231 protein-coding genes, 1 tRNA gene, 1 other RNA gene and 3 other annotated features (2 of these 236 only partly in view) are annotated in these 230686 nt (G+C 53.1%); of the genes, 171 read left to right on the forward strand and 62 right to left on the reverse strand.

The window, feature by feature from the left end; translation table 11 throughout:
• Window positions 1–254 carry the 5' portion of a hypothetical protein gene (locus KNP84_RS04975; RefSeq protein WP_021066690.1) on the reverse strand. Its footprint begins 103 nt before the window's first position, so 254 of the gene's 357 nt are visible here — the first part of the coding sequence; the start codon lies at window positions 252–254; its stop codon lies off the left edge, out of view.
• 55 nt (window positions 255–309) lie between these two features.
• On the reverse strand, window positions 310–690 hold the full coding sequence (locus tag KNP84_RS04980) for a truncated hemoglobin (protein ID WP_021066689.1): 381 nt from the start codon (window positions 688–690) through the stop codon (window positions 310–312).
• A 159-nt stretch (window positions 691–849) separates the two neighbouring features.
• Between KNP84_RS04980 and addB the strand changes: the two genes are divergently transcribed.
• The 9 genes from addB to KNP84_RS05025 all read left to right on the forward strand — a co-directional run bounded on the left by addB (window position 850) and on the right by KNP84_RS05025 (window position 16421).
• Window positions 850–4290 carry a helicase-exonuclease AddAB subunit AddB gene (addB, locus tag KNP84_RS04985; RefSeq protein WP_215114419.1) on the forward strand — a complete coding sequence of 1147 codons (3441 nt, stop codon included), beginning with the start codon at window positions 850–852 and terminating at the stop codon, window positions 4288–4290.
• Entirely contained in the window at window positions 4274–7876 is a 3603-nt protein-coding gene (gene addA, locus KNP84_RS04990) for a helicase-exonuclease AddAB subunit AddA (RefSeq protein WP_215114420.1), read from the forward strand. The genes addB and addA overlap by 17 nt, the downstream gene beginning before the upstream one ends.
• 115 nt (window positions 7877–7991) lie before the next feature.
• Window positions 7992–8354, forward strand: a complete 363-nt coding sequence (locus tag KNP84_RS04995; RefSeq protein WP_021066686.1) for a response regulator — start codon at window positions 7992–7994, stop codon at window positions 8352–8354.
• Entirely contained in the window at window positions 8351–10909 is a 2559-nt protein-coding gene (locus KNP84_RS05000) for a sensor histidine kinase (RefSeq protein ID WP_215114421.1), read from the forward strand. The genes KNP84_RS04995 and KNP84_RS05000 overlap by 4 nt, the downstream gene beginning before the upstream one ends.
• A 144-nt stretch (window positions 10910–11053) precedes the next feature.
• The gene (locus KNP84_RS05005; RefSeq protein ID WP_029595956.1) at window positions 11054–11434 is read left to right on the forward strand and encodes a YisL family protein; all 381 of its coding nucleotides are present in this window, start codon (window positions 11054–11056) and stop codon (window positions 11432–11434) included.
• 102 nt (window positions 11435–11536) lie between these two features.
• Window positions 11537–12538, forward strand: coding sequence for a class I SAM-dependent methyltransferase (locus tag KNP84_RS05010; protein WP_021066683.1), 1002 nt, complete (start codon window positions 11537–11539; stop codon window positions 12536–12538).
• 73 nt (window positions 12539–12611) lie between these two features.
• On the forward strand, window positions 12612–14138 hold the full coding sequence (locus KNP84_RS05015) for a phytoene desaturase family protein (RefSeq protein ID WP_214830481.1): 1527 nt from the start codon (window positions 12612–12614) through the stop codon (window positions 14136–14138).
• Window positions 14135–15613: a phytoene desaturase family protein gene (locus KNP84_RS05020; protein ID WP_215114422.1), complete on the forward strand. Its 1479-nt coding sequence runs from the start codon at window positions 14135–14137 to the stop codon at window positions 15611–15613. The genes KNP84_RS05015 and KNP84_RS05020 overlap by 4 nt, the downstream gene beginning before the upstream one ends.
• The gene (locus tag KNP84_RS05025; protein ID WP_215114423.1) at window positions 15582–16421 is read left to right on the forward strand and encodes a phytoene/squalene synthase family protein; all 840 of its coding nucleotides are present in this window, start codon (window positions 15582–15584) and stop codon (window positions 16419–16421) included. The genes KNP84_RS05020 and KNP84_RS05025 overlap by 32 nt, the downstream gene beginning before the upstream one ends.
• A 429-nt stretch (window positions 16422–16850) precedes the next feature.
• Here the strand turns inward: KNP84_RS05025 and KNP84_RS05030 are convergent, their stop codons facing one another.
• The 6 genes from KNP84_RS05030 to ybaK all read right to left on the reverse strand — a co-directional run bounded on the left by KNP84_RS05030 (window position 16851) and on the right by ybaK (window position 22083).
• Window positions 16851–18317, reverse strand: coding sequence for a phytoene desaturase family protein (locus tag KNP84_RS05030; protein ID WP_215114424.1), 1467 nt, complete (start codon window positions 18315–18317; stop codon window positions 16851–16853).
• A gap of 14 nt (window positions 18318–18331) precedes the next feature.
• Window positions 18332–19399: a glycosyltransferase family 2 protein gene (locus KNP84_RS05035; protein ID WP_215114425.1), complete on the reverse strand. Its 1068-nt coding sequence runs from the start codon at window positions 19397–19399 to the stop codon at window positions 18332–18334.
• Window positions 19396–20094 (reverse strand): lysophospholipid acyltransferase family protein, encoded by a 699-nt coding sequence (locus KNP84_RS05040; RefSeq protein WP_029595951.1) that lies wholly within the window; start codon window positions 20092–20094, stop codon window positions 19396–19398. Before KNP84_RS05040 ends, KNP84_RS05035 begins: the two co-directional genes overlap by 4 nt.
• Window positions 20060–20812, reverse strand: a complete 753-nt coding sequence (locus KNP84_RS05045) for a carotenoid biosynthesis protein (protein WP_021066675.1) — start codon at window positions 20810–20812, stop codon at window positions 20060–20062. The genes KNP84_RS05040 and KNP84_RS05045 overlap by 35 nt, the downstream gene beginning before the upstream one ends.
• An 87-nt stretch (window positions 20813–20899) precedes the next feature.
• Complete coding sequence (pssA, locus tag KNP84_RS05050; RefSeq protein WP_021066674.1) at window positions 20900–21598, reverse strand: CDP-diacylglycerol--serine O-phosphatidyltransferase; 699 nt, start codon at window positions 21596–21598, stop codon at window positions 20900–20902.
• A gap of 20 nt (window positions 21599–21618) precedes the next feature.
• A complete protein-coding gene (ybaK, locus tag KNP84_RS05055) occupies window positions 21619–22083 on the reverse strand; it encodes a Cys-tRNA(Pro) deacylase (RefSeq protein WP_021066673.1) in 465 nt (154 codons plus the stop codon).
• Window positions 22084–22238: 155 nt separating this feature from the next.
• Here ybaK and KNP84_RS05060 point away from each other — a divergent pair, with 155 nt between their 5' ends.
• Window positions 22239–22973, forward strand: coding sequence for an enoyl-CoA hydratase/isomerase family protein (locus KNP84_RS05060; protein ID WP_021066672.1), 735 nt, complete (start codon window positions 22239–22241; stop codon window positions 22971–22973).
• Window positions 22974–23019: 46 nt separating this feature from the next.
• Here KNP84_RS05060 and KNP84_RS05065 read toward each other — a convergent pair whose 3' ends face one another.
• Window positions 23020–24378, reverse strand: coding sequence for an MATE family efflux transporter (locus KNP84_RS05065; RefSeq protein ID WP_021066671.1), 1359 nt, complete (start codon window positions 24376–24378; stop codon window positions 23020–23022).
• Window positions 24379–24534: 156 nt separating this feature from the next.
• Complete coding sequence (locus KNP84_RS05070; RefSeq protein WP_021066670.1) at window positions 24535–26319, reverse strand: glycoside hydrolase family 13 protein; 1785 nt, start codon at window positions 26317–26319, stop codon at window positions 24535–24537.
• A gap of 371 nt (window positions 26320–26690) precedes the next feature.
• Between KNP84_RS05070 and KNP84_RS05075 the strand changes: the two genes are divergently transcribed.
• The 11 genes from KNP84_RS05075 (at window position 26691) to KNP84_RS05125 (ending at window position 39638) form a co-directional block, all read left to right on the forward strand.
• The gene (locus KNP84_RS05075; protein WP_021066669.1) at window positions 26691–27956 is read left to right on the forward strand and encodes an extracellular solute-binding protein; all 1266 of its coding nucleotides are present in this window, start codon (window positions 26691–26693) and stop codon (window positions 27954–27956) included.
• Window positions 27957–28061: 105 nt separating this feature from the next.
• Window positions 28062–29417, forward strand: a complete 1356-nt coding sequence (locus KNP84_RS05080; protein WP_021066668.1) for a carbohydrate ABC transporter permease — start codon at window positions 28062–28064, stop codon at window positions 29415–29417.
• A gap of 1 nt (window position 29418) precedes the next feature.
• Complete coding sequence (locus tag KNP84_RS05085) at window positions 29419–30252, forward strand: sugar ABC transporter permease (RefSeq protein ID WP_021066667.1); 834 nt, start codon at window positions 29419–29421, stop codon at window positions 30250–30252.
• Window positions 30253–30275: 23 nt separating this feature from the next.
• A complete protein-coding gene (locus KNP84_RS05090) occupies window positions 30276–31787 on the forward strand; it encodes an alpha-amylase family glycosyl hydrolase (RefSeq protein WP_021066666.1) in 1512 nt (503 codons plus the stop codon).
• A gap of 51 nt (window positions 31788–31838) precedes the next feature.
• Entirely contained in the window at window positions 31839–32882 is a 1044-nt protein-coding gene (locus KNP84_RS05095; protein WP_029595946.1) for a LacI family DNA-binding transcriptional regulator, read from the forward strand.
• Between the two features lie 235 nt (window positions 32883–33117).
• On the forward strand, window positions 33118–34089 hold the full coding sequence (locus tag KNP84_RS05100) for a YsnF/AvaK domain-containing protein (RefSeq protein ID WP_251131163.1): 972 nt from the start codon (window positions 33118–33120) through the stop codon (window positions 34087–34089).
• Window positions 34090–34176: 87 nt separating this feature from the next.
• Window positions 34177–34986 (forward strand): YsnF/AvaK domain-containing protein, encoded by an 810-nt coding sequence (locus KNP84_RS05105; protein ID WP_215114427.1) that lies wholly within the window; start codon window positions 34177–34179, stop codon window positions 34984–34986.
• On the forward strand, window positions 34983–35390 hold the full coding sequence (locus KNP84_RS05110; protein WP_215114428.1) for a general stress protein: 408 nt from the start codon (window positions 34983–34985) through the stop codon (window positions 35388–35390). Before KNP84_RS05105 ends, KNP84_RS05110 begins: the two co-directional genes overlap by 4 nt.
• 210 nt (window positions 35391–35600) lie before the next feature.
• On the forward strand, window positions 35601–37898 hold the full coding sequence (locus KNP84_RS05115; protein ID WP_021066660.1) for a glycoside hydrolase family 65 protein: 2298 nt from the start codon (window positions 35601–35603) through the stop codon (window positions 37896–37898).
• Window positions 37899–38043: 145 nt separating this feature from the next.
• Window positions 38044–38892 (forward strand): YitT family protein, encoded by an 849-nt coding sequence (locus KNP84_RS05120; protein WP_021066659.1) that lies wholly within the window; start codon window positions 38044–38046, stop codon window positions 38890–38892.
• A gap of 74 nt (window positions 38893–38966) precedes the next feature.
• The gene (locus tag KNP84_RS05125; RefSeq protein WP_214755694.1) at window positions 38967–39638 is read left to right on the forward strand and encodes a 5'-methylthioadenosine/S-adenosylhomocysteine nucleosidase family protein; all 672 of its coding nucleotides are present in this window, start codon (window positions 38967–38969) and stop codon (window positions 39636–39638) included.
• Between the two features lie 56 nt (window positions 39639–39694).
• On the opposite strand, the gene KNP84_RS05130 is transcribed toward KNP84_RS05125, so the two are convergent.
• Window positions 39695–40507, reverse strand: coding sequence for a Cof-type HAD-IIB family hydrolase (locus KNP84_RS05130; RefSeq protein ID WP_029595940.1), 813 nt, complete (start codon window positions 40505–40507; stop codon window positions 39695–39697).
• A 164-nt stretch (window positions 40508–40671) separates the two neighbouring features.
• On the opposite strand from KNP84_RS05130, the gene KNP84_RS05135 reads away from it, so the two are divergent.
• The 11 genes from KNP84_RS05135 to KNP84_RS05185 all read left to right on the forward strand — a co-directional run bounded on the left by KNP84_RS05135 (window position 40672) and on the right by KNP84_RS05185 (window position 47413).
• Window positions 40672–40866 carry a YjzD family protein gene (locus tag KNP84_RS05135; RefSeq protein WP_021066656.1) on the forward strand — a complete coding sequence of 65 codons (195 nt, stop codon included), beginning with the start codon at window positions 40672–40674 and terminating at the stop codon, window positions 40864–40866.
• Between the two features lie 66 nt (window positions 40867–40932).
• Window positions 40933–41352 (forward strand): thioredoxin family protein, encoded by a 420-nt coding sequence (locus tag KNP84_RS05140; protein WP_021066655.1) that lies wholly within the window; start codon window positions 40933–40935, stop codon window positions 41350–41352.
• Complete coding sequence (locus tag KNP84_RS05145) at window positions 41349–42131, forward strand: phosphatidylserine decarboxylase (RefSeq protein WP_051627745.1); 783 nt, start codon at window positions 41349–41351, stop codon at window positions 42129–42131. The genes KNP84_RS05140 and KNP84_RS05145 overlap by 4 nt, the downstream gene beginning before the upstream one ends.
• Before the next feature lie 128 nt (window positions 42132–42259).
• Window positions 42260–42886, forward strand: coding sequence for a YqeG family HAD IIIA-type phosphatase (locus KNP84_RS05150; RefSeq protein ID WP_021066653.1), 627 nt, complete (start codon window positions 42260–42262; stop codon window positions 42884–42886).
• A 134-nt stretch (window positions 42887–43020) separates the two neighbouring features.
• Entirely contained in the window at window positions 43021–44133 is a 1113-nt protein-coding gene (yqeH, locus tag KNP84_RS05155; protein WP_029595938.1) for a ribosome biogenesis GTPase YqeH, read from the forward strand.
• On the forward strand, window positions 44130–44915 hold the full coding sequence (gene aroE / locus KNP84_RS05160) for a shikimate dehydrogenase (protein ID WP_215114429.1): 786 nt from the start codon (window positions 44130–44132) through the stop codon (window positions 44913–44915). Before yqeH ends, aroE begins: the two co-directional genes overlap by 4 nt.
• Window positions 44916–44920: 5 nt before the next feature.
• On the forward strand, window positions 44921–45217 hold the full coding sequence (gene yhbY, locus KNP84_RS05165) for a ribosome assembly RNA-binding protein YhbY (RefSeq protein ID WP_021066650.1): 297 nt from the start codon (window positions 44921–44923) through the stop codon (window positions 45215–45217).
• Window positions 45214–45783, forward strand: coding sequence for a nicotinate-nucleotide adenylyltransferase (locus tag KNP84_RS05170; protein ID WP_214720242.1), 570 nt, complete (start codon window positions 45214–45216; stop codon window positions 45781–45783). Before yhbY ends, KNP84_RS05170 begins: the two co-directional genes overlap by 4 nt.
• The gene (gene yqeK, locus KNP84_RS05175; protein WP_214720241.1) at window positions 45773–46330 is read left to right on the forward strand and encodes a bis(5'-nucleosyl)-tetraphosphatase (symmetrical) YqeK; all 558 of its coding nucleotides are present in this window, start codon (window positions 45773–45775) and stop codon (window positions 46328–46330) included. The genes KNP84_RS05170 and yqeK overlap by 11 nt, the downstream gene beginning before the upstream one ends.
• A gap of 10 nt (window positions 46331–46340) precedes the next feature.
• The gene (gene rsfS / locus KNP84_RS05180; protein ID WP_021066647.1) at window positions 46341–46688 is read left to right on the forward strand and encodes a ribosome silencing factor; all 348 of its coding nucleotides are present in this window, start codon (window positions 46341–46343) and stop codon (window positions 46686–46688) included.
• Window positions 46688–47413 (forward strand): class I SAM-dependent DNA methyltransferase, encoded by a 726-nt coding sequence (locus tag KNP84_RS05185; RefSeq protein ID WP_215114430.1) that lies wholly within the window; start codon window positions 46688–46690, stop codon window positions 47411–47413. Before rsfS ends, KNP84_RS05185 begins: the two co-directional genes overlap by 1 nt.
• A gap of 153 nt (window positions 47414–47566) precedes the next feature.
• Here the strand turns inward: KNP84_RS05185 and KNP84_RS05190 are convergent, their stop codons facing one another.
• Together KNP84_RS05190 and KNP84_RS05195 are read right to left on the reverse strand one after the other, a co-directional pair.
• Window positions 47567–48115 carry a GrpB family protein gene (locus KNP84_RS05190; protein WP_214720239.1) on the reverse strand — a complete coding sequence of 183 codons (549 nt, stop codon included), beginning with the start codon at window positions 48113–48115 and terminating at the stop codon, window positions 47567–47569.
• A 218-nt stretch (window positions 48116–48333) separates the two neighbouring features.
• Window positions 48334–48747, reverse strand: coding sequence for a VOC family protein (locus tag KNP84_RS05195; protein ID WP_214720238.1), 414 nt, complete (start codon window positions 48745–48747; stop codon window positions 48334–48336).
• Window positions 48748–48901: 154 nt separating this feature from the next.
• Between KNP84_RS05195 and KNP84_RS05200 the strand changes: the two genes are divergently transcribed.
• From KNP84_RS05200 to KNP84_RS15360, 6 genes are all read left to right on the forward strand, one after another.
• Window positions 48902–49483 (forward strand): DUF2238 domain-containing protein, encoded by a 582-nt coding sequence (locus tag KNP84_RS05200; protein WP_021066644.1) that lies wholly within the window; start codon window positions 48902–48904, stop codon window positions 49481–49483.
• Between the two features lie 108 nt (window positions 49484–49591).
• Window positions 49592–51061 (forward strand): catalase, encoded by a 1470-nt coding sequence (locus tag KNP84_RS05205; protein WP_215114431.1) that lies wholly within the window; start codon window positions 49592–49594, stop codon window positions 51059–51061.
• A 114-nt stretch (window positions 51062–51175) separates the two neighbouring features.
• On the forward strand, window positions 51176–51715 hold the full coding sequence (locus KNP84_RS05210) for a sugar O-acetyltransferase (RefSeq protein ID WP_215114432.1): 540 nt from the start codon (window positions 51176–51178) through the stop codon (window positions 51713–51715).
• A gap of 327 nt (window positions 51716–52042) precedes the next feature.
• The gene (locus tag KNP84_RS05215; RefSeq protein ID WP_214834764.1) at window positions 52043–52516 is read left to right on the forward strand and encodes a hypothetical protein; all 474 of its coding nucleotides are present in this window, start codon (window positions 52043–52045) and stop codon (window positions 52514–52516) included.
• Between the two features lie 66 nt (window positions 52517–52582).
• A complete protein-coding gene (nfsA, locus tag KNP84_RS05220; RefSeq protein WP_214834765.1) occupies window positions 52583–53335 on the forward strand; it encodes an oxygen-insensitive NADPH nitroreductase in 753 nt (250 codons plus the stop codon).
• Entirely contained in the window at window positions 53242–53838 is a 597-nt protein-coding gene (locus KNP84_RS15360; protein WP_353049101.1) for a YrvL family regulatory protein, read from the forward strand. The genes nfsA and KNP84_RS15360 overlap by 94 nt, the downstream gene beginning before the upstream one ends.
• 63 nt (window positions 53839–53901) lie before the next feature.
• Here KNP84_RS15360 and KNP84_RS05230 read toward each other — a convergent pair whose 3' ends face one another.
• From KNP84_RS05230 to KNP84_RS05240, 3 genes are all read right to left on the reverse strand, one after another.
• The gene (locus KNP84_RS05230; RefSeq protein WP_214834767.1) at window positions 53902–55023 is read right to left on the reverse strand and encodes a redoxin family protein; all 1122 of its coding nucleotides are present in this window, start codon (window positions 55021–55023) and stop codon (window positions 53902–53904) included.
• 63 nt (window positions 55024–55086) lie between these two features.
• Window positions 55087–56487, reverse strand: a complete 1401-nt coding sequence (locus tag KNP84_RS05235) for a rhodanese-like domain-containing protein (protein ID WP_215114434.1) — start codon at window positions 56485–56487, stop codon at window positions 55087–55089.
• A gap of 69 nt (window positions 56488–56556) precedes the next feature.
• A complete protein-coding gene (locus tag KNP84_RS05240; RefSeq protein WP_215114435.1) occupies window positions 56557–56853 on the reverse strand; it encodes a rhodanese-like domain-containing protein in 297 nt (98 codons plus the stop codon).
• A 129-nt stretch (window positions 56854–56982) separates the two neighbouring features.
• Here KNP84_RS05240 and KNP84_RS05245 point away from each other — a divergent pair, with 129 nt between their 5' ends.
• The 4 genes from KNP84_RS05245 (at window position 56983) to KNP84_RS05260 (ending at window position 60980) form a co-directional block, all read left to right on the forward strand.
• Window positions 56983–57339, forward strand: a complete 357-nt coding sequence (locus KNP84_RS05245) for a rhodanese-like domain-containing protein (RefSeq protein ID WP_215114608.1) — start codon at window positions 56983–56985, stop codon at window positions 57337–57339.
• A 40-nt stretch (window positions 57340–57379) separates the two neighbouring features.
• The gene (locus tag KNP84_RS05250) at window positions 57380–58159 is read left to right on the forward strand and encodes a sulfite exporter TauE/SafE family protein (protein ID WP_029595924.1); all 780 of its coding nucleotides are present in this window, start codon (window positions 57380–57382) and stop codon (window positions 58157–58159) included.
• Window positions 58160–58354: 195 nt separating this feature from the next.
• Window positions 58355–60262 carry an LTA synthase family protein gene (locus KNP84_RS05255; protein WP_214714034.1) on the forward strand — a complete coding sequence of 636 codons (1908 nt, stop codon included), beginning with the start codon at window positions 58355–58357 and terminating at the stop codon, window positions 60260–60262.
• 103 nt (window positions 60263–60365) lie between these two features.
• A complete protein-coding gene (locus KNP84_RS05260; RefSeq protein ID WP_215114436.1) occupies window positions 60366–60980 on the forward strand; it encodes a class I SAM-dependent methyltransferase in 615 nt (204 codons plus the stop codon).
• A gap of 19 nt (window positions 60981–60999) precedes the next feature.
• Here the strand turns inward: KNP84_RS05260 and KNP84_RS05265 are convergent, their stop codons facing one another.
• From KNP84_RS05265 to KNP84_RS05280, 4 genes are all read right to left on the reverse strand, one after another.
• The gene (locus KNP84_RS05265) at window positions 61000–61194 is read right to left on the reverse strand and encodes a hypothetical protein (protein WP_021066752.1); all 195 of its coding nucleotides are present in this window, start codon (window positions 61192–61194) and stop codon (window positions 61000–61002) included.
• Between the two features lie 106 nt (window positions 61195–61300).
• Window positions 61301–61849 (reverse strand): cysteine hydrolase family protein, encoded by a 549-nt coding sequence (locus KNP84_RS05270; RefSeq protein WP_214837034.1) that lies wholly within the window; start codon window positions 61847–61849, stop codon window positions 61301–61303.
• A 65-nt stretch (window positions 61850–61914) separates the two neighbouring features.
• On the reverse strand, window positions 61915–62652 hold the full coding sequence (locus tag KNP84_RS05275; protein WP_021066754.1) for an ABC transporter permease: 738 nt from the start codon (window positions 62650–62652) through the stop codon (window positions 61915–61917).
• Window positions 62630–63565 (reverse strand): ABC transporter ATP-binding protein, encoded by a 936-nt coding sequence (locus KNP84_RS05280; RefSeq protein ID WP_215114437.1) that lies wholly within the window; start codon window positions 63563–63565, stop codon window positions 62630–62632. The genes KNP84_RS05275 and KNP84_RS05280 overlap by 23 nt, the downstream gene beginning before the upstream one ends.
• Window positions 63566–63900: 335 nt before the next feature.
• Between KNP84_RS05280 and KNP84_RS05285 the strand changes: the two genes are divergently transcribed.
• Both KNP84_RS05285 and odhB read left to right on the forward strand, forming a co-directional pair.
• Window positions 63901–66747, forward strand: a complete 2847-nt coding sequence (locus KNP84_RS05285; protein ID WP_215114438.1) for a 2-oxoglutarate dehydrogenase E1 component — start codon at window positions 63901–63903, stop codon at window positions 66745–66747.
• Window positions 66748–66765: 18 nt separating this feature from the next.
• Window positions 66766–68037: a 2-oxoglutarate dehydrogenase complex dihydrolipoyllysine-residue succinyltransferase gene (odhB, locus tag KNP84_RS05290; protein WP_215114439.1), complete on the forward strand. Its 1272-nt coding sequence runs from the start codon at window positions 66766–66768 to the stop codon at window positions 68035–68037.
• A gap of 37 nt (window positions 68038–68074) precedes the next feature.
• Here the strand turns inward: odhB and KNP84_RS05295 are convergent, their stop codons facing one another.
• Entirely contained in the window at window positions 68075–69670 is a 1596-nt protein-coding gene (locus KNP84_RS05295) for a diguanylate cyclase domain-containing protein (protein ID WP_215114440.1), read from the reverse strand.
• 157 nt (window positions 69671–69827) lie between these two features.
• Between KNP84_RS05295 and KNP84_RS05300 the strand changes: the two genes are divergently transcribed.
• The 4 genes from KNP84_RS05300 to KNP84_RS05315 are packed head-to-tail and all read left to right on the forward strand — an operon-like array spanning window position 69828 to window position 72693.
• Window positions 69828–70499, forward strand: a complete 672-nt coding sequence (locus tag KNP84_RS05300; RefSeq protein ID WP_021066759.1) for a DsbA family protein — start codon at window positions 69828–69830, stop codon at window positions 70497–70499.
• The gene (locus KNP84_RS05305; protein WP_021066760.1) at window positions 70496–70912 is read left to right on the forward strand and encodes a disulfide oxidoreductase; all 417 of its coding nucleotides are present in this window, start codon (window positions 70496–70498) and stop codon (window positions 70910–70912) included. Before KNP84_RS05300 ends, KNP84_RS05305 begins: the two co-directional genes overlap by 4 nt.
• Window positions 70913–70923: 11 nt before the next feature.
• Window positions 70924–71511 carry an SCO family protein gene (locus KNP84_RS05310; RefSeq protein ID WP_214710628.1) on the forward strand — a complete coding sequence of 196 codons (588 nt, stop codon included), beginning with the start codon at window positions 70924–70926 and terminating at the stop codon, window positions 71509–71511.
• 60 nt (window positions 71512–71571) lie between these two features.
• A complete protein-coding gene (locus KNP84_RS05315) occupies window positions 71572–72693 on the forward strand; it encodes an MBL fold metallo-hydrolase (RefSeq protein ID WP_251131165.1) in 1122 nt (373 codons plus the stop codon).
• 22 nt (window positions 72694–72715) lie between these two features.
• On the opposite strand, the gene KNP84_RS05320 is transcribed toward KNP84_RS05315, so the two are convergent.
• The gene (locus KNP84_RS05320) at window positions 72716–73933 is read right to left on the reverse strand and encodes an MFS transporter (protein ID WP_215114441.1); all 1218 of its coding nucleotides are present in this window, start codon (window positions 73931–73933) and stop codon (window positions 72716–72718) included.
• Window positions 73934–74096: 163 nt separating this feature from the next.
• Between KNP84_RS05320 and relB the strand changes: the two genes are divergently transcribed.
• Window positions 74097–74315 carry a type II toxin-antitoxin system RelB family antitoxin gene (relB, locus tag KNP84_RS05325; RefSeq protein ID WP_029595913.1) on the forward strand — a complete coding sequence of 73 codons (219 nt, stop codon included), beginning with the start codon at window positions 74097–74099 and terminating at the stop codon, window positions 74313–74315.
• 54 nt (window positions 74316–74369) lie between these two features.
• On the opposite strand, the gene KNP84_RS05330 is transcribed toward relB, so the two are convergent.
• Window positions 74370–75065, reverse strand: a complete 696-nt coding sequence (locus KNP84_RS05330) for a DsbA family oxidoreductase (RefSeq protein ID WP_021066765.1) — start codon at window positions 75063–75065, stop codon at window positions 74370–74372.
• Between the two features lie 86 nt (window positions 75066–75151).
• Entirely contained in the window at window positions 75152–75796 is a 645-nt protein-coding gene (trhA, locus tag KNP84_RS05335; RefSeq protein WP_029595912.1) for a PAQR family membrane homeostasis protein TrhA, read from the reverse strand.
• Window positions 75797–75920: 124 nt separating this feature from the next.
• On the opposite strand from trhA, the gene KNP84_RS05340 reads away from it, so the two are divergent.
• Complete coding sequence (locus tag KNP84_RS05340; RefSeq protein WP_214720000.1) at window positions 75921–76445, forward strand: DUF1836 domain-containing protein; 525 nt, start codon at window positions 75921–75923, stop codon at window positions 76443–76445.
• A 40-nt stretch (window positions 76446–76485) separates the two neighbouring features.
• On the opposite strand, the gene KNP84_RS05345 is transcribed toward KNP84_RS05340, so the two are convergent.
• The 3 genes from KNP84_RS05345 to KNP84_RS05355 form a co-directional block, all read right to left on the reverse strand.
• Window positions 76486–77100 carry a PH domain-containing protein gene (locus KNP84_RS05345; protein WP_021066768.1) on the reverse strand — a complete coding sequence of 205 codons (615 nt, stop codon included), beginning with the start codon at window positions 77098–77100 and terminating at the stop codon, window positions 76486–76488.
• Between the two features lie 13 nt (window positions 77101–77113).
• Window positions 77114–77947: an aldo/keto reductase gene (locus KNP84_RS05350; protein ID WP_215114442.1), complete on the reverse strand. Its 834-nt coding sequence runs from the start codon at window positions 77945–77947 to the stop codon at window positions 77114–77116.
• Window positions 77948–78008: 61 nt separating this feature from the next.
• A complete protein-coding gene (locus KNP84_RS05355; RefSeq protein ID WP_215114443.1) occupies window positions 78009–78920 on the reverse strand; it encodes an MBL fold metallo-hydrolase in 912 nt (303 codons plus the stop codon).
• 363 nt (window positions 78921–79283) lie between these two features.
• Between KNP84_RS05355 and abc-f the strand changes: the two genes are divergently transcribed.
• The 3 genes from abc-f to KNP84_RS05370 all read left to right on the forward strand — a co-directional run bounded on the left by abc-f (window position 79284) and on the right by KNP84_RS05370 (window position 82794).
• Complete coding sequence (gene abc-f / locus KNP84_RS05360; RefSeq protein ID WP_215114444.1) at window positions 79284–80978, forward strand: ribosomal protection-like ABC-F family protein; 1695 nt, start codon at window positions 79284–79286, stop codon at window positions 80976–80978.
• Window positions 80979–80990: 12 nt separating this feature from the next.
• Window positions 80991–81767 (forward strand): hypothetical protein, encoded by a 777-nt coding sequence (locus KNP84_RS05365; protein ID WP_021066772.1) that lies wholly within the window; start codon window positions 80991–80993, stop codon window positions 81765–81767.
• 115 nt (window positions 81768–81882) lie between these two features.
• Window positions 81883–82794, forward strand: coding sequence for a cation diffusion facilitator family transporter (locus tag KNP84_RS05370; protein ID WP_021066773.1), 912 nt, complete (start codon window positions 81883–81885; stop codon window positions 82792–82794).
• Window positions 82795–82835: 41 nt separating this feature from the next.
• Here the strand turns inward: KNP84_RS05370 and KNP84_RS05375 are convergent, their stop codons facing one another.
• The 3 genes from KNP84_RS05375 to KNP84_RS05385 all read right to left on the reverse strand — a co-directional run bounded on the left by KNP84_RS05375 (window position 82836) and on the right by KNP84_RS05385 (window position 85449).
• Window positions 82836–83975, reverse strand: coding sequence for a zinc-dependent alcohol dehydrogenase (locus KNP84_RS05375; protein ID WP_034776693.1), 1140 nt, complete (start codon window positions 83973–83975; stop codon window positions 82836–82838).
• 107 nt (window positions 83976–84082) lie between these two features.
• Window positions 84083–84940, reverse strand: a complete 858-nt coding sequence (locus KNP84_RS05380) for a metallophosphoesterase (RefSeq protein ID WP_215114445.1) — start codon at window positions 84938–84940, stop codon at window positions 84083–84085.
• Between the two features lie 95 nt (window positions 84941–85035).
• Window positions 85036–85449, reverse strand: coding sequence for an organic hydroperoxide resistance protein (locus tag KNP84_RS05385; protein ID WP_021066776.1), 414 nt, complete (start codon window positions 85447–85449; stop codon window positions 85036–85038).
• Window positions 85450–85567: 118 nt separating this feature from the next.
• On the opposite strand from KNP84_RS05385, the gene KNP84_RS05390 reads away from it, so the two are divergent.
• Together KNP84_RS05390 and KNP84_RS05395 are read left to right on the forward strand one after the other, a co-directional pair.
• The gene (locus tag KNP84_RS05390; RefSeq protein ID WP_021066777.1) at window positions 85568–86014 is read left to right on the forward strand and encodes a MarR family winged helix-turn-helix transcriptional regulator; all 447 of its coding nucleotides are present in this window, start codon (window positions 85568–85570) and stop codon (window positions 86012–86014) included.
• A gap of 19 nt (window positions 86015–86033) precedes the next feature.
• Window positions 86034–86960, forward strand: coding sequence for a CAP domain-containing protein (locus tag KNP84_RS05395; protein WP_021066778.1), 927 nt, complete (start codon window positions 86034–86036; stop codon window positions 86958–86960).
• Window positions 86961–87003: 43 nt separating this feature from the next.
• On the opposite strand, the gene KNP84_RS05400 is transcribed toward KNP84_RS05395, so the two are convergent.
• On the reverse strand, window positions 87004–87477 hold the full coding sequence (locus tag KNP84_RS05400) for a glutathione peroxidase (protein WP_021066779.1): 474 nt from the start codon (window positions 87475–87477) through the stop codon (window positions 87004–87006).
• Between the two features lie 163 nt (window positions 87478–87640).
• Here KNP84_RS05400 and KNP84_RS05405 point away from each other — a divergent pair, with 163 nt between their 5' ends.
• A complete protein-coding gene (locus KNP84_RS05405) occupies window positions 87641–88162 on the forward strand; it encodes a VanZ family protein (protein WP_021066780.1) in 522 nt (173 codons plus the stop codon).
• A gap of 299 nt (window positions 88163–88461) precedes the next feature.
• On the forward strand, window positions 88462–89757 hold the full coding sequence (locus KNP84_RS05410) for a murein hydrolase activator EnvC family protein (protein ID WP_251131167.1): 1296 nt from the start codon (window positions 88462–88464) through the stop codon (window positions 89755–89757).
• Between the two features lie 33 nt (window positions 89758–89790).
• Here KNP84_RS05410 and KNP84_RS05415 read toward each other — a convergent pair whose 3' ends face one another.
• From KNP84_RS05415 to KNP84_RS05425, 3 genes are all read right to left on the reverse strand, one after another.
• The gene (locus KNP84_RS05415) at window positions 89791–89997 is read right to left on the reverse strand and encodes a hypothetical protein (RefSeq protein WP_021066782.1); all 207 of its coding nucleotides are present in this window, start codon (window positions 89995–89997) and stop codon (window positions 89791–89793) included.
• Window positions 89998–90039: 42 nt separating this feature from the next.
• A complete protein-coding gene (locus tag KNP84_RS05420) occupies window positions 90040–90885 on the reverse strand; it encodes a GNAT family N-acetyltransferase (RefSeq protein ID WP_215114446.1) in 846 nt (281 codons plus the stop codon).
• Between the two features lie 86 nt (window positions 90886–90971).
• The gene (locus KNP84_RS05425; protein ID WP_021066784.1) at window positions 90972–92186 is read right to left on the reverse strand and encodes a dicarboxylate/amino acid:cation symporter; all 1215 of its coding nucleotides are present in this window, start codon (window positions 92184–92186) and stop codon (window positions 90972–90974) included.
• A 211-nt stretch (window positions 92187–92397) separates the two neighbouring features.
• On the opposite strand from KNP84_RS05425, the gene zapA reads away from it, so the two are divergent.
• The 7 genes from zapA to KNP84_RS15300 all read left to right on the forward strand — a co-directional run bounded on the left by zapA (window position 92398) and on the right by KNP84_RS15300 (window position 99563).
• Window positions 92398–92619 (forward strand): cell division protein ZapA, encoded by a 222-nt coding sequence (gene zapA, locus KNP84_RS15230; protein ID WP_021066785.1) that lies wholly within the window; start codon window positions 92398–92400, stop codon window positions 92617–92619.
• Window positions 92620–92627: 8 nt separating this feature from the next.
• Window positions 92628–93164: a CvpA family protein gene (locus KNP84_RS05435; RefSeq protein WP_021066786.1), complete on the forward strand. Its 537-nt coding sequence runs from the start codon at window positions 92628–92630 to the stop codon at window positions 93162–93164.
• A gap of 69 nt (window positions 93165–93233) precedes the next feature.
• Window positions 93234–94943 carry a DNA polymerase/3'-5' exonuclease PolX gene (gene polX / locus KNP84_RS05440; RefSeq protein ID WP_215114447.1) on the forward strand — a complete coding sequence of 570 codons (1710 nt, stop codon included), beginning with the start codon at window positions 93234–93236 and terminating at the stop codon, window positions 94941–94943.
• A complete protein-coding gene (locus tag KNP84_RS05445) occupies window positions 94944–97298 on the forward strand; it encodes an endonuclease MutS2 (RefSeq protein ID WP_131471036.1) in 2355 nt (784 codons plus the stop codon).
• A 7-nt stretch (window positions 97299–97305) separates the two neighbouring features.
• Window positions 97306–97722 carry a DUF350 domain-containing protein gene (locus KNP84_RS05450; RefSeq protein ID WP_087576464.1) on the forward strand — a complete coding sequence of 139 codons (417 nt, stop codon included), beginning with the start codon at window positions 97306–97308 and terminating at the stop codon, window positions 97720–97722.
• Window positions 97723–97995: 273 nt separating this feature from the next.
• The gene (locus tag KNP84_RS05455) at window positions 97996–98454 is read left to right on the forward strand and encodes a hypothetical protein (RefSeq protein WP_214719983.1); all 459 of its coding nucleotides are present in this window, start codon (window positions 97996–97998) and stop codon (window positions 98452–98454) included.
• Between the two features lie 155 nt (window positions 98455–98609).
• The gene (locus KNP84_RS15300) at window positions 98610–99563 is read left to right on the forward strand and encodes a sensor domain-containing diguanylate cyclase (RefSeq protein ID WP_215114448.1); all 954 of its coding nucleotides are present in this window, start codon (window positions 98610–98612) and stop codon (window positions 99561–99563) included.
• Between the two features lie 93 nt (window positions 99564–99656).
• Here KNP84_RS15300 and KNP84_RS05465 read toward each other — a convergent pair whose 3' ends face one another.
• Window positions 99657–102881: an FtsX-like permease family protein gene (locus KNP84_RS05465; RefSeq protein ID WP_215114449.1), complete on the reverse strand. Its 3225-nt coding sequence runs from the start codon at window positions 102879–102881 to the stop codon at window positions 99657–99659.
• Window positions 102874–103566, reverse strand: a complete 693-nt coding sequence (locus KNP84_RS05470; RefSeq protein ID WP_021066794.1) for an ABC transporter ATP-binding protein — start codon at window positions 103564–103566, stop codon at window positions 102874–102876. The genes KNP84_RS05465 and KNP84_RS05470 overlap by 8 nt, the downstream gene beginning before the upstream one ends.
• Before the next feature lie 205 nt (window positions 103567–103771).
• On the opposite strand from KNP84_RS05470, the gene KNP84_RS05475 reads away from it, so the two are divergent.
• From KNP84_RS05475 to KNP84_RS05505, 7 genes are all read left to right on the forward strand, one after another.
• Window positions 103772–103975 (forward strand): hypothetical protein, encoded by a 204-nt coding sequence (locus tag KNP84_RS05475; protein WP_021066795.1) that lies wholly within the window; start codon window positions 103772–103774, stop codon window positions 103973–103975.
• A gap of 57 nt (window positions 103976–104032) precedes the next feature.
• Window positions 104033–105841, forward strand: a complete 1809-nt coding sequence (locus KNP84_RS05480) for a DUF262 domain-containing protein (protein ID WP_215114450.1) — start codon at window positions 104033–104035, stop codon at window positions 105839–105841.
• Window positions 105842–105874: 33 nt separating this feature from the next.
• Window positions 105875–106204 (forward strand): nucleoside triphosphate pyrophosphohydrolase, encoded by a 330-nt coding sequence (locus KNP84_RS05485; RefSeq protein ID WP_215114451.1) that lies wholly within the window; start codon window positions 105875–105877, stop codon window positions 106202–106204.
• The gene (locus KNP84_RS05490; RefSeq protein ID WP_215114452.1) at window positions 106197–108554 is read left to right on the forward strand and encodes a DEAD/DEAH box helicase family protein; all 2358 of its coding nucleotides are present in this window, start codon (window positions 106197–106199) and stop codon (window positions 108552–108554) included. Before KNP84_RS05485 ends, KNP84_RS05490 begins: the two co-directional genes overlap by 8 nt.
• Window positions 108555–108567: 13 nt before the next feature.
• Window positions 108568–109011, forward strand: coding sequence for a hypothetical protein (locus KNP84_RS05495; protein WP_215114453.1), 444 nt, complete (start codon window positions 108568–108570; stop codon window positions 109009–109011).
• Window positions 109012–109019: 8 nt separating this feature from the next.
• Window positions 109020–109277, forward strand: coding sequence for a hypothetical protein (locus KNP84_RS05500; protein ID WP_215114454.1), 258 nt, complete (start codon window positions 109020–109022; stop codon window positions 109275–109277).
• A gap of 127 nt (window positions 109278–109404) precedes the next feature.
• Entirely contained in the window at window positions 109405–110943 is a 1539-nt protein-coding gene (locus KNP84_RS05505) for a hypothetical protein (RefSeq protein WP_021066805.1), read from the forward strand.
• A 45-nt stretch (window positions 110944–110988) separates the two neighbouring features.
• On the opposite strand, the gene KNP84_RS05510 is transcribed toward KNP84_RS05505, so the two are convergent.
• From KNP84_RS05510 to KNP84_RS05535, 6 genes are all read right to left on the reverse strand, one after another.
• Window positions 110989–111261: a CPCC family cysteine-rich protein gene (locus KNP84_RS05510; RefSeq protein ID WP_215114455.1), complete on the reverse strand. Its 273-nt coding sequence runs from the start codon at window positions 111259–111261 to the stop codon at window positions 110989–110991.
• Between the two features lie 77 nt (window positions 111262–111338).
• A complete protein-coding gene (locus KNP84_RS05515) occupies window positions 111339–111695 on the reverse strand; it encodes a DUF1304 domain-containing protein (RefSeq protein WP_215114456.1) in 357 nt (118 codons plus the stop codon).
• Between the two features lies 1 nt (window position 111696).
• Window positions 111697–111990, reverse strand: a complete 294-nt coding sequence (locus tag KNP84_RS05520; RefSeq protein ID WP_215114457.1) for a putative quinol monooxygenase — start codon at window positions 111988–111990, stop codon at window positions 111697–111699.
• Between the two features lie 15 nt (window positions 111991–112005).
• Window positions 112006–112644 (reverse strand): nitroreductase family protein, encoded by a 639-nt coding sequence (locus tag KNP84_RS05525; RefSeq protein ID WP_215114458.1) that lies wholly within the window; start codon window positions 112642–112644, stop codon window positions 112006–112008.
• A 23-nt stretch (window positions 112645–112667) separates the two neighbouring features.
• The gene (locus KNP84_RS05530; RefSeq protein ID WP_215114459.1) at window positions 112668–113078 is read right to left on the reverse strand and encodes a MarR family winged helix-turn-helix transcriptional regulator; all 411 of its coding nucleotides are present in this window, start codon (window positions 113076–113078) and stop codon (window positions 112668–112670) included.
• Window positions 113079–113199: 121 nt separating this feature from the next.
• Entirely contained in the window at window positions 113200–113952 is a 753-nt protein-coding gene (locus KNP84_RS05535) for a hypothetical protein (RefSeq protein ID WP_058763172.1), read from the reverse strand.
• 179 nt (window positions 113953–114131) lie between these two features.
• On the opposite strand from KNP84_RS05535, the gene KNP84_RS05540 reads away from it, so the two are divergent.
• From KNP84_RS05540 to mnhG, 16 genes are all read left to right on the forward strand, one after another.
• Entirely contained in the window at window positions 114132–114533 is a 402-nt protein-coding gene (locus tag KNP84_RS05540) for a GntR family transcriptional regulator (RefSeq protein WP_021066814.1), read from the forward strand.
• On the forward strand, window positions 114508–115389 hold the full coding sequence (locus KNP84_RS05545) for an ABC transporter ATP-binding protein (protein WP_214802986.1): 882 nt from the start codon (window positions 114508–114510) through the stop codon (window positions 115387–115389). Before KNP84_RS05540 ends, KNP84_RS05545 begins: the two co-directional genes overlap by 26 nt.
• Window positions 115379–116509 carry an ABC transporter permease subunit gene (locus KNP84_RS05550; RefSeq protein WP_215114460.1) on the forward strand — a complete coding sequence of 377 codons (1131 nt, stop codon included), beginning with the start codon at window positions 115379–115381 and terminating at the stop codon, window positions 116507–116509. The genes KNP84_RS05545 and KNP84_RS05550 overlap by 11 nt, the downstream gene beginning before the upstream one ends.
• Before the next feature lie 13 nt (window positions 116510–116522).
• On the forward strand, window positions 116523–116990 hold the full coding sequence (locus KNP84_RS05555) for a DUF4825 domain-containing protein (protein ID WP_058763177.1): 468 nt from the start codon (window positions 116523–116525) through the stop codon (window positions 116988–116990).
• Window positions 116991–117127: 137 nt separating this feature from the next.
• Window positions 117128–118801, forward strand: coding sequence for an AMP-binding protein (locus KNP84_RS05560; RefSeq protein ID WP_215114461.1), 1674 nt, complete (start codon window positions 117128–117130; stop codon window positions 118799–118801).
• Window positions 118802–118881: 80 nt separating this feature from the next.
• Complete coding sequence (locus tag KNP84_RS05565; protein WP_021066819.1) at window positions 118882–119460, forward strand: fatty acid metabolism transcriptional regulator FadR; 579 nt, start codon at window positions 118882–118884, stop codon at window positions 119458–119460.
• Window positions 119461–119540: 80 nt separating this feature from the next.
• Window positions 119541–120314, forward strand: a complete 774-nt coding sequence (locus tag KNP84_RS05570) for an electron transfer flavoprotein subunit beta/FixA family protein (protein ID WP_021066820.1) — start codon at window positions 119541–119543, stop codon at window positions 120312–120314.
• A gap of 13 nt (window positions 120315–120327) precedes the next feature.
• A complete protein-coding gene (locus KNP84_RS05575; protein WP_214713966.1) occupies window positions 120328–121293 on the forward strand; it encodes an electron transfer flavoprotein subunit alpha/FixB family protein in 966 nt (321 codons plus the stop codon).
• A gap of 107 nt (window positions 121294–121400) precedes the next feature.
• The gene (gene trxA / locus KNP84_RS05580) at window positions 121401–121715 is read left to right on the forward strand and encodes a thioredoxin (RefSeq protein ID WP_021066822.1); all 315 of its coding nucleotides are present in this window, start codon (window positions 121401–121403) and stop codon (window positions 121713–121715) included.
• Between the two features lie 373 nt (window positions 121716–122088).
• Window positions 122089–124518 (forward strand): Na+/H+ antiporter subunit A, encoded by a 2430-nt coding sequence (locus KNP84_RS05585; RefSeq protein WP_215114462.1) that lies wholly within the window; start codon window positions 122089–122091, stop codon window positions 124516–124518.
• Entirely contained in the window at window positions 124502–124939 is a 438-nt protein-coding gene (locus tag KNP84_RS05590) for a Na(+)/H(+) antiporter subunit B (protein WP_021066824.1), read from the forward strand. Before KNP84_RS05585 ends, KNP84_RS05590 begins: the two co-directional genes overlap by 17 nt.
• Window positions 124939–125280, forward strand: coding sequence for a Na(+)/H(+) antiporter subunit C (locus KNP84_RS05595; RefSeq protein WP_021066825.1), 342 nt, complete (start codon window positions 124939–124941; stop codon window positions 125278–125280). The genes KNP84_RS05590 and KNP84_RS05595 overlap by 1 nt, the downstream gene beginning before the upstream one ends.
• Window positions 125273–126754 carry a Na+/H+ antiporter subunit D gene (locus tag KNP84_RS05600; RefSeq protein ID WP_021066826.1) on the forward strand — a complete coding sequence of 494 codons (1482 nt, stop codon included), beginning with the start codon at window positions 125273–125275 and terminating at the stop codon, window positions 126752–126754. The genes KNP84_RS05595 and KNP84_RS05600 overlap by 8 nt, the downstream gene beginning before the upstream one ends.
• A gap of 7 nt (window positions 126755–126761) precedes the next feature.
• On the forward strand, window positions 126762–127241 hold the full coding sequence (locus KNP84_RS05605; protein ID WP_058763184.1) for a Na+/H+ antiporter subunit E: 480 nt from the start codon (window positions 126762–126764) through the stop codon (window positions 127239–127241).
• Window positions 127241–127531, forward strand: coding sequence for a Na(+)/H(+) antiporter subunit F1 (locus tag KNP84_RS05610; protein ID WP_021066828.1), 291 nt, complete (start codon window positions 127241–127243; stop codon window positions 127529–127531). Before KNP84_RS05605 ends, KNP84_RS05610 begins: the two co-directional genes overlap by 1 nt.
• Window positions 127509–127868 carry a monovalent cation/H(+) antiporter subunit G gene (mnhG, locus tag KNP84_RS05615; protein ID WP_031200113.1) on the forward strand — a complete coding sequence of 120 codons (360 nt, stop codon included), beginning with the start codon at window positions 127509–127511 and terminating at the stop codon, window positions 127866–127868. The genes KNP84_RS05610 and mnhG overlap by 23 nt, the downstream gene beginning before the upstream one ends.
• Window positions 127869–127905: 37 nt before the next feature.
• Here mnhG and KNP84_RS05620 read toward each other — a convergent pair whose 3' ends face one another.
• The gene (locus KNP84_RS05620; RefSeq protein ID WP_215114463.1) at window positions 127906–129219 is read right to left on the reverse strand and encodes a dihydrolipoyl dehydrogenase family protein; all 1314 of its coding nucleotides are present in this window, start codon (window positions 129217–129219) and stop codon (window positions 127906–127908) included.
• A gap of 72 nt (window positions 129220–129291) precedes the next feature.
• Here KNP84_RS05620 and uvrC point away from each other — a divergent pair, with 72 nt between their 5' ends.
• Both uvrC and KNP84_RS05630 read left to right on the forward strand, forming a co-directional pair.
• Window positions 129292–131076: an excinuclease ABC subunit UvrC gene (gene uvrC / locus KNP84_RS05625; protein ID WP_214802998.1), complete on the forward strand. Its 1785-nt coding sequence runs from the start codon at window positions 129292–129294 to the stop codon at window positions 131074–131076.
• Window positions 131073–131879, forward strand: a complete 807-nt coding sequence (locus KNP84_RS05630; protein ID WP_215114464.1) for an aminoglycoside adenylyltransferase domain-containing protein — start codon at window positions 131073–131075, stop codon at window positions 131877–131879. Before uvrC ends, KNP84_RS05630 begins: the two co-directional genes overlap by 4 nt.
• 48 nt (window positions 131880–131927) lie before the next feature.
• On the opposite strand, the gene KNP84_RS05635 is transcribed toward KNP84_RS05630, so the two are convergent.
• Window positions 131928–132320, reverse strand: coding sequence for a YslB family protein (locus KNP84_RS05635; protein ID WP_235045180.1), 393 nt, complete (start codon window positions 132318–132320; stop codon window positions 131928–131930).
• A 223-nt stretch (window positions 132321–132543) separates the two neighbouring features.
• Here KNP84_RS05635 and KNP84_RS05640 point away from each other — a divergent pair, with 223 nt between their 5' ends.
• The 25 genes from KNP84_RS05640 (at window position 132544) to KNP84_RS05760 (ending at window position 157711) form a co-directional block, all read left to right on the forward strand.
• Window positions 132544–133161, forward strand: coding sequence for a succinate dehydrogenase cytochrome b558 subunit (locus KNP84_RS05640; protein WP_021066834.1), 618 nt, complete (start codon window positions 132544–132546; stop codon window positions 133159–133161).
• Window positions 133162–133176: 15 nt separating this feature from the next.
• Window positions 133177–134934, forward strand: coding sequence for a succinate dehydrogenase flavoprotein subunit (gene sdhA / locus KNP84_RS05645; protein WP_029595861.1), 1758 nt, complete (start codon window positions 133177–133179; stop codon window positions 134932–134934).
• A complete protein-coding gene (gene sdhB / locus KNP84_RS05650; protein ID WP_021066836.1) occupies window positions 134931–135731 on the forward strand; it encodes a succinate dehydrogenase iron-sulfur subunit in 801 nt (266 codons plus the stop codon). The genes sdhA and sdhB overlap by 4 nt, the downstream gene beginning before the upstream one ends.
• A gap of 9 nt (window positions 135732–135740) precedes the next feature.
• Window positions 135741–136181 carry an acyl-CoA thioesterase gene (locus KNP84_RS05655; RefSeq protein ID WP_029595860.1) on the forward strand — a complete coding sequence of 147 codons (441 nt, stop codon included), beginning with the start codon at window positions 135741–135743 and terminating at the stop codon, window positions 136179–136181.
• 71 nt (window positions 136182–136252) lie between these two features.
• Complete coding sequence (locus KNP84_RS05660; protein ID WP_021066838.1) at window positions 136253–136516, forward strand: phosphocarrier protein HPr; 264 nt, start codon at window positions 136253–136255, stop codon at window positions 136514–136516.
• Window positions 136517–136632: 116 nt separating this feature from the next.
• The gene (gene racE, locus KNP84_RS05665) at window positions 136633–137439 is read left to right on the forward strand and encodes a glutamate racemase (RefSeq protein WP_031200117.1); all 807 of its coding nucleotides are present in this window, start codon (window positions 136633–136635) and stop codon (window positions 137437–137439) included.
• Entirely contained in the window at window positions 137432–138181 is a 750-nt protein-coding gene (gene rph / locus KNP84_RS05670) for a ribonuclease PH (protein ID WP_214713962.1), read from the forward strand. Before racE ends, rph begins: the two co-directional genes overlap by 8 nt.
• Window positions 138178–138768: an XTP/dITP diphosphatase gene (locus tag KNP84_RS05675; RefSeq protein WP_029595857.1), complete on the forward strand. Its 591-nt coding sequence runs from the start codon at window positions 138178–138180 to the stop codon at window positions 138766–138768. Before rph ends, KNP84_RS05675 begins: the two co-directional genes overlap by 4 nt.
• Before the next feature lie 5 nt (window positions 138769–138773).
• Window positions 138774–139286 carry a metallophosphoesterase family protein gene (locus KNP84_RS05680; protein WP_214719951.1) on the forward strand — a complete coding sequence of 171 codons (513 nt, stop codon included), beginning with the start codon at window positions 138774–138776 and terminating at the stop codon, window positions 139284–139286.
• A gap of 59 nt (window positions 139287–139345) precedes the next feature.
• Window positions 139346–139419, forward strand: a tRNA-Arg gene (locus KNP84_RS05685).
• 122 nt (window positions 139420–139541) lie between these two features.
• Window positions 139542–140447, forward strand: a complete 906-nt coding sequence (locus KNP84_RS05690) for a hypothetical protein (protein WP_214713960.1) — start codon at window positions 139542–139544, stop codon at window positions 140445–140447.
• Between the two features lie 88 nt (window positions 140448–140535).
• Window positions 140536–141828: a trigger factor gene (tig, locus tag KNP84_RS05695; protein WP_021066844.1), complete on the forward strand. Its 1293-nt coding sequence runs from the start codon at window positions 140536–140538 to the stop codon at window positions 141826–141828.
• Window positions 141829–142038: 210 nt separating this feature from the next.
• Window positions 142039–143307 carry an ATP-dependent protease ATP-binding subunit ClpX gene (gene clpX, locus KNP84_RS05700; RefSeq protein WP_021066845.1) on the forward strand — a complete coding sequence of 423 codons (1269 nt, stop codon included), beginning with the start codon at window positions 142039–142041 and terminating at the stop codon, window positions 143305–143307.
• 70 nt (window positions 143308–143377) lie between these two features.
• Window positions 143378–145678, forward strand: a complete 2301-nt coding sequence (gene lon / locus KNP84_RS05705; RefSeq protein ID WP_021066846.1) for an endopeptidase La — start codon at window positions 143378–143380, stop codon at window positions 145676–145678.
• Between the two features lie 3 nt (window positions 145679–145681).
• Window positions 145682–146278, forward strand: a complete 597-nt coding sequence (gene yihA / locus KNP84_RS05710; RefSeq protein WP_021066847.1) for a ribosome biogenesis GTP-binding protein YihA/YsxC — start codon at window positions 145682–145684, stop codon at window positions 146276–146278.
• Between the two features lie 114 nt (window positions 146279–146392).
• On the forward strand, window positions 146393–147571 hold the full coding sequence (locus KNP84_RS05715) for an AI-2E family transporter (RefSeq protein WP_035385682.1): 1179 nt from the start codon (window positions 146393–146395) through the stop codon (window positions 147569–147571).
• Window positions 147572–147756: 185 nt separating this feature from the next.
• On the forward strand, window positions 147757–149100 hold the full coding sequence (gene hemA / locus KNP84_RS05720) for a glutamyl-tRNA reductase (RefSeq protein WP_021066849.1): 1344 nt from the start codon (window positions 147757–147759) through the stop codon (window positions 149098–149100).
• A gap of 60 nt (window positions 149101–149160) precedes the next feature.
• Window positions 149161–150078, forward strand: a complete 918-nt coding sequence (gene hemC / locus KNP84_RS05725) for a hydroxymethylbilane synthase (protein ID WP_029595855.1) — start codon at window positions 149161–149163, stop codon at window positions 150076–150078.
• Complete coding sequence (locus tag KNP84_RS05730; protein WP_215114465.1) at window positions 150071–150736, forward strand: uroporphyrinogen-III synthase; 666 nt, start codon at window positions 150071–150073, stop codon at window positions 150734–150736. The genes hemC and KNP84_RS05730 overlap by 8 nt, the downstream gene beginning before the upstream one ends.
• Window positions 150733–151713, forward strand: coding sequence for a porphobilinogen synthase (gene hemB, locus KNP84_RS05735; protein ID WP_021066852.1), 981 nt, complete (start codon window positions 150733–150735; stop codon window positions 151711–151713). Before KNP84_RS05730 ends, hemB begins: the two co-directional genes overlap by 4 nt.
• Window positions 151710–153014 carry a glutamate-1-semialdehyde 2,1-aminomutase gene (gene hemL, locus KNP84_RS05740; protein WP_058763202.1) on the forward strand — a complete coding sequence of 435 codons (1305 nt, stop codon included), beginning with the start codon at window positions 151710–151712 and terminating at the stop codon, window positions 153012–153014. Before hemB ends, hemL begins: the two co-directional genes overlap by 4 nt.
• A 47-nt stretch (window positions 153015–153061) precedes the next feature.
• Window positions 153062–153281 (forward strand) — a binding site (T-box leader).
• 55 nt (window positions 153282–153336) lie between these two features.
• Window positions 153337–155988: a valine--tRNA ligase gene (locus KNP84_RS05745; protein WP_034809745.1), complete on the forward strand. Its 2652-nt coding sequence runs from the start codon at window positions 153337–153339 to the stop codon at window positions 155986–155988.
• A gap of 94 nt (window positions 155989–156082) precedes the next feature.
• A complete protein-coding gene (locus tag KNP84_RS05750; RefSeq protein ID WP_215114466.1) occupies window positions 156083–156859 on the forward strand; it encodes a hypothetical protein in 777 nt (258 codons plus the stop codon).
• A gap of 18 nt (window positions 156860–156877) precedes the next feature.
• Window positions 156878–157225: a hypothetical protein gene (locus tag KNP84_RS05755; protein ID WP_029595849.1), complete on the forward strand. Its 348-nt coding sequence runs from the start codon at window positions 156878–156880 to the stop codon at window positions 157223–157225.
• Window positions 157226–157363: 138 nt separating this feature from the next.
• Window positions 157364–157711, forward strand: coding sequence for a hypothetical protein (locus tag KNP84_RS05760; protein ID WP_029595848.1), 348 nt, complete (start codon window positions 157364–157366; stop codon window positions 157709–157711).
• Window positions 157712–157911: 200 nt separating this feature from the next.
• Here KNP84_RS05760 and KNP84_RS05765 read toward each other — a convergent pair whose 3' ends face one another.
• The 3 genes from KNP84_RS05765 to KNP84_RS05775 all read right to left on the reverse strand — a co-directional run bounded on the left by KNP84_RS05765 (window position 157912) and on the right by KNP84_RS05775 (window position 159809).
• Window positions 157912–158112 (reverse strand): hypothetical protein, encoded by a 201-nt coding sequence (locus tag KNP84_RS05765; RefSeq protein WP_029595847.1) that lies wholly within the window; start codon window positions 158110–158112, stop codon window positions 157912–157914.
• Complete coding sequence (locus KNP84_RS05770) at window positions 158109–158285, reverse strand: hypothetical protein (protein WP_158001045.1); 177 nt, start codon at window positions 158283–158285, stop codon at window positions 158109–158111. Before KNP84_RS05770 ends, KNP84_RS05765 begins: the two co-directional genes overlap by 4 nt.
• An 87-nt stretch (window positions 158286–158372) precedes the next feature.
• Window positions 158373–159809 carry a protein adenylyltransferase SelO gene (locus tag KNP84_RS05775; RefSeq protein ID WP_215114467.1) on the reverse strand — a complete coding sequence of 479 codons (1437 nt, stop codon included), beginning with the start codon at window positions 159807–159809 and terminating at the stop codon, window positions 158373–158375.
• A gap of 108 nt (window positions 159810–159917) precedes the next feature.
• On the opposite strand from KNP84_RS05775, the gene KNP84_RS05780 reads away from it, so the two are divergent.
• Both KNP84_RS05780 and KNP84_RS05785 read left to right on the forward strand, forming a co-directional pair.
• Entirely contained in the window at window positions 159918–161162 is a 1245-nt protein-coding gene (locus KNP84_RS05780; RefSeq protein ID WP_215114468.1) for a bifunctional folylpolyglutamate synthase/dihydrofolate synthase, read from the forward strand.
• A gap of 92 nt (window positions 161163–161254) precedes the next feature.
• Window positions 161255–162775: a hypothetical protein gene (locus KNP84_RS05785; RefSeq protein ID WP_215114469.1), complete on the forward strand. Its 1521-nt coding sequence runs from the start codon at window positions 161255–161257 to the stop codon at window positions 162773–162775.
• 44 nt (window positions 162776–162819) lie between these two features.
• On the opposite strand, the gene KNP84_RS05790 is transcribed toward KNP84_RS05785, so the two are convergent.
• Genes KNP84_RS05790 through KNP84_RS05800 form a run of 3 tightly spaced genes read right to left on the reverse strand, consistent with a single transcriptional unit; the run spans window position 162820 to window position 165456 of the window.
• Window positions 162820–164481, reverse strand: a complete 1662-nt coding sequence (locus KNP84_RS05790; RefSeq protein ID WP_215114470.1) for a hypothetical protein — start codon at window positions 164479–164481, stop codon at window positions 162820–162822.
• A gap of 14 nt (window positions 164482–164495) precedes the next feature.
• Entirely contained in the window at window positions 164496–165059 is a 564-nt protein-coding gene (locus KNP84_RS05795; protein WP_251131168.1) for a PilW family protein, read from the reverse strand.
• Window positions 165007–165456 (reverse strand): prepilin-type N-terminal cleavage/methylation domain-containing protein, encoded by a 450-nt coding sequence (locus KNP84_RS05800; RefSeq protein ID WP_215114471.1) that lies wholly within the window; start codon window positions 165454–165456, stop codon window positions 165007–165009. The genes KNP84_RS05795 and KNP84_RS05800 overlap by 53 nt, the downstream gene beginning before the upstream one ends.
• Before the next feature lie 163 nt (window positions 165457–165619).
• On the opposite strand from KNP84_RS05800, the gene KNP84_RS05805 reads away from it, so the two are divergent.
• From KNP84_RS05805 to KNP84_RS05920, 24 genes are all read left to right on the forward strand, one after another.
• Complete coding sequence (locus tag KNP84_RS05805) at window positions 165620–166846, forward strand: G5 domain-containing protein (protein WP_215114472.1); 1227 nt, start codon at window positions 165620–165622, stop codon at window positions 166844–166846.
• A complete protein-coding gene (locus tag KNP84_RS05810) occupies window positions 166843–167124 on the forward strand; it encodes a hypothetical protein (protein ID WP_021066864.1) in 282 nt (93 codons plus the stop codon). The genes KNP84_RS05805 and KNP84_RS05810 overlap by 4 nt, the downstream gene beginning before the upstream one ends.
• 10 nt (window positions 167125–167134) lie before the next feature.
• The gene (locus tag KNP84_RS05815) at window positions 167135–168784 is read left to right on the forward strand and encodes a GspE/PulE family protein (protein WP_251131169.1); all 1650 of its coding nucleotides are present in this window, start codon (window positions 167135–167137) and stop codon (window positions 168782–168784) included.
• Between the two features lie 4 nt (window positions 168785–168788).
• Complete coding sequence (locus tag KNP84_RS05820; RefSeq protein WP_029595837.1) at window positions 168789–169823, forward strand: type IV pilus twitching motility protein PilT; 1035 nt, start codon at window positions 168789–168791, stop codon at window positions 169821–169823.
• 4 nt (window positions 169824–169827) lie between these two features.
• Window positions 169828–171045, forward strand: a complete 1218-nt coding sequence (locus KNP84_RS05825) for a type II secretion system F family protein (RefSeq protein ID WP_029595836.1) — start codon at window positions 169828–169830, stop codon at window positions 171043–171045.
• Window positions 171046–171187: 142 nt separating this feature from the next.
• Complete coding sequence (locus tag KNP84_RS05830; RefSeq protein ID WP_214836892.1) at window positions 171188–171700, forward strand: prepilin-type N-terminal cleavage/methylation domain-containing protein; 513 nt, start codon at window positions 171188–171190, stop codon at window positions 171698–171700.
• A 91-nt stretch (window positions 171701–171791) separates the two neighbouring features.
• The gene (locus KNP84_RS05835) at window positions 171792–172544 is read left to right on the forward strand and encodes a prepilin peptidase (RefSeq protein WP_215114474.1); all 753 of its coding nucleotides are present in this window, start codon (window positions 171792–171794) and stop codon (window positions 172542–172544) included.
• Between the two features lie 12 nt (window positions 172545–172556).
• A complete protein-coding gene (pilM, locus tag KNP84_RS05840) occupies window positions 172557–174200 on the forward strand; it encodes a pilus assembly protein PilM (RefSeq protein WP_215114475.1) in 1644 nt (547 codons plus the stop codon).
• Window positions 174197–174904: a hypothetical protein gene (locus KNP84_RS05845; protein ID WP_215114476.1), complete on the forward strand. Its 708-nt coding sequence runs from the start codon at window positions 174197–174199 to the stop codon at window positions 174902–174904. Before pilM ends, KNP84_RS05845 begins: the two co-directional genes overlap by 4 nt.
• Before the next feature lie 138 nt (window positions 174905–175042).
• Window positions 175043–175630 (forward strand): Maf family protein, encoded by a 588-nt coding sequence (locus KNP84_RS05850; protein WP_251131170.1) that lies wholly within the window; start codon window positions 175043–175045, stop codon window positions 175628–175630.
• Between the two features lie 29 nt (window positions 175631–175659).
• Window positions 175660–176283, forward strand: a complete 624-nt coding sequence (radC, locus tag KNP84_RS05855) for a RadC family protein (RefSeq protein WP_251131171.1) — start codon at window positions 175660–175662, stop codon at window positions 176281–176283.
• A gap of 186 nt (window positions 176284–176469) precedes the next feature.
• Window positions 176470–177306, forward strand: a complete 837-nt coding sequence (locus KNP84_RS05860) for a DUF2785 domain-containing protein (RefSeq protein WP_215114478.1) — start codon at window positions 176470–176472, stop codon at window positions 177304–177306.
• 204 nt (window positions 177307–177510) lie between these two features.
• On the forward strand, window positions 177511–178548 hold the full coding sequence (locus KNP84_RS05865) for a rod shape-determining protein (RefSeq protein ID WP_021066877.1): 1038 nt from the start codon (window positions 177511–177513) through the stop codon (window positions 178546–178548).
• Between the two features lie 13 nt (window positions 178549–178561).
• Window positions 178562–179452: a rod shape-determining protein MreC gene (gene mreC, locus KNP84_RS05870; protein WP_021066878.1), complete on the forward strand. Its 891-nt coding sequence runs from the start codon at window positions 178562–178564 to the stop codon at window positions 179450–179452.
• 1 nt (window position 179453) lies between these two features.
• Complete coding sequence (mreD, locus tag KNP84_RS05875) at window positions 179454–179948, forward strand: rod shape-determining protein MreD (RefSeq protein WP_052013683.1); 495 nt, start codon at window positions 179454–179456, stop codon at window positions 179946–179948.
• Between the two features lie 5 nt (window positions 179949–179953).
• The gene (locus KNP84_RS05880; RefSeq protein ID WP_021066880.1) at window positions 179954–180622 is read left to right on the forward strand and encodes a septum site-determining protein MinC; all 669 of its coding nucleotides are present in this window, start codon (window positions 179954–179956) and stop codon (window positions 180620–180622) included.
• Between the two features lie 5 nt (window positions 180623–180627).
• Window positions 180628–181485, forward strand: a complete 858-nt coding sequence (minD, locus tag KNP84_RS05885) for a septum site-determining protein MinD (RefSeq protein WP_215114479.1) — start codon at window positions 180628–180630, stop codon at window positions 181483–181485.
• A 42-nt stretch (window positions 181486–181527) separates the two neighbouring features.
• On the forward strand, window positions 181528–182853 hold the full coding sequence (locus tag KNP84_RS05890) for a ribonuclease E/G (protein WP_215114480.1): 1326 nt from the start codon (window positions 181528–181530) through the stop codon (window positions 182851–182853).
• Window positions 182854–182908: 55 nt separating this feature from the next.
• Window positions 182909–182980 (forward strand) — a sequence feature (ribosomal protein L21 leader region).
• 15 nt (window positions 182981–182995) lie between these two features.
• The gene (rplU, locus tag KNP84_RS05895) at window positions 182996–183304 is read left to right on the forward strand and encodes a 50S ribosomal protein L21 (protein WP_016508528.1); all 309 of its coding nucleotides are present in this window, start codon (window positions 182996–182998) and stop codon (window positions 183302–183304) included.
• Between the two features lie 3 nt (window positions 183305–183307).
• On the forward strand, window positions 183308–183643 hold the full coding sequence (locus tag KNP84_RS05900) for a ribosomal-processing cysteine protease Prp (protein ID WP_031200131.1): 336 nt from the start codon (window positions 183308–183310) through the stop codon (window positions 183641–183643).
• Between the two features lie 12 nt (window positions 183644–183655).
• Window positions 183656–183937, forward strand: coding sequence for a 50S ribosomal protein L27 (rpmA, locus tag KNP84_RS05905; RefSeq protein ID WP_016508537.1), 282 nt, complete (start codon window positions 183656–183658; stop codon window positions 183935–183937).
• Window positions 183938–184012: 75 nt separating this feature from the next.
• On the forward strand, window positions 184013–184453 hold the full coding sequence (locus tag KNP84_RS05910; protein WP_215114481.1) for a Spo0B domain-containing protein: 441 nt from the start codon (window positions 184013–184015) through the stop codon (window positions 184451–184453).
• On the forward strand, window positions 184454–185743 hold the full coding sequence (gene obgE / locus KNP84_RS05915) for a GTPase ObgE (RefSeq protein WP_021066885.1): 1290 nt from the start codon (window positions 184454–184456) through the stop codon (window positions 185741–185743).
• A 16-nt stretch (window positions 185744–185759) separates the two neighbouring features.
• On the forward strand, window positions 185760–187046 hold the full coding sequence (locus tag KNP84_RS05920; RefSeq protein ID WP_052013679.1) for a hemolysin family protein: 1287 nt from the start codon (window positions 185760–185762) through the stop codon (window positions 187044–187046).
• 43 nt (window positions 187047–187089) lie between these two features.
• Here the strand turns inward: KNP84_RS05920 and KNP84_RS05925 are convergent, their stop codons facing one another.
• From KNP84_RS05925 to KNP84_RS05940, 4 genes are all read right to left on the reverse strand, one after another.
• The gene (locus KNP84_RS05925; RefSeq protein WP_058763233.1) at window positions 187090–187866 is read right to left on the reverse strand and encodes an NUDIX domain-containing protein; all 777 of its coding nucleotides are present in this window, start codon (window positions 187864–187866) and stop codon (window positions 187090–187092) included.
• A gap of 124 nt (window positions 187867–187990) precedes the next feature.
• Window positions 187991–188572, reverse strand: a complete 582-nt coding sequence (locus KNP84_RS05930; protein WP_058763234.1) for a DedA family protein — start codon at window positions 188570–188572, stop codon at window positions 187991–187993.
• A gap of 104 nt (window positions 188573–188676) precedes the next feature.
• Window positions 188677–189216: a transcription repressor NadR gene (locus tag KNP84_RS05935; protein WP_021066889.1), complete on the reverse strand. Its 540-nt coding sequence runs from the start codon at window positions 189214–189216 to the stop codon at window positions 188677–188679.
• Complete coding sequence (locus KNP84_RS05940; protein ID WP_021066890.1) at window positions 189194–190324, reverse strand: cysteine desulfurase family protein; 1131 nt, start codon at window positions 190322–190324, stop codon at window positions 189194–189196. The genes KNP84_RS05935 and KNP84_RS05940 overlap by 23 nt, the downstream gene beginning before the upstream one ends.
• A 96-nt stretch (window positions 190325–190420) precedes the next feature.
• On the opposite strand from KNP84_RS05940, the gene KNP84_RS05945 reads away from it, so the two are divergent.
• The 10 genes from KNP84_RS05945 (at window position 190421) to KNP84_RS05990 (ending at window position 200234) form a co-directional block, all read left to right on the forward strand.
• Window positions 190421–191854, forward strand: a complete 1434-nt coding sequence (locus tag KNP84_RS05945) for an L-aspartate oxidase (RefSeq protein WP_215114482.1) — start codon at window positions 190421–190423, stop codon at window positions 191852–191854.
• Complete coding sequence (nadC, locus tag KNP84_RS05950; protein WP_021066892.1) at window positions 191808–192677, forward strand: carboxylating nicotinate-nucleotide diphosphorylase; 870 nt, start codon at window positions 191808–191810, stop codon at window positions 192675–192677. The genes KNP84_RS05945 and nadC overlap by 47 nt, the downstream gene beginning before the upstream one ends.
• On the forward strand, window positions 192640–193719 hold the full coding sequence (nadA, locus tag KNP84_RS05955; RefSeq protein ID WP_021066893.1) for a quinolinate synthase NadA: 1080 nt from the start codon (window positions 192640–192642) through the stop codon (window positions 193717–193719). The genes nadC and nadA overlap by 38 nt, the downstream gene beginning before the upstream one ends.
• Before the next feature lie 83 nt (window positions 193720–193802).
• Window positions 193803–194390: a Holliday junction branch migration protein RuvA gene (gene ruvA, locus KNP84_RS05960; protein ID WP_021066894.1), complete on the forward strand. Its 588-nt coding sequence runs from the start codon at window positions 193803–193805 to the stop codon at window positions 194388–194390.
• 10 nt (window positions 194391–194400) lie between these two features.
• On the forward strand, window positions 194401–195396 hold the full coding sequence (gene ruvB, locus KNP84_RS05965) for a Holliday junction branch migration DNA helicase RuvB (RefSeq protein ID WP_021066895.1): 996 nt from the start codon (window positions 194401–194403) through the stop codon (window positions 195394–195396).
• A 20-nt stretch (window positions 195397–195416) separates the two neighbouring features.
• Window positions 195417–196460, forward strand: coding sequence for a tRNA preQ1(34) S-adenosylmethionine ribosyltransferase-isomerase QueA (queA, locus tag KNP84_RS05970; protein ID WP_087576471.1), 1044 nt, complete (start codon window positions 195417–195419; stop codon window positions 196458–196460).
• Complete coding sequence (gene tgt / locus KNP84_RS05975; protein ID WP_215114483.1) at window positions 196457–197602, forward strand: tRNA guanosine(34) transglycosylase Tgt; 1146 nt, start codon at window positions 196457–196459, stop codon at window positions 197600–197602. Before queA ends, tgt begins: the two co-directional genes overlap by 4 nt.
• An 83-nt stretch (window positions 197603–197685) precedes the next feature.
• Window positions 197686–197964, forward strand: coding sequence for a preprotein translocase subunit YajC (gene yajC / locus KNP84_RS05980; protein ID WP_021066898.1), 279 nt, complete (start codon window positions 197686–197688; stop codon window positions 197962–197964).
• 186 nt (window positions 197965–198150) lie between these two features.
• Window positions 198151–199935 (forward strand): methyl-accepting chemotaxis protein, encoded by a 1785-nt coding sequence (locus KNP84_RS05985; RefSeq protein WP_215114484.1) that lies wholly within the window; start codon window positions 198151–198153, stop codon window positions 199933–199935.
• 2 nt (window positions 199936–199937) lie between these two features.
• The gene (locus KNP84_RS05990; RefSeq protein ID WP_215114485.1) at window positions 199938–200234 is read left to right on the forward strand and encodes a hypothetical protein; all 297 of its coding nucleotides are present in this window, start codon (window positions 199938–199940) and stop codon (window positions 200232–200234) included.
• 115 nt (window positions 200235–200349) lie between these two features.
• On the opposite strand, the gene zupT is transcribed toward KNP84_RS05990, so the two are convergent.
• On the reverse strand, window positions 200350–201204 hold the full coding sequence (zupT, locus tag KNP84_RS05995; protein WP_029595807.1) for a zinc transporter ZupT: 855 nt from the start codon (window positions 201202–201204) through the stop codon (window positions 200350–200352).
• Window positions 201205–201461: 257 nt separating this feature from the next.
• Here zupT and secD point away from each other — a divergent pair, with 257 nt between their 5' ends.
• From secD to KNP84_RS06040, 9 genes are all read left to right on the forward strand, one after another.
• Entirely contained in the window at window positions 201462–202724 is a 1263-nt protein-coding gene (secD, locus tag KNP84_RS06000; protein WP_242686680.1) for a protein translocase subunit SecD, read from the forward strand.
• The gene (gene secF / locus KNP84_RS06005; RefSeq protein WP_125318020.1) at window positions 202714–203637 is read left to right on the forward strand and encodes a protein translocase subunit SecF; all 924 of its coding nucleotides are present in this window, start codon (window positions 202714–202716) and stop codon (window positions 203635–203637) included. The genes secD and secF overlap by 11 nt, the downstream gene beginning before the upstream one ends.
• Window positions 203638–203738: 101 nt before the next feature.
• Entirely contained in the window at window positions 203739–206030 is a 2292-nt protein-coding gene (gene recJ, locus KNP84_RS06010) for a single-stranded-DNA-specific exonuclease RecJ (RefSeq protein ID WP_215114486.1), read from the forward strand.
• Window position 206031: 1 nt separating this feature from the next.
• Window positions 206032–206550, forward strand: a complete 519-nt coding sequence (locus KNP84_RS06015; RefSeq protein ID WP_021066904.1) for an adenine phosphoribosyltransferase — start codon at window positions 206032–206034, stop codon at window positions 206548–206550.
• A gap of 189 nt (window positions 206551–206739) precedes the next feature.
• Entirely contained in the window at window positions 206740–208929 is a 2190-nt protein-coding gene (locus KNP84_RS06020; RefSeq protein WP_021066905.1) for a RelA/SpoT family protein, read from the forward strand.
• 16 nt (window positions 208930–208945) lie between these two features.
• Window positions 208946–209389, forward strand: coding sequence for a D-aminoacyl-tRNA deacylase (dtd, locus tag KNP84_RS06025; protein ID WP_021066906.1), 444 nt, complete (start codon window positions 208946–208948; stop codon window positions 209387–209389).
• 38 nt (window positions 209390–209427) lie between these two features.
• Window positions 209428–209661: a binding site (T-box leader), on the forward strand.
• A 39-nt stretch (window positions 209662–209700) separates the two neighbouring features.
• On the forward strand, window positions 209701–210981 hold the full coding sequence (gene hisS, locus KNP84_RS06030; protein ID WP_215114487.1) for a histidine--tRNA ligase: 1281 nt from the start codon (window positions 209701–209703) through the stop codon (window positions 210979–210981).
• Window positions 210978–212750: an aspartate--tRNA ligase gene (gene aspS, locus KNP84_RS06035; RefSeq protein WP_215114488.1), complete on the forward strand. Its 1773-nt coding sequence runs from the start codon at window positions 210978–210980 to the stop codon at window positions 212748–212750. The genes hisS and aspS overlap by 4 nt, the downstream gene beginning before the upstream one ends.
• 116 nt (window positions 212751–212866) lie before the next feature.
• Window positions 212867–214012, forward strand: a complete 1146-nt coding sequence (locus KNP84_RS06040) for a hypothetical protein (RefSeq protein WP_215114489.1) — start codon at window positions 212867–212869, stop codon at window positions 214010–214012.
• A 71-nt stretch (window positions 214013–214083) separates the two neighbouring features.
• Here the strand turns inward: KNP84_RS06040 and KNP84_RS06045 are convergent, their stop codons facing one another.
• Window positions 214084–214266: a hypothetical protein gene (locus KNP84_RS06045; protein ID WP_215114490.1), complete on the reverse strand. Its 183-nt coding sequence runs from the start codon at window positions 214264–214266 to the stop codon at window positions 214084–214086.
• Window positions 214263–214613, reverse strand: coding sequence for an iron-sulfur cluster biosynthesis family protein (locus tag KNP84_RS06050; RefSeq protein ID WP_021066911.1), 351 nt, complete (start codon window positions 214611–214613; stop codon window positions 214263–214265). The genes KNP84_RS06045 and KNP84_RS06050 overlap by 4 nt, the downstream gene beginning before the upstream one ends.
• Before the next feature lie 118 nt (window positions 214614–214731).
• On the opposite strand from KNP84_RS06050, the gene KNP84_RS06055 reads away from it, so the two are divergent.
• The 3 genes from KNP84_RS06055 (at window position 214732) to tnpB (ending at window position 218911) form a co-directional block, all read left to right on the forward strand.
• On the forward strand, window positions 214732–216444 hold the full coding sequence (locus tag KNP84_RS06055) for an ABC transporter ATP-binding protein (protein WP_214803096.1): 1713 nt from the start codon (window positions 214732–214734) through the stop codon (window positions 216442–216444).
• 91 nt (window positions 216445–216535) lie between these two features.
• Complete coding sequence (locus KNP84_RS06060) at window positions 216536–217570, forward strand: zinc-binding dehydrogenase (RefSeq protein WP_215114491.1); 1035 nt, start codon at window positions 216536–216538, stop codon at window positions 217568–217570.
• Between the two features lie 168 nt (window positions 217571–217738).
• Window positions 217739–218911 (forward strand): IS200/IS605 family element RNA-guided endonuclease TnpB, encoded by a 1173-nt coding sequence (gene tnpB, locus KNP84_RS06065; protein WP_021066914.1) that lies wholly within the window; start codon window positions 217739–217741, stop codon window positions 218909–218911.
• Window positions 218912–218982: 71 nt separating this feature from the next.
• On the opposite strand, the gene KNP84_RS06070 is transcribed toward tnpB, so the two are convergent.
• Window positions 218983–219627 (reverse strand): YczE/YyaS/YitT family protein, encoded by a 645-nt coding sequence (locus KNP84_RS06070; RefSeq protein WP_214752749.1) that lies wholly within the window; start codon window positions 219625–219627, stop codon window positions 218983–218985.
• Between the two features lie 344 nt (window positions 219628–219971).
• Here KNP84_RS06070 and KNP84_RS06075 point away from each other — a divergent pair, with 344 nt between their 5' ends.
• The 3 genes from KNP84_RS06075 (at window position 219972) to KNP84_RS06085 (ending at window position 222311) form a co-directional block, all read left to right on the forward strand.
• Window positions 219972–221186 carry a DASH family cryptochrome gene (locus KNP84_RS06075; RefSeq protein WP_215114492.1) on the forward strand — a complete coding sequence of 405 codons (1215 nt, stop codon included), beginning with the start codon at window positions 219972–219974 and terminating at the stop codon, window positions 221184–221186.
• A gap of 75 nt (window positions 221187–221261) precedes the next feature.
• Window positions 221262–221448: non-coding RNA, 6S RNA (ssrS, locus tag KNP84_RS06080), on the forward strand.
• Between the two features lie 95 nt (window positions 221449–221543).
• The gene (locus KNP84_RS06085; protein ID WP_021066918.1) at window positions 221544–222311 is read left to right on the forward strand and encodes a tRNA threonylcarbamoyladenosine dehydratase; all 768 of its coding nucleotides are present in this window, start codon (window positions 221544–221546) and stop codon (window positions 222309–222311) included.
• A 24-nt stretch (window positions 222312–222335) separates the two neighbouring features.
• Here KNP84_RS06085 and KNP84_RS06090 read toward each other — a convergent pair whose 3' ends face one another.
• Entirely contained in the window at window positions 222336–223643 is a 1308-nt protein-coding gene (locus KNP84_RS06090) for a replication-associated recombination protein A (RefSeq protein WP_215114493.1), read from the reverse strand.
• Window positions 223644–223703: 60 nt separating this feature from the next.
• On the opposite strand from KNP84_RS06090, the gene cymR reads away from it, so the two are divergent.
• From cymR to KNP84_RS06110, 4 genes are read left to right on the forward strand one after another with little or no spacing between them, the layout of a single operon-like run.
• Complete coding sequence (gene cymR / locus KNP84_RS06095; RefSeq protein WP_021066920.1) at window positions 223704–224111, forward strand: cysteine metabolism transcriptional regulator CymR; 408 nt, start codon at window positions 223704–223706, stop codon at window positions 224109–224111.
• Window positions 224112–224128: 17 nt separating this feature from the next.
• A complete protein-coding gene (locus KNP84_RS06100; RefSeq protein WP_021066921.1) occupies window positions 224129–225265 on the forward strand; it encodes a cysteine desulfurase family protein in 1137 nt (378 codons plus the stop codon).
• A gap of 3 nt (window positions 225266–225268) precedes the next feature.
• Window positions 225269–226390: a tRNA 2-thiouridine(34) synthase MnmA gene (mnmA, locus tag KNP84_RS06105; RefSeq protein ID WP_021066922.1), complete on the forward strand. Its 1122-nt coding sequence runs from the start codon at window positions 225269–225271 to the stop codon at window positions 226388–226390.
• A gap of 4 nt (window positions 226391–226394) precedes the next feature.
• The gene (locus KNP84_RS06110) at window positions 226395–227060 is read left to right on the forward strand and encodes a tetratricopeptide repeat protein (RefSeq protein ID WP_198922700.1); all 666 of its coding nucleotides are present in this window, start codon (window positions 226395–226397) and stop codon (window positions 227058–227060) included.
• Window positions 227061–227104: 44 nt separating this feature from the next.
• On the opposite strand, the gene KNP84_RS06115 is transcribed toward KNP84_RS06110, so the two are convergent.
• From KNP84_RS06115 to KNP84_RS06125, 3 genes are all read right to left on the reverse strand, one after another.
• Entirely contained in the window at window positions 227105–227551 is a 447-nt protein-coding gene (locus KNP84_RS06115) for a hypothetical protein (RefSeq protein ID WP_021066924.1), read from the reverse strand.
• The gene (locus KNP84_RS06120; RefSeq protein WP_131471111.1) at window positions 227548–227799 is read right to left on the reverse strand and encodes a hypothetical protein; all 252 of its coding nucleotides are present in this window, start codon (window positions 227797–227799) and stop codon (window positions 227548–227550) included. Before KNP84_RS06120 ends, KNP84_RS06115 begins: the two co-directional genes overlap by 4 nt.
• A gap of 87 nt (window positions 227800–227886) precedes the next feature.
• Window positions 227887–228435 (reverse strand): VOC family protein, encoded by a 549-nt coding sequence (locus KNP84_RS06125; protein WP_021066926.1) that lies wholly within the window; start codon window positions 228433–228435, stop codon window positions 227887–227889.
• A 116-nt stretch (window positions 228436–228551) separates the two neighbouring features.
• Between KNP84_RS06125 and KNP84_RS06130 the strand changes: the two genes are divergently transcribed.
• Window positions 228552–229238: a magnesium and cobalt transport protein CorA gene (locus tag KNP84_RS06130; RefSeq protein ID WP_021066927.1), complete on the forward strand. Its 687-nt coding sequence runs from the start codon at window positions 228552–228554 to the stop codon at window positions 229236–229238.
• Window positions 229239–229308: 70 nt separating this feature from the next.
• A protein-coding gene (gene recD2 / locus KNP84_RS06135; RefSeq protein ID WP_034797288.1) for an SF1B family DNA helicase RecD2 crosses the window boundary here: on the forward strand, window positions 229309–230686 show its 5' portion. It continues 830 nt past the right edge of the window; the window shows 1378 of its 2208 coding nt (coding positions 1–1378); it begins with the start codon at window positions 229309–229311; its stop codon lies beyond the right edge, outside the window.

The raw sequence follows: 230686 nt of genomic DNA on the forward strand, positions 1-230686 counted from the left end.
ACGAATTCGACTTTCCCGTTGCCGAGTTCACGGAAGACGAGGTTTTTGCGGTCCTGATAAAAGACGACGCGGTACTCTCGTCCGTTCTCGTGCATATAGTTGAACACACCTTTAATGTGGTCCATGTTCTTTTCTTCGGGTTGGTCTTCTTCCTCTTCGTCCTCTTCGAGGGCGTCGGCGAGGACTGCCGTCGGTTCTACTTCTTCCGTTTCTTCTTCAGACGAAACGGCCTCTTTCTTTTCTTCTTCTGTCATGAAAAACGACCTCCTTTACTTACTTTCTTATCATACCCGCTTTTCGAAAGGCTGACTACTCAAAATGGTGAGAGCAGACGCGGACGACGTTCGAGGATGACATGATCAAGCGATGGAACAGCTGTTGTTTGATCGACTCGGGCGCATCGACCGTTTTGAGCGCTTGCTCCATGCAGCCGAGCCAATGTCCGGCATGCGTCTCAGAGATGGGGTGGTCACGATGGATCATCGCCAAGTTACCGCCACCACGACGTTCCGTATACAGTTTCGGTCCCCCGAGCAACTGTGTTAAAAATTCGAATTGATGCGCTTTGACCCGCTCTTTGTCGTCCGGAAACAACGGCAACAAGACCGGGTCGGCGTAGACGAGATCATAAAAGGCGTCTACGAGCTGTTGGACTCCACGCTCGCCGCCGAATTGTTCATATGCACTCATGTTCATTTCCCCCTCATACGTCCAGTCTAATCGATTTTCGCTGAAATTGGGAAGGATGCGGGCTGGTCAATTTTCTTGCCGGGGTCTCGAAGGATTTCCCTCTACAAACTGCGCGGAATGGGTCATAATAAAGAAAAAAGGGAAGGGGTGTTCGCCTAAATGACGGTCACTTTTCACGTCGGGCGTTCCGGGAGCGGAAAAAGCGAATGGATGACGAAACAAGTCATCGAAGAGCTGAAGCGTGACCCGAGCGGACCGACCATCTATATGCTCGTCCCAGACCAAATGTCGTTTGAAATGGAACGGAAAATGGCGATGACCGACGGCTTGAACGGGTCGACCCGGATTCAAGTCTTATCGATGCGCCGTCTCGCCTTTTTGATGATGCGCGACCGTGGCGTCGCGACCGAACAGTTTTTGGACCAGACGGGGACACATTTGCTGTTGCGCCGTGTCGTCGAGATGAACGAGGAACGCTTGACCTTGTTCCGCCGGACGATGAATCAGTTCGGTTTCTATGAGGAATTGAATGCGTTGATCACGCTCCTCAAACGAGGACTCGTCGATCCGGAGCAGTTGCTCCGCTTGAGCGAACAAGACCAACACCGGTCGCTGAAACTGCAGGACCTGTCCATCCTGTATGAAGGCTTCTTGACGATGACAGCGGGGAAATCGCTGCACGCCGAAGATTACTTTAACGTGCTGCTGCAACTGTTGCCGGACATCGACTTGACCGGGACCCGGTTTTACGTCGATGGGTTCAATGAATTTTCCGAGCAGGAGCTGGCGGTGCTGGTCGCTTTGGCGGAGAAGGCGCCGCTCGATGTCCTGTTGACGATCGATCCGGATTCGCTCTACCGGCCCCATCCGTCTTTCGGACCGACACAGCGTACGCTCATGCGCTTCAAAGAGCTGTTATCCGAACGGGGCATCTCGTCGAGTGACACGCCTCATACGGGTGCGCCTCGCTTCCAACATCCGAGCTTGGCCTATCTCGAGGCCACGTTCGGGCAAGTGACGGCAGCCCCGTATACCCGTCCCGATTCGAACGTCGTGTTACACGCGGCCGTCGACCGGTCGGTGGAAGTCGAGGCCGCCGTCCGTGAAGTCGTGCGTCTCGTTCGTGAGGAAGGCTTCCGTTACCGCGATATCGCGTTCGTGTCCCGTTCGCTTGAAGCGTACGGCGATTTGGCGACGCAGGCGCTACAAAAAATGAACTTGCCGTTCTTCCTCGATGAGCGACAACCGATGCTCGATCATCCGGTCGTCGAATTACTGAAGGCGACGATTGAAGTCGCACTCCGTGGATACCGGGAAGAGCCGGTGTTTCGCGCACTGAAGACGGAATTGATTCTGCTCGATGCGGAGCATCGACGCACATCGGTCGATCGGCTCGAGGCGTTCGTGATTGAACGGGGGATTAAACATTACCATTGGCATGATGCGTGGTACTTGAAACGTCGTGCCGAGGAAGAGGCACGGTTGACCGGGGAAGAACTCGACTTAGAGACGGCGCTCAATCGCTATCGGCAAACCGTCGTCGACACGTTCGACCCGTTGTTGGATGACTTGAAGGCAGCGAAGACGATGCAGGCGTACACGCATGCCATCTACGCATTCTTGGAACGAGTCGGCGTGGCGTCCTGTCTTGCCCATTGGCGAGATGAGGCGCTCGAAGAGGCACGCTTGCTCGAGGCGCGCGAACATACGCAAGTATGGGACGCGGTGTTGCACTTGCTCGAACAGCTAGAGGCGGCCGCACCGGACGAGACGCTCTCGACCGAGCTGTTCCTCCAAATGATGGACACCGGGCTCGATAGTCTGCGCTATGCGCTCGTCCCGCCTTCTTTGGATCAATTGACGGTCACCGATTATGTTCGGGGCCGGTTGCTTGATAAGAAAGTCGTCTTCCTGCTCGGAGCGAACGAAGATCAAATCCCGCTCGTCTCGACCCAGTCGAAACTATTGACCGACCAGGACCTCGACTTCATGCACGAGAACGGCGTCCGGGCCGGGAAAGCGACCGAGCACTTGTTTGACGATGAGACGTACTATTTGTATAAGGCGCTCACTGCACCGAGTCATCGGCTGTTCGTCAGCTACGCCCTCGTCGACCGCGCCGGCAAGGCGATTCAGCCGGCCAGCTTCATCGCGGACCTCAAGGCGCGGCTTGGCGGCGGCAAGGTCGTGACGACCCACTTCGCAGAAGCCGGGGAACATCGCCCGAGCGACCAGTTGTCGTTTATCACGAACGTGAATCAGACGGCAGCGGTCACGGCGCTCGAATTACAGCGGCTCAGTCGCCACTACCCGATTCAAGACACGTGGTTCACGGTATATAACGAGCTGTTGAAACATCCGGAAGGCCGCGAGCGGATCCGGTTATTGACGAGCGCGCTCTTCTATCAAAACGTGCCCAAGCCGTTACCGGAAGACGTCGCCAAGTCGCTGTACACGAACTCGATTCGGGCGAGCGTCTCGCGGCTCGAGACGTTCCAAGCCTGTCCGTACCGTCACTTCGCGAGTTACGGCCTTCGTTTAAAAGAGCGCCGCTTGTATCGCTTAGAGGCGCCAGATATCGGCAACTTGTATCATCGCACCATCGAGCACATGTCCCAGACCGTGCAGATGGAAGGGAAAGAATGGCGTGATGTGAGCCGGGAGGAATGTTCGTCTCTCGCCGAGGCGGCCGTCGAGCTCGTCACACCAGAGATTCAAAACGCGATTTTGATGAGTTCGAACCGGTATGGCTATTTGAAGAAAAAATTGACCGACGTCGTCAGCAAGACGGCGGAAGTGTTAATCGAGCAGTCGAAACGAGACGGGTTCGATCCGGTCGCCTTTGAGCTCGCTTTCGGCAGCGGCAATTTCCCGCCGGTATCGTTCACGCTCAGTAACGGGGCGACGTGCGAACTCGTCGGTCGGATTGACCGGGTCGATACGGCTTCGATTCACGACCAATTGTACGTTCGGATCGTCGATTACAAGTCGAGTAAACGAGAGATCGACTTCGCCGAGATTTATTACGGGCTCGCGATGCAGATGCTCATCTATTTGAAAGTGTTGATTGAGCAGGCGAACGCTTGGACGCAAGAGAACGTCGCCCCAGCGGCCGCGCTCTATTTCCACGTCCATCGCCCGCTCGTCGCTCCGGCCGAGACGGATACCGACACCGAACGCAAGGTGCTCGAGTCGTATCAGATGCAAGGGTTGCTCGTCGATGATCCGGCCATTTTAGAGATGATGGACCGGACGGCGAAACTCGACCAGAAAAAATCAATCGTCATCCCGGTCAAGTACAAGAAAGACGGGACGCTCGATGCGAACACGACGAAAAAAGTCGTCTCGCCACCGCAACTCGAACAGTTGATGGACCATGCCATCGATTTGGCCCAATCGAGCGCCGAGGCGATGTATGACGGTGAAATCGGGGTCGAACCGTATGAGTATAAAGAACGCCGGCCATGCCAGACGTGCCCGTTCCAAAGTGTCTGTCACTTTGATGAGGCGTTGTCCAACGAGGCACGGCAATTGAAAAAGCTAGAAAAAGATGACGTCTTGTCAAGATTAGGAGGTGACGTCGATGAAGTGGACGAATGACCAACAAGCGGCCATTGATGCCAGAGGATCGCACGTGCTCGTCTCGGCGGCAGCCGGTTCCGGCAAGACGGCAGTCCTCGTGGAACGACTTGCGAGCCGTCTCTTGGATGAGACGGACGAACTGACGGCCGACCGCATGCTCGTGGTCACATTCACGAATGCGGCCGCGGCCGAGATGAAGCGGCGAATCGCCAAAGCGCTCGATCAAGCGCTTCGTGACGACCCGGAGAACGCATATATTCGCAAACAACGCCAAATGCTCAACCGAGCACTCATCACGACGATTCACTCGTTCTGTCTCGAGGTGATTCGAGAGAATTACTATTTGCTCGACCTCGACCCGGCGTTCAAAATCGCTGAAGAGCGTGATTTGGTGCTCTTGCAGGACGATGTGCTCGAAGACGTGCTCGAAGACGCCTATGGCGAACAAGACCAAGCGTTCTTCGCCTTGATTGACGCCTATACGTCCGACCGCGGGGACAGTGAGATTGAGGAGTTGATTCTCGGACTTTATCACTATGCGCGAACACTGCCTGACCCGGAAGCCTATTTGGATGAGCTCGTCTCGTTGTATCAATTTGACGGGGACCCGGACGATGAGCAATTGCTGATCGAATTCGGTCACCTGCTTTGGGTAGACATCGAGAAGGCGTTGCGTCAACTTCGTCGCGTCGCCATCGAGCTTCGGCTCGCCGGTTATGAGGCGCAATCCGAGAACGTGCAACAGGCGATTTTGCCGTTCGCGAACCTTGATCCGGACTCGTTCAAGTGGAGCGAGCTCGAGACGGCTTCCCGCGCCGTCAAATTCGGGACGATGAAATCCGTCCAAAAGAAAGACGAACATCATGTCTACCACACGGTGTTGAAACCGGCCTACGACCAGGCGAAGAAGAAGTTGAGCGAAGCGACCGCACAGGCCGGCACGAGCGGAGCGGACTATTTAGAGGTCTTGATGACGCAACGTCCGCTCGTCGAGACGCTCGTCAAGACCGTCCGGACGTTCGGTGCCGCCTATGAGCAGGCGAAGCGGGACCGCGCCTTCGTCGATTTCAGCGACCTTGAACATTATGCGCTCGCGATTTTGCGCGACGGGGACGGACCGTCCTCGGTCGCATCGCTCTATAAACAGCGCTTCGCCGAAGTGTTGATCGATGAGTATCAAGATACGAACGAGATCCAAGAGACGATTATCGGACTCGTCAGCCACGAAGCCGAACACGTCGGCAACTTGTTCATGGTCGGCGATATCAAACAATCGATTTATCGGTTCCGCCATGCCGAGCCGCGTCTGTTCATCGAGAAGGCGACCCGGTTCAAACAAGGTGGTTCGGGACAACGGATCGACCTGTCCCAAAACTTCAGGAGCCGGGCCGAAGTGCTCCATGGCATCAACGACTTGTTCGTCCGGTTGATGGACGAGGAAGTAAGTGAGATCGAATACGATGAGGCGGCCCGACTCGTGCCAGGCCGGGCGTATGAGGAGCTCGAGGCGAGACCTGAGCTGATTCTCGTCAATGGTGAGAGTCGTGATCTCTCGAAACAAGAGCTCGAAGGACGCGCCATCGCGACCCGGATTTTAGAACTTGTCTCGGGCGAGGAACCGTTCAAAGTGACCGATGAGGCGACCGGCTTGCTGCGGTCGTGCGAATATCGCGATATCGTCATCTTGGTCCGCTCGAAAAAAGAGCGCGTCGAACAGCTGATGGATATTTTGACACAGTACAACATCCCGGCCTATACCGATTCAGACGGCGGCTATTTCCAGGCGACCGAGATTCGCATGATGCTCGCCGTGTTGAAACTGATTGACAATCCGCTTCAAGACATCCCGCTCGCGGGAGCGCTCCGTTCACCGATGTTCGGCTTCAGTGACCAAGAACTGGCCAAGATTCGTCTTGAATCGGAGGACTCGTTCTTCGAGGCGCTCAAAGCGAAAGCGGACGATGAGGATGACCTCGGTCTGAAGTGCGGCGATGTGCTCGACGCGTTGTCGGCGTGGCGCACGTTCGCACGGAACCATAGTTTGTCGGAGCTGATTCAACAAGTGTTCAACGACACCGGCTTCTACGATTTCGCCGGCGGCTTGCCAGGTGGGAAAGGACGCCAAGAAAACTTGAAGGCGCTCTATGATCGGGCCTTGTCCTATGAACGGAGCGGATACCGCGGTTTGTATCGCTTCCTCCGCGTGATGGACCGACTGCAAGATAACGGTGAGGATTTGTCAGAGGCGCGTTCGCTCGGCGAAGAAGAGAACGTCGTCCGAATCATGACGGTCCATAAGTCGAAAGGACTGGAATTCCCGGTCACGATCGTCGCCCAGCTTGGAAAGCAGTTCAATAAACGCGACCAAATGCAGCGCGTCATCTTCCATAAACGGTATGGCATCTCGCTCGACGCCATCGATGTCGTCACCCGGACGAAGACGGAGACGTTCGTCAAAGAGATGATTCGCCGCGATCTCGATGCCACGATGAAAGCCGAAGAGATGCGGGTCTTATATGTCGCGCTCACTCGGGCCAAAGAGAAACTGATTTTGGTCGGGACGATTAAAGAACCGGGGAAGCAGATTCAGCAGTGGCTGCATGTCGAGCAGACCGGGACGACGTTGTCGGCTGAGTCGCGTCGTGACGCGAAGACGTATCTCGATTGGGTCGCGCCGGCACTCCTGAAACTTGAAGGGGCTGCCTCGTTCTTAGAACAACAAGGCTTGCCGGTTATCGCTCCGCAACCAGAAGCGACACCGTGGACGTATCGCATCATTGGTGAAGAGGATTTGGCAGAAGTCGCCACACTCCAAGAGATGATGGCACAGCTCCATCATGTCAAACAGTTCGAGGCGATCGATTTTCCGGTGAAAGACGAAGCGAACGTCAGTGAGTTCGTCCACAAGGCGTTCGCCTACGCCTATCCGGCACAGGCTGCGACGGAGACGGCGGCCAAACAAACGGTGACCGAATTGAAGCGGGCGCTCCAGCTTGAACAGGCGGCGTTCGAAGAGACGTACCGGGCGACGGACACTCCGTATCGAGAACCAAAATGGAAGCAAGCTCAGCAGACAGGGGCCGAACGGGGGACGACGTTACATCTCGTCTTCCAATTGATCGACCCGTCTGAGCCGCTCGATGTCCAAATCGACCGCTGGGAAGCGGAAAGCATGCTCAGCCCGGTCGAGGCCGAGACGGCACGGCTTGCGAGTCCTGAAATCAAGGCGTTCTTTGCCTCGGACACAGGACGCGCGTTGACCGCAGCGCTTCAAACCGGGACAGGTTGGCGCGAGCTACCGTTCACGTACACGGTCCCGGCCGAGCGAGTCAATCCAACGGGGACGTTCACCGACGAGCACGTGCTGATCCAAGGGATTATCGATTGTCTGTTTTATGACGGAGAGACGTATGTACTTCTCGATTATAAATCGGACTCTGTGCTTTTCTCGAGCGGTTCCCGTGACGCGGCCAAACAAATGTTACGTGACCGCTATCACGTCCAACTCTCGCTTTATCGTGAGGCGATTGAGGCGATTTGGGGAATCACGGTCGGGCAGATGCTCATTTATTCGCTCGAATTGCAGGAAATTGTTGTATTATAATGTAGACGTTGTGAAGAAAAAGGGGTACGGTTATACACCGTACACCCTTATTTTTTGTGATTACGAACTGAATCCGTTAAAATAATGGAATGGGATAAAAAATGGAGGAATCGTCATGGTAAAAATTTTACTAGCAGAAGATGAAGAAGTATTACGCATGCTTGTTTTAGATACATTAGAAGATGAAGGATATGACATTGATGAAGCGCCAGACGGCCTTGAAGCCTATCGGCTAATCGAACAGAACGAGTACGACCTCGTGATTGTCGACCATATGATGCCAGGCATGACCGGTCTTGAAGTCATTGAGAAAGTACGAAAACTGCCAGGACGTCAACATACGAAAGTGATGATGCTCACGGCGAAGAGCCAACAATCTGATCGTGATTGCGCGAATGAGATTGGCGTCGACTACTTTATTTCGAAGCCGTTCAGTCCACTTGAATTGGTGAAGATTATAGGAGGCATCGTGAATTGAACAGATGGTTTAAACAAAAACTCGGTCGCGACCTCATGGTCGTCCTCTACTCGTTCCTCGCGCTCGCGCTCGTCGGCTCAATTTTCATGTACATGTACATGGAAGAGCGGGTTGCGGCGAACGAACAACGACTACAAGATGTCGATGAGCGGATTGACCGGTTGAACGTGCTTTGGGACGACTGGCAAGGCGCTCAATATGATTCTCGTGGCTTCCTCTTGTTTGGGGATACCGAGGCACTTGAGCGGGCCAAGGCGAAAGAGAACGAGTTCCAACAAGAGATTAACTGGTTCAAGAGCGTCGTCCAGACGAAACAAGGTGAGATTTTCGCGGAGGATTTGCAAGAGTTTCATGACTTCTATTTCGGTGTCATCCTTCCGGTGACGACGGAGTACGGTCAATTGCGGGCAGAAGGTGAAATCACCGAGACGACCATCGACCCAGAGACGGTGTTGGCGTTGCCGACAGCCCAGCGTTTGATCGAACAGGGCGTCGTGCCGTATAGCCCAGAGCGTGGCATCGATACGCTCGGCCCGATTCAACAGATCGAGACGGCCTTATCCGATTATAAGGACTTGATGAATAGCGAGAAACAAAAAGTGTATGACGCTTGGAAGTTGAATAACGACATTCTTCAGTTCTTGTGGATTGCGAGCATTTTGTCGTTCGCGGCCTTGATTTTATTGTTCATCCAACCGTTCTTGCGCCGTCAAACGCGTTTGATTTCACGTCTCTCGATCGCATCGGACCGTCTGCTTAAAGGCGAGATCGTCGATTTGAGCGACCAGATGGAGCGTGAAGATGAGATTGGGACGATGTCACGGTCGTTCAACAAAATGGCCGAGACGCTTCGTGACAACGAACGTCACTTGATTGAGAAGAACCACGAGTTGCAAGCGCAACAAGAAGAGTTGATTGCTCAACAAGAAGAGCTTCAAGCGCAACAGCAAGAGCTTGAAGAGATCTTGGAGCAGACGCAACAGAACGAGCAACACTTGGCTTATCGTAACGAATTGACCGAGACGCTCGCGGCCCGCGATTCACTGACGGCCTATCCAGAAATTATCGAGAAGCTCGTCGCCATCACCGACTCAGAAGTCGGCGCGCTCGTCTTCGTCGATGCGACAGGTTCATTCTCGATCACGAGCCACGGCTTGAACGAGACGCTCACGCGTCAATTGCTCGATAGCGAGAATTCGGTCTTGACGCGGGCGATGACACTGCGGACGACCGTCCATTCGTCGAAACAAGTCGCGAGCGACCATCCGCTCCCGTATCCATACTATATGTATGAGACGGCCGTGCCGGTCCATGATCCGACGGATGACTCGATTATCGCGTTCATCTATCTCGTTCGTTATAAAGACCGCTTCACGCAGACACAGATGGGCGACATTATGTCGTTCGCCCGTCAGTTGTCGCTCTCACTTCTCCGGATGCGTCTGTTTGAAGAGATGACCCGTGAGAAAGGGAAGACGGAACGGATTCTCGACTCGATTCGCGAGGCGGTCATTTACGTCGAACACTCGACCGATGACGTCTTCGTCAACCGTCCGCTCTATGAGATGTTCCCTGAGCTTGACGACATCACGTCGAGCGAACTCGCGGAACTATCATGGAACGAATGGCGCGAGACGATTTCAACGACAGTCGATCAAGAAGACGATTTCTTGAAGTATACCGATCGTTTGTTCACGGACGACTTCCCGCATGACAGCGTGAGTTTCTCGATCCGTAAAGGGGAGATGAACTTACAGATGTATGCGGAACGCATCGTCGTCGGCGGGTTATCGAAAGGAACGTTGCTCGTCTTCCGTGACATCACGAGCGAGACCGAGGCGGAGCGCTTGAAGAGCGAGTTCATCTCGACCATCTCCCATGAATTACGGACCCCGCTCTCTTCGATTTATGGGTTCACCGAGCTCATGGTCAAGAAGCAGTTGCCGAACGAGAAGCAAGCGAAATACTTGCAGACGATTCATGCCGAGACGGAGCGCTTGACGCATCTCGTCAACGACTTCCTTGACGTACAACGGATGGAAGCCGGCAGTCAAATGTATGACCGCGAACAGCTCGACGTCGAGCCGGTCATTCGCGATATGATGACGTTCTATGAGGCGTCATCGTTGAAACACCAGTTCGAACTCGTCACAGCCGATGACCGCCCGTACGAACTGTTCGCCGACTGTCAGAAGTTCAAACAGTTGATGAGTAACTTGCTCTCGAACGCCGTGAAGTATTCGCCGCGTGGCGGGAAAATCACAGTCGAACTGGCCCATCACGACCAATCCATTTCGATTAAAGTGAAAGACCAAGGAATCGGGATTCCGAGCGATGCGCTCGACCGACTCTTCGACAAGTTCTATCGTGTCGACAATTCGGACAGCCGTGAAATCGGCGGTACCGGACTCGGCCTTCCGATCTGTCAGGAGATCGTCCGCGGTCACGCCGGTCAGATTCATGTCGAGTCGGTGCAGCATCAAGGCTCGACGTTCACGGTCGTCATTCCAAGTTATGAATACGCCGTCCGTGAACAAGAAACGACGACAGCTTAATCACGTCAGCAACGCAAGGCGCCTATCGATCATCGATGGGGCGCCTTTTTGGTGGAAGCGAAGATTTTTCAATCACCCGCTTGACCGTAAAGCGAGCGACTCGTGTACAATAGAGATTGTACATAATGGAAAGGGGGACTTTGAATGCCATTGACTGCATTCCTACACACGCACGTCACGAGCTGGATTTTATTACTCGTCTTGTTCGCTGTCGCCTACGTCGGCTATAAGAACGCGAACAAGAGCGGGAAGATTGCCCACATGGTGTTTCGACTCATGTTGCTCGTCGCGTTCGGCACAGGACTTTATTTGTATTTACAATTGAACGGTGGCGGCATGTTCTATCACGTGAAAATCACGGTCGGACTGCTCACGCTCATCTTCGGTGAGATGACGCTCATCCGTGTGAAGAAGAAAAAACCAGCGAACGCGATGTTCGGCGGTTTCGTCGTACTTGCACTCGTGACGATTTTCATCGGCTATGCGTTGCCATACGGACAGTCGTTCTTTAGCAATTTCATTTAAGGTTGATTCCCATTCCGCACATCGGAGTGGGATTTTTTTGTTTGTCCGTAAATTATTAGGGGAAAATAAAAAAATCAGTGATAACGATGATGAGGTGAAATGATGGAACAACAAATGAATGAATGGTCACGCGTCTTGCACGCGCGAAGATGGATGAAACAAACGGAATCGTTCCTGCCGCTTTGGCACGGATATATCGGCTATAAATATGGATTGTTCGATGCACTCCAAGGCGGGGCCAGCTTTGCGGAGATGACGCTTCGCTTGAAGCAACCGTTGACGAAACTCGCGCTGGAGCGTTGGCTTGAAGTGGGGGTCGCCGTTCGTCATTTGAAGAAGAGAGGCTGGCGTTACTTCCCGACACGTAGTTTGAAATATCAATTGTCGCATGAGGATGAGCGCAGTATCGGTTTCATGCTGCAAGAGATGATGGAGCTGCATATCCCGGCGCTCATCGCTTACCCTGACTTTTTAGAGTCGGGCAAACAGAAGACGTTCGATGGGGCGACGCATGGACAGGTCGTTGCACAGACGTCGACGCTCGTCGAGACGGTCGCTTTCCCAGTCGTCCAACAACTGTTGCGTCAGGCCGACGTGAAGACGATGCTCGATATCGGATGCGGGCACGGTGGTTACTTGCGTAAACTGCATGGCCTCGAACCAGAGTGGAAGTTGACCGGGATTGACTTAGAAGAGGACGTCATCGCCGAAGCCCGGGAGCAGGATGAGTCAGGTGATATTCGTTACGAAGTGGCCGATTTCATGGAATGGGATCATGAGGACCGGTTCGATGCCGTCATGATGAACAACATGCTCTATTACTTCTCGCCAGAAAAACGAATCGAATTGCTCGAACGGATGCTCGAGAACCTCGAGGCGTCCGGTGTTGCCGTCCTCGTCACTCCGCTCGCAGAGACGCCGCTCGGCTCTCGGTTTGCCTCGGCGTTCAATGCGTTCATGACCCTCCACGACAACTTGCATCCGTTACCGACAATTCGAGAGTTGCGCCGTCAAATGCAGCAAGTCGGCTTTGAAAATATTCGCTTTATCCCATTCATCCCGGAAGGATCATGGTATATCGTCATTGCCGAGCGCGGCAATTGACACATGGCGGACACACGACGAGCCGATTCAAATTTGAACTTGTCTCCAGTCATTTCTATAATGAGATAGAAGCATAAGAGACTATTCACATAGGGAGTTGTTCAACGTGTCGGAAAAAAGAGTCGCCGTGATCGGTGCCGGACCAGGAGGACTTGCGGCTGCGATGCTGCTCGCAAGCCGTGGTGTGAAGGTAACAGTATTTGAGAAGCAGGCGTTCGTCGGTGGACGAACGTCTCGTCTTCAAGTCGGAGAATTCGCGTTCGATCGTGGCCCGACTTTTTTAAATATGCCGTATATTTTAGAAGAGATTTTCGAAGAGACGGGTCGCGATTTACATGACTACGTCGAGATGAAACGCCTTGAACCGATGTACGACCTTTATTTCGATCGAGGGAACCGGGTACTGTCGATGACGACCGACCGCGATCAAATGCATCAGGCGATTGAAGAGCAGTTCCCTGGGAACGGGGAAGGCTATGAGCGCTTCATGGCCGAACAAGCCATCAAGCTGTCGAAGTTGATGCCGGTCCTGCAGACGGCGCATGACAAGCTGACGGATTACGTGGCCACACGTGTTTTGAAGGCGTTGCCGTTCTTGTCGATTGGTAAATCGTTATATGACGTGTTATCGGAATATTTCACGAGCGAGGAGCTGAAGTACGCCTTCACGTTCCAAGCCAAATATTTAGGGATGTCGGCTTGGGATTGTCCTGGCGGCTTCTCGATTTTGTCGTATATGGAGCATGCCTACGGCGTCCATCATCCGATTGGCGGCGTGAACCAACTATGTACAGCGATGGCGCGCGTCATCGAAGAAGAGGGCGGCGAGATTCGTCTCGGAGAAGGCGTTGACCGTCTCTTGCTCGATGGGAAACGTGTTAACGGTCTCGTGGCGAACAACGTGCATTACGCGTTCGATGAAGTGATTGTCGGGGCCGATTTCGCCCATGCGATGACGACGCTCGTCCCGAGTGATGCGCTCACTCGTTGGAGTCCGAAACAACTGAAGAAGAAGCGCTACTCGTGTTCGACGTTCATGCTCTATCTCGGGCTCGATCGCGTCTATGACGACGTCGCCCATCACTCAATTCATTTCGCAGACGACTACGAGCGTAACGTGAAAGAGATGACGCAAGACTTGAAGCTGAGTGAAGACTTCTCCTTCTACGTGCAGAACGCGTCAAACATTGATCCGACGCTGGCGCCAGCCGGTAAATCGTCACTCTACGTCCTCGTGCCGGTCCCGAATAATCTGTCGAATTTGCCTTGGCAGAAGCTCGAGGCGACGATGACGGAACGTGTCCTCGATGCGCTTGAGACGCGTTCACCGTATCGCGACATTCGTAACCATATCGAGGTCATGCAGCCGCTCACGCCGAACGACTGGGAAGCGTTCGGTGTATATGAAGGAGCCACGTTCAATCTCGGACACAACTTATCGCAGATGATGTATTTCCGTCCGCACAATCAGTTCGAGGAACTCGATCACGTCTGGCTCGTCGGAGGGGGCACTCATCCAGGCAGCGGACTGCCGACGATTTTTGAGTCGGCGCGGATCACGGCGAACCTATTGCGTGACCGGGCAGGTGTCGGCCAATGAACATCAGCTTCGTCGGTGCCGGAATCGGGTCGCTTTACGCGGCCTTGCTCCTGACCCATAAATATCCGTCGCTACACGTGACCATCTATGAGAAAGAATCCCGCGTCGGGGGTCGACTCAATTATGTCGAATTCGAGAACGGCGCCCGCGTCGATGAGGGGCCGACCATCGTCCTGTTACCCGGGAAACTGAAAAGTCAGCTTCAAGAAGCCGGGTTCCCGGAACGTGAGCTCGAACTGCTTGAAGTCGACCCGCTCTATCGCCTCCGTTATGAGGATGGGACGACGTTCTTTAAATATCGCGATATCGAGCGCCAGGCGGCCGAAATCGACCGTCTTTTCAACGAGGGTGCCGGATTCAAAAAATATATGGCCCAAAAACGAGAAGAGTATCGCCTCGGCTTCGACGCGTTCTTGGACCGGGGCTATAAGAGCAAGACGGATCTGTTCGAGCCGAAGTTATTGATGCTCCTCATGCGCTTGAAGGCGTATGAGACGGCCCACGAGAACATGAAACGCTTCTTTAAGGACGAACGTCTTCGTGTCGCCTATAGTCTGCAAACGCTCTACATCGGCGGCAACCCGTATGACACGCCATCCCTCTATGGCTTGATTCCGTATCGGGAGCAAGAAGAAGGGATTTGGTACGTCAAAGGAGGATATTTCTCGCTGGCGACGAAAATAGAACAAGAGTTGAAGCGCCGGGGCGTCACGTTCAAGCTGAACGCGAACGTCGAACGCGTCCGCGTCGCCGAAGGTCGGGCGGATGCGGTCGTCGTCGACGGAGTCGTCCATCCGTATGATGCGGTCGTCGTCAACGGCGACTTCCCGCTCATGGAACGCTTGATTGATGGCGTCAAGCCAAAGTCGTATGAACCGTCGAGTGGGACGCTCTTGTTGTATTTCACCGTGAACGGGGACATCGACTTGCCGGTCCACCAATTCGATTTGCCGACTGATTTCGCCGGGTCGATGCGGACCATCTTCGAAGATGGTAAACTGAGCAAGTATCCAGCGATGTATACGTTCAATCCGTCCCTCATCGATGACTCGCTCGCGCCGACGGGGACGAGTGTGCTGTACGTACTCGTACCGGTACCGCGTAAATTGGAACGGAAAGACTTCGAAGCGAGCGGTGCGATCGAGCATTTGATCGGCCGCATCGAACGGATGGTGCCCGATTTCAGAGACCGTGTCTTGGAAATGAAAGTCCGGACGCCGATGGACGCGGAACGATTCGGCTTGTTCGAGGGTGGAAGCTTCGGCATCGCCCCGAAATTGGCCCAATCGGCCGCGTTCAAACCGCAGGCCCGTCCGTATGCCCAGATCGACCGTCTCTATGCGGTCGGGGCATCGGTCCATCCATGCGGAGGCGTTCCGATCGTCATGATCGGCTCGCAACTGTTAGTGAAAAGAATGGAAGAAGAAATGGGGGCATTGTACCATGACGACACAAGAAGCGTATCGTCAATGTGAAGACGTAATGAAAAAAGGCTCGCTCACGTTCTATCGGGCCTTTTCCCTGCTCTCTAAACCTGACCGCCAAGCCGTGGCTGCGGTCTATACGTTTTGTCGGACACTCGATGACGCGGTCGACGAATCTGACAGCCCCGAGGAAAGTTTGACGCATTTTTTGGCCGAGTTCGATCTTTTCTTGGCGGGCGAACCATTGCCGGATGCGCTCTGGGTGGCGCTCGAGGATGTCTGGAAGCGATACGACATGGACGTCGAACCGTTCTTCGAGTTGGCCGAAGGCATGAAATGGGACTTACATAAGACGCGCTATGCGACGCTCGAGGAGACGGAGCAGTATGGCTATTACGCGGCCAGCACCGTCGGCTTGATGCTGTTACCGATTCTCGCGCCGGACGCCGATGCGGCTGGACGCCAGCAATTGAAGCAAGGCGCCATCGATTTAGGAATTGCCATGCAGTTGACGAACATCTTGCGCGACGTCGGGGAAGACCTCGATCGGGACCGGATTTATGTGCCCCAATCGTTGCTCGCCGAGTTCGGTGTCGCGGAAGCCGATTTGTTTGCGCGGCAAGTGACTCCGGCGTTCATCGACGTCTGGGAGACAGTGGCCCGTCGCGCGGAAGCGTTATACAGCAGCGCCCGGGAGACGCATCACTTGTATCCTGTGACGAGCCGGAAGCCTGTCGCGGCGGCAGCGCTCCTCTATGAAGGAATTTTAGATGCGGCCCGGCAGAACGGGCATGACGTCTTCACGAAGCGGGCGTATGTCTCGACGATTCAAAAAGGCAAACTGTTGGCCAGATTATAAGCAAGGGCGGTCGTCTTGAGACGGCTGCCTTTTTTGCGCACAAAAAAACCACTTTTGGCGGGGGACCAAAAGTGGTGTAAGCGTTATGTGATTCGTTCATCGGGGAAACGAACGAATCGGACGTGATGAACCCTAAAGATGTGCCTCGTTTCATGGGGAATGAAACAATGGGGCATCTTCGCTGAAGCAGGATGCTTGATGGACTAAGGGGGAACATCAGATGCATGCTGTTCCAGCTGCGGGATACGAGTGGGGAAACTCGCTCATCACTTTTTTCTCGGGTGTGACAAGTTCAAAACGCGATAGGCTCGGGGAAGCCATTCGATCGCTACAGGTGTAACTAACGTTACAAAACTGCTTGAACTCGAATATGATATTATCACGTCTGTCCCGTGTCGACAAGTGTCGAATCCTCTGTTCACAAAATGTTCAAATTGTCAGAGGTATGTCCTCTAACATCGATCGCGCCGCGAATTGTCCTGAAAGCGTCACCATCGGGCTACCGCCACCAGGGTGGGTCGAACCGCCCGCAAACCAGATGTTTGAGACGTCTTCGGAGCGGGCCGACGGACGGAAGAACGCTCCTTTTTTCGAGTTGGCCGACGTCCCGTACAACGCTCCGTAATAGGCGTAAAAATCACGGGTCAAATCGAGTGGAGTGACGCGGCGATGGAACAAGACATCGCTGTCTTCCCAATCGACACCGAACGTGCGGAGCCGTCGACGAATCAAATGCTCATACGTCTCGGCATCGATATCGGTCATATGGGCCGGCGCATTGACGAGGATGAACAAGTTATCGCCGGCTTCTCCCATTGACGGGTCGGTATGGGCCGAGTTCGAGATATAGATCGTCGGCTCATCGGCATAGCGTTCCTCTTCAAACAAGGCCCGGAACTCGGCCTCGTAGTCGTCTGAGAAATAGACGTTGTGATGGGCGAGGTTCAATCGTTTGTTCAAGCCGATCATGATGACGAAAGCGGACACCGATGGCTCGATCGTGTCGCGTGTCGGTACAGGGAACGAGGGACGGTCCATCGCGTCGACGAGACGCGGATATTGCGTGAGCAGTTCCCCGTTAAGAAGGACGGCATCGCAAGACATGACCTCTTCGTGGTCGATGACGACCGCATGGGCCTTCCCGTTCGTCACTTCGATTTTCGTCACCTCATGGTCGAGCCGGAACTCGACGCCGAGCTCGCTCGCCCGTTTCGCGAAGCCTTTCGCGATCGTCCAGTTCCCGCCTTTGGCGAAATAGACGCCGTCATTCAGCTCGAGATGCGAGATGAGCGCGAACGTGCCCGGTGTGACGTAGGGGCTGCTGCCGATATACGTCGCATACCGGTCGAGCGCTTGGATGATGCGCGGGTCCTTGAAGTATTTTTTATGGAGCGCATGCAGGCTCTTGAGCGGATGCACTTTCATCATGTCGGCCCAAAGACCGGTATCGATTTTCGAGTCCATCCGCGTGAAGAAGCGGTGATTGGCAATCTCGAACAGTTTTTCCGCCTCGTCTAAGTAAGCGGCCAATTGATTTTTATCGGCTTTGTCGCCGGTCAGACGGCGCACCTCAGCTTCCATTTTTTCGCGGTCCGAATCGAATGTGAACGTCGAACCGTCGGAGAAGTGGTTGACCGTGTGCGACTCGAGTTTGACGAGCTCAAAATAGTCATCCGGGTTGGCGCCGCTGTTGCGGATGACGGAGCGGAACACGTCCGGCATCGTAATCGTATTCGGTCCGAAGTCGAAGCGGTGTCCATCGGTGATAATCGGCATGAGCTTCCCACCGACATGCTCATTCTTTTCAATGACGGTCACGTCGTAACCGCGGGCGGCCAAGGTGACGGCGGCACTCAAGCCGCCGAGACCGGCCCCGATAATGGCGATATGTTTCATAGTATGCCTCCTAATTATTGATACGTCCGGCCTTTCCATGAAATCGGCTTCCGTCGCCATTTGCGCACGACCGCGCTCGACAAAAGGAGCAAGTAGGCGATGAGACTGAACGGGTGGAGCCAAAATTGGCGGCCACCCGATTTGACATCGATGGCGAGGCGCGCGAGCAAAACGAACGCGCACGCCAAGAATGAAATCCAGTCCATGCGGACGAGAAAGACGATGAAAGCAGACAGCTGGATGCCGTAGTAGAGAAAGAAATAAAGGGCGATGCCCACTGCTTCATTCATTCCCTTGAATACGTTCTTTGAAAACCCATTCCAGACTTCTTCATTCGTCGCATACATGTCACACGTGATATACGGCGAGACGTTGACGAGCGACGTGATCTTTTTCCGACGTTTGAACTCGCGGCAGAGATCGATGTCGTCAATCAGTGAATCATGAATCGAGGCATGCCCTCCGACATCCTCGTAGCTCGCCCGCTCGACGAGGACGTTCATCCCGTTGGCCGCGGCGAAGGCAGGATGACGGACTTTTCGCCAAAACAGGGGCAAATGCTGGGCGATTAAGACGTGCTGCATCGGAATCAACAGTTTCCCGAGCCAAGTCGGTGTCGGGAAACGGGGGAAGCCGGACAAGAAGACCGCTCCTTCGCGGGCGAGTGTGCCGTGAAGTCGACCGATGAACGTCGGGTCGATCGTCACGTCGGCATCGAGGAACAATACATACGGCTCGGTCGTCCGGGTCGCCAACTGATGGCATGCATGGACTTTACCGGCCCAGCCTTCCGGGAGCGGCACCCCACGGAAGATGGTGAAGCGGGAATCGCCCGCAATCGCTTGAACGAGCACCTCATATGTACCGTCCTCGGACCGGTCCTCATACAAATAAACGTGACATTCATCCGTCAAGGCGGCCTTTAAACTTGTGACGAGCTTCGGCACGTTCCGCTCCTCGTTCCGAAGCGGGATGCAAATCGCGGTCGAAGGGACAGGGGCCGGAGCGGTGAGCGGCCGGAGGAATAGCAAGTTCACCAGCGTGAAGACGAGCATCAGGGACGTGATGACGAACAGAATCATGAGCGGCCTCTTCCGAGTTGGAGCACGTGCTCTGTCCAATCCGCCAAGCTGCGCTTCGGAGGGAACAGCTCGATATAGCGGTCGGATTGTGCGATCACGTCGTCGCGCGTATCGTCATATAGTCGCTCAAGTGCTTTGGCGAGCTCTTGTTTTTGGTCACGTCGCGTCTTAGAGACGACCGTATGGTTGCGGAACCGCACATAGACAAGCGGGGCGGCGTGGGACGCGAACGTATAATAGATGGCGCACAACCGGACTTCTGGATTGTGAATCAGCATCGTTGCACCGGAACCGATCTCGAGCGGGCGATGCTCCTGTGGATACTCACGTCCTTGCGGGAACACCCAGACGGACTTGCCAGCGAGTAACAGCCGATTGGCATAGTCGAGCGAGGCGCGCACGTCCGATAGTTTGCCTTTTTTGATGGAGAACGCGCCTAAGTGGCGGAAGAACGGGAAGCGGCGCAGTCCATCCTCATCCATCAAGACGTGGACGTCGTGACGCAAATAATATTCGTTCAACATGAGCAGAATCATCCCGTCCCACCACGAGCTGTGTGTGCTCAAAAACAATCCAGGTGTCGGCACGTCATCGGCCCGGACGTGAATCGTATGGAAAAACGGACGGATTTGACGCTCTTTGACGAACGTCGAGAACAGGTTATTGAACCATTTCTTTTTGCTCGCTTCGATCATGACGGCTCCTCCGTTCTATCAAGATGAGACCTGCGGCGGTCACGAGGCTGAGGACACCGATCCCGTAGAGACCGGCGTTGACGGCCGTGACTCCGAACAAGGCGTGAAGCATGACGAACAAATAACGGCCGTGCCCGAGCAACATCGGTTCCGCCTCGACTTCAAACCGGTCGAGTAACCAAGAGAAAATGAGCGACAGTCCGAACCAGCCGACGAAGTTTTGCGTCGGGATATCATAATACAAACCGTCATTGGCCCATTCCCAATAGCCTTTCACGTTCGCGGCGACCGGATCGATTGCCATGTCGAGCCAAACAGCGAGGAATGGGACGAGCCAGAGCGTGCGGTTCTTGAACGAGAACAAGCGGGCGACGGCAAAACTCGAGCCGATGACGGCGAGCCAGGCCGCACCGATTGTGACCGGTACACCGAACACGGTCGGACCGAACGCCTCGGCATAGATATACTCGCTGAACGGGAACCCGGTTTTGACACCGAGCGTCTCGACAGCGATTGAGCCGAAGAAGATGAACGGGACGATCCAGCGGGCGTGACGGACGCCGTCCGCAATCACCCAACCGCCGATGGCCCCAGCGAGCCATAAGAATACCGGGTTTGCCCATTCGAGCCAACTCGGCAACAAATCAAAGCCAACGAGGACGACCCCGATGACATACCAAACTAAAAACCATTTCCAAATCCATGGATACACTTTCATTTCATCACCTCTATTACCATTCTAGAGAGGTTTGTGACATCCGTCTAATAAATGCATGCAAAAAAAGAGCCCCTCGAGAGGGACCCATCAATTTGCCATCCGTTTTCGTTTCTTGACGAACGAGAAGGCGATGAATAAGACGTAGAACGTGACGGCGATGAACCAGAACGACGGCCATTCTTTCCACCGGGCGAAAATCATGTACGTCAAGTAGATGAGACTGACTGTGATGATGAACGAATGGCGCGGGAGCGGCACATCTTTGAAACTCGGGATGCGCACGCGGCTGACCATGAGCAGGGCGAGACCCGTGAAAAAGATTGGGGTGAGCAGTTCATTGATCTGGTCCCCGAACGTCGTCACGACGGCGAGCAGTCCGCCGGCCGCGGTGATCGGGACGCCTGAGAAGTAGCTGGCCGTGACGTTCGTCGCCGATAAGTTGAAGCGGGCCAAGCGGTAAGCGCCGAACAACGGGAATAGGGCGGCGAAGAAGAGGCCGTAATTGCCGTAATCGATAAAGAACGTGTAGTAGGCGAGTAACGCCGGGGCGACCCCGAACGTGACGACATCGGCGAGCGAGTCGAGTTCTTTCCCGAAGTCACCGGCCACTCCGAGCATACGGGCCAGCCGTCCGTCGAGACTGTCGAGCATCATGGCGATGATAATCAGTAACGTCGCGTTCGAAAAGTCGCCGCGCGCCGCGTAGACGATGGCCAAGACGCCACAGAACAAGTTGCCGAACGTAAATGAGTTAGGAATCCACGAGCGGATTCGTTCTTTCCACATAGGTATTGCCTCCATCTTTGTTATTGAGTGAACCAGCGACCGTCCGTGAATCCGAGCAAGTCAGCCGGAGCGAGTTCGAGTTGATAGCCGCGTTTTCCGGCCGAGATGATAATCGTGTCTTTTCGTTTGGCGCTGTCGTGAAGAAACACAGGGAATCGTTTCTTCGCACCGATTGGCGAGACCCCGCCCCGGATGTACCCGGTTAGCGCCTCGAGTTCCTTCATCGGTACGGGCGACGCCTTTTTGGCACCCCAGGCTTTTGCGGCCGCTTTTAAGTCGATATCGAGCTCTCCTGAAATCAAAAAGAAGGCGAATCGGCGTTGCTCGTTCTCGAGACAAATCGTTTTATACAGTTGGTCGAGCGGTTTACCGAGTGATGCGGCGACATGCTTGGCCGAGACGTCGGACTCGTCCACTTCATATGTGTGATACGTGAACGGGACGTTCCGTTGTTTCAGTTGTCTTGCGGCGTTTGTCAGTTGCATCAGTCCCACCCTTTCGTTGAACGACTCTTTTAAGAATAGCAAATAGTGGTAGCGTCGGGCAATCGAACTCGGAAAGTTTTCATGACAAGAAGGAAACAGAATCCACGATAGAGAAATGAACAGTGATTCATTTTATCATGAAGGGGGAAATTAGGATGGAAACGATTCAACTGGAACAGCGGAACGGGGTCGGCTGGCTGAAATGGGACCGGCCGGAAAAATTGAACGCATTAAATGAAACGTTGCTTCGTGAGGCGAGGGAAGCGATGGAGCAGCTCGTGGCGGATGAGGCCGTCCACGTCATCGTGCTCGTCGGGCAAGGGCGTGCCTTCTCATCGGGACAGGACTTGACGATTGAGAGTGACGCCGACTATGGAGTGTATTTAGAAGAGGTGTATCATCCGCTCGTGCGGGCGCTTGCCGACTGTCCGAAACCAATCATTGCCGGCATTCATGGGGTCGTCGCGGGGGCGGGTCTCAGTCTGGCGCTCGCCGCGGACGTCCGGCTCGTCGCAAGGTCGACGAAGTTCAGTTCGGCGTTCATCAAAATCGGTCTCGTCGCCGACGCGGGGGGACCGTACCATTTGCGACGCTTGATGCGGCCAGATCTCGCGCTCGCTTGGATGTGGAGCGGCAGCACGATTGACGCCAAACAGGCCGAGACGTTCGGTCTCGTTACGGAGCTCGTCGAGGATGAGGCGTACTTGGAACGGTTGACGACATACGCCGAGACGCTCGCAGCCAAGTCACCGACGGCGGTGCAAGGCATGAAGGCGTTGTTCCGGGCCGATTCGTTCGAGGACGGGCTCGAGCAGGAGATTATCTGGCAACGGAAATGTGGGCAGACGGACGTTCATCGCCAGGCGATGCAGGCGTTCTTAAATCGATAATCGATAAAAAAAGAAGCGGTCACAGCGACCGCTTCTTTTTGATTGGTTATGAAGTTGGCTTCGGTTCGAACTGGAAGCCTTTTTGTTGCCACGTCCCGTATTTCCAGCGCCGGAAGGCGAAGAAACCGCGGAACCACTCGTCGAGTGAGAAGGCGAGCCAAATCCCGAGGACGCCGAGCCCCATCTGGAGACCGAACAAATAACTGAAGACGACGGCGACGCCCCACATCGAGGCGATTCCAATCATGACCGGGAAGCGAACGTCGCCGACCGACTTGAGCGAGCCCATCAAGACGATGTTCATGGCACGACCTGGCTCAAGGATGAGCGTCGCCCATAAAATCGGTACGCCGACGGCGATGATGTCCGGGTTCGACGTGAACAGGCCGAGCAACGACTTACCGAAGACGGCGAGTCCGAGTGAGGCCACGAGTGATGCGAACATGGCGAGCTTCAACGTCTTGACGGCGCGGGTATACGCCTCTTTAAACCGTTTCCCGCCGATGTCACGGGCAATCAACAGCTGCGTCCCTTGCGCGACGGCGACCGTGAACAAGAAGGCGAGCATCGAAAGGTTCATGACGTAGACGCGGGCGGCGAGGGACGCCTCACCCATCGTGGCGATGAAACCGGTGATGATGATTTGCGAGAACTGATACGACAAGTTCTCTCCGGCCGATGGTACCCCGATTTGGAGCAAGGCACGGATATCATCGCGTTGCGGCTTAATCAATTCTTTGAGCGGGAAGCGGAGCATGAGTCGCTTCTTGACGATCCAGAACAAGAGTACCATCGCCGAGAAACGGGCGATGACGATGGCCCAGGCGACACCGGCGACACCTGTCACCGGGAGGCCGAACCAACCCATGACGGCAATCATGGCTCCGATGGCCGTGATGATATCGATGAGAAGCGTCGCGAGCATCGCATGTTTCGTCATCCCGTGACTCCGGAGGACGGAACTGAGCGCCATGATGAGCGCCTCGGTGAAGAGCGACAACCCGACGATTTGTAAAAACAAGAGACCGTGGTCGAACAGCTCATCCGATAGACCGAACAGGCGGAGGAACGTCTCACCGAACAAGAACACGACGGCGACCATGATCACGCCGAGCCACATGTTCAAGCTGACGGCAGAACGGGCAAAGTCGCGACTCTTCTTCATCCGATTGGCGCCGATGGCTTGACCGATCAAGATGGTCGCGCCGACCGACGTCACGCTGAAGACGATTAAGAAAACGTTCAAAATTTGGTTGGCGACGCCGACGGCAGAAGCGGCGGCATCGGAGTAATGGGCCAGCATGAGCGTGGCGATAATCCCGGTCCCCATATGGAGCGCGAGCTCGATGAAGATCGGCCACGATATTTTAAATAAACTGAGCTGTTCGGTGTTTTTATTCGGCATGTGTATTCTCCCTTGTTTCTACAATTCTCTCTATGAAATATTTACGTTGTCAAAATCACAAGGGTCATGTTACTCCTTTTGATATGAAAAAGAAAGGGATTTAGCAAATTATTTTCAACAAAAAAAACACCCGCCGAAACGGGTGCAAAACCGAATTTATTTCATTTTCAAAATCGTGGCGCTGAACGGTGCGAGTTCGACTTCAAGTGAGTCTACATCGCGGTCGTGAAGCAAATCGTAAGCGCTTCCCGTATGCCAGAGTGGGTTCAGCTTCGATACCGTCTCTGAGTTATTGAAGTATATCAAATATGTCTCGTCTTTCGTGCAACGCTCAATGATGAGTGCGTTCGACTCGTTATCGACGAGGTTGAAGCGATACGAGCCGGCGTTGGCGAGCACCGGGTGCTCTTTGCGGAGTCGAATCAATTTTTGGATATAGCGGAACAGCTCCCGGTCTTCCTGCGTCTCATCCCACGGCATACAACGACGGCAGCCCGGGTCTTGTTCACCCTCGAGCCCGATTTCATCCCCGTAATAGATACATGGGCTGCCCGTGTACGTGAGCATCGACGTCATGAGCAACTTGAACTTTCCTTTATGTCCTTTCGCTCGTGTAAGGGCGCGCGGCGTGTCGTGCGAATCAATCAAGTTGAACGTCACTTCGTTCACGTTCGTCGTGTTCATCATCTCGACGCGCGTCAATTCATCCCGGAACTCGGAAGCGGACGTCCGGTCGAGCGCGAAATAGTTGAGGCTCGCGTTCGTGAACGGGTAGTTCATGACCGCATCGAACTGATCGCCTTGAAGCCACGGCTGCGCGTCATGCCAAATCTCACCGAGGATGTACGCTTCTGGGTTCGCTTGTTTCACGGCTTTCCGGAAGTCGCGCCAGAACGCATGATCGACTTCGTTAGCGACGTCCAAACGCCAGCCGTCGATGCCGAACTCCTCGACCCAATAGCGCGCGACTTCTAATAGATAAGCTTTTAGCGCCGGGTGCTCCGTATTGATTTTCGGCATGTTCTTCTCGAACGCGAACGTATCGTAGTTCGGCTTCGGTGTCGTCTCGATCGGGAAGTCACGAAGGTAGAACCAGTCCCGGTACTCCGACTGCGGTCCGTTCTCGACGACGTCGAGGAACCACGGGTGATTGTACCCGACGTGGTTGAAGACCGCGTCGAGCATGACTTTAATCCCGTTCTCGTGCAGAAGGTCGACGAGTTGTTTGAACTGTTCCTTCGTTCCGAACTGAGGATCGATTTCCATATAATCGAGCGTATCGTATTTATGGTTCGTCGTCGCCTTGAAGATCGGGCAGAAGTAGATGCCGGTAATGCCGAGGTCGACGATGTGGTCGATATGATCGATGATCCCTTGGAAGTCGCCGCCGAAGAAGTTCGTGATTGTCGGCTCGGTGCTATTCCACGGGAGCGTGCCTTCCGGGTCGAGTGACGAGTCACCGTTCGCGAACCGGTCCGGGAAGATTTGATACCAGACCGTATCTTTCACCCACGACGGGGCATGGAAGATGTCGACCGGGTTGATGAATGGGATGCAGAAATAGTAGCCCGTATCATCGAGCGGCTTATCTTCGAACCAACCTTTTTCCGTATAGACGGCCGTCTCATTACCGTCATGGAGACGGAAGCCGTAACGGAGCCGGCGGAATGGCGGCTTGATGGCGATGAACCAATAGTCGTATTGGTCGTCGTGTCCGATCTTTTCCATCGGTGTCTCGAACGTGCGCCAGAAGCTCGGCTTGTCCGGATCGAAGTTCCACATGGCCGGGTCTTCCGAATGCCAGTCATATGGGTCATTCCAAATTAAGTCAACAGATTGGATATCATTTCTTTTCGTATGGAATCGAATATGTATCGTTTCTCGGTCGTACTTGTACACGAAAGGGGACATGGCGCGATGATAGATAGCTTCTTTAATCAAATGAAATCGTTCCTTTCTCTCTTAGGGTTGTTACCATTTTACACTGTCTGTTCAGAAAAGAAACATCAGTTGTGAAAACGTTTGCTCAAGCAAAGGTTAATAAAGCGTTTACATTTTGTCAATCGTTCGATTCCTTGTTTCATAAGAAAAACACCTACAAAAAGTTCAAAAAGAGATAAATGGGACAACAGCAGGAAAAATTCCTAAAAAAAAGTCTTGTAAAACGCTTACACAACTGTATAATAAAAATTGAGGTGAGGATGCAAACGTTTTCACTAACCTACTGATTCTGTAGCGGAGTTGTTTAAAATCAGTAGGCCAGTGCGATTGCGCAAATCTGACCATACTATTCCTTGGGGAGGTTTTTCATCATGAAGATGAAAAAAATGGTAGCAGGACTTTCAACGGCAGTATTCGCTTTCGGTGCACTTGCTGCATGTGGTGGCGGTACGGACAACGGTTCTACTAACGAAGGCGGTTCTTCTAGCGAGAACAAGCCAGAAAAAATCGTAATTTGGGAAGATATTGAAAAGTCGGAAACGACGAAAGAAGTTGCGAAGGCGTTTGAAGAAGAACACGGCGTCGCAGTTGAAGTCGTTGAAGTCCAAATGACGGATCAAAAAGACAAGTTGGCGCTTGATGGCCCAGCTGGTAAAGGTCCTGATATCGTTCTCGTACCACACGACCAAATCGGAACAATCGCTGACCAAGGTCACTTGGCTCCACTTACGGATGAAGGCGCACTTGAAGCGTTCACAGACGCTTCGAAATCGGCTGTCATGTTCGACGGACAAGCTTACGGCTATCCGAAATCAGTTGAAACACCAGTCCTCATGTACAACAAGGATTTGGTATCAGAAGCTCCTACTTCAATGGACGACTTGTACAAGTTGTCTACAGATCTTAAAGACAAAGGCGAGTACGGCTTCCTCGGTCTTTGGGATAACTTCTACTTCGCTCACGGTGTAGTGGCTGGCTTCGGCGGTTACGTCTTCAAAGAAGACGGCGGCGCGCTCGACCCAACTGACATCGGTTTGAACAACGAAGGCGCAGTTGAAGGCTTCGACTACATCGGCAAATGGTACCAAGAAGGCCTCTTCCCTAAAGGGTTGATCGGCGAGTCTGGTGGCCAAGCGATGGACCAACTCTTCACTGAGAAGAAAGCACACACAGTCATGAACGGACCATGGGCCGTAGCTGGTTACCAAGATGCTGGCGTCAACCTTGGAGCGTCTGCATTGCCGACACTTCCAAACGGTGAGCCAATCAAGACGTTCATGGGCGTGAAGACATACGCACTTTCTGCTTACACAGAAAACCAAGAGTGGGCTGAAATGTTCCTCGCAGAACTCACGAACGAAGAGAACGCATTGAAAATGTTCGAAGCGTACAACGAGATTCCACCAGTAGCAGCACTCGAGTCGAATGAGACAATCACGTCGAACGAAGTTGCGAAAGCGGTATTCGATCAAGCGACGAACGCAATCCCAATGCCTAACATTCCTGAAATGGGACAAGTTTGGGAGCCAATGGCACAAGCACTTCAGCTCGTAGCAACTGGCAAGCAAGATGCACAAAAATCAGCTGACGATGCTGTTAAAGTCATCGAGCAACAAATCCAAGCGAACAACCAATAAGGACAAGAAATGATGGGGTACGCCGACTGGCGTTCCCCCTCATTTTCTAGAATTGAGCAAACGCTTGCTCGATTGATTTGCTCAAATTGAAAGGAGAAATTGAGGATGGCTTCAATTGCGAACCCGAAAACGCCGGATCAACGTCCGGACAAACAACCGACCAATCATGCTCGGAACGCTGCATTACTCTCGATCATTCCGGGAGCCGGTCAATTTTATAACAACCAAAAAGCGAAAGCGATCGCTTTCTTTATTGTCATCATGTCTTATTTTGCAGTAAACTACGATCTCTTTTTCAAAGGAGCAGGCGCTGGACCTGGCGACCGTGGCGGCCTTTGGGGATTGATCACGCTTGGCGAAGTGGCAGGACCTCGTAACGACCATTCCATCTTCTTGATGGTAGAAGGTATTGTCGCATTGATCTTACTTTTCTTCGGAATCGCGTTCTACGTCTGGAACATTCGTGACGCTTACCGAGTCGGTCGCATTCGTGATCAGCACCTAAACGTTGCAACGTTCCAAGTGCAACTTCGCAACTTGCGCGACCACGGATTCCCATACCTGATGTTAATTCCGTCGCTCATCTTGCTCGTCTTCACCGTTATTCTTCCATTGATTTTCACATTCTTGATCGCCTTCACGAACTATCGCTACAACAACGCACCACCGGCGAAACTCGTGGAATGGGTCGGATTTGAGAACTTCACACGAATCTTTGAAATTGATATTTTCCGTGACACGTTCGTCGGCGTTCTTGGTTGGACGCTCGTCTGGACAGTCGCTTCGACGGTCGGTGTCATCGCCATCGGGATCTTCCTTGCAGTCCTCTTGAACCAAGAAGGTCTTCGTTTCCGTCGCTTGTTCCGCTCAATCTTGATTTTGTCATGGGCCGTACCGGCGTTCATCACGATCTTGATTTTCCGTTCGATGTTCAACGAATCGTTCGGGGTATTCAATACGACGATTCTTCCGGCGTTCGGACTTGATCCGATCAACTGGATGACCGATCCGACGGCGACACGCAGTGCGCTCATCTTGATTCAATGGTGGCTCGGCTTCCCGTTCATCATGACGCTCATGACTGGGGTGCTTCAATCCATCCCGGGTGACTTATATGAAGCGGCGACGATTGACGGTGCGACCATCTTTGATAAGTTCCGTTTAATCACATTGCCGATGCTCTTGTTCGCAACAGCACCGATTCTCATCACGCAGTTCACGTTCAACTTCAACAACTTCAACATCATCTATCTCTTTAACGGTGGTGGACCGGCTGTTCCGGGCCAAACTGCCGGTGGTACCGATATCTTGATTTCATGGATTTACAAATTGTCGCTCGGAGCCAACCCGCAATACGGACTTGCGGCTGCGATTACGCTCATCTTGTCATTCTTCATCATGACACTTGCCGTCATCCAGTTCCGTCGGACAAAATCTTTCAAAGACGAGGATATGATCTGATATGAAAAAACAAAAACGAATCAATTTGGCGTTCTCTTATGTCATCTTGACGCTTGCGTCGATCATCATTCTCTATCCAATGCTTTGGGTGGTCGGGACGTCATTCAACCCGGGTCGTACGATCACATCGACCATCATTCCGTCGAACCCGACATTTATTCACTATAAAAACTTGTTCGATCTATCTATTTCGGATTATAGTTTATGGTATGTGAACACATTAAAAATTGCAGTCATCACAATGTTGCTCTCAGTCGTTTTGGTAACGATTACAGGTTATGTCTTCTCGCGTTACCGTTTCGTTGGACGGAAGAACTCGCTCGTCATGTTCCTCGTCTTACAGATGGTCCCGCAATTCGTTGCCATCATCGCCATCTACGTGCTCTTGAACATGCTCAACCTTCTTGATACGCACACAGCCCTTATTTTGCTGTATGCCGGAGGCGCAATCCCGATGAACACGTACTTGGCAAAAGGTTATTTCGATACGATTCCGAAAGAGCTCGATGAAGCTGCTCGGATGGATGGTGCCGGTCACCTTCGTATCTTCTGGCAAATCATTTTGCCGCTCGCGAAGCCAATCGTCGCAACGATCGCCTTGTTCAACTTCATGGGCCCGTTCAACGACTTCATCTTGGCATCGCTCGTCCTTCGTTCACCAGAGAAACAGACGCTCGCGGTTGGTCTTTACAACATGATCTCTCGACAGTTCGACAACAACTTCACGTTGTTCGCGGCAGGCGCCGTCCTTTCGGCCCTTCCAATCGTCCTCTTGTTCTTCATGTTCCAACGCTACTTTGTCTCGGGTCTCACTGCCGGTGGTACGAAAGGATAATACTCACTTAAGGGGGAAGCGATATGAGGCGAGGCGTCGTGCTCGTTCTTCTGTCGCTTCTTTTGTTTCCAACAATCGTCGGAGCGAAAGAAGCAGCATCATGGGAACAGGAACGCATGTACTTTATCATGGTCGACCGATTTGTTGACGGGAATCCGGACAACAACGCGCAGGTCGACAAAGATGACCCGAAAGCCTTTCACGGGGGCGATATCCGCGGCGTGATTGAAAAGCTCGATTATATCGAGTCGCTCGGGTTCACGTCCGTCTGGCTGACACCGGTGTTTGAGAACATGCCGGACGGTTATCACGGATATTGGATTAAAGACTTTTATAACATCGATCCCCAATTTGGGACGAAAGAAGATTTGCAAGAACTCGTCGACGAGGCCCATAAACGGGACATGAAAGTCATCCTCGACTTCGTCGTCAACCACGTCGGTCCGAAACATCCATGGGTCGAAGAACGACCGGACTGGTTCCATGACGAGTTGCCGATCGTGCTTTGGAACGATCAAGAACAAGTCGAGACGCACTGGCTGTTCGACTTGCCGGACTTCAAAACGGAAGACCCGGAAGTGAAAGACTACTTACTCGATGCGGCCACGTATTGGATTGAAGAGACCGGCATTGACGGCTATCGTCTCGATACGGTACGTCACGTCGACAAACCGTTTTGGGAAGACTTCGTTAAAGCGGTCCGGGCCGTCGACCCCGACTTTTATCTGTTGGCCGAAGTGTTCGACCCGGATCCACAGTACGTCGCGGAATATGATGACCTAGGCTTCAACAGCATCACGAACTTCACGTTTTACGACCGCGTCTCGAAGACGATGACGCAAAAGTCGGCGAGTGTGGACGAAATCGACGTGGCCGCGAGCTACGCCGAGACGTTCTTCAACGACCCGAACCAAATGGCGACGTTCCTCGATAACCACGACGTAGAACGATTCATGCACGTCGCGGAACTCGGCGGGGCCGAGTCGGCCGAGCGTCGCCTACGCCTCGGGTTGTTCGCCCTTTATGCGTCTCCAGGCATGCCGATCGTCTTCCAAGGGACGGAGAACGCACAAAAGGGCGGAGCCGATCCGGCGAACCGGGCCATGACCGATTTCCCTGGAAATGAAGAGCTCCATGAATACGTCACGATGATGAACCGGATGCGAGAGGAATATCCCGTCTTCGCGACCGGCGAACAACGCATGATCGCCTCGAAAGACGGCATGGCCGTGTTCGAGCGTCGTGACGGCGACGATGTCGCTTTGTACGCTATCAATATGAACGCCGAGGACCGAGAGATTGAATTCGAGGTAAGCGAAGTCGGGGAAGATACACGCCTTCGTGGTCTCTTGTTCTCACAACTTGTCACCGACAAACGTGGCACGTTCACCATCAAGCTCGCAGGAGAAAGCGCGAACGCCTACATCGTCGAAGAATCGGAAGTGAACATGTGGACGATCGGTCTACTTGTCATCGCCATCCCGATTTTCTTGACTGGATTGGTCATGTGGAAGCGTCGCAAGAGCGCGAGCTGACGATACCCTGTGATAGGGAACTATGAATTAACGGAAGCAAGGGGGAGCATCATGCAAATCACGATTAAAGATGTCGCCAAACACGCCAATGTCGCACCGTCGACCGTGTCTCGCGTCATCGCCAACAGTCCGCGTATCAGTCAGAAAACGAAAGAGCGTGTACGCAGTTCGATGGAAGAACTCGGGTACCATCCGAACATTCACGCGCGAAGTCTCGCCAACCGCTCGACACAGTCGATTGGTCTCGTCATGCCGAGCGCAGCGACGAAAACGCTTCAAAATCCATTTTTCCCTGAAGTATTGCGTGGAATCAGTACGAAAGCCCACCAAAACGGTTACTCGCTTTACATGACGACGGGCGTGACCGAAGAAGAGGTCTTGTCGGGGGTCATCGAGATGGTCCAAGGCCGTCGCGTTGACGGCGTCATCGTCTTGTACTCACGTGAAGACGACAAAGTCGTTCAATACTTACGTCAGACAAAATTCCCGTTCGTCGTCGTCGGGAAGCCGTTTGGAGATGCCTCCTCGATTACGTACGTCGACACGGACAACTATTTGGCCGGGCGTGAAGTAACGAAACACTTATACAACCTCGGCCATCGTTGCATTGCCTTTATCGGGGGATCCGATAAACTCGCCGTCACACAAGATCGTCGCAACGGGTACGCGACAGCGTTGATGGAGGCGGGCATCCCGGTTCGGGAAGACTATATCGCTCGTGCCGAGTTCATGACGAAGGGCGGGGCCAAAGCCGTGCGGGAGTTGCTCCAGTTAGAGGAACCACCGACAGCCGTCGTCGTCAGTGACGATATGATGGCGCTCGGCGTCATCAGCACGCTCAGTGAGATGGGGCTTAAGATACCTGAGGACGTCGCCGTCGTCAGTTTCAACAACGTCTTCATCGCCGAACATTCGAATCCGCCGCTCACTTCGGTCGAAATCAACATCTTCGGCCTCGGTTTCGAGGCAACGAACTGTCTGATTGAACAGATTGGAGACAGCGCGCCACCTTACGGGAAACGCGTCATCGTTCCGCATTATTTGGTCGTTCGTCAGTCATGTGGTCAGAAAAAGAAAACTGAAATCGTTGAATGAGGTCAAACCTTCCGTTTCATGCGGGAGGTTTTTTTATGTTCAATCCGGATGCATATAATAGAAGCGGAATCAATCAGTCAAAAGTCATATCGTTACAAATAGATTACAATCGTGAAAGAAATGCATGAAACGGAATTGCAAGGGAACATCTACATTACCGGCCGAATGGCAGATCATTACGAATCCGCCCAGCCAATAACCAAAAAAATAAAGAATTTGAAAGGGAGATACAATCATGGATAACAAACGTTATGTAGGCACTTACTATCAGGAGTCAGAGCTTGTGTCAAAAATTGATGAGCTTCGCGCCCAAGGGCATCGCGAAGACGATCTGTACGTCGTTGTGAAAGATAAGTCGAACCTTTCGATGGTTCGCGGCGAAACGGATGCAGAAGTAAAAGAAACGAAAGCGTCATGGCTCGATCGTTTCTTCGGAGTAGCAGACGGCGGAGACGAAGTACGTCACACGTTCGATAAACTCGGCTTCTCACAAGAAGAGACGGCGCGTCATCACCAAGATATCGAAAACGGCGGCATGGTCCTCTTGCTCGACAAGAATGACGGCGTGTTTGACGACGGACGTAACGATACGTTCGAAGGCGGCCGCACATCAGCTGGTTACGGATCAGAAGGTAACGAAGCGGGCAATATGACCGCGCGTGACTTCGGAACAGGGACTGGCGTAACCGGTGCTGGCATCGGTGCAACAGGTGCAGGCGTCAACTCGAACCGCTTCAACGATATGGATGAGGACATCCGTAACCGTACGGACTTGACGGACGAACAGAAACTCGAGTTGCACGAAGAGCGTCTCCTTGTGAACAAGGAACGTGTGCAGACTGGTGAAGTTCGCGTCGAGAAAGATGTCGTCGAACGCGAAGAACGCGTCGATGTCGAAGTCGAGCACGATGAAGTGTATGTCGAACGTCGCCGTGTCGATGGGGACCGTGAAGCGACGGGGCATTCGTTCGATGCGACGACTGACCGCGATGAGATTCGCGTACCGGTCACGGAAGAACGTGTCGATGTGACGAAGAAAGATGTCGTTGCCGAAGAAATCATCGTCGGCAAAGAGAAAGTCAAAGATACGGAAACGGTACGTGAGACGTTGCGTAAAGAAGAAGCGCATATCGAAGGGGAAGACGACCTTCGCCATCGCGATCATGATCTCGATCGCAAACGTCGCGACGAGCGTGACCGCCTCTAATTGATTGACCAAGTACCTCGACAAGGATGGCTCTCTCTGAGGGACCATCCTTTTTTTCGCCAAGTAACCATAGGAGGAATCAATGCCATGAAACATGCGATTATCTCTGAAGTATTTGACCAGCCGGAGGCGCTGCTCAATCGAACGGTCGATTTGAAACGAGAAGGATACGCCGAAGAGGACATGTACGTCCTCGTCAAACGAGCCGACGTCGCGGACGCGGTCCGACGCCAGTCGAAGTTATATGTGCTCGTCACCGACGAACCGGGTACGGTCGCCTCACTCGTCACATCGAGCGAGCGACCGATTGAACGCTGGCTTGGTAGCATGCGGCTCACGAAGAAGCAACAGGATCGCTTCGCTCAGGAAGTCGAGCAGGGACGACTCTTCTTGTACGTCGATGCCGACCGTGGCGACCAATCGCTTGAGGCCGGCCGCCCGAAAATGAAATCAGAACCGGAGACGGAAGAACAGACGCTTGCCTTGCACGAGGAACGCTTGACCGTCGAGAAACAAGCCGTTCAAACGGGCGAGGTCGTCATCAATCGACACGTCGCGGAGACAGTTCAAGAGATTGAAGTCCCGGTCCGCAGGGAACAGGTTCATGTGGAGCGGACACCAGGGTCAGAAGACGTGCTCGAGGACTATGACTTTAATCAGCCCGGCATTCGCACGATTGACGAAGGGGACCATCTCCGGATTCAAGTCATCGAGGAACGGGCGTTCATCGTCAAACGTCCTGTCGTCGTCGAAGAGATTATCGTCCGGAAACAAGTGACCGAAGACGTGAAAACCATGACGGAGACGCTCCGTAAAGAAGAAATTGAAGTGACCGAGGTCGGCCAGGCCGACGTCACGATTCATGACCAGACAACCCGAAAGGATGAGACACGATGAGCAAACGTCGATTTGTAGACACATACCAAGACGAGGCGGCCCTCGTCGCCAAAATCGATCAACTGACCGAGGAAGGCTATGAGGAGAGCGACTTATATGTCGTCGCGAGAGACAAAGATGACGTCTCGCTCGTCAAACGGAACACCGACGCAAAAGTGGAAGCAGCGAGCGCGAACTGGATGCAAAAGTTCGCGGGTGTGGCCGAAGGCGAGCAGGAAGTGAAGCGGGCGTTGCTCGACCTCGGTCTCGCTGACGACGACGTCAACCGCGCGTATGGCGATATTTTAAACGGAGGCTACGCCTTGATTCTCGATGAACCGGACACGGGGTTCAATGACGGAAACAACCCGGCGTTCGAAGGGCACGAAGCGAACGCGGCGTTCGGGCGCGACCGAGACAAGTGACTAGAGCACCTACTGCCTTCTTGAAAAGGTGGTAGGTTTTTTGTTTGCTCCAAAAAGTAAGAAAAAAGTTTATGCAAACGATTGCATTCTCGTGCGAGTCGTGTAAAATGAGAGGTGAGATTGAAATACAGCGCTTTCATAGACAAACGGTTGCATGATTCGATTGTCTAATGACGAGTAGCCTTGTAGAGAAAAAGGAGTGGCAGACAGATGAAACGATTGTTTGCAGTCGACGAATGGAAAGTAACGGAAAAAGGCCTACATCCGGAAGAAAATCGCCTGGCGGAATCAATTACCTCGCTCGGGAATGGACATATGGGGATGCGTGGCAACTTTGAAGAAGAGTATTCAAACGATACACATCAAGGCTTTTACGTGGCCGGTGTTTATTACCCAGATAAGACACGTGTCGGTTGGTGGAAGAACGGTTATCCGGAATACTTCGCAAAAGTATTGAACGCGACGAACGTCGTTGGGCTTCGTGTCGCCATCAACGGGACGCCGGTCGACTTGGCGAAGTGGGAAGTGAAAGACTTTACGCGTGAACTTGATATGCAGCGCGGTGTCTTGACGCGGACGTTCACGCTCGTGAACGGGACGGAAGAGACGAACGTCGAAGTCGTCCGGTTCTTCTCAATCGTCGACAAAGAGATTTTGGCGATCCGTTACAACGTCACTCCGGTCAACTACGAAGCGAAAGTCGAATTCACACCTTTCTTGGACGGCGATGTCGTCAACGAAGACTCGAACTACGATGAGAAGTTCTGGTTGCCGGTCGAACACGGCGTCGAAGAGCGTTTCGGTTTCGTGACAACGAAAACGAAGAAGCTCGACTGGCACGTCACGGCATCGATGATTGCTGACGTCGAGGGGGCACGTTGCGAAGTGCTCGAAGCGACGGACCTTTACGTCGCCAACAAGTTCACGGTCACGGCACCAGCTGGTGAGACGGCGACGGCGTACAAGTACGTCTCGGTCGTCACGAACCGTGATTATGAAGTCGAGGCGTTACAATCGGAAGGGATGCAACGTGTCGAGATGGCGTTCGAAAAAGGCTTCGAAACGCTTCTCGCCGAGCAGACGGAAGCATGGCTCGCTCGTTGGGAAGACGCGGACGTCCGCATCGACGGCGACGCTGAAGCGCAGCAAGGTATCCGCTTCAACATTTTCAACATGTATCAGACGTATACGGGCGAGGACTCGCGCCTCAACATCGGACCGAAAGGGTTCACCGGCGAGAAATACGGCGGCGCCACATACTGGGACACGGAAGCGTATTGCCTCCACTTCTACTTGGCGACGACGAAACCGGAAGTATCGTGGAACTTGCTCAAATATCGTCACAACCAATTGCCGCAAGCAAAAGAGAACTCGGTCAAGAACGTCGGCATGGAAGGCGCCCTCTATCCGATGGTGACGATGAACGGGGAAGAGTGCCACAACGAGTGGGAAATCACGCATGAAGAGATTCACCGGAACGGTGCGATCGCCCACGCCATCTTCAACTATACGAACTTCACGGGCGACAAGTCATACCTAGGTCAATACGGACTTGAAGTATTGGTCGAGATCTCGCGTTACTGGGCGAGCCGCGTCAACTTTGTCCCGCACAAAGACGTGTATATGATTCTAGGCGTCACAGGTCCGAACGAATACGACAACAACGTCAACAACAACTGGTATACGAACTTGATTGCCGCTTGGACGCTCGAGTACACGCAAGAAGTGTACAACTATTTGAAAGAAGCAGAGCCGGCGCGCCTTGAAGAACTTGTCGCGACGCTCGGTCTTTCAGACGAAGAACTCGCGAAGTGGAACGATATCCAAACGAAGATGTACTACCCGAAAGATGACCTCGTCCCAGACGTGTTCATGCAACAGGACGGCTTCATGGATAAAGAACAGATTTTGGTGAAAGACCTCGATCCGAAACATTTGCCGCTCAACCAAAACTGGTCGTGGGACCGTATCCTCCGCTCGAACTTTATCAAGCAGGCGGATGTGCTCCAAGGACTGTATACGTTCAGCGATCGCTTCACGGTCGAACAGAAGCGGGCCAACTTCGACTTCTATGAGCCGCGTACGGTCCATGAGTCGAGCTTGTCGCCTTGCGTCTACTCGATTATAGCAGCCGAAGTCGGCTATGAAGACAAGGCGGTCGAGTTGTACCAACGTTCGGCACGACTCGATCTCGATAACTATAACAACGACACGGAAGACGGGCTTCACATCACGTCGATGGTCGGCTCATGGATGTCGATCGTTCACGGTTTCGCAGGTATGCGCGCCCTTGAGTCGGAGCTCACATTCAGCCCGATGATTCCTAAAGGCTGGAACGGGTACTCGTTCAACATGCTCTGGCGCGGTCATCACTTGACGGTCACGTCGACGCGTGAACAAGTGACGATCAAACAGACAGGTGGCACGGACGTGTCCATCCGCGTATACGGAAACATCGTCACGGTCCCGGCAAACGATGCCGTGACAATCGAGACGGTGAAAGCGTGACCAAACGCATCAGCTCAACAAGTCGGCCTCGGCCGGCTTGTTTTTTTATGAAGAGCGTGGACACATCCCATTATTTTTATGGTAGGCAGCACTAGAAAACTATGTTATCTTGATTCTTAGCCATTTTTGAAAGGGGAGACAAAACTTGACGGAAGCCGTTAAAGAACACGCTCGCATCGGAATCGTTTCGATTATCGGGGGAGTGTTCGTTGCATTATCCATGACATTATTTTTAATCCCGGCGGGGGTATACTCGACCGGATTTACGGGGCTCGCCCAAATTTTTACGCAACTGTTTGCGGGGACACCGTTTGAGCTCGGGGAAGGGATTTGGTTCTTCGTCTTGAACGTACCGCTGTTGATCGTCAGTTATTTCATGCTCGGCAAGAACATGATGATTCATACATTGATCAGCGTCGCGGCAGTCACCGTGTTCATTCGCGTGCTTCCGCAGTCGTCAATCATTTCGGACGACCCGCTTTTGAACGCTGTGTTCGGTGGGGTTTTGCTCGCCATCGGTTCGGGGATTACGATTCGTTTCGGTGCCTCGACCGGCGGATTCGATATCGTCGCCCTGATCTTAGCGAAGTTCACGAACAACTCGGTCGGCGTCTATCTGTTCCTCATGAACATGATGATCGCGCTTTGGGCCGGTGCGTTGTTCGGTTGGCAGACCGCGCTTTATACGATCGTCTTCTTATATGTGACGTCGAAAGTCATCGATGAGATTTATACGAATACGCAGCGCCAGACGCTCTTCATCGTCACGAGTCATCCGGACGAAGTGACGAAGGAGTTGCACCAGCACGTCTTCCGCGGCATCACGCTCATGCCGGCGATCGGCACATACTCGAAAGTCGAGAAAGCGACGCTCATGATGGTCGCTCAACGACACGAAGTGCGTGAAATCACACGCATCTGTAAAGACGCCGATCCAAGCGTCTTCATCAATATGGTCCCGACTGAAGATGTCGAAGGTGCGTTCCGACGCTAAAATAAACCCCCGCTGAACGCTCAGCGGGGGTTATTGTATATGTAGAGATCAAACGAGTGTGAGGGGGACGTGTGATGATTGGAGTCAGTATTGCGACGAAATGGGAGTATGAAGCGACATTGGAGTATTATGACGTTAGCGTGGATGAGCGGTTCAGTTACCCGTATGGCGAGTATTTCAAGAGGACGCTTGATGATGTCGAACTCGTTTTCTACAGCACCGGTGTGCGGAAAGCGAACGGGGTCGGTGCCAATCAATATATGATGTCTCGCTTCAATTTAATGAAAGTGATTGTGGCTGGCACGTGCGCCGGAATCGACGATACGTTCAACCAGTTGGATATCCTCATCCCTCATCGCGCTGTTCAATACGATTGCACGGTCAAAGAAGTAGAGCCGCTGATCAAGCAATCGTTCATCGTCGACATTGAACTAGCGAACTACGGGGACGATTTTTTGACGGGTACCATTGCGACGGCCGATCGAGCGGTCGTGATGTGGAACGACTACCTGGAACTGAAAGGACACGACATCACCATCGCGGATACGGAAGCAGGCGCCATCGCGTATATCTGCAAGAAAAATGACGTCGAATGCATCGTCATCAAAGGAATCTCAGACTTCCCGACGGATGAACGTGACGCGGATCCGTATGACTCGAACGTGGAACAAATCAACGTGTACATCGCGAACACCCCGAAAGTGATGACCAAGATTTTTGACGACTATTTGTGGCGCTTTATTTGACCATGGTTAGAATCGAACGCAAAAAACACCGACTGCATGAACAGTCGGTGTGTGGATTATGCTTTGATGCCAAGTTTTTCTTCGAGGTAGATGGCGATGCCGTCTTCCATATTCGAAGCGGTCACTTCATCCGCGACGGCTTTCAACTGGCTGATGGCGTTGCCCATCGCGACGCCGGTGCCGACGTAGTCGAGCATCTCGAGGTCGTTTTCCTCGTCGCCGAACGCGATGATGTTTTTGCGGTTGATACCGAGATGTTTCGATACTTCGCGCAACCCGAGCGCTTTCGACGTGTTCTGGCTCATGACCTCGATCATGTGCTCTGGCATGCGCCATTGGCGGTTCAAGACGGCCTCGGCGTGGACTTTATTCAAACGAGCGCGGACGTTGTCGACGTGCTCTTTCGTCGCGTGGATGAGGAGCGATGTCGGTTCTTCCTGCAAGTGTTTGAGCAAGTTGCCCGACGTGACGCTGAGCGCGCGCTCGGCGTACGGGCTGTAAAACTCTTGCGGATCTTTATGGAAATAGACGTGGTCGGTCACTTCGACGACGATGTTGTGCGCTTTCGTTTCCGATACTTCCTCGATAATTTCGTGCGCCGTCTTGAGGGGAATCGGCCGGTGCGTCACTGCGTATGACGGATCTTTCGGGTGATGGACGAGCGCGCCGTTGAAGTTGATGAGCGGTGTCGTCAAGCCGAGCTCTTCGTAATACATGATCGAGTGGCGTTGTGGGCGACCGGTCGCGATCATCACTTCATGACCCGCCTCACGGGCTGCTTGAAGCGCGCGCACGTTGCGCTCACTGATCGTCTTGTCGTCGCGCAACAACGTTCCATCCAAATCGACTGCGATTAAATAACGTGACATAGGGTTTCCTCTTTTCTACGAGTTGCTTATTTCTCAAACCGTACCATATTTCCCGTTTCGACGGAAAGAATATACAATCGAGGTCGCACATTTTACGGTAACAATGCTATACTAAGGACGTATGAATTTTTCATGAATCATCTGTGAGATGGAGGGGACTATCGATGCGTTACTTAGTCACATTGTTCTGGGCGATCTTGCTTTCGAATACAGCAATCTTTATCATTTCTGCTGTCGATGGCGTGACGTTCAACGCGATGCTCGCGACATTCTTTGGCGTCGTCATCACGATCTTTATTGTACTCTTGGACACGCTTAACCAAGATATGGGGATTAGCGACGTCGCACAAGAGAAGTAAGACGTCTACAACCAAGCTGGCTCATATCCGAGTCAGTTCTTTTTATATTATTAGGAGGAATCGAATATGAAAAACAATGCCAAACGGGCGAACTTCATTACGTTCGCCATCATCGGAGTCATCATCGTCATCGGTCTCGGCTTGTTGTTCTTCTTGAACAACGCGAACGAGGAGACGGGCGTCAACGCCGTCACACCTGACGAGCTCGAGACGAAGATTTCAGAAGAAGAGGAAGTCGTCGTCTACTTCTGGCAGACAGGTTGCGAATACTGTGAGCAAGTCAAACCATACGTCGAGCCACTCATCGAAGAGAATGACGCCGTCTCCATCAACTTGGCCGACCACAACGTCTGGACGACTTATGGCATCAACGGGACACCGACGATGATTCGTTTCCAAGATGGAAAAGAAGTCGGACGTGTTGAAGGAGCGGTCTCTGAGCAACAGTATGAAACGTTCTTTAAAAACGAGGAGGGCACACAGTGATCAAAAGCCGCTTATATCAGACTTTGTTTGAATTGAACGCGACCCCGGTCATTGCCAAGCGACTCCGTGCCTTCGCTGAATCGTCAGCGAGCCGGGCCTTCATCCCGTCGTTTGCGAAAACGTATCAAATCAACGTTGATGAAGCGGCGGAACCGATCGAGGCTTATCCGAGCCTGCACGCCTTTTTCACACGTCATTTGAAAGACGGGGTCCGGCCGATTGACGCCAACCCGAACTCGGTCGTCTCACCATGCGACGGCAAACTATCCATCGTGGCCGATATTACGGACGACAGCCGCTTCGAGGTCAAGGGTCAGTCGTACACGCTCGCCGAACTGCTCGGATCGCAACAAGAAGCAAGACGTTACGCCGGCGGTACGGTCTGTGTCCTTTATTTGAGCCCGCGTGACTATCACCGCGTCCACGTCCCGCTCGCCGGGCGGGTGCTCAGTCATTATGAACTCGGTGACCGTTCGGCACCGGTGAATGACATCGGGTTGACGGAGACGGTTCGTCCGCTCTCACGCAACTATCGTCGCGTCACACGCTTCGAGACGGCCGTTGGAGTATACGAGCACATCATGGTCGGGGCGTTGAACGTCAATACGATCGAATGGACGCTTGAAGGCGAACACGCGGGCAAAGGCGACGAGGTCGGTTATTTCTCATTCGGCTCGACCGTCATCCTTTGTTTTGAGAAAGGCCGCGTCACCATCGACCCAGCCAAAATCGGCCCGGTTCGACTCGGAGAAGTCATCGGGACGATGCAAAACGGTTGATTTTTTAAAACTTTTTCAGGCCGACCGAACGATACACTAGTCGTTTGGTCGGTTTTCGTTTACCATAGAAGGGATATCACTACATGTATAGTAGTTGAATCGCTTTAGCTAATTGGAGGAATTTAACCGTGTTTAATCGACTTTATCCGAAACAGTTCGTCGCGTCAGTATTTGACATCGACCTTGAAGAATTGAAAGACCGTGGGGTACGTGTAATTTTGACGGACCTTGATAATACACTCGTGGCCTGGGACGTCCCGCACGCACCAGAGCTTCTTTTGCTATGGCTTGAAAAAGTGAAGTCACACGGCCTCGATGTCATCGTCGTCTCGAATAATAACGAGAACCGCGTACGTACGTTCACGGAACCGCTCGGCCTTCACTATGTGGCACGTGCGAAAAAGCCGTTACCGTCTGGATTCAAACAGGCGCTCGCAAAATATGGCTATTCGACGAAAGAAGCCATCTTCTTAGGCGATCAATTGTTCACGGACGTACTCGGTGCCAACATGGCCGGGATTCACGTCATCCACGTGCAACCGGTCGTCAAGACGGACGGACTCGTCACGAAGTTCAATCGCATGCTTGAAAAAGTCGTGTTCGCCCATATGAAACGTCGCGGAAAGTACGTGTTGATCACGAAAAAAGTTGAGGAACTCGCCGTCGATGCGAAGCGCGCCAAAGTGGCCGTCGCTGAGAAAATCGGTGAAGCGATGCACTCACGTTCCGAAGATTCACATAAAAAAGATGAATAAGGACCTCGAACGCACAGGAAGAAGGAGGCTGTCCATGTACGGCGCGTAAGGCGTCGGAATTAACGCTTCAGGAGTAGCGGCGAGGCGCTACAGTGAATGAAGAAGAGGCAACTTAAATGACAGCAGACAACATTATGGAAGAAACAACACGTTATTGCGCCGGTTGCGGTGTCGCTATTCAAACGGAAGACCCGACCGGTGCCGGTTATGCACCAAAATCGGCACTCGATCGCGAGATCGTCATTTGCCAACGTTGCTTCAAATTGAAGCACTACAATCAAATTCAAGACGTCGAATTGACAGATGACGACTTCTTGCGCATCTTGAACGGCATCAGCTCCAAAGAAGCGCTCGTCATTAAAATCGTCGATATTTTCGACTTCAATGGCAGCTGGTTGCCAGGGCTACAACGCTCAGTCGGCACGAACCCCGTCCTCTTGGTCGGGAACAAAGTCGACTTATTACCGAAGTCGGTCAACCCGAACCGGATGGCCAACTGGATGAAGTCTGAAGCGAAAGAACTCGGCTTGAACCCGGTCGATGTGCACTTGATCAGTGCCAAAAAAGGGCACGGCATCGACGAGCTCGCAGAGAAAATTGAGTACTATCGTAAAGGCAAGGACGTCTATGTCGTCGGTTGTACGAACGTCGGGAAGTCGACGCTCATCAACCAAATCATCAAGCGTTTCGGAGCAGAAGACGAGGCCATCATCACGGTCAGTCATTTCCCGGGAACGACGCTCGATTTGATTGACGTCCCGCTCGACGATGATGCGAACCTGTACGACACGCCGGGGATTATCAACCGTCATCAAATGGCGCATTATGTCGATGCGAAAGATTTGAAGACGATCACCCCGAAAAAAGAGATTAAGCCGCACGTGTTCCAATTGAACCCGCAGCAGACACTCTTCTTCGGTGGACTCGCCCGTCTCGACTACATGGAAGGCAACAAGCGCTCGTTCGTTGTCTACATGTCGAACGAGTTGAAGACACACCGGACCAAGCTCGACAAAGCAGATGAACTATACGAAAACCATATCGGTAAGATGCTCAATCCGCCGAACGAGAAAACGTTGCAACTATTGCCTCCGCTCGTGCGTCACGAGTTCAGTCTCCGTGACGGCGTCAAGACAGACATCGTCTTCAGCGGACTCGGTTGGGTTGCGATTCACGGAAAAGGTGGACGCATCGCCGCGTGGGCACCAAAAGGAGTTGCCGTCACATTGCGTGAGGCGCTCGTATGAGACTGGCCGTCATCGGTCACCCGATTGCTCATTCGCTCTCTCCCGTCCTGCACGAGCAGTGGCTGAGAGCGTCTGGGCTTTTCGGGCGCTATGAGGCGCTCGACGTCACCCCGGACGAAATCGAGGACTTGTTTCAACAGATGCGTGACGGTGTCTGGGACGGATTCAACGTCACGATCCCGTATAAAGAGGCTGTCATCCCGTACCTAGACGAGCTCGACCAGGCGGCCGAAGCCGCCGGTGCCGTCAACACGGTGTATAAATGGGACGGGAAGCTGATTGGGACGAACACGGACGGTGCCGGCCTCGTCGCCGCGCTCGACCGCTGGACCGATTGGACGGGCCATGTGCTCGTCATCGGGGCGGGTGGGGCAGCGCGCGGCATCATCAGTGCCTTGCCGACCCGTGACGTTACGGTCACAAATCGAACGATGGAACGGGCGGAGCGTCTCGCGGACGCGTTCGGGATCGAGGCGCAGGCGCTCACAGATGTCGAGATCGCACGGTATGACGTCATCATCCAGACGACATCGGTCGGCATGGACGGCGTCGATTCACCACGATCGTTAAAAGGTTTACGACAAAACACTGTCGTTTGTGATATCATATATCGTCCACTCGTCACACCGTTTTTAAAGGAAGCCGCCAAAGCAGACGCGAAAATCGTCAACGGAACTGCCATGTTCGTCGGACAAGGCGCTTTGGCGTTTGAATATTGGACAGGTGTGAGACCGGATCAACTTGTCGGAATGAAGTTAATTGAACGCTTATTGGAGGAATAAATAGTATGTTATCAGGTAAACAAAAACGCTTTTTACGTGCCGAGGCACACCACCTCTCGCCGATTTATCAAGTCGGAAAAAATGGAGTGAGTGAAGCGATGTGCAAAGACATTAGCGACGCGCTCGAAAAACGTGAGCTCTTGAAAGTTCAAGTGCTTCAAAACTGTACCGATACGCCGAAAGACGTAGCCGGAGAATTGGCTGAAGGCACGAAAGCCGAAGTCGTTCAAGTCATCGGAAAAGTCATCGTCTTGTACAAACAGGCGACTGAGAAAGAAAATCGCCAAATCAAACTCCCATGAGCCGCATCGGCCTGATGGGAGGCACGTTCGACCCGCCACATCTCGGTCATTTATTGATCGCCGAACAGGCGCGCGAACAGTTGGAACTCGATGAGGTCTGGTTTCTGCCGGCGGCGATTCCGCCGCACAAGGCGGGCTTCAGCCCGGCTAAAGACCGAATCGAAATGACTCGGCGGGCGATTGCGGATCAACCTGCGTTCAAACTGAGCTTGATTGAGTTTGAACGTGACGAACCGTCCTATACGGTCGAGACGATGAGACGGTTGCGGGACTTGTATCCGGACGACACATTCTTCTTCTTGATTGGGGCGGACTCGCTCGAATCACTCGAAAAGTGGTACGATTACGAGACGCTCGTCACCCTCGTCACGTTCGGGGCTGTCGCGCGTCCGGGCAGCCGATACCGCATCCCGAAACAGGCAGATGTGCGCACGATCGATATGCCGCAACTCGAGATCTCGTCGACCGATATCCGGGAGCGGACGAGACGGGACAAGTCCATCAAATATCTCGTCCCGCTCGATGTCGAAACTTATATCAAGGAGCGCGACTTGTATGACGTATGAGGAAGCACAATCATTGATTGAGGCGACGTTGCCCGAGAAACGCTACATCCACACGCTCGGTGTCGTCGAGACGGCCGACCGGTTGGCCCGCTTGTACGGGGCCGATGTGGAAGCGGCGCGACTCGCGGCGATGTTGCACGACTATGCGAAATATTTGGATGCCGACATGATGCGGCAAGTCGTGGTCGAGGAGAACCTCAATCCGAGCTTGCTTGAGTTCGATGACGAGCTGTTGCATGCGCCGGTCGGGGCCATCCTGTTAGACCGAGCGTACGACCTTGACCCGGCCGTCGTGTCGGCCATCAAGAATCATACGACAGGAGAACCGGGCATGTCCCGGATCGACCAGATTTTATTCGTCGCGGACGCGATCGAACCGAATCGGTCGTATCCGGGCGTCGACGTCTTGCGTGACCTCGCGGATCGTTCGCTCGAAGCGGCCGTCGTCGCGACGTTGCGCCATACGATTGCTTATTTATTGAACAAGTCGGTGCGGATTTTCCCGCTGACGATTGAGACGTATAACCATTTTGTGAAAACACCCTAGGAGGTACAGTATGACTGTAAAAGAAGAATTAGAATTGATCGTGAAGGCCGCTGACGATAAGCGTGCCGAAGATATCGTCGTCCTCGACATGGAAGGCATCTCACCGGTCGCAGATTATTTCGTCATCTGCCACGGTAATTCAGAGAAGCAAGTCCAAGCAATCGCGCGCGAAATCAAAGACGTGGCCGGCGAGCATGAGCTCCCGCTCCACAAATTCGAAGGCATGGACTCGGCACGTTGGGTGCTCGCTGACCTCGAAAACGTCGTCGTCCATATCTTCCATCGCGATGACCGTGACTACTACAACCTTGAAAAATTGTGGGCAGATGCGCCACAAGTGGAAGTAGAAGTCGGCTAATGGCGTACGAAGGGTTCGCCTACGTCTACGATGAGTTGATGAAAGATGCCCCGTACGAGGACTGGGTCGCCTTCGTGCGTCGCCATGTCAAAGACGGTGCATCGCTTGCTGACGTCGGATGCGGGACGGGCTCGGCGACGATTCGCTTGGCGGAGCATTACGAGACAATCGGACTCGACTTATCTGAGTCGATGCTCGAAGTCGCCCAAGAGAAAGCGCTCGAGGCAGGCATCATGCTTCCGCTCTGGCAACAGGATATGCGGGAGCTTGAATTGCCACACCCCGTCGACGCCGTGACAATCCTCTGTGACTCGCTTTGCTATCTCGAGGATGAGGCCGATGTCATCGATACGTTCGAGGCGGTGTACGAACAATTGAAACCGGGCGGCATGTTCATCTTTGATGTGCATTCGCCGAACAAGATGCAGACGCTCTTCAATCAGAAGACGTATGCCTCGAACGGGGAAGATTGTTCGTATATCTGGTTCGCCGACCCGGGCGAAGCACCGCTCTCGGTCGTTCACGATTTGACGTTCTTCGTCGCCCTCGAGGATGGCACGTATGATCGCGTCGAGGAGACGCATGAGCAACGGACGTATGAGTCGGGGCAGTATATGCAATGGCTCATCGGGGCCGGCTTCCATGTGAAATCGGTCACCGCTGACTTCACGGACCAAGCTCCGGGCCCGAACGCAGAACGAATCTTTTTTGTCGCCCAGAAATAAACGAGACCCCATCGCGGATTTGCGATGGGGTCTCGAGCTGTTAACGAATCAAATCGCAACATGCGCTCTGATTCTTTTTTTATTGATGGTTCTGCCCGAAGTGAAGCATTGTTGCAGTCATGTTTGCCCAATTCGTGTTTCCGTGCCTCCAAGTCAGGTGTTTAATACTTGACTTATAAAGGCAGCTTTAGCTTGAGTATACTTTTCTCGGTCATTACGAAATTCTTTTGCTAAATGCCTTTTAAGAAGCCCGTACTCTTTTACAAGCGAAGGATTGTCTCGTAATTTATCTCGAAACTCAATCTGTTTTCCCCAACGATCTTCTGCCACTTTCATGATGTGTAAATGAGCAACTCGCTTATCATTTTTTACTTTCACAAAAAATCTCCGCCAGGTTTGTCCATCTAGTTCAGGTGGTACATAGTGCCAATCATGCAACGTTAATGTATCAACAATATCGTGGATTTTTTCAAACGATTCGATACTAATCATCACATCTATAATAGGTTTTGCGGGTAGACCAGGAACGGCCGTACTACCTATGTGTTCTGCTTCCTTGATGTCAAACTTTGAAAGTAAGTCGAACAACTCTCTTGTTTCTTGTAGACCTAACCGTGCCCACTGCACGTTAGAATCTTCTATTTCAATAGTCTCATAAGCCCAAATTGGAATATTTGAGTGCTCGTGTTTGTCTTCTTTCATGAGTTTATCCCATCTCCCTGAAAGTTTTTTTCACTTTATACCCAGAACCTCATTTTTAAACGCGATATAGAGAACCAGATAATTTTTATCTCATTTTGCTTACAGCCTTGTTTCTCCGTTCACAAGTAATTCAATGTTGATTCATGGCCCCGTCATAATGCTAATCATAAAAAGAGTCGAAAGACCCCATTGCAAGTAGCATGGGGTCTTTGTCATGGTCAAGCCTCGTGACTGAATTGCCATTGGACACCGAAACGGTCTTCGACCATGCCATACGCCTTGCTCCAGAACGTCTCTTGGAGCGGCATAAGGACACGGCCACCGGCAGATAAAGCCTCGAATTCTCGACGGATGGCGTGGAGGTCATCTGTCACGACGGCGAGTGTGATGTTCTGCCCGAACGTGACCGGACCGTCCGGCATAGCGTCCGAAAACATGAGCGATGTACCATGGACGCTCAGACGGGCATGGAGGACGAGGTCGGCCAGCTCGTCCGGTACAGGTTCACCGTCCGGTCCAGGCTGGGCACCGAACGTCATGATGTCCGGGGCGGGCTCGGCGAAGACGTCGGCATAAAACAGGACGGCGTCGCGACAGTCGCCATTGAAATTGAGATAAGGGTTGATCGGCATGAGTGTTCCTCCTCGAATCGTTTCTTTCAGTATGAGACAAACGGATGACGGAAGAATCCGACAAAAGCACGAATTTTCGGACAAGGTTGTTGAAACGGTCGCTGAAACGGGAATGGAGTAGATGAGACATTCTTACGAAAGAAGGCGTAAGGAGATGAAACTGACACGAGGACGTCTACTAGAATTCGGGTTCGTGTTGTTCATGGCGGTCATACTCGTCACGTCGATCATCGAAGGAGAGTGGTTTGACGCGAGCGTCGCCGGGGCGGGGATCGTGTCGGGTTTGATTCCGTTCATCCTCGAGAAGACGTTCAAAACCGAGTTCGACGCTAAAATGAAAGTCGCCTATATCTTATTTTTGTTTGCGTCGCAGTACTTGGGGTCGATTGTCGGATTGTATTCGAACGGTTGGTGGGACACGTTTCTTCACGTGTTGAGTGGGGTGTTTTTGGCGTTTCTCGGCTTCGATTTCTTAAGTCGACTTGATGAGGACATCCGACTTGAGATGCCGAAGCGGTTCGTCTTCGTCTATATCGTCGTCTTCGCGATGGCCGGGGCGGCACTTTGGGAAATGTATGAATTCACATCGGACTTGCTATTGAACACGACGATGCAAGGGAACGGGAACGACGACACGATGGTCGATCTCGTTGCCGGATCACTCGGCGGCATCATCGCGGCCTTGCTCGTGACCGAGATTCACCGAAAAGAACAACATAAGAAACGTAAAAACTGAAAGCGATTGCAAAACGCCCGAGTATTGCTCGAGCGTTTTATTTGTAATAATTATTATCTTTTAATATCATTAACTTTGTAAGAATGATTATAAAGAGGAGGCAACAATATGGATCAACATCGTCGTCTAACTACTAACCAAGGCGTCCCAATCGGGGATAACGCCAACTCCATCACAGCGGGTCGCCGCGGCCCCACACTTCTCGAAGATTATCAACTCATTGAAAAACTCGCCCACTTTGACCGTGAGCGCGTGCCGGAGCGGGTCGTTCATGCTCGTGGTGCCGGAGCACACGGTGTCTTCAAAGTTAAAAATAGCATGAAACGATATACAAAAGCCAAATTTTTGCAGGAAGAAGGGCAAGAGACTCCAATCTTCGCTCGCTTCTCAACCGTCATCCATGGTCTTGGCTCACCAGAGACGCTTCGTGACCCACGTGGATTCTCGGTCAAGTTTTACACGGAAGAAGGGAACTATGATTTCGTCGGAAACAACTTACCGGTCTTCTTTATCCGTGACGCCATCAAATTCCCAGACGTGATCCACTCACTTAAACCGGACCCACGGACGAACTTGCAAGACCCAGACCGTTTCTTCGACTTCATGTCGCTCACGCCGGAATCGACGAGCATGCTCATCCACTTGTTCAGCGATGAAGGGATTCCAGCCTCATACCGTCATATGCGCGGTTCATCGGTCCACTCATTCAAATGGGTCAACGAATACGGAAACACGGTGTACATAAAACTCCGTTGGGTCCCGAAACAAGGCGTTAAAAACTTGTCGATGGAAGAAGCGGCGAAAGTACAGGCCGAAGACTTCAACCATGCGACCCGCGACTTGTTCAACGCCATCGAGGAAGGCGACTTCCCAGAATGGGATCTCTACGTCCAAATCCTCGACCCGGCCGATATGGATAACTTCGATTTCGATCCGCTCGACGCGACAAAAGACTGGTTCGAAGATGTCATCCCGTATCAACTCGTCGGTACGATGACGCTTAACAAAAACGTCGACAACTATTTTGCCGAGACGGAATCGGTCGGATTCAACCCGGGCGTGCTCGTACCTGGGATTCAACCGTCTGAAGACAAGATGCTCCAAGGTCGCTTGTTCTCCTATTCGGATACGCAACGTTATCGTATCGGGGCGAACTACTTGCAGCTCCCGATCAACTGTCCGTTCGCACAAGTGTCGAACAATCAGCGTGATGGCGTGATGCCGTTCAAACAACAGACGAGCCCGGTCAACTATGAACCGAACCGCTATGAGGACGCACCGAAACCGGACGCGGCTTATATCGAGACGGAACAACCAATCTCAGGAGTGGCTGGACGTCAAAAAATCGAGAAGACAAATGACTTCGGTCAAGCTGGAGAAGTGTACCGTCGCTACTCGGAAGAAGAGAAGACGGCACTCGTGAACAACTTGGTGGCGCACATTAAAGAAGTCCGCCATGAAAACACGGTGCTCCTCTTGATCTGCAACTTCTATCGGGCCGACCGCGACCTCGGCGCGCGTCTCTCGGAAGCACTCAACGTCGATATCACACCGTTCTTGAGTCAAGTGACGGAATAATCATTTCAAGCAGAGTCGGCAACAGCCGCTCTGCTTTTTTGAGTATAATAAAGAGCACAGGGATGGCTCGTTTTGACTAGCAGGCCCTAATCCATACGTCAGGAGGAACATGTGATGAAAGAGACCATTTATTATGAACGAGGAACTGACGCTCTGAAGCGTCAAGGAAGACGTGCACAGCGGCTCGTGCAGCGCTTCAATGCATCTGAAGTTGATGATGATACGTTACGAGCGTCAATCCTCCGTGAACTATTTGGTACAGTGGGTGAAGATCCGGTCGTTGAACACAATTTTCATTGTGACTTAGGCACTAACATTCATGTGGGAAATCGATTTTATGCAGGCTATAATTGTACGATTTTAGATATGGCTGAAGTAACGATTGGCGATGACTGCATGATTGGGCCGAACGTCGGGATTTATACGGCAGGACATGCGTTACCTTCACGTGACCGAAACAAGAGTGGGATCGCTACCCCGATTCATATCGGCAACGATGTATGGATTGGAGGGAGTTGCGTCGTTTTGGCAGGAATAACGATTGGCGATGGTGCGGTTATCGCTGCAGGTTCCGTTGTAACGAAGAATGTTCCTCCGAACGTCGTGGTGGCTGGAAACTCAGCCAAAATCATCAAAGCGATTGAGCAAGAATGATGATGAAACAACGAACTAATACGTTACTGAACTAACGTTTCAACCGTTCGTCCGCTATAAACCTGGGGAGTCATAAGGTCTTTACATATACTTAGAAAACGTGGGAGAGAAAAAATGACAATATGTAGTGCTGGTTATGTGCTCGTCGCAGAGTCGGTGCGACCAGATTATATGGATAGTCGTCTCATTCCTGAAACCGTCTTGTCTATAAGTACATGTATATGCGAGCACCATCCGAACATCGACGTACTCTGGGGTATGTCAACGCAAGCCAAAGCGACATATGAGCATGAATTAAAGCTTAATCAACAAGGGAGTACCGAACTAATGGCATGGATCGATACGTATCATGAGTCTGGACAGCTTGGGTATCCACAAACGTTTCAATCGCTAGACCTGGCTCATACATTCAAACGTCAGTTTCTCAGTCATGTGGCGGTCAAAGTGGTTGGTCTAGCGTTACCGGAAGCACACATCTCTACATTTTTAGAAGATAGTGAAATGGGTGAGAGTCCTGAACGATATGGAATCGAGCGTTTCGTCATGCGAAGAGAGAATGTGGAAACAGGTCATCTGTTAGGTTATGAGGTACTTGGTTATGAAAAGGGCATATTTCATTCCTATTTATGTAATGGTCTTGAGTCAGAGTTTGCTGAACAGTTCCCGTTTCGTTTGAATGAACATGGCTTGATTCCGACGCTTGAAGAAGCGGAACGCTATTGTACATATAGCAATCAAGAAGACGTCGAGACAGAATCTGTCCTTTGGCTACCGTGGGCGATTTTTGAGGTGGATGTCTGACTAGAAGCTTTCAAAATTGTCCCGATCTTGTGGTTATGCCAAGATAAGAAAAAAGGGGGATGCTTCATGAACCAAGTCATTGAAACACTATTGAACCACCGCTCCGTTCGCTCGTTCACGGACGAGACGTTGACCGACGAACAAATCCGGCTCATCGTCGAGAGCGCCCAGCGCGCCTCGACGTCGAGCTTTATCCAAGCCTATTCCATCATCGGGGTGACCGACCCGGAGAAGAAAGCTCGACTGGCTGAAATCGCCGGTAATCAGCAGTACGTCATCGACAACGGTCATTTCTTCGTCTTCTGCGCTGATTTATATCGACATGAGTTAATCGGTGAACTGCGGGGGGCCGAAGTGAATGCGACACTCGAGACGGATGAGAAGTTACTTGTTGCGGTCATTGATGCCGCGCTCGCTTCGCAAAATGCTGTCGTTGCCGCCGAATCGATGGGCCTCGGCATTTGCTATATCGGCGGGATTCGCAATGATATGTTCGCTGTGAAGGAACTGCTCGGTCTGCCGGAGCGGGTATTGCCTCTCTTCGGACTTGCCGTCGGTGTACCAGAGCACGTCGAAGGTCAAAAACCGCGCCTCCCACTCGAACATATTTATCATGAGAACACATACGTCGCCGACGCCGAGCAACTGAAACAAGAACTCGATGCGTATGATGCGACGATTCACGATTACTATGCGGCACGCGGGTCGAACCAACGAAGCGACACGTGGACCGGACAAATGGGACGGATGTTATCGAGACCGACCCGGCTCGACGTGAAAGATTTCTTGAAAACTCAGGGTTACTCAAAGCAAAATTAAGAACCGCTCAGGCGGTTTTTAGTTTGGGGACGCTGTCTAAACAGAAGGGGACGATCACGATAAAAGGAATCAAACCTTTATTGATTTGTACGTTGATTATTTCAATCATATTGATTGTGTTTACGTCTCTTGAATTTCTAATCTTGAAAATACTCGGTCTACAGTATGAATCGTTGTGGAGTCTGCTCCTCTTCTTCCTCGTATACGGACTGTCAGAGATCCCGATTAACTTGTTTCTATCGGCTTTGTTGAAGTCGTTGACGACTCTTGATGTCATCCAATCACATACAGGGATGTTAGCTTTGTTCCTTCACATCACGAGTACATTCATCATTGTTAATATCATTGACCGATTGATGACGTCCGTGTCGATTTCTCAACTGGGGATCAGTCTGTTCTCGCTTGTCACAGGTTTAGTAGGGTGGTTATCTATTCAACAAGATCCTGATCCTCCAAAACGAGGTTCAAAAGAATTTGAAGCTTACGAAAAAAAAATGAGTTGAATTACCCGCGAGACAAATAAAGGAGCGGCTTTTCTCAATCGAGAGAAAACCGCTCCTTTATTTTCAATTTGTCTGAGCATCGAGCCAGGCGTGGTCGATTGCGCCGAATTGCTTGGCGACGATGACTCCATTTTCATCGAGGACGTATGTTGTCGGCATCGCCTGAATCCGATACGCATCTCCGACCATCCCGTTCTCGTCATATACGACCTCGAACGCGTCTTCATACGGGGCGACGAACGATTCGGCATCAGCGACATCCCGTTCGCTCGTCGTCGTATTGACGGCGACGATGGTCACATCGTCTTGTTCACGGGCAAACTTGGCCATGTCAGGCATCTCGGCCCGACACGGTGGGCACCACGACGCCCAGAAGTTGACGACGACCCGTTCGCCGCGCAACTCACTCAAGTTGAACGTCGTCCCATCCGTCCGCTTCAATTTAAAGTTCGGCGGCACTTGACCAATGTTCAAACCGGTCTGAGACGAACCGGCTTCGAGTCGTGGTGTCTCGTCTGGTAGGCTGGCGTTGATGATGGCGAGCACGACGATGAGACCGAGTCCGTATTGAACGGCCTTCTGGGACGGTCGCGCCACGTAGGCGGCGACGGCGATTAGAAGGAAGAACGGAATGATCCACCACAACTCGAAAGTACCGGTGACGATTGACCCGGTCAACCAAATCGAAAATGCACCGACCCCCGTCCAGAGCAGCGCTCCGAGCGTCGGTGTCCGCATCCAGCGCCACGTTGCGATAAGCAGTAAGACGATGAGGGCGGCCATATAGAGATGGAGCGGTTGCGATGAGGAAAGCAGCGGGAGCATCCCATATTTGGGGACGACGAGCGTCACCGCAAACCAAAAGACCAAGGCCGAGAACAACCAATAGCCACGAAGGCTAGGCGTGAGCCGGAATACAAAAAAAGCAATCACGGCAGCGGCAATGAGAAGTGACCACGTGCCGCCGGTCGCATAAAGGGATAAGGCCAAACTTCCTGTCGACGCGAGACCGAGTACGATCGCGCTTCCTTTCCAAGCGAGGAAACCGGCGAACCATGTCCCGAGGACGGCGTCGCGTTCTTTTTCCGACAAGCCGATTTTTTTAAAGCCGATGTAGAGAATAAGTAGGCTGGCCACCATAGCCAGTAAATCGAGTCGAATGTTCAATGGACCGATGGCGATCACATAATCCCTCCTAGAGAAAAAGCGCCCAGACGAGTGGGCGCTTTCTTTGTTTGTAGTATAGCATTAGCCGATTTGTTCTGCATTGAGGACAGTCTTCATCGCGCCATAGCCACCGAGGATGTTTTGGATATCCTTGTAGCCGAGTGATTGAAGCACACTCGCGGCCATCCGTGAACGGACGCCAGATGCACAGTGAACGGCAATCGTTTGATCTGTCGGGAGGCCTTCGTGGTCACGCGCCAACTTACCGAGTAGGATGCGCTCGGCTTTCTCATAGTGGCTCGCGTTCCATTCCGTCGCATTTCGGACGTCGAGGACGAAGACGTCACCTTTTTCAGCTGATTCAATCGCTTGTTCAGCTGTCACGTCCGTGTACGTTTCCGTCAAAAGTTCTTGACCGAGCTCTTCGACTGGGACGATGAAGCGGAGACGGTCGAGACCGATTGATTGAAGATCCGTCTGCACTTGTTCGAAGTCTTCCGCGCTCGCGATGAGCGTGATGTCTTTGTCGAAGTTGACGAGCCAGCCGGCCCATGAGACGAATTTCGTGTTGTATGGGATGTTGATGGTGCCAGGGACGTGTCCTTTGGCGAAATCTTCCCCTTTACGTGTGTCGACGACTTGGATTGCTTCGACGAGCGTGTCAAGACGATCCGCGCCGACGACTTCCGGACGAGCGATCTCGTTCGTCACTTGAATGCCTTCTTTGTTTACTTTCTTCATCATTGCGAAGTAGTTCGGCGGTTCTGGTTGATCCGTCGTCAACTCTTTGATGAACGCATCTTGATCAGTCATTTGAAGTGCCCAGTTCGTCGCTTTCTCGTAACCTACTGTCGATGTCGGGATCGCGCCGAGCGCTTTTCCGCAGGCACTGCCGGCACCGTGGCCCGGCCATACTTGAACGAAGTCAGGAAGGTCTTTGAACTTCTTGAGCGAGTCGAACATTTGCTCGGCACCGATGGCTGTAGTGCCTTTCACGCCGGCTGCTTCTTCGAGCAAGTCAGGACGACCGATATCGCCGACGAAGACGAAGTCACCTGTGAAGATGCCCATTGGTTGTGTCTGGTTGCGGTCATACAGCAAGAATGAGATATGTTCTGGCGTGTGGCCTGGTGTATGCATGACTTCGAATGTGACATTACCGACTTTGAACGTATCGCCATCTTTGACGAGTTTTGAGTCGATGTCTTTCGCGAACGCATATTTCCATGACGCGTCACCTTCGTCCGATAGGTAAGCCGTTGAACCGGTACGTTTCGCGAGCTCGAGTGAACCTGATACGAAGTCGGCGTGGATGTGAGTCTCAGCCGTCGCGACGATTTTCATGCCTTCTTTTTCAGCTTCTTGAAGATACGGTGTAATGTTGCGGGCCGGGTCGATGACTACGGCTTCGCCGGTCATTTGGCAACCGACCATATAAGATGCTTGTGCTAATTTTTGATCATAGAAATAACGTAATAACATGTGGAATACCCCCCTAAGAATAGTTGACTGTAAACGACTGTGTTTTTTTACTGTATATATAGAAGATTGTTAGACCGTTTCACCTGTCCAGCTCATCATGCCGCCATCGACGTTGACGACATCGAAGCCGAGTGAGTCGAGGTAAGCCGAAGCGTTCATGCTTCGTCCGCCTGCCGCACAGATGACGTGAATCGGTTTCGAACGATCGAGCTCATCGACTTTCGCACCGAATTCAGAGAGTGGGACGTTTTTCGCTTGCTTGATGTGGCCACCTGCAAATTCGTCTGTCTCCCGAACATCAATCAAGTTAAGCGTCTCATTAGATTGAAGCAACGTTTCTAGTTCAATAGTCGAAATGGTTTTCATGAGTGATAAATCTCCTTTTTTGGTTTAAGAATTTTTGAAGCGAGTTTCTTTCGTTGTTTTTAATATACCCCCCGAGGTATACTGAATGCAAGAAAAAGAATCGGAGGTCGAAAATTGAAGGAAATCATGATGATTGTGTCGATTTTAGTGCTGGCGACGGTCGGAATCGTTCTTTTTACGTCAGGTGAGAGTGAAATTACAAAAATTGGCGTCGAAACACTACAAAACAGATTGGAAAACGAAGAAATAACCTTGTTAGACGTCCGAGAAGTGGATGAATACGAGGGGGGGCATATCGAAGGAGCGGGGAACGCACCACTTTCATCATTAAATGCCACCGAACTGCCTTATCCGAAAGGTGAACCGATTTATGTCATCTGTCGGAGCGGGAACCGGAGTGCCCAAGCGGCACAGCTGTTGCAAGAGCGTGGCTATACGGAGATTTATGACGTCTCGGGTGGCATGATCGCTTGGGAACAACAATAAAACTTACTTATATAGAGGGTAGGGAATTGGAGGAGTTAATATGGAATTTGGATTTATTATCACCATCTTTTTGATCGGCTTTATCGGGTCGTTCATTTCGGGGATGGTCGGGATTGGCGGATCGATTATTAAATATCCGATGCTGTTGTACATTCCACCGCTTCTCGGCTTCGCAGCGTTCAGCGCCCATGAAGTATCGGGGATCAGCGCGATTCAAGTCTTCTTCGCGACAATCGGTGGGATTTACGCATACCGGAAAGGCGGCTACTTGAATAAGCAGCTCATCCTGTATATGGGTGTCGCCGTCTTGATCGGGAGTTTCATCGGCGGCTACGGCTCGACGCTCTTGTCTGAGAACTTGATTAACGTCGTCTACGCCGTGCTCGCGACGATTGCGACAATCATGATGTTCTTACCGAAAAAGAACGTCGAGGACGTCCCACTCGACCAAGTCACATTCAATAAAGTGATTGCAGCGAGTTCGGCGTTCGTCGTCGGGGTGGCCGCAGGAATCGTCGGGGCAGCAGGTGCGTTCATCTTGATGCCGATTATGCTCGTCGTGCTCCGGATTCCGACGAAGATGGCAATCGCGAGTTCGCTCGCTATCACGTTCATCTCGTCAATCGGCTCGACAGCAGGGAAAATTATAACCGACCAAATTGTGTGGGAACCTGCCGTCATCATGATTATCGCCAGTTTGATCGCCGCACCGCTCGGCGCGAACGTCGGTAAGAATATGAAGACAAAATCACTGCAGATGATTTTAGCGCTACTCATTTTAGCGAGTACAGTAAAAATTTGGATGGATATCATCGGGTGAGCGAATCACTCGTAATCGGCTACCGAGGCGACTCGGTAGTCTTTTTTTCGTAAACATTGCAATCGGATTGTTAAGTTTGTGTATAGTTGTAAACGTCAATTAGTTGAATTGAGTTCAAGGGAACGTTAAAATATAGGTTATACGTCTAAAAAGAAAATGAATCTTTAACTTGAATTCCATATAAGGAGTGTTTACATGAATCACACGAATCAATCGAAAGGAAGGATGGACCGTTTCCGCCAGACGGCGCTCGACTCGTTCAAGACACACCGTCTGTTTTGGATGTTCACCATCCTGTTATGGACGAAGTCGCTGATCGCGTATCAGTTCTTCTTCAATATGCCGGCCGAGAACGCGGTCCAGGCATTCATTCTCATCATCAACCCGCTCAGTTTCACGTTGTTCCTGTTCGCTTTCAGCTTCTTCTTCGGGGGGAATAAGCGGAAGTGGGCACTGTACAGTCTGTACCTCGTCTCCTCGCTCATCTTGTTCGCGGATACGACGTACTATCGTGAGTTCACAGACTTCTTGACCGTACCGGTCTTGTTCCAGTCGTCGAACATGGAGACGCTCTCGTCTTCGTTCCTGTCGCTTCTCGAATGGAAAGACTTGCTCCTATTAGGGGACCTCGTCGTGCTTCCATTCCTACTATGGAAGATGAACGAGACGAGCCAGGCATCGCAACGCCGCGTCTTAATCACGTTCGGTGCGGCCGCGGCCTTGTTCGGGTTCAACCTCGTCCTCGCCGAAACGGAGCGTCCAGAACTGTTGACGCGCTCGTTCGACCGAGAGCTGTTGGTTAAAAACTTAGGAACGTTCAACTTCCACGTCTACGACGCCATGCTCCAAACGAAGACGTCGGCCCAGAAGGCGCTCGCAGACGGTTCTGAACTGGATGAAGTCGAGAACTTCACACGTCAGAACTATGCGGCTCCGGACCCGGAGATGTTCGGGAAGTATAAAGGCAAGAACGTGGTCGTCGTCTCGTTCGAGTCGGCCCAAAATTTCACGCACAACATGAAAGCGTCGAACGGCGAGTACATCACGCCGAACTTGAACAAACTGATCGAAGAGTCCCACTACTGGCCGAACTATTACCATACGACCGGCCAAGGGAAGACGTCAGATGCCGAGTTCGCACTCGATAACTCGCTTTACGGCCTCTCGCGTGGAGGAGTCTACTTCACGAACGCCGACAACGAATATAACGCGTTACCAGAAGTCATCAAAGATGACAACTATTACTCGGCCGTGTTCCACGCCAACAACAAATCGTTCTGGAACCGCGACCAGATGTATCAAAACATCGGCGTCGACAAGTTCTTTGACGAAGCCAGCTACGACCTCGGGAACCCTGAGGATATGACGGAGTGGGGTCTGCTCGATGATGAGTTCTTCCGCCAATCGGTACCGATGCTCGAAGAGCTGCCGGAACCGTTCTATGCGAAGTTCATCACGCTGACGAACCATTTCCCGTACACGATGCCGAGTGAGAAGCACGAGCTCGTCCCGAAATTTGAGACGAACTCGACGACGCTCAACAACTTCCCGCAGGCGCTTGCCTATCAGGATTACGCCCTCGGCTTGTTCATCGACGAGTTGAAGGCGAACGGCATGTGGGATGACACGATCTTCGTCGTCTACGGTGACCATTACGGAATCTCGACGAACCATAACGCCGCCATGGCGGATCTGCTCGGGAAAGACGAGTTGACGCCATACGATGTGGCCAAGCTCCAAGCAGTCCCGTTCGCGATCCACTTACCGGGACAAGATAAAGGTGAAGTGCACGAGACGATCGGAAGTCATGTCGACATGAACCCGACGATTCAGCACTTGCTCGGAATCGATACGTCTGAACAGGTCGGATTCGGGAATGACTTGTTCTCGAAAGAGCATTATGACCGCGCCATCTTCCGTGATGGAACGGTCGTGACGCAAGACCATCTGTTCACGCAGTCGATGTGTTATGACGCCAAGACTGGCGAAGTCGCCGAAGACGGTGCAGCATGTACGCCACTTGAAGAAGAAGCGAACAAAATCCTCGAGATGAACGATCAGCTCATCTATTCGGATTTACTCCGCTTCAAGCAAGACCAATAACGAAGAGAGGAAAGGTTGGAGACAATCTTTTCTCTTTTTTTGTGGTCGTCGCGCGCTAGGAAGACTAAGATGAAAGAAGTGCACATCAGAAAAGGAGAACGAGATGACATTAGATTATACGGGAGAACGGGTCATCCCAGATCGCATGGACCCGCTGAACGGCTTGTTGCTCGAACATATCGCCCGTTACCATTTCGCCTTGTTATACATGAACGGACGCGTCCTCGATTTTGCGAGTGGGAGTGGATATGGCAGTCAATTGATTGCGAAGAACTTGAAAGGGATCGTGACCGAGGTCGTCGCCGTCGACTTGTCAGAAGAGGCGACACGTTATGCGAAAGGGCGTTATCACCATCCGAACGTCAACTATATCGTCGGCGATGTCGTCGACCGGACGTTGCCGGACAAACTGGGGTCGTTCGATTGTATCGTCAGCTTCGAGACGATTGAACATGTCACCGAATATGAGGCGTTCATGGCGAACGTGTGGGACTTATTGAAGCCAGGCGGAATCTTGGTGTTGTCGACACCGTTCGGTCAAGGCGTCGGGCAACCGACGAATGAGCCCTTCCATGCCCATCAGTTCACTGAGGCCGAGTTTGAGAAATTATTTACGGCATTCACATCGACCGAGTTCTATTACCAGCGAGGCGTGCTCGTCGAATCGAAGCGGGGGACGCGCCATTATCCAATCGGCATCACCGTCGCGGTCAAATAAAAAATCCCGATGAACGAGGTCATCGGGTAATGAAATAGTATAACAGGCCGAGCGCCAAAAATGAGACCGGGAACAAGACGATATACGTCCACGACACCATTGACCAGCTTTTCTTTTGATTGTAGTCTGATTTGTCTTTCCCGAGTCCGACCATGATTGTAAAAATGAGGGCAAGCACGCAAACGAGTAACGATAATCCAATTGTGAGATACATGTTGTCACATCCTTCATTGTTTCTTAATATATCAAGCATAGCTGAAAACAAAACGAAAAAGCCTCTGAAATGTTGGGATTATGTGTCCAACAATCAGAGGCTTTTATCACACCTGGGTATCTTTTATATACGTGTCGGCATCATCGGTCGAAATACCGAGCGCCTCATGGATGACGGTCAAGGCACTATCATTTCGTTTATCCGTCTCGGCGGCGACGCAGTCGCGCGGGACATGGAGTTCATACTCGCGCATATAACCGTCGTTCGCCGAGAACAAGATACAGATGTCCGAGGCGACACCGGTCAGGACGAGCGATGTGACCTCAAGTTGACGCAACAAGATATCGAGCTGCGTCCCGTAAAACGTCGAGTGCCTTGGTTTGATGATGAAATACTCTTTGTCTTCCGGTGCAATCCGTTTTGCGATGGCGCTGCCTTTCGACGACTCGACGTGACGGATGATATCCTCGGTGCTGTCTTTCCACTGACCGAAGTTGTCGTTGCAATAGATGACCGGCCAATCGTTCGCCTTAAAATGACGCTTCAGTTTTAATATCGGGTCGACAATTGGTTCCGTGTTTCGAAGTAGGTCCTCCCCGCCGACAAAGTCGAAATCATTGAACATGTCGATGATGAGTAACGCCGTCTTTGACATCGTGGTCCCTCCATTCAAAATGAGTCTCACATTATGAAGTACCACTCTGCCGACGGCGTTAATCGTCATTCAGCAAACGTTTTGCTCCGGAATACGAATGCAGTGATGATATAGAACGCGACGATATGAATCAACACATAGAACGCCGAGAACCAAATCGTTACGTCCATTGTTTCCATGAAGCCAGGGCTCTGGTAATAAATCGACAGGTCCGTATGCAAGAAGACGATCCATTTGGCAATGTCCGGCTTCCAAGCGATAAGAAGTCCGCCAATCATCGTCGAAACGAAGTTGGCAAGTACGGTGAAACCAATGACGACGCCAACGGACTTGAAGACGACCGAGAACATGAGCGTCAAGAAGATGACGAACACGCCGCTCGAGACACTAAGTAAGACGTTGCGGAACTGCTCGAACGTCAATGCTCCGTCGAGCGTCCAGGCGAAGCCATATGTGACGGCAAGGATGAACACGAATTGGACGAGCATGATCAAGAGCGCGGCGACAAGTTTCGAGAGTAAAATCCGGTCACGCGAGTACGGGCTCATGAGCAAGTGCTTCAACGTATCAAATTTCAACTCATTTCCAATCATCTCGGCTGTGAACACGATTGTGAAAATACCGAGGAACGTCATGGCGGCCATCGTCGCATAGTTGACGAATGTTTCCGCGTCACCTGGATTGTCGCCGCTTCGGACGATGAAGTACGTCAAGATGATAATCCCGGTATACATGCCGAGCGCGATCAACGGTTTGATCGTGCGCCGCCACTTCATAAATTCATTGGCTAGTAATGAACGCATTGTTCGTGCCTCCTTCTTTCTTCGTCACTTTCAAGAACTGCTCCTCAAGTGTCTCGTGTTTCATGCCGATTTGATAGACCGCGATGTCGCGATTGACAAGATGTTTCAACAAGTGCGGGATATCCGTTTCCGGACGTGGGACGATGAACGTCTCGGCCGATTGTTGAATGATTTTCACGTCATCGAACGCGAGTGCAACGACATCGAGCGCCTCGTTCATTTGTTTGCGGTCGACCTTACAGAGGATGACGCTTTCCGTCTTCGCTTCGCCGTCACCTTGAATCGATTTGATTTGTCCTTGGTCGATGATGGCGAACCGATCGGTGATCAGTTCCATCTCGCTCAATAAATGACTTGAGATGAGGATGGCGATGCCGCGATGGTCGGCTAAATGCCGTAAGTAGTTACGCAAATCGGCGATTCCGGCCGGATCGAGCCCATTCGTCGGTTCGTCGAGAATTAAGACTTTCGGGTTATGGAGTAGGGCACGGGCAATCCCGAGGCGCTGTTTCATCCCGAGCGAGTATTGTTTCACTTTCATATCAAGTTTCGTCTCGAGTCCGACGAGGGCACCGAGGGCGTTCAAATCGACTTTCTTTAGGCCGGGAATCAAGTTCATCGCGTGAATCAAGTTCTCGCGGCCCGTCAAATATGGATAGAAGGCCGGGTTCTCGACGATGGCTCCGATGCGACTGAGCGCTTGTTGGCGATCTGTTGAGACGTCGAACCCGTCGACAGTCACAGTTCCGTGTGTCGCCGGCATGAGTCCGGTGATGATGCGGATTGTCGTCGTCTTCCCGGCGCCGTTCGGTCCAAGGAATCCGAAGATTTCTCCAGGGGTGACGTCAAAACTGACATTTGTCAGGACGTTCGTCTGCCCCATTTTCTTGTGTACGTTTTGTACGGATAACATAAGGTCACCTTGCTTTCGTTGAGAGTATTTTCCAACTGGATTACCGTACTATACGGGGCAGATTGAAACAAGGTTTCACCTATTTTTGAAATTGTTGAAACAAACGCCTGATTTCACAATTTGTTGATAAGGAAAACTTATTGAAATAGTATGGACGAATTGTGAATTTGAAAGGGTCTTTCCATATGGAAAGGTGTAGTATGGAGAGGAGAGAAAGAGGCAAGATTTGGCTCTTTTTGCAGGACGAATCAGAAGGATGAACTGCTTCGTGCTTAATGTTAAAATGAAAGCGTTCACACATCGGGCGCACAGGAACGGATAGGGGGATTTATTCAATGGGAGAGTCGTCGAACGGTCGCGAAGAAGTGCAAGCATTTTATGGTCCAAACTTAGGCTATATCGTTGAATTATACGAGCAGTATGTGGAAGACCCAGAATCAGTCGATGCGGAGACGCGTCAATACTTTGACGAGCACGGGGCACCGGAAGCGAGCGCACCTGTCGCGCCGGCTGCATCGTTTGATTTAGAGAAAGTCGTGGCAGCGACACGGTTGGTCAATGATATCCGGGCACTCGGCCATAAAGCGGCCGACATCTATCCGCTCAAAGACCACCCGCGCGAGCACGGCTTATTTGCGTTTGACCGCTACGGGTTGAGTGAAGCGGACCTCGAGCAAGTACCGGCTCACTTGTTGTCGGAAGACGTGCCGAAGCCGGGTGCGAACGCGCTCGAGCTCGTTCGTCACTTGCTTGACGTCTATACAGGACCGGTCGCCATCGAGCTCCGTCACTTGGATGACATGGAAGAGAAGCGTTGGATTCGCCGCCGCATCGAGCAGGGCGCACTCAAAGCGAAATACTCGAAGAACGAGAAAATCGAGTTGTTCCAACGTCTAGCGGAAACAGAGTTGTTCGAGTCGTTCCTTCATAAGACATACGTCGGACAAAAACGCTTCTCAATCGAAGGGCTCGACGCGATGGTGCCGCTCCTTGACGCCATGGTCGGCGGCCTCATCTCGAGCGGGTCAGAACATATCAACATCGGGATGGCCCACCGTGGACGCTTGAACGTGCTCGCGCACGTGCTCGGCAAACCGTATGAGATGATTTTCGCTGAGTTCCAGCACGCTCCGAATAAAGAATTGATTCCGTCGGAAGGATCGATCGGCATCAACTTCGGTTGGTCCGGCGACGTGAAATATCACCTCGGTCTCGACCGCAGAGTGTTAGAAGAGAAGAAAGAAGTCCGCTTGAACCTCGCCAACAACCCGAGTCACCTCGAGTTCGTCGGTTCGGTCGTCGAAGGGTATACGCGCGCCGCGCAAGACGACCGCTCTGAAAAAGGGATGGCCGTCCAACATGACGACAAGGCGGCATCAATCTTGATTCACGGGGATGCTGCGTTCCCAGGTCAAGGCATCGTCGCCGAGACGCTCAACATGACGAACTTGAATGGTTATCGTACAGCCGGGACGGTCCACGTCATCGCCAACAACACGATTGGCTTCACGACCGACCCGAGCGACTCGCGCTCGACACGTTATGCGAGTGATATCGCCAAAGGCTATGAGATTCCGGTGTTCCACGTCAATGCGGACGATCCGGAAGCATGTGTCGCTGTCGCTAAATTGTGCAGCGAGTATCGCGCCAAGTTCCATAAAGACATTCTCGTCGACTTGGTCGGCTACCGCCGCTACGGTCATAACGAGATGGATGAGCCGATGAACACGAACCCAGTGCTCTATAAGGCCATCAAAGAACACAAATCGGTCCGTCATGTGTATGCCGACGTGCTCGAAGCGGAAGGCGTCATGTCGAAAGAAGACAAAGCGACGATCGAGCAATCGATTGAAGACCGTCTCAAATCGGCCCGTGACCTCGTCCCGGCCGAAGAAGAAGATGCCGACATCATCTTGCCGGAAGCGGTCCACAAAGGCTTCCCGTTCGTTGAGACAGGTGTCGAACGTGACGTGCTCCAGCAATTGAATGACGAATTGCTCGTCTGGCCGGAAGGCTTCGGCGTGTTCCATAAGCTGCAAAAAGTGCTCGACCGTCGCCGTGACGCGTTCGCGGACAACGGGAAAGTCGACTGGGGCCATGCCGAGACGCTCGCTTACGCCTCGATCATCTCGGACGGCACACCAATCCGTTTGAGCGGACAAGATTCGGAGCGAGGTACGTTCGCGCAACGTAACATCATGTTGAACGATGTCGAGACAGGCAAGAAGTTCTCGCCGCTCCATCACTTGTCGACGGCGAACGCCTCGTTCTCGGTGCACAACAGCCCGCTCTCGGAAGGTTCAGTGCTCGGTTTCGAATACGGCTATAATGTCTTCGCCCAAGACACGCTCGTGCTGTGGGAAGCACAGTACGGTGACTTCGCCAACTCGGCCCAGGTTATGTTCGACCAGTTCATCTCGGCCGGCCGCGCCAAATGGGGACAGAAGTCAGGTCTCGTCATGCTGTTGCCGCACGGCTATGAAGGCCAAGGGCCAGAGCACTCGAGCGCCCGCATGGAGCGTTACTTGACGCTCGCTGGAGAGAAAAACTGGACGGTCGCGAATTTGTCGACGGCCGCGCAGTACTTCCACATCTTGCGTCGTCAGGCGAAGATGCTCGGCACGGAACAAATCCGTCCGATGATCATCATGACACCGAAGAGCCTGCTCCGTCATCCGCTTGCAGCCTCATCGGTCGATGAACTGTCAGACAATAACTTCCGTCCGATCATCGAACAAGTTGGTCTCGGTGAGAATCCGGAGCAAGTCGAACGTCTCGTCTTCTGTTCAGGGAAGATGGCAATCGATTTGCAAGAAGCGACGATGAAGTCAGAGGAGTCACTCGACTTCCTGCACATCATCCGCGTCGAAGAAATCTATCCGTTCCCGGTCCGTGAGATCCGTGAATTGATCAGCCGCTATCCGAACGCGAAAGAGATCGTCTGGGTCCAAGAAGAGCCGAAGAACATGGGAGCATGGACGTACATCGAGCCTCGTCTCGAAGCGGTCACATCGAACCGTCTGAACGTCCGCTACGTCGGCCGTCGCCGCCGTTCGAGCCCGGCTGAAGGGAATCCGACAGCCCATAAACAAGAGCAAGCACGCATCATCCGTGAAGCCATCTCACGTGACGCCGTCTCGGCTGCTGCCGGCACGAGCACATACCAAAAAGATCGTAAATAAGTTAAGGGGGAACTCATTGTGATCGAAATCAAAGTACCGGAATTAGCAGAGTCCATTACGGAAGGAACGGTCGCGTCATGGCTTAAACAGCCAGGCGACCACGTCGAAAAAGGGGAAGCCATCGTCGAACTCGAGACAGACAAAGTCAACATCGAGGTGCCGGCAGATGAGTCGGGTACGCTCGACGAGCAATTGGCGGCCGAAGGGGACACGGTCCAAGTCGGACAAGTGATTGCTCGCCTCAGCTCAGGTACTGGTGGCGGCACGGCCGTCGCGACGAAGACAAAAACAGAAGTGGCGACAGAAACGGCTCCAGCACCAGCCGAGACGAAAGTCGAAGCGGTCGGAGAAGCGAAGAAAGTCGAGCGCCGTGAAGAACACGTCGCGAGCCCAGGCAAAGGACCGATCGCGACACCGGCGGCCCGCAAATTGGCTCGTGAGAAAGGCATCGATTTGTCAGCCATCCAAACGAACGACCCGATTGGCCGCATCAACGTCCATGACGTGACGAGCCACGAGTCGAAACCGGCACCGACGCCACAAGCACCAAAAGCTCCGGCAGCGGCACCGCAACCGGCAGCGAGCGGCAAAGACGAAGAGCGCATCAAAATGACGCGCCGTCGTCAAACGATTGCCAACCGTCTCGTCGAAGTTCAACAGACGGCAGCGATGCTGACGACGTTCAACGAAATCGATATGTCGGCTGTCATGGCGCTCCGCAAACGTCGCCAAGAGAAGTTCATCAAAGACAACGACGTCAAACTCGGTTTCATGTCGTTCTTCACGAAGGCGGCCGTTGCGGCACTCAAACGGATGCCGTACTTGAACGCTGAGATTCAAGGCAACGAGATCGTCTTGAAAAAATACTATGACATCGGTATCGCCGTGTCGGCTCCGGACGGCCTCGTCGTCCCGGTCGTCCGCGAAGCGGATCGCAAGAACTTCGGTGAAATCGAGAAAGACATCTTGCACCTCGCCGATAAAGCACGCAATAACAAGCTCGGGTTGAGCGACCTCACAGGTGGAACGTTCACGATCACGAACGGTGGCGTCTTCGGCTCACTCTTGTCGACACCGATCTTGAACGGCCCACAAGTCGCGATTCTCGGGATGCACTCGATTCAACTCCGCCCAATCGCTATCGACGCGGAAACGATGGAGAACCGCCCGATGATGTACGTGGCGCTCTCGTATGACCACCGCATCGTCGATGGTCGTGAGGCCGTGACATTCCTCAAGCACATTAAAGACATGATTGAAGATCCAGAACAATTGTTGTTCGAAGCGTAATACAAGAAGGTCCATGCCGAGCGGCATGGACCTTTGCTTATGCGATGAGCGTCTCATCGAGCGTGATTTGATGCTTTCCGTTCGCCTTTGAGCGATAGAGCGCCTGGTCCGCCCGTTCGATGGCGGCGTGTGGCACCGTCTCCGTCTGCCAGAGCGAGGCGCCGATACTTGCCCCTACGCTTGTCGTCCCGCCTTCAATGGCGATCGGTTCGGACAGGGAAATGATGAGGTCTTGTCCGATTTGAGTGATCAATCGTTCACTCTTTCCATTCCGTTCGAACAAGAGGAAGAACTCGTCACCGCTCAACCGGACCGGATAGGCACCATCGAGCGTCACGCGTTTCAACCGTTCGGCAATCTCAATCAAGACATCATCGCCCGTGGCGTGTCCATACGTGTCGTTGACGGCTTTGAAACCGTCGAGGTCGATATAGAAACAGACGTACTCGTTCTTCGTCGCTTGGGCTTCGTTCAAATAGTGTCGAAGCGCCGTCCGATTCGCGAGTCCGGTCAAGACGTCACGGTTGGCGAGTGACTCGTAATGGACACGTTCTGTCTCAGATTCGGTGAGAGACGAGACAAGTGACTCGAGGGCGAATGCGAGCGATTCAATCTCATGAATCCCAGACTGATGCGGGAACGTCTTGGCCTTCCCTTGCTTCATCAGAGCAGCCGTCTCAGTGATCCGTTGTAACGGTCGCGTCACGATCGAGGCGAGGAACCATCCGAGCGTAGACGTCACGAGCGAGGCGATGAGACCGATCCATAATATTTTGTTCTCTAGTTCGATGACCGGGGCGAACGCGACCTCGGTCGGTTGGCGAACGACGACACTCCAACCGAGTCCGGCGTAATCCTCATACCCTTCTCCGGTGGCGACACCAGTCAAATAAGAAGTTCCGTCCTGCCACGTGTCGACGTGCCAGCCTTCTTTCAATGACGTCGGGAGCGGTTTGCCGACGAGGTGGTCGGGACCGAGCAACACCGTGTTGTCACGTCCGCTGACGACGAACAAGTCGGTATACTCGGACTGATGGTGGAGCGTCCGGTTGAAGTGGCGGAGCACTTCATTGCCCCATTCCCAACTGAGGTGGGTCGCGAGCACGCCTTGGAAGGTCCCGTCACGGACGAGCGGGACGCTGATGTCGACGAACTGGAGGACTTCGCCACTCGGGTTCGGCAACAGCTCGGCGAGCAACACGGCTTCATGCACATCGCCGATAAACGGCTCAGTCTGTGCCTCGAGGAAAACAGGGCGCTCTTTGATGCTGGCGCCTTCTAAGATTCCGTTCGTCGAAGCGACGACGTTCCCCGACGCGTCGGTCACGCCCATCCACGAGAAAGCGGGGATGTTCGTCTGGACCTGGTCGAGCAGGGCCCGGCTCGAGGCAGGGTCGTTCAAGGCGTCAAGCCCTTGAAGTAATTGCACTTCTTGATAGCGTGACCACATGTAAAAGTCGAGCTTGTCGACGAGCTGATGCGACGTCATCGACAACCGTTCCCCAATCTCCGCTTCGAGCGAGGCGGCGGAACGTTGACTCGTCATATACGTAAGCGTGATAGTGAGTAAAAAAACGAGTGTGGCGATGCTGAGCGCCAAAATGAGACCGAGACGCATCGAAAATGATTTCATGAACAAATTCCTCCTACAATAACAACATCCACTTTGTTCATCGTCATTTTTTCCATGACATGAAGCAAAGTTGAGAAAAAACAAGGTCGATTTCGTGGAAACAGATAGCGCTTTCGTTATAATGAAAGACGAATCGATACAAATAGAGGTGAAACGATTGAAACAGAACAAACTATTAGTCATCGCGACACTGCTCGCGGTCGCCCTCGTGGCCGTCGTGGTCGTCTTGATGAATCAACCGACCGAACAAGCCGAGACGGCGGCACCGGCGACGACAGAACACGTGTCGACGGAAGGTCAGCCGACGCTCGGTGATGCGGACGCACCCGTCTCGGTCGTCGAATTCGGGGATTACAAATGCCCGTCTTGTAAACAGTGGGGCGAAACGGTCTATCCGAAGTTGAAAGAAGACTATATCGATACAGGGAAAATCAGTTTCAGCTACATTAACGTCCTGTTCCACGGACAAGAGTCGATTTTGGCATCGCTCGCGTCTGAGTCGGTGTATAAACAAGACCCGGACGCGTTCTGGGAGTTCCATAAGGCGCTTTACGACGCGCAACCGGCGAGTCAACAGCACGACGAGGCATGGGTCACGGTCGAGCGGTTGACAGAGATTGCGAGCGAGACGACATCGGTCGATGTGGCGAAGCTCGAGGACGATTTGAGTGAGAACTCGACGGTGCTCGAACAGGTGAGTCTCGATGACGGGCTCGTCAAAGAGCACGGTGTCCAGTTCACACCGTCAATCATGATTAACGGCGTCATGCTCGAGGACCCGTTCGATTACGAGACGATTGAGCGATTGATTGAGCAAGGCACGCCATGAAGCAGTCATTCTTGACCCGTTATGGTCTGTATCTCGCTTGGCTCGTCGCCCTCACGGCGACGCTCGGCAGTCTTTATTTCAGCGAGATTCGCGAGTTCGTGCCATGTGAGCTCTGCTGGATTCAACGCATCTTTATGTATCCGCTCGTCATCTTGCTCGGGGTCGCCGTGTTCACGGACGACCGGGCGGTGAAGAAGTATGTATTGCCGCTCTCCATCCTCGGAGGTCTGGTTTCACTGTACCATTATTTGGTTCAAAAAGTACCCGGTTTCGCCGATATCAAGCCGTGCGTGCAAGGCGTACCGTGCAACGTGCAATACATCAACTGGTTCGGGTTCGTGACGATTCCGTTCCTTGCCTTGACGGCATTTACTTTGATCACGCTCCTCGTCTGGCGCGTGAGACGCAATTGACAATGAAGGAGATGGAACGTGTGAAGAAATGGATGCTCATCGGATTGATCAGCTTGATGGCGGTGCTCGCCGCGTGCGGCCAGGAGATTGAAGACCCGCTCAATTGGGAGATCGAGTCGTTCGACTATATGAATCAAAATGAAGAGATGGTTAGTCTGGACGATTTGAAGGGCAAAGTTTGGATGGCCGACTTCGTCTTCACGAGCTGTGAGACGGTCTGTCCACCGATGACGTACAACATGACGAAACTCAATGAAGCGCTCGTCGAGGAAGGCGTCGAAGACGTCCAATTCGTGTCGTTCAGCGTCGACCCGACCGTCGATACGCCGGACAAGATTCAAGCGTTCATGGCTGATTACGACTTGGCGAAAGCCGATTGGCAATTCTTGACGGGCTATTCGCAAGAAGAGATTGAGGCGTTCGCGCAACAAAACTTCAAAGCGCTCGTCCGCAAACCGTCAGAAGGCACCCAAGTGGATCACGCGACGTGGTTCTATCTCGTCGACCAGGACGGGAAAATCATCAAGGCGTATCAAGGATTCCAAGACGTGCCAATCGAGGACATCGTCAGCGACATCAAGATTTTACAGAACTCATAAGACGGCCCGTGCCGTCTTTTTTGTATTCGAAAACAGGGGAATCGGCGTTGGTGCCGTATAATGAATAAGGTAGAGGAGTGGATGGAATTGAAGAAGACGCTATTATTTTCATTGATGGGCCTGGCTGCCGTGACAGGGACCGTGCTCACGCAATATAAACCGCTCGGGAAAAAGCCGAAGGCGCTCCGGTCGCCGAACCTGGTGAACGGCAAGTTCCAGAATCAGCTCGAGACGCCGATGCGGTTCTCATCGGACGATATGATCTCGATGTCGAAGGAATATTTGAATCCGGACTCGCTCCGGAAACCGAGCGAGCGCTTACCGGTCGTCCCGATCGACTTCAGCGAGAAACTCGGTTCAAGCTTCACACGCATCTATTGGCTCGGACACTCGGCGATGCTCGTCCAAATGGACGGTAAGACGATGCTCGTCGACCCGATGTTCGGCCGGAGCCCATCGCCGCTCCCGTTCGCGAAGAACGAGCGGTTCAGCGAAGACTTGCCGTTCGAGCTCGACGACTTGCCGGACATCGATGTCGTCTTGCTCACGCACGACCATTACGACCATTTGGACTATGCGACGATTCAAGCGATTCAAGACAAGGTCGCCGTCTTCATCGTCCCGCTCGGCGTCGGTAGCCACTTGAAACGGTGGGGCGTCGGGGCGGAACGCATCGTCGAGCGCGATTGGGGCGAGACGTTTGACTTCGGCTCATGGACGTTCGTCTGTACGCCGGCTCGGCACTTCTCGGGCCGCTCGCTCACCGACCGCAACGCGACGCTCTGGGCGTCATGGGTCGTCCTCGGCGAGACGGACCGCCTGTTCTTCAGCGGGGACGGCGGGTATGGACCACACTTCAAAGAAATCGGCGACGCGTACGGACCGTTCGATTTCGCGGCGCTCGAATGCGGACAATACGATGAGCGCTGGCCGGACGTGCACATGCAACCGAGTGAGACGGCACAGGCGTTCCGTGACGTGCGGGCCGACAAGATGCTCCCGATCCATTGGGGCGCGTTCACGCTATCGTTCCATGCCTGGTTCGACCCAGCTGAGCAGATGGTGGGGCTCTTACCACGAGAGGACGTGCTCACGCCGCGTATCGGTGAGCGGATCACACTCGACGGACGGAACGACACGACCAACTGGTGGCGTGACATCGAAGACACGAACAAGCGATGACCGAATCGGTCACCGCTTGTTTTTATGAAGAGAGGCGTTCGGCCTCGTCCGTTTCGATATGAAGTTTGTGTTTGCGCGTGTAGACGAGGAACGCTGCCGTCATGAGGATCGAGCTGATCCCGAACAAGACGACCATGAGCTGTAAGCCGATCAAGTCGAGGAAGAAGCCAGTGACGAGCAACACGACTTGGAAGACGATCCGGTCGAGCATGTTCCGGAACGAGAAGAAGCGGCCGTGATAGTCTTTCGGCATCCGTGTCTGGAAAATCGTCACGGCCGTCGGGAAGAAGCAACCGACCGAGAAGCCGAACAAGACGAATGCGGCGATCGAGACGGCCGGGATGTCGGCGAAGTAAAGCATGAGCTGGGCGATCCCAATCAAAAACGAGAACGTGAACAAGATGGAGAACACGGAGAACTTCTCACCGATCCGTTTGATGAGGAACGCACCGACCATGAAGGCAATCCCTTCGGCCGTGTAAATCCATCCTTTGATCGCCGTCGAATCTTGCAGCTCGCTAATGTTGATGACGAGCAAGTTGAACCCGCCGATGAAGAGGAGCGGGATGAGCGTCATGACGAGTGTCATAAAGATGACCGGAATCGATTTGATGATTGGAAAGACGTCCTTGAACCCGCCGGACGACTTCGCGTCCACTTTCTTCGCAGACGGGACGGTCGTCTCGTCGATTTTCAAGAACCACGTCGCGACGGCGAGAAGCAGATAAGCGACAAGCGAGAGCGCGTAGACGTCCCGAAGTGAGATGAGCGTGAGCAAGATGCCGGCAATGGCCGTACCGATGACACGCGACAGCGTCGACACGTTCATATGCACCCCGTTCAAGGCGAGCAGCTCCCGTTCCTTGACGATGAGCGGGATGGCGGCCTGGAGTGCCGGGAAGTAGAACGCGGCCGACCCTTGCAGGAAGACGAGGAAGACGACCATCCACAGCACGCTTCCCGTCTCGATGGCGACGAACATGAATAGAACGCTCAGCGCCCGGACAATACTTGAGATGAGCATGATTTTCTTTTTCGAGCCTTGGTCGGTGAGACGGCCGGCGAGCGGCCCGATGGCGACCCCGGCGAGCAATCCGCCAGCGAGGATGAGCGCCTTGACGAAGTCAGACGGCACTTTCTCCTGCATGAACTCCAAGTTGCCGATGATGCCGAGCCAAAGCCCGAGACCGGCGACGAACTCCCCGGTCAAGATGATCCAGACGTTGCGATTTTTCCACATATAGTTAAGTCCTCGATTCTTATTAGGTAATAATAATTATCCTTCAGAACGATTTAGAAAGCTACAAAAAAGAAGCCGGGATTCGGCTTCCGAGAGATATAAGTTTTGACTACATGAACATTTCCATTTTGTAATACAATGTTCCATATAGGAGGTCGATTGTATGAGGACGATATCTTTTGAACTCAACGAAGAAGACGAGCGTCTGATTAGAGCGTATGCAAAGTCTAAGAACCTCTCCCTCTCGACTCTCGTTCGGGACACTGTCTTTGAACGTATCGAGAATGAACTCGATTTGAAATTTTACAACGAAGCAATGCATAGGCACAAAGAACGTTCTGAAACCATTTCATTTGAGGATATGATGAAAGATTTAAATTAACAAAAAAGCATTCGTCCAAATATGGGCGAATGCTTTGCTTTTATTCGTTTCACATCAAATATCGCAGTTATCGTCCGTGCACGTCGCGCCACCCGAGAGCACTTGAAGCGTCGGTGCCGATTCGGCCCACGTCTTCTCGAGCACTTGCGTGAACGCCTCGGTCGGCTGGGCGCCAGAGACGCCATATTTATTATCGAAGACGAAGAACGGGACACCGGTGATGCCGAGGTCGCTCGCGCGCTTCTCTTCAGCGCGGACGTCTTCTGTGTATACGTCTGAAGCGAGCACGTCTTTCACGGCGTCGGCATCGAGTCCGACACTTGTTGCGATCTCGACGAGGACGTCGTGGTCGCCGATATGTTTCGCGTCGACGAAATACGCCTTAAGGAGCGCTTCTGACAATTCTTTCTCTTTTCCGACCGTCTTCGCATAGTGCGTCAACCGGTGCGAGTCGAGTGTGCCCGTGACGACCATGTTGTCGAAATCGTACTCAAGTCCGACGGTGCGAGCCTGGGCGGCGACTTGGGCCGTCGTGCCTTTCGCCTGCTCGAGCGGCATGCTGTATTTCTTCGCGAGTGCTTCGTAAATCGAACGCGAGTCGGTCGTCGGGGCGTTCGGGTCGAGCTCGAAGCTCTTGAACTCCACTTCGACGTTGTCCGCGTGCGGGAACTGTTCGAGCGCTTCTTCTAGACGGCGCTTGCCGATATAACAGAACGGACAGACATAGTCTGACCAAACTTCAATTTTCATATTTAATCCCTCCTACAGTCAGTGTAGGATGTCTTGAAATCGAAGTAAATGAATGTGCTCACGAAAAAAGCCCTCGCAAGGAGGACTTAGAAGACGTACCAGAACACGCAGACGAAATGGGCGAAACTGCCGAACAAGATGAACAAATGGAACACCTCGTGGAAGCCCCAACCGCGCCAGTTGACGAACTTCGGCTTGAAGCCGTAGATGAGCCCGCCAATCGTGTACATGACGCCACCAAGGATGAGCCAGAAGATGCCGGCGTTGCCGATGACGTCATGAAGCGGTCCGATGAAAAACACCGATAACCAGCCCATGCCGATATAGAGCGCTGTCGACAAGAAGCGTGGTGCGTGGAACCAGACAAGCTTGAAGATGATCCCGAACAAGGCGAGCGCGTGGACGGTGCCGAACAACACCCAACGCGTCGGCCCTTCGAGCGCAAGCAATGTGAGTGGGGCGTACGTACCGGCAATCAAGGCGTAAATCATTGCATGATCGATTCTCCGGAAGAAGGCGATGACGTTCGGCGAGGCGATGATGCTGTGGTAGAGGCCGGACGACAAATAGAGAAAAACGAGGCTAATGCCAAACAAAATCGCAGCCATAATGGCGAGCGGCTCGCCGAGCAGTGACGCTTTCACCGTCATCGCAATCAACGCGACGAACGCGAGCACGGCACCGGCCAAGTGGGTCAGTGCGTTAATCGGTTCCCGAAAAATCGAATTCATGTAAAACACTCCTTATCACGTCATGTAGTATCCATAACTACATGATAAGCTGTATACGTCAGAACGACAAGGTTTTTGTTTCGACAAATCCGGTTTGTCCGTATACTAAAGGGGAGGTGATCCAATGAAACCGCATGAAATTGTAAAGACGGAAGGGACGCTCCCGAAGCAGGTGCTCCCGACGATCGACTTATATATGGACCAAGTCATCCAGCTGTTCGAGCAACATTACGGCAAGATGAAACGGAGTGACGATGAGACAATTTTGACGAAGACAATGATCAACAACTACGCCAAAGGTAAGCTGTTCCATCCCGTCAAAAACAAGAAGTACACGAACGAGCACTTGATGTTGCTCAGCCTGATTTACGAGATGAAAGGATTGCTCTCAATCAATGACATCAAAGAGACGCTCCGGCCGCTGAACGAGTCGGACGAGGGCTTCTCGCTCGAGGACTTCTATGACGCGTACCAGGTGCAGAAAGAACAGAACATGCAGGCGTTCGAGGCACAAGCCGAGACGCTCCTCGCCAACGTGCGCACGAACGAGACGAACGGCATCCAACAGTCGCTCGCCATCGCCTCGGCCGTCCATATGAGCCACTTGTTCCAACGGCTCGCCGAACAATTGATTGATGAAAGCAATTAAAAATGGCCTACGATTCGTCTGAATCGTGGGCCATTTTTCATTAGTTGTTGATGTACTTCTCGAACACGTCACCGAAATCTTTGCGGTTCCACTCGTGATAGTGACCTTTAAGCCAGTCGAAGCTCTGTTCATTCAATTCCTTGAACGTCGAGGCGACATTCATATCGCCTTGACGAAGCCCGCTCAAAATCGACACCGAATGCGTGAGCGAGGCGTTGGCGTATTCCATCATCTTACGGCCTTCGCGTTGTTTCTCGGCGATGGCGAGGAGCGATTTGTACAAGTCTTTCACATGCTCGATTTGTTTCTTGTTCACGTCAATCGAATACGGCTTGTCGCCGATGGTGAATTTGATCTCGACGTCCATGTCGACCGTGCCGGCCGTCTCGAACATGACGTTATTCAATGGGAAGTGGGCGTATGGATAGCGATACAAGACGCGTTTCGAACTCATCGCGCTCGTTCCGTCGAGGTGAATCATCGCCAAGTTCGTGAAGCAGTACTCGTCCGATTTCGACTTGATTAAGAAGTAAATCTTCTCGTTATCCTCATGGAGGACGTAATCGTCCGAATCCGCCTTATCGAAATCTTTCGGGTCGATGACTTCGCCGATATCGCTGAAGCCCGTCAAATCAGAAGCTAGTTTTTTGAACATGTCAAATCTCTCCTCAGTAGTGGATTTTGTGCATCTCGTTCGGGTCAGACCCGGTCCGCTCGTTTCGGTTGAGTCCGTCGATCGCGTGCATCTCTTCTTTCGTCAACGTGAAGTCGAACACCTCTATATTCTCACGAATTCGACTCGGCGTGACCGATTTCGGGATGACGGCCACACCGTTCTGTAAGTGCCAACGCAGGATGACTTGAGCCGGTGATTTCCCGTGCTTGGACGCGATCTCGGCGATGACCGGATCCTCAAGCGCCTCGCGCCCTTTCATGAGCGGGCTCCACGCCTGGATTTGAATATCGTACCGCTGGCAGAACGCGATTAATTCTTTTTGGGACAAGTATGGGTGGATCTCGACTTGGTTCACCGCCGGGACGATCGAGCACGACTGGATGATCTGTTCAAGGTGGCTGACCTCGAAGTTCGAGACCCCGATGGCCCGGACCTTGCCTTCTTCATACAACTGTTCGAGCGCCTTATACGTCTCGACGAATTTACCGAAGCGCGGCATCGGCCAGTGAATCAAGAACAAGTCGACGTACTCGAGATCGAGCCGGTCGAGGCTGTCTTGGAACGCTTGGAGCGCCTCGTCATAGCCGTGGAACTCGTTCCACAGTTTTGTCGTCACGAAGATGTCTTCCCTCGGGACGCCGGATTCGCGAATCGCTTGGCCGACGCTCTCCTCATTCTGATAGATAGCGGCCGTGTCGATCAATCGATAGCCCACGTCAAGCGCTGCTTTGACCGTTTCGACCGTGACCGCCCCGTCTTCCACTTTGTACACGCCGAGCCCGAGCATCGGCAGTTTCACATCATTGTTGAGTGTTGTCCATTCCATATTGATTCCCTCCCTCTCAACTCTTACGTTACCGAAAATCGCACGGAAGTGAAAGCGAAAGCTACAGCCGAATGCTTTCACCGTGGGACTTGATCACGATTTGGTCACGTTCGAGCTTGGCAGCGGTGACGAGTCGCTCATACGGCTCCTCGACCGGTTCGTACGATAAGACGAACGTGTCCCAATGCATCGGGAAGAAACGTTTCGCGCCGCTCTGTTTGAACATCGTCCATGCCTGTTCTGGCGTGCAGTGGGCTTCCTCGAACGACTCCGGTTGATAGGCACCGATTGGGAAGAAAGCGAGGTCGATCGGTTCTTTGTTCGCGAGCCCGTTGAACGACTCGGTGAACGCCGTATCCCCGGCGAACAACATGCGGACGCCTTTATATTTCAAGACGTAGCCGTTATAGCCCATATGTTTGTCCCACGGGAAACGATTGCCCCAGTGGGCGACGGGAATGGCTTGGACGTGAAGCCCGTTCGCGAGCGTCAGCTTGTCGTGCGGATGCATCTCGAGCGTCTGCAGGCTCGGGTATTTACGTAACAGCTTGCTCGTGCCCGGGGCCGAGATGACGACCGTGTCGCGGGTGATCAGTCGTTTCAGACTCTTATGATCGAAGTGGTCCATATGGGCGTGGCTGAGCAGGATGACGTCGACATGCCCAATTTCCTCAATCGAGAGGGCAGGGGCGGTATGACGTTTCATCCCGAACGTGACCGACCCGACGTGGACGCCGATTCGCTTCGAGAAAACCGGATCCGTCAAAATTTTTAATCCGTACCAATGGATGAGCACGGTCGAATGGCCGACCCAGGTGGCACTGACCATCGTCTCATCGAACGAGGCGAGGTCTGGTTTGACCGTCGGGACTTTGAAAGCCGGTCGAGGCAGTCTTCGTTTCAATCGGGTATATAAGAACGTACCGACACTCGCCAAGACGGCGCTCGGGACGAGCAGGTTTCGTAATCGCATAACAGTCACCTCATCATCTAAGATGGTTTAATCATACCGCTCGACCGACGCCCCCGCATCCGCCGGAAGGTGTAGAAAAAATGGGAGATTGTGGTCCGACTCTTGCGAATCCGCTTTCAATTTGGTACGGTGACAGTAACTTAGGAAAGGAAGGTACCGCGTGCCATGAAAAAGTCACACTCACTCAACTGATGAAACGAATCATCACTGTTCGCACGAACAGTCACGGGTGAAGTGTGTCCAATTTCAGGCTACGGGGGTGACCCTTCTTTCCGCTTGACCGGATCTCTTCACACCACCGCACGTTGCGGATGGTGTTTTTTGTTTCATCGCGTATTAGACAAACTAGCGAGGTGAAACAATATGTTAAGTATGAAGCAAGTCCGGTTCGACCACGACCGGCAACCCTTATTCGACAATGTCTCGTTCGACGTCGCTGCAGGCGAACGGGCCGTCTTGTTCGGCCAGAACGGGTCCGGCAAGACGACGCTATTCAAGCTGCTCATAGGTGAACTGGCCCCACAGTCAGGTTCGATTGACGTCTTGGGCACGATCGGTGTCGTCGAACAGACGGTGTTTGATGGAGAAGAGACCGCGCTCGACTACGTCATGCAAGGCGACTTGGCGCGCTACAATCTCTACCTTGCCGTCACATCAGGTGATTCGGCGCGCGTGCTCGAAGCGTATGACGAGGCACTCACGGTTGACGCCTTCGCGCTCGAGCTTGAGGCGAGACAAGCCCTCAAACGACTTGGTCTTGACGGACATGACTCGAGCCGACTCCGCGAGTTGAGCGGCGGTGAACAGACACGGGTCCAACTCGCCCGTCTCACGATGCGACACGTCGATATCGTCCTGCTCGACGAGCCGACGAACCATCTCGATTTGGACTCAATCGAGTGGCTGACACGTTGGGTGGACGAGTTTTCGGGGACAGTGCTCGCCATCTCCCACGATCGTCAATTCATCGATGACGTTGCGACGGTCATCCTCGAGCTGAATGAGGGGACCATCGTCCGCTATCCGGGCAACTACACGGCGTATAAACATCAGAAGGCCGAGGAACGGGTACGCGACGAGCGAGCCCATGCCCGCTATATGGCGCGGAAGTCGGAGCTGCTCGATATGATCGCCCAATATAAGGGATGGCATTTGAAAGCGAAAGCGACGGCGAGCGTGCGAAGTCCAGGCGCTCAAAAAGGCGCGGCGAACCTTGCCGTCAAGATGAAGGCCCGTGAACGTAAACTCGAACAGCTCGAAGGAACGCGACCCGATCGTCCGAAAGATGCGGCCCATATCTCGGTCCGCTTCCAAGCCGACCCACTCGAGGCGAAGACGTGGATTGCGGTCGACGACATCTCGTTCGGTTACGACGACCCCCTCTTTGAACGACTCTCGCTCACGGTGAACCGGGGTGACCGCATCTCCATCGTCGGGCCGAACGGGAGCGGGAAGACGACGCTGTTGAAACTATTGATCGGCGAACTCGCACCGGAGACCGGGGACATCAAGCGTCATCCGAAACTGAAAATCGGTTACTTCTCGCAGACGCTCGCCCGATTGCCAGCCGAAGGAACGTTGCTCGAGGCGCTCCTGGCCGAAAGTGACATCACCGAGACGGAGGCGCGGACGCTGCTCGCCCATTTCTTGTTCCGCCGTGATGAGGTGTATAAGCCGATTCGAGAGGCGAGCATGGGGGAGAAGTGCCGCATCGCCTTCCTCATCTTGTACTTCTCGGACGCGGACCTGCTCGCCCTCGATGAGCCGACGAACTATTTGGACGTGGCCACACGGGAGCAAATCGAGGCCGCGCTCGAAGTGTATCGAGGCGGATTGATTCTTATCTCGCATGACCGGACGTTCCACCGCTTGACGGACCGAACGATCGAGCTCGGGGAAACGGTGCGCGTGCTCGAGTCCGGAGATACAAAGCCGGTCGACGTTGACGCGACGCTCCAGACGCTTGAGACATTGACGAGCGAACCGCATATTTTCTTCGACGAGGCAGGAAACGGCATCCCCCTTGCCGAATCCGAACAGAATAGACGAAACAAATAGGGGTGGAATCACATGAAAGAAGAAGTTCGGGCATCACGGGCCGCATCACGGAAACGGAAGCGGTTATGGCAAACGGCGACAGTCATCGCATTGATCGCTTCACTCGTCGGCGTCATCGCCTTCGCGGCCCTCATGGACACGAAGAACTCGGCGTTGCCGGAGACGGACGACATCGCGACCGAGTCGGTCAATAATGAATCAGAGGCGACAGAAGGAGATGAGCCGGAAGCAGAGGCCGACGAGTCAGCGGGAACGTACGTCTATATCGCGGCACCTTATACGAAAGTGTTCGCCGACGACCGGGCGACGGTCATTTATGAGGCCGACCTCGGTGACCGGTTCGAACAACTCGAGGCCGTCAGCGGTTTCGTCAAGCTCCAATTGAATGAGCGGACGACCGGGTGGGTGACGGAAGCGCAAGTGACGGGGGAAGCGACGAGCGTCTCCGACGACGACGTGACCGCGGCATGGAAGACCGTCGTCCCGACGGCGGATGCGGCGACAATCGAAGTGCTCGGCCAAGACATCGACAGTGTCCGGGCCACGCTCGGTACCCCGAAAGCGGTCCAGCGTGACCAAGTGAACGAATACCATTTCTATGACGGCTTCTTCTTGATGGTACGTGACCAACAAGTGCGGGCAATCGACTGGGACCGACAAGCGGTCGCGACGCCTGATGTGACGGCGACGAGCAGTCAAAACGCCGGCAGTTGGTATGAAGGTGAGACTCGCCAGTTGAAGTTGTTCCCCTATGACGGCGTCATGCGGGTCCGGCTCGAACAGAAATAACGACAATCGTCGAGAGGACATCCCTTTCGGCGATTGTTTTTATGTATTCATTCAAATGAACGTTTGAATGTTTGAGGTGGAAGGTATAGACTATATAGAGAGAGGGGGAGAAACAATGGGCGCACATCACGATCATCACGGGCACGACCATCACCATCATCATACGACGAACCAACGGGCATTATTCTGGTCGTTCGTCCTGATTGCGACGTTCATGGTCGTCGAAGTCATCGGCGGATTATGGACGAACAGTTTGGCGCTCTTGTCGGACGCGGGGCATATGCTCAGCGACGCGGCGGCACTCGGGCTCAGTTTCCTCGCTGTCCGGTTCGGAGCACGGCAAGCGACGCCAGAGCGGACGTTCGGCTATCGACGCTTCGAGATTTTGGCGGCGTTCGTCAACGGCTTGACGTTGCTCGTCATTTCCATCTATATCATCATCGAGGCGTATCAACGCTTGTTCGCACCGCCAGAGATTTTAAGCGGCGGCATGCTTACGGTCGCCATCATCGGGCTGCTCGTCAACGTGCTTGCGGCGTGGCTGCTCATGCGTGGCGAGCGTGACAACTTGAACGTCCGCAGTGCGCTGTTGCACGTGTTCGGCGATTTGCTCGGCTCGGTCGGGGCCATCACGGCGGCCGTGTTGATTATGGCGTTCGGCTGGACGCTCGCCGATCCGATCGCGAGCCTGTTCGTCGCCGTGCTCATCTTGGTCAGCGGCTATCGGGTGACGCGGGAGGCGATTCACATCTTGATGGAAGGGACACCTGATCAAGTCGACGTCGTGGCGATGCAACGGGAACTCGGAGGTATCGACGGTGTCAAAGAAGTCCATGATTTGCACGTCTGGTCGATTTCATCGAACGAACTCGCCGTCACGTGTCACGTCTTAATCGAGGCGGATACGGACGACCAGCGCGTCTTGCATGATGTGACGGAACGAATCCGTCAATTCGCCACGTTCGAGCGTTCGACCGTTCAAATCGAACGGGAAGCGCAATGTTGTGAGAATCGAACGATTTGGTAAACGAAGAAGCGGTCCCTGACAGAAGTCGGGGACCGCTTTCGTTATGGCTTCAAGACGACTTTGACGCAGTCGTCCAAATGATCGTTAAAGATTTTGTACGCGTCGGCCGCCTGTTCAAGCGGCAAGCGGTGCGTGATGATGTCGGTCGGATCGAACTTCTTGTCGACGATCATCTGGAACAGCTCGGGCATGTAGTGGATGACCGGGGCTTGTCCGGTTTTCAATGTGACGTTGCGTGTGAAGAAATCGCCCATCGGGAACTGGTTATAGTTCATCGGATAAACACCTGTCAATTGTACGATTCCGAACTTACGGACGGCTTCTTTGGCGACCTTGATTGCGCTGAGCGTGCCGCCTTGGACCATCAGTTTTTGTTCGACTTTCTCGATCGGTGATTTCTTCCCATCAATCCCGACACAGTCGACGACGATGTCCGCACCGCCGCCCGTGATTTCACGGATGTATTTGCCGGTTTCGACCGGGTCTTTCAACAGGACGGTCTCAACGTTGTTCGACAACTTGGCCCGATTCAACCGGTAGATTTCCGGATCGACGGCGATGACACGTTTGGCGCCGCGCACCCAAGCGAGCTTCTGGGTCATCAGACCGACCGGCCCCGACCCGAGGACGACGACCGTGTCGCCGGCCTTCATGCCCGCATTGTCTAAACTCCACCACGCCGTCGGGATGACATCCGATAAGAATAGGAGTGCCTCGTCATCGAGCTCGCACGACTCCGGGATGACGAGCGGCATGAAGTTTCCATACGGTACTTTTAAGTACTCGGCCTGGCCGCCCGGATGGTTCCCGAACTGCTCGGTGTAACCAAACAGCCCACCGGCGTCGGTATGCGGGGCATGGTTCGAGTTGTCGCACTGGCTCTCCATGTCGTTCTCACAATAGAAACAATGGCCGCACGAGACGTTGAACGGCAAGACGACCCGGTCACCTTTTTTCACTTTCGTGACATCCGGGCCGACCTCTTCGACGATTCCCATCGGTTCGTGACCGATGATGAACCCGTGTCGGGTCGGCATGTTGCCTTGATAGATGTGCAGGTCTGATCCGCAGATGGCCGTCGATGTGATTTTGACGATAATCTCTTCCCGGTTCTCGATCTCCGGGTCCTTCACGTCCTTGACCTCGATGTTCTTCGTTCCTTGATAGGTAACAGCACGCATATGTCCACTTCCTCCTTTTTTTAAAAAACAGGTAAGTCACAACATGGATACTGTACCCGCAGTCGGTGCATGCGAATCCGATTTTTGGGGAAAATAGGAAAAGGGGCTCACTGAGGAGCCCCGGTCCCAGTGACGTCGATGACGACGATCTCCGGTGGGTTAAACACGCGCGGTACGCTGACGCTATAGTTGAAGCCACGCCCGATGACGTGGGTGAACGACTCATGTTCGTACAGGCCGCCGGCATACTTCGGGAAGAAGCCCTGGTCCGGCGCGTACAGTCCGTTCAATAAATAGGGGATGCGAACCTGCCCGCCGTGGGCATGGCCTGACAGGACCAGGTCGAACGGTAGGGCGGCGTATGTCTCGACTTGTTCGGCCCGGTGTGACAAGAGCAGGCTGAACGCCGTTTCGGTGTCGACACCGCCGAGCGAGGTCAAGGCCGTCTCTTCCCAGCTCGCCTGAATATTTTCGGTATACGTCCGGAGTGGGTCTTCGAGCCCACCGACGAGGAGATCGACCCCGTTGACGTTGACCGAGGCCGTCTCATTCTCGAGCACCGTCACGCCGTAGGAGCGGAACACGTCTTTGACGTCGTGACGGACAAAGTCGTCAGAGCCGTCAATCTCGTGGTTGCCGGTCACGAAATACATCGGCGCGATGCCCTGCAGCCCTTCAATCAATTCGAAGGAGGCATCGGGTGAGCGGAAGCGGTCGAGGATATCGCCGGGAAGGGCGATCAAATCCGGTTCCTGTTCCCGCACTTTGTCGATTAAGACGCGTTGGTCGTCCCCGTACGAATAGCCGTGCAAATCGGACAAGAGGACGACCCGGAACGATTGTCCCGACGCGAGCTTGTCCGACTCGATCGCGTAGTTCCGGACGGTCAGTCCGTTATAGAAAGCGGCGAGGAGGAACGCGACTCCGACACCGATCGTCACATATTTACGTTTGCCTTTGAACATCGTCCGCCTCCTCTCGATGAATCGTTCGTTTCTTCAGTTTACTCTGTTGATGCTCCGGACGCAAAAAAAAGCCCGCTCGGAAGCGGGCCATCGAATTATGCTGCTTTAGCAGTCAACTTGACGTCGACGTTGCCGCGTGTCGCTTTCGAGTACGGGCAAACTTGGTGTGCCGCTTCGACGAGACGTTCCGCCGTCGCTTGATCGACACCTTTGATTTCGACTTCGAGTTCGACCGAGATGAAGAAACCTTCATCGTCTTGGTTGAGCGTCACGTGTCCAGTGACGTTCGTGCCGTCTGTTTTAATACGTTCTTTGCCGATGACGAGGTTCAAGGCGCTACCGAAACATGCCGCGTAACCTGCTGCGAAGAGTTGCTCCGGGTTCGTCGCTTCGTCCGCGTGTTTTGAGCCAGGCATTGATACGTTCAAGTCGATGACGCCGTCCGTCGATGTGACGCGACCTTCGCGGCCACCGATTGCAGTTGCAGAAGCTGTGAATAATGGTTTCATGATTCAATTCCTCCATTTCGTTTTTAGGCAATTAAGTTGTGCACAATCTAATTATAGGGCAGTCAAACAGATAAGCAAATGATATGCTTGTCCTAAGACTATAGCCGGAGGAAATTTTATGAAAAGTTCGTTAACATTAGAGCATCAGATCTGTTTTCAGCTCTATACCGCTTCAAAAGAGCTTACGAGATTATATCGCCCGATTTTGGCACCGTTAAACCTGACATATAGCCAGTACTTGGTCATGCTCGTCTTGTGGGAAGAAGACAATATCGATTTGAAACAGCTCGGGGATCGACTCACGCTCGATTCGGGCACGTTGTCACCGCTCGTCAAGCGGCTCATGCAACTCGATTACGTGGAGAAAGTGCGGGCGACCGACGACGAGCGCCGTGTCCTCTTGTCACTCACGCCGTCCGGGAGCGCACTGCGTGAGCAGGCCGAGGAGGTACCGCTCAAAGTGAGTGGTATGCTGAATATAGATGAAGCGACGTATATCGCTTATATGGAGATGCTCATTGACATCAAGGCGCGCTTGCGTGCGTTCGGTGAGCGAGAGGAGTAAGTTTTCGAAAGGAGACGCGATGTTTCGTAAATTAGTGATTTTATTGCTCGCGATCGGCATGTATGCGGCCTGGAAATTTGAAGTGCCGAACGTGTCGGCGCCGACGAGCATTCAAGTGAAGTCGACGGAAGTGGCGGAGGAGCAACAAGAACGCTCGACCGACGCCCCGCGCTTCACGAGCCAATATGCCGGGCACGACTGGTACTTGCTCGAGAAGAACGGCGACCGTAGCCTCGAGTTGATCGATGCTGACGGATCGAAGCAAGGCCAGTATCAGTTCGAGACGGGCAGTATCTTTGAAGGGCTCGTCGTGGGCGAGACGACGCGACAACAAGTCGAGCAAATCGGCTTCGATGAGGTCAAGTCATACAATAAGGGATTGAAACGCTATTTGATTCCGGACGACCCGTCGTTCAACGTCTATGCGATTGATGATGACTACGTGACGCTGTTCTTCGATCAGCATGACGACGACAAGCTGAAAGCCGTGCTCACCGTCGACCGGGACGTCGAGGAGTCGAGTGAGGGCTATTACGGTGACGTGTCGGAAGACAATCTCGTCGCGAACGAACAGTTGATGCGAATGCTCATGAACTGGGACCGCCAGAAGTTCGGACTGTCGGCGCTCGCCGACTATGAGCCGCTATTACCGGTCGTCCGCGCCCATAGTGAGAACATGGCCCGGAACAACTTCTTCAGCCATACGGATCCCGAAGGCCGCGATCCGTTCGAGCGGATGAACGAGGCCGGCATCGCGTACTCCCTCGCCGGCGAGAACTTGGCGATGGGGCAGATGAGCGTTTTTCATGCCCACTGGGGATTGATGAACTCGCTCGGCCACCGGGAGAACATCTTGAAAGATGGCTTCACCCACGTGTCGGTCGGCCTCGTCTACAATGAGGAGTCGAGCCCGTTCTACACGATCAACTTCATCACACCGCGTTAACAAAAAGGATGGCCTGCCGGATTGCGGCGGACCATCTTTTTACTTATAAGAGACGTTTGACGGCCGTCTCGATCTCATCCGGCGTCGTTTGCGGCGAGAACCGTTCGATGACGTTGCCGTTACGGTCGACGAGGAACTTCGTGAAGTTCCACTTGATTGTCTTCGAACCGAGCAGGCCTGGTGCTTCTTTCGATAAGTATTGGAAGAGTGGGTGGGCGTCTTTGCCGTTCACGTCTACTTTGGCGAACATCGGGAACGTCACGCCGTAGTTCAATTGACAGAACTCGTTGATTTCCTCGTTCGACCCCGGGTCTTGATTGCCGAACTGGTTGCACGGGAAGCCAAGAATATGGAACCCTTGTCCTTGGTAACGCTCATATAATTTCTCGAGTCCATCGAGTTGCGGGGTGAAACCGCATTTGCTCGCCGTGTTGACGATTAATAGGACGTCACCCTCGTATTTGGATAGCGGTTGTAGCTTGCCGCTCATGTCGGCCGCTTCATATTGATAGATCATGTTGATTCCCCCTTTTTTCTTTTCATTATACCAATCGCGATTTCAAGACACGACTTTGAACCGGTTGTTCGCAATCAAATTGTCATGAAATGATGAAGTCGTTGTTACAATGAAACGTGATGGACGGCGTATAATGAGACTCGTTATAGAAAGGAAAGGTGTCATGTACATATTGAAAAATGAATTTATATGGATCGGTTTGATCCTGATTGGCTTATTCTTCTCGAGCGCGACCCCGTATTCGGACCAAAGCATCGTCTCACCACTTGAACGCATCAATTGGACGTGGGCCGAGCCCATCCTCGCGACCGTCGACTTCGAGTATGCCGGAGGACCGGTATCGCTCGAGGCGAAAGGGAGTGCCGGCTTGATTGAGTTCTTGATTCGGAAAGCGGCGCACTTCACCGTCTTCTTCGCACTCGGGGCACTTCTCGTCAAAGCGGTGTCGCGCACGCGACTCCATGCTGGGCTGACGCTCTTGTTCGCCTGGGCGCTCGCGAACACGGTCGCCATCTTTGATGAGTTCCATCAAAGTTTGACGCCCGAGCGGACGCCGCTCATCCAAGACATCATGCTCGACAGTTTTGGTGCCGCCTGTGGCATCCTCTTGATTGGCGGGTTTCTGCTGTTCAAACAAGGACGTCATAAACGGTCACGATCGGGATTCGTGTCTCCAAGGTGGTAAAAAAATCGTATAGGTAGTTATTTGAAAAGCGCTTTCATGAAGTGCTTTTCTTTTTGATTTATAACGTTTGTGTGACAAGCAAAATTGCAAAAGCCCTTTATACCCCCATTTTTAAACGAATAAAACCTAAAACAGGTCAATGTAATGGGAATGAAATATAAGTGTAAAATAACTTTAGGTTTAGATTGCTATAATGAGTCTCAGAGCGATATCGAATTTCGCCTATTAATTTATAATTTATGCGATCTATATTATATAGAAATTCAGAGAACTCAGCGGAGGGAAGCACATTGGTTAACTTGAAGAAACTTGCAGCAACCGTCACTTTAGGAGCTCTTCTCATTAGCGGCACGACACCTGGCTATGCAGCGTCACTTACAGACAAGCAGAAAAAGGTGCAACAGCAGCAACAACAGAATAACAGTGAACAGAGCAAAGCGAACGCCTCGATCAAAAAACGTGAACAGGCGATCAGCAAAGAGCAGCAAGAAATCAACAAGTTAGATGCTGAACTCCAAGACGTCATCAACGACGTCGCGCAAAAGAAAGCTGAGATTCGTGCGACACAACAAAAAATTGCAGCCCTTCAAAAGCAGATTAAACAATATGAAGCAAAAATGAAGGCGCAAGAAGAGCTCATGAAAGAGCGCATGGCCACGATGCAAAAAAATGGCGGCGGCTCGATCGACTGGGCAGAGTTCATCTTCGGATCGAAAGACTTCGGTGACTTGCTCACACGCATGATCACGGCTGGTACGATTCAAGAGAACGACAAACAAATCTTCGAAGAGTATCAAGCGACGAAAGAAAAATTGGCTGCAGCGCAAGCTGAGTTGAAAGCCGAGCGCGATGCTCTCGTGAAACAAAAAGAAGAACTCGAACAACGTCAAAAGACGCTCAACAAGAAAATGAAAGAGCGCGCAGCGAAGATTAAGAAACTCAACGCTGAGAAAGTGAAGTTCGAATCGAAATTGATGAGCCTCCAAGAAATGGAGTCAACACTCAAAGCGCAAGAGAAAGCCATCAAGGCTGAAATGGAAGCACAACGTCGTGCGGCTGAAGAAGCGAAACGTGCGGCAGCGGCAGCAGCGGCTGCGAAGAAAAAACAAGCGACAAACACTGGCGCTAGCGCGATTAGTACACCGACAGCGTCGGCAGCGGCATCTTCTGTACCGGCAAGCGGCGGCATGTTCCAACGTCCGGCAAACGGTCGTCTCTCACAAGGATGGGGCGCGGCGAGCGGTGCGAACGGTTACTCGTTCCACAACGGACTTGATATCGCAGCACCGGTCGGCACACCGATCAACGCAGCACAAACAGGTACGGTCACGACAGCTGGATGGGGTGGCGCTTACGGGAACCACGTCATCATCACGCACGTCTTGAACGGTCAAGTTTGGACGACGGTATACGCACACATGAGCTCGGTATCGGTATCGGCCGGCCAACGTGTGACGCAAGGTCAACACATCGGCGGCATGGGTAGCACAGGGAACTCGACTGGCTCACACTTGCACTTCGAAATCCACCGTGGTGGTTACTCGTACTCATCTTCGAGCGCGGGCAGCACGGTCAACCCAGCTTCATTCTTCTAAGCCTATACAAAAAGTGATCGACGAACGCGTCGATCACTTTTTTGTTGCCTTGTACGCGATAAAGGTCAGCAGGGCGGCGCCGATGACGCTCAGCCAGAGCGTGTCCCAGTTCGGGTCGTCGAGCATGCTCCGGCCGCCGAGAAACACCATATAGCCGAGCACGGCGAGTGTGACGACCGTCAAGGCGGTCAACCGTACCCGGCGTGGGATGCGGAGCCACCAACCGAATAATCTGTTCATCAAAAATCGCCTCCACCTACAGTATAGGGGAGGCGCATCAAATCAGCTAGGCAATCGAATCCACGCCGAAGTGAAGATTCTTTCATAGCCGACTTCTTTGTAAATCTTGTTCGATGTCGGGTTGCTCAAATCCGTATAGAGCGTACAATATTGTTTCGACGTCAAGAGCTCCCGGCTCAGCTCGGCGACGAGCGAGCGGGCATAGCCGCGCTTGCGCAACGCTTTTGGCGTGTAGACAAACGAGACAGTGACGCCGTTCGCGGTCTCGCGCGATTTCTTCGCGCACGAGACGACCTTGCCGTCGACTTCCCAGACGTACACTTCTTGATTCTTGAGCATCGTCGCAATTTTTTGTGTCGCGTTTGCCTTTGACGAGACCGGTAAACCGGTATCCTTTTCGAACGCGTTATACGCCTTCACGAGGAATGCCTCATCGTCCTCGGTAGCCCGTCGCATCGACCCTTCCGACAGCGGAATGTCGTTGACACGATCAAGACGATATAGGCCTTGCTCCATGAAGACTTTCGGCTCTCGCGCCGTCAGGATGTACCAGAGCGTGTAGAAATTCATCGCTAGATCAGCTTGCGAGACGACCTCGGTGAAGGGGATATCACCATTTAATAGTTCAGGCACGAGCAGACGAAGGACGTCATCCTCTCGCTCATGCTTCACGAGCACATAGTTGAGCGGATGGGGCGGAGTCACTTGCAGGATCGCGAGCACATCACCGTCATCTTCGACGGTGAGTTGATGATACGACTCGTATCGGCCTTGCTTGATGGCATCGAGCACGCCAATCATCAAGCTGTTCTCGGCCTCATGTTCGAGCAGGTGGGGCATGACACGTTCTTCAAATCCGGATAGGTCGTTCCAACGAATCAGTTCCATATGAACACCCTTTCATCGTATGTATACGAAACGGGCAAACCTGATGGCTTGCCCGTTTTTTTCATTCTATCAAATTATAGATGAGATTACGCGATTTCTTCACGTTCTTTTGCGTCATCCAAAATGTTGGTGTTGCGTTTGAAGTAATGAACGATTTTGGCGATGGCACCGTCTCCCGTGACGTTTGTCGCCGTACCGAAGCTATCTTGTGCCAAGTAGAGGGCGATGACAAGACTGAGCATCGTTTCGCTGAATCCGAGCATCGAACCGAACAAACCGAGCGAGGCCATGACGGCTCCACCTGGTACGCCTGGTGCTGCGATCATCGTGACGCCGAGGGCGAGGATGAACGGGAGCACGATCGCGAATGACATCGGCATGCCGTTCAAGTACATGAGGGCGACACCGACCGATGTGAGCGTGATTGTCGACCCTGACAAGTGGATGGTCGCACAGAGCGGCACCACGAAGTTGGCGACGCCTTCGTCCGTGTTGTTCGCTTTCGCCTGACGAAGTGTGACCGGGATTGTCGCCGCTGACGACTGTGTCCCGATGGCTGTGAAGTAAGCCGGCATCATCGTCTTCAAGAGACGAAGTGGGTTCTCTTTGTTGAGAGCACCTGCGACTGAGTATTGAATCAAGAGCATCGTCAAGTGAAGGACGATGATCGTGACGAAGACGAGCGAGAACACCGAGAGAATCTCAGCGACTTGTCCGGCGTACGTCATGTTCATGAAAATTCCGGCGATGTGAATCGGTAATAGTGGAATGATGACTTTGCTGATGAGTAGTTCAATGATATCGCGGAAATCCATGGCCAAATCGAGCGAGCGCTTGCTTTCGATGGCGGCAATCCCGATGCCGATGACGAAGGCGAGAATGAGCGCCGTCATGACGCCGAATACCGGTGGAATCTCGAACTCCATGAAGCTTTTCAAAAGAGCTTCTTCCGGGTTTTCAGCAGAGGCCGTACTGCGTGACAAGATTTGCGGGAACAAGTTGCTCGTCGTGAAGTAGGCGAGCGTCCCGGCAACGACTGTTGATACGTAAGCGATGGCGGCCGTCAAACCGACCAATTTCCCAGCGCCTTTTCCAAGTTCCCCGATTCCTGGAATGATGAAAGCGAGAATGATTAGTGGGATGGCGAAGCCTAAGAACTGCCCAAAGACTGCGTTGAACGTGACAAACGTCCGGACAATCCAGTTCTGGCTTTCTGGTACGATGCTACCGAGTAGAATCCCGAATGCGATAGCGATGATGATGCGACCTAGAAGGCCAATACGTAATTTCAAATAAATCATCCTCTCTTAATGTTTGAATTGTTGCTATTTTCGCACATTTAGCGACGTGTTGCCACCCTATCTTTCATTTTTCAACGAAGATTGACGTTTGACAACTTTGAAATAGGGTATCACAAAATGTTGGAGTGGAAAAGGGAGGGACCTTCTTCTTTTCCTAATATACAAACGATGTTATGATTAATTTTGAATAGACGTAAAGGAGGGGTGACGCGTGCAGGTACAACGAACAACGATTCATATCGCGGGTCAAGACTATACGATCGTCAGCGAAGAGCCGGCCGATCATGTGAGGGAAGTGGGCTTTCTGGTCGATAGCAAGATCCGTGAGATTCGTGAACAGTCCCCTCATCTAGACGCTCGTCAGGCAGCGGTGCTCGCCGCTATCCAAATCGCGAGTGATCACGTCAAAACTAAACGAAATACGGGAGAATAAATCACTTTATGGTTACTCTACTTATACTGTTTTTCTTGTTCATCGGGATCATTAACGGATTCCGTCGCGGGGCGATTTTGCAGCTCGGCCATTGGGTCGCGCTCATCATCAGCTTCCTCGTCGCCAATGCGTACTACCGTGATCTCGCCGAAGCATTCAAGCTATGGATTCCATACCCGTCGCAACTCGATGGGTCGCTTCCAGAAGGTGTCATCGATTTAAACGCACTGACAGGACTCGAGATGACGTTCTATAACGTCTTCTGGTTCGTCGTCTTGTTCGTCATCACGAAGCTCGTCTTGCATCTCATCCTATCGATGCTCGACTTCTTGACGGACTTGCCGATCTTGCGTCAATTGAAAGGAATCATCGGAGCGGTCCTTGGCTTCTTCGAGGCATACGTGATCACGTTCTTCATTTTGTGGGTCATCGCGTTCGTACCGATGGCAAGCGTCCAGAGCGCCGTCGACAACTCGTCGCTCGCGACGTACATCATTCAAGACACGCCATATCTCTCTGAATGGTTCTCGAATAAGATGTTGTAACACGACAGGCCGGAATGCAAGCTAGTGCTTGTGTCTCGGCCTTTTCTGTATGGAAAAGGGGGAAGCACGATGAATAAAGTTGAAGCGATGATGCTGCTAGAAAAGATCGCGCAATACATGGAGATTAAAGGGGAGAACCCGTTCAAAATCAACGCCTTCCGCAAAGCCGCGACGGCGCTCGAGAACACCGAACTCGAACTCGAGGACATCGAGGATTTGACGACCATCTCCGGGATCGGCAAAGGGACGGCCGCCGTCCTCGAAGAGTGGCGGGACACGGGCCGCAGTGAAGTGCTCGAGTCACTCCAAGAAGAAATTCCATATGGCCTGATGAAACTGCTCAAAATCCAAGGGCTCGGTGGAAAGAAGCTCGCCAAGCTCCGCGAAGTCGGCGTCGTCGATCTCGAGACGCTGATTACCGTATTGGAGGACGGCACGGCTGCGAGCCTGCCAGGCTTCGGCGCCAAGAGCGTCGAGAAGTTGCTCACGGCGGCACGGAACCTCGAGTCACGTCCGGAACGCCTTGCATACGCCATGATGCGCCCGGTCGTCGAAGAGATTGAAGCGGTGCTCGAAGCCGAGCCGCTCGTCTTGCGCCATTCGGTCGGCGGCAGTTTCCGCCGCGCCGAGGAGACGTGTAAAGACCTCGACTTCATCATCGCGACCGAAGAGCCTGTCGCCCTCCGTGACAAGTTGCTCGCCCTTCCGTTCATCAACGAGGTAATCGCGGCCGGAGAGACGAAAGTGTCGCTCGTCCTCGAGCGCGAGGAGATGGTGTCGGTCGACTTCCGCATGGTCGAACCGGGCGCCTTCGCGGCGACGCTCCATCACTTCACCGGCTCGAAAGACCATAACGTGCGGATGCGCCAGCTCGCGAAAGCGAAGGGTGAGTCGATTTCTGAGTACGGCGTCGAGACGGCGGACGGCCTCTGGCAACCGGAGACGGAAGCCGAGCTGTTCGAACGCTACGGACTACCGTTCATCCCGCCGGAGCTCCGGGCAGGCAACCTCGAGTTCGAGCACGACCTCTCGAAGCTCGTCACACTCGACGATATCAAGGCCGACGCCCATATGCACACGGTCTGGTCGGACGGGAAGTTGACGGTCGACGAGCTCGTCGCGGCGATGAAAGCGCGCGGCTATGAGTGGATCGCCATCACCGACCACGGCAAATACATGTCGTTCGTCAACGGCTTGACCGAGGAACGGCTCGAGGCGCAAGGGGAAGAGATTCTCGCTGCCGCCAAGAAGCACGACATGCACGTCCTGCGCGGTGTCGAGATGGATATCCGCCCAGACGGGACGCTCGACTATGAGCCTGAGTTCTTGGCGACGCTCGACTACGTCGTCGCCTCGATTCATTCGAAGATGGACCAATCCGTCGACGAGATTATGGGCCGGCTCGAGAACGCCTGCCGCTCGCCGTACGTCAACGTCATCGCCCATCCGACCGGTCGCCTCATCGGGCGCCGTGACGGTTATCCGATTGACGAGGAGCGCTTGATCGCCCTCGCGAAAGAGACAGGGACGGCGCTCGAGTTGAATGCGAACCCGAACCGGCTCGATTTGACGGCCTCGACACTGAAGAAAGCGAAGGCGGCCGGCGTCAAACTGATGATCAACACCGATACGCACCACCCTGATATGATGGAAGATATGGCACTCGGCGTCCTGCACGCCCGGAAAGCCTATCTCGAACCGTCAGACATCATCAACTGCCTCTCGTTCGAGGACGCCAAGGCGTTCATCGACGCGAAGCGACAGAAAGGAACATGCTAGATGGATCACGCGTTACGCGTTTTAGAATATGAAAAACTCCGCCAGCAGCTCGCTGCCCACGCCGCGAGCTCGCTCGGAAAAGAACGGGCGCTCAACATGCAGCCCGACTATACGTACGACCGGGTATTGTCGAACTTGAACGTCACCCGCGAGGCGACCGAGGTCGTCCGACTCCGCGACCGGTTGCCGCTCGGCGGACTGACCGATGTCCGCAGTGAAGTGAAGCGTGCCGCCATCGGCTCGGTCCTCTCGACGAGCGAACTGCTCGCCGTCGCCGCCGTCATGTACAGCGGGCGCCAAGTGAAGAACTTCTTCGAGAAGCTGCACGAGGACAATGAAGATCTCCGTATCCCGCGCCTCGATGAGTATGCCGAGCGCTTGACGAAGCTGATCGAGGTCGAACAGACGATCCGTCACGCCATCGACGACCAAGGCACGGTCCAAGATTCGGCGAGCGACCGTCTCCGTGGCCTCCGGACTCAGCTCCGTAGCTTTGAAGGCAGCGTCCGTTCACGGATCGACAACATCCTCCGTAACAATGCGAAGATGCTCTCGGACGCCATTGTCACGATTCGGAACGACCGCTACGTCGTCCCGGTCAAGATGGAGTACCGCCAAGCGTTCGGCGGGATCGTCCACGACCAATCGGCATCGGGCCAGACGCTCTTCATCGAGCCGCAGGCGATCGTGTCGATCAACAACGAGATTCAAGAAGTCCGCTTGAAAGAGCGCGCCGAGATCGACCGCATCTTGAGCGAATTGTCAGACCTCGTCGGCGGTGTCGCTGATTCGGTCGTGACGAACCTCGACGTGCTCGCCACGCTCGACTTTGTGTTCGCAAAAGTCGCCTACGGGCATCAGCTCAAAGCGACGGAACCGAAACTGAACGATGAACGCGAAATCAAGTTGAAACAGGCGCGTCATCCGTTCATCCCGCAAGATGAGGTCGTGCCGATCACGGTCGAGCTCGGCGAGGCGTTCACATCGCTCGTCATAACGGGACCGAACACCGGCGGGAAGACGGTCACGCTCAAGACGCTCGGGTTGCTCCAACTGATGGTGCAGTCAGGTCTCTATGTACCGGCCGAATTCGGGACGGAGCTGTCCGTCTTTGACGCCATCTACGCCGATATCGGTGATGAGCAGTCGATCGAGCAGAGCTTGTCGACGTTCAGCTCGCACATGACGAATATCGTCAGCATGCTCGACAAGATCGACTTCATGTCACTCGTCCTATTCGATGAGCTCGGTGCCGGGACCGACCCGCAAGAAGGGGCGGCCCTTGCCATCGCCATCCTTGACGAAGTGAAACGTCGCGGCGCCCGTGTGGCGGCGACGACGCACTACTCGGAACTGAAGGCGTACGCCTATAACCGGGAAGGCGTCATGAACGCCTCGATGGAGTTCGATATCGAATCGCTCAGCCCGACGTACCGCCTATTGATCGGCGTACCGGGGCGTTCGAACGCGTTCGAGATTAGTCGACGTCTCGGCTTATCTGAACAGGTCATCGACAAGGCGCGAAGCCATGTCGGCACCGACGCCGAGTCGGTCGAATCGATGATCAATGAGCTCGAGGCGGCCAAGCATCGCGCCGAGCAGCTCGAGAAAGAATTGATTGTCAAACGCCACGACCTCGAAACTGAACAGGCTGCGTTCGAAGCGAAGCTGACCGATTTCGAGCGTGAGCGCGACACGATGTACGGCGAAGCCGAGGCTCGTGCCGAAAAGGCCGTCGAACAAGCGAAGCGCCAAGCGAACGAAGTCATCGACCGCTTGAAGAAGCTTCGTGAAGAAGGCATCGTCAAAGAGCACGAGATCATCGCCGCGAAGAAACAGCTTGAATCGGCGAAACCGACGCTCCAAGATAAAAAGATTCAAAAAGTGAAACAAAAAGCGCAACAGAAACGTACGTTCAGTAAAGGCGAAGAAGTGAAAGTGACGACGTTCAACCAAAAGGGCTATATCGTGAAGCAATTGAACGATAACGAGTACAACGTCCAAGTCGGGATTATGAAAGTGAACGTCAAAGCGGACGACCTTCAAAAGATCGGGCCTTCGAAAGAGCAGTCGCTCCAGTCGAAAGGCAGCTCGCTCAAGCGTCAGAGCTCGACGAAGTCGGAGCTCGACTTGCGCGGCGTTCGGGTCGAAGAAGGACTTTCCCGCCTCGACAAATATATCGACGAGGCACTCGTGTCGGGGTACGACAACGTCCGCATCATCCACGGTCTTGGGACCGGGGCGATGCGCCAAGCGACGCAGGAGTATCTTAAAGGACATCGTCACGTGAAGAGTCAGCGCCCCGGTGGGATGGGTGAAGGCGGACTCGGTGTCACGGTCGTCGAACTGAAGTGAGGGGAACATGGTAATGGGGAATGTGAACGTCAACGTATTGCTTGAGTCGCTCGGCCTGTATTCAATCGCCGGACTCATGATTGTCGTCGGTCTCGCCATCTTTGAGGTGACGACGCCGTACAGCAATTGGCGCGAGATTCAAAAAGGAAACATCGCCGTCGCACTCGCGACCGGCGGAAAAATCGTCGGTCTCGCCAACATCTTCCGCGTCGTCGAGAGCCACCACGACCAGACGATGGATGTGTTGGTCGGAGGGAGCTTCGGCTTCGTGCTCTTGTTGGTGACGTATTGGCTATTCGAATTTTTGACGCCGTCGCTCAAAGTGAACGAGGAGATTGGGAAAGGGAACATCGCCGTCGGCTTGATGGCGTTCCTGCTCTCGATTGGGGTCTCGCTCGTCGTCGGCGCAGCGTTGGTGAGGTGAAGACATGGTATATGAGAGACTAGCGAAGATTCTCTTCATCGGGGCCGGCCTGTTTTTAGTGGCAGCGGCACTGTGGTTTATCTTTTATTGAAGTGAAGTGCGGAGTGTCCGAGAAGGGCGCTCCTTTTTTGATTGGTTTCTAAAAAACGCATATCCTTGCTATTTGAATTTTGGACAATTGATAAATCTGATTTGAATTATAATCATCTCAATCGGTAGAAAATGAAGGCGGTACTTACTTATCACAAGAATCAATTGGGGGAGGCACGAATGGTGATTGATTTAGATTTTTTGATGACAACGGAAGACTATGTGCTCGAGACGGAGTCGTTCCAGATGAAGGGCGTCACCTATTATCCACTCGAGTGGACGTTTTGCGGGGCAAGTGACCCGACAATGTTGCTGACTTGGGACGAGGAGCGCGACCGCATCCTGATCCGCTTCGAGCAATATGCGGTGTTTCTCGGGACAATCGAAGACCATAGTATACATGAAGAAGGGCTACGTAATGCTTACCCAATCGTGAAACTGAAGACGTCTCGCTTCACACGATTCGCCGCAGAGAACATGGGTACGGAGCGGATCAACACGTATAGAGGCGAACTATCCCATTATGTCATTCGAACGTTCGAACAAGAGTTTCACGTCTTGGCGTACGAAGATCCGACCGTGCTCGACTTGGGGAAAGTCGGGGATACGGGCGTCATCATCGAGGTCGTGGACGAGGCATAAACGAAGGAGAAGAAGCGAGTGTACAAATCGAGCGTTCATCCCTGCACCTTTCTCTACTTTCAATTCTCATATGGTAAAATGTATGAAGACGAAGAGAGAAGCATAACCTTTCAATGCATAGGCTGTACATAGAATGGGATGGGGTGGAAGATTGTATGAACACACAATTTGAAGAATTGAAGATGTATGAGAGCTTTGACGAGCTTGCGAACGATGTCCTTGATCTCGCAAATGAAATTTTGCCCGAGCAAATGTTTTATTTGACTGCGTTCACAGACTCGCAACAGGTCATTTTGAAACTGTCCAATCAAAAATCATCGATTCAGATTACGGAAAACATGGTCGTCGATTTGAGCAATTCTGTTTGTAATCGCATTGATTTCGAGAACAATCAACCGTTGCGATATGCAGATATCAAGCGAGACTGTGATGTGGAGGAAGTGGAACGGCTACTCGACGACGTAAACATCCGCTCATATTTAGGTATCCCAATCTCACTGACGAACGGTGAAAAGTTTGGCACGTTGTGTGCCGTCAATGATGAGGCGAGTCTGTTGGATCCGAGGAGTATCGCGTTGCTCCAACGAATCGTCAAGCTGTTCTCGTATTATTTGGAACTAGAACGTTTTGTGTGGCGAGATATGTTGACGGAGCTGTACAATCGACGCTACTTGACGAAGTACTTTGAAGACGACTCGAACACGCACGGTGCGCTCTTTTTCCTCGACTTGGACGGATTCAAAAGCGTGAACGATCGGTACGGTCACGACATCGGGGACACCGTCCTGCAAGAAGTGGCGGCAAGGCTTCAAACGATTGTGAACGAACAAGGTGATGCGTTCGCGGTCCGGTTAGGCGGAGATGAGTTCGTGCTCCACTTTTCACAGGCCGCGGGTCGAGACGAATGGGGCCACATCGCGACTCAGATTATCGATGAGTTAAGCAGGTGGGATGAGGGTTACCAAGTCTCGACGAGCATTGGCATCGTCACCTACATACGAGATGAGCGTACGACGTTGGTCACGCTTTTGAAACAAGCGGATGAGGCGCTATATCAAGCAAAATCAGCTGGGAAGCGAACGTTCAAGTTTGTTCACGACCCGTATTGAATGGAAAACTAGACGAAAGAAAAGGAAGATTGTCTCGATATAAATCGGTTCAATCTTCCTTTTTTCTGTTTGACTCAGGTAAATGCATTCTAGTTATGGCACTTCAATTTTAACGGTATACACTTTCGGCATGGCGCCGCTTGAAGCATACAAGACGAGCGTTTTCTCTTTCTCTGGAACGAGGAAGACCAAATCGATTTCGGATTTCTCGCCTGGTGTGTAAATGAATCCACCCCGAAATGCTTTCTTGTTGTGGTTGACCATGTCGACCGGACTGTACTCTGTGCCGTCTGGCGTGTACATGCGGAACCCGTTCGGTCGATAGTCCATAGTGCCACCATATTGATCATCCTCATTAAAGAGAGAAATTGGTAGGCTGACGAATCGTTTTCCAGCTTCCGGTTCGGTCCCATCCGGTGAAGCAAAGACGGGCTGTCCGACTTGGAATTCACGTTTCTTCATTCGTGGATCCCCAATAAACGTTTGGAACGTGCCGAGGTTCATGATTTTTTGAAGGTCATCTTCTTTTGGTGTCGTTGCTTTGGTTTCTTTCGGTTTATCTGCTTTTAAATCAGCCTGTTTCGCACCGGTCGTCTGTGCGGTCGGGGCTGGTGTCGTCTTCGCTTCTTCCGTCACCGGTTTCACTTCAGGTGACGTGAAGACGAACAAGCTGATGATGCCGACGACGAGAGCGGTCGCAGTCGTCCCGAGGACGAGACGGAACCGTTTCTCGACTTTCTTCTGGTTAACGACGTGTCCGCCGATGGCTTCAGCCGGTGTGATGCGGACGGCCCGTTCCGCCGGGAGGAGCGCCCCGAGGACACCGGTCACGACCGGGATGAGGATGGTCGCGAACAGGAACGGCAACTCGGACGTCGGGAACTGTTGATACATGATGGTGACGATGATGATGGTCACTGTCACGCCGAGGAGTCCGGCGAAGAAACCGGTCAACGCGCCTTCCGTCAAGACGAGGCGACGGATAGACGTGTTCTGCCAACCGAGCGCCTTCAAGACGGCGAGCTGCGGTTTGCGCTCCGAGACGTTTTGCCACATGATTTCGGTCGTCGTCAGCATGGCGATGAGCAAGGCGACACCCATGGCGACGTAATGCATCGTCCCGACTTCGAGGGCGACGAACTCGCCGATCCATGTCGTATACAAGACCCCTTGGAGGCGGAATGTGACGAATAGGAAGAAGCCGAACAGACTCGTCGGTAAGGCGATGGCGAGAATCGACAACGTCGTCCGCGGCCAATACGTCACGAGCTGGTTCAAGCTCATGCCGCCGCTCGAGCGGGAGCGAATCAAACGGCGTCCTTTCGACACCTCACCTGACTGCATCGTCTCATATGGTTTGATTTTCCGCACGAGTCGAATCGGGATGAGCGTCCCGAGCCAGTAAATCAACAGACCGGCGAGTCCAATCAATAGGATGCGGGCAATCGACGTTGAACCGGCTGCCGTCCATAGGAACGTCCCGAGAATCATCCATGAGATGAGCGCGACCATTGAACCGAGAATCGTCGCTTCGAGGAACAACAGCTTCGACAGTTGGCTCGGGCGCCACCCGAGCGATAACAGAATGGCAAACTCTTTCTTCCGCGCGTACAGCATGATGATGTTCGAGCTGAACACGTACAGCATCGCGACGAGGATGACGCTCGCGACGACGCCGGAGAAGCCGAGTTTCGCTTCTTGGAAAATCGTAATCGATGACCCAAGTTTAATCCACGGTTGTTGAATCCATCCGAGGGCACTTTCTCCTTTGAGTCCGGGTAAATACGTGACAGCATACTGTGGAGACGAACCGAGCGTCACGTCGGTGATAAGACCGGTCTTGTCCTCAATCTCTTTGGCGACCGCTTGCAGTTTCGCCTCACTCTCTTCGTTTAAGACATCGACGCCTTTCACGTTGACGCGAATCGCCGAGATGGCTTTGTCGCCGGCGATGGCGAACGCGGCATCGAGCGTCGTCAACATCGAAGGTGGTTTCGTGAGGAAGCTGTACGGGTTGTTCGTCGGCTTGACCGTCGTCGGTGGGTTGACCGGCTCGTCTTTCGAGTTCATGACCCAATCGGCGCTCGCCGGGAAATACGTCTCCATCGGCAGTTCCGTCAGCGGGTCTTTCGACAACTTCAGTTTCGACGGATCGAACAAGCCGATGTAGTTATATTTCACTTTCGGCGCATCGTTGAGGTCTTCCGCGTATTTATTTGACTTGCGATACATACTTTCTTGGCCGTAAGCCACTTGACCCTCAGCGAGGAACGGTTTGATTTGATACGAGTACGGCCAACGTTTCGGGAACGGGCTCGTCACGCCTTCGTATACGAGCGGTGACGCCTTCTCGGCAAGCCAAGTATAGTCAACTGTGACACGAGGGTCTTGCGGTTGTGGTGTCCCTTCTAAAATGTGTTTCGTGATATTGTCATGCATTTGTTGTGCTGTAAAGTCGTATGAGGCGACTTCCGTCCCTTTCAATCTATCGAGGTATTCATCTTTTCCTTGATCGAGATACGTTTTGATAAATGCCTCTTGATCGCTTGTATCGACATCTACTTCTTCAATCGTGTAGTTGATTGAGGCATCGACGTAGTCTTTTGAACTCATCAAAATCGGAATCGTCGTGATGTCCTCATCGTAAGGCTCTGGGATATCCTCATCATTGAAATAACGACTGAACTCTGTCGCTTGTACGGCATCGTCTAACCCTACGAGTTTCGCTTCGGCGACCGGGTCGATCCCAGCCAACATGACATCGCTCCCGTAAGAGAGGGGAAACTCCTCGTACAGGGCGGTCGGACCGATTCCGATATGGGTCGAATCGCCGTTCGGCATCCAGCCGACCCAAAAGTAGGCTTTCAAGTCTTGGAAGTCATTGATTTTTTCAATGCCTGTATCGATGAGTGTGTTCATCTTGAGGCGATAAAGACCCGCTTTATCAAACGTATGCGTTTGGGTGAACGAGCTCGAATAAGTCGACCCGATCATCGCGATCGGTGCCGCGACATCGACGTCGGCAATCTGTTGAATCGTCTCATATTGCTCGCGCGTGATCCCGCCTTCGAGCCCGCTCATATAGTTTGGTTCGAGCAGGTTCAAGTCCTCGGTCACGCTGCGGCTACCTTCCGGCCGGACGACGATGTGATACGACGAGTCCCATCGTTTCTGGAGCTCATTGACGACCGTCCCGTTGTTCGCCTGCGTCACCCCGAGTAGATAACTGAGCCCGGTACTGACGATGAGCATACCGACCATGAGCAGGATGAACCGTTCCTTATTCCGCCACCATGAGTTCCAGATGAACTTAAGCATGATGGACGTCGCTCATGGCGACGACCTGCCCGTCGCGCATCTCGATTTTTCGGTTCGCCCGGTCGGCGAGCTCCGGGTCGTGCGTGACGAACAATACGCCACAGCCGTTGTCCCGGTTCAGACGCGTCAACAAGTCGAAGATAATATCGCCCGTATGCGTGTCGAGGTTCCCGGTCGGCTCATCCGCGAGCAGCCACTTCGGACGGTGAATGAGGGCGCGGGCGACTGCGACCCGTTGTTGCTGACCGCCTGACAGTTGGGACGGCAGCGAGTTCGCCTTGTCGCTCAGTCCGACTTCTTTCAACAGTTCAAGTGCTCGTTGTTCGCCGTCATAGTCGACTTTGCGGCCGAACAGTGGTGCCATGACGTTCTCGAGCGCGGTCAACGTCGGAATCAAATGGAACTGTTGGAAGATGAAACCGATGTTGTCGAAGCGGAAGTCGGCGAGCTGTTTCGCGGACAAGGTCGAGATTGGTTCGCCGTTGAATAAGAGTGTGCCATCGGTCGGACGGTCGAGCGTGCCAATCAAGCTGAGTAGTGTCGATTTGCCTGAACCGGATGGACCGATAATCGAGATGAAATCGCCGTGGGTGAAGTGAAGGTTCACATCATCGAGCGCGAGCGTCGCGATGTCGCCGTTATCAAAGCGTTTCGTCAGGTGTTTGCATTCAAAATCATAGGCCATTGGAAACTTCCTCTCTTGGTGGGATAAGATAGTCAATATTAAATATGTAAGAACACGTAATTTTCTGACTATTTATCATAGTGTAAAGGAAAAAGTTTCCTGTTGAAAGCCGAGAAAATTTTCGTCTTGGTTTCGAGAGAAGTATGGGACGGAATGGGGAAAAGAGTTATGAGCGTGTTGAATCGAGTGAAAGGGAGTGGAAACAATGAAACAGTTCGAAATTGAGTTCCATATGATTAACGATGAGGTGTTGACGCAAGTGGTGGAAGCGGAGAGTCGTTATGCGGCGCTCGAATCGATTTATCAGTCGTTCCGTCATGCGACGGACGGGTTCGTTCAGTTCGAGGATGAGTGGATCATTTTCCTCGACCATGTCGTGTATGTGAAGGCGTTTGAGATTGTGGAATGAGTGACTTAGAATATGATTAAATATTAGTATATGAAAAGAAATGGAGATATTAGTTAAATGAATATTAATCCAGAGACTAAGCCGATTAACGAAATTTTTTCAATTGAAGGAAAGTCTGTTTACAACATTCCAATATACCAACGAAACTATTCATGGAATGATCGTAATATTGATTCTTTGTATAGTGATTCAATAGCTGAAGAGGGAGGATACTATATTGGTAATTTATTAGTAACTCCATCAGCAACCAAGGATGGTTTTGATGTAGTAGATGGCCAACAACGCTTGACGACCATTGCATTGTTTCTATTAGCTATTTACGAAGAATTATTAGATGTTCAGAAATTTAGCGTGGATCAAACAGAAATCGAGGATAGCTATCCATTAAGAGCTGACATAAAGAGGAAATTATTGACGCAACAAGGACAACCTAAATTAAACCTATTAGAACAGGATGCTGAGATTTTCAATAGTTACCTTCAGATACTTAATGGCAAAGAAAAAGGTAAATTTGGAAATCGGACATTTGGAAAAAGATATAATTACATTAGAGAAATAATTTCTAATATTGAAGCAGATGAATTTAATAGTAAATATACCAAGATAAAAATGTTTTATACGAAGCTAAATGATTTAGAACTTTTGAGAATTACTGTAAATGACCTCACAGACGCTTATTCGGTTTTTACCTCCTTAAATGCTAAAGGCCTTCCGTTAACATTAATGGATTTATTAAAATCATACTATTTGAGTGAGGCTATACAACATTTTCCAGAGAAAAAAGCATTGGAAGAGTGGAATCGATTAATTAATATTTTTTTAAACGAGAATGGTGAGCCAAATGCTACAGCTGTCACTCAATTCTTACAGAATAATTATGACGTGTTTGAAGGAAGCGGCACATCATCTGTTACAAAGAGAGCATCTTTGAGAAAATATGAAGACTTATTTAAAAAAAATGGACACTTGTATATGGAAGAATTAATAATTAATGCAGAAATCTTTTCACAGATGATTCCTAAGATAAGCTCAGCTAACTATATACAATATGGCGACGAATTAAGTCACATAATTAATAAGCTTTTAAAATTGGAAACTTCACCAGTGTATCCATTAATGCTATATCTCTTAAAAGAACTTAAATTAAATAATATTTCAGAGAAAAAAGTCTCATGTATTTTCTCATATTTAGTAAGTTATTATGTTCGTCGAAACTTGGTTTTGAAACCAAAATCTTCAAATATCCGTTCAAAAGCAATTCAAACAGTTAGAATATTACAACAAAATAAGAATAAATTAGAATCAATTAGTTTGGACACAGTTGAAGAACAATTAGGGAGTATTAAAGCTAGTGATTTAGATTTTAAATCAGCATTAAAAGGTCCTATATATGATATTGCACCTCAAACTACAAGATTTGTTTTAATTGAATTAGAAAGAATCCATGGTAATTATTTTGATAAACAAACTCAAGATAATTTAGATGACTATAATAGTAACGGAAAACCTATTTGGACACTCGAACATATATTACCTCAAAGCTTAAATCTCAAAATGAAGTGGAAAGAAATGATTTCTCCAGAGAATGCTGATTTAGCAGAAAGGCTTCAAAAAGAGTATGTTCATAAAATAGGTAACTTAACACTTACCGGATATAATTCAGAAATGAGTGATAAAGAATTTATTGAGAAAAGAGACTATAAACCTAAAAGTTCAAACAATTATACGGGGCTGCGTACAAAATTATTTATCAATGAATCTATATTTAATAGTGTTCCTATTGATGCTAAAGAGTCTTGGACAATTGAGGATATTGAAAGAAGAACAGATCAACTTACTGAATTAATCATTGCCAAATTCCAATAAAAATTAGGTTTAAGTGTGGAAAGGAAGATTCTCGTGCAAACATATAACAAACTTATCCGCGACCGTATCCCTGAAATCATCCATGAAGCAGGTCAGATCCCTGTCGTCAAATACCTTAATCAAGCCGAACATTTCGAACAGGCTCGCTTGAAACTTTACGAGGAAATCAAAGAGTACGAAGAGACGAACATCGATGAAGAATCGCTCGAAGAACTTGCTGACATTCTTGAACTCGTCTATACGCTCGGGAAAATGCATGGTGCGAGTTTTGAAGAATTGAATCGTATTCGTGAGGAGAAACGTGAGAAACGGGGCGGGTTTGAAAAAGGTCTTTTCTTGGAAGAGATTCTTGATCATGAGTGAGTTACGTCTGCATACGAGTCATTTACGAATTCCATTACATTACCAAATCAACGCGGCGACTGAAATTTATATGGTCGTCGCGTTTGCGCAAGTGTCAGGTGTTCAGGAAATCGCTGAGGCACTAAAGAACGCAGCCAATCGAGGGGCACAAGTTCGGATTCTGATTGGTGATTATCTCTATTTGACGAATCCGGATGCGCTTGAAATGTTAATGGTCATTCAAGGAGTGGAGCTACGGCTTTATCGATCGAAAGGACAGTCATTCCATCCGAAGGCATATTTGTTCCGCACACAAGATGGAGGGACGTTCTTTGTCGGTTCTTCCAATCTGTCGCATAGCGCCTTGAATCGAGGTGTCGAATGGAACGTCGAGATACCGGCGAGCATCTCGAAGGACGTGTTTGAACAGTCGGTCGATGCGTTTCATGAGCTCTTCTATAGTGACTATGCCCAAATCATGAACACCGTCTCGTTGCAGCCCTATCGTGAAGAGTATATGGCCAGACAAGATCGGATGAAAGAAGCTGAGCAAATTGCAGCGCCAGATCCGGTTTATATCGAGGACGATACAGTCACACCCAACACTGTGCAAGACGCTGCTTTAAAGGCGTTACGCGAGACGATGGACGAAGGTAGACGCAAAGCGATGCTCGTGCTCGCTACAGGGCTAGGAAAGACATATTTGAGCGCCTTCTTCGCCCGCCAATTTAAACGAGTACTTTTCATTGCGCATCAAAAAGAGATTCTGCTTCAAGCTGAGACCTCGTATAAGAAAGTCTCGAGTGAATGGAAGACGGGATTATTGCTTGGCGGTGACTCGAGAGCTGAGAAATCGGCAGATGTCTTATTTGCTTCGATACAAACGTTGGCATCGAAACACCGAATGCAGCAGTTCACACCAGATCAGTTCGATTTGATTGTCGTCGACGAGTTCCATCATTCGGCGGCACCATCCTATCGGCGTGTCCTTGACTACTTCGAGCCGAAATTCTTGCTCGGGTTAACGGCAACGCCGGATCGGTTGGACGGGGGAGACGTCTATGCTTTATGCGATGACAATGTCGCATATCAGATGCACTTCACAGAAGCGATTGAAGAGTCGTATTTGACGCCATTCCATTACGTAGGGATTTATGATGAAATCGACTATTCGCAGATTCGATTGATCAACGGTCGTCGCTATGATCAAGACGAACTATTGGCGGAGCAATTGAAGGAAAGTGTCGCTCAAAAAATCTTTGATGCCTGGCGGATGCATAATCAGACGCGAGCGCTTGGCTTCTGTTCATCGGTCACTCAGGCTGAATACTTGGCCGACTATTTCCGCCTGCAAGGCGTGCAAGCTGTCGCGCTACATAGCCAGACCGAATATGATCGTGCCGATGTGATGCAACAATTGAAGCAAGGACATCTCGATATTATCTTCGCGGTCAATTTATTCAATGAAGGTGTCGATATCCCTGAAATCGATACGCTATTGTTTTGCCGCCCTACTGAATCGTTGACGGTGTTCACGCAACAGATCGGCCGTGGATTACGTCTATTGAGCGGGAAAACGCACTGCACTATCATCGATTTGATTGGGAACTATAAGAACATCGATAAAAAGTTAGCACTGTTAACTACTAAGCGACAGCCGATTGTCAAAGCACTTCCAACAGATGAGGATTTACCAGGTGAATGTACCATCGAATTTGATTTACATGCCATCGATTTATTGAAGCGAATGGTCACCCGTTCTTCGACACGCCGGCAACAGTTGGAGCGTAACTACTTCATGGTGAAAGAAGAACTTGGAAGACGTCCGAGTTACCTAGAGTTGATCCAGCGAGGTGAATACTCGATGGATGCTTATCGTTCTGAATGGAAGAAAGACGGAGGGTTTTATGGGTTCCTCAATCGGATGGGGGAGCTGGATGACGAAGAGAGTCACCTGTTTGAAGAGGTGAAGTCGCTGTTGCTTGAAGTGGAGTACACCGACATGACGAAGAGCTATAAGATGATTGTGTTATCCATCATGTTAGGTCGTGGACTCGAGGGGTGGCTTCAACCACTTTCCGCGAGCGAGGCAGCTCGTCCATTCTATGAGTTCATCGATGCTTTCCCATATCGGCAACAGATTGATGGACAGACAAAAGACTTCCAATCACCGTTTCATCAGCAAAAAATTGAAAAGTTACTGTTGCGGATGCCATTTGATAAAATAGCTAAAGGACCGTTCTTTGTATCAGAGGAGTCATTACATATCGAGCATAATAAAGCGTATGCTCATCCTTTGGTTTACGAATGGGTCAGTCAAATCGTTGAAGTGCGGCTACATCACTACTTCAGTCGTAAGGCTTCAGAATGAGGGTGGTGTAATTATGAAAGATCGGCTTAAGCGGTTCATTCAGTACATAGATGAGTTCGATAGACAGGGACCTTACAAAATGAACGTACTGAAGATTATGTTAGAGCGAGGTCCTCATGATTGGCATACGCCAATTTCAATAACTGAACTCGCAAAACCTTATTATGATTTAGTAAACGAGCAACTCCGTTCTTATACTCTTAAAAATATAAGTGCTGACTTTACAACAAACTTTTCACAAGCAAAAATGGAACGGCATTTAAGAACACTGCCATTAAAGTATCTATCGACCACTTCAACTAGATTAAGCAACATTTCTCCACCCTTTGAATTGATTGATGACATGTTTTATGTGAAGGAAGAGTATCGTATAAATGGTGAATCTGCTCATAACAGAATCATTAATGCTGTGGAACAAAAGTTTGAAGAGTACTTAGAAGTATTTAGTGAAAGGTGAGGGATAACTTGAAACGCGCACTACTTCGCAAAATCCAATTCGCCCTCCAGCATCACGGCGGGACGGCGTCATTGAAAGAAATCTATGCATACATCGAGCGATCGTACTATCAACTCGAGCTCGATCGCTATAAAGACTGGAAGGCTCACGTCAATAAACAGATTCGCGCCCATTCGAGCGATTCGGCCAGCTTCAATGGAAAAGATGACTTGTTTTATTCCACGGGAAATAAAGGCGTTTGGGGCCTTCGCCAACCGAATAACTAACCGAAAGCGGAACCATTTCAGTTGGTTCCGCTTTCAATGTTTACAATCCGTCACACCCCCTTGTCACAGAATGTTCAATCCTGTAAACTTCGAAACAGTGTGAAAAAAATGTATAAGGGGTTTATCCATGGAAATCGTTCAGCAATTATCGCAAGTACAATTACTCAACCAATTCTGGTTGCTCATGGCCTTCGTTATCCCGATGGTCATTTTATCACGGATGGTCGTGGCAGGTTCACGGTTTTCACCAATCCTCGTCATCGTCATCTTCGGTCTTGGACTTGGCTTCGCCATGGTCGAGATGGGCATCGCGACACCGGGTCTCCCTGAGTTCCCGCTCGTCGACTTCATGTCACGGACGACGATCATCGCGCTCGTTGTCTCATTCTTCGTCGGTGGCCAAGAGCTCCGCAAGATTTTGAGCAAACAAGAGCTCGACATGAAAGACATCGTTGTGCCATCGAAAGAAGAGATGTTCCTCGGGACAGGACGGACACAGTTCATCTTCATTCTTCGTTCATTCTTCTTGCTCGTCGGTCTTGAAGGGTTCTTCCGCATGATGATTCAACCTGGCGCGGCAGAGGGCATCATGCTCTACTACCCAATCCTCGCGTTGATTGGTCTCGCGGCATCGTTCCTCTTGATCGACCACAAGGCGCAAATCGACGACAAGAAGGTATACATGCGCAAAGGTGTCATCGAGACGGTATTGATGCTCGTCATCTTGTTCGTGTCGTACGGCATCGCTGTGGCGGTACAGCCGATTATCGCGCTTCCGCAAATCTTCTTTGCTATGTTGCTCTCGTCAGCACTTGGTGCCATCTTCCACAACTGGACGTATGGACCGACCGTCCGCGCGCTTCTATTCGCCGGGATCCCGGTCGTCTTGGCCGCCAACTTCATGGTCGGTGGTTCACGGATCGGGGATGCGTTCGCCATCGAAGGCATGAACTCGATTCTCGTCTACGGTTTCTTCGGTCAATTGTTCTGGATGTTCGGTGGGATTGCGCTCCTCATGTGGTTCGCCCGCACAGGACATATCCGCAACCTCGCACCAGGTATGGCCGGATCGCTCTCGCACAGTGGTCTCACAGGCGCATGTACGGCCGGTGACTTCGGTCAAGTGGCAGCGAAACGTGCCCCAATCATGATCAACATCCCGTTCTTCGGTCACATTTTCGTGTTCTCGATTTTGGCAGTCAGTGCCGATAACGGGGCGCTCTGGATTTGGCCGACGGCGATCATCGTCTTGGTCGGTCTTACATTGACGGCGCTCTCGCTCAAGAACTTGCGCGGTGCCAACGGAGAAGACTTCAAAGAAGTGAAGGCGCTCATGCAGTTCTCGTTCGGTTGGCAGATGATGGCGGTCTTCGGTGGACTCGTCATCCTCAGCTTCAGCACGATCGCGTTCGACTACACGACGATGGCTCAATCGTCAGCCATCTCGCACTTCGGTCTCTTCGCAGCCGTCCAAGGCGGCATGTTCGGGACAGAAGCGTCGCTTCTCATCCCGCTCATCTTTTCGATGCCGTTCCTCGTCCACCCGATCGTGTTCTACATGTTCGGGAAGGCGCTCGATAACAACGGTGAAATGCCACGCGTACCGGTTTACGCCATGGCGCTCATCGGTGTCGTCGGAGTCTCGTTCGCGATTCTCGGTGTATAAACAAACAGCCGCTTCTACCAATGCGTAGAAGCGGTTTTTGTATACTTATTTTTTTGTTAACGGTCGCCACTTTGGGTCTTTGATGTCGTAGTCAGTTGGCGTACGGACAGAATCGCTAAAAAGCAGCTCACTTACTCCGAAGCGGATGTAGTTCTGTTGCGCTTGCCAAAGCGACACACGGTTGGCACCCCCTTCATAGTCCGGGTCGTTGAACTGGACGCCATCGTCTTCCCAAAAACAGATGTCGCAAATGTCATACGTGCCGGGTGGTTCTTCGTTAAGTGTTTGATAGCCGCAACAAGGGCATGTGTATGTCATCGAACATCACCTCACTTTTCAGTATAGCGCACGCCACCTACAAAAAAACGGCCGACACGAAGTCGACCGCTTTCAGCTCACCACAACATGGACAACAGTGTCAAAATCGCCAATCCACCTTGTGTGAGGATGATTTTTTTATTGCTCGTCACACTGCCGTACAAGGCGACGAGCACGATGTAAATGAGGATCATCGTGACAATCTCGGTCGACTGGCTGACGAATAAACCGTACAGCAAACCGACACCGATCAATCCGTTATAGACGCCTTGGTTCTTGAACAGCACCGACACGGAATCACGCGCGAGCTCTTGTTCCGTCATGTTGAAGACACGCGCCGTCGTTTTTGAACGAGTGGCGAACGTCTCTAAATACAGGATGTAGAAGAACTCGAGTGCGACGAGCGTTCCGAGGACGAGGGTGAGCCCGGACATGTTAGTTGGCCGTCGCGATTTCCGTCACATGGAGCACCGGCTTCGCCGTCACATAGTTGCCTACGTTTTGGGCGAACGCGATGAGGTCCGGGTTTTGGTTGTGTTGCTCGACGGCAGCTTGGTCGGCCCAGTTCTCGATCATGACGAAGCGGTTCTCTGAAGTCGTCGATTGGAACAGCTCATAGCTCAAGCAACCGGCTTCTTGTTTCGACGAGTCGATGAGCTTGTTGATGTCCGCCAAGAAGTTTTCAAATTCTGTTTCTTTTACGTCGAAGATAGCGTTGATTAAGATCATGTGGAATTCCTCCGATTATTTGAATGATGTGATTGTTTCAGCGTCGAGACGTACCGATTGGTAGCCTTCTTCTGCAGCTTTACCGACCGAGAGGATCATGACCGGCACGTAACGGTCTTTATCTAAACCGAACGCTTCCGCGAGTTGGTCTTTCTCGAAACCACCGATTGGGTTCGTGTCGTAACCGTGAGCACGGGCGACGAGCATGAATTGCATCGCAGCGAGACTCGAGTCGATTTTGACGATGTCGTTCATCTCTTGTGTCGACAAGTTCTTGTAGTACGGAAGGATGGCGCCGAGCTGTTGGTCGCGTACTTCTTGTGGCATTTTGCCTTCTGCGACAGCTTGGTCGTAAATCTCTTCACCGAGCTCGTAGCACTCCATGTCGCCGAAGATGAGGACCATCGCAGCCGACGTGTCGTTTTGACGGACGTTGAAGCGGATGAGTGGCTTGAGCGTCTCTTTCGCCTCTGGGCTTTCGACGACGACGAATCGCCACGGTTGCATGTTGACTGAAGAAGGAGCCGTTGTCGCTTCCTCAATCATTTGAAGCATTTCAAGTTGTGAGATTTTAACGTTCTCGTCGTAGACGCGGATCGATTTACGACCGAGCATCACGTCAGTGAATGTGTTGTTTTCGAATGTAGTTGCCATGGATATTACCTCTTTCTCTCTTGTTATAGTTGGTTAAGCTTTTGCAGCAGACTCGACAGCTGGTTGATCTCTGATTCGGATAGCACTTTTGTGATCAAGTGCTTGCCGCGGTCGTGGTCTTGTTCACAACTCGTCAAGTCATGCTTGGCTTCGTCGGTTAAATGGACGAACACTTCACGATGGTTCGCGGTGTTCCGTTCCCGTCGGACGTAGCCTTTTTCTTCAAGGATCTTCAAATGGCGGGTGATGGCCGCATTGTCGATTTTCATCGCCTGCTGAATCTCGCTTTGCGGACAGACGCCCTTGTCATGCACAATCATGAGCATCTCGTAGCGGGTCAGGCTGAAGCCCGTCTCTTTCTCGAACGAGGTCGCGACGCGTTGGTCCGCCAGTTTGATTTGGTACAGCAGTCGGCTGATGTCTCGTAATTCCATCTGTGGTATCTCACCCCTCTCATTTGATAAGTCAATTGTTGACTCGTCAAATGTAAAACATTCACGACGTGCTGTAAAGGAGAATGCTCACAAAAAAACCATTCGCTTTTGCGAATGGTGATCAGTCTTCATATTTGGTGCCATCGAAGTGGTAGTCATGGATGAACGTCGTCTCGTCGAAGCCATATAGTCGATCATGACGATTCAAGTCCTCAATCGTCTGAATTTCATGCATCGCCGGTTCTCCCGGTAAGGAATCGCGGGCGACGTTCAAATACCGCTCGGTGAAGTCATCATCCTCATACGGTGTCCCATCGAATGAGAAGTGAACCGAATAGACGTCGTCCTCCAAAGCGCGAATCACGTCGAGCATCCGTTGTTTCTGTGCATCAGTGTTCGCCCAGTCCTCATGGAACATGACCGACACGTCCAAGAACTCTTTCGACTCGACGTCGAAGACGGACGTCGGGGTAGGGCGTACGGTCGTCGCAACGCCTTCATCCACACCGGTCGGCACACTCGCGCGGACCGTCTCTGCCTCCGTCAACAAATCGAGCTGCTCGAGTCGCTCCTTGAACGTGTCTTCGGCCTCTTGTTGCCAGACGTGTTCGAGCACGTTGTCATGGATCGTTTGATCAGACCGATACGTCTCGGCCCAATAGTCCCCTTCGAGTATCGGATCAGTCAGCGTGAACTCGGCCGCATAGCCGCCCATCTTCCAGTCGCGCTTGAGCGTGACCTCGACGTCCTCTCCATATGTATCTTCAATATAGGATGCGTATCGTTCTTCTTCATCTTGTTTTGCATACGTCGACCATGTCGTGCCAAGCGCGGTCACGGCGACAGCGGTCGCGACTAACCATCGTTTTCTCATTTTTGATTCACCTCTCTACCAATGTACCTGAAATGGAAGTGTCCTACCTCGGTCCAAAGTCGTATTCAATTTATTACCAAATACCTGTAAACTGAAAGTGCCCTTGAAGAACTAATATCTTTACGTGTACTAATACATATAATACACTTAAGTTACGTACACAAGAAAGGGTGTGACCCATGTTATATAAAATTGATATGAAGAGCGCGGAACCGCTGTATGAACAAATCGTCAACCAGACGAAAGCGCTCGTCATCCGTGGCATCTTACGTCCGGGGGATAAAGTCATGTCGGTGCGTGAACTCGCGACCGACCTCGTCATCAATCCAAACACGGTCAGCAAGGCGTATCAGGAACTCGAACGGCTCGGCTTGCTCGAGATGCATCGCGGACGCGGGACGTTCGTGTCCGAGGACTGGATTGACCAAGACTCGCCGCGCGCGCCGATCCTTGAAGCGATCAAGAAACTCGCCATCGATTGCCATTATGCCAATATTGAGCTCACCGAAGCGCTGACGCTATTTGAGACAGAGTATAAGAAAGTAGGGGAGAACCATGCTGACAGTACAGCAACTGAGTAAGACGATCGATCGCCAGCCAGTGTTAGAAGATATCGACTTCACGGTCAACTCGGGTGAAATCATCGCGCTCGTCGGCCGGAACGGAGCCGGAAAAACGACGCTGCTCCGAACGATGGTCGGCATCATTCGACCGGATAAAGGTGATGTCCGCTACGGACCGTCAAGCATCTTTGAGAAAGCAGAGTTGAAGCGTGACGTCATCTTCGTCCCGGATTCGGCCGATGCCCTCAAACATTATACGATTAACGAAGCGGCTGCGCTCTACGAATCGATTTACCCATCGTTCAACCGATCGATTTTCAGAGAGACGCTCACTCGCTATAACATCGATAACAAGAAGATTCGCCAGCTCTCGAAAGGGCAAAAGGCGATGGTGACGCTCTCGCTCGCGTTCGCCGTCCAAGCGAAATATTATCTGCTCGATGAGCCGACGGACGGACTCGACGTCGTCGCCAAGTCGGACGTCTTGAAGCTGATGATTGCCCAAGTCGAGGCACGGAACTGTTCCATCATCGTCTCGAGTCACCAGTTACATGAGCTCGAACGAATCGCCGACCGCATCATCATGATCGAGAAGGGCCGCGTCAAGGCGATCATGTCGCTCGAGGAGGCGCGCGAGACGAGCGTCAAACTGCAAGTCGTCTTCAACGACCAAGTACCGGTCGAACTGCTCGAGCGCAAGGACATCGAAATCATCAATGTGACCGGACGCGTCGCCTTGTTCATGGCGAAAGAACGGACGAAAGAGCTCGATACGTTCGTCGATGCGCACGACCCGATGCTCGTCGAAGAAATCCCGATGTCGCTCGAAGACATCTTCCGGGTCCAATTAGGAGGTGAGGCAAGTGTCTTTTAAAGTCCTATTAAAGAAAGATTGGAAACAAGTCTCGATTTTGTGGATGTTGCTCGTCGTGTTGAGTGTCATCGTGTTCACGGTACCGACGTGGACACAGCTGGATGATTTCAATCGAGAAATCGAGAATATCCGGGCCAACCCGTCGTCTTACGAGGGGGTTCCATTGGACGCCTCAAACCTGCCGGACAGATGGTTCTTTGAATCGGGCGATAGCGTTGGGATGCTATACAACGGTTTGATGTCACTCATTCCGATGGGGATGGTCATTTTCCTTTACGTCGTCTTCGGACTGCTCATGGCATCGGTGCTGATTGGCGGAGAACGGAACAGCCAAATGTCCGACTTCTCGATGTCGCTTCCGTTCACGCGGACCCAATTGTACATATCGAAATGGCTGATTGGGGCGAGTGGTTTCATCGTCGCGACGCTGCTCGGTGGCCCGCTCTTGATGGCGATCATCCACTTGTCGGACTTTAGCTTTTTGATTCAGCCAAAAGATTTAGAGGTCTCCATCATGATTTTATTTATGATGTTGACCGGCATCTCTGTCTTCTCGATCTCGCTTTGGATGGGTTCATTCGGAGGCGAGTCGATTTCACAGGCACTTTGGTCATTCGTTGCACTTCTTTTCCCGATTGGCATCATTTCTTTGATTGAAGGGTCGCTGTACACGTTCGAGCGCTTCATTGATGTATCGTACAGTTTGACCCAAGTGTGGATGGAAAGTATCCCGTTGCGCGTCATTTCACCGCTGGCGAATATTTTCAACATCGACACGTATGACATCTTCAGATCGAACGGGTTATGGGAAGACTTTGTCACGGTGGCACCACTCAGTGCGCTCGCGTCAATCGTGATCTCGTTCGGTCTCGGCTTATGGACGTTCAACCGGGCCCCGCAAGAGAACAATGGCCGTTTCTTCATGTTCTCAAACTGGCTCTGGCTCGTCCATCTCGTCATGGTGCTCTGCTTCGGCATGCTCGGTGGCATCATGCTGTCAGCCATCACGTTCTCGGCAAATATCGTCTTATACATTGTCGGTTTCGCGATCGGCGGCTTCATCGCGCACTTGCTCGCGAAACGGTTGCTTTACCGCTTTAACTTGAAACTAAAATCTTAAAAGGAGGATTTTCATGAAACGGCTCAGTCTGCTCGTCGTCTTGCTCGTCATGCTCGCGGGATGCGGGGATACCCATCGACCGAACGCCTTCCAATACAAAGATTCATACGTCGGGGACAACAGCGCTGTCTCGGGCATCGCCCAGACGTTGCCGATGCATGACTGCTACAAGTCGATCGAGCTACAGACGTCGAAGCGGCCGTACGGCTTGACGGTGCGCTACAGCGACCCGGAAATCGAGCGCATCGAGCAAGAGCGGTTGGCGATTCGCAACGCGGCGACGTATTTCACGCTCGTCCAAAACGCGGAAATCGTTCGCTTCGCTTTCCCGAACCGGACGTACGCATTCTCACGCCCGGAGATGGAGGCGTGGCTCGACATCGACTTCTCGACGATTAAGTGGGAGAAGGAGTTGAAGGACCGTTTGGACGAGAAAATCAGCAACGAAGAACAGACGGAAGCCTATTTCAAGAGAATCTGAACGTGTGCGGAAACTTTCATCCGCACACGTTTTTTCGATATTTTCTGAAAATTATCGGGTAAAGGGTAGATGAAAGCGTTTTCTTGGCATTATAATAGAGTTAACTGAATGACTATTCATTCCAAGGAGGAAAAGCGATGAACAAACCGTGGTTGCAAGATTATCCAGCTGACATGCCGAAAACGATTGACTATGAGGTGAAGCCGCTCTATGATGCGCTATCCCGAGCCGCGACCGATTTCCCGAACAAGACCGCCATCTCATTCATCGGCAAAGAGTTGACGTTCGCCGAAGTCGACGATGCGGCGAAACGGTTGGCGACGATGCTTCAATCGAAAGGGTTGCAAAAAGGGGACCGTGTCAGTCTGATGCTGCCGAACTGTCCGCAATTCGTCATTTCGTTCTATGCGGTCCTGTACGCCGGCGGTACGGTCGTCCAGACGAATCCGCTCTACACGGAGCATGAGCTCGAGAACTTGATCACGGACTCCGGTGCGAGCATCATCGTTACGCTCGACCTCCTGTATCCAAAATCACTTCGTGTGAAGCAGAAGACGGACGTCAAAACGATTATCACGACGAGTATCGCCGACTATCTACCGTTCCCGAAAAATAAGCTGTATCCAATCAAAGTGAAGCGCGAGAACAATATCGTCATCGATACGACAGGTTCGGTCGCGTTCAAGGACTATAAACAGTTCGATCCGATCACGCCGGTCGCGGTCGACCCGAAAGAAGATGTCGCGGTGCTACAGTATACGGGCGGGACGACGGGACTGCCGAAAGGCGTCATGTTGACCCACTTTAACTTGACGGCGAACGTCGACCAGATTTCGAACTTCTTCTATAAATATAACCGCGGTGATGAGAAGCGGGTCTTATGCGTCGTGCCGTTCTTCCATATTTACGGCATGTCGTGCTGCCTGAACTTCGGGATGGCGAACGGATATGAGCTCGTCCTCGTGCCACGCTTCGACGTCACCGACGTCTTGAAGACGATCAATAAGAAGAAACCACACTTCTTCCCGGGCGCCCCGACGATGTACGTCGGTATCCTCAATGACCCGAAACTGAAGAAATACGACTTGTCGTCAATCGAGGCGTGTATCTCCGGCTCGGCCCCGCTGCCGGTCGAAGTACAGGAGCAGTTCGAGAGCATCACGGGCGGACGCATCGTCGAAGGCTACGGCTTGTCCGAGACGTCACCGGTCACACATGCGAACTTCTTATGGGATAAACGGATTGTCGGCTCGATTGGGGTGCCGTTGTCGGATACTTCTGCTAAAATTGTAAAGGCAGATGGAGAGACGCTGGCTGATATCGGTGAAATCGGGGAGATCATGCTGCACGGCCCACAAGTTATGAAAGGGTACTGGCAAAAGCCGGAAGAGACGGCAGCCGTCTTGAAGGACGGATGGCTCGCGACCGGTGACCTCGGCTATATGGGCGAGGACGGGTTCTTCTATATCGTCGACCGCAAGAAAGACATGATTATCGCCGGAGGCTTCAACGTCTATCCGCGTGAGATCGAAGAAGTGCTATACGAACATCCGGCCGTCAAGGAAGCGGTCTGTATCGGCGTACCGGACCCGTATCGCGGTGAGACGGTCAAGGCGTTCATCGTGACGCGTGACGGCGCCAGCGTGACGGAAGAAGAGCTCGACAAGCACTGTCGCGAGAAGCTCGCAGCGTATAAAGTACCGAAGCTGTATGAGTTCCGGGAAGAGTTGCCGAAGACGTTCGTCGGTAAGATTTTACGTCGCGTCCTCGTCGACGAAGAGAAGGCGAAACAAGTGAAACAAAGCAGTTGACACAAGCGTGTCACATGATAGAATAATAAACGAATGAACCATCATTCATTTTTAAGCAGCGGTAAGGAGCTTGGGTGTTTATGACAAAGAATGGATCAAAAAGTGACCGCATTATCGATGCGGCAGTGAAAGTGATTGCGGATCATGGCTATCACGGTGCAAAGGTGACGGCCATCGCCAAAGAGGCGGGCGTCGCCGACGGAACGATTTATCTGTACTTCAAAAACAAGGAACATCTGTTGATTGAATTGTTCCAGACGAAGATGGGCCTGTTCATCGACTACTCGAAACAACAAATCGAGCGGGAGACGACGGCCGGCGACAAACTGTATCAGTTGATTGAGTCGCACTTGAAGCAACTATCGGCCGATTACGACCTCGCCGTCGTGACGCAAATCGAGCTCCGGCAGTCGAACTTGGCGCTCCGACAAAAGATTAGCGAAGTGCTCAAACCGTACTTGAACTTAATCGATGCGGTCGTACAACACGGAATCGACACCGGCGAATTCGATCGCGATCTCGACTATCGACTCGCTCGGCAGATGATTTTCGGCACGATCGACGAAGTGGTCACGAGTTGGATGGCGAGCGGCTTCAAGTATGACTTGATGTCGACGCTACCGAAAGTACACCATATGTTAAAAAAAGGGCTTGCTTAACCGTAAGCCCTCTCGCTAGCTCAAAAAATGAACGCTGATTCATGAATGATGGTATGAACAACTTATAAGGGGGAACTACGATGAATATTTTTGTATTGCTGAAGCGTACGTTCGATACAGAGGAAGCGATTCAGCTCGAGAATGGGGAAATTCAAGAAGACGGCGCTGAGTTCATCATCAACCCGTATGACGAATATGCGGTCGAAGAAGCCATCCGTAAGCGTGACGATCTCGGGGGAGAAGTCACGGTCGTAACGGTCGGACCAGAAGACGCGGACAAAGAACTTCGGACGGCGCTCGCGATGGGTGCGGACAAAGCGGTCCGCATCTCAATCGAGGATGACGTCGAGGACGCAGACCATGTGACGATTTCGAAAGTGCTCGCCACGTACTTGAAAGAGCAAGCACCAGATCTCATCTTCGCGGGGAACGTCGCCATCGACGGCGGTAGCGGCCAAGTCGCACCACGCGTCGCTGAACTGTTAGACATGAACTACGTGACGACGATCACGAAGCTCGACATCGACGGCACAACGGCGACGGTCACACGCGACGTCGAAGGGGACACTGAAGTGATCGAAGTGGCGCTCCCGCTCCTCGTGACAGCGCAGCAAGGATTGAACGAACCACGTTACCCGAGCCTTCCAGGCATCATGAAGGCGAAGAAGAAGCCACTCGAAGAACTCGAACTGTCGGACATCGACCTCGATGAAGACGAGATCGAAGCGAAAATCGAGACGATCGAACGTTTCTTGCCAGAAGAGAAGAAAGCTGGGCGCATCCTTGAAGGGGATACGTCGTCACAAGTGAGCGAGCTCGTTCAATTACTTCGCACGGAAGCAAAAGTCATTTAAGGGGGACACATAGATGAAAGCTTTAGTACTCGCAGAAGCGCGTGAAGGCGCGTTACGGAACGTATCATTTGAAGCAATCGCTGCAGCGAAGCAATTGACGGACGACGTGACGGCAGTCGTCATCGGGGATGACGTCAAAGCACTCGCGACGGAACTCGGGGAGTACGGCGCGGGTCGCGTCCTCGTCATCGAAGACGAGCGTCTCAAGCACTACACGCCGGACGGTTATGGGCAAGTGCTCCGCCAAGTCATCGACCAAGAGTCACCGGACATGATCGTGCTCGGTCATACGGCACTCGGGAAAGACATCGCCCCGAAACTCGCGGCGCGTCTTGACGCAGGTCTCATCAGTGACGTCGTCTCAATCGAAGGATCAGGCAAAGACGCCGAGTTCGTCCGCCCGATTTATTCAGGGAAGGCGTTCGAGAAAGTGAAGTTCAAAGACTCGGTCATGTTCTTCACGATCCGCCCGAACAACATCGACGCACTTCCGCGTACGGCCGGGGCGAGCGCTACGGTCGAGACACCGAGCGTTGAACTGAAAGACCTCGCCATGATCGTCAAAGAAGTCGTTCGCAAGGCGACGGGGAAAGTCGATTTGACGGAAGCGAAAGTCATCGTCGCCGGTGGCCGTGGCGTCAAGAGCGAAGACGGCTTCAAGCCGCTCGAAGAACTCGCTGAACTGCTTGGCGGTGCCGTCGGTGCTTCACGTGGAGCATGTGACGCCGACTATTGCGACTACGCACTTCAAATCGGTCAGACGGGGAAAGTCGTCACGCCGGACCTATATATCGCTTGCGGCATCTCGGGCGCGATTCAACACTTGGCTGGGATGAGCAACGCCAAAGTCATCGTCGCCATCAACAAAGACCCGGAAGCGAACATCTTTAGCGTGGCCGATTACGGCATCGTCGGCGACTTGTTCGACGTCGTCCCACTCTTGACGGAAGAGTTCCGCAAACACCTCGTCAATAGCTGATATGCAGAACGTTTGGGGAAACGTACCCTCCGTGGTATACTCTGAACATGAAATGCATGAGAGTGATTCATTCGGCTCTCACATCTTACTGGGGAGGTATTTACCAAATGGCTATTAAACACGCAACGACTCAAACATTTGAACAAGAAGTAAAAGAGGGCGTCGTCCTCGTCGATTTCTGGGCAGCTTGGTGTGGACCGTGCCGCATGATCGCACCGGTACTCGAAGAGCTTGACCAAGAGATGGGCGACCAAGTCCAAATCGTTAAACTCGACGTTGACGAGAACCCAGAAGTAGCGGGCGCTTTCCAAATCCAAAGTATCCCAACACTTATGATGTTCAAAGACGGACAACCTGTTTCGAAAACAATGGGCTTCCAACCAAAAGAAGCACTCAAAGAGTTTATCGCAACAGCACAATAATCACGTACAGCCGACCGGGCAACTGGTCGGCTGTTTTTTGTTGGGCGTGTTAGGGAAGAAGGAGTTTAGTCGTTTCGCATGGAATATCAACGGTTAAGGTTCGGTACGGATTGAGGGCGAGAATTCGGACAAATCACCACCTGAAAACGCATACATATAGAGTGCGATTGTAATTTTTTTTCGTCGCTTTTTGTCGACTCCCTTCATATTTAACAGTTCGGGAGAAATCGGGGAGGCGTCAAAATACGCGAAGGTTTTATCATGGAAACAGACTGAAAATTTACGCTATACTCATGAAGAAGACGTGATGGCGTCAAATGACCTTAATAATTAAGCCATCGTTTGTAAGACTCTGTTCGAAGGAGGAATTTTCTTGTCGGTGTTACATTTAGCTATCTTATTGCCGCTTCTCGCGGCACCGTTCATCCCGTTCTTGTTCCGGGCGCTGAAGCGAATCCACACGGGTTGGTTCGTGTTAATCGTTCCGGTCGTCCTATTCGTGTACTTCTTCCGCTTCATCGGAATCACGAGCGCGGGAGACGTCGTGACGGAAACGGTCGAATGGATGCCATCGCTCGGCATCAACTTCACGGCCTACGTGGACGGGCTCGGACTATTGTTTGCCCTCCTGATTACAGGGATTGGGGCGCTCGTCGTCCTTTATTCGATTTATTACTTGAATAAAGACAAAGAGTCGCTCGGTCATTTTTATGTGTATCTGCTCTTGTTCATGGGCGCGATGCTCGGTGTCGTCCTCTCGGACAACATGGTCGTCATGTACATGTTCTGGGAACTTACGTCGATTTCGTCGTTCCTCTTGATCGGGTACTGGTACGAGAAAGAGCGCTCTCGCTACGGGGCGCGTAAATCGATGCTCATCACCGTGTTCGGTGGTCTGTCGATGCTCGGGGGGATCGTGATTCTCGAGTCGATCGTCGGCTCGTTCAGCATCCGCGACATGGTGGCCAATCAGGCAGTGATCGCGGACAGCCCGTTCTTTATCGCGGCGATGATCCTCATCTTGCTCGGAGCCTTCACGAAGTCGGCGCAATTCCCGTTCCACATCTGGTTGCCGGACGCGATGGAAGCACCGACCCCGGTCAGTGCGTACCTCCACTCGGCGACGATGGTCAAGGCCGGTCTCTATCTCGTCGCACGGATGAGCCCGGTGTTCCAAGAGTCACCAATCTGGCTATGGACGATCGCCGTGGTCGGGACGTTCACCTTGTTCTGGGGTTCGTTCAACGCGGTCAAACAGACCGATTTGAAAGGGATTCTCGCCTTCTCGACGGTCAGTCAGCTCGGTCTCATCATGTCGCTCCTCGGACTCGGTGCCGCGGCGCTTCATTATGACGGCATGGATGACAACATCTATATGGTCGCGACGATCGCGGCAATCTTCCACTTGATTAACCACGCGACATTCAAAGGGTCGCTGTTCATGATGGTCGGGATCGTCGACCATGAGACCGGGACGCGTGACATTCGCAAACTCGGCGGTCTCATGACCGTCATGCCGATCACGTTCACAATCGCCGTCATCGGCTCATTGTCGATGGCAGGGTTACCGCCGTTCAACGGCTTCCTCAGTAAAGAGATGTTCTTGAAGGCGACGACGAAAGTGTTCTCAATGGACTTCTTCGCGCTCGATACGATCGGCATCTTGATTCCGGTCGTCGCATTCATCGCGAGTGTGTTCACGTTCATCTACAGCTTGATTATCTTCACGCGGACGTTCATGGGCAAAGCCCAGTTCGACAAATTGCCGAAACAGCCGCACGAGGCACCGATCGGGATGCTCATCCCGCCAGCGATTCTCGCCATCCTCGTCGTCGTGCTCGGATTCGTGCCGAACGTGTTATCGAACTCGCTCATCAAGCCGGCCGTCGAATCGATTTATCCGACGCTCGTCGCGAGCGGGCAAGAAGTCAAAGTGGACATCTACTTCTGGCACGGATTGACACCGGAGCTGTTTATGACGATCGGCGTCATCCTGCTCGGGACGCTCATGTTCTATACGATCAACAAGTGGATGGGCATCTATAACCGGATTCCACACCGCTTGACGCTAAACGGCATGTATGACGGGACGCTCGTCTGGTCGAACAAGGCGGCGTACCGCTTCAAAGATAACTATATGACGGGCTTCATCCGCTCGTATTTGGTCTACATTTTCTTGTTCTTGTCAGGCATGATGTTGTTCTCGATGTATTGGTTCGATTTGTTCAACTTCTCGTTCGGCGAGATGGAACCTGTCGCACCATATGAATACGTCCTCGGGGCTGTTGTCATCTTGGCATCAATCGCAATTCTGTTCATGCGTTCGCGCCTGCCATCGATCATTCTGCTCGGTGTCGTCGGGTATTCGGTCGCGTTGTTCTTCGTCTTCTTCAATGCACCGGACCTGGCTTTGACGCAGCTCGTCATCGAGACGGTATCGGTCGCGCTGTTCTTGCTCGTCTTCTACCATATGCCAGAGATCAGCAAGAAAGAAGTGCGCGTGAAATTCAAAATCGAGAATGCAATCGTCTCGATAATCGTCGGGGTGACGGTCATGCTCCTCAGCTTCATGGCGCTATCGAACCGTTCCCTGTCGTCAATCTCAGAGTACTATAAAGAAAATGTCTATGATTTAGCAGCCGGGAAAAACATGGTCAACGTTGTCCTTGTCGACTTCCGGGGCTTTGATACGTTGTTCGAGATCGTCGTCCTTGCCATCGCGGCCATCGGGATTTACACGATGATCAAATTCAGAACGACAGAACGTACGAAAGGAGCACGTGAACATGAACCGAAAAAATGATCAAGTCAATGACGTCATCTTACAGACGGCCGCGGTGATCATCTTCTTCATCATCATCGTGTTCTCAATCAATCTCTTCTTCGCCGGGCACTATTCGCCGGGCGGAGGCTTCATCGGTGGTTTGATGACGGCGGCTGCGCTCGTATTGTTGCTCCTTGCCTTTGATTCGAAAACGCTCGCCGACGTGCTTCCGTTCGACTATCGCAAGATGACGGCGCTCGGTCTAGCTATCGCGTTACTGACGTCGCTTCACAGCATCTTCTGGGACCGTCCGTTCCTGACGCATGCGTATGGTAAGTTTGACTTGCCGCTCTTAGGCGAACAGACGCTTCACACGGCAATCGCCTTCGACCTTGGTGTTTACCTTGTGGTCATCGGTGTGACGATGACGATCATTCAAACGATTGGAGAGAGTGAATAATGGAAATCTTCGTTAGCATCATCATCGGTGTCTTGACGATGAGCGCTGTCTATATGATTCTCTCAAAGAGTTTGTTGCGCATCATCATCGGCACCGGCCTGCTCAGTCACGCCGCCCACTTACTCGTCTTGACGATGGGCGGATTGAAAACCGGAGCGGCACCAGTCCTCGTCGACGGGGTGACGGAATATACCGATCCGCTCCCGCAAGCGCTCGTCTTGACGGCCATCGTCATCAGCTTCGGGGTGACCGCGTTCTTCCTAGTGCTCGCGTATCGGGCCTATCAAGAACTAAATACGGATAATATTGAGGAAATGAAAGGAACGGAATCGAATGATTAACTTACCGATCTTTCCGATTGTCATCCCGGCGCTTGCGGCCATCATCCTCCTCTTCGCGCCGAAGCAGATTCGTCTGCAACGCGGAGTGGCACTCGGGGCTTTACTTGTAACGTTCGCAGTGACGGTGCTGCTAATCTTCACCGTGTCACAGGACGGCATCTTGACCGTCAACTTAGGAAACTGGCCGGCACCGTTCGGAATCACGCTCGTCTCGGACATGCTGTCGGCATTGCTCGTCGCTACGTCGACGTTGATCGTCTTCTTCATCGTCTGGTTCGCGACCCATTACTTCTCGGACGCGTATGAATCGAACTACGTCTACGTCGCGATGCTGTTCCTCCTCGTCGGGGTGAACGGTGCCTTCACGACAGGCGATATCTTCAACTTGTTCGTCTTCTTCGAAGTGTTCCTCATCTCGTCATACGTGTTGATCGTCCTCGGCGGGAAAGGGGTCCAACTTCGCGAGTCAATCAAGTACTTGCTCGTGAACGTCATCGCCTCGGCGTTGTTCGTCATGGCCGTCGCGCTACTTTACGGAACGGTCGGCACGCTCAGCTTGGCTGACCTCGCGCAGAAGATTCCGCTCGTCGAGAATCAATCTGTTCTCGTCGTCATCGGGGTATTGTTCATGATTGTCTTCGGTTTAAAAGGGGCACTCGTACCGTTACACTACTGGCTCCCGGGCTCGTATGTCGTGGCACCGACGCCAATCCTTGCTATGTTCGGGGCGCTTCTGACGAAAGTCGGGGTATACTCGATTTTGCGGACATACACGCTCCTGTTTGATGTCGGGTCGTTCACGCAGAACTTCTTGATTATTCTCGCCGTGTTGACGATCGTCATCGGGATGATCGGCGCCATCGCCTATAATGACGTCAAATTGATCATCATCTACAACATCATGATCGCAGTCGGCGTGATTCTCTATGGGATTGCGCTCAACACGCAGACGTCGCTCGAAGGGGCGCTTTACTACTTGATTCATGACATGTTGATCAAGGCCGCCTTGTTCATGCTCGTCGGCATGATGATCGGCATCACCAAGTCTGGTCAGTTACGCGACATGGGTGGCTTGATTACCCGGTTCCCGCTGTTCGGCTGGACGTTCTTCATCGCCGCCTTGTCGCTCGCCGGGATTCCGCCGCTTAGCGGATTCTTCGGGAAACTGTTAATCGTTCAAGGTGGGGTCGCCGAGGGCAGCCTGTTCGGGCCACTCCTCATCTTGCTGTCGAGTTTGTTCGTCCTCTTCTCCGTCATCAAAATCTTCTTGTACGGATTCTGGGGAGAAGAGAAGCGTGCCTACGACGGTCCGCTCGTTCCGCACATGAAGAAACTCATCGTGCCGACGTTCTTGCTCGTCGCCGTCGCCGTGGCTTACGGGTTCGGCGCCGAGGCGATGCATCCGTTCATTACCCAGGCAATTGAACCGCTCGTGCAACCCGAAATCTATATCGATGCCGTGATTAAGGAGTGATTTAGAGATGGCTTACCAACTACTCATCAACTTTTTCCTGGCGTTCATTTGGATGTTCTTCACGGGTACGTTCACGACGAGCGGATTTCTCATCGGCTATTTGCTCGGATTACTCGTCATCTTCATGATGCGCCGCTTCTTCAAGAATACGGATTTCTATTTCATCCGCGTCTTGAAACTGCTTAAACTGTTCTTGATTTTCTGTCGAGAGCTTGTCCTCGCCAACGTCGAGGTGCTACGGCTCGTCCTCAGCCCGAAACTGAAAATCCAACCAGGCATCTTCCGGTACCATACCGAGCTCGATGCCGGTTGGAAGGTCAGTTGGCTGTCGATGCTCATCACCCTGACACCAGGGACGCTCGTCGTCCAAGTGTCGGACGACAATAAGACGCTCTATATCCATGCGCTCCATATGCCGGATAAAGAGTCGCTCAAGCAAGGCATTCACGATAACTTTGAGACGAAGATTAAGGAGGCGACCAGCTAATGTTAGATATTATTATTTACGTGGCGCTCGCCATCCTCGTGCTCGCCATGCTCGGCATGCTGTATCGGGTCGTCAAAGGACCGACTACGGCTGACCGTGTGATTGCGCTCGACTCGATCGGAATCGGCTTGATTTCCGTCGTCTCGCTGTTGTCGATTCTGCTCGACACGACGATGTTTTTCGAAGTCATCCTCTTGCTCGGGATTTTAGCCTTTATCGGAACGGTGGCGTTCTCGAAATTCCTCGAGAAGGGAGAGATCATCCAACATGACCGCAACAATGATTTATGACATTTTGACCGGTGTCTTCACAATCATCGGGGTATTCTTCACCGTCGTCGCGGCCATCGGTCTCATCCGGCTTCCGGACATCTACTCGCGGGCCCACGCGGCCTCGAAGAGCGCGACGCTCGGCGTCATGTTCGTCTTGTTCGCGGCGCTCCTGCACGTCTGGGTCGACCAGCGTATCTTTGACGCACGACTCCTGCTCGGCTTGTTCTTCGTCTTGTTGACGGCTCCGGTCGGCGGACACTTGATCGCTCGGGCGGCTCACGCTCAAGGGGTCAAGCTCTGGGACAAATCGCTCCAGGACGCCTTGCAAGAAGATAAGGATAAAGGAATCGAATGACGAAAGGCTCTTCCATCGCACGATGGAAGAGCCTTTTTTAGATGAGGTACGAGATATCGGACGCGGACGTCGGATACGCGAACTCCAAGTGTTTGACGTGTTGATGGATCATATTGTTTTGTATAATGAATGAGAACAAGTTGATCAGTTCCGGCGCGTGTTGCCCAATCAAGTGGGCGCCGAGCACATGACCGTCCTTGCTGAGCAAGATGCGGGAGAACGCCGTCGTGTCGTTGATGCGCTCATACGTGAGGAAATGGGACAAGTCGTTGTCTTTACATTCATAGTCGATCCCTTGCGCCTTGGCCTCGTCGACCGTCAGCCCGACCTTGGCAATCGGTGGTGTCGTGAAGACGACCGTCGGGGCGGGACGCTCGGGGAGCGGACGCGTGTTGTTGCGGAGCAGGTTGAGCGCGGCGATGCGACCTTCCTGTCCGGCGAACGGGGTAAGGGCAGGGTTGCGGCTCTTGGCGACGTCTCCGGCCGCATAGACGTTCGGATTCGTCGTCTGGAGAAACTCGTTGACCAAGACGCCGCCGTGGTCGGACTCGATGCCGGCCGCATCCAACCGAAGTCGCTCGATGCTCGGAATCCGCCCGGTGGCGTTAAGCACGAGTCCTACAAGGGTAGAGTCATCTGATAGCGTCACGACGTCGCCATTGATGTCGACCGGTTCGATTCCATAGCGGACATCGATCCCGATTTGAATCGTCTCATCGACGAGCCGTTTGACGACTTTACGGTCGAACGGCTTCAGCGCCCGCGACCGGACGAGGAGCGTCACGTCACATCCGAACCGGCGCAGAATATGGGCGAACTCGAAGGCAATATAACCGGCTCCGACGATGATGACGTGTTGCGGTAACACCTCAAGGTCGAAGACGTCGTTGCTCGTGATGGCAGCGTCTCCGCCGGGGATGTCGAGTGGACGCGGGATTTGCCCCGATGCGATCAAGAATTGATGCGCCGAGATTTCATGTCCTTCGATGACGATCGAGTCTTCGTCGATGAAATGTGGTTCGCCTTCGAACAAATCGATGCCGTGTTCTTGCCAATGATGCATCTTCGTCGTCGGGACGGCAAAGCGGTATTCGTCGACACGATGTTTGAAGGCGTGCCAGTCGAGCTTGAGTTCGCCGGTCACACCGAGCGGTTTCATCCGTTCGGCCCGGGCAATCAGGTCGGCTCCTTCCGCGAGCATTTTTTTCGGGTCACACCCGCGCTGCGGGCACGTCCCGCCGAACGTCCAATTCTCGACAATCGCAATTTGTTTACCGGCGTCACGTAACACGCTGGCGGCTTGGCTCGCTGCCGAGCCGCTGCCGATGATGATGACATCGTACCGTTTCATTCCAAAACCCTCCCTCTGAGACTTCATCAATTTTTTCCCGTCTGGAAGGAACCTAAACTGAGGTGATTGAATTTGAGTCATTCTGACCACATTAAACATAAATTGGCGCTCCTCCCGGACGAGCCCGGCTGTTACTTGCATAAGAACGAGTACGGGGAAATCATTTACGTCGGGAAAGCGAAAAATCTGAAGAACCGGGTTCGGTCGTATTTCACCGGGGCGCACGACATCAAGACGATGCGCCTCGTGGCCGAGATTCGCGACTTCGAATATATCGTCACGGCGAGCGAGCTCGAGGCACTCTTGCTCGAGATGACGCTCATCAAAAAGCACGACCCGAAATATAACATTCGCTTGAAGGATGACAAGTCGTACCCGTATATCAAAATCACGAACGAGCCGTATCCGCGGTTGCTCACGACGCGGAAGCTGAAGCGGGACGGCGGCTTCTATTTTGGCCCGTATCCGAACGCCTATGCCGCCAACGAGACGAAGCGGCTGCTCGACAAGCTGTATCCGCTCCGGAAATGCCAACCGATGCCACGCAAGCTCTGTCTGTATTACCACATCGGGCAGTGTCTCGGACCGTGCGAGCTCGCCATCGACACGGACGAGCAAAAAGAGATCGTCCAAGAGATTCGACGCTTCTTGAACGGGGAGACGAGCGAGACGCTCGCCAAACTTCAAGTCGATATGGGACTGGCTGCCGAAGACATGCAGTTTGAACGCGCCGCCGAGCTCCGTGACCAAATCCGGGCCGTCGAATCGATTATGAACAAACAGAACATGATCACGGCCGACCCGACAGCACGCGACGTCTTTGGCTACACCCTCGACCGCGGCTGGATGTGCGTCCAAGTGTTCTATATGCGAGGCGGCAAGATGATCGAGCGCGACGTATCCCTGTTCCCACTTCATGGGGAACCGTCCGAGGAGCTCGAGAGTTTCATCGTCCAGTTCTATGAGCAGAACGTCTTGCCGAAGGAAGTGCTCGTTCCCGAGATCGTCCGCATCGATCTGTTGAACGAGGCGATCGGCACGAAAGTGATGCAGCCGAAACGAGGGGCGAAGCGACAGTTGCTCGACTTGGCGACGAAAAATGCAGGCATCGCCTTGAACGAAAAGTTCGAGTTACTCGCCCGCGACGAAGAGCGGACGCTCCTCGCCATGCGTGAGCTCGGTGAGGCGATCGGTATCCCAAACTTGTCGCGCGTCGACATCATCGACAACGCCAACATCCAAGGGGCGGACGCCGTCTCGGCGCTCGTCGTCTTCGAGGATGGCAAGCCGCTCAAGAAGGAATACCGGAAATACAAGATTCGTACTGTCCAAGGACCGGACGACTATGAGACGATGCGAGAAGTCGTGCGCCGTCGGTTCCGCCGTCTGTTGACGGAAGAGAAACGTCTGCCGGACCTGCTGTTGATTGACGGGGGCATTGGGCAATTGAACGCCGCCCTCGACGTGCTACAAAACGAGTTCGGGCTCGACTTGCCCGTCGGCTCGTTGAAGAAAGATGACCGTCACCGGACGAGCCAGCTCTTGTTCGGGGAAGGCGGCGGGGTCGTCGAATTGAACTCACGTTCGAGCGCGTTCTATTTGCTGCAACGCATGCAAGACGAGGTCCACCGCTTCGCCATAACGTTCCACCGCAGCCTGAGGACGAAGAAGATGACGAAGTCGGTGCTCGACGATATCCCGGGCGTCGGGCCAAAGCGGCGTCAGCAATTGATTCGTCATTTCGGGTCGATGAAGCAGATCCGTCTCGCCTCGCTCGAACAGTTGAAAGAAGCGGGTCTGCCGGAGAAGTTGGCCGAGACCGTAATCCAATACGTCCATGAGGAGACCGATGAATGAACCGAGACGCATTAGCCGATTTTCCAGACGAGACATCCCCTTTTATTGAACAGTTCGTGCGTGACCTTGCGGACGTGACCGACGCGATTCAACATGCGTACGTGCACGGGTCTGTGACGATGGGAGGCTTTCATCCGAGACAGAGTGACGTCGATTTACTGTTCGTGAGCGACCGAGACCTGTCGGACGAGGAGCGGCTCGGTTTGATGCGACTGTGCCTGGCGACATCGACGCAGCCGTATCCGCTCGAGTTGACCGTGATGACGGAACGAGCGTTACAAGAATGGGTCCATCCGAGTCCGTTCGAGTTTCATTATAGTGAGCAATGGCGCATGCGATTAGAAGAAATGTCAATCGATGAACTGCTCCATGAGCAACAAGGTATGACGGATCCGGATTTGGCCGCCCACCTCAAAGTCATCATGGAGCGAGGCTGTGTCTTGTTCGGGGCTCCGCTGCATGAGTTGTTGCTCGGGTTTGAGGATGGACATTACCGAGAAGCAATCAAGGACGACGCGTTGGATTGCCTGAGCTCGCTTGATAACCACCCCGTGTATAGCGTACTGAATCTCGTGCGGGTGATGGCCTACGAGACGGATGGGCGTGTGCTTGCCAAACGAGAAGTACTCGAGTGGGCGAAGCGACAACCGATTCCAACTGATCTCCTGCACGTCATTCAAAAAGCGGCAACGGCATATGCGGGCGAAGACATGACGTTCTCAAGGTCGGAGCTCATTGACTTTTATATCTTCGCCAATGAGCGTCTCTTCCCGTATGAAGAGAAGGATGAGTTGGAGGATTAACTCAAAAAGAAAGAGCCGATGCGGTGTAAAAATCGCATCGGCTCTTCGTCATTCATACGTATCTTTTCGGTCTAGTTGGACGGTGATGTGGACGGCCTTGCGCGTCACGTCGGCGTAGCCTTCGGCGACGCATTGGAAACGACCCGCAATCTGTTCGGCTAAAAAACCAGCCTCGAGCTGGAAGTAGCCCGTCGCCTTCTCTTGGGTCGCGGGTGGGGGCGTGAGCTCGAACAAGAATTTATTTCCTTTTTCTTTCAACAGCGTCAAATCTCCCCAGCCGGCCTCGCTAAAGAAGGCGCTCAGTTCCTCATTGGGCATGACCGGGAACTTGCGTGCGACCCGTTTACCCGACCAATAGATGACTTGGGCGTAATCGTCCCCAAGCAAATCCGTCAACACATAATCGCGCAACAGTTCGATCGCGAAAGTGGGTTGGCTCATCGTTTCCATCTTCTTCCATCACTCCAATCTCTCTATACCATTATAACGACGAATCGGCTTTTGGTCACCGGGTATTTTGCAAAAGAATGTGTCACAAATCGGTCAGGTTGTCTTGTCATACAAAATTCACAAGAGTAGAATAGGAGACAGAAAGCTATATTTACATTTGAAAACGCTTTTATTTACAAAACGAGCCAAGGGCTCGTACAAAGGGGGAACTAGAATGGCTTCGCAGCGTGACTATTTCAGTCGTAAAGTCCATTCGCTACTTGGGGTCATCCCAATCGGCCTGTTTTTGATCGTCCACTTGTCGGTCAACTACTATATCGTCGATGGGGTGGAGTCGTTTAACAAGGCAGCAAAATTCATGGAGAGCTTACCGTACTTGTACTTCCTTGAAGTCACCATCATCGCCTTGCCGATGATTTTCCACGGCGTGTATGGCGTGTATTATGCGTTTCTCGGTTCGATTAACACGAACCGTTACTCATACGCGCGTAACTGGATGTACATGCTCCAACGCTTCACGGGCGTCTTCCTCGTCATCTTTATCGCTTGGCACGTTTGGGAAACGCGCTTGGCGAAGTTACGTGGCGTTGAAGTGAATGCGGAGATGATGCAAAACATCGTCGATAATCCGCTCATGCTTATCTTCTACATAGTCGGGATCCTCTCGGCTACGTTCCACTTCGCGAACGGTCTCTGGTCGTTTGCCATCACGTGGGGGATCACACAGTCGCCTCGTTCACAGCGCTTCATGAGCTACGTCTCAGGCGCGGTCTTCTTGGCACTATCTTTTGTCGGCATCCGTTCAATCTTGACGTTCGCTGGCATCTTGTAATAGGGGGAAAAGTACATGGCAAATCAAAGTTTGATCGTCATCGGTGGCGGTCTAGCTGGACTCATGGCGACAATCAAGTCGGCTGAGATGGGTGTTCCGGTAAAACTATTCTCGCTTGTACCGGTCAAGCGTTCACATTCAGTTTGTGCACAAGGCGGCATCAACGGTGCCGTCAACACGAAGGGGGAAGGGGATTCTCCTTGGCAACACTTCGATGATACGGTCTATGGGGGCGACTTCCTCGCCAACCAACCGCCAGTCCAAAAGATGGCGGAAGCGGCACCGAAAATCATCCACATGTTCGACCGGATGGGTGTCATGTTCAACCGGACGCCAGAAGGTCTTCTCGACTTCCGACGTTTCGGCGGCACGCTCCATCACCGCACGGCTTACGCCGGTGCGACGACAGGGCAACAGCTTCTTTACGCACTAGACGAGCAGGTCCGTCGCTATGAGGCGCAAGGGCTCGTCGAGAAGTATGAAGGCTGGGAGTTCCTCCGGGCCATCATCGATGAATCAGGCGTCTGCCGTGGTGCGGTCTGTCAGGATTTACGCTCGATGGAAATTAAAGCGTTCCCATCGGATGCGGTCATCCTTGCGACAGGCGGCCCAGGCGTCATCTTCGGTAAATCGACGAACTCGGTCATCAACACCGGACAAGCGGCTGGAGCGGTTTACCGTCAAGGCGCGGTCTACGCGAACGGCGAGTTCATCCAAATCCACCCGACGGCGATCCCAGGGGACGACAAGCTTCGTCTCATGAGTGAGTCAGCACGTGGTGAAGGCGGACGTGTATGGACGTATAAAGACGGCAAGCCATGGTACTTCCTTGAAGAGAAGTATCCGGCCTACGGAAACCTCGTGCCGCGTGATATCGCGACGCGTGAGATTTTCGACGTCTGCGTCAACCAGAAGCTCGGCGTCAACGGTGAGAACATGGTGTACCTCGACTTGTCGCATAAAGACTCGAAAGAACTCGACATCAAACTCGGCGGCATCCTTGAGATTTACGAGAAGTTCGTCGGCGACGACCCACGGAAAGTCCCGATGAAGATTTTCCCGGCCGTTCACTATTCGATGGGCGGACTCTGGGTCGATTACGACCAGATGACGAACATCCCAGGGCTATTCGCTGCCGGTGAGTGCGATTACTCGATGCACGGTGCCAACCGTCTCGGTGCCAACTCGCTCCTCTCGGCTGTATACGGCGGGATGGAAGCCGGTCCTGCGGCCGTTCATTACATGCGTGGTCTCGACCAAGCGACAGAGAGCGTGCCAGAAGCACTCTTCAACTTCAACGAACGTGAAGAAATCGAGCGGTTCAACGACATCCTCGCGATGGAAGGTACGGAAAACGCGTATCAAATCCACCGTGAGCTCGGCGAACTCATGACCGACAACGTCACGGTCGTTCGTTACAACGATAAGCTCGAAGCGACGGATCTCAAACTCCGTGAACTTCGTGAACGCTATAACAACATCTCCGCGACCGATACGGCCCGCTGGAGCAACCAAGGGGCATCGTTCATCCGACAGCTCGACCACATGCTCGACCTCGCACGCGTCATCACACTTGGCGCCTTGAAACGCGATGAGAGCCGTGGGGCTCATTACAAGCCGGACTTCCCGGAACGTGATGACGAGCGCTTCATGAAGACGACGATGGCACGTTACGACAATGGGGAAGTCGATATCTCGTTTGAAGAGATCGACGTTTCGTTAATCCCGCCACGTAAACGGGATTACTCGAAGAAAGGGGCGAAGACGAAATGACGACGCCGATGCAAGCAGATCAAAAAGACATTCGTTTTATCATTGAACGCCAGGACGGGCCGGATCAACCGACCTATACGGAAGAGTTTACCGTCCCGTACCGTCCGAATATGAACGTCATCTCGGCACTGATGGAAATCCGCCGGAACCCGGTCAACGCGAACGGGGACAAGACGACACCAATCAACTGGGACATGAACTGTCTCGAGGAAGTGTGTGGCGCTTGTTCGATGATCATCAACGGCAAGCCGCGCCAATCGTGTACGGCACTCGTCGATAAGCTCGAGCAACCGATTCGTCTTGCTCCGATGAAGACATTCCCGGTCGTCCGTGACCTTCAAGTCGACCGTCAGCGCATGTTCGACGCGTTGAAAAAAGTGAAGGCTTGGGTTCCGATTGACGGGACGTACGATCTAGGACCAGGACCACGGATGCCAGAGAACAAGCGTCAATGGGCGTATGAACTATCGAAATGTATGACGTGCGGTGTCTGCCTCGAGGCATGCCCGAACGTCAACGACAAATCGAACTTCATCGGACCGGCTGCCATCTCGCAAGTCCGTCTCTTCAACTCGCATCCAACCGGCGCCTTCCACGCGGAAGACCGTTTGGAAGCGCTCATGGAAGACGGTGGTCTCGCACAGTGCGGAAACGCACAAAACTGTGTCGAAGTTTGTCCGAAAGGCATTCCGCTCACGACGTCAATCGCTGCGATGAACCGTCAGACGACGCTTCACTCGTTCAAATCGTTCTTCGGTAGCGACAAAGGCCGCACTGGTTCTGCGGTCGAGGCGTAAGGGTTACGGATGACGAAGTACTTCCGGGAAGCCGATTGGGAAACACGTGTCAGAGCAGGGGTCGCGCTAGACGTCAAAGTCCGATTTTCGGAGTGCGACCCGTACGGCCACATGAATAATACGATTCCGTTCATCTATTTTGAGGATGCACGGATCGAGTTGCTTGAAGCGACAGGGTTCTCGTTGAAAGATGGGTTCGTCGTCGTGGCGGACGCCCAATGCGACTATGTCCGCCAGGTGATGCCGCGCCAATCGATCAAGGTGTATGCCAATGTCTTGACGGTCGGAAACACTTCATGTGATATTCATTACGGGGCATATGATGGAGAACAGCTCATGTTCGCGGGGCGCACGAGCCTCGTGCACTTGTCGAAATCCGGTCGTCCGACCGAATGGACTCCAGAATATAAAAATCGCTTGCAGAATTTTTGCGAATCCGCTATCATTTGATAATGAGTTCACAAACAATTATTCTGCAGGTTCACCTGTAGAATTGAAATTTGAAGGGAGACTATCACGTCATGGAAAAAACGTTCACAGTCGTTGCAGATTCAGGAATTCACGCTCGTCCAGCTACACAGTTGGTTAACACAGCTTCTAAGTTCCAATCAGATATCAACCTTGAGTACAACGGTAAGACAGTAAACCTCAAGTCAATCATGGGTGTTCTTTCACTCGGAATCGCAAAAGATTCTACAATCAAAATCACTGCAGCTGGTGACGATGCAGAAGAAGCGGTTAACACGCTTTCTGACATGCTCACAAGCGAAGGTCTTGCTCAGTAATTGAGCGACGGACGAGGCGGCCAATCGGCTACCTCGTCTTTTTTGTTTGTCACGAGACCGTTTCTTTTTCAGAATCGGCTTTTTTGGTAAGATAGATGGGAATGGAAGTGATGATTATGAAACGAGCGATTGGAGTACTCGATTCAGGAGTTGGCGGCTTGACGGTGGTCAAAGAACTGATGCGCCAACTACCGAAAGAAGAAATAATCTATATCGGCGACACGGAACGGTGCCCGTATGGCCCACGCCCGCACGATGAGATTGAAGCCTATACGTGGGAACTGATTGAGTTCCTGTTAAGTAAGAACGTGAAGATGATTGTCATCGCCTGCAACACGGCGACAGCGGTCGTCTTGAAAGAGGCGCGCAAACGCCTCAATATCCCGGTCATCGGTGTCATCGACCCGGGTGCCCGCGCGGCCGTCAAAGGGACGCGCAATAAACATATCGGCGTCATCGGCACGAAGATGACGATTGAGAGCAACTCGTACGAGACGGCACTCCGGCACGTGGCCGGCGAGATTGATGTGTATTCGCTCGCCTGTCCGCCGTTCGTACCGCTCGTCGAAGCCGGTGAACTTGACGGGGAACGTGTCCGCGCCATCGTCGCTGAGACGATTCGCCCGCTCCAGTCTTCCGAGATGGACACGCTCATCCTCGGGTGCACGCATTATCCGCTGCTCGCTCCGGTCATTCAAGACGTCGTCGGACCGGACGTCCATTTGATTTCATCTGGTGACGAGACGGCGCTCGAAGTGGCGGCCATCCTTGATTTCAAAGAGCTTGAGAACGACCTCGACACGGTCCCGGCGCATCAGTTTTATGCGACGGGGGACGTCGTCATCTTTGACCGACTCGCGACAGAGTGGCTCGGTCAGCCCGTGAGAGCGGAGAAAGTAGAGGTGTCCGGTGTCGATGCGTAACGAACGAAACCATGACGAGCTCCGGCCCGTCGAAATCGTTCCCCATGTGAACAAGCATGCGGAAGGATCGGTCCTCATCTCGATCGGGGACACGAAAGTCATCTGTACGGCGACCGTCGAAGAACGTGTCCCGAACTTCTTGCGCGGCAAGAAGCAAGGTTGGATTAACGCCGAGTATGCCATGCTCCCACGCGCGACCGGCAACCGTACGGTCCGCGAATCGGTCCGAGGGAAGCAGTCGGGCCGGACGATGGAGATTCAGCGTTTGATTTCCCGCTCGCTCCGCTCGGTCGTCGATTTGGAACGACTCGGTGAACGGACGATTTGGATTGACTGTGACGTCATCCAAGCGGACGGTGGTACGCGCACGGCCTCGATTACGGGCGGCTTCTGTGCCCTCGTCCTCGCGGTCGATGCGCTCATCCGTCAAGGCAAGCTTGACGACACGCCGATTAAAGAAGGCGTCGCGGCCATCTCGGTCGGACGGACCGACGAATTGCTCCTTGACTTGAACTACGAAGAAGACGCCGCGGCCGAGGTCGACATGAACGTCGTCATGACGGCGAGCGGACGCTTCGTCGAAGTGCAAGGGACGGGGGAAGAAGCAACGTTCACGTTGCTCGAGATGAACGAGATGCTCCACATGGCCCAAAGCGGGATCGAGACGTTATTCAAAGCGGCCGAAGACGCGCTCGGCGCATCGTGGTGGTATGTCGGGGAACAATTGGAGGAGACCACATGAAACTCATCGTCGCAACACGCAATAAAGGAAAAGTCGTCGAAATCGAAGGGATGCTCACGCCGCTCGGCTTCGAGGTCGAATCGTTGCTTGACTATCCGGACGCACCTGAGACGGACGAGACGGGCACGACGTTCGAAGCGAACGCCGAGCTGAAGGCGACGGAGGCGGCCCGCTACTTCGGCCATGCTGTCCTCGCTGATGACTCGGGGCTTGAAGTCGACGCGCTCGATGGGGCACCGGGTGTCCATTCGGCCCGCTTCGCTGGACCTGAAAAATCGGATGAGGCGAACAACGCCCTCTTGCTCGAGAAGTTGAACGGGGCGACCGACCGGACGGCACGCTTCATCTGTGCCCTCTGTTTGGCCAAACCGTCCGGGGAGACGTTGACGGTACGCGGAACGATCGAAGGGACGATTGGGTATGCGCCGCACGGGGAGAACGGTTTCGGTTATGACCCGCTCTTCATCGTCCCGTCGCTCCATAAGACGGCAGCAGAACTTGAACGCGACGAAAAGGCGGCGGTCAGTCACCGCGGTCAAGCACTACGAAAGTTAGAGGCAGAAATCATTCCGTTCATGAAAGGGTGACCCGTATGCGTTTTCTCGTAGTCAGTGACAGTCACGGATTGACAGAAGAACTATCGATCATCTTTAATCGGCACGAACAAGAAATCGACGACGCGTATCATTGTGGTGACTCGCAACTCGCGCTCGTCGACGAGCACCTGCTCCCGTATCACACGGTGCGCGGCAATTGCGACTTCGGTGGCGACTTGCCGCTCGAGCGAATCGAGGAGACGGCTGAAGGCACGATTCTCATCGTCCACGGCCATCACCACGACGTGAAGTACGACTTGAACCGGTTGCGTTATCGGGCCGAAGAAGTCGGGGCGAACGTCGTGTTGTTCGGCCATTCGCACGTCGCCGGAGCGTTGATTGAGGACGGGGTTCTCTATGTGAACCCGGGCTCGATTCGGATGCCGCGCGGACGGAGTGACAAGACGTATGTACTGATGGATCTCGAGAACGGGCAGGCCAACGTCCGCTTTTATCGGTCTGAAGACGGTTCGGCCGTCGAGGATCTCGATGTGAGCGGAAAGCTGTGACGGAATGAAAAGAAGGAATTGACAGCAAACCATTTTTCTATTATAGTTTTCTTGTCAATGTCCCAATAGCTCAGCTGGATAGAGCAACGCCCTTCTAAGGCGTCGGTCGGGGGTTCGAATCCCTCTTGGGACACTTCCATTTAAAATAGAGATAGCCTCCACGGAGGTTGTCTCTTTTTTCGTTTTTCGGGGTATTGATTGACAACGAATCGATTCCTAACGGAAGATGGAGATGAATGGAAAGGGTGTGGAGAGATGGCAAAAGAGAAAGCGTACCCGTTTCCTGGGAACTGGTCGCGGCTTCAGAAGATGATTCAAGAGGCGGACACGGCCGGAGAACGGCAACGGGTCGAACCGATTCTGTGGGATTGGTATGAGGCAGTGCCCGGGGATCCCTTTGTTTTCATGGAACTATTCCAATGTCTGATGGAACGTCCGGAAGAACCGGAGACGCTTGAGAAACTCGAAGAACTCGTCACGACTCAGATGACGGTCGCAGAAGAACCTGCAGCCGGCGGGCTTCAAATCGCCCAGTATTACATCATGCGTGACCAACCGTTCGAGGCGGCCCATTGGATCAATCTCTATCTCGAATGGCAAGAGAAGACTGATCACGTCAACACACAAGCGCATCAAGTACTGCAAGTGTTGAAGTTGACCGAGTTCCCGGCCGCGATCGCCAAAGTGAAGCGAATCCTTCATCGAGGCGGAATCGGCGAACAGATTGAGACGCTTGAACACGTTCATTTCAATATCGACGACGTCCTCGACAACGTCTTGAAAGAGCTCCTCGTCGCGGAACGTCCAAAGTTGATGAAGTTGATCGTGCTCCAAAAAGCGTTCGACGAGTTGCCGGTCATCGAATGGACCGATCTCGGGATACGGCACCGATTGACGCAAGACGAGGCGACCGTGCATACGCAAGCGTGGGAAGCGATGACCAATCAATTACAGCGGGTCGTGTACGGTGATGAGATTGCGACACAACTGCTCATGAATTACATGTACACGCACTACCCGTTCACACCGCGAGAAGCGTCTGACGTGGAGGTGGCACTCGGACAGGCGAAAACGGCCATCTTGCAACACGAGGAAACTGACGGCCTAGCAGCGGAAATCCTCGAGGCGGACATGCGTTTCACCGAGGCGTTTCTAGACTAAATCCTTGTGTGCAGTCGCCGGATTTATGCTATAATACGGATTGTTGTACATTCTTGTACGTATAAACGAATTGTTGGAGGGACTTAGCATGACAGCAAAATGGGAAAAAACATCAGGTAGCCAAGGCGTACTCACGTACGAAGCACCTGCAGAAGCTTTTGATAAAGCAGTCGACGCCGCATTCAAAGATGTCGTCAAAACTTTGAACGTGCCTGGCTTCCGTAAAGGGAAATTGCCACGCCCAATGTTCAACAAAATGTACGGAGAAGAAGCGCTCTATCAAGATGCGCTCGATATCCTCTACCGTGACACAGTTCAAGGTGCGGTCGAAGAAGCTGGTTTCGAACCAATCGCTCTCGAAAACATCGATGTAGACGGCACGCTCGAAAAAGGCAAACCTGTAACGTTCAAAGTAACGTTCGTCGTTGAGCCAGAAGCTGAGCTTGGCGAATACAAAGGTCTCGAGTACGAAGCTGTTGAAACAACAGTCACTGACGAAGAAGTTGCAGCTGAACTTGACGCGCTTCAACAGCAAGGCGCAGAGCTTGCTGTTAAAGAAGGCGCAATCGAAAACGGCGATACAGCTGTCTTTGATTTCGCAGGTTTCGCTGACGGAGAGCAATTCGAAGGCGGCACAGCTGAAAACTACACGCTCGAAATCGGTTCAGGCCAATTCATCCCTGGATTCGAAGAGCAAATGGTCGGCTTGACGGCTGGCGAAGAAAAAGACGTTGAAGTAACATTCCCTGAAGAGTACCACGCTGACAACTTGGCGGGTAAACCAGCGACATTCAAAGTCAAACTTCACGAAGTCAAAGCGAAGCAAGTTCCTGAGCTCGACGACGAGTTCGCAAAAGACATCGACGAGTCAGTTTCATCACTCGACGAGTTGAAAGCAAAAATCCGTGAGCGTTTAGAAACTGCGAAGAAACAAGAAGCGGAAGGCACAATGCGCGACCAACTCGTCGAGCAAGCAACAGCTAACGCAACAATCGACGTACCTGCAGTACTCGTTGACCAAGAAGTAGATCGCATGGTTCAAGAGTTCGGCACACGTGTTTCTTCACAAGGAATCGACCTCGACATGTACTTCCAGCTTACTGGAACGACTGAAGAAGCGATGCGCGAAGAGATGAAAGAGCAAGCTGAAGAGCGCGTTAAAGCTCGTCTCGTCTTGAAAGCAATCGCTGAGAAAGAAGCGATCGAAGTGTCTGACGAAGATGCTGAGAAAGAACTCGAAGAAATGTCTAAACTTTACAACATCGCACCGGATCAACTCCGCACGATGCTCGCGCCACAAGGCGGAATCGAGACACTTAAAGGTGACCTCAAATTCCGTAAAGCGATCGACGTTCTCGTTGAAAACGGGAAAGCGAAGTAATCGGATGACAGAAGGACGGCTGCCTAGCAGTCGTCCTTTTTTTCGTCACGACACTTTGCATGTGTTTATCTTTGATGAAGTGATTTGTTCATGCTACAATTATTGCAACGCAGAGATGTAAATGTCTTTTCACGGTGCATGCGCACCTGGGAATACAAATAGGCGATTTATCGCACTTACATCCATTTTCATTTAGAAGGGGTGTACCGAATGTTCAAATTTAACGAGGAAAAGGGGCAACTCAAGTGCTCGTTTTGCGGAAAATCGCAAGAACAAGTCCGTAAATTAGTCGCCGGTCCTGGCGTATACATTTGTGACGAATGTATCGAACTTTGCAATGAAATCGTTGAGGAAGAGCTCGGTGTGGAGGAAGAAGTTGAATTTAAAGACATTCCAAAACCACAAGAGATTCGTAACATCCTAGACGATTATGTCATTGGTCAAGACCGCGCCAAACGTGCGCTTTCAGTAGCTGTCTATAACCACTATAAACGCATCAACGCCGGTGGCCGTTCTGATGATGTCGAACTTTCGAAGTCGAACATCGTCATGATTGGACCAACGGGTAGCGGTAAGACGCTTCTCGCTCAGACGATGGCTCGCGTCTTGAACGTCCCGTTCGCAATCGCGGACGCGACGAGCTTGACGGAAGCCGGTTACGTCGGGGAAGACGTCGAGAACATCTTGCTCAAGTTGATTCAATCGGCTGACTATGATGTCGAGAAGGCTGAAAAAGGGATTATCTACATCGATGAAATCGATAAGATTGCCCGTAAGTCGGAAAACCCATCGATCACGCGTGACGTATCGGGTGAAGGCGTTCAGCAGGCACTTCTTAAAATTTTGGAAGGTACGGTCGCAAGCGTGCCGCCGCAAGGTGGACGTAAGCATCCGCATCAAGAGTTCATCCAAATCGATACGACGAACATCTTGTTCATCGTCGGCGGCGCGTTCGCTGGCATCGAAGCGGTCGTCAAACGCCGCATCGGGAAGAAAGTCATCGGATTTGGGAACGACCAAGAAAACCGCGAGTTGACGCAAGAAGACTTGCTCGCCCGCGCGCTTCCGGAAGACCTTCAGAAGTTCGGATTGATTCCGGAATTCATCGGTCGTTTACCGGTCATGGCGACGCTCACGACGCTTGACGAAGAAGCACTCGTCGAGATCTTGACGAAGCCGAAGAACGCCCTCGTTCGTCAGTACGAGAAAATGCTCGAACTCGACGATGTCGAACTCTCGTTCACAGACGAGGCGTTGGTTGAAATCGCCAAACTTGCGATCAAACGTAAGACAGGCGCACGCGGTCTCCGCTCGATTATCGAAGAAATGATGCTCGATGTGATGTTCACTGTCCCATCGCGCGACGATATCGAGAAAGTCATCATCACGGATGAAACGATTACGGGTCTTGCCGGTCCGAAATACGTACTTCGCGATGGTACTGTCGAACAGACAGGCGACAATAAAGAGACAGCATAATTTTGAACGAAAAAGGCTCAAACACTCGGCACATCCGAGTTTTGGGCCTTTTTGCACAGGAGGCGTTGTAATGGAACAATTACCAATCCTTCCTTTGCGTGGAGTCGTGGTGTATCCGCTCATCGGAGTGACAATCGACGTGGGGCGTCCGCTCTCCCTACGAGCACTCCTTGCCGCAAAGGAACACGAGACAGATTTGATTGTTGTGACACAAAAAGAGACGGGGAAAGAATCACCTGAACCGGAAGACTTGTACGCGATCGGGACGCGCGTCCATATCGCCAAGATGAGCGAGCTGTCGAACGAGACGGTCCGCGTCCGCTTGGTCGGGAAAGAACGCGTCAAGATCAACTCGATTGAAGAGACGAAGGAAGGCTGGTTCGCAGACGTCGAGCCACTTGAACTCGTCGAAGGGGAAGAAGTCGAGCGGACGGCACTCGTGCGCTTATTGAAAGAACAGTTCGGAAAACTCGTCGGGTCCATCAAAGGATTGTCACCGGACGAGCGTCGTCGTTTCGAGATGTATGAACGGCTCGAGTCGTTGACCGACTATATCGCGTCGAAGCTCGACGTCGACGTCGATATCCGCCAAGCGATGCTCGAAGAACCGGACGCCGTCAAACGCGGCTTAGAGCTGCTCGAGATTATGACGCACGAGGTCGAGATCATCGAGCTCGAGCAAGAGTTGCGCGAACGGACGAAGAAGACGATCGAACAGGCACAAAAAGAGTACTATTTGCGCGAACAGATGAAGACGATTCAGCAAGAGCTCGGCGACCAGTCGCAAGAGTCTGAACCGAACCGTCTCCGTGAGAAACTCGAGGCGCTCGATTTGCCTGAGACGACACGGAAGAACGTCATGCGCGAAGCCGAGCGGTTGAACGTCGTCCCGGCGACGTCACCTGAATATGCCGTCATCCGCAACTATCTCGACTGGATCGCCTCGCTCCCGTGGGGCATCGAGACGGAAGATAAACTCGACGTCAAACATGCCGCCGATGTGTTAGATGACGACCACTACGGGCTCGAGTCGGTGAAAGACCGGATCCTCGAATATTTGGCCGTCCGTCAATTGACGAATTCGCTCCGTGGGCCGATTCTTTGTCTCGCCGGACCTCCAGGGGTCGGGAAGACGTCACTCGCCCGCTCGATCGCGTCGGCGCTCGAACGTCACTTCGTCCGTGTCTCGCTCGGTGGGGTACGTGACGAGGCCGAGATTCGTGGGCACCGTCGCACGTATATCGGGGCGATGCCAGGCCGCATCATCCGTGGCTTGAAACAGGCCGAGAGCAAAAACCCGGTGTTCTTGCTCGACGAGATCGACAAGATGGCGTCCGATTTCCGAGGTGACCCGGCGTCGGCTATGCTCGAAGTGCTCGACCCGGAACAGAACGTTTCGTTCTCGGACCACTATATCGAGGAACCGTTCGACTTATCGAACGTGCTCTTCATCGCGACGGCGAACGACGTCTCGCAAATTCCGGCGCCGCTCCTTGACCGGATGGAACTCATCCAAATCGGCGGCTACACGGAACTCGAGAAAGTCGAGATCGCCAAGCGTCACTTAGTACCGAAACAGTATAAAGAGCACGGCTTGAAGAAGAGCCAGCTCACGATTAAAGAGGACGCACTTTACGAAGTCGTTCGCCGTTACACGCGTGAGGCCGGTGTCCGGAACTTGGAACGCGTCATCGGTTCACTTTGCCGGAAAGCGGCGAAGCAAATCGCCATCGGCGAGAAGAAACGCGTCACCGTCTCATTGAAGAGCCTCGGCGACTACCTCGGGAAACCGAAGTACCGCTATGGCAAAGGGGAGACGGAAGACTCGATCGGTGCTGTCACCGGACTCGCCTACACGGCGTTCGGGGGCGACACGCTCACGATTGAAGTCGCACTCGCACCTGGTAAAGGCAAGCTCCAGTTGACGGGGAAACTCGGTGACGTCATGCAAGAGTCGGCGCAGACGGCGTATAGCTACGTCCGTTCAAACGCGGAACGGTTCGGGATTGACCCGACGTTCTACGAGCGCCAAGACGTGCATATCCACGTGCCGGAAGGTGCCGTCCCGAAAGACGGTCCGTCGGCGGGGATTACAATCGCGACGGCGCTCATCTCGGCGTTGACCGGGAAGAAAGTCCGCCGTGACATCGGGATGACCGGGGAAATCACGCTCCGCGGCCGCGTCCTGCCAATCGGTGGATTGAAAGAGAAAGCGCTCGCCGCACACCGAGCCGGCTTGACGACCATCGTCATTCCGAAAGACAATGAGCGTGACATCGATGACATTCAAGACACCGTCCGTGAGAAACTGACGTTCGTCCCGGTCACGACGCTCGATCAAGTATTAGAAGTAGCATTTGGAGGAAATTAAATAATGAAAATCACTAAAGCAGAATTTGTCACGAGTGCCGTCGCACCTGACCATTACCCGATTCATGAGTTACCGGAAGTCGCACTCGCCGGACGTTCGAACGTCGGGAAGTCATCGTTCATCAACAAGATTTGTCAGCGCAAAGCACTCGCACGGACGTCTTCGAAGCCAGGGAAGACGCAGACGCTGAACTTCTTCAACATCAACGATGAAATCATGTTCGTCGACGTCCCGGGCTACGGCTACGCGAAAGTCTCAAAGACGGAGCGGGAGAAGTGGGGCATCATGATGGAGCAATATTTGACGTCACAGAGCGCGCTTCGCGGCGTTGTCCTCTTGGTCGATATTCGTCATGAGCCGTCAAGTGACGACGTGACGATGTACAACTTCTTGAAGCATTACGAGATTCCGGTCATCGTCGTGGCAACGAAGCTCGATAAAATCAAAAAAGCGCAGCGTCAAAAACATGAAGCGGCCGTCAAACGCAAGCTTCAATTTGAATCGACTGACCGGTTCGTCGCGTTCTCGGCGGAGACGGCAGAAGGAAAAGACGAGGCATGGAAAGCAATTTATGATTTATTGACACGCGAAGAAGATTGACCGAAGACGAGGGCAACCCCTCGTCTTTTTTGTTTTCAGGGTTACGAGAGCGGGTAATTATCGTATAATTGTCCTAATTACATAAGACAAGAGAATAGAGAACGAGGTGGAAAGATGCAAATCATGTTTCAGAACAAATGGTACCGCTTTTTATTTTGGACGCTGACGATTTTCTTGGTCATCTGGGTCGGGACGGAAATTTCATTCGTGTTCCAACCAGTCCAAGTCATTTTGGCGCTCGTCACGGTACCGCTCATCATTGCCGGACTTTTTTATTATTTCTTAGTCGGGATTGTCGATTTCTTAGAAAAACGGATGGACGGCAAACGGCCGCTCGCCGTCGGGATTACGCTTGGTGGACTCGTGCTGATCTTTACGCTCGTCTTCAGCATCCTCGGCCCAGTACTCGCGGAGCAGGTGACGTCACTCGTCAACGCGATGCCGAGCATTGCCAAGGAATTACAGGTACAGGCGTTCGCCGTCCGTGACTCGCTCATGCAAAATGAGTTCTTGTCACGCTTCATCGCCGAGAATGACGATATGTTCACCGACTTCACGAACAACGTGACGTCGTATCTCGGAGACGTCTTCGGGAATGTCGCGTCATCGTTCGGTCGTCTTGTCGGCTTCATCACGTCGGCCGTCATCACAATCGTCGTCATTCCATTCATGCTTTTGTATATGTTACTTGACGGGAAACGTCTTCCGGACTCAATCGTGAAGTTGTTGCCGTCGAGCTATGAGCGTGAGACACGCAACATCTTACATGACATGCATACGACGGTTAAAAACTACGTCCATGCCCAGTTGATCGTGGCGTTCTTCGTCGGAATCACGTCGCTCATCGGATTATGGATTATCGGACTCGACTATGCCATCCTACTCGCGCTCTTCATGATGGTGACGAACATCATCCCGTACGTCGGACCGTTCCTCGGTGCGGCACCGGCCGTTGTCGTCGCTTTCATCCAAGATCCGATTAAAGTGCTTTGGGTCATCGTCGTCATCATCATCGTCCAACAGATCGAATCGAACGTCATCTCGCCGCTCATCCAAGGCAAGTCACTCAAGGTGCACCCGCTGACGATCATCATCGTCTTGCTCGTCGCCGGGAACTTGGCCGGGATTATCGGGATGCTCATCGCGGTTCCGTTCTACGCGGTGGCGAAAGTCGTCGTTCAAAATATCGTCCGCATTTACAAGCTGAGGGAACGGAAACATTACCTCGAAGCGGAGGAAGAAGAAAAGACCCAAGAGAGTACAATCATCACCGATCCATCCTCTTTAAAATGAGGAATCAAGTAGAAATGGTCTCTATGTCCGTTTCTACTTTTTTTTGTCACAAAAAGTTCTTAAATTATTTCACAAAAATCGAACAGAAGATTATAGTTCCTAAATAAAAATTGTTATAATGTACGGTAGAGATGTGAAAAAGAAGAGACAACCGTCGGTGGATTTTGGATGAGGGGAAGAGGTACATGCATATTGTCGTCGTTGGACTAAATAACAAGACAGCCCCTGTCGCGATTCGGGAGCAGTTCTCGTTTGGGGAGCAAGAAATCGTGGATGCGATGATTGCACTTCGCGAAGAGAAAAGCATATTTGAATCGGTTATTTTGTCGACTTGTAACCGAACAGAGCTATATGTCGTCACAGACCAGCTCCATACGGGTCGTTATTATACAAAACGGTTTTTAGCGAACTGGTTTGATTTAGAGATGGACCAATTCACCCCTTATTTATCGATTCGTGAAGGAGAAGAGGCGATTCGCCACTTGTTCCGCGTCACGTCTGGACTCGATTCGATGATCATTGGGGAAACACAGATTTTAGGACAAGTGAAATCGAGCTTCTTCCGCGCCCAAGAGAACGGGACGACGGGAACGGTGTTCAACAAACTGTTCAAAGAAGCCGTGACGCTCGCCAAACGTGCCCATACTGACACGCAAATTGGGGAAATGTCGGTATCGGTCAGCGCGGCAGCAGTCACGCTCGCCCAAGAAATGTATTCGTCGCTCGATGACAAACAAGTCGTCGTCGTCGGCGCGGGTGAGACAGGCGAGTTGACGACGCTCAACTTGTTCGAGGCCGGCGCGAAACAGATTGCCGTCTTTAACCGGACCGAGAGCAAAGCGAAAGCGGTCGCCGACAAGTTCAAAGGCCGGGCCCACTCGATCCGTGAGATTGCTTGCGGCTTGCTTGACGCCGATATTTTAATTAGCTCGACCGGTGCGAAAGAAGCGGTCATCGCCTATGATGATGTCGCCGCAGCTCAATTGCTCCGCCGGGAACGTCCACTGTTGTTAATCGACATTGCCGTGCCGCGAGATATCGATCCAGCGGTCCGGGCGCTTCCGGGCGTCCACTTGTTCGATGTGGATGACTTGAACGGCATCGTCAATAAAAACTTGGCGGCCCGTCTCATTGAAGCCGAAAAGATTGAAATCAAAATCGATGAGGCGATTCAAGAGTTCCAAACTTGGCTCATCACGCTCGGTGTCGTGCCGATCATGAATGAATTGCGCGCCCGTGCGCTCAACATTCAAGAAGAGACGATGGAAAGCCTCGAGCGCAAGCTCGATCATCTGTCGGACCGCGATAAAAAAGTCATCGGCAAGCACATGAAGTCAATCATCAACCAGATGCTTCGTGAACCGATTGATTACATCAAAGACGCCGCCGCGCAACCGGATGCGAACACACGCATCAATCAGTTCGTGGAGACGTTCGGTCTAGATGTCGACGTCCCTGACGCCGAACCGGAAACGGAAGAAGCCGAAGCGATGTCAGCGAAAGCACCACTTCGCGCCTTGATGCGCTAATACAAAACAAAAAAAGGCGGCGGATCTCGTCGCCTTTTTCTATGAAGGGGATAACCGATCATGCGTAAAATTATCGTCGGCTCACGCCGCTCACAACTTGCGATGACACAGACGAAATGGGTCATCGATCAATTGAAGAAAGCCGGAGCTCAAAACGAGTTCGAAATCAAAGAGATCGTGACGAAAGGGGACCAAATCGTCGACGTGCAACTCTCGAAAGTCGGCGGCAAAGGGTTGTTCGTCAAAGAGATTCAGCAACAGATGCTCGCCGGGGACATCGATTTCGCGGTCCACAGCATGAAAGACGTCCCGGCCGAGTTGCCGGAAGAGCTCTATATCAGTTGCATGCCGAAACGCGTCGACGCCCGTGATGTGCTCATCTGCGAGAACGGCTATACGCTCGAGACGCTCCCGGAAGGTGCCGTCATCGGGACGAGCTCACTGCGCCGCGGTGCCCAAATGCTCGCCGCTCGCCCGGACTTCGACATTCAATGGATTCGCGGGAACATCGACACGCGCCTCAAAAAACTCGAGACAGAAAACTTCAACGCTATCTTGCTCGCTAAAGCCGGGCTCGAGCGCATGGGTTGGACGGACCGCGTCGACTTCGAAGCGCTTGACGCCGATATGATGGTCCCAGCCGTCGGACAAGGCGTACTTGCCATCGAAAGCCGGAAGGACGACGCTGAAGTGACGGCAATTCTACAATTGCTCCATGACGACGTGACGGCGAAAGCCGCAACAGCGGAGCGGACGTTCCTCAAGGCAATCGAAGGCAGCTGCCACGTACCGGTCGGCGGTTATGCGACGGTCGATGGCGACGACGTGACACTCACAGGCCTCATCGCCTCGGTCGACGGCAAAGAAGTGCTCCGTGTGACGAAGACGTCGTCAGACGCGGTCGCACTCGGGAAAGACGTAGCAGACGATTTGCTCGGACGCGGCGGGCGCGAAATTCTCGCCTCGGTCAATGCGTGACGTCTGGTACACAGGGACAAAACGACTGACCGCTTCGCAGCGAGCCCGGCTCACCGCGAGCGGTCTTTCCGTTCATCACGTCCCGCTCATCGAGACGAGATTGACGCACAACCAGATGCCAATCAGCCGATTCGATTGGCTCGTCGTGACGAGCCAGACGGCGGTACCGGCGCTTTGTGACGTCCCGCGTGACGTCAAAGTCGCGGCCGTCGGCGAGAAAACGAAACAAGCACTCGAGGCCGTTGGATTCACCGTCGCGCTCATGCCGGAGACGTTTACGGGCGAGTCGTTGTTCCATGACCTTGCAACTGTCGTAAAAGCAGACGAGGTCGTCTTGTTCGCCCGGGGCGACTTGGCGAACACGGCGCATATGACGCAACTCGAAAACGTCCACGACTGGGTCGTCTATGAGACGATTGGCCGTGAACTGACAGAGACGGAAGTCGAGGCGCTCGAAGGAATCGAGGCGCTCCTCGTGCTCAGCCCGTCCGCCGTCCGGGCGCTCACGCCATATCTCGACCATTTCCACGGGACGTGGTACGCCATCGGTGAAGTGACCGAGCGCGCCGTCCGGGAAGTGTCGACGTTACCGGTCCGAGTGCCTGAGTGTTATACTATGGATGCATTAATACAGTGTATAGGGGAGGATTTTTCATGAACCAGTTTGACCGTCATCGTCGTCTTCGTTCATCGAAGTCAATGCGTGCACTCGTACGTGAAAATCATGTTCGGAAAGAAGATTTGATTTACCCGCTCTTCATCATCGAAGGGACAGACATTAAACGCGAAGTCAGCTCGATGCCGGGCGTCTTCAACTTCTCGCTCGACCGTCTCGAGGACGAGATCAACGAGATCGTCGACCTCGGTATTCAATCGGTGCTCTTGTTCGGCGTACCTGAACATAAAGACCCGGAAGGTACGGAAGCGTATCATGACCACGGCATCGTCCAAGAAGCGATCCGTAAAGTGAAAGCGTGGGCACCACAGCTCACGGTCATCGCCGACACGTGCCTCTGTGAATATACGTCGACAGGCCACTGTGGCATCGTGAAGAACGGTGACGTCGATAACGACGCGTCGCTACCACTTCACGTCCAGACGGCCATCACGCAAGCACAAGCAGGCGCTGACATCATCGCGCCGAGCTCGATGATGGACGGCTTCGTCGCCGCGATCCGTGAAGGACTCGACCAAAACGGTTTCAACCATATCCCGATCATGAGTTACGGCGTCAAGTACGCATCGGCGTACTACGGACCGTTCCGTGACGCAGCGCAATCGGCACCTGGTGAAGGCGACCGCAAAGGCTATCAGATGGACCCGGCCAACCGCCGTGAAGCGTTCCGCGAATCACAATCGGACGTCGAGCAAGGCGCCGACTTCATGATCGTCAAACCAGCGCTCGCGTTCATGGACATCATCCGTGACATGCGCGATTCGCTCGATATGCCGATCGTGGCGTATAACGTGAGCGGAGAGTACGCCATGGTCAAAGCGGCTGCTTTGAACGACTGGGTCGATGAGCAACGCATCGTCATGGAGACGATGGTCGGCTTCAAACGGGCCGGTGCGGACCTCATCGTCACATATTTCGCAAAAGACGTCTGTCGCTATTTGGAAGGAGACTACGCATGACCTACAAACAAACACGCTCAGAAGCGGCGTTCGAACAAGCACGTCCGCTCATGCCGGGCGGGGTGAACAGCCCGGTCCGTGCCTATAAATCAGTCGGCATGACGCCAATCTTCGCTGAACGCGGTGAAGGCTCACGCGTCTACGATATCGATGGCAACGAATATATCGATTACGTCCTCTCATGGGGACCACTCATCCTCGGCCACCGCGACCCTGTCGTCACGAAGGCGATTCAAGAGCAAGCCGAGAAAGGCTGGACGTTCGGGACACCGACCGAGCTCGAAACAAAAATGGCCGAGCTCGTCATCGAGCGCGTCCCATCAATCGAGATGGTGCGCATGGTCAACTCGGGTACGGAAGCGACGATGGCGGCACTCCGCCTCGCACGCGGTTACACGGGCAAGACGAAAATCTTGAAGTTCGAAGGCTGCTATCACGGTCACGGCGACTCGCTCCTCATCAAAGCCGGATCAGGTGTCGCGACACTCGGTCTCCCGGACTCGCCGGGCGTACCAAAAGACTTGGCGAGCCAGACGCTCACGGTGCCATATAACGATTTGGATGCCCTCCGCATCGCCTTCGAGAAGTTCGGCGACGATATCGCTGGTGTCATCGTCGAACCGGCGGCCGGCAACATGGGCTTCGTACCACCGCAACCTGGATTCCTCGAAGGACTCCGCGAAATCACGGAACAATACGGTTCGCTTCTCATCTTTGACGAGGTCATGACCGGATTCCGGGTCGGCTATAACTGTGCCCAAGGCTACTTCGGCGTGACGCCGGACTTGACGTGCCTCGGGAAAGTCATCGGCGGCGGCCTACCGGTCGGTGCCTATGGCGGGAAACGCGAGATTATGGAACAAATCGCGCCGCAAGGACCGATTTACCAGGCAGGGACGCTCTCGGGTAACCCACTCGCGATGATCGCCGGCTATACGACGTTGTCGCAACTCAAGCCTGAGCACTATGCTGAGTTCGAACGCAAAGCGGACCGTCTTGCCGAAGGCTATACGAAAGCAGCCGAGAAGTATAACATCCCGCACGACACGAACCGGGCCGGCTCGATGTTCGGATTCTTCTTCACGAACGAGAAAGTGACGAACTTCGAGAAGGCGAAGACGGCGAACCTCGACTTGTTCCGTGCTTACTATCAGAAGATGGCGGCGCGCGGCGTGTTCTTGCCACCGTCACAGTTCGAAGGATTGTTCCTCTCGACCGTGCATACGGACGAAGATATCGACTTGACGCTCGCAGCGGTCGACGCGACGTTCAAAGAGCTGCAACAAGAGTTTTCATTGTAATCTTGACGGAACCATCTTCTGTCGCTACAATTGTTTAACAGATACGATTAAAAGCTACGATGAGGAATAGTACGCCAACAACATCCTTTTTCAGAGACGCGGCCGCTTGGTGCGAGGCCGCGAAGGATGGTGCGGAAGTCGCCTCGGAGCTGACCTTTTGAACGAAGTAGGAAGGTCCGGTCCATCGACCGTTATTCGATTTTGAGGGCGCCACAAGTGGCGAACTAAGGTGGTACCGCGGAAGATACGGCTTCTTTCGTCCTTAGCGTTAAGGACGAGAGTAGCCGTTTTTTTGTCCACATTATTAGAGGAGGTTGGGCATATGACCAACGAGACAAACGAAATCACCATGCCGACGAAGTACGATCCAAGTGCGACGGAAGCGAAATGGTATGACTACTGGTTAGAGAACGACGTATTCAAAGCAGACGAGGACGATTCAAAACAGCCTTACACGATTGTCATCCCGCCACCGAACGTAACAGGGAAACTTCACCTCGGACACGCGTGGGACACGACGCTCCAAGATTTGCTGACGCGCCTCAAGCGCATGCAAGGCTATGACGTCCTCTGGCTCCCAGGGATGGACCACGCCGGGATCGCGACGCAAGCGAAAGTCGAACAGAAGCTCCGTGAGGACGGCATCATGCGTTATGACCTCGGACGCGAAAAGTTCCTCGAGAAGACGTGGGAATGGAAAGACGAGTACGCCGACACGATCCGTGCCCAGTGGTCAAAACTTGGCCTCGGTCTCGATTACTCACGTGAGCGCTTCACGCTCGACGAAGGACTCTCGAAAGCGGTCCAGGAAGTGTTCGTTCGTCTCTATGAGAAAGGCTTGATTTACCGTGGCGAGTATATCGTCAACTGGGACCCGGCACAAAAGACGGCCGTCTCCGATATTGAAGTTATTTATCAAGAAGTCGAAGGCGCATTCTACCACATGAAGTATCCGCTTGCGGACGGCTCGGGCCACATCGAGATCGCGACGACACGTCCGGAGACGATGCTCGGCGATACGGCCGTTGCCGTTAACCCGAAAGATGAGCGTTACGCGCACCTCGTCGGCAAGACGATCATGCTTCCGGTCATGAACCGCGAGATTCCGATCGTCGCTGACGACTACGTCGACATGGAGTTCGGTACAGGTTGCGTCAAGATCACACCGGCGCACGACCCGAACGACTTCGAGATCGGGAACCGCCACGAGCTCCCGCGCATCCTCGTCATGGACGAAGGCGGCAAGATGAACGAGAATGCTGGCAAGTACGAAGGGCTCGACCGTTTCGAATGCCGCAAGCAACTCGTCAAAGACCTAGAAGCAGACGGCACGCTCGTCAAGATTGAGCCACACACGCACTCGGTCGGTCACTCGGAACGTTCAGGCGCAGTCATCGAGCCTTATCTTTCGAAACAGTGGTTCGTCGACATGGAGCCGCTCGCGAAAGCAGCGCTCGAAGCGCAAGGACATGACGATACGAAAGTCAACTTCGTCCCAGAGCGGTTCGAAGGCACATACCTCCGTTGGATGGAGAACATCCGTGATTGGTGTATCAGCCGCCAACTCTGGTGGGGTCACCGCATCCCGGCTTGGTACCACAATGAGACAGGTGAGATTTATGTAGGTAAAGAAGCACCGGCGGATAGTGAGAACTGGCATCAAGATGAAGACGTGCTCGACACATGGTTCTCGTCAGCGCTTTGGCCGTTCTCGACGATGGGCTGGCCGGATACGGACTCGGCAGACTTCAAACGTTACTTCCCGACGAGCGCGCTCGTCACGGGTTACGACATCATCTTCTTCTGGGTATCTCGCATGATTTTCCAATCGCTTGAGTTCACTGGGAAGCAGCCGTTCAACGACGTGCTCATCCACGGTCTCATCCGCGACTCGGAAGGCCGCAAGATGTCGAAGTCGCTCGGTAACGGCGTCGACCCGATGGAAGTCATCGACCAATACGGCGCGGACTCGCTCCGCTGGTTCCTCCTTACGGGATCGACACCAGGGAACGACCTTCGTTTCTATTGGGAGAAAATCGAATCGACATGGAACTTCGCGAACAAGATTTGGAACGCGAGCCGTTTCGCCCTTATGAACATGGACGGCATGAAGTATGAGGAGATCGATTTGTCAGGTGAGAAGACGCTCGCTGACAAGTGGATTCTCACTCGCTTGAACGACACAATCGACCAAGTGACACGTCTCGTCGACAAGTATGAGTTCGGCGAAGCCGGCCGTTACTTGTACAACTTCATCTGGGAAGAGTTCTGTAACTGGTACATCGAGATGGCGAAACTCACGCTCTACGGTGAGGACGAGGCTGCGAAAGCGACGACGCGTTCAGTGCTCGCGTACACGCTCGACTCAATCATGCGTCTCATGCATCCGTTCATGCCGTTCCTCACAGAGGAAATCTGGCAGCACTTGCCGCACGAAGGCGACTCGATTGTCCGTGCGAGCTACCCGACACGCCGCGACGAGCTCCACTTCGCGGACTCGGTACCAGCGTTCGAAGCGGTCATGAACGTCATCCGTTCGGTCCGTAACATCCGTTCGGAAGTGAACGCCCCAATGTCGAAACCGATTCAGCTCTTCATCTCGACGTCGGATGAGGCGACACAAGATTACTTGAGCGCGAACGAAACGACAATCGGCAAGTTCACGAACGCGACCGAGCTCGAAATCGGACGTGGCTTGACGGCTCCTGATAAGTCGATGTCAGCCATCATGACGGGTGCGGAACTGTTCATCCCACTCGCTGACCTCATCAACTTTGAGGAAGAAATCGCCCGTCTTGAAAAAGAAGTGGCGAAGTACGAGAAGGAAGTCGAGCGCGTTCAGAAGAAACTCGGCAACCCAGGCTTCACTGGCAAGGCACCGGCTCACGTCATCGACGAAGAGAAGGCGAAAGAGAAAGACTACCTCGACAAACGTGACGCAGTCCGTGCGCGTTTGGAAGAGTTGCGTAAATAATGAATCAACCTTCTTTGGAGACCTGTTCTCCAAAGAAGGTTTTTTTGTCGTTTGGTGGAATTTAGGAGAGGAGACGAAACAAAGGTGGCGTGACATGAGACGAATCGGAATGATGTTAGGTTTGGCTGTGATGGGATTGAGTGGGTGTGTGGCGGAACGAGCTGAACCGATTGAACCGTCGGAATCAGGAGTGACAATTAATGAAAGTGCAGAAGAGACGTCTTCCAAGGATATTCCCGTAACGACGGACAAAGAAGTGTTCGGCTCGATGATTGAGGACGTGCCAAAAGGGACCGTTCGACTAGTTGATGCGGTCACGGCCCAATACACACTTCAATATACAGATGGTACGTCCGAGCGACCAGCGAGAGACGGTGTGTTCTATGAGACGGTCATCGATGATCTCGGGCTCATCGCCATTAAGTTACCAAACCGCGACGATTCGTTCGGCGTGTTCAACTATTCACGGGACGAGGAGTGGGGGTTGCACGGGATTCAAAACTTTACGATTCCCGAGGCGGCCGAAAAAGTCCGACACGGGTTGGACTTGCCTGAAGAAGAGCTGTTTGTCGCCAACTTCGAGATGAGTCAGCTCGAGCGGCCGGTGGAGATGTGGACGTTGTATGATGAGACGCAATGCATCACGATTTTAGTGACCGATGCGTCCAGTGTGGCCGACGGAGAATTGATTGACCGGCGAGACGATTCAAATGAGCGGTATCGCTTGAATCAACCGGAAGGGAACGGCTTGTTTTACGTAGACCAGGGCAAGCTCATCGTCGTGACGGGCAATGTGTCGGAAGAGGTGTTGCTCGACCTTTCGGACTCGCTACCGGAGGCGTGGTCGGTGGATTTTCCAATTAAAGAATAAATTGAAGCAGGCGAAAGGATGAGTTCTAATTTGCCAGTGCACGAATTTGATTTATGGGAACGAACATTGAAAGCACCTACACGTAATCCAGATTATAATGGCTACACTGAGGTTGATGATGATTTTATCCAAGAGCTTATGGAAGCGTGCTCGATTATGCGGACCTATTTTCATTCGTATCATCGTCCTGATCTCGGGCTGGATTATTACGGAATTACCCTCATCCCAAACGAATCGTTATCGATGTTTTATGACATCGTCACGCAGTCACGTGTATTCCATCGTTCAGAAGAGTTGAGCGATTTGGCGAGTCTCATCATTCAAGCCGAACGCGAAGGCAAAGACTTGGTTCATTTTGGGATTTAACGGACTAAGAAAATAATTATACATTGCCATTCGTTACATAGACTCTCATTGAGAATGCGTGTTAGGAACGTAGGTCGAAACTTGGTTAAGTCGATGAAGGTATTTAAAGTGTACATATTTTTACAGGGAGGGATGGCCATGCCATACACGCACGAATTCGGTGTATTGGATTCAACAAATCGTCAATCATCATATGATACGTATACACCTGAACACTTCGATTGTGTCTCGGTGGATGGGGAGTGGGTGGATGAGTTTATCGAGGAGCTGAACGAGATGCGCACGTATTTCCACTCCTATGACCGTCCTGGATTCGGATTAGACGAATGCGGGATCACGCTCATTCCATATGAGTCACTGGCGCTGTTCTATCAAGTCGTCAAAGCGATGATGTACACGCATGAGTCGGAACAACTGAATCGACTTATTTCCAAAATCACACAAGCCCAAGTAGACAAGAAGGACATGATTCATTTCGGACTATGAGTCTATAGAAAAGAACAACCCCGAGCATCGTCATCGATGTTCGGGGTTTCGTTTGCGTTCGATGTAGATTATGCCAAATACAGTGGCGGCAAACAAAACATGCAAGAGGAGCGGTTGAGGATAACCAATGCGGAATAGATGCATGGTATAGACGACATAAAGGATGCTTCCGAATCCTACCAAGACGGAATAAAGAACCTTCATACGTCTTCTTCCTCCGGTTCTGTCCAAAACGGAAGACGACCGGTTGTCACGAAATACGAGGACGTGAGCAGGACGCCGATTGCGAGTCCAGTTACTTGCGGCTGAATCGGCTGACCCGTAAATGACAGATAAAAACTGTAGACGAGATAGGACGTGGATAAGACGATGATTGCCATGAGCAAGATAGTCATCTTCATTTCGATTCATTCCATTCAAGGTTATTCAAATGTCTCATCAAGGTGGAAAAGGAAACAGCAAAGAAAAAGGCAGGCATTAGCCAGGCCCAGTCATCTATGAATGGTCCTTGCAATAGCTCGATTGACATCAAGCAGGCAAACCCTAACGCAATGAGTGAAGTGAGTAGAAGCATGTTGAACCTCCTAAAAGTGATGTTATCCACTTTACGATCGAAAATGAAAAAGGTTCCAAAAAAACCATCCTGCCGAAGCAGAATGGTTCACGTGCCACAAAACGTCTGATACGGATACGTCCGTGGTGGTCCTGGTGAGACATAGCGTCCATAGTCGGCTTCATAATCGTAAGGCTTCCGCAATACGTCGAGCAGTACTTGCGTCGGACCGAAGTCGCCGCGCTCGGCTGCTGTGAGGGCGGCCTCGACATGATGGTTGCGAGGAATGACGGCCGGGTTATGCTGACGCATGAGCCGGATGACGTCCTCATCCGGGAGACCTTGCTCTCCGAGGCGTTTTTGCCAAGCGGACAGCCACGCCTTGCCATCATCTTGCTTAGCAAAGGCAAGCGAATTTGTGTCGCCGAGTGTGAGCGCGCGGAACGTGTTCGTGAAGTCAGCCTCAGACTCCATCATGAGCCGGAGCAACTCGTCCGTCAGTTCATCGTCGCCATCTTTTCGGACGTAGAGCCCGATTTTATGGGCGAGGCCAGTAAAGTATGCCTCTTTATACGTTTCCGTGTAGTCGTTCAACAATTTGTTGGCGATATCGACGGCGGCCTCTTGTGTGTCAGCGAGGAGCGGCAACAGCGTCTCGGCGAGGCGGGCCAGGTTCCACGACCCGATATACGGCTGATTCGCATAGGCGTAGCGTCCCTCACGGTCGATGGAGCTGAAGACGGTGTTCGGGTGATACGTATCCATGAATGCACATGGTCCGTAATCAAGACCTTCACCGCTGATGAACGTGTTATCCGTGTTCATGACGCCGTGGATGAATCCGACGAGTTGCCAATCCGCGATGAGCTTCGCTTGGCGGGTGATGACGCGGCCGAGGAACTGTTCATAGCGATTCGGCTGTCCTTCAAGATCAGGGTCGTGGCGCTGAATTGCATAGTCGGCGAGAGCGATGACGTCATCAATCGAGCCGGCCGCAGCGGCGTATTGGAACGTACCGACGCGTAAGTGGCTCGCCGCGACGCGCGTCAAGATGGCACCATGCTTCGGTCCTCGACGCATGATCGGCTCACCGGTCGTGACGACGGCGAGCGTCCGGTTCGTCGGGATGCCGAGGGCGTGCATCGCCTCACTGATGAGGAATTCGCGCACCATCGGTCCAACGGCGGCCCGTCCATCACCGCCACGCGAATACTCGGTCGGACCTGAGCCTTTCAATTGAACATCGAAACGCTTTCCGTTCGGGGCGACATGTTCCCCGAGCACGAGTGCTCGTCCGTCACCGAGCATTGTGAAATGGCCGAACTGGTGGCCGGCATACGCTTGCGAGAACGACGTGTCCGTCTGGCGATTCCCAGCGAAGAGCGAGATGTCTTGGCGTACCTCGGCGTCGAGGCCGAGTGTCTCGGCGAGTGGTTCGTTCCAAAGCACGAGCTCGGGCTTGTCGACCGGATGGACCGGTCCCCGGTCGTAAAAGATGTCACGGAGATCGAGGTAGGTCGCCTCGAAGTTCCAATTGGTTGTCATGGTGATTCCCCCTTCTTCGCCTCGAGTATAGCACAGCCGATTCCGTGCGTAGCGCTTCGCGAATTTTGGTAAGATGAGAGGGAAGTGTGAAAACGGGAGTGATGGAAGATGGAGACGAGACAAGATGTATTTGATTGGCTACATGGCCAGCTACGGTTCGGGATTAAGCCGGGCTTGAAACGAATCGAGTGGATGCTGAACGCGCTACAAATCAAGGAGTTACCGTCGATTCACGTGGCGGGGACGAACGGGAAAGGGTCGACGGTCGCCTTCTTGCGGGCCATGGCGATGAAACAGGGCTTGAACGTCGGGACGTTCATCTCGCCATACATCATCCAGTTCGAGGAGCGAATCATGTTGAACGGGGAACCGATTCGAGAAGAGGACCTCGTCCAAATCGCCAACCGGGTCCGTGACTGTGCGAGCTCGTCACCGGAGACGTTGACGGAGTTCGAGCTGCTGACGGTCATGGCGTGGCTCTATTTCCATGAGCAACAGCCTGACCTCGTCATTTGGGAAGTCGGGCTCGGAGGACGTCTCGACTCGACGAACGTGTTGCAGAAGCCGCTCGCGACCATCGTGACGTCGATTGGACATGATCATCAAGGGATTCTCGGCGACACGCTCGAAGAGATTGCCCTCGAGAAGTTCGGTATCATGAAGTCGGGTGTGCCGATGTTCCATAGCTTGACGGAGAAGCGGTTGATTGAGTTGCTCGAACAACAAGGGGAGACGATGGATGCGCCGATTCACGACGTCACGCCGCTCGTCTCATTCGTAGAGGATGGGGCCGACACGGTCGTCACGTATGATGGGATGCCTCCGGTGACACTCGGATTGACCGGACACCATCAAGCGTATAACGGAGCGTGTGCTGTCGCCGTCGCGCGCCATCTCGGCTGGAGAACAGAGGCGATTCAAGCAGGACTCGAATCGGCGCAACATCCGGGGCGTTACGAGCTGATTTCGAGACAGCCTCGTATCGTGCTCGACGGGGCGCATAACGCGGAAGGCGTCGCCGCACTCGTCGAACAGCTGAAACTTGAGCGTGACGTGACCGTCCTTGCCGCCATTCTTGCCGATAAGGACCGGGAGGCGATGGTCGCGTCGCTCCAGACAGTGGCGGGCGTCTATGAGACGACGTTCGATTTTCCGCGTACACGAACGAAGGACAGTCTGATTGCGGACGGTGCCCGTTACGTGGACTGGCAGAAGTGGTTGGCCGCGTGGGTGAAAGTACCGAAATCGGAGACGCTCGTCGTGACCGGGTCGCTCTACTTTATCAGTGAAGTCAGAACCTATTTCCAAAGTTTGAAAAAAACCGCTTGTGAACAGGAAGAAAAAGGGGTATGAATTAACTGAAGAAGTGTGATGACAAACCGACTGGAGGCACAACGATGAAGAGGCAGCTAAGATCCAAGTACGGGTTCCTCATAGTAATAGGGATGGTCTTATTGTTGTTCGCATATACGTCAACGTTTGCGAATAACGGTAGAGGCAACGGGAAAGGTAATGGAGGTAGTAACGGTAACAATCAGGGCATTGTTTTCCAAACAAAGATTGAGGATGAGGCGATTCGGACTGTCACGCCGGAAGCTGTGCTCATCGGTGACAGTTTTGATTTGACGTATGACTTGTCATTGAATAACATTCTTGATTTTGAAAAAGGACCGAATATCAATTCCTATAAGTATGTAGAGTGGGCAGTCAAGGTCGAGGAGAAAATCCCACAAGGATTGACTGTAGTGATTCCAACTTCTGATGTTCACAATTTGAAGTTCGATGAAGGTACGCGTCTTTTAACGGGAACAATTAACATCATGTGCGGTAAAAAGAATACGGGACTTGAATCTTGTAATGATTATAAGAATGCAGCATTCTCTGACCTCATCACCGTCAAATTGATTGCAGAAAAACCCGGTAGTTATACGTTTGAAAACGGACGATATGCCTATTCGTTGGAAGCTGACCATTCTGGGAATGGGAGCGGTGCACAAAAACATAATCGTTCGTTCACCGATGCTGGGAGTGGCTTCACAAAAACGACGGTGACGGTAGAAGAACTGAAAATCAACGTTCCAAGTGAAACGACGATTTATTTGGGGAATTCAAAAACGGTAGAAGCTAACTTATCGACTGTGAAAGCGGCGATTCCACCAAATGCGAAACTCACATGGGAAATTGATAAGTCCAGTTTCGTAAATCAAACGAATTCAACGAATCAAAGCGTTACGTTAAAAGCGTTGGATGCCGGTGAGGCGACTGTGAAAGCCGTTTATGAATACGCGAACGGTCAAAAAGTTAAATCAAATGATATGAAGGTTGTCGTAAAACTACCGGATTTATCATTAACTACAAATGATCAAGAACTTTGGGTGTACAAAAATGAAGCAGGAACATTGGTTAAGCAACAGACTTTATTGACATTGGAACAATTGGTGGAAGATAAACAAGCTCTTGCCAATCCGCTTGCTGTAACATGGAACGCTGATTCGTCCGCCTTGAAAATTCTCTCAAGTCAAAACACGTCTGCTACCGTACAAGCGGAGCATGGGAGTACGAGCAACGTTTCGGTCATTGCGAAATTAAAGGATTATATCGGACAGACGATGCCTGTCTTGATTAACGTGAAAGAGTATCCACAAAAAGTCTCGACACCGAACGTTATTCTTTACATGACAGACAGCCCATACAGCTATCCGGTCAAATTCTGGCCGGAGACGGCAAACGTGACGGGTTACGGTTTGACTGTCCTCGAAGGAACGGATGTCATGACCGCAAAAGATGGCGTATTGACACTCTTGAAGCCGGGTATCGCGAAAATCGGTCTGGTCACAGAGGACGTCAGTGCATCATTTAAAGCAGGAGAAGGTCCGAAAATGATCAGCCAAACGTTCTACGTCCGCGTCAAAGCAGGTACGGATCCGAACCCAGGAACCGAAGATCCGTCTGGCGATTTCTATTAATCTCAATCATAGAAAAGAGGCTACTCGTGAGAGCAGCCTCTTTTTCATTTCTTCAATTGTTGACCGACGAACAGTTGGAGCTGGTTTGTGACCGGGAGCGTGTCGATTTGGCGGAATACACCCTCATTATATTCCATGACGAGACGTGAATCGTCGACGTCTGGAGAGGCAATCACATTCCCAGGAGCGAAATAAGCTTGTTTATTCGCCTGTTGCGGTAATGATTTAAACGAACCGCGGAATGTGTTTACTTCGAGCGGCCCTTTACTATACAGACCGCCTTTCATGTTGACAATGGAGCCGACAGAATAGAGTCGAGTCGGTTCAGTCGAAGCGCTGTACATAAATGCTTGGAGCGTCGAAGAACTGTCCTGGAATTCATTGATTCGATTCAATAAAATTTTTCCTTCGGCGAGCAGGACGAGTGAACTGTCATTCGCACCAGAAGCGACCGGCAATAAATCCGCGCGATCAATGAACGCGTCTCCTAATGTATAAACGGTCGTATTGAACGCGACTTTCCCACGAATCGTCAAATCCCCATTAATGATTAGTGGGCGGCTAATGGTGATGGTGTCTAATGCGTCGATGGTGACATCTCCGTTTAAGAGAAGCGGGACGGTGCTGTTCGTAATCGACTTGGTGATGACCATCGGACCTGTCACACCTACTGGAAGATTGACGAGTTGTAACGTTTGGACCGAATTGAGCTGGCTGGAATCGATAAACTCGGTCGGCCGTTCACGTGGCGTTGTCTCTCCATCGACGACGTAAGTTTGCTTGAGAAAGGGTGAAATCGTCGATGTCGGGATTAACGTTGATTGAAACAGCGTTTGCTTCGGTGAATTGGTATAAGGCAATTTACCGGCAGTGGCACGGTGTCGGTTCGCGAACTGGATGACCGAGTAATTCAAGTTAAAGCGAGAAAAGGTACTCTCAACCGGACCAATCTCAGGTTCATAGTTCACACCAGGCGTGGTCGAATTCGTAAAGTAGTTCGGCGTTTCACAGCCGTCGCACGTCGCCCCGTCTCCAAGATCGATGCGGCCATCGAGATAAAACCGGCTCGAAGCGCTATTGTTCAGCGTGTTGACTTGGTTTTTCAGTTGGTACTTCGCGTCGCGTTCGAGTGCGAGCTTTGTCCCCGCAAACAAGTTCCCTTCAATCTTCGGTGGACCATTGACCGTCAACGTGTCGTCCGACCCGAGCACGTAATAGAGGAATGACGGCAGCGCCGTCACATACACTTCTTGGCTATACGAGCTCGTTTGCATCGGCTGTTCCGGCTTCGCTTTCGTCGTCCCGGTCGCGGTCAACGTGAGCACCGTCGTGAACGGGGCGTTCGCCTGGTCCGCTGTCGAACGGGTGATTGAGTAGCGGATATCGTTATCGCCCGATTGGCGCGTCCCTGCATACAACGTATCCTGTTTAAGTACAGTCTCGACTTTCGCCTGGAACAATTGCTCGTTCTCCATATACGGTTGGACGACATTCGCATCGTGGAGCGGGAACGTCGCTCGGAGGTCGGCGACGAGCACATCGAGCACGCCTTTGACGTCGGTATCGAGTTGCGTCTCATCGACACGGAGATTCGTCTGCTTGTTCGTGGCCAAGTTGACTTGAATCGCTGCCAGCGAGAGGACGGCGAGTGCCGCCATCGTCACGAGGACGAGGATGAGGACGTAGCCTCGTTCATCTTGTTTCATTTGACTCCCTCTTTTCATAACGGGATGGTGCTCGTGAATGTTTTAACGAGCGTCGTATCTTCACGAGAGGCGAGTGTCACTTGAATTTCAATCAATCCAGAAGTGATATATGCCTCACGTCCGCGCCTTGGATCGGTCACTTCGTCGCGGAGGTCGATGTCGACGGACTGAACGATGACGTCAGGATTGTTCGTCACAAAGCTCGACGGGTCGAGCTCGAGAACGGCGTCCTCCATATAATCGCCTTGACGATACAGGATCCCTTCCGTCGAGATGCGCGGAGTATGGAGACGGTGGAACGAATATGTATCCCCGTTGACGGTCAAGGCGTCGAACTCGGTCCGGTTGATGTCTTGGAGGACACTCGTGATCAAATAGTCGGCCTCGCTTCGAAGCGAGCTCGTATCGTTCGTCAGACGGAAACCGAGCGAGCCGGACAAGAAGACGGTGATCACGATGCCAGCGAAGATGGCAGAGATGACGAGCGCGAGCAACAACTCGACGAGCGTGACGCCGTCCTCACGGTCACGGAAGCTCCGGAACATCCGTCTCAGGGAATTTATCTTGAAGCGTCGCATTCGTCACCACTCCTTTCAACGTAATCGGTTGGAGCAACGTCTCCGAGGCGACGGTAATCTCGACGTTGACGAGGTCAGCGGCCGGCTCATTGCCCGGAGAGAGGATGGTCACATCGAAGGCGCGTCCGTTGATGGTGACGTCACACAAATCGCAGACGTTGGCCGGTGTCTTTTGGAGCGCCGCGATATCAATCGGGTCCCGGGTCTCGGCTGCACGGCGCTTCAACGTATTGAGCGTGTTTTGGGCGACTTGGTTCGCCACGGTCCGGTCAAGATCCGAGGAGGTGATTCGCAAGCTTTGGGAGAAGATATTCATGAGCGATAATGCCAGGATCGAGACGACGACGATCGAGACGAGTACTTCGACGAGCGTGAAACCTTGTTCGGAACGGTCCAACGCATTGACCTCCTTTTCAATATTCATTTAAAGATAGGAAAAAAGAGACTTTTCACCTGAAATAATTGTTATTTTCTGTACAATGCATATTATACTAAAGTTACAGTGGGAACGGATAGTAATTCAAAAGTCTCATTTGACTTGAAATAGAGGGGGAAATGGAATGAAGCGATATGGGATGCATTTGTTCATCCTGGCGGGACTTGTCCTGCTCGTGTCATTGCCGACAATCGGGCTCGTGAACTATCTCGACGCCTCGGCGAAGACGAGTGCTACATATAAAGAGACGACCGTGGCCGGCATCGATGTGTCGGGGATGACGAAGGAAGAGGCGGTCGTCCGGCTCGATAACGCCATCAAAGACTTCAACAACACGCCGTTCACGGTGACGCTCGTCGATGGGACGGCACTCGAAGTCGGCAAGGACGTCGTCTCATTCAACGTCGATGCGACGCTCAAGACGGCTTCTGAACCGGGTACATATCCGCTCGTCACGACGGTCGACGAAGAGCGGTTGACGCCTTACTTAGAGAATCAACCGGTGACGCTATCGATGGTGACACCACCGCTCGTCGAAGCGGCATCGAACTTGAACTCAGATGTGGTCCTCGAGATGACGGCGACGGAGAGCGAAGTCGTCGCCTCGATCACCGTCAGTCCGACACCAGCGATGCGCTCGGCACTCGAACGGATGAACGGCTTCGAGATGGAAGCCGGGGACATCTTCAGCTTGAAAGCGTTCGGGGAAGATTTTGACGCGCTCAGCACGCTCGGGTCATCAATGTATCAGTTGTTTGCGGCGACACCGTTCCAAATCCTTGAACGCGTGCAACATGAGACGCTCCCGACCGGCATCGAGCTCGGCTATGATGTCAAAGTCGACGAGCGCTCGAACTTCGCTGTCCAGAACACGGAACAGACACCGTACGCACTCATCGTCTTAGAAGAAGGGAACGCGATGACGGTCCAATTGCTCGGTAAAGTATTCGTTGGAGCGTACGAGTCGCGCGTCGAAGACGTGACGAGCGTCCCTTACCAAAACATCGTTCGCTTCTCGCCATCGCTTACAGCCGGTAGTTCGTCTGTGACCCAGTCCGGACAGACCGGCGAGTCAGGCAAGCTGTACCGTGTCCTCATCACGGATACGGGTGAGTCGCTCGAACTGCTCGGGTTTGATTTTTATGAGCCGATCCCGGAGATCGTGACGAAAAGTTCCGTCCCGCTCCCACCTCCAGAGCCTGTCGAACCGGTCATCCCAACTTTCCCGGATGAAACACTGGAAGATGACCCGTTCGATGACGATGTAGAAGATGACGGATTGAATCAGTTTGAAGAACAGCCACCGGTTCATGACACGGATCCGGTACCAAGTGAGGGGGCAGTCGGATGATCGGATATTTAATTTTGATCGCCTTTTGGGTACTCGCCACATTGACCGTGTTCGCCTTGTCGATTCCATACATTCGGAAACGCGAGACGAAAGGGGTCATCGTATTGCTCGTCGCCGTGCTATCGCTCGGCGTCTATAGCCTGTACGTCGAAGGGCTCGAGCGGACGTGGTGGGCGTGGGTCCTCCTCGCCCTCGGTTTGGCCGGCGGTGCGGCACTCAGTGCGTTCATCGAACAGCGAGACGTCGCACAGGAGGTACCACAGAGGATGGTGAAGTAAGTTGAGAAGAATGAAAAAACGGCTCGGCGAGATGCTCGTCGAGGCGGGTATCATCACGCAAGGCCAGCTCGACGAAGCGCTCGCACAAAAGCGGACTGGGGAAAAGCTCGGGGACGCGCTCATGCGATTAAACTATTTGACCGAGACGCAATTGATTCAAGTGTTGCACGAACAGTTGAACGTGCCGGTCATTTCATTATATTCAGAAGATATCAACGTGACCGTGACGAAACTCGTCCCGAAAGTCATCGCCCAAAAACATGACATCATGCCGATTTCGCTACAAGGAAACACGTTGTTCATCGCGACGGCGGACCCGCTCGACTTGATCGCCATCGATGACGTCCGGCTTCAGACGGGGATGAACATCGAGGTCGGGATCGCCACGCGCGAACAGATTCGCAAGACGATTGGCCGCTATTACGAGATGGATGCGTCACTCATCGAGATTTTAAAAGAAGAAGCACCGGAACTCGATCGCGAAGAGACGGCGTCGCGAGATGACGCGCCGGTCATCCGGCTGGTCAATCAGCTCTTCTTGAGCGCCATCGACCAACGAGCCTCAGATATCCACTTCGACCCGCACGAGAAACAGTTGCACGTCCGTTTTCGGGTCGATGGTGACCTCCGGACCGAAGCCATCTATCCGAAGAAGATTCAAAGTGTCATGCTGACGCGCCTCAAGGTCATGAGTAACCTAGATATCACGGAGAGCCGCTTGCCACAAGACGGACGTATCAAATATACGCTCCGGGGCCGCCCGTACGACTTCCGCGTCTCGACGCTCCCGACGATGTATGGCGAGAAAATCGTCATCCGGGTGCTCGACTCGTCGGAAGGGTTGACCGATTTGACGAAACTCGACTTCGGCGACAAGAACGAGGCCGTGTATCGCGACATGCTGAAACGGCCGAACGGGATTATCCTCATCACCGGGCCGACCGGGTCAGGGAAGTCGTCGACGCTCTATGCGTCGCTGCGCGAATTGAACGATGAATCGAAAAACATCATCACGGTCGAGGACCCGGTCGAGTATCAGCTCGACGGCATCAACCAAGTCCAAGTCAACGCCAAGGTCGGCTTGACGTTCGCGTCGGGTCTGCGTTCGATTTTGCGACAAGACCCGAACATCGTCATGGTCGGGGAAATCCGTGACACCGAGACGGCCGAGATCGCCATCCGGGCATCATTGACCGGTCACTTGGTGTTATCGACACTACATACGAACTCGGCTATCAGCTCAATCACTCGCTTGATTGACATGGGGGTCGAACCGTTCCTCGTCGCCGCCTCGACTTCAGGGCTTGTCGCCCAGCGGCTCGTCCGTCGCGTCTGTCGGGATTGCGGGCACGAACAGCCGGTCTCGAAACGGGAACAGGAACTGTTTGCTGCTGAAGGCATTCCTGTCGAACGGATCATGCGCGGCAACGGCTGCGCCTCGTGTAATTTCACGGGATACCGTGGACGGCTCGCCATTCATGAGGTCGTGCCGATCGATGAAGGGTTGCGCCGGTTGATTATGAACCAGGCGACAGAGGCCGAGATGGTCGCCTATGCGAAAGCACAAGGCGTCCGCTTTCTCCTCGCCGATGGACTTGAGAAAGTCGCACTCGGACTGACGAACACCGAAGAGATATTGAGAACAGTGATAACGGAGTGAGCCTATGATCCATCAGTCGATTGAAGTGATTTTAACGAAAGCGGTCGAGCAACGCGCCTCGGACATCCATTTGACCGCCGGCTCGCCGCCGATCATCCGGGTCGACGGGAGCCTCATCACGATGGGTGACGAGAAAGTGTTGCCGCTCCATATCGAGAGCTATTTGAAAGACATCATGACCGAAGAGATGCGGGGCCGACTCGAGATGCAGCGCGACCTCGACTTTTCGTTCGGAGTGCCGCGCGTATCGCGGTTCCGCGTCAACGCCTATTACCAACGGGGCACGGTCGCGATCGCGTTCCGTTCCATTTCCGGGGAAATCCCGACGATGAACGAGCTCGATTTGCCGCAAGTGCTGAAGCGACTGATTGAGAAGCCGTACGGGCTCATCCTCGTCACCGGACCGACGGGGTCAGGGAAATCGACGACGCTCGCCGCGATGATTCATGAGATCAACCGCACGCAGCGGAAACGAATCATCACGCTCGAGGACCCGATCGAGTATTTGCACTCGCACGACCAGAGCATCGTCGACCAGCGTGAGATTGGCTCCGACGTCATGAAGTTCGTCGACGGTCTCCGGGCCGCGCTCCGTCAAGACCCGGACGTCATCTTGCTCGGTGAGATGCGTGACCTTGAGACAATCTCGACGGCGATGACGGCTGCCGAGACGGGTCACCTCGTCATGGCGACACTCCACACGTCGAGCGCGATGTCGACCGTCAGCCGTGTCATCGACGCGTTCCCGGCCGAGCAACAGGACCAGATTCGGACCCAGCTCGCCAACGTCCTGCTCGGTGTCGTCAGTCAGCGCTTGTTCCCGCGCGTCGACGTGCCGAAAGGTCGTGTCGCCGCGATGGAGATTATGATTGGCAATCCGGCCGTCGCCAACTTGATTCGGAACGAGAAGGAGTTCCAACTCCCGACCGTCATCCAGACGAACCGGCAGAACGGGATGCAGACGATGGACATGGCGATCGAACAGCTCGTCCGTCAAGGCGTCATCAACCCGAACGCCGTACCAAATGAAGAGAGGTGACTGAATGGCCATCTTCCAATACGAAGGTAAACTGCTGAACGGGAAGCGTAAGAAAGGGCGGGTCACCGCCGTCTCGCTCCGGGAGGCGAAAGAAAAGCTGCGCCAAGAATCGATTCTCGTCACCGAGCTCGCTGAACTCGAGTCGACCGGACTGAATAAAGAAGTGAACTTGCTCCCCGAGCGAGTCAAGATTGAACATTTGATTATGTACGTGCGCCAGTTCGCGACGCTCATCCGGGCCGGCGTGCCAATTGTTCGGGCGACGTCCATCTTGCGCGTCCAGACCGAGTCGAAAGTGTTGAAGAAGACGCTCAGCCAAGTCGAGGACGATTTGCGCGAAGGGATTGCCTTCTCGGAGGCGATCAAGAAGCATCCTCGTGTGTTCTCAAACTTCTTCAGCTCGATGGCACTTGCGGGTGAGGCGAGCGGGAACTTGGAGGAGGCGCTCGACCAAATCGGGCTCCAGCTCCAAAAACAATATGACGTCAAACGGAAAGTCATCTCAGCGTTGACGTATCCGCTCGTCGTCTCAATTGTCGCCATCGGCGTTGTCGCCTTCCTCATGGTGAACGTCGTCCCGACGTTCGCGAGCATCTTCGGACAGCTCGGCGGGGAACTCCCGCTCATCACGCGTATCGTCGTCGCCGTCTCCGATTTCGTCGCCGCCTACTGGTGGCTCATCTTCGGGGGGGCGCTCCTCGCACTGCTCGTCTTCACATGGATGTTGAAGCGCGACAAGGAACGGTATGTGATTGATGGATTGTTGTTGAAGATGCCGATTTTTGGTCCAATTGTCCTAAAATCGCAAATCGCGTTATTGACGCGAAGTTTGGCCGTCTTGCTTCAAGCGGCAGTCCCGATTTTATCGGCAATTGAGATTACCGAGAAGATTGTCTCGAACCGTGTCATCCGTAAAGGTCTTGCTCAAGCACGCAAGATGATGGCACAAGGAATTCCACTCCATGAACCGCTCGAACGGAACGATAGCTTTCCACCGCTCATGACGCAAATGATTGCGGTCGGCGAGGAGAGCGGGGATTTGGACTCGATGTTGAACGAGGTCGCGGAGTTTTATGAGACCGAGGTCGAGACGACGACAGACCGCCTGAAATCGATCATCGAGCCACTGTTGATTGTCGTCTTGGCGAGCATCGTCGGGGTCATCGTCATCGCGATTGTCGTCCCGATGTTCCAAATTTATGGCGATATCCAAAATCAGTAGAAACTTTTTATTTATTTGCAGATTTGTATCTTTTCAATCCTAAATTTTGAATGTATAGTAAAATTGTTCTACTTATTATTAGGTCAAAGGTAATGCATGCAGCACACAACACAGCACAACACACAAAAGGGGAGAATGAATCATGTTAGAGAAAATGAAAATGATTTGGCAAGATGCCAAACAATTGAAAGATGAGCGCGGACTCACACTCGTCGAGTTACTCGTCGTCGTCGTCATCTTGGGAATTATCGCAGCCATCGCCGTTGTCGCGATTGGTGGGATTATCGAGAACTCACGTAAAGATGCGATGGTTGCCGATGCGAAGCAGATGGTGAGCTCTTCTAAAATTTATGCGGCTTCAAATCCGGTTGCTAAAGGTGAATCTGTAAAACTTATGTTTACTGGAACACCATCTACTGCAGCTAATACAACGCCAAAAGAAGTTTCAGGGAAAGAGTTTATCGATAAACTACAAGATCCGTTTACAAACGCCACTTATACTAATGCGTTTGTTGTGGTAACTAATACTGCTGGGAAATACAGCTATACAGTGACTTTAGATAGCGGAACAAAAAATTCATATAAATATGCTGCTACACCAGAAGGCGACTTGACTCGAACTGAACTTGAAAAAGAAGAATCAGCTACAAACTAATAACTTTTCCTCCGGCTGGCGCTGGGCACTCGCTCAGCCTAGCCGGTTTTCTGTTTTTGGCATATACTTACAAGTAAGGAAGTGACCTTGATTGGTTGAACTCATTGGACTCATTTATAGCCTCGTCCTCGGGGCCGTCATCACGTCATTCACGAACGTCGTCGGGCTCCGCGTGCCACGCAAACAGTCCATCGTCACACCGCGCTCGCACTGTCCGTCATGTGGACACGTCTTATCCGCTTGGGAACTGATTCCGGTCTTCGGTTACGTGTTCCTGCGCGGGAAATGCCGCGGCTGTGGCGGGCGGATCGCGCCGACGTACCCGCTCTTTGAACTGCTCGGAGCGGTCGGTTACGCCTATAGCTTCTGGCTGTATGGCTTCAGCCTCACGACGCTTCTCGCCTTCGTCTTCTTATCGACGCTCCTCGCCTTGGCGATGTCGGACTTGTCGACGATGCTCGTCCCGAACGTGATCCTCATGTTCACGGCACCGGTCCTCCTATTGCTCGCCTATAGCGCGGATGTGGCATGGTGGAGCCCGATTGCCGGAGCGGCACTCGGTTTCTCTGTCCTCGCCACCGTTTTTTTCGTCTCCAAGGGGGGACTTGGGGCCGGCGATGTCAAACTATTTACAGTAATCGGGCTCGTCCTCGGGCCACGCGACGTCCTCGTCGCACTCTTTTTATCGAGCTTGATTGGCGCCATCGTCGGATTGACGCTCATCGGCTTGAAACGGATGGATCGCAAACAGCCGATTCCGTTCGTACCGTCGATCGCACTCGGTACGATGCTGACGTTTTGGTTCAGCGAACGCTTCTTTGATTGGTATTTTGATTTGATGTAGGGGGAAACCAGCATGAGCCGGTCTATAGAGAAAGGAACGGTCGCGTATTTCTCGTTCGATGCGCTCAGCATCCACGGGGCCGTGATTAAACAAGGCGTGTTCAAACGCAGCGCCTCCGTCCAATTGGCGAAAGGCGCCTACGTGGGGGGCCGGATTGAAGACGAGAACGCATTCGGTCTCGCCTTCGATGAACTGTGCCGTAAACTGAAAGTACGAAAAGGGATGGTCTGTGCCGTCGATATGGCCGAGACCGAGGTATTGTCCCGTAAAGTCGAGATTCCATCGACAATCCCGAAAGATGAGATTCGCGGCTATCTGTTCATGGAAATCGGCAGCTCGATCATCTTGCCGTTCGACGACGTCGCCTTCGACTACGAGGTGCTCGGCGAGACGGAGACGAAGACCGAGGTCATGCTCCACGCCGTCTCGGTCGATTTGACGAAAGCCATCCGCGCCTACATGAAGAAACGTGGATTCCAATTGAAGAAAATTGTTCCACGCCCGGTCGCCATCGCGAACGGCGTGAGCCGACTCGAGACGCTCGACCCGCTCAAATCGACGCTCCTCTGGCACGTGACACCGTTCGCGCACCAGTTGCTCGTCCTCGAGGAAGGGCAAGTCCGGTTCATCCGGGCCATCGAGACCGACCTCCCGTACCGCGCCGAGACGACGGATGGAATCATCACGTATACATATAGCGGCTCGAAGGAGACGCTCGCGACGCAGACGGACGAGTGGTTGAACGAACTCGCACGCTTCCTCGACTTCTATCGCTACTCGCTCCGGACGGACGGTCGTCCGATTGACGAGTTGCTCGTCTCGGGGACGGTCCCGAACCTCGACGACCTCGTCCGGACGATTGAAAGCGAGGCGATGGTGCCGGTCAAACGGATCGAAGACCCGCTCCCGCTCTCTCACGCTACACCGTTGTCGCACCAGATGTTGCCGCTCCTCGGAATGGCGACGCTCGACAAAGAGCACGACGCCAACTTCATCAACTCGACCGATGTGACACTCCGGTGGCCGATTATCGCGAGCCTGCTCGCGCTTTTGATTGGCGGCGGGGCGACCGGTTACTTGTTCTATGAAGTGAACGAATTGAAGCAGAACGAGGCCCAGATCGAAGAACAGTTGCAACTCGTTCGCATCTATCAGACCGAGCAAGTGAACTCGAAGGGGCAGCAAGTCCTATCGCTCGACCAGACGGTGACGGCGCTCACGGCCGAAGAGAAGTTGGCCGTGCCAGCACTACGGGCCTTGACGGAACAACTGCCACCGACGGGCTACGTGTTGACGTATAACTACGCCGACGGTTCGCTCATGAGCGTGCGCACCCAGTTCGAGACGCTCGCCGATTTGAACGTGTTCCAACGCTCGCTCTTGAACGACGTGAGGTTTGAGAACGTCAAACTGCTCGGCGTGACGACCGAGACGAAAGCGGAGACGGAACAGGAAGAGACGGATACCGAAACGGATTCGACGCTGTCGCCGAGCGTGCTCGATTCGACAGACGAACCGCTCCCACGCTACATCGGCGAGTTCACCTTCACGTTCATCGATGCCGAACCGGAGACGCCGGAAGGGGAGACCCCAGATGGTGAGACACCGGACGGCGAGACGGAAGAGACGACCGATGAGGAGGTGGTGAGCGAATGAAACGCTCGACGATTTATTTGATTTTCACAATCTGTTTGTTCGCGGCCATCGCCGTACCATCTTATTTCGGTTACCAGTATTTCATCCACCAAGGCAACGTCAAGTCGCTCGAACGGGAACTGTCGCTCGAACAGACGAAGCTCGAACTGTTGCGCCAAGAAGGCGAAGTCGTCGACGTCGCCGATTCCCAGCGCCTGCAGACGCGTGTCCCGACCGAAGCAGCCCTCGACACGGTCGTCGAGACGCTGTCCCAGGCGAGCCAACTGTCTGACGTTCGCGTGACGAGCATCGCTTTCGCCGACGGCATCATCGCTGAATCGGAAGTACCAGAAGACATCGACGAGCCAGAACCGAACGATGTGAGTGCGACGGCTGAACCGGTCGAACCGGTTGAAATCACGCCGGTCAACGCCTCATCGGTCCGCTCGACGGTCTCGCTCCAAGCGGACACGTACGAGTCGCTCGTCCTGTTCCTTGAGTCGGTCGAGTCGATGAACCGGATTCACATCTTGCGCACGGTCCAATTTACTGGACCTACGGAGACGGGACCGAACACGACCGAGACGGCCGAGCCGCTCGACTTCACGGTCGAACTCGACGCGTTCTATCGCCCGGACCTCGATCAACTCGTCGAGGACCGGTACGTACCGGCCCAGACGTTCACACCGAAAGACATCCCGGTGTACGATTATACGACACCATGAGCGCACGTCCCTTCGAAAAGAAGGGGCGTTTTTTTGAGAGGTCTCTGATTGTAAACATCTGCTCGTTTGCCTACAATCGACAGTGAAGTGTGATACGGAAAAGAAGCCCGTTACGCACATATGGAAGGAGTCGTTACAATGAAACCAACACAGAAACGTGTCATCCTCGCCTCGATGTCGCCGCGGCGGACCGAATTGTTGACCCAGGCCGGCATCACGCATGAAGTCATCCCCTCGAACGTCATCGAAGGAACGAACGGACGGGAACATCCGGACGAGTACGTCGGACGCCTCGCCCGCGAGAAAGCGATGGACGTCGCCCGCGACAAACGCGACGCCATCGTCATCGGCTCGGATACGGTCGTCGTCTTAGACGGGACGATTTTAGAGAAGCCGAAAGACCGTGACGATGCGCGGGACATGCTGCAACGGCTTTCGGGAGCGACGCATGAAGTGCTCACCGGCGTCAGCATCATCGGCCCTGAGCGACAGGACTTGTTCGTCACGCCGACGCACGTCACGTTCATCGACATCCCGGACGCGTGGCTCGACGGCTACCTCGATTCAACGGAGCCTTATGACAAGGCAGGTGCCTATGGGATTCAAGGGTCGGGCGGTCTGTTCGTCGAACGGCTCGAAGGAGACTTTTATAACGTCGTCGGTCTACCAATCCGTCCACTCGTCGAGGCGCTCGAACGACACGGGGTATCGCCGCGCTTTCTGTGAATGAAGCGAAAGTTGGTGAAGGAATGACCATGGTGCTCGACCGAAGTGTTGAATCCGCGATCGCCCGGCTGCTCCAAATCGGGGGCAGGGGTGGCGACCCGCACGAGACGGCCCGACGGCTGTCCGACGTATATCCGACGCTCCGGGCGCTGTCGCAGGCGTCTGTGAGTGACCTCTGTCAAATCGAGGGCATGACGAAGAAGAAAGCCGAGCAGTTGCTCGCGGCGTTTGCAATCGGTCTCCGTTACGTCGAGGAACCGAAATTGGAGACGCCGACAATCCGTTCGCCGCAGGACGCCTATGAACTGCTCCGTGATGAACTCCGGCTGTTGAATCAGGAACATTTCATTTGCCTGTATTTGAACACGAAGAACCAGCTCATCGCCCGGAAGACGCTGTTCGTCGGTGGGCTCAATTCGTCGATTGTCCATCCGCGCGACGTGTTCCGCGAGGCGCTCAAGCTGTCGGCTGCTTGTTTCATCGCCGTCCATAACCATCCGAGCGGGGACGCGACCCCGAGCCGGGAAGACATCGAAGTGTCGGAGCGTCTTGTTGAGGCCGGTCATATCGTCGGCATCGCTTGTCTTGACCACGTCATCATCGGGGAGGACCATTACGTCAGTATGAAGCAACGTGGATATATGAACGGGTGAACAGTGGGCAGGCGCATATGCGTCTGCTTTTTTGTTCAGACTTCATACTTCCTGACGCTCAGTCGCCGTCTTCATCGTAGCCATATTTTAGATGTTGTTGGTCCGTAACAGGAATCGTTCAACCCGTCGTCGAACACCGAGAGTATACGTTTACATACGACCTACGAAGAGGGAATGTGATCAGACATGAATGAAGAGACTATTTATAGCGAGCTTGATTTGAAAGTTATTTTGACAGATATCAAAAACCGAGCGACGAATCTGGAAGGGTTAGACGAAACTAGGCTTATCCAATCCATGCTCCATCACATCGGCTCGACGGATGCAGAGCTTCGGGACCAGTTGATTTACACGCTGTTTTATCGCTTCATCATCGAAGACGATCACCTGACGAACGAACAATTGACGGATATGCTCCACACGACGCTCAAATATCATTTGTTCCACGGAATCGGGGAGACGGCATCGGACACCGTCTTCACGCGGGCGTTCTCGACGCTGTTGATCGCCTTGATCGTGTATCAGGACCGGCAACGAGGATTTTTATCGGAAGCGGATCTCGACATGTTGAAGGCGAAGCTCCTGGCCTATCTCGATTGTGAAATCGACACGAGAGGCTATGTGCCTGGGAAAGGCTGGGCCCATTCGATCGCCCACGTGGCCGATGCCTTCGATGAGCTCGTCCTGCATCCGCACCTCGATGAGACGGAATTCGGTGAGATGCTCGAGGCGCTATGGAACAAGGTGATGATGCCGACCGTATATATGCATGACGAGGATGAGCGGTTGTTGAATCCTATCTTTGCCTTATTGCAGCGCGGGATGGACGAACACGAGCTCATCGTTCTGTTAGAAGACTTGCCTGCCCGATTGAGCGCACAAAAACAGCAACTCGAGCCCGAACACTATTGGCACGTCGTGCATAACGTGAAAACGTTTTTGAAAAGCTTTTTTGTCAAACTGCATGAGACGGAGCGACCTGTGCTTCAAACGGCAGTGCTGCTCACCTTGAAAAATATGTGACGATTGCGAGAGAGAATCCAAGCAGGCGCTTTCACGCGCTTGCTTTTTGATTTGCGTTTTTGTCGAAAAGAAGGCACACTAATATACGGTGAGACAGGACTGAGATGAACGTTATTGTAAATAACCTGTAATCGAATGAACGTTTTCAAACATGATTTTTCCGTTATAATAAAAAATAGTGTAACCAAGAGAGGAGCAGCACGTATGTTTCGTAGTTTTAACCGAGAAATCGGAATCGACCTTGGAACGGCAAATACGCTCGTTTATGTAAAAGGTCAAGGCATCGTTGTTCGTGAACCGTCCGTAGTGGCGTTCCGTACAGATACAGGTAGAATTGAGGCCGTGGGTAACCAGGCCAAGGATATGATTGGACGTACGCCGGGTAACGTCACGGCACGCCGTCCAATGAAAGATGGGGTTATCGCCGATTTCGAAACGACAGCGACGATGATCAAATACTTCATGGAGCAAGCGCAGAAATCGAAGAGCGGTTTGTTCTCATCGAAGACGAACGTCATGATCTGTGTGCCAAGCGGCATCACGTCAGTCGAAAAACGTGCCGTGGAAGACGCAGCCAAGCAAGCGGGCGCGCGTGAAGCGTACACGATTGAAGAACCGTTCGCGGCAGCAATCGGTGCCGGTCTCCCAGTTTGGGAACCGACAGGCTCGATGGTCGTCGATATCGGTGGCGGTACGACCGAAGTCGCAGTGATTTCACTCGGCGGCATCGTGACGAGCCAATCGATTCGTGTCGGCGGTGACGAAATGGATGACGCCATTATTCGTTACATCAAAAACAAATACAACCTCATGATCGGGGAGCGGACGTCAGAGACGCTCAAGATGGAAGTCGGTTCGGCTCGCATCGACGCTTCGAACGAAAATGAGAAAATGGAAATCCGTGGTCGCGATCTCGTGACAGGTCTTCCAAAACAAATCGAAGTCTCGGCTGCTGAAGTGTGTGAAGCACTCTCGGATACGGTCGAAGCGATCCTTGCAGGCGTGAAACAAACGCTCGAGCAGACGCCACCGGAACTTGCGGCTGACGTCATGGACCGCGGCATCGTCCTCACAGGCGGTGGAGCACTCCTTAAAAACTTGGATGACGTGATCTCGGACGAGACACACATCCCGACACTCGTCGCGGATGAACCGCTCGATTGCGTCGCCATCGGGACAGGAAAATCTCTTGAAATGATGGACGTCCTCCGTTCAAAATCAGGCATCTCGTCGCGTCGATGAGTGGTGACACACGATGAGCCGGTTCGTACGGAATAAAAAGCTCATCATCACGCTGATCGGTATCATCTTATTCGTAGTAATCTTGGGGGTTTCGATTCGAGGACGGTCGGAATCCGCCTGGTACCAGGACGTCACGCGTGATGTGGTCGGAACGTTCCAACGAGTGTTCACGGTACCGATCGGCTGGATGGACAGTACCGTGTCCTCGATTTCGAACGTACGCGATATTTATGAAGAGAACCGTCAATTGAAACAACATTTGACGAAATACGCGGAAGTGTCGGTCGAAGCCGATGACCTGCGCCGCGAGAACGAAGAATTGCGGCAAATGGTCGAGGCGGCCGATACATCGCTCCGTGACTTCGATTTGATTCCCGCCGAAGTGATCGGGCGCACGCCGAACGACTGGCAGCGCTATGTGACGATCAACGTCGGGGAAGAGCGCGGTGTCGAGAAAGGCATGGCCGTCACGGCCGCGGGCGGCATGGTCGGTCGCGTCATTCAAACGAGCGCCTACACGTCGCAAGTGCAACTCCTCTCGGACAACAACCGGACGAACAATGTCTCGGCCGTCGTCAAGGACGAGGACGGCAAAGCGACGTACGGGACGATTGACGGCTTCGACAGCGAGACGAACGAGCTCTTCTTCACGAAGGTCTCGAACAGCGTCAAGTTGAAAGAAGGCGAGATCGTGTCGACGTCAGGTCTCGGTGGCCGTTATCCGGCCGGTCTTGTCATCGGAACGGTCGAGTCGATCGAGACGGATGAATATGGCGTATCTCAAGTCGCCCGCATCAAACCAGAAGCGGACTTCAATGAGTTCTCGCAAATGTTCGTCATCAATCGAACGCTCGACGAACCGTTCTTGACGGGTCCCGAGGAAGGAGGAGCAGCGGGTGAGTAACATGAAAGTGTTCATCGCCCTGTTCCTCCTCTTTCTTATTGAAGGGACATGGGCCGCCATCTTCTCATGGCACTATGTGACGCCGTTCTTGTATTTGACATTGATCGGCTTGATGTACGTCGGTTTGTATGGTCGCTTCGAGGCGGCGTTCGGATTCGGACTCGTCTTTGGACTGTTGTATGACATCGTCTATACCGACTTGCTCGGAATTTACTTATTTACTTTTTCACTCATTCCTCTCTTAGTCAGCTTCGTGTTAAAATATATAGGTGAGAACTTCTTCTCGGTCGTCATCACGTTCACGTTCATGATTCTCGTGTTTTCCTTCGGGATCTTTAGCGTCATGACGGCGGTCGGTGGGACGACCATGACCATTCAAACACTATTAGTTGAACAGATTCCAGGGACGCTCGTCGCCAACGCTGTCGCCATCGCATTGTTATACGTGCCGATGACACGATACGTGGCGCCGCGACCTGTAGCGAAAAGAGGGTAGCCATGATGGAGCGTAAACGACATATTACGATAAAAGGACATCGCAACGGTATTGCAATCCACTTCAATCCACGGAGTGGCATCGATGAGGTGCTCGGAGAGCTTGAGGCCACGTTACAAGAAATGGAGCCGCCCTCTGGGAAGATTGCACTCAAATTGCACGCGGGTACTCGTTATTTAGACGAGGAGCTGTCACGTCAAATTCGTGAAGTCGTCGCTCGTCATGGCGTTTTTTATATCGAGGAGCTATCAAGCGAGGTCATGTTGACCGAAGAAGCGAAAGCGACCTACGGCAAAAAGACGTTCCACTACCATAGCGGGACGATTCGAAGCGGACAAGTGCTCGATTTCGATGGCTCGGTGCTCATTATCGGAGACATCAACCCAGGGTCCGAAGTTCGGGCGACGGGAAGTATCTATTGTTTAGGGACGATACGAGGAAATGTGCGTGCCGGTGTCGAAGGATGGGAGGAAGCGGTCATCACCGCCAGTCTGCTCCATCCGAAGTTTTTAGCGATCGGTGAACACGTGCTCGCGTCGGACGACGGCGAAGAGCTTCCGGAGATCGAGATGGGATGCGCATATCAGACGAATCAGGGTATTGAAATGACGCGTCTCCGTCAAGTCATGACTGGGCTGAAAGACGCATATGCAATGGAATTACAGAGAGGGTGAGTTTGATGGAGCAAGTAGTAGAGCCTGTACATACAGTGAAAGAAGTGAAGAAAGGTCGGTCCATCGTCGTGACGTCTGGGAAAGGTGGCGTCGGGAAGACGACCACGACCGCGAACCTCGGGACCGGCCTCGCATTGTCTGGTCACTCGGTCTGTCTCGTCGATACGGATATCGGTCTTCGTAACCTCGACATCATCTTAGGACTCGACAACCGCAGCATCTATAACCTCGTCGACGTCATCAACGGCCAATGCAAATTGCATCAGGCGCTCGTCCGTGACAAGCGGTTCGAAGAGATGTATCTCTTGCCTGCGGCCCAGTCGAAAGACAAGACATCGGTCCAACCGGAGCAAGTGAAAGAGATTATCGACCAGTTGAAGACGGAATATGATTTCGTGTTAATCGATTGCCCGGCCGGCATCGAGCAAGGCTTCATGAACGCCATCGCCGGCGCCGATGAGGCCGTCGTCGTGACGACGCCTGAGAAGGCGGCCGTTCAGGACGCGGACCGCATCATCGGGATGCTCGAGCAAGCGGAACATGTCGCTGCGCCGAAATTGATCGTCAACCGCGTCAAGAACCACCTCGTCGAATCAGGCGATATGCTCGACATCGATGACATCATGCGCATCTTGTCGATCGACCTGCTCGGCGTCGTCGTTGACGATGAAGAAGTCATCGCCGCCGCGAACCGCGGGGTACCGGTCACGATGAACCCGGATAACAATGCCGGACAAGCGTACCGCAACATCACGCGCCGGATTCTTGGGGAGTCGGTGCCGCTCATGTCGATTCAGACCGAACAAAAACCGGTCGGCTTCTGGACACGACTCATGATGAAATTTGGAATGAAAAAAGCCTAAGGCAACGAAAGTTGCCTTTTTGTGTCGAAAGGAGAGACGCATATGCGATTGATCTATGAACGGACCCCTTCCATCGAACGGGCCATGCTCGTCGACGGGGAGCGTCTGCTCGAAGTCGAGGAACGCTTCATCGACCAACTGTCGATCGGGACGATTCTCGAGGCCGCGATCGAACGGATTCATCCGTCGCTCGGCGCCGCGTTTTTGACGACCGGCGAGACGACGCTCTTCTTGCCAATTGCCGAGACGCTAAAAGCGCTCGAGGCATATCCGGACGTGCCAGCCATCGGTCAGGCGGCCGTCGTCGGTGAGAAGCGACTCGTCCAAGTGACGAAAGAAGGCATCAACGGCAAACACCATAAAGTGACGGAGAACATCCGCTTCGGCGGACGGTATATCGTCTACTTCCCTTATGGTCGGCGCCAGTTGTATAGCCGCAAGCTCGATTTCGTCACCCAGGACCGGTTATCGAAAGTGTTCGACCTCGAAGAGGCAGAAGGGGTGTTGTTCCGGACCGAGTCGGGGCAGGCAAGCCCTGAAGACCTTCAAGAAGAGCTCGACTTGCTCCGGACGCGTGCCAAGGACGTCATCACGGCACGAGGGGGACAGGATGAGCTGTTGTGCGAACAGTTCGTGCGACGCCATGCGGTCGAATCGGTCATGTTGAATGACAAGGAAGCGCAAGACCGGTTGACGCGGCTCGAGGTCAACGTCGAGCGTCATATCGGCAAAGGCCGGATGAAAGAAGCGGTCCGGCTCGACGGGGCAATCGAGAAGCTGGGCCAGCGTGTCGTCTGGCTCGAAGGCGGTTCGTACGTCTTGATTGAACAAGTCGAGACGATGACCGTCATCGATGTCAACAGCGGCAAGAACGTCGCTGTCAAAGACAAGGGTCGCGCCGCCGATACGATTAACGAGGCCGCGCTCTACGCCGTCATGGAACAGCTCCGGTTACGCAATATCGGCGGTATGGTCGTCATCGACTTCTTGAGGGGGTCAAAGGATGGACAAGCCCGGCTCTTGAAGAAGATGAAAGAGCTCGGTGCCCGCGATCCGCGCCGTGTCGAAGTCTACGGCTTCACGCGCATGGGTTTGTTCGAGCTGTCGCGAGAACGGACCGGACGTTCGATGCAAGACCGGATGACCTATAACGGTAACCCGTCGAAGCTTGCCGTCTTCTCGCAGCTGGAGCGGACGCTGATGGAGCTCGCGCCTCAAGCCGAGGGTGTCGTCGTGACACTCCCGAGCAAGTGGCATGACGCGTCGTGGGACGGTTTTGACTGCACGGTCTTGCTCGTCGACGGAGAACCGGATGTGGCGTTCTACGGGACGCTCGAGGAATGTCAGAATTTCGTATCTCGTCATTGACAACGATTGAACGAGAGTGGTATTATCTATAACGTTAGTTCGTTTGGAAGCACCCAAATGGCTACAACCGCACAGAACGGGTTGAAATGGTTTCGCCCTGCCCTGGATGGCGAGTCTGAGTTTAATAAGGAGGTGCACGTATATGTACGCAATCATCAAAACTGGTGGTAAGCAAATCAAAGTTGAAGCAGGTCAAGAGATCTACATCGAAAAACTCGATGCTGATGTCGAGGGTACTGTAGAATTCGGTGAAGTTCTTTTCGTTGGTGGTGACGATGTTAAAGTCGGAGCTCCACTCGTAGAGGGCGCTAAAGTCGTAGCAACTGTCGTTAAACACGGTCGCGCGAAGAAGATCACTGTCTTCAAAATGAAAGCTAAGAAAAACTACCGTCGTAAGCAAGGTCACCGTCAGCCTTACACGAAAGTTCGCATCGAGAAAATCGAAGCGTAAGCTATGATTCGAGTAATGGTCAGACGAGACGAGACGAAGTCGATTCGTTCCGTTGAAGTGACAGGTCACGCCAACTTTGCTGAACCCGGTTCTGATTTGGTCTGTGCCGGCGTTTCTGCCATCATCTTTGGGGCATATAATGCTGTCGAGGTACTTGCCGGTCAATCGCTTCTTGTAGAAATGGCAGACAAAACAGAGGGTGGCTACTTTTATGTCGAGACATATCCTGACGTATCACCGGAGGACATGACTCGCACCCAACTGTTATTAGAAGGGATGCTCGTGCAACTAGACACGATCGCCCATAGTTACGGTGATTATATCCAAATTGAACAATAGGAGGTGGACCTCATGTTACAATTGAACCTTCAGTTCTTCGCATCGAAAAAGGGAGTAGGATCGACTAAAAACGGTCGTGACTCAATTTCGAAACGCCTCGGCGCTAAACGCGCTGACGGACAGACTGTTTCAGCTGGATCGATTCTCTACCGTCAACGCGGTACGAAAATTCACCCAGGTGAAAACGTCGGCCGTGGTGGCGACGACACATTGTTTGCAAAAGTTGACGGCGTAGTACGCTTCGAGCGTCTTGGTCGCGACAAGAAACAAGTGAGCGTTTACCCAGTTGCGTAAGTAGAACCACGCAGAAGACTCTAGCCACTTATTTGGTTAGAGTCTTTTTTACTAGTTTTACTAGGAGAGGATTTCATGAACTCACAAGCAGCACTGAAACTATTATCGACCGTCCGTCACGAATGGATGAATCGGCTTCAGATGATCTCCTTGTACGCGGCGCTCGAGCCTGAAAAACTTGAGGAGCTGTACGAGCGATATCGTCAGCACGCCGACGAGGAGAGTGCGCTCATTCGCTTGGACATGCCGACGACGAGTCTCGTCCTCATGCAAGCGAACTGGGAAGGGCGGTTGACCTATAAGGTATCGGCCGACCGCGTGTCGCTAGACGACGCGCGCGTGGCGGACAAGTTTGTCCGTCTTCTGTCAGGAACGGATGGACCGATTCATGTGACGTTCACGGACGGACTGATGGTCCGCGTCTTCGGTCACGTACCGGACGACGTGTTCACGTCAGATGAAGTGTACGAGCAAACAGTAGAATGTTCTACGTTCGTTATAAAGGAGGGGAATTAAATGTTTGTCGATCAGGTTAATATTTTTGTAAAAGCTGGAGACGGCGGTAAAGGGATGGTTGCGTTCCGCCGCGAGAAGTATGTTCCAGACGGTGGACCAGCAGGAGGAGACGGAGGTCACGGTGGTGACGTCGTCTTTGAAGTAGAAGAGGGATTACGTACACTCGTTGATTTCCGATTCTCGAAAAAGTTCATCGCCCATGACGGTGAAAAAGGGATGTCGAAAGGCATGCACGGACGAAAAGCGAAGCCGCTCGTCGTCAAAGTCCCACCAGGTACGATCGTGTTCGATGCACAAACAGATACGGTCATCGCCGACCTTACCGAGCACGGCCAACGGGCCACGATTGCCAAAGGTGGACGTGGGGGCCGCGGGAACTGTCGTTTTGCGACGCCATCTAACCCTGCACCAGAGATTGCCGAGAACGGGGAGCCAGGTCAAGAGCGTGAATTGCGTCTTGAGTTGAAATTGCTCGCTGACGTCGGTCTTGTCGGATTCCCGTCAGTCGGGAAATCGACGCTCTTGTCAGTCGTCTCGTCGGCACGCCCAAAAATCGGCGCGTACCACTTCACGACGATCACACCGAACCTCGGTGTCGTCAAGACGGCGGACGACCGTGACTTCGTCATGGCCGATCTTCCTGGACTCATCGAAGGGGCGAGCCAAGGCGTCGGCCTCGGTCACCAATTCTTGCGTCACATCGAGCGGACGAAAGTCATCGTCCACATGATCGATATGAGCGGCATGGAAGGGCGCGACCCGTTCGAAGACTACACGACGATCAACCGCGAGCTCGAGTCGTACAACTTACGTCTCCTCGAGCGTCCGCAAATCGTTGTCGCCAACAAGATGGACATGCCGGATGCGCCGGAATTACTTGAAGAGTTCCAAAAGAAAATCGGAGACGACGTCAAAGTCTTCCCGATCTCGGCACTCGCCAAAGAAGGACTTCGCAACCTGCTCATCGAAGTAGCTAATCTTGTAGACTCGACACCTGAGTTCCCACTCGAAGAGCTCGAAGAGAAGACGGCCACACCACGTGTCGTTTATCGTTACGAGAAGGAAGAGAAGGGGTATCAGATTCATATTGATGAATACGAACGCTTCGTGATCACAGGGCCTCGTATCGAGAAGCTCTTCAAGATGACGAACTTCGATCACGACGAATCCATCAAGCGCTTTGCGCGTCAAATGCGTCAAATGGGCGTCGATGACGACCTTCGCAAGTTAGGTGCCGAAGACGGCAGCGTCGTCGCCATCTTGGACTTTGAATTCGAATTCGTCGAATAATCTTTTTAATTAGGAAATGGAGTGTGAAGTAAACGTGGACCCTGTGCCCTCGTCTAGTTTAATTCTTTATGTAGTTTTAGTTATGTTGTCAGCCTTTTTCTCTTCTGCCGAGACCGCGCTCTCGAGCGTGAACCGTGTCCGGATGATTCGTATGTCGGAAGATGGGGACAAGGGCGCCAAGCGCGTCCTTCACCTCGTCGACCGCTTCGACGATACGCTCTCGACGATTCTCGTCGGGAACAACATCGTCAACATCGGGGCGGCGACCGTATCGACGGCCATCGCCACGAGTATTTACTCGGGCGGGACCGGCCTCGTCATCTCGACGTTCGCGACGACCGTCATCATCTTGATCTTCGGTGAGATTTTACCGAAGTCGCTCGCGAAAGAGTTCGCCGAGAAGTATTCGCTTCTCATCAGCGGCATCTTGCTGTTCCTCGTCAAAATCTTGAAACCGGTGACGATGATTTTCACTGGCTTGAAGAAGTTGGTACTCCGGATGATCGGGATGAACGAAAAAGAACCGTCGGTGACGGAAGAAGAGTTGAAAGTGCTCGTTGATATGGGAGAAGAAGAAGGGGTGCTCGGCGAGACCGAAGCGGAACTCGTGCATAGCGCCTTCGCCTTCAACGACATCACTGTCGACGATGTGTTGACGCCGCGGATTGATATCCTCGCCGTCGACATCGACGATACGCTCGAAGAAATCAAAGACACGATCTTTAGCGGTGGGCATTCTCGTCTACCGGTATATAAAGACTCGATTGACAACGTCATCGGGGTGTTGTCAGAACGTGATTTCCTTCGTTCGATGATGCGGGATGAAGTGACGGACGTTCGTTCGCTCATTCGTCCGCTCACATACGTATCACCGCAGACAAAATTAATTGAACTGCTCCCAGTCCTTCAGCAAAAACAATCGCACATGGCGATCGTCCTCGACGAGTTCGGTGGGACGGCCGGCCTCATCACACTCGAAGACATGCTCGAGGAGCTCGTCGGAGACATTTGGGATGAGCACGATGAGTCAATCGTCTATCTCAAACGACTCCGTGATGGCGTCTACGAGTGTATGGCCGACATGGATGTCGATGAGTTTGCGGATGAGATGGGAATTAAAGAACCTGAAGTAGATGCCAACACGATGGGTGGTTGGATCGTCGAACTGTTAGGAGACATTCCAGAGAAAGGTGCGCGTGTCACGTATGAAGACATGACATTCACCGTTCTCCACGTCGAAAAGCGTCGGATTCGCAAATTGCTCGTCGAAACGGGTCAATCCGAAGCGGCGGAACAAGCGTAAACGAACAAAGGAGGGATCGCCAACCGGCGGTCCCTCCTTTTGTTTATACAGTATGATGGCGCTCGACGCGTTCGAGCAGCTCGTATGGACGTACTTTATAGATGGCGTGCGGCATATACGTCGGGTCGATCGCATCAAGCAGGCGCATCTGGAAATGATCGCGCTTGATATAGTCGCCGACGTTCGAGGCGTCGACCTTGAAGAAGCCGACTTCTTGCGTCTCGCCTTCCTGCGGTTGCAGGTCGCCCGAGACGTAGCGCGCGCGGAACGTGACACAGAGTACGCGTGAGGATACGTTTTGATAGATGCCGGTGATCCCGTCGACCTCGATCTCAATCCCGGTCTCTTCTTTTACTTCGCGATGCACGGCGTCGACGATCGATTCATGTTCCTCGACTTGTCCGCCCGGCATCTCATACGTATCGTTCCGGTGCGTGTTCTGAACGAGGAGCACCTCGCCGTCGGCGTTCGTGACGTAGGCCGTCACGGAGACGATGGTGCGCGGTGGTGTGTAGTGACCGGTCGGCATCATGAACTCCTCGCTTGACTTGATATATAAATCTTTGCCGAGACGGGCCCGCTTCTTCATCGCCTCGCGGCGCAGGCTGCTTGAGCGGTAATCGCGTTCGACTTGTTCGTAATGCTCGCGGTCACGATATTCCCAGAGGGCCATGACCTCGTCCTTGTCTTCGGTCACCCAACGACCGACGAGACGGGCGCCGTGCGATACCTGTATCGGATACAGGTATGTATGGAAAAACTCGGTGAATTCATCTAAGCGTTCAGGACGGATGGTGTACGTTTTTCGACGATGGAACATGGTAATTCCTCCTTTGAAGGTGGCTGTCTCTATTCCGAGAAAAAAACGCTTTCCTCACTATTCTTAATTCGGTACTCTATTCGTTTTTCCCTCTATTCAAAAAAGTCAGCTCGAGCGAATCTGCTCAGGCTGACTTTTTAAATAGACGCGGATTCGCGCGGATATAGCGGATGAGGACATATAGTCCGATGGCGGTGCCGACGTACGGCAAGAACCCGTGCGTGACTTCGCCGATATGACGCCAATTGCTACCAAGCATCATCCCGAGTTTGACGAACACGAACGACCAGACGGCGAAGACGACGACGGTCACCGTCAAAAATTTCCGGAACGACAAGCGCATGACGCCGGCGCTGACGGCGAACAGCTGGCGCCAAATGACGCTCAGACAGACGATCCAGGCGCCATACGTATCGAACCATGTCTCGGCGCGTTGTTGCTTCGCCTCACTGATGCGAAATGACTTGTAGAGCCGAAGGGCGACAGGACGACCGCCGTAACGGCCAATCCAATAGAGAACGATTTGACTGAGGACGAACGCCGACCACGCGAGGAGGAAGACGAGCAGGAACGAGACGTCGAGAGAACCGATCAAGTGGCCACCGTAGGCGAGCACGAGCTCATTCGGGATGAATTGGATGAAGATACCGAGCGGGACGCTGAAGACGCCGCAGCCGAGCAACAGTTGTTCAAAGAAATACCACATGACCGTTCCCTCCTTTCCAAATTTTGTACGGTCTTTGTTCCATCCATCAGTATAACGGACATGGACCGAAAGCAAAAGAAAAGATGTCACGTATTTGTGACATCTTAGTCGAGCTCGGAGACAAGGACGCCGAGCCGCTCGAGTTCCGAGACGGCGGCATCGATGGCATCTTCGCTATCGGCCTCGAGCGTGTGGATATGCAAGCCACCCGTCAAATGCGAAAGTGGGGCGGCCTGGTTCGCCTCGACTCGTTCGAGGAAAGCACGGACGTCGCGACGGCTCTTCACCATCAACTGGCCCGTCAACGAACCGTAGACCGGATGATCGATGATGACGTCCCGAATCGTGACGCCTTCGTCGACGATGGCGTTCATTTCGGCCTCCATGGCCTCGGCCTCGTGACGACAGACGATTTTACGGGTGTAGGCGGACGGTGACGACTCGCCCGGTAGATAGACGTATCCACGGGCGGTCGCGACGATTTGATGGCCCTTCGCCTTCAAGAGCGACAAGTCTTGGACGACGACTTGTCGGCTGACGGCGACACGGCGGGCGAGCTCGGAGCCGGTGATCGGCTCGGAACTCTGTTCAATCATTTCCAATAATGTGCGCCGGCGTTCTTCACCGGCTAAGCGTTTGTTCATAAGATCCAACTCTCCTTGCTAAAGTGACGATGGCTTCGGCGAGTGCCGTCGTGGCTTCGACGGTCGTGTCTTCACCGAAGGAAATGCGGACGAGGCCGTGGCAGGCGCTCGTCTCATAGCCGAGTGACTCGAGCATCCGGTTCGGTCCGTTCTGGCCGGCCCGACAGGCCGAGCCTGCCGAGACTTGGAAGCCGAGACCGTCGAGTTCGGTCATCCACCATTGTCCGTCCCGCTGATTCGAGACGAACGAGAAGATGGCGGGACTCTGCTGGTCGAACTCGAGCCAGTCCACGTAAGACGATGTCTTCTCTTTCAAGATAGCACGAAACGCCAAGAAATTTCTTTCATGACGTGTCCGTGCCTCGTGCCGATCGGTGAACGCTTTAACGAACGCACAGATGCCGGGGACGTCAATCGTGCCGGGACGAATGCCGTACTGATGGTGTCCCGGATAATAGGGCGGTGGCAACAGCCGTTCCATATAGAGGCCGCCGACGCCTTTTGGACCGCCGACCTTATGGGCGCTGAACGAATAGGCGTCAATCCCGTCGACCGAGACAGGAATCTTGCCGAGCGCCTGGACGCCGTCGATATGGAGCAACACTTTTTTATATTTCAATTGGCAGAGGATGTTGTGGAGCGGCAGCGTCCATCCGGTATCGGAGTTGACGTGCTGGAACGTCACGAGCCCGATATCACGGTCGAGCAGACGCGTGAACGTCTCTTGGTCGAAGCGACCGTCTTTTAGTTTCAGCCGATGGACGGTCACGCCTTCCGCTTCCCATTCGTCGAGAAGGAGGGCGACCGAGTCGTGCTCTTGCCACGACGTGATGACTTCACTGCCTTTCATGCGCTTACGGAGACTCGTTAGCGCGATATAGTTGCTCTCCGAGCCGCTGCCGGTGAAGAGCAACTTCCCGCGGAGCATGTCGAGCCCGAGAGCCTGCTTCACCAAACGCCTTGCCTCGGTCAAGTAATCTTCGGCCATATATCCGTGCGTGTGGAGGGAAGACGGATTACCGTATACGCTCCGCGCCATGGCGACGTAATGGTCGAGGGCGGATTTTGTCATCGGGTGCGTCGCCGCATAATCAAAGTAACGGTTCATCGTAAAGTTCCCCTTTTCTTATGTTGTCTTCTTCACAAAATTATGCGAAACTAGTTTACAAGTCAACATTACATATGAAAAACAGGTGATATACAGATGTCTTTACAATTTGAACGGGTCGATGTGTTGATTATCGGGGCCGGTTTGGCCGCTGTGACGGTCGCCCTCCATCTGCCCCGGACGTTGAACGTCCTGCTCGTCGCCAAGCATGAAGTGACGAGTGCGAACTCGGACTTGGCTCAAGGCGGAATCGCTAGCTCGTACTTGGAACCGTCGAGCGTCGACCATGAGCGGGATACGCTCGTCGCCTCGAAACTTGCGGCCGTACCCGACCGTGTTTATACACTCGTCGAGGAAGGGAGGACGGCGATTCAAGAGCTGGAGCGGTTCGGCGTCGTCTTCGATCGCGACGCGACTGGCTACGCGGTCGGTCGGGAAGGTGCCCATGGCATGAATCGAATCTTTCACGTCGGTGGCGATGAGACGGGACGGCACGTGATGGCGACGCTGCGGCGTCAAATGCCTGACAATGTGACCGTCATGGAGCATGTCCTGATCGATACGTTGACGAAAAGCGATGGCCGTGTGAGCGGGGCGACCGGCTTCAACGGTGAGACGCGCCTCCACGTTCAGGCCGGGGCCGTCGTCCTCGCGACCGGTGGCATCGGCGGTCTGATTGACTGGACGTCGAATTGTCGCTCGGTCACAGGAGATGGGCTCGTCTTGGCGGAAGCGGTCGGGGCACGGCTCACGAACTTGTCCCGGATTCAGTTTCATCCGACGCTACTCGCGGTCGATTCACCCCATCTCGTGACGGAAGCGCTACGCGGGGCGGGAGCCACGCTCGTCGATACGTCCGGGAATCATGTGATGGGACAACATCCGCTCGGTAGCCTCGCCCCGAGGGATGAGGTCGCACGAACGCTCACGAACCATGTCGGACCGGTGTACTTGGATACGAGTCGTGTCGAACGGCTCGATGAGCGGTTCCCGAAACTGGTGGCGACATGTGACGCGCACGGCATCGACATCCGGCGCATCCCGGTCCGGCCGGGACTGCATTTCCACATGGGCGGTGTCGACGTCGACGCCTATGGACGAACCAAGGTAGCGGGACTATATGCGGTCGGGGAGGTCGCCGATACGGGCGTCCATGGGAAGAATCGACTCGCGTCAAACTCGTTACTTGAATGCTGGGTGTTCGGAAAGCGGGTGGCGGCGACGATGACTTTGGAGGAGAAGCCGTTCACGGTGAACGAGACGACCGTATTTGAGGTTTCAGATGATCTGTTCGGCCGCTATCGGCAACAGATTGGGGAATGGCTGACAATCTCGCCGCAACTCGGCAAAATCGTAAGTTTCTTAGAAAATACCCAACAACTGCCACGGACGAAACACGTGACAAGACAATTAAGTGAACAGACATTGAGTATAGAAGCGGCGCGGCTTTTGGCTCGTGCCATGATGAGGACGGAGGATGGTTATGAACAAGATTGCTTTGCGCGAACAGCTGACGGCATTTCTACATGAGGACATCGGCTTTGGCGATATCTCGAGCGGACTGATCGATCAGCGCGAGACGTCATTCGCCACGGTCACCGCCAAAATGGATGGGGTGTTCTGTGGCATGGATGTCGTCCTGGAGCTGGCCCAGATGCAACGGCTCGTCGTCGAGTCATGCCAACCGGACGGCACGGTTGTCTCGACTGGAGATGAACTGTTCACGTTGCGGGGCAAGACACGGACGCTCCTCGAGACGGAACGGGTGTTATTGAACCTTATCCAACATTTGAGCGGGATCGCCACGATGACGCGGCGCTGCGTCGAACAGCTCAATGACCCGACGATTGCCGTCACGGACACGCGCAAGACGACACCTGGACTCCGCATGCTCGAGAAGCATGCCGTCCGTTCGGGTGGTGGGAAGAACCACCGGCTCCGGCTCGACGATGCCGTCATGATTAAAGACAACCACATCACGGCACTCGGTGGGATCACGAACGCGGTCGCCCGGGCCCGGATGCTTGCCGGTCACACGACGCCGATTGAAGTCGAGGTCGAGACGCTCGAACAGTTACATGAGGCGATTGCGGCGGACGCCGACATCATCATGTTCGACAACCGGACGCCAGAAGAACTGAAGGCGTGGCGTGCGCTCGTCCCAAGTCATATCAAGACGGAAGCGTCAGGCGGCATCACGGTCGAGACGATCGCCTCGTATCGCGGTACGGGCGTCGACGTCATCTCAATCGGGCAGTTGACCCATTCGGTGACGGCGCTCGATTGTAGTTTAAATCTCGTAGGAGGAATCAAACATGCAGTTACTCGGAACGATGCCAGCGCTATACGCTGACTTGACGGTTGAACAGATGGAACAACGGATTGAAGCCATTAAAGCACGGCTCGGCAGCCGCCTGTTTTTACCGGCCCACCATTATCAAAAGGACGAGGTCGTCCAGTTCGCGGACGCGACCGGAGATTCGCTCCAGCTCGCACGGCTCGCCGAACAGATGAACGAGGCCGAATTCATCGTCTTTTGCGGCGTCCACTTCATGGCCGAGACGGCTGACATGTTGACGCGTGACGACCAGCTCGTCATCTTGCCGGATATGCGGGCCGGGTGTTCGATGGCCGACATGGCTGATATCGATCAAACAGAAATCGCATGGGAAGAATTGACGGACACGTTCGGCGACAGTATCGTCCCGATCACATACGTCAACTCGACAGCGGCCATCAAGGCATTCGTCGGCAAACATGGCGGGGCGACGGTCACGTCGTCGAACGCCCATGACATCGTGCGTTGGGCACTCGAAGCGGGCGAACGGATCTTGTTCTTACCGGACCAGCATCTCGGACGCAACACGGCATATGACTTGGGCGTGCCGCTCGAGGCGATGGCCGTCTGGGACCCGCTCCGGGAAAGACTCGTCTATGAAGGCGATATTGAGGACGTCCGCGTCATTCTATGGAAAGGGCATTGCTCGGTCCATGAGAAGTTCAACGTCGCCCAAATCGAGGCGTTACGGAAGAACGACCCGGAACGACGCATCATCGTCCATCCCGAGTGCACGTTCGATGTCGTGCAGGCGGCGGACGAGGCCGGGTCGACATCATATATCATCGACCAAATCGAGGCGAGCGCGCCGGGGACGAAGTGGGCCGTCGGCACCGAGATGAACTTAGTCAATCGACTTGCGGCGACGCACCCTGAGCTCGACATCAATTCGCTCAACCCGTACATGTGCCCGTGCTTGACGATGAACCGAATCGATTTGCCTCATTTGCTCTGGGCGCTCGAGTCACTCGAGACCGATCCCGTAAATATTATTCGCGTCGATCAAGAGACGACAAAGTGGGCGACACTCGCCCTCGAGCGGATGCTCGCACGCTAAGGACAGGCAATCGCCTGTCCTTTTTTCGTGGCGACGGTTATGGTACAATGAATGCAGTTTTCCTATGAAGAGGAGATATGACCGTGATTGAATTCGTAAAAGGCTCCGTCGCCTATGTGTGCGCGGAATATATAACGTTGGATGTTTCGGGCGTCGGCTACAAAGTACATGTGCCTAACCCGTTTTTTTATCGTGAACAAGACGAACATGTAATCGTATTTACGCACCATTACGTGCGCGAAGATCAACAGACGCTGTACGGTTTCCGTTCACGTCGCGAACGCGAACTGTTCAATAAATTGCTCGGCGTCAACGGGATCGGACCGAAAGGCGCACTCGCGATCGTCGCCTCGGGCGATATGGATGCGCTCATCGACGCAATCGAGACTGAGAACGAGAAGTATTTGATGAAGTTCCCAGGTGTCGGCAAGAAGACGGCGAAACAGATGGCGCTCGACTTGAAAGGCAAGCTGTCCGAGCTCGCCCCGGATTATGTACCGAACACCGGACTGTTCGCCCAAGGCGCGTCCGAACTAGACGAGGCGTGCGAAGCGCTCGTTGCGCTCGGTTACTCAGAGCGTGAGATCACTCGTGTCCGCAAGGAACTGAATTCAGAAATATTGACGACAGACGCTTACATAAAGCGCGCCCTGCAATTGCTATTGAAATAAGGAGGAGACCATGGACGAACGATTGTTGTCACAATCCCATCAACAATATGAAGACTCTGAAGAGTGGAGCTTGCGTCCGCAAAAGTTCGAGCAATATATCGGACAGGAGAAGGCGAAAGGAAACTTGTCGATCTTCATCCAAGCCGCGAAGCTCCGCAGCGAAACACTCGACCACGTCCTCCTATACGGTCCCCCGGGACTCGGAAAGACGACACTCGCCCAAATTATCGCCAACGAGATGGGTGTCGGCATCAAGACGACGGCCGGCCCGGCCATCGAACGTCCGGGTGACCTCGCCGCAATCCTCTCGACCCTCGAACCGGGCGATGTTCTGTTCATCGATGAGATTCATCGCTTGAGCCGCACGATTGAAGAGATCCTCTATCCGGCGATGGAGGACTACTGTCTCGACATCGTTTACGGACAAGGCGAGATGGCGCGAAGCGTCCGCATCGACTTGCCACCGTTCACGCTCGTCGGCGCGACGACGCGGGCCGGCATGTTGTCGGCCCCGCTCCGTGACCGCTTTGGTGTCACGTTAAAGCTCGAATACTACGAGACGCATGAGCTCGCCGCCATCGTCAGTCGGACGGCCCAACTGTTCCGCCTGTCGATTTCACCAGAGGCGAGCGGTGCCATCGCGAAACGTGCACGCGGCACGCCGCGGATTGCCAACCGGCTGTTACGCCGGGTTCGTGATTTCGCCCAAGTGGCAGGAACGAAAGAAATCGATCCGGTGCTTGCCTCAGACGCACTCGACCGGTTACACGTCGACGCCCTCGGGCTCGACGAAGTCGACCACCGGCTCTTACGGGCGATGGTTGAACGGTTCGGCGGTGGACCGGTCGGACTCGAGACGCTTGCCGCGACGATCGGGGAAGATGCCCAGACGATCGAGGACGTGTATGAGCCGTATTTGTTGCAGCAAGGTTTCCTGCAACGGACGCCGCGCGGCCGCATGATCACCCAGTACGCAAAGACGCATTTTGGCTATGAAGAGGAGTAAACGATATGCAAGACATTCAATTGAACGTAAACGATTATGATTTTGACTTACCGGAAGAACTGATCGCCCAAGTACCGCTCCTCGATCGGACGAGCTCACGACTGCTCGTCCTCGACCGCGACACGGGCGACATCGAGCATCGTCACTTCCGCGACGTGCTCGACTATTTGCAGGCAGGCGACGCCCTCGTCGTCAACGACTCGCGCGTGCTCCCGGCTCGACTGTTCGGGGCGAAGCAGGAGACGGGCGGGAAAGTCGAACTTCTTCTTTTGAAGCAGACGGAAGATGATGTCTGGGAAGCGCTCGTCAAACCGGCGAAGAAAGTCCGCGTCGGCGCCATCGTCGAGTTCGGCAACGGATTGCTCCGGGCCGAATGTGTCGAAGAGCTGCCGGAAGGGGGACGCCGCTTCAAGTTCGATTACGACGGTATCTTCTATGAGATTTTAGATGAGCTCGGCACGATGCCGCTCCCGCCCTACATCCGTGAACAGCTCGACGACCAAGACCGTTATCAGACGGTGTACGCCCGTGAACGCGGGAGTGCGGCCGCACCGACGGCAGGTCTTCACTTCACGGAAGAACTGCTCGCAGCGGCAGAGGCGAAAGGCGTCAAGTTGATTCCGCTCACGCTCCACGTCGGGCTCGGTACGTTCCGTCCCGTCACGGCGGATACGATTGAAGAACACACGATGCACAGTGAGTATTTCGAGCTGTCGGCCGCTTCGGCCGAGGCACTCCGTGACATCCGTGCAAATAACGGACGCGTCTTCGCAGTTGGGACGACATCGACCCGGACGCTCGAGACGATCGTGCGCGACCATGGGGATTTCGTCGAGTCATCGGGCTGGACGGACATCTTTATCTACCCAGGCGTCGAGTTGAAGGCGATTGATGGACTGATCACGAACTTCCATCTGCCGAAGTCGACACTCGTCATGCTCGTCTCGGCGTTCGCGTCGCGCGACATCATCTTGAACGCGTACCGCACGGCGGTACAAGAACGTTACCGCTTCTTCAGCTTTGGAGACGCGATGCTCATCACGAGGAAGGAAGAGAACAAATGACCAAACACGCAGTCACATACGAACATATCCACACATGTAAACAGACGGGAGCGCGGCACGGAATCGTCCATACGCCGCACGGCTCGTTCGAGACACCTGTCTTCATGCCGGTCGGCACGCAGGCGACCGTCAAGACGATGGCCCCGGAACAAGTCAAGGCGATGGGAGCGAACATCATCCTCTCGAACACGTATCACCTTTGGATTCGCCCAGGACACGAAGTCGTCAAACAAGCTGGTGGCCTTCATAAGTTCATGAACTGGGACGGCGCGATTTTGACGGACTCGGGCGGCTTCCAGGTCTTCTCGCTCGCCGATCTGCGCAACATCCAAGAAGAAGGCGTCCATTTCCGCAACCACTTGAACGGCGACAAGTTGTTCTTGTCACCGGAGAAAGCGATGGAGATTCAAAACGCGCTCGGTTCGGATATCATGATGGCGTTCGACGAGTGCCCGCCGTTCCCGGCGACACATGAGTACATGAAGAAATCGGTCGAGCGGACGAGCCGTTGGGCTGAGCGTTGCCTCGCGGCACACGAACGTCCGGAAGACCAGGCATTGTTCGGTATCATCCAAGGCGGCGAGTACGAAGATCTCCGTCGTCAAAGTGCGGCCGACCTCGTCTCGCTTGATTTCCCAGGTTATGCCGTCGGTGGATTATCGGTCGGCGAACCGAAAGATGTCATGTACCGCGCGCTCGAGTTCACGACACCGTTCATGCCGGAGAACAAGCCGCGCTACTTGATGGGCGTCGGTTCACCGGATGCGTTGATTGAAGGCTCGATTCGCGGCATCGACATGTTCGACTGCGTCTTGCCGACCCGAATCGCCCGCAACGGGACGCTCATGACATCGAATGGCCGTGTCACGATCAAACATGCGAAACATAAGACGGACTTCGGCCCAATCGACGAGAAGTGCGACTGCTACACGTGTAAGAACTATTCACGTGCGTACGTCCACCACTTGATTCGTGCCGACGAGATGTTCGGTCTCCACCTCTGTTCGACACACAACCTTCACTTCCTCGTGAACTTGATGAGTCAAGTACGTCAAGCCATCCGCGAAGACCGTCTTTTGGACTTCAAGGAAGAGTTTTTCGAAGAATATGGGTATAACAAACCAAACGCCAAGAATTTCTAATTGTTCTAACAGCGATTATGTGACAACGTTTCAGTTTCACGGTATAATGAACCTGATATTGAAGGAAAGGGTGAATTTTACGCATGGAAACTCTCGTAGCACTATTACCGATGATCCTTATTTTCGTCGTGTTCTACTTCTTGTTGATCCGTCCGCAGACGAAACGTCAGAAGGAAGTACAATCGATGCAAAACGCGCTTGAGCGTGGGGATCACGTCGTAACAATCGGCGGCCTTCACGGCGTCGTCCACCAAATCGAAGACACACAAGTCACATTGAAATGTGACCAGTCACTCCTCAAGTTCAATCGCAGTGCGATTGCTGAAGTGACGAAAAAAGGCAACTCATCATTCGCTGAGTAACCAAACCACGCCTGACCATCCCTGGTCAGGCGTCTTTTTTTTGTCATACTTTGAAAAATGATTTATTTTTGACAAACTTCGTCAATCCGACGAATCATCCACCTTATTTCCAAAAATCAAATTGAATCGTGAAAACGTTTGCATTATCGTCAAGTTGAGAAGAATTGGAAAGAAGGAGAAGAAGACATGGATGTGAAACGATTGCTACGCCCACTCAAAAATTGGAAGGTACGACGTCGCCCTGACCGCGTGAAAGGACGCTCGTCGATGCGCCGTAAGATGGCGATGGCGCTCGTGCCGACACTGATCGCCTTATTGATCGTCGGTGCGCTCGGCTCGTATCAATTACAGAATGCGACGTCAGAGTATGACCGCGTCTTGAACGAGCGGCTCCAAGATATGCTCGTCGCCGAAGATTTGGCGTTGACCGTGACCGATGCCGAGCGTTATTTGAACTACTATCTGCTCGTCTCGAACCCGAAGACACTGATTAGTCTCGAAGCGGCGCAGACAAAACGTGACGAACTGATGGATACGCTCAAGCAGTCGTCGTCAGATTCGAAAGTCATCGCCTGGATCGGTGATCTTGAGAAGTTCAATCAACATCTCGACACGGAAATGGCGCGCGTCATCGACCTCCGTCAACAACAAGACGAGATCGGATACAAGACGGTGCTCAATACGAGCGTGACACCGACGACGGATCGCGTCCGGATGACGGTGACCGACCTCGTCACGTATCAAGGCGAAGCGCTCGCAGCTGAGTCGGAAGCGGTCCAGGCGAGTGCCGGGCAGTCGATCATCTGGATGGTTGTCATCAGCATCATCGGCGTCGCTGTCGGTCTACTTTCATTAGTAGCACTCCAAAAGTTGTTCTTGAAGCCGATCAATCGACTCGTGAACGAAGCGCGCGTCGTCGCCGAAGGTGATTTGACCGGGGGTGATATCGAGGTCGGTTCGAACGATGAGCTCGGTGACCTCGTCACGGCGTTCAACGATATGAAACGCAACCTTGTCGGCTTGATTCGTCAAGTCGGGGCGGCCTCAGACAAAGTGACGGCCTACTCGGAAGAACTGTATGCCAGCACGGACCACGTCGCCACGACGACGCAAGGTGTAGCCGGTCTATTTGAACAGATGAACCTTGCCGCCCAAGTGTCGGCGAAACGGGCCGAAGAAGGGACGTCCGGCGTCAATCAAGCCGTCGTCGGCTTGAACCAAATCGCCTCTGCCTCGCAAGGCGTGAACGAGCAGACGATTCATACACTCGAAGCGGCGAGTGGGGGACTGGAGACAATTCAGTTGGCCGAGCAGCAGATGCGGGAGATTCAACAAGCGAACGACTTGACGCAACAGATGGTCGAGCGCTTATCGAATCAATCGCTCGAGATTGAGAAAATCACTCGTTCCATCACGGCCATCACGGAACAGACGAACCTGCTCGCCTTGAACGCGGCGATTGAAGCGGCTCGGGCCGGGGAACACGGCAAAGGGTTTGCCGTCGTCGCGGCCGAGGTCAGAAAACTGGCCGAAGAATCGAAACAGTCGGCAAAACAGATTCAAGCGGTCGTCGTCGATATTCAGCGCGACACGTCGGAAGTCGAGGCGGCGTTCGATGTCACGAGCCAGCATGTGACAAGCGGTGTGATCCAAATGGGCGAAGTCGCCGGTGCGTTCCGTGAAATCGTCACCGTCATTCAAGAGACGTCCCGTCAAATGAGTGAGATTGCGGCAGCGACAGAAGAAGTAAGTGCGAACACGACCGAGGTCGCCGTCTCGGTCGAAGATATGTCAACGAACGCCGTCTCAACGCAACGAAGCGTCGAAGAGGCGGGCGCGAACGTCGAAGAGCAACTCGCCGCGATTCAAGAAATCAACGGCATCGCCGAGACGATGAGTCATATGTCGGTCGAGTTGAAAGACCTCGTCCACTTGTTTAAGACGTCGACTTCACCATCTCAAGAAGTCTAAAGGTGAACCATACACTTGCATTGATTGAGATATTACTTGATAAAACGGCGAGTGATGCAGAGCGAGATGACGCTGCCATCGATTTGGGTTATATCTTAGAAGATGAGGATGTGGAAGCCGCCCTGTTGACAGTTGCCAATGACGAAAAGACTGATGAAATGATCCGAGCAAACTGCGGAGAATCGTTGGCGCAAATCTGGATTGCACATAACCAAGTAAGTCGTGAGAAGTTAGCATTACTGACAGGAGTCGCTTTGTTAGAAGCGATAAGCATGATAAAAAGTGAAAACATGGAATAGTAGATTTGTATTTCATAATTTTTGTACCTAATTGAACTTAAGTTATAAAAAGAGGCCGTGGACACAATCAATTCGTGTCCACGGCCTCTTAAAATTTCGCGAATTACTCAGTTCGTTACATTAACAAAATCAGGCTGGCTGCCATGACCATCATACCGGCGACCATGCCGTACACCGCATGGTGGGCCCGTCCGTATTCACGGGCGGCTGGGAGCAATTCATCGAGCGAGATGAACACCATGATGCCGCCGACAGCCGCGAAGATGATTCCGAACACCGTGTCGCTCAAGAACGGCATCAACAACAGGAAGCCGACGGCCGCGCCGATTGGTTCAGCGAGTCCGGATAAGAAGGACAGTTTCAGCGCCTTCTTCCGAGAGCCGGTCGCGTAGTAAATCGGGACCGAGACGGCGATCCCTTCCGGAATGTTGTGCAGTGCGATAGCGATGGCGATCGCTAAACCGACGGCCGGGTCATCGAGAGCCGAGATGAACGTGGCCAAACCTTCCGGGAAGTTATGGATGGTGATGGCGAGTGCCATGAAGATTCCCATCTTATGAAGCCGCTGTTTCGTCTCGTGATTCAATGGGACGCGTTCGGTCGCCGTCGTCGCGAGTTCTTGGGACGACGGGTCGTTTTGCATCGTCTCGACGAATTTGACTTCATGCGGGTTCTCGGGAGACGGGATGAACTTGTCGATCAAGGCGATCAACAGCATACCGCCGAAGAATGCGAGGACCGTATAAAGTGTCCCGGTCTGCTCGCCATGGGCACCGACGAGCTCAACGAGCGCTTTCGGGAAAATCTCGATAAAGGATACGTAAATCATGACCCCGCCTGAGAAGCCAAGGGACACCGACAAGAAGGCTGTGTTGGTCCGTTTGGCGAAGAAGGCGATCATACTTCCGATCCCCGTCGCGAGTCCAGCGAACAACGTCAGTAAAAAGGCATAGATAATCGTGCTATCCATTGAAAAGGACTCCTTTACGTGTAGTGTAAGTTGATAATCACATCATAGCTCAAGTTTTGCCCTAATGCAACTTTTAGTCGCATACGCAAAAAAGCGTGGGAAATCAACGCTCCCGTGTTACAATTTTAGGAAAACGATTGATAAATGTTTAGAATATTTGTAATGTTAACGAGAGAAGTTTTTTTACGAGAACATGTGTTTAGAAAGGAATTTGTCGTATGTACAAAAAAGGGAATATCGCGATCTTTGCGGTCATCATGATTGCAACGATCCTACTCGCCGTCTTGACGACACCATGGGTCGTGAAGAACACGAACCTTGGCCTTGACCTCAAAGGCGGATTTGAAGTGCTGTACGAAGTCCAGCCGCTTGAAGACGGCGATGTCATCGATCAATCTGCGATGAATGCAACCGTTCGCGCTATCAACAACCGGGTCAACGTGCTCGGTGTGTCTGAACCGGACATTCGGATTGAGGATGATAACCGGATCCGTGTCCAACTCGCGGGTGTATCGAACCAAAACGATGCCCGAGAAGTGCTCTCGTCGACGGCGCAGCTTACGTTCCGCGACATCGATGACAACGTCCTGCTCGACGGAAAAGATCTCGCGCCGCGCGGTGCCTCAATCAGCTACGATCAGCAAGGAAACCCGGTCGTTGAATTGACGCTCCAATCGGCAGAACAGTTCGGTGAAGTGACGTCTGAGATCGCTCAGCGCCCGGCACCGGAAAACCGCCTTGTCATCTGGCTCGATTATGAGGAAGGTGACTCGTACGAAGAAGAGATTCAAAAAGAGAACTCGAAAATCGTCTCGGACGCTTCGGTCAACGGACCGATTCTTTCGGATAAAGCCATCATCTCCGGTGGGGATATCGACGCCGAGAGTGGTCAACGTCTCGCTGACATCTTGAACGCCGGGGCACTCCCGGTCAAACTTGAAGAGATTTACTCGACGTCGGTCTCGGCCCAATTCGGTCAAGATGCACTTGAGAAGACCGTGTTCGCTTCGGTCATCGGTGTCGTCGCTATCTTCTTGTTCATGTTGTTCTTCTATCGTTTACCCGGTCTCGTCTCGATCATCACACTCATTTTGTATATCAATTTGATTATGTTGTTCTTTAACGGGATTAACGCCGTCTTGACGCTCCCAGGGATTGCCGGTCTCGTTCTCGGTATCGGTATGGCAGTCGATGCCAACATCATCACGGCCGAACGAATTAAAGACGAACTCCGCTCAGGGAAGTCGGTCCTATCGGCGTTCCGTGCCGGTAACCGTCGCTCGCTCAGTACGATTATCGATGCCAACTTGACGACGCTCATCTCGGCAGCGGTCTTGTTCTATTTCGGAACGAGTTCCGTCAAAGGGTTCGCGCTCATGCTCATGATCTCGATCGCGATGACGTTCATCTCGAACGTCTTCATCTCGCGCTATTTGATGCACCTCCTCGTCGCAAGTCGTCTCTTCGACAAGCGCAAAGGCTGGTTTGGTGTGAAGGAGAGTGAAATCCGTGAACTTTAAGCTCACTGAATTAAACTATATTAAACCGATGCGCACGTTGTTCCTCATCTCATGTGCCGTCGTCATCATCGGACTCGGGATCTTGTTCTTCCGCGGCTTGAACCTCGGAATCGACTTCGCGTCTGGAACGCGGGTCGAAGTCCAGACCGAGTCGCAAGTGTCGCAAGACGATTTAGCGGCCGCCTTCACCGAGGCAGGCGTGGATGAAGACATTTCGTCCGTTCAATATGCAGAAGGCGGGACGCTCGCGAACGTGACGTTCGTCGGGCAGCTCACTCAAGATGAAGTCGCTTCGGTGAAGACCGTATTCACGGAGACGTTCGGAAACGACCCGAACATTAGCACCGTCTCAGCCGAAGTCGGTCGAGACATCGCCCGTAACGCGATTTACGCCGTCTCGCTCGCATCGCTCGGGATTATCTTGTATATCACGTTCCGCTTCCAATTCTCTTACGGTGTCGCCACCGTCGTCGCCATGCTCCACGATGCGTTCTTCATGCTTGTGGCGTTCTCGATTTTTGGCATCGAGGTCAACTTGTACTTCGTCGCCGCGATCTTGACGATTATCGGGTATTCGGTCAACGATACAATCGTTACGTTCGACCGGGTGCGCGAGAACATTCAAGCGTATGAGAAGGAACGGAAAATCAAGACGATGGACGAGTACCGTATGCTCGTGAACAAAGCGATTCAAGAGACGATCGTTCGCTCGATCAACACGGTCGTCACTGTATTGTTCACCGTCATCGCCTTGTACATCTTTGGTGCCGAATCGATTCGCGGCTTCTCGCTCGCGCTTCTCGTCGGTCTCATCATGGGAATGTACTCGTCGATCTTCATCGCTTCGTACCTTTGGTTGCTCATCAAAGGCATGTCGCTCAACAAAAAGAAATCAGCTGCCCCAGAGGCGTAACCACTGGTCTCCCGAATTAATCGGGGGACCTTTTTGAATGTCAAGACGGCACTTCACTCGCTCGTTCTGATATAATCTACAATTGATTGGAGTGAGGCATTATGTATCATGCGAAGAAACGTTGGGTGTATCCGGAGACGGATACAACGGCTGTTGAACAGTTACAGACAGAATTGAATATATCGGAGCAACTTGCGACGCTCCTCATGCAACGGGGGCACCGCGACGTCGAGGCGGCCAAGGCGTTTTTATACGTCGAGGATGAATTGACGTTCCACGACCCGTTTTTATTTGAACAGATGCCAAAAGTAGTCGAACGTTTGAAACGAGCGGCCGACGAAGGTGAGATGGTATTGATTTATGGTGACTATGACGTCGATGGTGTCAGCGCCTCGGCCGTCATGTGGCACGCCTTGACCGAGATTGGCGTCATGGCGGAATGCTATATCCCGAACCGGTTCACCGAAGGATATGGGCCGAACAAAGAGGCGTTCAGCTGGGCCGCCGGTGAAGGGTTCACCCTCATCATCACGGTCGACTGCGGCATCTCGGGGATTGAAGAAGCGGCGCTCTTGAAAGAGCTCGGTGTCGATTTGATTATCACCGACCACCACGAACCGAAAGAGACGTTACCGGATGCATTCGCTATCATCCATCCTCATATCGACCCGTCGTATCCGTATGACAAACTCGCCGGGGCAGGCGTCGCCCTCAAAGTGGCGCACGCCGTGCTCGACCGGATGCCGGACGAGCTTCTCGACTTGGCCGTCCTCGGCACGATCGCCGATCTCGTTCCGCTCGATGGGGAGAACCGTCTGCTCGCCAAGCTCGGACTCAAGGCGCTCGATGATTCGAAACGCCCGGGTATTTTGGCGCTCCGTGAAGTGTGTGCGTTGACGGACGGGACATTGAACGAGGAATCGGTCGGGTTCGCGTTCGGTCCGCGCATCAACGCCGCTGGTCGTCTCGACTCGGCGATGCCGGCGCTCCAGATGTTGCTCGCCGAGAATGTCGAGGAAGCGCTCGAACTGGCCCAGAAGCTCGACAAACAGAATAAAGAACGCCAAGACATCGTCAAGACGATCGCCAAGGAAGCGACAGAACTTGTCGAAGCCTCGATGACGAACGACCGCGTCCTCGTCGTCGCCAGTGAACGCTGGAACCCGGGCGTCGTCGGGATTGTCGCCTCACGGCTCGTCGAGGCGTATTATCGTCCGGTCATCCTCTTGTGCCATGACCCGAAAACAGGGAAGGCGAAGGGATCGGGCCGTTCAATCGACGGTTTCGACTTGTTCAAAGAACTATCGAAGAACGAAGACATCTTGCCGCACTTCGGTGGCCACCCGGCCGCAGCCGGGATGACGCTGTTATCGGAAAACGTGGCCGAACTGCGCCGTCGTCTGAACGAACAAGCCGAGTCGATTCCGGACGAGACGTTCGTCGCCCGCGTCAACGTCGACTTGAAGCTCGACGTGAACGATGTGTCGCTCGACTTGATTTCAGAGATTGGCAAGCTCGCCCCGTTCGGGATGGGTAATCCGTCACCGCGTGTCGTCGTGGCAGACGCTAGACTTCGCGACATCCGTCAAATCGGGCGCGACAACACCCATTTGAAGGTTCAGCTCGCCGGGGACAAGCGAGAACTTGATGGCATCGGCTTCGGTTTCGGTCACGTCGTCTCTGAAATCTCGAAGATGGCCCACGTCTCGGTCATGGGCAGTTTGCAAGTGAATGAATGGAACGGGATGCGCAAGCCGCAGCTCATGATTCAAGACATCCGTGTCGACGGGTTCCAAGTGTTCGATTATCGGGGCAAGAAAAATTCGCTCGACGAATTGAAACGGCTCCCAGGCGACATGACGTCGTTCATCTCGTTCCAAGGGCGGGACGACTTCCCGCTCCACGACCTCGATACGCCGCTCAAGCCGTTCGTCGTTTTGCTCGATTTGCCGGATGAGGAAGACGTATTGGCAGATTTGTTGACCGAGGACGTCGAGCGCATCTACTGTGCGTTCGGACAAGGCGGCTCGTTCTTCGAGAAGTTGCCGACGCGGGAAGATTTCCGAACATACTACGTCCATATGGCGACGTGCGAACGGAAAAACCTGCGCGAAAACTTGATTCGATTGTCAATCGAGCGAAAATGGTCAAAAAATACGATTCAATTTATGCATCAAGTATTCTCTGAACTCGAATTTCTTGTTACAATGGAAGACGGACTGCCTGGAGTGAATCCAGAAGCGCCGAAACGCGATTTGACCGAAGCGCCGTGTTATAAGCGTCGGGTCGGACGAGTCCAACTCGAGGAGCGTTTCATCTATGCGTCGTTGGCAGAACTGAAAGAGCGGTTACAATCATTGCGATCGAACAAGATGCAGGAGGCTTACACATAAAATGGATTTCAAACAGCATATTAAAGAAGTAGCGGATTACCCGAAAGAAGGAATCAGCTTCAAAGACATCACGTCACTCATGCAAGACGGACCGGCTTACAAAAAAGCGGTTGATGAGCTCATCGCTTACGCTCAGGAGCGCGGTGCTGAACTCATCGCTGGTCCGGAAGCACGCGGATTCGTCGTCGGTTGCCCGGCAGCGTACGCACTTGAACTCGGGTTCGTCCCGGTCCGTAAAGAAGGCAAGTTGCCACGTGAGACAGTTCGCGTCGCATACGGCCTCGAATACGGCACAGACATTTTGACGATGCACAAAGATTCAATCAAACCGGGCCAACAAGTCGTCATCTTGGATGACTTGCTTGCAACAGGCGGCACGATTGAAGCGACCATCAAAATGATTGAACAACTCGGCGGCGTCGTCGCGGGGATTGGATTCTTAATTGAACTTGATGGACTTGGTGGACGTGAGCGTCTCGAAGGATACGACGTGTTCTCACTCATCCGTTACGAAGATTGACCTAGACGGGAAGCGATTAGCTTCCCGTTTTTGAATAGTTTTTGAGGAAAATAACCCACAACCTTTGACAGGTCGTCAGATTTTTTCGATAATAGTAAGTAAAATTACATTACTCATGCACGTTAACTACTACCATGCTGCGACGAGTCCAAGTCGATTGGAGCGGTAAGAAAAAGGGTGTCGAATGTTATGACCAAAAAACAAATCGTAAGTATTGAGGACCTTCTCGACGCGCTCGGGGAGTATATGGGTGAAGACGAGATTGCCGAAGTGAGACGCGCTTACGAATACGCAAAACTGCATCATACCGGTCAGTTCCGACGTTCCGGCGAACCCTACATTCTGCATCCGGTCCAAGTGGCCGGTATTCTCGTTGATATCGGGTTAGACGCGACGACGATTATCGGTGCGCTTCTTCATGATGTCGTGGAAGACACGGACATCACGCTCAAACAACTCGCTGACGAGTTTGGGGTCGAGGTGGCCATGCTCGTCGACGGTGTGACGAAGCTCGGTAAAATCAAATATAAATCGAAAAAAGAAGAGCTCGCCGAGAATCACCGCAAGATGATTATCGCGATGGCTGAAGACGTACGTGTCATCTTGATCAAACTCGCCGACCGTCTGCATAACATGCGGACGCTTCAACATATGCCGAAAGAGAAGCAAGTTCAAAAAGCGGAAGAAACGCTCGAGATTTTCGCGCCGCTCGCCCACCGGATGGGGATCTCGACGATTAAATGGGAGCTCGAGGATATTTCGTTACGTTATATCAATCCGCAGCAATACTATAAAATCGTCTCGATGATGAAACAGAAGCGGACCGAGCGGGAAGCGCTCGTCACTTCGGTCATCACAGAAGTGAACACCGTCCTCGAGGACGTGAGCATCGAGGCCGACGTCAACGGCCGTCCGAAGCACATCTACTCGATTTACAACAAGATGGTGAAGCATAAGAAAGAGTTCAATGAGATTTATGACTTGATGGCCGTCCGCATCATCGTCGATTCGATTCGCGACTGCTACGCCGTCCTCGGCATCATCCACACGCAATACAAGCCGATGCCGGGCCGGTTCAAGGATTATATCGCCATGCCGAAACCGAACATGTATCAGTCGCTCCACACGACGGTGATCGGACCGAAGGGTGAGCCGCTCGAAGTGCAAATCCGCACGAAGGACATGCACTTCATCGCCGAGTTCGGGATTGCCGCGCACTGGGCCTATAAAGAAGGAAAGAGTGTCGCGACGAACGGGTTCGATGAAAAAATCGCCCATCTGCGCGAGATTTTAGAGCTACAAAAAGATACGACGGACGCCGAGGAGTTCATGGAGTCGCTCAAAGTCGATTTCTTCAGCGACATGCTCTACGTCTTCACACCGAAAGGCGACGTCTTCGAGTTGCCGAAAGGCTCGGTCCCAATCGATTACGCCTACCGCATCCATACCGAGATCGGTCACCGGATGACGGGGGCGAAAGTGAACGGACGGATGGTGCCGCTCGACCATAAACTCGAGACAGGTGACATCATCGAGATCATCACGTCGAAACATAGCTATGGACCGAGCAAGGACTGGCTCAAACTCGCCGTCTCGAGCCAGGCGAAGAACAAGATTCGCCAATGGTTCAAGCGCCAGCAGCGTGAAGAGAACGTCGAGAAAGGCAAAGAGCTCGTCGACGTCGAGATTAAGAAGCTCGGCTTCGAGCCGAAAGAAGTGATCGATGACCAGTCGCTCGCCGTCGTCGTCGAGAAGTTCAACTTCGGGAACGAGGAAGAGATGTACGCCGCGGTCGGCTATCATGGCATCACGGCCGCCCAAGTCGCCCATAAGTTGACGGAGAAACAGCGCAAAGAGCCAAAACTCGAGCTGTCGGACGCGATCAACGAATTGAAAGTCAGTCAGTCGCCGAAGAAGAAGACGGCCGAGGCCGGCGTCTCGGTGAAAGGGATTGACAACATGCTCATCCGCATGAGCCGCTGCTGTAACCCGGTACCGGGCGATGAAATCGTCGGGTATATCACACGCGGACGCGGCGTGTCGATTCACCGGAAGGACTGCTTGAACATCATCAATGAGCAGCACCCGGAGCGACTCCTCACGGTTGAGTGGGAAGTCGGTCAGGCGAAAGAGAAGAACTATAACGTCGACATCGAGATTACCGGCTACGACCGTTCCGGTTTGTTGAACGACGTGCTCCAAGCCGTCTCGGCGACGAACACGAACATCGTGGCGGTGAGCGGACGCGGGGACCAGAACAAACAGGCCCGTATCTCGATGACGATCTCGATTCCGAACGTGAACCATCTGCAAAAAGTCGTCGACCGGATCAAGCAAATCTCGGACGTGTACTCGGTCAGCCGAGTCATGATGACGTGACGAAAGGAAGATTTCTGTGCGTGTATTGTTGCAACGAGTAAAAGAAGCATCCGTCACCGTCGATGAGGAGACGATTGGTCAAATCGAGGCCGGTTATTTGCTCCTCGTCGGGGTGACCCACGAGGACACCGAGACGGAAGTGAACTGGCTCGCCGACAAGGTGGCCGGACTCCGTGTCTTCGAGGACGCGGACGAGAAGATGAACTTATCGATTCAAGACGTCGCCGGCAAAGTGTTATCCGTGTCGCAATTCACGCTTTACGGGGACACGCTCAAAGGCCGTCGCCCCGCGTTCACGCAAGCGGCGAAACCGGATATCGCCGAACGTCTTTACGAGAAGTTCAACGAGCGTTTGCGGACGCACGGGCTCGTCGTCGAGACCGGGAAGTTCGGGGCGATGATGGATGTCGCGCTCGTCAATGACGGTCCGGTCACGCTCATGCTCGAAAAAAACGCTTGACAGAAGCAGGCGTGATTCGGCATCATGAACCATATAACCTAACACCTACGATAAAGAAAAGTACGGTCACCCCACCAGCAAAGAGAGCGATGCCTAGGCTGAAAGCATCGACTGGATGATGACCCGAACGACACTTTGGAGGTGCTTCCTTGAACTCGAGTAGGGGGAGCCGTTTCATCGGGCGTTAACCGATTTCGAGTGGCAGAGTATCAATTATGGCTCTGCAACGAGGGTGGTACCACGGGAAACTTTAACAGGCTCTCGTCCCTTTGCGGACGAGGGCCTTTTTGTATTCTAAGGAGGGAATTTAGATGAAAGCACCACGCGGCACACAAGACCTGCTTCCGGGCACGGTCGAGACGTGGCAGTATGTCGAAGAGAAACTACGCGACATCAGCGCCCGTTACAACTATAAAGAGATTCGTACCCCGATTTTTGAAACGACCGACCTGTTCACACGCAGCGTCGGCGAGACGACGGACATCGTCCAAAAAGAGATGTTCACGCTCGTCAAGAAAGGTAAGGACGAGTATACGCTCCGTCCGGAAGGGACGGCCTCGGTCGTCCGCGCTTTCGTCACGAACAAGCTGTTCGGCAGCCCCGACCAGCCGACGAAACTGTACTACATGGGACCGATGTTCCGCTACGAACGTCCACAAAAAGGCCGGTTCCGCCAACTGCACCAATACGGTGTCGAGGCGATCGGTAGCAGCGACCCGGCCGTCGACGCAGAAGTGATCAGCCTCGCCTACACGATTTACAAATCGTTCGGCCTGAAGCAAATCAAGGTCGTCGTCAACTCGCTCGGTGACGCCGAGAGCCGCAACGCTCACCGCGAAGCGCTCATCCGTCACTTCGAACCGGTCCAGCACGAGCTGTGCCAAGATTGCCAGACGCGCTTGCACCAAAACCCGCTTCGCGTCCTCGACTGTAAAGTCGACCGCGACCACCCGTCGATGAAGTCGGCACCATCGATTCTCGACTTCTTGAACGAAGAGTCGAAGACGTACTTCGAGAAAGTACTCGCGCACTTGGATGCGCTCGGCGTCGCCTACGTGGTCGACCCGACGCTCGTCCGCGGACTCGACTACTATACGCACACGGCGTTCGAGATCATGTCAGAGGCAGAAGGCTTCGGCGCCATCACGACGCTATGCGGCGGTGGACGCTATAACGGTCTTGTCCAAGACATCGGTGGACCGGACATGCCTGGCATCGGTTTCGGGATCGGACTCGAGCGTCTTATCCTCGCTCTCGAGAATGAAAGGGTGCTCCCAGCGCTCGAGACGGGACTTGACGTCTTCGTCGTCGCCCAAGGCGGATCAGAAGTCGAAGTGACGGCGACACGCCTGTTGCAACTGCTTCGCATCGAAGGCTTCAAGGCGGACCGTGACTATCTCGGCCGCAAGTTCAAAGGACAATTCAAACAAGCCGACCGCTTGAACGCGAAGTTCACCGTCATCCTCGGAGACGATGAAGTCGAGCGCGGATCGGCCTCCCTCAAGGTCATGGCGACCGGGGAACAAGTCGACGTGCCGCTATCGGCTGTCGCAGACAAAATTCGTGAACTATCGGAAGGAGCAGGACAATGATCGGACGCACACATATGAACGGCCGCGTGACAGAATCACTCATCGGCCAAGACGTACAATTGAAAGGATGGGTACAAAAACGTCGCGACCTCGGAGGCCTCATCTTCATCGACCTTCGTGACCGCACAGGCATCGTCCAAGTCGTCGTTCGCCCGGAAAACGAAGCGGTGCACAAGCTCGCCGAGTCGATCCGCAGCGAATACGTACTTGATATTAAGGGAACTGTCCTCGAACGTGAGAACAAGAACCCGAACATGCCGACCGGGAACATCGAAGTCATCGCCTCTGAAATCAACATCTTGAACGCGGCGAAAATGACGCCGATCCCGATTGGGGACGAGGCCGAGAACGTATCGGAAGACCTCCGTCTTAAATATCGTTACCTTGACCTCCGTCGTCCGGCACTCCAAGAGACGTTCCGTCTCCGCTCGAAGGCATCGAACACGATCCGTAACTTCTTGACGGAAGAGGAGTTCCTCGAAGTCGAGACACCGATTTTGACGAAGTCGACACCAGAAGGCGCGCGTGACTATCTCGTCCCAAGCCGTGTTCACGGCGGCGAATTCTACGCGCTCCCGCAATCACCGCAGTTGTTCAAGCAGCTCCTCATGGTGGCTGGATTCGACCGTTACTTCCAAATCGCACGCTGCTTCCGTGACGAAGACCTTCGGGCCGACCGTCAACCGGAATTCACGCAAGTCGATATCGAGACGAGCTTCATGGACGTCGAAGACTTGATGGCGATGATGGAATCGATGATGGGCCAAGTCATGGAAGCGACGCTCGGTCGCACGGACACACCGGCCAAGTTCGAGCGGATGACGCACGAAGAGGCGATGCGCCGTTTCGGTTCAGACAAACCGGACACACGTTTCGGTCTTGAGCTCATCGACGTCGCGGACGCTGTCACAGGTGCCGGCTTCAAAGTGTTCGACATGGCGCTCGAGTCAAACGGACAAGTCAAAGCGATCAACGTCAAAGGTGAAGCGGATAAGTTCTCGCGTAAAGACATCGACAAGCTTCAAGAGTTCACAGCCGTCTACGGTGCGAAAGGCCTCGCTTGGCTCAAAGTGACGCCAGAAGGCTTGAACGGACCGATTGCCAAGTTCTTCGACGAGACGTACGCCCAGAAGTTGATAGAAGCGACGAACGCGGAAGCGGGCGATTTGCTCCTCTTCGTGGCGTCAAAACCGACAGTCGTCGCCGACAGCCTCGGCGCGCTTCGCGTCAAGCTCGGACATGAGCTCGGACTCATCGACGAGACGAAATTCAACTTCCTTTGGGTGACGGACTTCCCGCTCGTCACGTTCGAAGAAGAAGACGGCCGTTTCTACGCCAACCACCACCCGTTCACGATGCCAAATCGTGAAGACCTCCATCTTCTCGAGACAGATCCAGCGAGCGTACGCGCTCTCGCCTATGACCTCGTCTTGAACGGCTATGAGCTCGGTGGCGGATCACAACGGATTTATGAGCGTGACATTCAAGAACGCATGTTCAAATTGCTCGGCTTCACAGAACAAGAAGCGGTCGACCAGTTCGGCTTCTTGCTCGAAGCGTTCGAATATGGCACACCGCCGCACGCAGGGATCGCGCTCGGTCTCGACCGTCTCGTCATGATCCTCGCGGGTCGTTCGAACCTTCGTGACACGATCGCCTTCCCGAAAACGGCGTCGGCGAGCGACTTGCTCACTCAAGCACCAAGCCCGGTCGCGGACGCGCAACTCCAAGAGTTGTCGATTCGGACTGCGGTCAAAGAGAAGAAATAACGTCTAGTCACAAGGACCCGTCAAATGGCGGGTCTTTTTGCGTATATATGAATAAGGAAGAAGATGATACAATTATGGGATAAATTGTATGTAAAAGATGGGGGAACTGGGGAAACGTGAAATTAACTCGGAACATAAAAGTGATGGCGTTGACGGTCGGACTGAGCATGATGTTAGCGGGCTGTTTTCAAGAGACGAAAGCGACGCCGCAAGTGCAAGAGACCGTTAATGAGACGGAGGCACCGGCAGAGAGCAGGGAGAGCGATCAGGTGTTATTACGGAGCACGGGTGAGTCCGAGCCGTTAGGGGATGTGAAGACGCATGACCTGACATTGTTCTTCGCGCACAAGACGGCGATGGTCGCACCAGACCATGTGGTCGGTGACCGGATCATCTACACGGATTCGGTCGGGGAAATCGGGAATGACGTGTATGTGTATGATGCGACCGACAAGTCCAATCAACGGATTTATCAAACATCCAAGACGATCGGCAATCTCGTCGGCATCCAAGACGAGCTAGTTTGGATTGAATATGAGATGACAGCGGACAATGCCTACGCATGGACGATTTATCGGATGAAGCTGAATGAAACAAAACCGACCGAACTCGCTGAAGGGGTCAGTGCGTTCGAGACGCCCGTTCCGCATTTGAACGCAACCGATGAACATGTCACCTGGGTCGATTATGAGGCGTCAGAAACGTTGACGACATCGGCGGTCATGCAGTTCTCTCCGGCGACGGAGACAGTAGAAACGGTGCAAACGTACACTCTTCAAGAAGGGGAGCGCCGAGACGGTGAGTACGTGTTCGACTATCGCGATAGTGAGGGTGGGGTCATCGTCCATCGAAGCTTATTTGTTGATGGGGAAAAGGCGACAAAACTGACCACGCTCGAGGGGACGTTCGATCGAGACATGGACGCGTTGATCGACTTTGAAGCAGGTGAGGACTATGTTGCGCTCGGAAGAGAAGGGCGTGCCGAGTTTGTAGGACTGACGGAGCAAGCGAAAACGTTCCAACATAAAAGTGCACAGTCCAAGATTACATTTGACTCGTTTCTTTTCTTGCCAGACCAGCGCATCCTGTTCCGAGAAGGCATGAATCGCTTATTGATCGCGGATATGAATGACGGGACGGTCTCGTCTTTGCCGAGTCAAGGTGGCACGACGTCAAAGCCGATTTATCGTGATGGACAAATCGCCTACGCCGAACTGGGGGATGGCGGGCTGATTACCTTCTACACCATCGATGTGAACTGACATCGAAACCAAAAAGTCGTCACTTCCGGTTATGGAAATGACGACTTTTTCATGCTTTTTAAGAGGAAAACTTATGACTCCATCTTCTTCGCCGTCCGCTGCAACGCGAAACCGAACGCGAACAGCGAGGCGATCACGGCCGTCATCGTGTAGACCGAGTCCGCGAACGCGAGGTAAATGCCGAACAGGCCGAGCCCGAAGCTGAGGATGAACCAAAGCCAGAGGCTCGGATGGTCACGTAACGCCTGCTTCATCGGCTCGGGACGTTCAACTGGCAACCGGTCCCATCGGTCACGAGCAAGTTCGAGTTGAACACTTGGCCGTTACTCTTCAAGACGAGCGTCCGTTTATCGTCACGATAGTCGATGATCATGTCCTCGTCCAAAAAGATTTTCGTCCAGTTCTTGATGAGAATCGGGCCGACGTTCGAATCAATCTCGACATCTTCTGGTGTCGTCTCGGTCACATAGCGAATCTCGAAGATGCCGCTATTGCCACAGCCGCAACCTTCCGTCTCATAAAACAAGTGCATTTGTCCGTCACGGTCGCCTTTTAAGGCATCAATCCGCGCCTGAGCGCGTTCTGTAATTTGTACGTTCATGGGTATCACTCCTTATGTCTATTATACCTCGCTGGAAAAAAGATTGAAAAAGACGTGCTTCCCGTTTTCCACTTCCTGCAAAAAGGCGTAAACTATTTGTTTAGAAGGGGGAAACGACATGATCTCACGTTTTTTTAGTTATTACCGTCCACATAAGAAGTTATTCATCCTCGATTTCTCGTTCGCCATCCTCGTCGGCCTGCTCGAGCTCGGTTTTCCGCTCGCCGTACAATGGTTCATCGACGACCTGTTGCCGGGTGGGGAATGGAATTGGATTATCATCATCAGCATCGGCCTATTGATTCTTTACATACTCGCCATGATGATGCAGTACGTCGTCAACTATTGGGGGCATAAGCTCGGCATCAATATCGAGACCGATATGCGGGAAGAGCTGTTCACCCACATCCATAAACAGTCGTTCCGGTTCTTCGATAATCATAAGACCGGACATCTGATGAGTCGGGTGACGAACGACTTGTTCGATATCGGCGAAGTGGCGCACCATGGTCCTGAAGATTTCTTCATCGCCATCATGACACTGCTCGGTGCGTTCGGAATCATGTTCTCGATTGACCCGCAACTCGCGCTCGTGACGGTCGTCGCCGTGCCATTCCTTGTCATCATGATCACGTACGCCAACAAAAACATGAACAAGGCGTGGCAAAAGATGTATACGAACATCGGTGAAGTGAACGCCCGTGTCGAGGACAGCGTCTCCGGCGCGCGTGTCGTCCAATCGTTCACGAACGAGACGTTCGAAATCAACCGATTCCAGAAAGACAATAACTTCTACCGCGGCTCGAAAATCGAGGCGTATCGAGTCATGAGTAAATCGCTTGCGGGCATTTATATTACGACGCGGCTCATGACGCTGCTCGTACTCGTTTACGGCGCCTATTTGACGTATCAAGGTCAACTGTCTTACGGGCAGCTCGTCGGGTTCATCCTCTATATGAACTTGCTTATCAAGCCAATCGAGAAAATCACAGCCCTCCTCGAGATGTATCCGAAAGGGATGGCCGGCTTCAAACGATTCACGCAATTATTGGACGAGGCCCCAGACATCGAGAACCGTCCGGACGCCGTCGACGTCACGGCACTGAAAGGCGACATCGCCTTCCAAAACGTCTCGTTCGGCTACTCAGACTATCGCCAAGTGTTGACTGACATCGACCTCGACATCAAGTCAGGTACGACGGTCGCCCTCGTCGGGACGAGCGGAGCTGGGAAGACGACGATTTGTTCGCTCATCCCTCGTTTCTATGACGTGACGAGCGGTGCCATCACGATTGACGGTATGGACATCCGCGATATGACGAAAGAGAGTCTGCGACGCCAAATCGGAATCGTGCAACAGGACGTGTTCTTGTTCGCGGGAACACTTCGTGAGAATATCGCTTACGGGAAGCTGGATGCGACCGACGCGGAAATTATGCATGCGGTCGAGAAAGCACATTTGAACTCGCTCGTCGACGAGTTGCAGTACGGCCTCGATACGCAAATCGGGGAGCGGGGCTTGAAGCTGTCGGGCGGACAGAAACAACGGATTGCCATCGCCCGGATGTTCCTCAAAAATCCACCGATTTTGATTTTGGACGAGGCGACGTCCGCGCTCGACACGGAGACGGAAGCGATCATTCAAGACTCGCTCAATGAACTCGCGGCCGACCGGACGACGCTCATCATCGCCCACCGCTTAGCGACGGTGAAAAATGCCGACCGCATCCTCGTCGTCACCGCTGACGGCATCGTCGAGGACGGGACGCACGATGAATTGAGCATGAAAGGCGGCGTGTTCGCCGGATTGCTCAGACGCCAACAACTATAAGGAATGGGCAGCCACCAATAATTTTTGGTGGCTGTCGTGCGTTAGTGGGGTATAAACAGACAAATGGTTGTCATGAGGAGGAAAACATGTGATGAAAGCAGTACAGGTCATCGGTTACGGTGACGTCGATCAATTACAAGTCGTCGATGTCGCGATTCCGAGCCCGAAACGAGGAGAAGTGCTCGTGCGCGTGAAGGCGTGCGGGATTAACAATACCGAGATTTGGATGCGAGAAGGGGCGTATGGGACGGACAAAGAGTCCGGCTGGCGACCGGAAGGGGTCCAGTTCCCACGGGTCCCGGGTTCAGATATCACCGGGGAAGTCGTGAAGGTCGGGAGCGGGGTCGAAGAGACGATGGTAGGACGTCGCGTCATCCTGTTCCCGTTCACATCGAGCGGGCAGGACGGGAAAGAGCATATCGCTGACGATATGTCGTTCATCGGTTCCGAGTACGATGGCGGTTATGCCGAATATGTCGCTTGGCCGGCCGCACTCTGTTACGATATGCCGCTCGACAGTTTCGTCGATAGCGCCGTCTTCACGGTGAGCGGGTTGACGGCGTGGCATATGAATGAGCAGATTGAGATTCAGCCGGGGCAGACGATCGTCGTCACCGGTGCGAGCGGCGGGGTCGGTTCGTTCAACGTCCAAATCGCGGCGAACGTGCACGGTGCGAACGTATTTGCTATCGTCGGCGATTTGAAAGATGAAGCGAAGCTGAAAGAACTTGGAGCGAGCCGTGTCTTTTCATACCGCTCCGAGGCACTTGCCGACGAGATTCTCGAAGCGAACGGGGGACCGGTCGATGCTGTGCTCGATGTCGTCGGCGACGCCTTGTTCGCGACATCGCTCGAGGTGTTGAAAAATGGCGGCAAGTTCTGTATCTCCGGATCGGCCGGGGGGCAACAGACGAACCTCGACTTCCGGACGATGTATTTGAAACATATCACCATGTATGGATCCGTGCTCGGTACGCGGGCTGAGTTCCAAGCGATGCTCGAGGCGATTGAAGCCGGGAAGATTCGGCCACTCGTCGACCGGACGTTCCCGCTCGTTGAGGCACGGGACGCGCAGACGTACTTCAAGCAACGGGGCAAGTTCGGAAAAATCGTCCTCGTCCCATAACGTAAAGAAAAGAGAGGAGATCGGACTGTGTCCGATTTCCTCTCTTTTTTATCAAAATTAGGCGAGAATACGCCCACTTCTAAACGTGACGGGCGAAGCCCCAGTGAAAGTGGGCAATGAATCGCCACCCTCTCTTTTGGGTATAAATACCTAGAGGAGGTGAACATCATGTTGAAGCAAAAAGCGTATCGATTCCGGATCTACCCGACAACGGAGCAGGAGATCCTGATCGCCAAGACGATCGGCTGTTCCCGCTTCGTCTTCAACCATTTTCTAGCGAAGTGGGAAGAGACCTACGAGGCGACAGGAGAAGGACTGTCCTACGGTTCCTGTTCGAAAAAAATCCCTGCCTTGAAGCAAGAGTTCGACTGGCTGAGGGAGGTCGATAGCACCTCTGTCCAAGCGAGCGTCAAGCACCTGGCCGAGGCGTATGACCGCTTCTTCAAGAAGCAGAACGGACGGCCCCGGTTCAAGTCGAAACGGAACCCGGTCCAATCCTACAAGACGAACATCCAAGGCAAGTCTCAACTTCCTGAGGTGTCGATCGTCGGGAACAAGCTCAAACTCCCGAAGCTGAAGTGGGTCCGGTTCGCCAACTCGAGGAAGGTCGAGGGCCGCATCTTGAACGCCACGATCCGACGCAACGCCTCGGGCAAACATTTCGTCTCCCTCTGCGTCGAGCAGGAGGTCGACGAGCTGCCGAAGACCGGCTCCTCGGTCGGCGTCGACGTAGGCCTGAAGCATTTCGCCGTCCTGTCCGACGGCACGGTGTACCAAAACGACCGCTACTTCCGTTCGCTCGAGAAGAGACTGGCGCGCGAGCAACGCAAGCTGTCGCGGCGTCGGCTCATCGCCCTGAACCGGAACATCAAGCTGTCCGAGGCCAAGAACTACCAGAAGCAGAAGCGGAAGGTCGCCCGCATCCATGAGAAGATCGCCAACAAGCGCACCGACTTCCTGCACAAGGTGTCGACCGAGATCGTCAAAAGCCACGACGTCATCGGCATCGAGACCCTGCAGGTGAAGCACATGCAGCAGGACCGCAAGTTGAGCAAGTCCATCTCTGACGTCAGTTGGTCGGAGTTCTTCCGCATGCTCGCATACAAGGCGGACTGGTACGGCAAGACCGTCGTGAAGGTCGGGAAAACGTTCGCCTCGAGCCAGCTCTGTTCGAGTTGCGGCCATCAACACAAGGACGTGAAGCATCTCGGTCTGCGCGAGTGGACATGCCCGGGTTGCGGGACCCATCACGACCGCGATGTGAACGCAGGACTGAACCTCAAACGCGAGGCCGAGCGCATCCTGGCCTCCTCAACCGTCGGGACGACGGGGCTAGCCTGATCAGGTTCCGGTCGTCAGACCGGATCACCCAGGAATCCTCCACCTCCAAGCGAAGCGTAGGTGGGGGTAGTTCAAGCGGCCACTTTCGCCCGGTCGATGACTGAGACGAGGCGCCGGAACTGTTCAAGCCAAAACTGGAAGAACGGGCCGATCAGGAAAATCGACAGCACCGTTCCGAAAAAGACCGGTCCGCCGAGCACCCAGCCGATGAGGCAAGCCGTCAGTTCCATCCACGTCCGCATCATGCGGACCGACGTGTTGAACCGGTCGGCCAAGGCGAGTGTCAACCCGTCACGTGGGCCGGCCCCATAGCCGATGGCGACGTACAAGCCGGCACCCATCCCGATGACGAAGATGCCGAGAATGAGCCAGGCGATGTTGAGTGCGATGCCGTCAAGTTGCGGCAACCAATGATGGTCGAGAATCAGGTTCATGAATACGCCGACGAAGACGGCGTTGACGAGCGTCCCGAACTGGGGCCGAATCCGGTCCAGTATGTACTTGCAGAGGACGAGCAAGAGACCGACGAGCAAGATGATCGTCCCGACGGAAATCGGGGTGTGCCGGGCGAGCCCGAGATGGAGCACGTCCCATGTCGATACGCCGAGGTCGGCCGTAATCATCATCGAAGACCCGAGGGCGAGCAAGAACAGGCCACCCATGAATAACGCCCACTTCAAACTGATTCGTAAAGATTGTACCCATACCGCGTGCATGATGGTCGCCTCGATTCCCTAAAATGTTCCATCATCATATCATATTTGGTTTCAACACAAGAAAAAAACGCCTCGGATGAAATCCGAAGCGCTTGGCTCACTTTTTAGGTGTCGATGCTTTTTTTGCTTTGTTCTTTTTATAGTAATCGTAGACGAACGGTGCGACCGCCGTCGCGACTTTAATGAGTGTACCAAATTTACCTTTTCTAGCCATGTTGCTGCACCCCTTTCTGTTCTAATGATGTATATTCCACCTGTTCCAGAAATGAAAACATATTTCATACAGTTTCGTCTAAGCGAACACCGGCAGCCATGTCCCATAATGGGGGGAGGAGGCGAAAAAGGTGAAGACGATTATCTGGTATCAAAACGATTTACGGGTCGATGACCATCGCCCGCTCGAGGAGGCGCTCCGTCATGATGATCCGATTGAAGGCCACTACGTCATTCCGCAAGAAGAGCTGATTGAAAACCGGTTCGGCCATATTCCGCTCGGACCGCGGCGACTTCAGTTTTTGAATGAGGCACTCGACGACTTGGCCGGTTCGCTCGCAGCGCTCGGCATCCCGCTCTTCGTCCATGTCGGTCATCCGCTCGACATGTTCGACCTAACCGACCGCTTGTTGTTCCAACGAGCGATCGGCTATAACGAACGGAGACGTGAACGTGAGGTCATGACCGCATGGCAAGGGGAGTGTCAGGCGTTCGACGGATTCACCCTCTATCCACGGGACGAGATTCCGTTCGAGAAATTGCCATTCCTCTTCACAGAGTTTCGGAAGGCAGTAGAGGCTGAAGCGAGACCGGACCGCTTGATTGAGCGCTCGCCTGCGAAGGAACTGGTTACCGTCGATTTTCCGGTCACCTATGAACAGCCGGAACGTGACGCACGGACTGCGTTCCCGTTTCGAGGTGGGGAACGGGCGGGGCGAGAGCGGCTCGCCGCCTATCTGGCCGGTCCGGTCCGAACGTATAAAGAGACACGGAACGGCTTCGGGGTCGACGACTCATCGAAGCTGTCGGCGTATCTCGCCAACGGCTCGTTGTCACCACGCCGGGTGCTGCACGAGCTCGAGCAACATGAGCGGTCACACGGGGCGAACGAGTCGACGTATTGGCTCTATTTCGAGCTGCTCTGGCGCGAGTTCTTCCAATGGGTCGCCCTCGAGCAAGGGAAACGACTGTTCCGCGCCCAAGGCATCCGTTCGAAACAGAAGACATGGCGCGTGGACGATGACGTCATCGGGCGTTGGCAAGCGGGAGAGACGGGCGTCGACTTCGTCGATGCGTTCATGCGCGAATTGAACGCGACGGGATGGATGTCAAACCGGGGGCGTCAAATCGTCGCGAGCTATTTTGCGAAAGAGCTCGGGCAGGACTGGCGTATCGGCGCGTCGTATTTCGAATCGATGTTGATCGACTATGATGTTGCCAGCAATACCGGCAATTGGGCGTACCAGGCCGGCGTCGGCAACGACTCGCGAGATCGCCGTTTCAACGTCACGCGGCAACAAGATACGTACGACCCGACCGGTGCGTTTCGTAACAGCTGGTTGTGACGAAACTGTCATAAGAAGTCGTCGTTTCTGATTGACTTCTTTTTACAGACAGTGCTATAGTAAGGGCAACAGATGGGATACCTGAGGTGTACGAGAGCCGCCTTCGTTATTTTGAGCCAACACTTTGAATACGGGAGACCGAACTGCCATCCAGATCAACTGCCTCATCACGTGCAGGAGGACTTGTGAAGGGGACGCTAGGTCACCCACCTGCTTAAGCAGGTTCAAAAGCAGGGCATCGTCACGGCACTCCGGGTCCCATCGATTTTATTGTAAAAACGTCGCTAGACGTCTTTTTTTTGATTATAATTCCGAGTAAAATAGTGTGAGAAAATAGGATTCATTTGGAGGAAGAGTATGTTACACCAGTTTTCACGTAATGAGTTGGCCATCGGTCAAGAAGGTTTAGAAGCATTAAAAGGTAAGACGGTCGCCATCCTCGGTGTCGGCGGTGTCGGGTCGTTCGCGGCCGAGGCACTTGCCCGGAGCGGAGTCGGACGCATCGTCCTCGTCGATAAGGATGACATCGACATCACGAACGTCAACCGCCAAATCCACGCGCTCTTGTCGACGGTCGGGCAACCGAAAGTCGAAGCGATGGGAACACGTCTCCTCGACATCAACCCGGAGCTCGAGCTCGTCAAACTGAAAATGTTCTATACAGAAGAGACGTTCGAAGAATTCTTCGCCCAAGACCTCGATTTCGTCATCGACGCCTCGGATACGATTATCTATAAGATTCATTTGATCGTCGAGTGCAAACGCCGGGGCATCCCGGTCATCTCGAGCATGGGCATGGCCAACAAGATGGACCCGACGCGCATCAAAGTCGTCGACATCAAGGATACGACGTACGACCCGATCGCCAAGATGGTCCGGACACGTCTCCGTAAAGAGCGTATCCATAAAGGCGTCCCGGTCGTCTTCTCGGACGAGTCACCGATCGTGACACGCGAAGACGTGAACGAGGTCGTCGGGAAGAAAGATGCCCCGATCCGTAAAGCGAAGATGCCGCCGAGTTCGAACGCGTTCGTCCCGTCGGTCGCAGGCCTCGTCGCTGCGGGCTATGTCATCAATCAAATGCTCGAGACAGCGGGTGTCGAGATCAACCGCATCCAGAAATGAAAAAACGACGCCGGCTCATCAGAGTCAGCGTCGTTTTTCCCAATAGTCGAGCCGTTTTTGCAGCTGTTGCTCGAAGCCACGGCTCGTCGGTGTATAATATTTAGGACGTTTCCGGGCCAGATTCTCTGGCCAATAGTTTTGCGGGACGTAGCCATCTTTCTCGTCGTGCGGGTATTTGTAGCCGGCACCGTTGCCGAGCTCACGGGCACCCGGGCTATGGGCGTCGCGGAGATGGACCGGGACCGGACCGCCCTCGACGGTACGGACGTGATGAATCGCCTTGTCGATGGCGGTGATGACCGCGTTCGATTTCGGTGCCGTCGCAAGATAAAGGACGGCCTGTGCCATCGGGATGCGCGCTTCCGGGAAACCGACATGTTCGCTCGCGCGGGCGGCCGCATCGACGATGACGAGCGCGTTCGGGTCACTGAGCCCGATATCTTCGGCCGCATGGACGTAGAGCCGTCGCATGATGAAGCGCGGTGATTCACCGGCCTCGATCATGACGGCGAGCCAGTATAGAGCCGCGTCCGGGTCTGAGCCACGAATCGACTTGATGAACGCCGAGATGACGTCATAATGCCGGTCGCCCGTCTTGTCGTACTTGATTGCTTTTTGTTGAATCGACTCTTCGGCGACTTCGAGCGTGATGTCGATTTTGCCGTCAATCTCGGGTGTCGTCAACACGGCCAGTTCGAGCGCGTTCAACAGCACGCGGTAGTCACCGTCCGCCATTTTGATATAATGCTCCACGGCGGCTTCCTCAATCTTGACCGGATAATTGCCAAGTCCTTTATGATCAGCTAGAGCCCGTTCCAAAACGACACGAAGTTCGTCTGGTCCAGGCGGTTCGAGCCGAAACACGGTCGCGCGCGACAGCAACGCCGCGTTGACCTCGAAACTCGGGTTTTCGGTCGTCGCCCCGATCAAGATGAGCTTTCCGGCCTCGAGTGCCGGGAGCAGGGCGTCTTGCTGCAATTTATTGAAACGATGAATCTCGTCTAAAAATAAAATCGTTCGTTCTTGTTCGAAGTCGAACCGGGACTCGGCCTCACGGATGACACTTCGTAGTTCATCAAGTTTGGCCGTGACGGCGTTCAATTGGACGAACGTCGCTTTCGTATAATTTGAAATGACGCGGGCGAGCGTCGTCTTGCCCGTTCCCGGCGGTCCATACAGGATGATCGTGCCGAGACGGTCGGCCTCGATGGCCCGGCGCAACAATTTGCCTTCGCCGATGATGTGGCGTTGACCGATGACTTCGTCTAACGTTTCCGGCCGCATCCGATTGGCGAGTGGGCCGCTATTCGATTGCTGAAATAAATCACTCATACGTACACATTCCTTTCGACAAACGTTTGTTCGATTAGTATAGCAGAAGGAGACATGAAGATGAAAATATCTACAAAAGGTCGTTATGGATTGACGATCATGATCGCACTGGCTCGGGAAACGGACAATAAACCGCTCAGCTTGAAAAAGATTGCGGCCCGGCATGACTTGCCGGAACATTACTTAGAGCAATTGATCGGTCCACTCCGCAACGGTGGTCTCGTCAAGAGCGTGCGCGGGGCGTATGGCGGCTATCAGCTCGTCAAACCGGCGACGGACATCACGGCTGGAGAAATCATCCGTCTGCTCGAAGGCCCGCTCACGATTGTCGAAGATTCAGAGGCAGATGACGCCGTGAAACGGAAGCTATGGGATAAAATCAAAGCCGCAATCGAGAAAGTGCTCGAAGAGACGACACTTGCCGATCTTGCTGAAGAAGATTCAGACGGCTATATGTTCTATATTTAAAGGTGAGGTGAACGAACATGAACTACTTTGATCATGCCGCAACGACGCCGATGCGTCCGGAGGTGCTCGAGGCGATGACGCCGTATTTGCTCGAGCAATACGGCAATCCGTCGAGCATCCACGGCATCGGACGGACGGCCCGCGCCGCGTTAGACGCTTCACGCCGGACACTCGCCACGTGGATCGGGGCGACCTCTAACGAGATCGTCTTCACGTCGGGTGGGACCGAGTCGGACAATTATGCGTTGTTCGGCGCGGCGTACGCGAATCAACATAAAGGCAAACATTTGATTACGACGAAAGTCGAACATCATGCCGTCCTGCACGCGATGGAGCAACTCGAACGGGAAGGCTTCGATGTGACGTATCTCGATGTCGACGCGACGGGTGCGGTGACGCTTGAATCAGTCCGATCCGCACTCCGGGACGATACGATTCTCGTCTCGGTCATGTACGGCAACAACGAGGTCGGCACATTGCAACCGATTGCGGAAATCGGGGCGCTCCTCGCCGACCATCAGGCCTATTTCCATACAGACGCGGTCCAAGCGCTCGGCACGGAAACGATTGACGTCAAGGCGCTCGGTGTCGATTTATTGTCGGCCTCTGCCCATAAAATCAACGGCCCGAAAGGTATCGGTTTTCTTTTTATGAAAACAGGTGTAAAATTAGCGACGCGTTCTTTTGGAGGACAACAAGAACGGAAACGTCGAGCCGGCACGGAAAACGTTCCGGGTGCCGTCGGGTTCCAACAAGCAGCCGAACTGGCCAAAATCGAACGGGCCGAACGGGTGAACACGTATCAGCAAATGGCTGAGGCGCTCTTCGGGCGACTCGATGAACTTGGAGTCGAGTACGACGTGAACGGGGCGAATCGCTTGCCGCACATCGTCAACTTGTATCTCCCGGGCATCGAGCTCGAACCGTTCCTGATCATGATGGACATGCGCGGTTTTGCCATCTCGAGCGGCAGTGCCTGCACGGCCGGGTCGATCGAACCGTCACACGTATTGACGGCGATGTTCGGGACGTCGGAACGGACGAAACAGTCCGTCCGCATCAGCTTTGGACACGGCAACTCGGTCGAAGACGTGGAACGGCTCGCCGAACGACTCTCTGAGGTCGTCTCGACATTCACGAACGGAGTGAGATAACGAATGAACTTACGCACAAAAACCCCTGCTGAGACGACGGTCGTCGTCGGGATGTCAGGCGGCGTCGATTCATCGGTGACGGCCCATCTGCTGAAAGAGCAGGGCTATAACGTCATCGGAATCTTTATGAAAAACTGGGATGATACGGACGAGAACGGTGTCTGTACGGCGACCGAAGACTATGAAGATGTCATCGCGGTCGCGAACCAAATCGGAATCCCTTATTACGCGGTCAACTTTGAGAAAGAATATTGGGACCGCGTATTCGAATACTTCTTGGCCGAGTACCGTCTCGGACGGACGCCGAACCCGGACGTCATGTGTAACAAGGAAATCAAGTTTAAGGCGTTCCTCGATCACGCGCTTCGTCTCGGTGCCGACTTTGTCGCAACCGGGCACTACGCACGGGTCGAGTATGTCGACGGTGAGCATCGACTCCTTCGTGGGAAAGATGACAATAAAGACCAAACGTACTTCTTGAACCAGTTGTCACAAGACCAACTCGCGCGGACGATGTTCCCGATCGGTCATATGGACAAGAAAGACGTCCGTGTCATCGCCGAAGAAGCGGGACTCGCGACAGCGAAGAAAAAAGATTCGACGGGCATCTGCTTTATCGGAGAGCGAAACTTCAAAGAGTTCCTCTCGGAGTATTTGCCATCACAACCAGGCATCATGCAGACGCTCGATGGGGAACAAAAAGGAAACCATGACGGGCTCATGTATTACACGCTCGGTCAACGCCACGGTCTCGGCATCGGCGGCGACGGGGACCCATGGTTCGTCGTCGGCAAGAACGTCGAAGAAAATATCCTCTACGTCGGCCAAGGGTTCCATCATGACGCGCTCTATTCGGACGCGCTGCTCGCCTCGAAGTTGTCATGGACAGGTGCCGTCCCAACAGGTGAGTTCCGGGCTACGGCGAAATTCCGCTACCGTCAACAAGACGTACCCGTGACGATCGCACCACTTGAAAATGGCGAAGTGCTCGTGAAATTTGATGAGCCGCAACGCGCCATCACACCAGGCCAAGCGGTCGTCTTCTATGATGGCGACATCTGCCTCGGCGGTGCGACGATTGACGAAGCGTATCGAAACGGAAAACGACTCGACTATATCGGATGAGGTGATGATTTTGAACGCAAACGAATTAGGCATCCAAGCGATGCAACAAGGTGAGTTCGAACAGGCGGCCAAGCAGTTCAACGCTGCCATCGAAGCGGACTCAACCGACCCGACTGGTTACGTCAATATGGGTACGCTCCTACAAGCGATCGGTGACCATGAACGGGCCATCGTCTTTTACGATAAGGCGCTCGAACTCGACAACGCGTTCGGCGCGGCGCATTATGCGAAGGGAGCGCTCGCCTATGAGCTCGAACAGCTCGACTTGGCGGAGGCTTCGCTTCGTCAGGCGCTCCTTGCCGGGATGGACGACGCCGACCTTCATTTCATGCTCGGCTTGACGTACAAGGCGATGGGCGATTTCGTCCGGGCGTTGCCACGTCTTCGCGAGGCGATGAAGCAGGCGCCAGAAGACGTCGAGATTTCGTTCCAGTACGGGCTCGCGCTCGCACAGAACGAACAGCTCGATCTGGCCGTCGAAGCGCTCGAGCATACGCTCGACCTCGACGCGAGCCATACGGACGCCCGCTACAACTTGGCGATCGCTTACGCGTTCCTCGGAGAACAAGACAAGACGTACGCTGAACTCGAGCGCGTGCTCGAGTTGCAACCGGACCATGCGCTCGCGTATGACGCGAAAGCGAAAATGGATGAGCTGCTCGGTAACTAAATCAATAAAGCGCTTCTCGCAGTGTTTGCGAGAGGCGCTTTTTGTTAGTCCCAATAATGGAAGATGACGTTACCAATTGTTTCTGGTTCCCAATATTCGATTTCTCCGCGTTCCGCCTTGTTCAGAAACGGCTGTAGCGACAAATCGAACCGCTCATTCAACTCCGCCGCTGATGGGATTTGATATAAATCAGGAAACAAATCGGTCAGTTCGGGCACATCGATATACTCGTACTGAAACGGTTCATATTTTGAGATGCCGATGACGGGATAAACTCTGCTGAGCAGCACATAGATGCTACGTCCACGGATGGTGATGGTCGCTTGGTCATAGTTCGGGGTGACCGAGTCCCCGAGGATGATGCTACACGTCCCACCTTTACGACGGGCGTAATCGAAACAAACCGTTCGGAACGATTGATCATCGAACTCGGGGGCGGGGCAGTCGCCGTATGAAAAGCCGGTGATGCATTCTGGTAAGATGAGCGTCATGACGCCACCTCCCCGATGATCCAAACCGAAACATTAAAAATCGTCACGAACAACGCGCCGGTGAGCGCGATATAGCTCCACACGACGCCCGTTCCTGATTTGGTCCGGCGTACCCCATCCGTTAAGATGAGCAACATGGCGCCGAATGACAAAAACGATAAGGCGGCAAACGAAGTCGGCCGGTCGAGCGTAGGAAACGCATCGAACACGAAATAGAGTCCGAGCGTGAGAACGGTTAACCCAGTCATGATCAGAAGTGGGAAGAAACGCATAAAACACAACCTTTTCCATTTTCTCTCATCGTATCATGTGGGGTTGTCGAGCGTATACGTGAATCAGAGTTGCTTCGTCGTGATTTTTACGGGCTCGCCACCGAACTTCTCGTACGCCTCGTCCATGTTTTTCGTATACAGCTCGATGACGTTCTTGCTCGGGTCTTTAAAGTAGGCCGAGCGCTCTTTGCCGTTGACCGTCTCGTCTTCGTCCCACGTCCGGAGCTTCGTCGGGATGTTTGACGCCTCTAATACCTCGAGCGCTTGGTCGAACGAGTCCATCGGCACATAGAACGCGCAGTGGACGTGGGCGCCGCCCTCATCATAGAGCGTATCCCACTCGGTCACCTCTTCTTGCCGATTCGATTCTTCTTCCGATGTGAAATCACGTTTCAGCCAGAGGCCGAGACGGGTGTTCCCCCCGACATAGAGCCACGTCGCCCATGGTTCGTCCGCCTGTTCCTGTGCTTCGCTCGGCTCGGCATCGTCACCGACCCATTGTTCGACGACGGGAAGTCCGAGCTTGCCGTGCCAAAAGTCGACGGCCTCCGCCATATCGGTCACTTCTAACACGAGTTCACACAGGCCACTGATTGGAATACGTTTCGTCATACATAGTCCCTCCTTCATAGGTTCACTCGAACAGTTCCCGCTTTGATTCGACGAAAAACGTGCATAGCCGTCCAATTGTTCGGGAAATGGAATAACAATTGAGAGGGGAGAAGTGTATGCGATTGATCAGTCTGGTCAGTGTCCTTGTTTTTTTTATCATCGAATGGTTTATGCTCGGTCGTCTGTTTGCCGCCATCGACGAACGTTTAGCGACGGGCGAATGGACAAACAATCTGTTGTTCCGGGTCGTCGTCGAGTCGGAGCGGGCGTCGACCGTCCTGTTAGTCTTATTCGCGACGTTCTTCGTGCTCGGTATCATCATGCATTGGGTGTTGTCGACTCATCGCTCTTGGTCCGTAACGCTCGGGACGGTCGGGGTGGCCTGGGTCGTACCAGCCCTGCTCGCGATTGTGGCTTGGTTCATCCCAAATCCATACATCCAGCTCGCTATCATCGTGTTGCAGTTGTCGTTCATCCCGCTCATCCCGTTCGTCGGACAGACGGTGCGGCTTGGTCATGTCGTGCTCAACTGGGGCGTCCATGTCGTTGCCGCAGGTCTCGTGTTGTTGATTCAGCGGCCATCTTTGGAGCAATTGTTCCGCATCGAGCGGACCGAACTGTTCGAGCGGCTCGAAGGGTACGTCAATTCGGGCGAGTTGGAACGGTTCGAACGGTTGCTTGAAACCGTGGACTTAGATCAACTTGAACGAATCTTGAACCGAATCGACCTCGATCAACTCATTCAAATCTTGGAACGGGTCGACCTCGATCAACTTGAGCGTATCTTGAACCTGTTCAGTTAGGCGATTTGTCCTATCGTTTCAACTCGGGCTATAATGGGGGATGGAAAACTAGCTGGAGGTGGCTCGAATGATGGCAGCACCTTACGAGTTGACAGGAAAAGTCATCCGCGTCCTGTTTCAATCGGAAGAAGAAGCGCACACGATCGCGCTCGTACGTATAAAAGAAAAGAATTTTGAGACAGACGAGACCGAGATGGTCATCGCCGGTGTCGGCGTCGGCATTGAAAAAGGTGAGACATACAAAGCGCACGGGCGTCTCGTCGACCATCCCCGGTTCGGGAAACAGATGAAGGCCGAGTGGATTCGTCGTGTCGTCCCGATGACGAAGCGCGCGGCCGTCCGCTTTTTAACGAACGGTTCGTTCCCTGGAATCGGACAAAAGACGGCCCAGAAGATTGCCGACGCACTCGGAGACGACTGTATCGATCAAATCGTCAAGCATCCGAGCCTTTTGTCAAACGTCGACGGCTTGAAAGAGAAACAAGCTCGCGTCATCACCGAACGGTTGAACATCTTGTATGGGGTCGACCAGTTGCTATTGTTTTTGGCGCCGTTCGACGTGACACCGCGCCTCGCCTCAAAGATTCATAAAGAGTATGAAGGACGGGCGATGGAGACGATTGAAAAAAATCCATACGCCCTCATGTATGATGTCCCTGGTATCGGCTTCAAGACGGCCGATGCCATCGCCGCTCACTTCGGAATTCAAGGGATTCATCCGGAACGGATTGCTGCGGCCGTGTTATACGTGCTCGAGCTCGAGCAAGGAAACGGGCATTTGTTCGTCACGGCCGACCAACTCGCGAACGAGATGCCGCGCATCATCGGCGGCGACCCGGGTGAGGCACTCGTCTCGGCGCTCGAGACGCTCGCGAACGATGAGCGAGTCATCGTCGAAGACGGGGTCGTCTATCATCCGCGCGTGTACCGGGCCGAACAAAAAGCGGCCGAAGAACTCGCGCGCATCATGTCGACCTCGACGACAGAAGACGTCGATATGACGACGATTTTCGATGCGGTCGGACGCGTCGAAGAGATGTTCTCGATTGAGTATGCGAAACAACAACGAGAAGCGATTGAACTCGCTTTGAAGTCGCCGCTCATGGTACTCACCGGTGGACCGGGTACCGGGAAGACGACCGTCGTCCGCGGCATCATCCACGCGCTCAGCGATGTGTTCGATTGGAAGCTCGAACCGGTACAGAATCAACCGTTCCCGTTCGTGCTCGCCGCACCGACCGGACGAGCTGCGAAACGGCTCAGTGAGTCGACGGGCTTACCGGCGTCGACGATTCACCGCCTCTTGAAGTTCGATGGCAGTTCGTTCCAAGTCGATGACACGAATCCGCTCGTCGGAAAAGTGCTCATCGTCGATGAGGCGTCGATGATCGATATCTTCTTGTTCCGAAGTCTGCTCCGGGCCGTGCCGAACGGGATGAAGATTCTCT

Source organism: Exiguobacterium sp. s70, from assembly GCF_018618315.1.
GTDB classification, from domain to species: Bacteria; Bacillota; Bacilli; order Exiguobacteriales; family Exiguobacteriaceae; genus Exiguobacterium; species Exiguobacterium chiriqhucha.

Bases quoted from the DNA above. Each gene is read 5' to 3' on its own strand.
- KNP84_RS04980 (WP_021066689.1), bottom strand. From the start codon at position 690: ATGAGTGCATATGAACAATTCGGCGGCGAGCGTGGAGTCCAACAGCTC.
- addB (WP_215114419.1), top strand. From the start codon at position 850: ATGACGGTCACTTTTCACGTCGGGCGTTCCGGGAGCGGAAAAAGCGAA.
- addA (WP_215114420.1), top strand. From the start codon at position 4,274: ATGAAGTGGACGAATGACCAACAAGCGGCCATTGATGCCAGAGGATCG.
- KNP84_RS04995 (WP_021066686.1), top strand. From the start codon at position 7,992: ATGGTAAAAATTTTACTAGCAGAAGATGAAGAAGTATTACGCATGCTT.
- KNP84_RS05005 (WP_029595956.1), top strand. From the start codon at position 11,054: ATGCCATTGACTGCATTCCTACACACGCACGTCACGAGCTGGATTTTA.
- KNP84_RS05010 (WP_021066683.1), top strand. From the start codon at position 11,537: ATGGAACAACAAATGAATGAATGGTCACGCGTCTTGCACGCGCGAAGA.
- KNP84_RS05020 (WP_215114422.1), top strand. From the start codon at position 14,135: ATGAACATCAGCTTCGTCGGTGCCGGAATCGGGTCGCTTTACGCGGCC.
- KNP84_RS05025 (WP_215114423.1), top strand. From the start codon at position 15,582: ATGACGACACAAGAAGCGTATCGTCAATGTGAAGACGTAATGAAAAAA.
- KNP84_RS05030 (WP_215114424.1), bottom strand. From the start codon at position 18,317: ATGAAACATATCGCCATTATCGGGGCCGGTCTCGGCGGCTTGAGTGCC.
- KNP84_RS05035 (WP_215114425.1), bottom strand. From the start codon at position 19,399: ATGATTCTGTTCGTCATCACGTCCCTGATGCTCGTCTTCACGCTGGTG.
- KNP84_RS05040 (WP_029595951.1), bottom strand. From the start codon at position 20,094: ATGATCGAAGCGAGCAAAAAGAAATGGTTCAATAACCTGTTCTCGACG.
- KNP84_RS05045 (WP_021066675.1), bottom strand. From the start codon at position 20,812: ATGAAAGTGTATCCATGGATTTGGAAATGGTTTTTAGTTTGGTATGTC.
- pssA (WP_021066674.1), bottom strand. From the start codon at position 21,598: ATGTGGAAAGAACGAATCCGCTCGTGGATTCCTAACTCATTTACGTTC.
- ybaK (WP_021066673.1), bottom strand. From the start codon at position 22,083: ATGCAACTGACAAACGCCGCAAGACAACTGAAACAACGGAACGTCCCG.
- KNP84_RS05060 (WP_021066672.1), top strand. From the start codon at position 22,239: ATGGAAACGATTCAACTGGAACAGCGGAACGGGGTCGGCTGGCTGAAA.
- KNP84_RS05065 (WP_021066671.1), bottom strand. From the start codon at position 24,378: ATGCCGAATAAAAACACCGAACAGCTCAGTTTATTTAAAATATCGTGG.
- KNP84_RS05075 (WP_021066669.1), top strand. From the start codon at position 26,691: ATGAAGATGAAAAAAATGGTAGCAGGACTTTCAACGGCAGTATTCGCT.
- KNP84_RS05080 (WP_021066668.1), top strand. From the start codon at position 28,062: ATGGCTTCAATTGCGAACCCGAAAACGCCGGATCAACGTCCGGACAAA.
- KNP84_RS05085 (WP_021066667.1), top strand. From the start codon at position 29,419: ATGAAAAAACAAAAACGAATCAATTTGGCGTTCTCTTATGTCATCTTG.
- KNP84_RS05090 (WP_021066666.1), top strand. From the start codon at position 30,276: ATGAGGCGAGGCGTCGTGCTCGTTCTTCTGTCGCTTCTTTTGTTTCCA.
- KNP84_RS05095 (WP_029595946.1), top strand. From the start codon at position 31,839: ATGCAAATCACGATTAAAGATGTCGCCAAACACGCCAATGTCGCACCG.
- KNP84_RS05100 (WP_251131163.1), top strand. From the start codon at position 33,118: ATGGATAACAAACGTTATGTAGGCACTTACTATCAGGAGTCAGAGCTT.
- KNP84_RS05105 (WP_215114427.1), top strand. From the start codon at position 34,177: ATGAAACATGCGATTATCTCTGAAGTATTTGACCAGCCGGAGGCGCTG.
- KNP84_RS05110 (WP_215114428.1), top strand. From the start codon at position 34,983: ATGAGCAAACGTCGATTTGTAGACACATACCAAGACGAGGCGGCCCTC.
- KNP84_RS05115 (WP_021066660.1), top strand. From the start codon at position 35,601: ATGAAACGATTGTTTGCAGTCGACGAATGGAAAGTAACGGAAAAAGGC.
- KNP84_RS05125 (WP_214755694.1), top strand. From the start codon at position 38,967: ATGATTGGAGTCAGTATTGCGACGAAATGGGAGTATGAAGCGACATTG.
- KNP84_RS05130 (WP_029595940.1), bottom strand. From the start codon at position 40,507: ATGTCACGTTATTTAATCGCAGTCGATTTGGATGGAACGTTGTTGCGC.
- KNP84_RS05135 (WP_021066656.1), top strand. From the start codon at position 40,672: ATGCGTTACTTAGTCACATTGTTCTGGGCGATCTTGCTTTCGAATACA.
- KNP84_RS05140 (WP_021066655.1), top strand. From the start codon at position 40,933: ATGAAAAACAATGCCAAACGGGCGAACTTCATTACGTTCGCCATCATC.
- yqeH (WP_029595938.1), top strand. From the start codon at position 43,021: ATGGAAGAAACAACACGTTATTGCGCCGGTTGCGGTGTCGCTATTCAA.
- aroE (WP_215114429.1), top strand. From the start codon at position 44,130: ATGAGACTGGCCGTCATCGGTCACCCGATTGCTCATTCGCTCTCTCCC.
- yhbY (WP_021066650.1), top strand. From the start codon at position 44,921: ATGTTATCAGGTAAACAAAAACGCTTTTTACGTGCCGAGGCACACCAC.
- KNP84_RS05170 (WP_214720242.1), top strand. From the start codon at position 45,214: ATGAGCCGCATCGGCCTGATGGGAGGCACGTTCGACCCGCCACATCTC.
- yqeK (WP_214720241.1), top strand. From the start codon at position 45,773: ATGACGTATGAGGAAGCACAATCATTGATTGAGGCGACGTTGCCCGAG.
- rsfS (WP_021066647.1), top strand. From the start codon at position 46,341: ATGACTGTAAAAGAAGAATTAGAATTGATCGTGAAGGCCGCTGACGAT.
- KNP84_RS05185 (WP_215114430.1), top strand. From the start codon at position 46,688: ATGGCGTACGAAGGGTTCGCCTACGTCTACGATGAGTTGATGAAAGAT.
- KNP84_RS05190 (WP_214720239.1), bottom strand. From the start codon at position 48,115: ATGAAAGAAGACAAACACGAGCACTCAAATATTCCAATTTGGGCTTAT.
- KNP84_RS05195 (WP_214720238.1), bottom strand. From the start codon at position 48,747: ATGCCGATCAACCCTTATCTCAATTTCAATGGCGACTGTCGCGACGCC.
- KNP84_RS05200 (WP_021066644.1), top strand. From the start codon at position 48,902: ATGAAACTGACACGAGGACGTCTACTAGAATTCGGGTTCGTGTTGTTC.
- KNP84_RS05205 (WP_215114431.1), top strand. From the start codon at position 49,592: ATGGATCAACATCGTCGTCTAACTACTAACCAAGGCGTCCCAATCGGG.
- KNP84_RS05210 (WP_215114432.1), top strand. From the start codon at position 51,176: ATGAAAGAGACCATTTATTATGAACGAGGAACTGACGCTCTGAAGCGT.
- KNP84_RS05215 (WP_214834764.1), top strand. From the start codon at position 52,043: ATGGCATGGATCGATACGTATCATGAGTCTGGACAGCTTGGGTATCCA.
- nfsA (WP_214834765.1), top strand. From the start codon at position 52,583: ATGAACCAAGTCATTGAAACACTATTGAACCACCGCTCCGTTCGCTCG.
- KNP84_RS05235 (WP_215114434.1), bottom strand. From the start codon at position 56,487: ATGTTATTACGTTATTTCTATGATCAAAAATTAGCACAAGCATCTTAT.
- KNP84_RS05240 (WP_215114435.1), bottom strand. From the start codon at position 56,853: ATGAAAACCATTTCGACTATTGAACTAGAAACGTTGCTTCAATCTAAT.
- KNP84_RS05245 (WP_215114608.1), top strand. From the start codon at position 56,983: ATGATTGTGTCGATTTTAGTGCTGGCGACGGTCGGAATCGTTCTTTTT.
- KNP84_RS05250 (WP_029595924.1), top strand. From the start codon at position 57,380: ATGGAATTTGGATTTATTATCACCATCTTTTTGATCGGCTTTATCGGG.
- KNP84_RS05255 (WP_214714034.1), top strand. From the start codon at position 58,355: ATGAATCACACGAATCAATCGAAAGGAAGGATGGACCGTTTCCGCCAG.
- KNP84_RS05260 (WP_215114436.1), top strand. From the start codon at position 60,366: ATGACATTAGATTATACGGGAGAACGGGTCATCCCAGATCGCATGGAC.
- KNP84_RS05265 (WP_021066752.1), bottom strand. From the start codon at position 61,194: ATGTATCTCACAATTGGATTATCGTTACTCGTTTGCGTGCTTGCCCTC.
- KNP84_RS05270 (WP_214837034.1), bottom strand. From the start codon at position 61,849: ATGTCAAAGACGGCGTTACTCATCATCGACATGTTCAATGATTTCGAC.
- KNP84_RS05275 (WP_021066754.1), bottom strand. From the start codon at position 62,652: ATGCGTTCATTACTAGCCAATGAATTTATGAAGTGGCGGCGCACGATC.
- KNP84_RS05280 (WP_215114437.1), bottom strand. From the start codon at position 63,565: ATGTTATCCGTACAAAACGTACACAAGAAAATGGGGCAGACGAACGTC.
- KNP84_RS05285 (WP_215114438.1), top strand. From the start codon at position 63,901: ATGGGAGAGTCGTCGAACGGTCGCGAAGAAGTGCAAGCATTTTATGGT.
- KNP84_RS05295 (WP_215114440.1), bottom strand. From the start codon at position 69,670: ATGAAATCATTTTCGATGCGTCTCGGTCTCATTTTGGCGCTCAGCATC.
- KNP84_RS05305 (WP_021066760.1), top strand. From the start codon at position 70,496: ATGAAGCAGTCATTCTTGACCCGTTATGGTCTGTATCTCGCTTGGCTC.
- KNP84_RS05310 (WP_214710628.1), top strand. From the start codon at position 70,924: ATGGAACGTGTGAAGAAATGGATGCTCATCGGATTGATCAGCTTGATG.
- KNP84_RS05315 (WP_251131165.1), top strand. From the start codon at position 71,572: ATGAATAAGGTAGAGGAGTGGATGGAATTGAAGAAGACGCTATTATTT.
- KNP84_RS05320 (WP_215114441.1), bottom strand. From the start codon at position 73,933: ATGTGGAAAAATCGCAACGTCTGGATCATCTTGACCGGGGAGTTCGTC.
- relB (WP_029595913.1), top strand. From the start codon at position 74,097: ATGAGGACGATATCTTTTGAACTCAACGAAGAAGACGAGCGTCTGATT.
- KNP84_RS05330 (WP_021066765.1), bottom strand. From the start codon at position 75,065: ATGAAAATTGAAGTTTGGTCAGACTATGTCTGTCCGTTCTGTTATATC.
- trhA (WP_029595912.1), bottom strand. From the start codon at position 75,796: ATGAATTCGATTTTTCGGGAACCGATTAACGCACTGACCCACTTGGCC.
- KNP84_RS05340 (WP_214720000.1), top strand. From the start codon at position 75,921: ATGAAACCGCATGAAATTGTAAAGACGGAAGGGACGCTCCCGAAGCAG.
- KNP84_RS05345 (WP_021066768.1), bottom strand. From the start codon at position 77,100: ATGTTCAAAAAACTAGCTTCTGATTTGACGGGCTTCAGCGATATCGGC.
- KNP84_RS05350 (WP_215114442.1), bottom strand. From the start codon at position 77,947: ATGGAATGGACAACACTCAACAATGATGTGAAACTGCCGATGCTCGGG.
- KNP84_RS05355 (WP_215114443.1), bottom strand. From the start codon at position 78,920: ATGCGATTACGAAACCTGCTCGTCCCGAGCGCCGTCTTGGCGAGTGTC.
- abc-f (WP_215114444.1), top strand. From the start codon at position 79,284: ATGTTAAGTATGAAGCAAGTCCGGTTCGACCACGACCGGCAACCCTTA.
- KNP84_RS05365 (WP_021066772.1), top strand. From the start codon at position 80,991: ATGAAAGAAGAAGTTCGGGCATCACGGGCCGCATCACGGAAACGGAAG.
- KNP84_RS05370 (WP_021066773.1), top strand. From the start codon at position 81,883: ATGGGCGCACATCACGATCATCACGGGCACGACCATCACCATCATCAT.
- KNP84_RS05375 (WP_034776693.1), bottom strand. From the start codon at position 83,975: ATGCGTGCTGTTACCTATCAAGGAACGAAGAACATCGAGGTCAAGGAC.
- KNP84_RS05380 (WP_215114445.1), bottom strand. From the start codon at position 84,940: ATGTTCAAAGGCAAACGTAAATATGTGACGATCGGTGTCGGAGTCGCG.
- KNP84_RS05385 (WP_021066776.1), bottom strand. From the start codon at position 85,449: ATGAAACCATTATTCACAGCTTCTGCAACTGCAATCGGTGGCCGCGAA.
- KNP84_RS05390 (WP_021066777.1), top strand. From the start codon at position 85,568: ATGAAAAGTTCGTTAACATTAGAGCATCAGATCTGTTTTCAGCTCTAT.
- KNP84_RS05395 (WP_021066778.1), top strand. From the start codon at position 86,034: ATGTTTCGTAAATTAGTGATTTTATTGCTCGCGATCGGCATGTATGCG.
- KNP84_RS05400 (WP_021066779.1), bottom strand. From the start codon at position 87,477: ATGATCTATCAATATGAAGCGGCCGACATGAGCGGCAAGCTACAACCG.
- KNP84_RS05405 (WP_021066780.1), top strand. From the start codon at position 87,641: ATGTACATATTGAAAAATGAATTTATATGGATCGGTTTGATCCTGATT.
- KNP84_RS05415 (WP_021066782.1), bottom strand. From the start codon at position 89,997: ATGAACAGATTATTCGGTTGGTGGCTCCGCATCCCACGCCGGGTACGG.
- KNP84_RS05420 (WP_215114446.1), bottom strand. From the start codon at position 90,885: ATGGAACTGATTCGTTGGAACGACCTATCCGGATTTGAAGAACGTGTC.
- KNP84_RS05425 (WP_021066784.1), bottom strand. From the start codon at position 92,186: ATGATTTATTTGAAATTACGTATTGGCCTTCTAGGTCGCATCATCATC.
- KNP84_RS05435 (WP_021066786.1), top strand. From the start codon at position 92,628: ATGGTTACTCTACTTATACTGTTTTTCTTGTTCATCGGGATCATTAAC.
- polX (WP_215114447.1), top strand. From the start codon at position 93,234: ATGAATAAAGTTGAAGCGATGATGCTGCTAGAAAAGATCGCGCAATAC.
- KNP84_RS05445 (WP_131471036.1), top strand. From the start codon at position 94,944: ATGGATCACGCGTTACGCGTTTTAGAATATGAAAAACTCCGCCAGCAG.
- KNP84_RS05450 (WP_087576464.1), top strand. From the start codon at position 97,306: ATGGTAATGGGGAATGTGAACGTCAACGTATTGCTTGAGTCGCTCGGC.
- KNP84_RS15300 (WP_215114448.1), top strand. From the start codon at position 98,610: ATGAACACACAATTTGAAGAATTGAAGATGTATGAGAGCTTTGACGAG.
- KNP84_RS05465 (WP_215114449.1), bottom strand. From the start codon at position 102,881: ATGCTTAAGTTCATCTGGAACTCATGGTGGCGGAATAAGGAACGGTTC.
- KNP84_RS05470 (WP_021066794.1), bottom strand. From the start codon at position 103,566: ATGGCCTATGATTTTGAATGCAAACACCTGACGAAACGCTTTGATAAC.
- KNP84_RS05475 (WP_021066795.1), top strand. From the start codon at position 103,772: ATGAAACAGTTCGAAATTGAGTTCCATATGATTAACGATGAGGTGTTG.
- KNP84_RS05480 (WP_215114450.1), top strand. From the start codon at position 104,033: ATGAATATTAATCCAGAGACTAAGCCGATTAACGAAATTTTTTCAATT.
- KNP84_RS05490 (WP_215114452.1), top strand. From the start codon at position 106,197: ATGAGTGAGTTACGTCTGCATACGAGTCATTTACGAATTCCATTACAT.
- KNP84_RS05495 (WP_215114453.1), top strand. From the start codon at position 108,568: ATGAAAGATCGGCTTAAGCGGTTCATTCAGTACATAGATGAGTTCGAT.
- KNP84_RS05505 (WP_021066805.1), top strand. From the start codon at position 109,405: ATGGAAATCGTTCAGCAATTATCGCAAGTACAATTACTCAACCAATTC.
- KNP84_RS05510 (WP_215114455.1), bottom strand. From the start codon at position 111,261: ATGACATACACATGCCCTTGTTGCGGCTATCAAACACTTAACGAAGAA.
- KNP84_RS05515 (WP_215114456.1), bottom strand. From the start codon at position 111,695: ATGTCCGGGCTCACCCTCGTCCTCGGAACGCTCGTCGCACTCGAGTTC.
- KNP84_RS05520 (WP_215114457.1), bottom strand. From the start codon at position 111,990: ATGATCTTAATCAACGCTATCTTCGACGTAAAAGAAACAGAATTTGAA.
- KNP84_RS05525 (WP_215114458.1), bottom strand. From the start codon at position 112,644: ATGGCAACTACATTCGAAAACAACACATTCACTGACGTGATGCTCGGT.
- KNP84_RS05530 (WP_215114459.1), bottom strand. From the start codon at position 113,078: ATGGAATTACGAGACATCAGCCGACTGCTGTACCAAATCAAACTGGCG.
- KNP84_RS05535 (WP_058763172.1), bottom strand. From the start codon at position 113,952: ATGAGAAAACGATGGTTAGTCGCGACCGCTGTCGCCGTGACCGCGCTT.
- KNP84_RS05540 (WP_021066814.1), top strand. From the start codon at position 114,132: ATGTTATATAAAATTGATATGAAGAGCGCGGAACCGCTGTATGAACAA.
- KNP84_RS05545 (WP_214802986.1), top strand. From the start codon at position 114,508: ATGCTGACAGTACAGCAACTGAGTAAGACGATCGATCGCCAGCCAGTG.
- KNP84_RS05555 (WP_058763177.1), top strand. From the start codon at position 116,523: ATGAAACGGCTCAGTCTGCTCGTCGTCTTGCTCGTCATGCTCGCGGGA.
- KNP84_RS05560 (WP_215114461.1), top strand. From the start codon at position 117,128: ATGAACAAACCGTGGTTGCAAGATTATCCAGCTGACATGCCGAAAACG.
- KNP84_RS05565 (WP_021066819.1), top strand. From the start codon at position 118,882: ATGACAAAGAATGGATCAAAAAGTGACCGCATTATCGATGCGGCAGTG.
- KNP84_RS05570 (WP_021066820.1), top strand. From the start codon at position 119,541: ATGAATATTTTTGTATTGCTGAAGCGTACGTTCGATACAGAGGAAGCG.
- KNP84_RS05575 (WP_214713966.1), top strand. From the start codon at position 120,328: ATGAAAGCTTTAGTACTCGCAGAAGCGCGTGAAGGCGCGTTACGGAAC.
- trxA (WP_021066822.1), top strand. From the start codon at position 121,401: ATGGCTATTAAACACGCAACGACTCAAACATTTGAACAAGAAGTAAAA.
- KNP84_RS05590 (WP_021066824.1), top strand. From the start codon at position 124,502: ATGAACCGAAAAAATGATCAAGTCAATGACGTCATCTTACAGACGGCC.
- KNP84_RS05595 (WP_021066825.1), top strand. From the start codon at position 124,939: ATGGAAATCTTCGTTAGCATCATCATCGGTGTCTTGACGATGAGCGCT.
- KNP84_RS05600 (WP_021066826.1), top strand. From the start codon at position 125,273: ATGATTAACTTACCGATCTTTCCGATTGTCATCCCGGCGCTTGCGGCC.
- KNP84_RS05605 (WP_058763184.1), top strand. From the start codon at position 126,762: ATGGCTTACCAACTACTCATCAACTTTTTCCTGGCGTTCATTTGGATG.
- KNP84_RS05610 (WP_021066828.1), top strand. From the start codon at position 127,241: ATGTTAGATATTATTATTTACGTGGCGCTCGCCATCCTCGTGCTCGCC.
- mnhG (WP_031200113.1), top strand. From the start codon at position 127,509: ATGACCGCAACAATGATTTATGACATTTTGACCGGTGTCTTCACAATC.
- KNP84_RS05620 (WP_215114463.1), bottom strand. From the start codon at position 129,219: ATGAAACGGTACGATGTCATCATCATCGGCAGCGGCTCGGCAGCGAGC.
- KNP84_RS05630 (WP_215114464.1), top strand. From the start codon at position 131,073: ATGAACCGAGACGCATTAGCCGATTTTCCAGACGAGACATCCCCTTTT.
- KNP84_RS05635 (WP_235045180.1), bottom strand. From the start codon at position 132,320: ATGAGCCAACCCACTTTCGCGATCGAACTGTTGCGCGATTATGTGTTG.
- KNP84_RS05640 (WP_021066834.1), top strand. From the start codon at position 132,544: ATGGCTTCGCAGCGTGACTATTTCAGTCGTAAAGTCCATTCGCTACTT.
- sdhA (WP_029595861.1), top strand. From the start codon at position 133,177: ATGGCAAATCAAAGTTTGATCGTCATCGGTGGCGGTCTAGCTGGACTC.
- sdhB (WP_021066836.1), top strand. From the start codon at position 134,931: ATGACGACGCCGATGCAAGCAGATCAAAAAGACATTCGTTTTATCATT.
- KNP84_RS05655 (WP_029595860.1), top strand. From the start codon at position 135,741: ATGACGAAGTACTTCCGGGAAGCCGATTGGGAAACACGTGTCAGAGCA.
- KNP84_RS05660 (WP_021066838.1), top strand. From the start codon at position 136,253: ATGGAAAAAACGTTCACAGTCGTTGCAGATTCAGGAATTCACGCTCGT.
- racE (WP_031200117.1), top strand. From the start codon at position 136,633: ATGAAACGAGCGATTGGAGTACTCGATTCAGGAGTTGGCGGCTTGACG.
- rph (WP_214713962.1), top strand. From the start codon at position 137,432: ATGCGTAACGAACGAAACCATGACGAGCTCCGGCCCGTCGAAATCGTT.
- KNP84_RS05675 (WP_029595857.1), top strand. From the start codon at position 138,178: ATGAAACTCATCGTCGCAACACGCAATAAAGGAAAAGTCGTCGAAATC.
- KNP84_RS05680 (WP_214719951.1), top strand. From the start codon at position 138,774: ATGCGTTTTCTCGTAGTCAGTGACAGTCACGGATTGACAGAAGAACTA.
- KNP84_RS05690 (WP_214713960.1), top strand. From the start codon at position 139,542: ATGGCAAAAGAGAAAGCGTACCCGTTTCCTGGGAACTGGTCGCGGCTT.
- tig (WP_021066844.1), top strand. From the start codon at position 140,536: ATGACAGCAAAATGGGAAAAAACATCAGGTAGCCAAGGCGTACTCACG.
- clpX (WP_021066845.1), top strand. From the start codon at position 142,039: ATGTTCAAATTTAACGAGGAAAAGGGGCAACTCAAGTGCTCGTTTTGC.
- lon (WP_021066846.1), top strand. From the start codon at position 143,378: ATGGAACAATTACCAATCCTTCCTTTGCGTGGAGTCGTGGTGTATCCG.
- yihA (WP_021066847.1), top strand. From the start codon at position 145,682: ATGAAAATCACTAAAGCAGAATTTGTCACGAGTGCCGTCGCACCTGAC.
- KNP84_RS05715 (WP_035385682.1), top strand. From the start codon at position 146,393: ATGCAAATCATGTTTCAGAACAAATGGTACCGCTTTTTATTTTGGACG.
- hemA (WP_021066849.1), top strand. From the start codon at position 147,757: ATGCATATTGTCGTCGTTGGACTAAATAACAAGACAGCCCCTGTCGCG.
- hemC (WP_029595855.1), top strand. From the start codon at position 149,161: ATGCGTAAAATTATCGTCGGCTCACGCCGCTCACAACTTGCGATGACA.
- KNP84_RS05730 (WP_215114465.1), top strand. From the start codon at position 150,071: ATGCGTGACGTCTGGTACACAGGGACAAAACGACTGACCGCTTCGCAG.
- hemB (WP_021066852.1), top strand. From the start codon at position 150,733: ATGAACCAGTTTGACCGTCATCGTCGTCTTCGTTCATCGAAGTCAATG.
- hemL (WP_058763202.1), top strand. From the start codon at position 151,710: ATGACCTACAAACAAACACGCTCAGAAGCGGCGTTCGAACAAGCACGT.
- KNP84_RS05745 (WP_034809745.1), top strand. From the start codon at position 153,337: ATGACCAACGAGACAAACGAAATCACCATGCCGACGAAGTACGATCCA.
- KNP84_RS05750 (WP_215114466.1), top strand. From the start codon at position 156,083: ATGAGACGAATCGGAATGATGTTAGGTTTGGCTGTGATGGGATTGAGT.
- KNP84_RS05755 (WP_029595849.1), top strand. From the start codon at position 156,878: ATGAGTTCTAATTTGCCAGTGCACGAATTTGATTTATGGGAACGAACA.
- KNP84_RS05760 (WP_029595848.1), top strand. From the start codon at position 157,364: ATGCCATACACGCACGAATTCGGTGTATTGGATTCAACAAATCGTCAA.
- KNP84_RS05765 (WP_029595847.1), bottom strand. From the start codon at position 158,112: ATGAAGATGACTATCTTGCTCATGGCAATCATCGTCTTATCCACGTCC.
- KNP84_RS05770 (WP_158001045.1), bottom strand. From the start codon at position 158,285: ATGCTTCTACTCACTTCACTCATTGCGTTAGGGTTTGCCTGCTTGATG.
- KNP84_RS05775 (WP_215114467.1), bottom strand. From the start codon at position 159,809: ATGACAACCAATTGGAACTTCGAGGCGACCTACCTCGATCTCCGTGAC.
- KNP84_RS05780 (WP_215114468.1), top strand. From the start codon at position 159,918: ATGGAGACGAGACAAGATGTATTTGATTGGCTACATGGCCAGCTACGG.
- KNP84_RS05785 (WP_215114469.1), top strand. From the start codon at position 161,255: ATGGTCTTATTGTTGTTCGCATATACGTCAACGTTTGCGAATAACGGT.
- KNP84_RS05790 (WP_215114470.1), bottom strand. From the start codon at position 164,481: ATGAAACAAGATGAACGAGGCTACGTCCTCATCCTCGTCCTCGTGACG.
- KNP84_RS05795 (WP_251131168.1), bottom strand. From the start codon at position 165,059: ATGCGACGCTTCAAGATAAATTCCCTGAGACGGATGTTCCGGAGCTTC.
- KNP84_RS05805 (WP_215114472.1), top strand. From the start codon at position 165,620: ATGAAGCGATATGGGATGCATTTGTTCATCCTGGCGGGACTTGTCCTG.
- KNP84_RS05810 (WP_021066864.1), top strand. From the start codon at position 166,843: ATGATCGGATATTTAATTTTGATCGCCTTTTGGGTACTCGCCACATTG.
- KNP84_RS05815 (WP_251131169.1), top strand. From the start codon at position 167,135: ATGAAAAAACGGCTCGGCGAGATGCTCGTCGAGGCGGGTATCATCACG.
- KNP84_RS05820 (WP_029595837.1), top strand. From the start codon at position 168,789: ATGATCCATCAGTCGATTGAAGTGATTTTAACGAAAGCGGTCGAGCAA.
- KNP84_RS05825 (WP_029595836.1), top strand. From the start codon at position 169,828: ATGGCCATCTTCCAATACGAAGGTAAACTGCTGAACGGGAAGCGTAAG.
- KNP84_RS05830 (WP_214836892.1), top strand. From the start codon at position 171,188: ATGTTAGAGAAAATGAAAATGATTTGGCAAGATGCCAAACAATTGAAA.
- pilM (WP_215114475.1), top strand. From the start codon at position 172,557: ATGAGCCGGTCTATAGAGAAAGGAACGGTCGCGTATTTCTCGTTCGAT.
- KNP84_RS05845 (WP_215114476.1), top strand. From the start codon at position 174,197: ATGAAACGCTCGACGATTTATTTGATTTTCACAATCTGTTTGTTCGCG.
- KNP84_RS05850 (WP_251131170.1), top strand. From the start codon at position 175,043: ATGAAACCAACACAGAAACGTGTCATCCTCGCCTCGATGTCGCCGCGG.
- radC (WP_251131171.1), top strand. From the start codon at position 175,660: ATGGTGCTCGACCGAAGTGTTGAATCCGCGATCGCCCGGCTGCTCCAA.
- KNP84_RS05860 (WP_215114478.1), top strand. From the start codon at position 176,470: ATGAATGAAGAGACTATTTATAGCGAGCTTGATTTGAAAGTTATTTTG.
- KNP84_RS05865 (WP_021066877.1), top strand. From the start codon at position 177,511: ATGTTTCGTAGTTTTAACCGAGAAATCGGAATCGACCTTGGAACGGCA.
- mreC (WP_021066878.1), top strand. From the start codon at position 178,562: ATGAGCCGGTTCGTACGGAATAAAAAGCTCATCATCACGCTGATCGGT.
- mreD (WP_052013683.1), top strand. From the start codon at position 179,454: ATGAAAGTGTTCATCGCCCTGTTCCTCCTCTTTCTTATTGAAGGGACA.
- KNP84_RS05880 (WP_021066880.1), top strand. From the start codon at position 179,954: ATGGAGCGTAAACGACATATTACGATAAAAGGACATCGCAACGGTATT.
- minD (WP_215114479.1), top strand. From the start codon at position 180,628: ATGGAGCAAGTAGTAGAGCCTGTACATACAGTGAAAGAAGTGAAGAAA.
- KNP84_RS05890 (WP_215114480.1), top strand. From the start codon at position 181,528: ATGCGATTGATCTATGAACGGACCCCTTCCATCGAACGGGCCATGCTC.
- rplU (WP_016508528.1), top strand. From the start codon at position 182,996: ATGTACGCAATCATCAAAACTGGTGGTAAGCAAATCAAAGTTGAAGCA.
- KNP84_RS05900 (WP_031200131.1), top strand. From the start codon at position 183,308: ATGATTCGAGTAATGGTCAGACGAGACGAGACGAAGTCGATTCGTTCC.
- rpmA (WP_016508537.1), top strand. From the start codon at position 183,656: ATGTTACAATTGAACCTTCAGTTCTTCGCATCGAAAAAGGGAGTAGGA.
- KNP84_RS05910 (WP_215114481.1), top strand. From the start codon at position 184,013: ATGAACTCACAAGCAGCACTGAAACTATTATCGACCGTCCGTCACGAA.
- obgE (WP_021066885.1), top strand. From the start codon at position 184,454: ATGTTTGTCGATCAGGTTAATATTTTTGTAAAAGCTGGAGACGGCGGT.
- KNP84_RS05920 (WP_052013679.1), top strand. From the start codon at position 185,760: ATGGAGTGTGAAGTAAACGTGGACCCTGTGCCCTCGTCTAGTTTAATT.
- KNP84_RS05925 (WP_058763233.1), bottom strand. From the start codon at position 187,866: ATGTTCCATCGTCGAAAAACGTACACCATCCGTCCTGAACGCTTAGAT.
- KNP84_RS05930 (WP_058763234.1), bottom strand. From the start codon at position 188,572: ATGTGGTATTTCTTTGAACAACTGTTGCTCGGCTGCGGCGTCTTCAGC.
- KNP84_RS05935 (WP_021066889.1), bottom strand. From the start codon at position 189,216: ATGAACAAACGCTTAGCCGGTGAAGAACGCCGGCGCACATTATTGGAA.
- KNP84_RS05940 (WP_021066890.1), bottom strand. From the start codon at position 190,324: ATGAACCGTTACTTTGATTATGCGGCGACGCACCCGATGACAAAATCC.
- KNP84_RS05945 (WP_215114482.1), top strand. From the start codon at position 190,421: ATGTCTTTACAATTTGAACGGGTCGATGTGTTGATTATCGGGGCCGGT.
- nadC (WP_021066892.1), top strand. From the start codon at position 191,808: ATGAACAAGATTGCTTTGCGCGAACAGCTGACGGCATTTCTACATGAG.
- nadA (WP_021066893.1), top strand. From the start codon at position 192,640: ATGCAGTTACTCGGAACGATGCCAGCGCTATACGCTGACTTGACGGTT.
- ruvB (WP_021066895.1), top strand. From the start codon at position 194,401: ATGGACGAACGATTGTTGTCACAATCCCATCAACAATATGAAGACTCT.
- tgt (WP_215114483.1), top strand. From the start codon at position 196,457: ATGACCAAACACGCAGTCACATACGAACATATCCACACATGTAAACAG.
- yajC (WP_021066898.1), top strand. From the start codon at position 197,686: ATGGAAACTCTCGTAGCACTATTACCGATGATCCTTATTTTCGTCGTG.
- KNP84_RS05985 (WP_215114484.1), top strand. From the start codon at position 198,151: ATGGATGTGAAACGATTGCTACGCCCACTCAAAAATTGGAAGGTACGA.
- zupT (WP_029595807.1), bottom strand. From the start codon at position 201,204: ATGGATAGCACGATTATCTATGCCTTTTTACTGACGTTGTTCGCTGGA.
- secD (WP_242686680.1), top strand. From the start codon at position 201,462: ATGATTGCAACGATCCTACTCGCCGTCTTGACGACACCATGGGTCGTG.
- recJ (WP_215114486.1), top strand. From the start codon at position 203,739: ATGTATCATGCGAAGAAACGTTGGGTGTATCCGGAGACGGATACAACG.
- KNP84_RS06015 (WP_021066904.1), top strand. From the start codon at position 206,032: ATGGATTTCAAACAGCATATTAAAGAAGTAGCGGATTACCCGAAAGAA.
- KNP84_RS06020 (WP_021066905.1), top strand. From the start codon at position 206,740: ATGACCAAAAAACAAATCGTAAGTATTGAGGACCTTCTCGACGCGCTC.
- hisS (WP_215114487.1), top strand. From the start codon at position 209,701: ATGAAAGCACCACGCGGCACACAAGACCTGCTTCCGGGCACGGTCGAG.
- aspS (WP_215114488.1), top strand. From the start codon at position 210,978: ATGATCGGACGCACACATATGAACGGCCGCGTGACAGAATCACTCATC.
- KNP84_RS06045 (WP_215114490.1), bottom strand. From the start codon at position 214,266: ATGAAGCAGGCGTTACGTGACCATCCGAGCCTCTGGCTTTGGTTCATC.
- KNP84_RS06050 (WP_021066911.1), bottom strand. From the start codon at position 214,613: ATGAACGTACAAATTACAGAACGCGCTCAGGCGCGGATTGATGCCTTA.
- KNP84_RS06055 (WP_214803096.1), top strand. From the start codon at position 214,732: ATGATCTCACGTTTTTTTAGTTATTACCGTCCACATAAGAAGTTATTC.
- KNP84_RS06060 (WP_215114491.1), top strand. From the start codon at position 216,536: ATGAAAGCAGTACAGGTCATCGGTTACGGTGACGTCGATCAATTACAA.
- tnpB (WP_021066914.1), top strand. From the start codon at position 217,739: ATGTTGAAGCAAAAAGCGTATCGATTCCGGATCTACCCGACAACGGAG.
- KNP84_RS06070 (WP_214752749.1), bottom strand. From the start codon at position 219,627: ATGCACGCGGTATGGGTACAATCTTTACGAATCAGTTTGAAGTGGGCG.
- KNP84_RS06085 (WP_021066918.1), top strand. From the start codon at position 221,544: ATGTTACACCAGTTTTCACGTAATGAGTTGGCCATCGGTCAAGAAGGT.
- KNP84_RS06090 (WP_215114493.1), bottom strand. From the start codon at position 223,643: ATGAGTGATTTATTTCAGCAATCGAATAGCGGCCCACTCGCCAATCGG.
- cymR (WP_021066920.1), top strand. From the start codon at position 223,704: ATGAAAATATCTACAAAAGGTCGTTATGGATTGACGATCATGATCGCA.
- KNP84_RS06100 (WP_021066921.1), top strand. From the start codon at position 224,129: ATGAACTACTTTGATCATGCCGCAACGACGCCGATGCGTCCGGAGGTG.
- mnmA (WP_021066922.1), top strand. From the start codon at position 225,269: ATGAACTTACGCACAAAAACCCCTGCTGAGACGACGGTCGTCGTCGGG.
- KNP84_RS06110 (WP_198922700.1), top strand. From the start codon at position 226,395: ATGATTTTGAACGCAAACGAATTAGGCATCCAAGCGATGCAACAAGGT.
- KNP84_RS06115 (WP_021066924.1), bottom strand. From the start codon at position 227,551: ATGACGCTCATCTTACCAGAATGCATCACCGGCTTTTCATACGGCGAC.
- KNP84_RS06120 (WP_131471111.1), bottom strand. From the start codon at position 227,799: ATGACTGGGTTAACCGTTCTCACGCTCGGACTCTATTTCGTGTTCGAT.
- KNP84_RS06125 (WP_021066926.1), bottom strand. From the start codon at position 228,435: ATGACGAAACGTATTCCAATCAGTGGCCTGTGTGAACTCGTGTTAGAA.
- KNP84_RS06130 (WP_021066927.1), top strand. From the start codon at position 228,552: ATGCGATTGATCAGTCTGGTCAGTGTCCTTGTTTTTTTTATCATCGAA.